This window comes from Isoptericola aurantiacus, assembly GCF_044769875.1.
GTDB lineage: Bacteria > Actinomycetota > Actinomycetes > Actinomycetales > Cellulomonadaceae > Isoptericola > Isoptericola aurantiacus.
In genome coordinates, this window is record NZ_JBJBAE010000005.1 from 1 (window position 1) to 227,954 (window position 227,954).

208 protein-coding genes, 4 tRNA genes and 1 other RNA gene (1 of these 213 running past the window's edge) are annotated in these 227,954 nt (G+C 72.8%); 78 read left to right on the top strand and 135 right to left on the bottom strand.

What is annotated here, in order from left to right:
* Positions 1-103 precede the first annotated feature (103 nt).
* Complete coding sequence (locus tag ACIQLL_RS13740) at positions 104-1,489, bottom strand: hypothetical protein (protein WP_402468159.1); 1,386 nt, start codon at positions 1,487-1,489, stop codon at positions 104-106.
* Between the two features lie 91 nt (positions 1,490-1,580).
* Between ACIQLL_RS13740 and ACIQLL_RS13745 the strand changes: the two genes are divergently transcribed.
* The 4 genes from ACIQLL_RS13745 to ACIQLL_RS13760 all read left to right on the top strand — a co-directional run bounded on the left by ACIQLL_RS13745 (position 1,581) and on the right by ACIQLL_RS13760 (position 5,194).
* Positions 1,581-2,321, top strand: coding sequence for a response regulator transcription factor (locus ACIQLL_RS13745; protein ID WP_402468162.1), 741 nt, complete (start codon positions 1,581-1,583; stop codon positions 2,319-2,321).
* The gene (locus ACIQLL_RS13750; RefSeq protein ID WP_402468165.1) at positions 2,318-3,928 is read left to right on the top strand and encodes a sensor histidine kinase; all 1,611 of its coding nucleotides are present in this window, start codon (positions 2,318-2,320) and stop codon (positions 3,926-3,928) included. The genes ACIQLL_RS13745 and ACIQLL_RS13750 overlap by 4 nt, the downstream gene beginning before the upstream one ends.
* A 112-nt stretch (positions 3,929-4,040) precedes the next feature.
* Positions 4,041-4,769, top strand: coding sequence for an HD domain-containing protein (locus ACIQLL_RS13755; protein ID WP_402468167.1), 729 nt, complete (start codon positions 4,041-4,043; stop codon positions 4,767-4,769).
* A gap of 134 nt (positions 4,770-4,903) precedes the next feature.
* Positions 4,904-5,194 carry a WXG100 family type VII secretion target gene (locus ACIQLL_RS13760; protein WP_402468169.1) on the top strand — a complete coding sequence of 97 codons (291 nt, stop codon included), beginning with the start codon at positions 4,904-4,906 and terminating at the stop codon, positions 5,192-5,194.
* 104 nt (positions 5,195-5,298) lie between these two features.
* Here the strand turns inward: ACIQLL_RS13760 and groL are convergent, their stop codons facing one another.
* From groL to ACIQLL_RS13780, 4 genes are all read right to left on the bottom strand, one after another.
* The gene (gene groL / locus ACIQLL_RS13765; protein ID WP_402468172.1) at positions 5,299-6,930 is read right to left on the bottom strand and encodes a chaperonin GroEL; all 1,632 of its coding nucleotides are present in this window, start codon (positions 6,928-6,930) and stop codon (positions 5,299-5,301) included.
* Positions 6,931-7,260: 330 nt separating this feature from the next.
* The gene (locus ACIQLL_RS13770; RefSeq protein WP_402468175.1) at positions 7,261-7,464 is read right to left on the bottom strand and encodes a cold-shock protein; all 204 of its coding nucleotides are present in this window, start codon (positions 7,462-7,464) and stop codon (positions 7,261-7,263) included.
* 121 nt (positions 7,465-7,585) lie between these two features.
* Positions 7,586-8,272 carry a LytR C-terminal domain-containing protein gene (locus ACIQLL_RS13775; RefSeq protein ID WP_402468177.1) on the bottom strand — a complete coding sequence of 229 codons (687 nt, stop codon included), beginning with the start codon at positions 8,270-8,272 and terminating at the stop codon, positions 7,586-7,588.
* A 67-nt stretch (positions 8,273-8,339) separates the two neighbouring features.
* Positions 8,340-8,651: a DUF3263 domain-containing protein gene (locus ACIQLL_RS13780; protein WP_402468802.1), complete on the bottom strand. Its 312-nt coding sequence runs from the start codon at positions 8,649-8,651 to the stop codon at positions 8,340-8,342.
* An 87-nt stretch (positions 8,652-8,738) separates the two neighbouring features.
* On the opposite strand from ACIQLL_RS13780, the gene ACIQLL_RS13785 reads away from it, so the two are divergent.
* Together ACIQLL_RS13785 and ACIQLL_RS13790 are read left to right on the top strand one after the other, a co-directional pair.
* Positions 8,739-9,425 (top strand): uracil-DNA glycosylase, encoded by a 687-nt coding sequence (locus ACIQLL_RS13785; RefSeq protein WP_402468179.1) that lies wholly within the window; start codon positions 8,739-8,741, stop codon positions 9,423-9,425.
* Between the two features lie 14 nt (positions 9,426-9,439).
* Positions 9,440-10,294 carry an SGNH/GDSL hydrolase family protein gene (locus ACIQLL_RS13790; RefSeq protein ID WP_402468182.1) on the top strand — a complete coding sequence of 285 codons (855 nt, stop codon included), beginning with the start codon at positions 9,440-9,442 and terminating at the stop codon, positions 10,292-10,294.
* A 6-nt stretch (positions 10,295-10,300) separates the two neighbouring features.
* Here the strand turns inward: ACIQLL_RS13790 and ACIQLL_RS13795 are convergent.
* From ACIQLL_RS13795 to ACIQLL_RS13805, 3 genes are all read right to left on the bottom strand, one after another.
* Positions 10,301-10,373, bottom strand: a tRNA-Thr gene (locus tag ACIQLL_RS13795).
* 116 nt (positions 10,374-10,489) lie between these two features.
* Positions 10,490-11,350 carry a DsbA family protein gene (locus ACIQLL_RS13800; protein ID WP_402468185.1) on the bottom strand — a complete coding sequence of 287 codons (861 nt, stop codon included), beginning with the start codon at positions 11,348-11,350 and terminating at the stop codon, positions 10,490-10,492.
* 151 nt (positions 11,351-11,501) lie between these two features.
* The gene (locus ACIQLL_RS13805) at positions 11,502-13,451 is read right to left on the bottom strand and encodes a serine/threonine-protein kinase (RefSeq protein WP_402468188.1); all 1,950 of its coding nucleotides are present in this window, start codon (positions 13,449-13,451) and stop codon (positions 11,502-11,504) included.
* Positions 13,452-13,698: 247 nt separating this feature from the next.
* Between ACIQLL_RS13805 and ACIQLL_RS13810 the strand changes: the two genes are divergently transcribed.
* The 4 genes from ACIQLL_RS13810 (at position 13,699) to ACIQLL_RS13825 (ending at position 18,661) form a co-directional block, all read left to right on the top strand.
* Entirely contained in the window at positions 13,699-15,105 is a 1,407-nt protein-coding gene (locus tag ACIQLL_RS13810; protein ID WP_402468190.1) for an alpha,alpha-trehalose-phosphate synthase (UDP-forming), read from the top strand.
* Complete coding sequence (gene otsB / locus ACIQLL_RS13815) at positions 15,098-15,931, top strand: trehalose-phosphatase (RefSeq protein ID WP_402468193.1); 834 nt, start codon at positions 15,098-15,100, stop codon at positions 15,929-15,931. Before ACIQLL_RS13810 ends, otsB begins: the two co-directional genes overlap by 8 nt.
* Before the next feature lie 178 nt (positions 15,932-16,109).
* A complete protein-coding gene (locus tag ACIQLL_RS13820) occupies positions 16,110-17,219 on the top strand; it encodes an ABC transporter ATP-binding protein (RefSeq protein ID WP_402468196.1) in 1,110 nt (369 codons plus the stop codon).
* Positions 17,220-17,377: 158 nt separating this feature from the next.
* Positions 17,378-18,661 carry a DUF4032 domain-containing protein gene (locus ACIQLL_RS13825; protein ID WP_402468198.1) on the top strand — a complete coding sequence of 428 codons (1,284 nt, stop codon included), beginning with the start codon at positions 17,378-17,380 and terminating at the stop codon, positions 18,659-18,661.
* Between the two features lie 175 nt (positions 18,662-18,836).
* Here ACIQLL_RS13825 and rlmB read toward each other — a convergent pair whose 3' ends face one another.
* From rlmB to ACIQLL_RS13840, 3 genes are read right to left on the bottom strand one after another with little or no spacing between them, the layout of a single operon-like run.
* Positions 18,837-19,823 carry a 23S rRNA (guanosine(2251)-2'-O)-methyltransferase RlmB gene (gene rlmB / locus ACIQLL_RS13830; RefSeq protein ID WP_402468201.1) on the bottom strand — a complete coding sequence of 329 codons (987 nt, stop codon included), beginning with the start codon at positions 19,821-19,823 and terminating at the stop codon, positions 18,837-18,839.
* Positions 19,824-19,825: 2 nt separating this feature from the next.
* Entirely contained in the window at positions 19,826-21,256 is a 1,431-nt protein-coding gene (gene cysS, locus ACIQLL_RS13835) for a cysteine--tRNA ligase (RefSeq protein WP_402468203.1), read from the bottom strand.
* 44 nt (positions 21,257-21,300) lie between these two features.
* Positions 21,301-22,479: an alanine racemase gene (locus ACIQLL_RS13840; protein ID WP_402468206.1), complete on the bottom strand. Its 1,179-nt coding sequence runs from the start codon at positions 22,477-22,479 to the stop codon at positions 21,301-21,303.
* 44 nt (positions 22,480-22,523) lie between these two features.
* On the opposite strand from ACIQLL_RS13840, the gene ACIQLL_RS13845 reads away from it, so the two are divergent.
* Positions 22,524-23,888, top strand: coding sequence for a D-arabinono-1,4-lactone oxidase (locus tag ACIQLL_RS13845; RefSeq protein ID WP_402468207.1), 1,365 nt, complete (start codon positions 22,524-22,526; stop codon positions 23,886-23,888).
* A gap of 73 nt (positions 23,889-23,961) precedes the next feature.
* Here ACIQLL_RS13845 and ispF read toward each other — a convergent pair whose 3' ends face one another.
* From ispF to ACIQLL_RS13860, 3 genes are read right to left on the bottom strand one after another with little or no spacing between them, the layout of a single operon-like run.
* Positions 23,962-24,447, bottom strand: a complete 486-nt coding sequence (gene ispF, locus ACIQLL_RS13850; protein ID WP_402468209.1) for a 2-C-methyl-D-erythritol 2,4-cyclodiphosphate synthase — start codon at positions 24,445-24,447, stop codon at positions 23,962-23,964.
* Positions 24,444-25,181, bottom strand: coding sequence for a 2-C-methyl-D-erythritol 4-phosphate cytidylyltransferase (gene ispD / locus ACIQLL_RS13855; protein ID WP_402468804.1), 738 nt, complete (start codon positions 25,179-25,181; stop codon positions 24,444-24,446). The genes ispF and ispD overlap by 4 nt, the downstream gene beginning before the upstream one ends.
* Positions 25,178-25,660 (bottom strand): CarD family transcriptional regulator, encoded by a 483-nt coding sequence (locus ACIQLL_RS13860; RefSeq protein ID WP_402468212.1) that lies wholly within the window; start codon positions 25,658-25,660, stop codon positions 25,178-25,180. Before ACIQLL_RS13860 ends, ispD begins: the two co-directional genes overlap by 4 nt.
* Positions 25,661-25,910: 250 nt before the next feature.
* Between ACIQLL_RS13860 and ACIQLL_RS13865 the strand changes: the two genes are divergently transcribed.
* Positions 25,911-26,378 (top strand): hypothetical protein, encoded by a 468-nt coding sequence (locus ACIQLL_RS13865; RefSeq protein ID WP_402468214.1) that lies wholly within the window; start codon positions 25,911-25,913, stop codon positions 26,376-26,378.
* A 153-nt stretch (positions 26,379-26,531) separates the two neighbouring features.
* On the opposite strand, the gene pstB is transcribed toward ACIQLL_RS13865, so the two are convergent.
* The 6 genes from pstB to ACIQLL_RS13895 form a co-directional block, all read right to left on the bottom strand.
* Complete coding sequence (pstB, locus tag ACIQLL_RS13870) at positions 26,532-27,311, bottom strand: phosphate ABC transporter ATP-binding protein PstB (protein ID WP_402468217.1); 780 nt, start codon at positions 27,309-27,311, stop codon at positions 26,532-26,534.
* 48 nt (positions 27,312-27,359) lie between these two features.
* Positions 27,360-28,322, bottom strand: coding sequence for a phosphate ABC transporter permease PstA (gene pstA, locus ACIQLL_RS13875; protein WP_402468219.1), 963 nt, complete (start codon positions 28,320-28,322; stop codon positions 27,360-27,362).
* Positions 28,322-29,305 carry a phosphate ABC transporter permease subunit PstC gene (gene pstC, locus ACIQLL_RS13880; RefSeq protein WP_402468221.1) on the bottom strand — a complete coding sequence of 328 codons (984 nt, stop codon included), beginning with the start codon at positions 29,303-29,305 and terminating at the stop codon, positions 28,322-28,324. The genes pstA and pstC overlap by 1 nt, the downstream gene beginning before the upstream one ends.
* A gap of 135 nt (positions 29,306-29,440) precedes the next feature.
* On the bottom strand, positions 29,441-30,565 hold the full coding sequence (locus ACIQLL_RS13885; protein WP_402468224.1) for a phosphate ABC transporter substrate-binding protein PstS: 1,125 nt from the start codon (positions 30,563-30,565) through the stop codon (positions 29,441-29,443).
* Positions 30,566-30,749: 184 nt separating this feature from the next.
* Entirely contained in the window at positions 30,750-31,466 is a 717-nt protein-coding gene (locus ACIQLL_RS13890) for a response regulator transcription factor (RefSeq protein WP_402468227.1), read from the bottom strand.
* The gene (locus tag ACIQLL_RS13895) at positions 31,463-32,749 is read right to left on the bottom strand and encodes a sensor histidine kinase (RefSeq protein WP_402468230.1); all 1,287 of its coding nucleotides are present in this window, start codon (positions 32,747-32,749) and stop codon (positions 31,463-31,465) included. The genes ACIQLL_RS13890 and ACIQLL_RS13895 overlap by 4 nt, the downstream gene beginning before the upstream one ends.
* 157 nt (positions 32,750-32,906) lie before the next feature.
* Between ACIQLL_RS13895 and phoU the strand changes: the two genes are divergently transcribed.
* Positions 32,907-33,572 (top strand): phosphate signaling complex protein PhoU, encoded by a 666-nt coding sequence (gene phoU / locus ACIQLL_RS13900; protein ID WP_402468232.1) that lies wholly within the window; start codon positions 32,907-32,909, stop codon positions 33,570-33,572.
* A gap of 77 nt (positions 33,573-33,649) precedes the next feature.
* On the opposite strand, the gene ACIQLL_RS13905 is transcribed toward phoU, so the two are convergent.
* The 7 genes from ACIQLL_RS13905 to lysS all read right to left on the bottom strand — a co-directional run bounded on the left by ACIQLL_RS13905 (position 33,650) and on the right by lysS (position 39,617).
* A complete protein-coding gene (locus ACIQLL_RS13905; RefSeq protein WP_402468234.1) occupies positions 33,650-34,390 on the bottom strand; it encodes a phosphoglyceromutase in 741 nt (246 codons plus the stop codon).
* An 89-nt stretch (positions 34,391-34,479) separates the two neighbouring features.
* Entirely contained in the window at positions 34,480-34,914 is a 435-nt protein-coding gene (locus ACIQLL_RS13910) for a nitroreductase family deazaflavin-dependent oxidoreductase (RefSeq protein ID WP_402468237.1), read from the bottom strand.
* Between the two features lie 67 nt (positions 34,915-34,981).
* Positions 34,982-36,283, bottom strand: coding sequence for a D-inositol-3-phosphate glycosyltransferase (gene mshA / locus ACIQLL_RS13915; protein WP_402468807.1), 1,302 nt, complete (start codon positions 36,281-36,283; stop codon positions 34,982-34,984).
* Between the two features lie 29 nt (positions 36,284-36,312).
* Positions 36,313-37,377: a lactonase family protein gene (locus tag ACIQLL_RS13920; protein WP_402468238.1), complete on the bottom strand. Its 1,065-nt coding sequence runs from the start codon at positions 37,375-37,377 to the stop codon at positions 36,313-36,315.
* A 106-nt stretch (positions 37,378-37,483) separates the two neighbouring features.
* Entirely contained in the window at positions 37,484-37,816 is a 333-nt protein-coding gene (locus ACIQLL_RS13925; protein ID WP_402468241.1) for a histone-like nucleoid-structuring protein Lsr2, read from the bottom strand.
* A gap of 104 nt (positions 37,817-37,920) precedes the next feature.
* Entirely contained in the window at positions 37,921-38,091 is a 171-nt protein-coding gene (locus ACIQLL_RS13930; RefSeq protein WP_402468244.1) for a hypothetical protein, read from the bottom strand.
* A gap of 2 nt (positions 38,092-38,093) precedes the next feature.
* Positions 38,094-39,617 carry a lysine--tRNA ligase gene (gene lysS, locus ACIQLL_RS13935; RefSeq protein WP_402468247.1) on the bottom strand — a complete coding sequence of 508 codons (1,524 nt, stop codon included), beginning with the start codon at positions 39,615-39,617 and terminating at the stop codon, positions 38,094-38,096.
* A 137-nt stretch (positions 39,618-39,754) separates the two neighbouring features.
* Between lysS and nadC the strand changes: the two genes are divergently transcribed.
* Positions 39,755-40,699, top strand: a complete 945-nt coding sequence (gene nadC, locus ACIQLL_RS13940) for a carboxylating nicotinate-nucleotide diphosphorylase (RefSeq protein WP_402468249.1) — start codon at positions 39,755-39,757, stop codon at positions 40,697-40,699.
* A gap of 39 nt (positions 40,700-40,738) precedes the next feature.
* Here nadC and ACIQLL_RS13945 read toward each other — a convergent pair whose 3' ends face one another.
* The 15 genes from ACIQLL_RS13945 to dacB all read right to left on the bottom strand — a co-directional run bounded on the left by ACIQLL_RS13945 (position 40,739) and on the right by dacB (position 57,830).
* Entirely contained in the window at positions 40,739-42,415 is a 1,677-nt protein-coding gene (locus ACIQLL_RS13945; RefSeq protein ID WP_402468252.1) for an L-aspartate oxidase, read from the bottom strand.
* On the bottom strand, positions 42,412-42,939 hold the full coding sequence (panD, locus tag ACIQLL_RS13950; protein ID WP_402468810.1) for an aspartate 1-decarboxylase: 528 nt from the start codon (positions 42,937-42,939) through the stop codon (positions 42,412-42,414). The genes ACIQLL_RS13945 and panD overlap by 4 nt, the downstream gene beginning before the upstream one ends.
* Positions 42,940-43,018: 79 nt before the next feature.
* Positions 43,019-43,900 (bottom strand): pantoate--beta-alanine ligase, encoded by an 882-nt coding sequence (gene panC, locus ACIQLL_RS13955; RefSeq protein WP_402468813.1) that lies wholly within the window; start codon positions 43,898-43,900, stop codon positions 43,019-43,021.
* A 77-nt stretch (positions 43,901-43,977) separates the two neighbouring features.
* Complete coding sequence (locus ACIQLL_RS13960) at positions 43,978-44,958, bottom strand: Rossmann-like and DUF2520 domain-containing protein (protein WP_402468255.1); 981 nt, start codon at positions 44,956-44,958, stop codon at positions 43,978-43,980.
* Complete coding sequence (locus ACIQLL_RS13965) at positions 44,955-46,712, bottom strand: PH domain-containing protein (protein WP_402468258.1); 1,758 nt, start codon at positions 46,710-46,712, stop codon at positions 44,955-44,957. Before ACIQLL_RS13965 ends, ACIQLL_RS13960 begins: the two co-directional genes overlap by 4 nt.
* Positions 46,709-47,218, bottom strand: a complete 510-nt coding sequence (locus ACIQLL_RS13970; protein ID WP_402468260.1) for a PH domain-containing protein — start codon at positions 47,216-47,218, stop codon at positions 46,709-46,711. The genes ACIQLL_RS13965 and ACIQLL_RS13970 overlap by 4 nt, the downstream gene beginning before the upstream one ends.
* A 51-nt stretch (positions 47,219-47,269) precedes the next feature.
* Positions 47,270-47,743 carry a DUF3180 domain-containing protein gene (locus ACIQLL_RS13975; protein WP_402468263.1) on the bottom strand — a complete coding sequence of 158 codons (474 nt, stop codon included), beginning with the start codon at positions 47,741-47,743 and terminating at the stop codon, positions 47,270-47,272.
* 1 nt (position 47,744) lies between these two features.
* Complete coding sequence (gene folK, locus ACIQLL_RS13980) at positions 47,745-49,670, bottom strand: 2-amino-4-hydroxy-6-hydroxymethyldihydropteridine diphosphokinase (RefSeq protein WP_402468265.1); 1,926 nt, start codon at positions 49,668-49,670, stop codon at positions 47,745-47,747.
* Positions 49,667-50,623 (bottom strand): dihydropteroate synthase, encoded by a 957-nt coding sequence (folP, locus tag ACIQLL_RS13985; RefSeq protein ID WP_402468268.1) that lies wholly within the window; start codon positions 50,621-50,623, stop codon positions 49,667-49,669. Before folP ends, folK begins: the two co-directional genes overlap by 4 nt.
* A 3-nt stretch (positions 50,624-50,626) precedes the next feature.
* On the bottom strand, positions 50,627-51,256 hold the full coding sequence (gene folE / locus ACIQLL_RS13990; RefSeq protein WP_449768909.1) for a GTP cyclohydrolase I FolE: 630 nt from the start codon (positions 51,254-51,256) through the stop codon (positions 50,627-50,629).
* The gene (gene ftsH / locus ACIQLL_RS13995; RefSeq protein WP_402468270.1) at positions 51,257-53,356 is read right to left on the bottom strand and encodes an ATP-dependent zinc metalloprotease FtsH; all 2,100 of its coding nucleotides are present in this window, start codon (positions 53,354-53,356) and stop codon (positions 51,257-51,259) included.
* Positions 53,357-53,475: 119 nt separating this feature from the next.
* Positions 53,476-54,027, bottom strand: coding sequence for a hypoxanthine phosphoribosyltransferase (gene hpt / locus ACIQLL_RS14000; RefSeq protein WP_402468273.1), 552 nt, complete (start codon positions 54,025-54,027; stop codon positions 53,476-53,478).
* Positions 54,028-54,031: 4 nt separating this feature from the next.
* On the bottom strand, positions 54,032-55,150 hold the full coding sequence (gene tilS, locus ACIQLL_RS14005; RefSeq protein WP_402468275.1) for a tRNA lysidine(34) synthetase TilS: 1,119 nt from the start codon (positions 55,148-55,150) through the stop codon (positions 54,032-54,034).
* 66 nt (positions 55,151-55,216) lie between these two features.
* The gene (locus ACIQLL_RS14010) at positions 55,217-56,344 is read right to left on the bottom strand and encodes a zinc-dependent metalloprotease (RefSeq protein ID WP_402468278.1); all 1,128 of its coding nucleotides are present in this window, start codon (positions 56,342-56,344) and stop codon (positions 55,217-55,219) included.
* Positions 56,345-56,414: 70 nt separating this feature from the next.
* The gene (dacB, locus tag ACIQLL_RS14015; RefSeq protein ID WP_402468281.1) at positions 56,415-57,830 is read right to left on the bottom strand and encodes a D-alanyl-D-alanine carboxypeptidase/D-alanyl-D-alanine endopeptidase; all 1,416 of its coding nucleotides are present in this window, start codon (positions 57,828-57,830) and stop codon (positions 56,415-56,417) included.
* Positions 57,831-57,985: 155 nt separating this feature from the next.
* Here dacB and ACIQLL_RS14020 point away from each other — a divergent pair, with 155 nt between their 5' ends.
* The 3 genes from ACIQLL_RS14020 (at position 57,986) to ACIQLL_RS14030 (ending at position 61,064) form a co-directional block, all read left to right on the top strand.
* Positions 57,986-58,483 carry an inorganic diphosphatase gene (locus ACIQLL_RS14020; protein WP_402468284.1) on the top strand — a complete coding sequence of 166 codons (498 nt, stop codon included), beginning with the start codon at positions 57,986-57,988 and terminating at the stop codon, positions 58,481-58,483.
* Positions 58,484-58,592: 109 nt separating this feature from the next.
* A complete protein-coding gene (locus tag ACIQLL_RS14025) occupies positions 58,593-59,924 on the top strand; it encodes a bifunctional o-acetylhomoserine/o-acetylserine sulfhydrylase (protein WP_402468287.1) in 1,332 nt (443 codons plus the stop codon).
* 78 nt (positions 59,925-60,002) lie between these two features.
* Complete coding sequence (locus ACIQLL_RS14030) at positions 60,003-61,064, top strand: zinc-dependent alcohol dehydrogenase family protein (protein WP_402468290.1); 1,062 nt, start codon at positions 60,003-60,005, stop codon at positions 61,062-61,064.
* A 16-nt stretch (positions 61,065-61,080) separates the two neighbouring features.
* Here the strand turns inward: ACIQLL_RS14030 and ACIQLL_RS14035 are convergent, their stop codons facing one another.
* The gene (locus tag ACIQLL_RS14035) at positions 61,081-61,851 is read right to left on the bottom strand and encodes an NAD(P)H-dependent oxidoreductase (RefSeq protein WP_402468293.1); all 771 of its coding nucleotides are present in this window, start codon (positions 61,849-61,851) and stop codon (positions 61,081-61,083) included.
* 83 nt (positions 61,852-61,934) lie between these two features.
* Here ACIQLL_RS14035 and ACIQLL_RS14040 point away from each other — a divergent pair, with 83 nt between their 5' ends.
* The 4 genes from ACIQLL_RS14040 (at position 61,935) to ACIQLL_RS14055 (ending at position 65,205) form a co-directional block, all read left to right on the top strand.
* Positions 61,935-62,264: a winged helix-turn-helix transcriptional regulator gene (locus ACIQLL_RS14040; protein ID WP_402468295.1), complete on the top strand. Its 330-nt coding sequence runs from the start codon at positions 61,935-61,937 to the stop codon at positions 62,262-62,264.
* A gap of 217 nt (positions 62,265-62,481) precedes the next feature.
* Complete coding sequence (gene metX, locus ACIQLL_RS14045; RefSeq protein WP_402468298.1) at positions 62,482-63,711, top strand: homoserine O-acetyltransferase MetX; 1,230 nt, start codon at positions 62,482-62,484, stop codon at positions 63,709-63,711.
* Between the two features lie 82 nt (positions 63,712-63,793).
* A complete protein-coding gene (locus ACIQLL_RS14050) occupies positions 63,794-64,219 on the top strand; it encodes a VOC family protein (RefSeq protein WP_402468300.1) in 426 nt (141 codons plus the stop codon).
* Positions 64,220-64,245: 26 nt separating this feature from the next.
* Positions 64,246-65,205, top strand: a complete 960-nt coding sequence (locus ACIQLL_RS14055) for a zinc-binding dehydrogenase (protein ID WP_402468303.1) — start codon at positions 64,246-64,248, stop codon at positions 65,203-65,205.
* Between the two features lie 80 nt (positions 65,206-65,285).
* Here ACIQLL_RS14055 and ACIQLL_RS14060 read toward each other — a convergent pair whose 3' ends face one another.
* Together ACIQLL_RS14060 and ACIQLL_RS14065 are read right to left on the bottom strand one after the other, a co-directional pair.
* The gene (locus tag ACIQLL_RS14060; RefSeq protein ID WP_402468305.1) at positions 65,286-67,079 is read right to left on the bottom strand and encodes a restriction system modified-DNA reader domain-containing protein; all 1,794 of its coding nucleotides are present in this window, start codon (positions 67,077-67,079) and stop codon (positions 65,286-65,288) included.
* A 163-nt stretch (positions 67,080-67,242) separates the two neighbouring features.
* Positions 67,243-67,563, bottom strand: coding sequence for an MTH1187 family thiamine-binding protein (locus ACIQLL_RS14065; protein WP_402468308.1), 321 nt, complete (start codon positions 67,561-67,563; stop codon positions 67,243-67,245).
* A gap of 31 nt (positions 67,564-67,594) precedes the next feature.
* Here ACIQLL_RS14065 and cofD point away from each other — a divergent pair, with 31 nt between their 5' ends.
* On the top strand, positions 67,595-68,554 hold the full coding sequence (cofD, locus tag ACIQLL_RS14070; protein ID WP_402468310.1) for a 2-phospho-L-lactate transferase: 960 nt from the start codon (positions 67,595-67,597) through the stop codon (positions 68,552-68,554).
* 622 nt (positions 68,555-69,176) lie between these two features.
* On the opposite strand, the gene ACIQLL_RS14075 is transcribed toward cofD, so the two are convergent.
* Complete coding sequence (locus ACIQLL_RS14075; RefSeq protein WP_402468312.1) at positions 69,177-70,220, bottom strand: DMT family transporter; 1,044 nt, start codon at positions 70,218-70,220, stop codon at positions 69,177-69,179.
* 39 nt (positions 70,221-70,259) lie between these two features.
* Between ACIQLL_RS14075 and ACIQLL_RS14080 the strand changes: the two genes are divergently transcribed.
* A complete protein-coding gene (locus ACIQLL_RS14080; RefSeq protein ID WP_402468315.1) occupies positions 70,260-70,757 on the top strand; it encodes a MarR family winged helix-turn-helix transcriptional regulator in 498 nt (165 codons plus the stop codon).
* A 1-nt stretch (position 70,758) separates the two neighbouring features.
* Here the strand turns inward: ACIQLL_RS14080 and ACIQLL_RS14085 are convergent, their stop codons facing one another.
* A complete protein-coding gene (locus ACIQLL_RS14085; protein WP_402468317.1) occupies positions 70,759-71,364 on the bottom strand; it encodes a nitroreductase family protein in 606 nt (201 codons plus the stop codon).
* A 138-nt stretch (positions 71,365-71,502) separates the two neighbouring features.
* Here ACIQLL_RS14085 and phoA point away from each other — a divergent pair, with 138 nt between their 5' ends.
* Positions 71,503-72,954 carry an alkaline phosphatase gene (gene phoA, locus ACIQLL_RS14090; protein WP_402468319.1) on the top strand — a complete coding sequence of 484 codons (1,452 nt, stop codon included), beginning with the start codon at positions 71,503-71,505 and terminating at the stop codon, positions 72,952-72,954.
* Positions 72,955-73,002: 48 nt separating this feature from the next.
* Here the strand turns inward: phoA and ACIQLL_RS14095 are convergent, their stop codons facing one another.
* On the bottom strand, positions 73,003-75,900 hold the full coding sequence (locus ACIQLL_RS14095; RefSeq protein WP_402468819.1) for an FAD-binding and (Fe-S)-binding domain-containing protein: 2,898 nt from the start codon (positions 75,898-75,900) through the stop codon (positions 73,003-73,005).
* A gap of 297 nt (positions 75,901-76,197) precedes the next feature.
* On the opposite strand from ACIQLL_RS14095, the gene ACIQLL_RS14100 reads away from it, so the two are divergent.
* Positions 76,198-77,307, top strand: a complete 1,110-nt coding sequence (locus ACIQLL_RS14100; protein WP_402468322.1) for an NAD-dependent epimerase/dehydratase family protein — start codon at positions 76,198-76,200, stop codon at positions 77,305-77,307.
* Between the two features lie 195 nt (positions 77,308-77,502).
* Here the strand turns inward: ACIQLL_RS14100 and ACIQLL_RS14105 are convergent, their stop codons facing one another.
* From ACIQLL_RS14105 to ACIQLL_RS14115, 3 genes are read right to left on the bottom strand one after another with little or no spacing between them, the layout of a single operon-like run.
* Complete coding sequence (locus ACIQLL_RS14105) at positions 77,503-77,931, bottom strand: OsmC family peroxiredoxin (RefSeq protein WP_402468324.1); 429 nt, start codon at positions 77,929-77,931, stop codon at positions 77,503-77,505.
* A 56-nt stretch (positions 77,932-77,987) separates the two neighbouring features.
* The gene (locus ACIQLL_RS14110; RefSeq protein ID WP_402468326.1) at positions 77,988-79,439 is read right to left on the bottom strand and encodes a hypothetical protein; all 1,452 of its coding nucleotides are present in this window, start codon (positions 79,437-79,439) and stop codon (positions 77,988-77,990) included.
* Between the two features lie 13 nt (positions 79,440-79,452).
* On the bottom strand, positions 79,453-79,998 hold the full coding sequence (locus ACIQLL_RS14115; RefSeq protein ID WP_402468329.1) for an RNA polymerase sigma factor: 546 nt from the start codon (positions 79,996-79,998) through the stop codon (positions 79,453-79,455).
* 195 nt (positions 79,999-80,193) lie between these two features.
* Between ACIQLL_RS14115 and ACIQLL_RS14120 the strand changes: the two genes are divergently transcribed.
* Both ACIQLL_RS14120 and ACIQLL_RS14125 read left to right on the top strand, forming a co-directional pair.
* The gene (locus ACIQLL_RS14120) at positions 80,194-82,095 is read left to right on the top strand and encodes a DUF4012 domain-containing protein (RefSeq protein ID WP_402468332.1); all 1,902 of its coding nucleotides are present in this window, start codon (positions 80,194-80,196) and stop codon (positions 82,093-82,095) included.
* Between the two features lie 158 nt (positions 82,096-82,253).
* Positions 82,254-83,351, top strand: a complete 1,098-nt coding sequence (locus ACIQLL_RS14125) for an LPXTG cell wall anchor domain-containing protein (RefSeq protein ID WP_402468335.1) — start codon at positions 82,254-82,256, stop codon at positions 83,349-83,351.
* Positions 83,352-83,419: 68 nt separating this feature from the next.
* Here the strand turns inward: ACIQLL_RS14125 and ACIQLL_RS14130 are convergent, their stop codons facing one another.
* From ACIQLL_RS14130 to ACIQLL_RS14165, 8 genes are all read right to left on the bottom strand, one after another.
* Entirely contained in the window at positions 83,420-85,093 is a 1,674-nt protein-coding gene (locus tag ACIQLL_RS14130; protein ID WP_402468337.1) for a glycosyl hydrolase family 18 protein, read from the bottom strand.
* Positions 85,094-85,187: 94 nt separating this feature from the next.
* The gene (locus ACIQLL_RS14135) at positions 85,188-87,746 is read right to left on the bottom strand and encodes a glycosyl hydrolase family 18 protein (RefSeq protein ID WP_402468340.1); all 2,559 of its coding nucleotides are present in this window, start codon (positions 87,744-87,746) and stop codon (positions 85,188-85,190) included.
* A gap of 131 nt (positions 87,747-87,877) precedes the next feature.
* Positions 87,878-89,485 (bottom strand): LuxR C-terminal-related transcriptional regulator, encoded by a 1,608-nt coding sequence (locus tag ACIQLL_RS14140; RefSeq protein ID WP_402468343.1) that lies wholly within the window; start codon positions 89,483-89,485, stop codon positions 87,878-87,880.
* Between the two features lie 48 nt (positions 89,486-89,533).
* A complete protein-coding gene (gene dtd / locus ACIQLL_RS14145) occupies positions 89,534-89,959 on the bottom strand; it encodes a D-aminoacyl-tRNA deacylase (RefSeq protein ID WP_402468346.1) in 426 nt (141 codons plus the stop codon).
* A complete protein-coding gene (locus tag ACIQLL_RS14150; protein ID WP_402468349.1) occupies positions 89,956-90,972 on the bottom strand; it encodes an asparaginase in 1,017 nt (338 codons plus the stop codon). Before ACIQLL_RS14150 ends, dtd begins: the two co-directional genes overlap by 4 nt.
* Positions 90,966-91,295, bottom strand: coding sequence for a DUF2516 family protein (locus tag ACIQLL_RS14155; protein ID WP_402468352.1), 330 nt, complete (start codon positions 91,293-91,295; stop codon positions 90,966-90,968). The genes ACIQLL_RS14150 and ACIQLL_RS14155 overlap by 7 nt, the downstream gene beginning before the upstream one ends.
* Before the next feature lie 9 nt (positions 91,296-91,304).
* Positions 91,305-91,727 (bottom strand): type II toxin-antitoxin system VapC family toxin, encoded by a 423-nt coding sequence (locus ACIQLL_RS14160; RefSeq protein ID WP_402468354.1) that lies wholly within the window; start codon positions 91,725-91,727, stop codon positions 91,305-91,307.
* 15 nt (positions 91,728-91,742) lie between these two features.
* Positions 91,743-92,036 (bottom strand): type II toxin-antitoxin system Phd/YefM family antitoxin, encoded by a 294-nt coding sequence (locus ACIQLL_RS14165; protein WP_402468356.1) that lies wholly within the window; start codon positions 92,034-92,036, stop codon positions 91,743-91,745.
* A gap of 145 nt (positions 92,037-92,181) precedes the next feature.
* Between ACIQLL_RS14165 and ACIQLL_RS14170 the strand changes: the two genes are divergently transcribed.
* On the top strand, positions 92,182-94,188 hold the full coding sequence (locus ACIQLL_RS14170) for an MDR family MFS transporter (RefSeq protein ID WP_402468358.1): 2,007 nt from the start codon (positions 92,182-92,184) through the stop codon (positions 94,186-94,188).
* 26 nt (positions 94,189-94,214) lie between these two features.
* On the opposite strand, the gene ACIQLL_RS14175 is transcribed toward ACIQLL_RS14170, so the two are convergent.
* From ACIQLL_RS14175 to ACIQLL_RS14185, 3 genes are read right to left on the bottom strand one after another with little or no spacing between them, the layout of a single operon-like run.
* Positions 94,215-95,348: an FUSC family protein gene (locus ACIQLL_RS14175; RefSeq protein ID WP_402468361.1), complete on the bottom strand. Its 1,134-nt coding sequence runs from the start codon at positions 95,346-95,348 to the stop codon at positions 94,215-94,217.
* A 7-nt stretch (positions 95,349-95,355) separates the two neighbouring features.
* Entirely contained in the window at positions 95,356-96,525 is a 1,170-nt protein-coding gene (gene ygfZ, locus ACIQLL_RS14180) for a CAF17-like 4Fe-4S cluster assembly/insertion protein YgfZ (RefSeq protein ID WP_402468363.1), read from the bottom strand.
* On the bottom strand, positions 96,522-97,106 hold the full coding sequence (locus ACIQLL_RS14185; RefSeq protein WP_402468366.1) for an FABP family protein: 585 nt from the start codon (positions 97,104-97,106) through the stop codon (positions 96,522-96,524). Before ACIQLL_RS14185 ends, ygfZ begins: the two co-directional genes overlap by 4 nt.
* A gap of 154 nt (positions 97,107-97,260) precedes the next feature.
* On the opposite strand from ACIQLL_RS14185, the gene ACIQLL_RS14190 reads away from it, so the two are divergent.
* Positions 97,261-97,638, top strand: a complete 378-nt coding sequence (locus tag ACIQLL_RS14190) for a DsrE family protein (protein WP_402468368.1) — start codon at positions 97,261-97,263, stop codon at positions 97,636-97,638.
* A gap of 4 nt (positions 97,639-97,642) precedes the next feature.
* Here the strand turns inward: ACIQLL_RS14190 and ACIQLL_RS14195 are convergent, their stop codons facing one another.
* Both ACIQLL_RS14195 and ACIQLL_RS14200 read right to left on the bottom strand, forming a co-directional pair.
* The gene (locus tag ACIQLL_RS14195) at positions 97,643-98,125 is read right to left on the bottom strand and encodes a DUF4395 domain-containing protein (protein WP_402468370.1); all 483 of its coding nucleotides are present in this window, start codon (positions 98,123-98,125) and stop codon (positions 97,643-97,645) included.
* Positions 98,122-98,598 carry a thioredoxin family protein gene (locus tag ACIQLL_RS14200; RefSeq protein ID WP_402468373.1) on the bottom strand — a complete coding sequence of 159 codons (477 nt, stop codon included), beginning with the start codon at positions 98,596-98,598 and terminating at the stop codon, positions 98,122-98,124. Before ACIQLL_RS14200 ends, ACIQLL_RS14195 begins: the two co-directional genes overlap by 4 nt.
* Before the next feature lie 199 nt (positions 98,599-98,797).
* Between ACIQLL_RS14200 and ACIQLL_RS14205 the strand changes: the two genes are divergently transcribed.
* A complete protein-coding gene (locus ACIQLL_RS14205) occupies positions 98,798-99,451 on the top strand; it encodes a YceI family protein (protein ID WP_402468376.1) in 654 nt (217 codons plus the stop codon).
* A gap of 12 nt (positions 99,452-99,463) precedes the next feature.
* Here ACIQLL_RS14205 and ACIQLL_RS14210 read toward each other — a convergent pair whose 3' ends face one another.
* Positions 99,464-100,198 (bottom strand): hypothetical protein, encoded by a 735-nt coding sequence (locus ACIQLL_RS14210; RefSeq protein WP_402468378.1) that lies wholly within the window; start codon positions 100,196-100,198, stop codon positions 99,464-99,466.
* 86 nt (positions 100,199-100,284) lie between these two features.
* Here ACIQLL_RS14210 and ACIQLL_RS14215 point away from each other — a divergent pair, with 86 nt between their 5' ends.
* Positions 100,285-101,031 carry a winged helix-turn-helix transcriptional regulator gene (locus tag ACIQLL_RS14215; protein ID WP_402468381.1) on the top strand — a complete coding sequence of 249 codons (747 nt, stop codon included), beginning with the start codon at positions 100,285-100,287 and terminating at the stop codon, positions 101,029-101,031.
* A gap of 27 nt (positions 101,032-101,058) precedes the next feature.
* Positions 101,059-101,997 carry an alpha/beta fold hydrolase gene (locus ACIQLL_RS14220; protein WP_402468822.1) on the top strand — a complete coding sequence of 313 codons (939 nt, stop codon included), beginning with the start codon at positions 101,059-101,061 and terminating at the stop codon, positions 101,995-101,997.
* A gap of 30 nt (positions 101,998-102,027) precedes the next feature.
* On the opposite strand, the gene nth is transcribed toward ACIQLL_RS14220, so the two are convergent.
* Positions 102,028-102,756 carry an endonuclease III gene (gene nth, locus ACIQLL_RS14225; protein ID WP_402468384.1) on the bottom strand — a complete coding sequence of 243 codons (729 nt, stop codon included), beginning with the start codon at positions 102,754-102,756 and terminating at the stop codon, positions 102,028-102,030.
* A gap of 210 nt (positions 102,757-102,966) precedes the next feature.
* Here nth and ACIQLL_RS14230 point away from each other — a divergent pair, with 210 nt between their 5' ends.
* Positions 102,967-103,644 carry a Crp/Fnr family transcriptional regulator gene (locus ACIQLL_RS14230; protein WP_402468387.1) on the top strand — a complete coding sequence of 226 codons (678 nt, stop codon included), beginning with the start codon at positions 102,967-102,969 and terminating at the stop codon, positions 103,642-103,644.
* Positions 103,645-103,922: 278 nt separating this feature from the next.
* On the opposite strand, the gene ACIQLL_RS14235 is transcribed toward ACIQLL_RS14230, so the two are convergent.
* Positions 103,923-104,390 (bottom strand): RidA family protein, encoded by a 468-nt coding sequence (locus ACIQLL_RS14235; protein WP_402468390.1) that lies wholly within the window; start codon positions 104,388-104,390, stop codon positions 103,923-103,925.
* 8 nt (positions 104,391-104,398) lie between these two features.
* A complete protein-coding gene (locus ACIQLL_RS14240) occupies positions 104,399-104,560 on the bottom strand; it encodes a hypothetical protein (RefSeq protein ID WP_402468393.1) in 162 nt (53 codons plus the stop codon).
* A gap of 130 nt (positions 104,561-104,690) precedes the next feature.
* Here ACIQLL_RS14240 and ACIQLL_RS14245 point away from each other — a divergent pair, with 130 nt between their 5' ends.
* The 3 genes from ACIQLL_RS14245 to ACIQLL_RS14255 all read left to right on the top strand — a co-directional run bounded on the left by ACIQLL_RS14245 (position 104,691) and on the right by ACIQLL_RS14255 (position 108,152).
* Positions 104,691-107,069: a transglycosylase domain-containing protein gene (locus ACIQLL_RS14245; protein ID WP_402468396.1), complete on the top strand. Its 2,379-nt coding sequence runs from the start codon at positions 104,691-104,693 to the stop codon at positions 107,067-107,069.
* Positions 107,066-107,974, top strand: a complete 909-nt coding sequence (locus tag ACIQLL_RS14250; protein ID WP_402468824.1) for a metallophosphoesterase — start codon at positions 107,066-107,068, stop codon at positions 107,972-107,974. Before ACIQLL_RS14245 ends, ACIQLL_RS14250 begins: the two co-directional genes overlap by 4 nt.
* Before the next feature lie 101 nt (positions 107,975-108,075).
* Positions 108,076-108,152 (top strand) — tRNA-Pro (locus tag ACIQLL_RS14255).
* A 93-nt stretch (positions 108,153-108,245) separates the two neighbouring features.
* Here the strand turns inward: ACIQLL_RS14255 and ACIQLL_RS14260 are convergent.
* Positions 108,246-108,677, bottom strand: a complete 432-nt coding sequence (locus ACIQLL_RS14260) for a hypothetical protein (protein WP_402468399.1) — start codon at positions 108,675-108,677, stop codon at positions 108,246-108,248.
* Positions 108,670-109,188 (bottom strand): type IV toxin-antitoxin system AbiEi family antitoxin domain-containing protein, encoded by a 519-nt coding sequence (locus ACIQLL_RS14265; protein WP_402468826.1) that lies wholly within the window; start codon positions 109,186-109,188, stop codon positions 108,670-108,672. Before ACIQLL_RS14265 ends, ACIQLL_RS14260 begins: the two co-directional genes overlap by 8 nt.
* A gap of 258 nt (positions 109,189-109,446) precedes the next feature.
* On the opposite strand from ACIQLL_RS14265, the gene ACIQLL_RS14270 reads away from it, so the two are divergent.
* Complete coding sequence (locus ACIQLL_RS14270) at positions 109,447-109,635, top strand: PIN domain-containing protein (RefSeq protein WP_402468401.1); 189 nt, start codon at positions 109,447-109,449, stop codon at positions 109,633-109,635.
* Here the strand turns inward: ACIQLL_RS14270 and ACIQLL_RS14275 are convergent.
* The 14 genes from ACIQLL_RS14275 to ACIQLL_RS14340 all read right to left on the bottom strand — a co-directional run bounded on the left by ACIQLL_RS14275 (position 109,608) and on the right by ACIQLL_RS14340 (position 123,593).
* Complete coding sequence (locus tag ACIQLL_RS14275; protein WP_402468404.1) at positions 109,608-109,898, bottom strand: DUF2218 domain-containing protein; 291 nt, start codon at positions 109,896-109,898, stop codon at positions 109,608-109,610. The genes ACIQLL_RS14270 and ACIQLL_RS14275 overlap by 28 nt on opposite strands.
* Positions 109,899-109,976: 78 nt before the next feature.
* The gene (locus tag ACIQLL_RS14280; protein ID WP_402468407.1) at positions 109,977-110,873 is read right to left on the bottom strand and encodes a sugar phosphate isomerase/epimerase family protein; all 897 of its coding nucleotides are present in this window, start codon (positions 110,871-110,873) and stop codon (positions 109,977-109,979) included.
* Between the two features lie 76 nt (positions 110,874-110,949).
* Positions 110,950-112,695 (bottom strand): hypothetical protein, encoded by a 1,746-nt coding sequence (locus ACIQLL_RS14285; protein WP_402468409.1) that lies wholly within the window; start codon positions 112,693-112,695, stop codon positions 110,950-110,952.
* Positions 112,696-112,728: 33 nt separating this feature from the next.
* Positions 112,729-113,697 (bottom strand): MBL fold metallo-hydrolase, encoded by a 969-nt coding sequence (locus ACIQLL_RS14290; protein ID WP_402468412.1) that lies wholly within the window; start codon positions 113,695-113,697, stop codon positions 112,729-112,731.
* A gap of 96 nt (positions 113,698-113,793) precedes the next feature.
* Positions 113,794-114,768 carry an ABC transporter permease gene (locus tag ACIQLL_RS14295; RefSeq protein ID WP_402468414.1) on the bottom strand — a complete coding sequence of 325 codons (975 nt, stop codon included), beginning with the start codon at positions 114,766-114,768 and terminating at the stop codon, positions 113,794-113,796.
* A gap of 1 nt (position 114,769) precedes the next feature.
* Entirely contained in the window at positions 114,770-115,693 is a 924-nt protein-coding gene (locus ACIQLL_RS14300; protein WP_402468416.1) for an ABC transporter permease, read from the bottom strand.
* 19 nt (positions 115,694-115,712) lie between these two features.
* On the bottom strand, positions 115,713-117,380 hold the full coding sequence (locus ACIQLL_RS14305) for a dipeptide ABC transporter ATP-binding protein (protein WP_402468419.1): 1,668 nt from the start codon (positions 117,378-117,380) through the stop codon (positions 115,713-115,715).
* A gap of 78 nt (positions 117,381-117,458) precedes the next feature.
* Positions 117,459-118,997: an ABC transporter substrate-binding protein gene (locus ACIQLL_RS14310; RefSeq protein WP_402468421.1), complete on the bottom strand. Its 1,539-nt coding sequence runs from the start codon at positions 118,995-118,997 to the stop codon at positions 117,459-117,461.
* Positions 118,998-119,119: 122 nt separating this feature from the next.
* Entirely contained in the window at positions 119,120-119,629 is a 510-nt protein-coding gene (locus tag ACIQLL_RS14315; RefSeq protein ID WP_402468422.1) for a hypothetical protein, read from the bottom strand.
* Between the two features lie 41 nt (positions 119,630-119,670).
* Entirely contained in the window at positions 119,671-120,270 is a 600-nt protein-coding gene (locus ACIQLL_RS14320) for a hypothetical protein (protein ID WP_402468425.1), read from the bottom strand.
* Positions 120,271-120,330: 60 nt separating this feature from the next.
* On the bottom strand, positions 120,331-120,795 hold the full coding sequence (locus tag ACIQLL_RS14325; protein ID WP_402468427.1) for a GlcG/HbpS family heme-binding protein: 465 nt from the start codon (positions 120,793-120,795) through the stop codon (positions 120,331-120,333).
* Positions 120,796-120,797: 2 nt separating this feature from the next.
* Positions 120,798-121,640: an aldo/keto reductase gene (locus ACIQLL_RS14330; protein ID WP_402468430.1), complete on the bottom strand. Its 843-nt coding sequence runs from the start codon at positions 121,638-121,640 to the stop codon at positions 120,798-120,800.
* A gap of 100 nt (positions 121,641-121,740) precedes the next feature.
* Positions 121,741-122,904: an MFS transporter gene (locus ACIQLL_RS14335; RefSeq protein ID WP_402468432.1), complete on the bottom strand. Its 1,164-nt coding sequence runs from the start codon at positions 122,902-122,904 to the stop codon at positions 121,741-121,743.
* Between the two features lie 68 nt (positions 122,905-122,972).
* Positions 122,973-123,593 carry a nuclear transport factor 2 family protein gene (locus tag ACIQLL_RS14340; protein WP_402468433.1) on the bottom strand — a complete coding sequence of 207 codons (621 nt, stop codon included), beginning with the start codon at positions 123,591-123,593 and terminating at the stop codon, positions 122,973-122,975.
* A gap of 101 nt (positions 123,594-123,694) precedes the next feature.
* Here ACIQLL_RS14340 and ACIQLL_RS14345 point away from each other — a divergent pair, with 101 nt between their 5' ends.
* Both ACIQLL_RS14345 and ACIQLL_RS14350 read left to right on the top strand, forming a co-directional pair.
* Positions 123,695-124,189 (top strand): MarR family winged helix-turn-helix transcriptional regulator, encoded by a 495-nt coding sequence (locus ACIQLL_RS14345; protein WP_402468436.1) that lies wholly within the window; start codon positions 123,695-123,697, stop codon positions 124,187-124,189.
* Between the two features lie 213 nt (positions 124,190-124,402).
* Positions 124,403-125,125: a FadR/GntR family transcriptional regulator gene (locus ACIQLL_RS14350; protein ID WP_402468438.1), complete on the top strand. Its 723-nt coding sequence runs from the start codon at positions 124,403-124,405 to the stop codon at positions 125,123-125,125.
* 23 nt (positions 125,126-125,148) lie between these two features.
* Here the strand turns inward: ACIQLL_RS14350 and ACIQLL_RS14355 are convergent, their stop codons facing one another.
* Positions 125,149-126,495 carry a GntP family permease gene (locus tag ACIQLL_RS14355; RefSeq protein ID WP_402468441.1) on the bottom strand — a complete coding sequence of 449 codons (1,347 nt, stop codon included), beginning with the start codon at positions 126,493-126,495 and terminating at the stop codon, positions 125,149-125,151.
* A 301-nt stretch (positions 126,496-126,796) separates the two neighbouring features.
* On the opposite strand from ACIQLL_RS14355, the gene ACIQLL_RS14360 reads away from it, so the two are divergent.
* Positions 126,797-127,966 carry a mandelate racemase/muconate lactonizing enzyme family protein gene (locus tag ACIQLL_RS14360; protein WP_402468443.1) on the top strand — a complete coding sequence of 390 codons (1,170 nt, stop codon included), beginning with the start codon at positions 126,797-126,799 and terminating at the stop codon, positions 127,964-127,966.
* A gap of 174 nt (positions 127,967-128,140) precedes the next feature.
* On the opposite strand, the gene ACIQLL_RS14365 is transcribed toward ACIQLL_RS14360, so the two are convergent.
* A complete protein-coding gene (locus ACIQLL_RS14365) occupies positions 128,141-129,271 on the bottom strand; it encodes a lycopene cyclase family protein (RefSeq protein ID WP_402468446.1) in 1,131 nt (376 codons plus the stop codon).
* A gap of 41 nt (positions 129,272-129,312) precedes the next feature.
* Here ACIQLL_RS14365 and ACIQLL_RS14370 point away from each other — a divergent pair, with 41 nt between their 5' ends.
* Positions 129,313-129,756, top strand: a complete 444-nt coding sequence (locus ACIQLL_RS14370) for a hypothetical protein (protein WP_402468448.1) — start codon at positions 129,313-129,315, stop codon at positions 129,754-129,756.
* Here the strand turns inward: ACIQLL_RS14370 and ACIQLL_RS14375 are convergent.
* Genes ACIQLL_RS14375 through ACIQLL_RS14385 form a run of 3 tightly spaced genes read right to left on the bottom strand, consistent with a single transcriptional unit; the run spans position 129,699 to position 133,356 of the window.
* The gene (locus ACIQLL_RS14375; RefSeq protein WP_402468450.1) at positions 129,699-130,931 is read right to left on the bottom strand and encodes a cytochrome P450; all 1,233 of its coding nucleotides are present in this window, start codon (positions 130,929-130,931) and stop codon (positions 129,699-129,701) included. The genes ACIQLL_RS14370 and ACIQLL_RS14375 overlap by 58 nt on opposite strands.
* Entirely contained in the window at positions 130,928-132,577 is a 1,650-nt protein-coding gene (locus ACIQLL_RS14380; RefSeq protein WP_402468453.1) for an FAD-dependent oxidoreductase, read from the bottom strand. Before ACIQLL_RS14380 ends, ACIQLL_RS14375 begins: the two co-directional genes overlap by 4 nt.
* Entirely contained in the window at positions 132,574-133,356 is a 783-nt protein-coding gene (locus ACIQLL_RS14385) for a methyltransferase domain-containing protein (RefSeq protein WP_402468455.1), read from the bottom strand. The genes ACIQLL_RS14380 and ACIQLL_RS14385 overlap by 4 nt, the downstream gene beginning before the upstream one ends.
* A gap of 90 nt (positions 133,357-133,446) precedes the next feature.
* Here ACIQLL_RS14385 and ACIQLL_RS14390 point away from each other — a divergent pair, with 90 nt between their 5' ends.
* Entirely contained in the window at positions 133,447-134,421 is a 975-nt protein-coding gene (locus ACIQLL_RS14390; protein WP_402468458.1) for a LacI family DNA-binding transcriptional regulator, read from the top strand.
* Between the two features lie 85 nt (positions 134,422-134,506).
* Here the strand turns inward: ACIQLL_RS14390 and ACIQLL_RS14395 are convergent, their stop codons facing one another.
* Positions 134,507-136,399 carry an adenylyl cyclase gene (locus ACIQLL_RS14395; RefSeq protein WP_402468461.1) on the bottom strand — a complete coding sequence of 631 codons (1,893 nt, stop codon included), beginning with the start codon at positions 136,397-136,399 and terminating at the stop codon, positions 134,507-134,509.
* A gap of 151 nt (positions 136,400-136,550) precedes the next feature.
* Here ACIQLL_RS14395 and ACIQLL_RS14400 point away from each other — a divergent pair, with 151 nt between their 5' ends.
* Positions 136,551-137,249 (top strand): HdeD family acid-resistance protein, encoded by a 699-nt coding sequence (locus ACIQLL_RS14400; protein ID WP_402468464.1) that lies wholly within the window; start codon positions 136,551-136,553, stop codon positions 137,247-137,249.
* Between the two features lie 73 nt (positions 137,250-137,322).
* Complete coding sequence (locus ACIQLL_RS14405) at positions 137,323-138,336, top strand: serine hydrolase domain-containing protein (RefSeq protein WP_402468467.1); 1,014 nt, start codon at positions 137,323-137,325, stop codon at positions 138,334-138,336.
* A 14-nt stretch (positions 138,337-138,350) separates the two neighbouring features.
* On the opposite strand, the gene ACIQLL_RS14410 is transcribed toward ACIQLL_RS14405, so the two are convergent.
* Positions 138,351-139,124, bottom strand: a complete 774-nt coding sequence (locus tag ACIQLL_RS14410) for an SDR family oxidoreductase (protein ID WP_402468469.1) — start codon at positions 139,122-139,124, stop codon at positions 138,351-138,353.
* A 105-nt stretch (positions 139,125-139,229) separates the two neighbouring features.
* Here ACIQLL_RS14410 and ACIQLL_RS14415 point away from each other — a divergent pair, with 105 nt between their 5' ends.
* Positions 139,230-140,429 carry an NAD(P)/FAD-dependent oxidoreductase gene (locus ACIQLL_RS14415; RefSeq protein WP_402468471.1) on the top strand — a complete coding sequence of 400 codons (1,200 nt, stop codon included), beginning with the start codon at positions 139,230-139,232 and terminating at the stop codon, positions 140,427-140,429.
* 93 nt (positions 140,430-140,522) lie between these two features.
* On the opposite strand, the gene ACIQLL_RS14420 is transcribed toward ACIQLL_RS14415, so the two are convergent.
* Complete coding sequence (locus ACIQLL_RS14420) at positions 140,523-142,532, bottom strand: cytochrome c biogenesis protein DipZ (protein WP_402468474.1); 2,010 nt, start codon at positions 142,530-142,532, stop codon at positions 140,523-140,525.
* Positions 142,533-142,593: 61 nt separating this feature from the next.
* Positions 142,594-143,211, bottom strand: a complete 618-nt coding sequence (locus ACIQLL_RS14425; RefSeq protein WP_402468476.1) for a hypothetical protein — start codon at positions 143,209-143,211, stop codon at positions 142,594-142,596.
* Between the two features lie 145 nt (positions 143,212-143,356).
* On the opposite strand from ACIQLL_RS14425, the gene ACIQLL_RS14430 reads away from it, so the two are divergent.
* Complete coding sequence (locus ACIQLL_RS14430) at positions 143,357-144,070, top strand: fasciclin domain-containing protein (protein WP_402468479.1); 714 nt, start codon at positions 143,357-143,359, stop codon at positions 144,068-144,070.
* Between the two features lie 745 nt (positions 144,071-144,815).
* On the opposite strand, the gene ACIQLL_RS14435 is transcribed toward ACIQLL_RS14430, so the two are convergent.
* Entirely contained in the window at positions 144,816-145,592 is a 777-nt protein-coding gene (locus tag ACIQLL_RS14435; protein ID WP_402468482.1) for an anti-sigma factor, read from the bottom strand.
* Positions 145,585-146,151, bottom strand: coding sequence for an ECF RNA polymerase sigma factor SigK (sigK, locus tag ACIQLL_RS14440; protein ID WP_402468483.1), 567 nt, complete (start codon positions 146,149-146,151; stop codon positions 145,585-145,587). The genes ACIQLL_RS14435 and sigK overlap by 8 nt, the downstream gene beginning before the upstream one ends.
* Before the next feature lie 348 nt (positions 146,152-146,499).
* Between sigK and ACIQLL_RS14445 the strand changes: the two genes are divergently transcribed.
* A complete protein-coding gene (locus tag ACIQLL_RS14445; RefSeq protein WP_402468485.1) occupies positions 146,500-147,408 on the top strand; it encodes a hypothetical protein in 909 nt (302 codons plus the stop codon).
* A gap of 68 nt (positions 147,409-147,476) precedes the next feature.
* On the opposite strand, the gene ACIQLL_RS14450 is transcribed toward ACIQLL_RS14445, so the two are convergent.
* The 10 genes from ACIQLL_RS14450 to ACIQLL_RS14495 form a co-directional block, all read right to left on the bottom strand.
* Positions 147,477-148,544, bottom strand: coding sequence for a 3-deoxy-7-phosphoheptulonate synthase (locus ACIQLL_RS14450; RefSeq protein WP_402468487.1), 1,068 nt, complete (start codon positions 148,542-148,544; stop codon positions 147,477-147,479).
* A gap of 438 nt (positions 148,545-148,982) precedes the next feature.
* Complete coding sequence (locus tag ACIQLL_RS14455) at positions 148,983-149,483, bottom strand: NUDIX hydrolase (protein ID WP_402468489.1); 501 nt, start codon at positions 149,481-149,483, stop codon at positions 148,983-148,985.
* 25 nt (positions 149,484-149,508) lie between these two features.
* Positions 149,509-150,243 carry a glutamine amidotransferase gene (locus tag ACIQLL_RS14460; protein ID WP_402468491.1) on the bottom strand — a complete coding sequence of 245 codons (735 nt, stop codon included), beginning with the start codon at positions 150,241-150,243 and terminating at the stop codon, positions 149,509-149,511.
* Between the two features lie 52 nt (positions 150,244-150,295).
* The gene (locus tag ACIQLL_RS14465) at positions 150,296-151,102 is read right to left on the bottom strand and encodes an ABC transporter permease (RefSeq protein ID WP_402468494.1); all 807 of its coding nucleotides are present in this window, start codon (positions 151,100-151,102) and stop codon (positions 150,296-150,298) included.
* Entirely contained in the window at positions 151,099-152,085 is a 987-nt protein-coding gene (locus ACIQLL_RS14470; RefSeq protein ID WP_402468497.1) for an ABC transporter ATP-binding protein, read from the bottom strand. The genes ACIQLL_RS14465 and ACIQLL_RS14470 overlap by 4 nt, the downstream gene beginning before the upstream one ends.
* 41 nt (positions 152,086-152,126) lie before the next feature.
* Positions 152,127-152,882 carry a hypothetical protein gene (locus ACIQLL_RS14475; RefSeq protein WP_402468499.1) on the bottom strand — a complete coding sequence of 252 codons (756 nt, stop codon included), beginning with the start codon at positions 152,880-152,882 and terminating at the stop codon, positions 152,127-152,129.
* Between the two features lie 5 nt (positions 152,883-152,887).
* On the bottom strand, positions 152,888-153,664 hold the full coding sequence (locus ACIQLL_RS14480; protein WP_402468502.1) for a hypothetical protein: 777 nt from the start codon (positions 153,662-153,664) through the stop codon (positions 152,888-152,890).
* Positions 153,661-154,656 carry an ATP-binding cassette domain-containing protein gene (locus ACIQLL_RS14485; RefSeq protein ID WP_402468504.1) on the bottom strand — a complete coding sequence of 332 codons (996 nt, stop codon included), beginning with the start codon at positions 154,654-154,656 and terminating at the stop codon, positions 153,661-153,663. The genes ACIQLL_RS14480 and ACIQLL_RS14485 overlap by 4 nt, the downstream gene beginning before the upstream one ends.
* The gene (locus tag ACIQLL_RS14490) at positions 154,653-155,036 is read right to left on the bottom strand and encodes a GntR family transcriptional regulator (RefSeq protein ID WP_402468507.1); all 384 of its coding nucleotides are present in this window, start codon (positions 155,034-155,036) and stop codon (positions 154,653-154,655) included. Before ACIQLL_RS14490 ends, ACIQLL_RS14485 begins: the two co-directional genes overlap by 4 nt.
* Before the next feature lie 265 nt (positions 155,037-155,301).
* Entirely contained in the window at positions 155,302-155,781 is a 480-nt protein-coding gene (locus ACIQLL_RS14495) for a DUF6194 family protein (protein ID WP_402468510.1), read from the bottom strand.
* 38 nt (positions 155,782-155,819) lie between these two features.
* Between ACIQLL_RS14495 and ACIQLL_RS14500 the strand changes: the two genes are divergently transcribed.
* Positions 155,820-156,569, top strand: coding sequence for a MerR family transcriptional regulator (locus ACIQLL_RS14500; protein ID WP_402468512.1), 750 nt, complete (start codon positions 155,820-155,822; stop codon positions 156,567-156,569).
* Positions 156,570-156,700: 131 nt separating this feature from the next.
* Here ACIQLL_RS14500 and ACIQLL_RS14505 read toward each other — a convergent pair whose 3' ends face one another.
* The 6 genes from ACIQLL_RS14505 to recR form a co-directional block, all read right to left on the bottom strand.
* Positions 156,701-157,807, bottom strand: a complete 1,107-nt coding sequence (locus ACIQLL_RS14505) for an aspartate-semialdehyde dehydrogenase (protein WP_402468515.1) — start codon at positions 157,805-157,807, stop codon at positions 156,701-156,703.
* A 5-nt stretch (positions 157,808-157,812) separates the two neighbouring features.
* Entirely contained in the window at positions 157,813-159,117 is a 1,305-nt protein-coding gene (locus ACIQLL_RS14510; RefSeq protein ID WP_402468518.1) for an aspartate kinase, read from the bottom strand.
* Positions 159,118-159,289: 172 nt separating this feature from the next.
* Positions 159,290-160,069 (bottom strand): TSUP family transporter, encoded by a 780-nt coding sequence (locus ACIQLL_RS14515; RefSeq protein WP_402468520.1) that lies wholly within the window; start codon positions 160,067-160,069, stop codon positions 159,290-159,292.
* Between the two features lie 100 nt (positions 160,070-160,169).
* Positions 160,170-162,494, bottom strand: a complete 2,325-nt coding sequence (locus ACIQLL_RS14520) for a choice-of-anchor I family protein (RefSeq protein WP_402468522.1) — start codon at positions 162,492-162,494, stop codon at positions 160,170-160,172.
* Positions 162,495-162,611: 117 nt separating this feature from the next.
* Positions 162,612-163,181: a DUF5063 domain-containing protein gene (locus tag ACIQLL_RS14525; protein ID WP_402468525.1), complete on the bottom strand. Its 570-nt coding sequence runs from the start codon at positions 163,179-163,181 to the stop codon at positions 162,612-162,614.
* 36 nt (positions 163,182-163,217) lie between these two features.
* Positions 163,218-163,817 (bottom strand): recombination mediator RecR, encoded by a 600-nt coding sequence (gene recR / locus ACIQLL_RS14530; protein WP_402468527.1) that lies wholly within the window; start codon positions 163,815-163,817, stop codon positions 163,218-163,220.
* A 135-nt stretch (positions 163,818-163,952) separates the two neighbouring features.
* Here recR and ACIQLL_RS14535 point away from each other — a divergent pair, with 135 nt between their 5' ends.
* Positions 163,953-164,480 (top strand): NUDIX hydrolase, encoded by a 528-nt coding sequence (locus ACIQLL_RS14535; RefSeq protein WP_402468530.1) that lies wholly within the window; start codon positions 163,953-163,955, stop codon positions 164,478-164,480.
* A gap of 54 nt (positions 164,481-164,534) precedes the next feature.
* Here ACIQLL_RS14535 and ACIQLL_RS14540 read toward each other — a convergent pair whose 3' ends face one another.
* The 3 genes from ACIQLL_RS14540 to ACIQLL_RS14550 are packed head-to-tail and all read right to left on the bottom strand — an operon-like array spanning position 164,535 to position 169,314.
* Positions 164,535-166,055: a serine hydrolase domain-containing protein gene (locus tag ACIQLL_RS14540; RefSeq protein WP_402468533.1), complete on the bottom strand. Its 1,521-nt coding sequence runs from the start codon at positions 166,053-166,055 to the stop codon at positions 164,535-164,537.
* Positions 166,052-166,474: an NUDIX hydrolase gene (locus ACIQLL_RS14545; protein ID WP_402468536.1), complete on the bottom strand. Its 423-nt coding sequence runs from the start codon at positions 166,472-166,474 to the stop codon at positions 166,052-166,054. Before ACIQLL_RS14545 ends, ACIQLL_RS14540 begins: the two co-directional genes overlap by 4 nt.
* Positions 166,471-169,314 carry a DNA polymerase III subunit gamma and tau gene (locus ACIQLL_RS14550; protein WP_402468539.1) on the bottom strand — a complete coding sequence of 948 codons (2,844 nt, stop codon included), beginning with the start codon at positions 169,312-169,314 and terminating at the stop codon, positions 166,471-166,473. The genes ACIQLL_RS14545 and ACIQLL_RS14550 overlap by 4 nt, the downstream gene beginning before the upstream one ends.
* Before the next feature lie 87 nt (positions 169,315-169,401).
* Here ACIQLL_RS14550 and ACIQLL_RS14555 point away from each other — a divergent pair, with 87 nt between their 5' ends.
* Genes ACIQLL_RS14555 through ACIQLL_RS14570 form a run of 4 tightly spaced genes read left to right on the top strand, consistent with a single transcriptional unit; the run spans position 169,402 to position 172,271 of the window.
* Positions 169,402-169,983, top strand: a complete 582-nt coding sequence (locus ACIQLL_RS14555; RefSeq protein WP_402468541.1) for a TetR/AcrR family transcriptional regulator — start codon at positions 169,402-169,404, stop codon at positions 169,981-169,983.
* Entirely contained in the window at positions 169,980-170,720 is a 741-nt protein-coding gene (locus ACIQLL_RS14560; protein ID WP_402468544.1) for an ABC transporter ATP-binding protein, read from the top strand. The genes ACIQLL_RS14555 and ACIQLL_RS14560 overlap by 4 nt, the downstream gene beginning before the upstream one ends.
* A complete protein-coding gene (locus ACIQLL_RS14565; protein ID WP_402468547.1) occupies positions 170,717-171,505 on the top strand; it encodes an ABC transporter permease in 789 nt (262 codons plus the stop codon). Before ACIQLL_RS14560 ends, ACIQLL_RS14565 begins: the two co-directional genes overlap by 4 nt.
* Before the next feature lie 55 nt (positions 171,506-171,560).
* Positions 171,561-172,271 (top strand): rhamnogalacturonan acetylesterase, encoded by a 711-nt coding sequence (locus tag ACIQLL_RS14570; protein WP_402468550.1) that lies wholly within the window; start codon positions 171,561-171,563, stop codon positions 172,269-172,271.
* Between the two features lie 126 nt (positions 172,272-172,397).
* Here ACIQLL_RS14570 and ACIQLL_RS14575 read toward each other — a convergent pair whose 3' ends face one another.
* Together ACIQLL_RS14575 and ffs are read right to left on the bottom strand one after the other, a co-directional pair.
* Positions 172,398-173,225: a hypothetical protein gene (locus ACIQLL_RS14575; RefSeq protein WP_402468552.1), complete on the bottom strand. Its 828-nt coding sequence runs from the start codon at positions 173,223-173,225 to the stop codon at positions 172,398-172,400.
* Positions 173,226-173,331: 106 nt separating this feature from the next.
* Positions 173,332-173,428, bottom strand: an RNA gene (ffs, locus tag ACIQLL_RS14580) — signal recognition particle sRNA small type.
* A gap of 168 nt (positions 173,429-173,596) precedes the next feature.
* Between ffs and ACIQLL_RS14585 the strand changes: the two genes are divergently transcribed.
* The 3 genes from ACIQLL_RS14585 (at position 173,597) to ACIQLL_RS14595 (ending at position 174,848) form a co-directional block, all read left to right on the top strand.
* A tRNA-Ser gene (locus ACIQLL_RS14585) sits at positions 173,597-173,681 on the top strand.
* A 159-nt stretch (positions 173,682-173,840) separates the two neighbouring features.
* The gene (locus tag ACIQLL_RS14590; protein WP_402468554.1) at positions 173,841-174,137 is read left to right on the top strand and encodes a type II toxin-antitoxin system VapB family antitoxin; all 297 of its coding nucleotides are present in this window, start codon (positions 173,841-173,843) and stop codon (positions 174,135-174,137) included.
* Positions 174,138-174,173: 36 nt separating this feature from the next.
* Positions 174,174-174,848 (top strand): LytR C-terminal domain-containing protein, encoded by a 675-nt coding sequence (locus ACIQLL_RS14595; RefSeq protein WP_402468556.1) that lies wholly within the window; start codon positions 174,174-174,176, stop codon positions 174,846-174,848.
* A 64-nt stretch (positions 174,849-174,912) separates the two neighbouring features.
* On the opposite strand, the gene ACIQLL_RS14600 is transcribed toward ACIQLL_RS14595, so the two are convergent.
* From ACIQLL_RS14600 to ACIQLL_RS14625, 6 genes are all read right to left on the bottom strand, one after another.
* Positions 174,913-176,235 (bottom strand): uracil-xanthine permease family protein, encoded by a 1,323-nt coding sequence (locus ACIQLL_RS14600; protein WP_402468559.1) that lies wholly within the window; start codon positions 176,233-176,235, stop codon positions 174,913-174,915.
* Between the two features lie 37 nt (positions 176,236-176,272).
* The gene (locus tag ACIQLL_RS14605) at positions 176,273-178,450 is read right to left on the bottom strand and encodes a glycosyl hydrolase (RefSeq protein ID WP_402468561.1); all 2,178 of its coding nucleotides are present in this window, start codon (positions 178,448-178,450) and stop codon (positions 176,273-176,275) included.
* Entirely contained in the window at positions 178,447-179,178 is a 732-nt protein-coding gene (locus ACIQLL_RS14610) for an HlyD family efflux transporter periplasmic adaptor subunit (protein WP_402468564.1), read from the bottom strand. The genes ACIQLL_RS14605 and ACIQLL_RS14610 overlap by 4 nt, the downstream gene beginning before the upstream one ends.
* On the bottom strand, positions 179,175-181,016 hold the full coding sequence (locus ACIQLL_RS14615; RefSeq protein ID WP_402468566.1) for a glycosyltransferase family 2 protein: 1,842 nt from the start codon (positions 181,014-181,016) through the stop codon (positions 179,175-179,177). The genes ACIQLL_RS14610 and ACIQLL_RS14615 overlap by 4 nt, the downstream gene beginning before the upstream one ends.
* A gap of 299 nt (positions 181,017-181,315) precedes the next feature.
* A complete protein-coding gene (locus ACIQLL_RS14620; RefSeq protein ID WP_402468568.1) occupies positions 181,316-182,239 on the bottom strand; it encodes an LLM class F420-dependent oxidoreductase in 924 nt (307 codons plus the stop codon).
* Between the two features lie 10 nt (positions 182,240-182,249).
* A complete protein-coding gene (locus ACIQLL_RS14625) occupies positions 182,250-182,882 on the bottom strand; it encodes a mycothiol-dependent nitroreductase Rv2466c family protein (protein ID WP_402468570.1) in 633 nt (210 codons plus the stop codon).
* Positions 182,883-182,942: 60 nt separating this feature from the next.
* Between ACIQLL_RS14625 and ACIQLL_RS14630 the strand changes: the two genes are divergently transcribed.
* A complete protein-coding gene (locus tag ACIQLL_RS14630) occupies positions 182,943-183,173 on the top strand; it encodes a hypothetical protein (protein WP_402468573.1) in 231 nt (76 codons plus the stop codon).
* A 184-nt stretch (positions 183,174-183,357) separates the two neighbouring features.
* On the opposite strand, the gene ACIQLL_RS14635 is transcribed toward ACIQLL_RS14630, so the two are convergent.
* From ACIQLL_RS14635 to ACIQLL_RS14645, 3 genes are read right to left on the bottom strand one after another with little or no spacing between them, the layout of a single operon-like run.
* On the bottom strand, positions 183,358-183,927 hold the full coding sequence (locus ACIQLL_RS14635; protein ID WP_402468576.1) for an ECF transporter S component: 570 nt from the start codon (positions 183,925-183,927) through the stop codon (positions 183,358-183,360).
* Positions 183,928-183,941: 14 nt separating this feature from the next.
* Positions 183,942-184,751, bottom strand: a complete 810-nt coding sequence (locus tag ACIQLL_RS14640; protein ID WP_402468579.1) for an energy-coupling factor transporter transmembrane component T — start codon at positions 184,749-184,751, stop codon at positions 183,942-183,944.
* Positions 184,748-186,571, bottom strand: a complete 1,824-nt coding sequence (locus tag ACIQLL_RS14645) for an ABC transporter ATP-binding protein (protein WP_402468582.1) — start codon at positions 186,569-186,571, stop codon at positions 184,748-184,750. Before ACIQLL_RS14645 ends, ACIQLL_RS14640 begins: the two co-directional genes overlap by 4 nt.
* A gap of 149 nt (positions 186,572-186,720) precedes the next feature.
* Here ACIQLL_RS14645 and ACIQLL_RS14650 point away from each other — a divergent pair, with 149 nt between their 5' ends.
* Positions 186,721-188,715 carry an ABC1 kinase family protein gene (locus ACIQLL_RS14650; protein ID WP_402468585.1) on the top strand — a complete coding sequence of 665 codons (1,995 nt, stop codon included), beginning with the start codon at positions 186,721-186,723 and terminating at the stop codon, positions 188,713-188,715.
* A gap of 81 nt (positions 188,716-188,796) precedes the next feature.
* On the opposite strand, the gene ACIQLL_RS14655 is transcribed toward ACIQLL_RS14650, so the two are convergent.
* The 3 genes from ACIQLL_RS14655 to ACIQLL_RS14665 all read right to left on the bottom strand — a co-directional run bounded on the left by ACIQLL_RS14655 (position 188,797) and on the right by ACIQLL_RS14665 (position 195,781).
* Positions 188,797-191,463: a discoidin domain-containing protein gene (locus ACIQLL_RS14655; RefSeq protein WP_402468588.1), complete on the bottom strand. Its 2,667-nt coding sequence runs from the start codon at positions 191,461-191,463 to the stop codon at positions 188,797-188,799.
* 17 nt (positions 191,464-191,480) lie between these two features.
* Positions 191,481-192,902 (bottom strand): DUF1996 domain-containing protein, encoded by a 1,422-nt coding sequence (locus ACIQLL_RS14660; RefSeq protein WP_402468590.1) that lies wholly within the window; start codon positions 192,900-192,902, stop codon positions 191,481-191,483.
* 179 nt (positions 192,903-193,081) lie between these two features.
* Positions 193,082-195,781, bottom strand: a complete 2,700-nt coding sequence (locus tag ACIQLL_RS14665) for a discoidin domain-containing protein (protein WP_402468593.1) — start codon at positions 195,779-195,781, stop codon at positions 193,082-193,084.
* A gap of 214 nt (positions 195,782-195,995) precedes the next feature.
* On the opposite strand from ACIQLL_RS14665, the gene ACIQLL_RS14670 reads away from it, so the two are divergent.
* The 5 genes from ACIQLL_RS14670 to pnuC all read left to right on the top strand — a co-directional run bounded on the left by ACIQLL_RS14670 (position 195,996) and on the right by pnuC (position 199,392).
* Complete coding sequence (locus tag ACIQLL_RS14670) at positions 195,996-197,036, top strand: LacI family DNA-binding transcriptional regulator (protein WP_402468595.1); 1,041 nt, start codon at positions 195,996-195,998, stop codon at positions 197,034-197,036.
* A 74-nt stretch (positions 197,037-197,110) separates the two neighbouring features.
* Positions 197,111-197,386: a hypothetical protein gene (locus ACIQLL_RS14675; protein WP_402468598.1), complete on the top strand. Its 276-nt coding sequence runs from the start codon at positions 197,111-197,113 to the stop codon at positions 197,384-197,386.
* 10 nt (positions 197,387-197,396) lie between these two features.
* Positions 197,397-197,825: a hypothetical protein gene (locus ACIQLL_RS14680; RefSeq protein ID WP_402468600.1), complete on the top strand. Its 429-nt coding sequence runs from the start codon at positions 197,397-197,399 to the stop codon at positions 197,823-197,825.
* Between the two features lie 101 nt (positions 197,826-197,926).
* Complete coding sequence (locus ACIQLL_RS14685; RefSeq protein ID WP_402468602.1) at positions 197,927-198,691, top strand: TetR/AcrR family transcriptional regulator; 765 nt, start codon at positions 197,927-197,929, stop codon at positions 198,689-198,691.
* An 8-nt stretch (positions 198,692-198,699) separates the two neighbouring features.
* Complete coding sequence (gene pnuC, locus ACIQLL_RS14690; protein WP_402468604.1) at positions 198,700-199,392, top strand: nicotinamide riboside transporter PnuC; 693 nt, start codon at positions 198,700-198,702, stop codon at positions 199,390-199,392.
* A gap of 96 nt (positions 199,393-199,488) precedes the next feature.
* Here pnuC and ACIQLL_RS14695 read toward each other — a convergent pair whose 3' ends face one another.
* From ACIQLL_RS14695 to ACIQLL_RS14705, 3 genes are all read right to left on the bottom strand, one after another.
* A complete protein-coding gene (locus ACIQLL_RS14695; protein WP_402468607.1) occupies positions 199,489-200,799 on the bottom strand; it encodes an extracellular solute-binding protein in 1,311 nt (436 codons plus the stop codon).
* 442 nt (positions 200,800-201,241) lie between these two features.
* The gene (locus tag ACIQLL_RS14700) at positions 201,242-202,501 is read right to left on the bottom strand and encodes an acyl-CoA dehydrogenase family protein (protein WP_402468609.1); all 1,260 of its coding nucleotides are present in this window, start codon (positions 202,499-202,501) and stop codon (positions 201,242-201,244) included.
* A gap of 114 nt (positions 202,502-202,615) precedes the next feature.
* A complete protein-coding gene (locus ACIQLL_RS14705; RefSeq protein ID WP_402468612.1) occupies positions 202,616-203,908 on the bottom strand; it encodes an Nramp family divalent metal transporter in 1,293 nt (430 codons plus the stop codon).
* A gap of 160 nt (positions 203,909-204,068) precedes the next feature.
* Between ACIQLL_RS14705 and ACIQLL_RS14710 the strand changes: the two genes are divergently transcribed.
* From ACIQLL_RS14710 to ACIQLL_RS14750, 9 genes are all read left to right on the top strand, one after another.
* Positions 204,069-205,400, top strand: coding sequence for a glycosyltransferase 87 family protein (locus tag ACIQLL_RS14710; RefSeq protein ID WP_402468615.1), 1,332 nt, complete (start codon positions 204,069-204,071; stop codon positions 205,398-205,400).
* 96 nt (positions 205,401-205,496) lie between these two features.
* Positions 205,497-206,621 (top strand): glycosyltransferase family 4 protein, encoded by a 1,125-nt coding sequence (locus ACIQLL_RS14715; protein WP_402468617.1) that lies wholly within the window; start codon positions 205,497-205,499, stop codon positions 206,619-206,621.
* Between the two features lie 3 nt (positions 206,622-206,624).
* The gene (locus tag ACIQLL_RS14720; protein WP_402468620.1) at positions 206,625-207,917 is read left to right on the top strand and encodes a glycosyltransferase; all 1,293 of its coding nucleotides are present in this window, start codon (positions 206,625-206,627) and stop codon (positions 207,915-207,917) included.
* A complete protein-coding gene (locus ACIQLL_RS14725) occupies positions 207,914-208,840 on the top strand; it encodes an SGNH/GDSL hydrolase family protein (protein ID WP_402468622.1) in 927 nt (308 codons plus the stop codon). Before ACIQLL_RS14720 ends, ACIQLL_RS14725 begins: the two co-directional genes overlap by 4 nt.
* Positions 208,841-208,914: 74 nt before the next feature.
* On the top strand, positions 208,915-209,205 hold the full coding sequence (locus ACIQLL_RS14730) for a DUF1905 domain-containing protein (protein WP_402468625.1): 291 nt from the start codon (positions 208,915-208,917) through the stop codon (positions 209,203-209,205).
* A 149-nt stretch (positions 209,206-209,354) separates the two neighbouring features.
* A complete protein-coding gene (locus ACIQLL_RS14735) occupies positions 209,355-210,134 on the top strand; it encodes an SDR family oxidoreductase (RefSeq protein ID WP_402468627.1) in 780 nt (259 codons plus the stop codon).
* Between the two features lie 194 nt (positions 210,135-210,328).
* Positions 210,329-211,111: a hypothetical protein gene (locus ACIQLL_RS14740; protein ID WP_402468630.1), complete on the top strand. Its 783-nt coding sequence runs from the start codon at positions 210,329-210,331 to the stop codon at positions 211,109-211,111.
* A gap of 70 nt (positions 211,112-211,181) precedes the next feature.
* Positions 211,182-211,799, top strand: coding sequence for a hypothetical protein (locus ACIQLL_RS14745; RefSeq protein ID WP_402468632.1), 618 nt, complete (start codon positions 211,182-211,184; stop codon positions 211,797-211,799).
* 273 nt (positions 211,800-212,072) lie between these two features.
* Entirely contained in the window at positions 212,073-212,474 is a 402-nt protein-coding gene (locus ACIQLL_RS14750) for a DUF4259 domain-containing protein (RefSeq protein ID WP_402468634.1), read from the top strand.
* A gap of 674 nt (positions 212,475-213,148) precedes the next feature.
* On the opposite strand, the gene ACIQLL_RS14755 is transcribed toward ACIQLL_RS14750, so the two are convergent.
* Positions 213,149-214,165, bottom strand: coding sequence for a DUF4917 family protein (locus ACIQLL_RS14755; protein ID WP_402468636.1), 1,017 nt, complete (start codon positions 214,163-214,165; stop codon positions 213,149-213,151).
* A 166-nt stretch (positions 214,166-214,331) separates the two neighbouring features.
* Between ACIQLL_RS14755 and ACIQLL_RS14760 the strand changes: the two genes are divergently transcribed.
* Positions 214,332-217,100, top strand: coding sequence for an NACHT domain-containing protein (locus ACIQLL_RS14760; protein WP_402468638.1), 2,769 nt, complete (start codon positions 214,332-214,334; stop codon positions 217,098-217,100).
* Positions 217,101-217,111: 11 nt separating this feature from the next.
* Positions 217,112-217,897 (top strand): tyrosine-type recombinase/integrase, encoded by a 786-nt coding sequence (locus ACIQLL_RS14765; RefSeq protein WP_402468640.1) that lies wholly within the window; start codon positions 217,112-217,114, stop codon positions 217,895-217,897.
* Here the strand turns inward: ACIQLL_RS14765 and ACIQLL_RS14770 are convergent.
* Positions 217,876-217,965 (bottom strand) — tRNA-Ser (locus ACIQLL_RS14770). The genes ACIQLL_RS14765 and ACIQLL_RS14770 overlap by 22 nt on opposite strands.
* 175 nt (positions 217,966-218,140) lie before the next feature.
* Positions 218,141-219,904, bottom strand: coding sequence for a glycosyl hydrolase family 18 protein (locus ACIQLL_RS14775; protein ID WP_402468642.1), 1,764 nt, complete (start codon positions 219,902-219,904; stop codon positions 218,141-218,143).
* Between the two features lie 263 nt (positions 219,905-220,167).
* On the opposite strand from ACIQLL_RS14775, the gene ACIQLL_RS14780 reads away from it, so the two are divergent.
* From ACIQLL_RS14780 to ACIQLL_RS14790, 3 genes are read left to right on the top strand one after another with little or no spacing between them, the layout of a single operon-like run.
* Positions 220,168-220,773 (top strand): DUF4956 domain-containing protein, encoded by a 606-nt coding sequence (locus ACIQLL_RS14780; protein WP_402468645.1) that lies wholly within the window; start codon positions 220,168-220,170, stop codon positions 220,771-220,773.
* Positions 220,770-221,621 (top strand): polyphosphate polymerase domain-containing protein, encoded by an 852-nt coding sequence (locus ACIQLL_RS14785; RefSeq protein WP_402468646.1) that lies wholly within the window; start codon positions 220,770-220,772, stop codon positions 221,619-221,621. The genes ACIQLL_RS14780 and ACIQLL_RS14785 overlap by 4 nt, the downstream gene beginning before the upstream one ends.
* A gap of 2 nt (positions 221,622-221,623) precedes the next feature.
* Positions 221,624-223,408 (top strand): carbohydrate-binding domain-containing protein, encoded by a 1,785-nt coding sequence (locus tag ACIQLL_RS14790; protein ID WP_402468648.1) that lies wholly within the window; start codon positions 221,624-221,626, stop codon positions 223,406-223,408.
* Positions 223,409-223,692: 284 nt separating this feature from the next.
* Here ACIQLL_RS14790 and ACIQLL_RS14795 read toward each other — a convergent pair whose 3' ends face one another.
* Positions 223,693-227,445, bottom strand: a complete 3,753-nt coding sequence (locus tag ACIQLL_RS14795) for a right-handed parallel beta-helix repeat-containing protein (RefSeq protein WP_402468651.1) — start codon at positions 227,443-227,445, stop codon at positions 223,693-223,695.
* Positions 227,446-227,678: 233 nt separating this feature from the next.
* Here ACIQLL_RS14795 and ACIQLL_RS14800 point away from each other — a divergent pair, with 233 nt between their 5' ends.
* Positions 227,679-227,954 carry the 5' end (the start) of a Sir2 family NAD-dependent protein deacetylase gene (locus tag ACIQLL_RS14800; RefSeq protein ID WP_402468828.1) on the top strand. It continues 579 nt past the right edge of the window, so only the first 276 of its 855 coding nucleotides appear in the window; its start codon is at positions 227,679-227,681; the stop codon falls past the right edge of the window.

Genomic DNA, 227,954 nt, shown 5'->3' on the forward strand with positions numbered 1-227,954 from the left:
TCCCCGCGTTGTGGGTATGAAATCGACGGCCCCGAACCGGTTCGGGGCCGTCGATTTCATACCCACAACGCGGGGACGGGCGGACAAGCAGGCGGCGGGCACGTCAGGACAGGGGCTCCGAGGGCTCCGCCCGCCGATCGCCGGGCAGGTCCGCCGTGCGCTGCGCCACCGAGATGCCCACCAGCGCCCCCACGAGGAACAGCGCCCCGAGCACGAGCGCGACCCACGCGAACCCCGTGAGCACCACCACGAGGACGGCGAGCGCCACCACCGCGACGCGCAGTGCGTCGGCGTGGACGGCGACCCATCGCGGCATCCTGCCGTCCTCGCCGGTCGCGGTGCGCACCCAGGGCCAACGGGAGGCGGCGCGCTCGATCCAGGCGCCCCGCCCGAGCAGCAGCCCGACGAGGACGGCGACGGCCGCCACCACGCCCACGAGCCAGAAGATCTCGTGGACGCCTCCGGCGACGGCGTCGTACAGGGCGACGGTGGCGCGCTCGCCGTCGGGGGTGCGGGCGACCTCGACCACCAGGCCGCGCAGCTTCGCCACGAGCGCCGCCGCGATCACCATCCCGGCGACGACGCCGAGCCCGAGCTGGATGGCACCACGCCGGCGGTCCGGGGCGACCATCACGGTGGCGACGATCAGCAGCAGGGTGACCACGACCAGCAGCCACACGGCACGGTCCACGGTCACCACCGTGTCCTGGACCGTCTCGAACGTGGCCCGGTCCATGAGCACGACCTGACCGAAGTCCTCGCCGAGCTGCGTGCCGAGCGCCTCGCCGAGCTGCGCGCGGGCCTGGGGCGCGTTCTCGGCGACGACGTCGGGCAGGGTCACGTCGGGCAGCATGTCCCCGACGCTGCCGAGGGCCTCCCGCAGCGCCTCGGCCATGAGCGGCACGGTGTTGAGCACGACGGCGTCGTCGGTCAGGTAGACGTTCGGGTAGTCGTCCAGGTCGGAGCGGGCGATCCCGACGGCCGCGGCGTGGGCGCGCTCGACGATCTGCGGCAGCCGTTCGTGGAACGCGTCGGAGGTGATGAGCCGGTCGATCACCTTCTCGACCCGGGCCTCGAGGCGGTCCACGACGACCGGGGTGAGCGAGGCGAGCGTCGGCCGGTCCACCCGGTCCGTCAGGGCCTCGACGAGCGGTCCCGGTTCGACGTCCAGCCGTTCCACCAGCGCGGCGGCGAGGACCGTGTCGAGCTCGGAGAGCCGCTCGGACACCCGCGTGTCGAGGTCCAGTGCGACCAGCGCCTGCTCGGTCACGTTGTCCGCGAGCGCGTCGTAGAACGCCGGGTCGTCCAGGGCGGGGCCGACGGCGTCCATGAACTCGTCGGTGTCGAGCACGGTGCGGTGCGCCCACACGGCCACGGAGGAGGCCACGACCAGCAGCGTCGTGACCACGACCAGCACGATGCTCACCCAGCGGCGCACCAGGTGCCCCCGTGATCGGACGGGTGCGGGGGCGCTCTGGGCTGCGGTCACACCCCGCATCCTGGTGGTTCGTCCCACCGCGCGCGACTCGTACGCTGCCTGCGTCCAGGAAACATCCAGCCTTCCGGCGCACACTGGATCCATGGCCACCACCGACTCCCCCGAGGCACGCCTCGTCGTCGTCGACGACGAGCCGAACATCCGCGAGCTGCTGTCCACCTCCCTGCGCTTCGCCGGGTTCGAGGTCCACGCCGCGGGCGACGGCGCCGGGGCGCTGCAGCTCGTGCGCGACACCGAGCCGGACCTGGTGGTCCTGGACGTGATGCTGCCCGACATGGACGGTTTCACGGTGACCCGGCGGATGCGTGCCACGGGCCGGCACACCCCGGTGCTGTTCCTGACGGCCCGCGACGACACGCAGGACAAGATCCAGGGCCTGACCGTGGGGGGCGACGACTACGTCACCAAGCCGTTCAGCCTGGAGGAGGTCGTGGCCCGCATCCGCGCCGTGCTGCGGCGCACCGCCGGTGGTGAGCCCGACGACGACGCCGTGCTGCGCGTCGGCGACCTCGAGCTGGACGAGGACTCGCACGAGGTGCACCGTGCCGGGGTCGAGATCGAGCTCTCCCCCACCGAGTTCAAGCTGCTGCGCTACCTCATGCTCAACGCGGGCCGGGTGCTGTCCAAGGCGCAGATCCTCGACCACGTCTGGCAGTACGACTGGGGCGGGGACGCCAACATCGTCGAGTCCTACATCTCCTACCTGCGCCGCAAGGTCGACCACGTGACCGTCGCCGGTCCGGACGGTGCGGACGTCGAGCTCCCACCGCTCATCCACACCAAGCGCGGTGTCGGCTACCTCCTGCGCGCCCAGCAGCGATGACGGCGCCGGACCCGGAGCGCGGCGAACCCGCGTTCGCGGCCCCCGCTCCGCCGTCGGCCCCCGCCCCGCACGCCACCGGTGACGCGGACGACGCCGCGGCACCGGCGTCGGGCACGACGGCGGTACCCGCCGCGGGTGACGACGGCGAGCGCCGCTGGGGATGGTTCGCGCGGGTCCCGCTGCGCGCACGCCTCGTGGCGATCATCGTGCTGCTGCTGGGGGCCGGCCTCGTCGCCGCCGGCATCTCGACCCGTACCGTGGTGTCCGGCTACCTGGTGGACCAGCTCGACACCCAGCTCACGCAGTCCGCGCGCGGGGTCGAGAGCTTCTTCGAGCCCGACGCGACCGGGTCCCGCGTCCCGACCGACTATGTCGTCGTCCTGCGCGACGCCGACGGGCAGACCTACCCGGCCCGGTCCTGGCCGCAGACGGAGCAGAAGTACGGCAGCCCCACCATCCCGGACGAGACCGTGGACCAGGCGGTCGCGCGCGGCGCCGACCCCTTCACCACCGACGCGACCGGCGGTGCGACCCCGACGCAGTGGCGGGTGGTCTCCGTCCCGGTCCCGATCAACGCCGGCGACGGGCCCGAGCAGGGTGTCGCGTACGTGGCGCTGCCGATGGCGGGCGTCCAGGAGACCAGCCAGTACCTCGGCAACGCCCTGCTGTGGATCGGGCTGGTCATCGTGGTCCTCGGGGGCGCGGTGTCGTTCTGGCTCGTGCAGCGGTCGCTGCAGCCCCTGCGCCGGATCGAGGCCACCGCGGCCTCCATCGCCGAAGGCGATCTGTCGCAACGCGTCCCGGAGCAGCCGCGCTCGACGGAGGTGGGGTCCTTGTCGCACTCCCTCAACGCGATGCTGACCCAGATCGAGGCGGCGTTCGCCGCCCAGGAGGCCTCGGAGCAGCGGATGCGGCGGTTCGTCTCCGACGCCAGCCACGAGCTGCGTACCCCGCTGGCCACCGTCAAGGGGTACGGCGAGCTGTACCGCATGGGCGCCCTGGACTCCGAGGACAAGGTCGAGGACACCATGGTGCGCATCGAGGACTCCGCGCGCCGCATGGGGGCCCTGGTCAACGACCTGCTCGTCCTCGCCCGGCTGGACGAGGGCCGCCCGATCCGCCGGGACCACGTCGACCTGGTCGCGATGGCCCGGGACACGGCGCAGGACCTGCACGCCCTCGACCCGGCCCGGCAGGTGGCGGTGACGGGGCTGCACGGCGAAGCGCCGCCGCCGGCCCTGACCGTGACCGGCGACGCCGACCGGCTGCGCCAGGTCCTGACGAACCTGGTGGGCAACGTCGCCCGGCACACCCCCTCCGGCTCACCGGCCGAGCTGGCCCTGGGCACCGCCCCCGACGGTGCGGCGGTCGTCGAGGTGCGCGACCACGGTCCGGGGGTGTCGACCGAGCAGGCCGACAAGATCTTCGAGCGCTTCTACCGGGCGGACTCGTCGCGCAACCGGACCTCCGGGGGCTCGGGTCTGGGGCTGGCGATCGTCGCGGCGATCCTCGGCGCGCACGGCGGCCGTGCGTCGGTGCACGAGACGCCGGGCGGCGGCCTGACGGTGCGAGTTCTCCTACCGCGCTCCGACCGCTACGATGCGTGACGGTCCTGCCCGGTCCCGAGCGGTTCGCGGTCACGCTGTCGGTGACCGGACGTAGTCTGGGAGCAGGTCGGTCCGACACGTAGTTCCGAACTCGACGAAGGTCTTGATAGCGATGGGCGTGGTCAACGCCGACGCACCGCAGTGGTTCCTCTCCGCGTTCGTGCGCACCTGCCACGGCGCGGGGGCCACCGCCTCGGAGGAGGCGATCCGTGCGGTCGGCCAGGAGCTCATCGAGCGGTGGTCCGAGACGAGCCGCCACTTCCACAACCTGCGCCACCTCGCCGCGGTGCTGCACCGGGTGGACGAGCTCGCGCACGAGACGCACGAACCCGATCTCGTGCGCCTCGCCGCCTGGTACCACGGCGCCGTGTTCGACGCCGACCGCAAGGTGGCCTACGCCACGCGGGGCGGTGAGCAGACCACGTTGAGCGGCGAGCTGGCACGGACCCAGCTCACCGAGCTCGGGATGTCGGCCGAGGCGTCCGACCGGGTCGCCATGCTGGTCGACACCCTGGCACGGCACAAGCCCCAGGCGGGCGACTTCGACTCCGCGGTGCTGAACGACGCCGACCTGGGGATGCTGGCCGCGGAACCTCAGCGGTACAAGGAGTACGTCCGGGAGATCCGCGCCGAGTACGCCCACATCCCGCTGGGCGACTACCTGGACGCCCGCATCAAGGTGCTGACGAAGCTGCTGGGACGGTCCCGCCTCTACACGAGCCCGCTCGGCGCGACGTGGGAGGAGCCCGCTCGGCAGAACCTCGACGCCGAGCTGCACCGCCTCGTCAAGGAGCGCAAGAAGCTCTCCACGCAGGCGACCGCGGGCCCGGCGCGGCAGTAGCACCCCCGACGTCGTCGTCGACCACCGTCGGCGGTTGTCCACAGCGCTGTGGACGGCGCTCACGGGCCCCGGCGCGCTGCGCCTACTGTCGTGCCCAGCCCGGTCCACCGGGAACCACGACGAAGGAGACGAACGTGCGGTACGAGGTCGACAGCGAGCGGGTGGCACAGGCGAGCACGGCGGTCCACGGGTCCGTGGGGGCCATCCGCACCGAGGTGGCGGCGATGATGCGGCACCTGCAGGACCTGCAGGCGAGCTGGCACGGCAGCGCCGCGACGTCCTTCGCGGGGGTGATGTCGCAGTGGCAGTCCGCGCAGACGCAGGTCGAGACGGCGCTCGACTCCGTGACGACGGCTCTGCAGTCCGCGTCCCAGACCTACGCGGACGCCGAGAACCAGGCGGCGCGCCTCTTCGCGACCCGCTGAGCCCCCACCCGCTGCGGGCACGACGGCGGCCGGCCACCTCGCGAGAGGTGACCGGCCGCCGTCGTGCGTCGCGCGCGGTTCACCGCGCCGGACGGGTCAGGGGATCAGAAGCCCATGCCGCCCATGTCGCCCATGCCGCCGTCGCCGGCCGGGGCCGCGGCGGGCTCCGGCTTGTCGGCCACAACCGCCTCGGTGGTGAGGAACAGCGCGGCGATCGACGCGGCGTTCTGCAGCGCGGAACGCGTGACCTTGACCGGGTCGTTGACGCCGGCGGCCAGCAGGTCCTCGTACTCGCCGGTCGCGGCGTTGAGGCCGTGACCCGGGGTGAGGTTGCGGACCTTCTCCGCCACGACGCCGCCCTCGAGGCCGGCGTTGATCGCGATCTGCTTCAGCGGGGCCGAGATCGCGGCGTTGACGATCTGCGAACCGGTCGCCTCGTCACCCTCGAGCTCGAGCTTGGCGAACGCCGCGGCGCCGGCCTGGATGAGGGCCACGCCACCACCGGCGACGATGCCCTCCTCGACGGCCGCCTTCGCGTTGCGCACGGCGTCCTCGATGCGGTGCTTGCGCTCCTTGAGCTCCACCTCGGTGGCCGCACCGGCCTTGATGACGGCCACGCCGCCGGCCAGCTTGGCGAGGCGCTCCTGCAGCTTCTCGCGGTCGTAGTCGGAGTCCGACTTCTCGATCTCGGAGCGGATCTGCTGGACGCGACCCTCGATAAGGTCGGCCTCGCCGGAGCCCTCGACGATCGTGGTCTCGTCCTTGGTGACGACGACCTTGCGCGCCTGGCCGAGCTCCTCGAGCGTGGCGTTCTCCAGCTTGAGGCCGACGGTCTCGGTGATGACCTGGCCACCGGTCAGGATCGCGATGTCCTGCAGCATGGCCTTGCGGCGGTCGCCGAAGCCCGGGGCCTTGACGGCGACGGACTTGAAGGTGCCGCGGATCTTGTTCAGCACCAGGGTGGCCAGGGCCTCGCCCTCGACGTCCTCGGCGATGATGAGCAGCGAGCGGTTCGCCTTCATCACCTGGTCGAGCAGGGGCAGCAGGTCCTTGACGTTCGAGATCTTCGACTCGACGATCAGGACGTACGGGTCCTCGAGGACGGCCTCCTGGCGCTCCGGGTCCGTCTCGAAGTAGCGCGCGAGGAAGCCCTTGTCGAAGCGCATGCCCTCGGTCAGCTCGAGCTCGAGACCGAAGGAGTTGGACTCCTCGACGGTGACGACGCCCTCCTTGCCGACCTTGTCGAGCGCCTCGGCGATGAGCTCGCCGATCGCGGGGTCACCGGCGGAGATGCCGGCGGTCGCAGCGATCTGCTCCTTGGTCTCGACGTCGACGGACGCGTTGAGCAGCTGCTCGGTGACGGCGTCGACGGCCTTCTCGATGCCGCGCTTGACGGCGATCGGGTTGGCGCCGGCGGCGACGACGCGCAGGCCCTCGCGCACGAGCGCCTGGGCGAGCACGGTGGCGGTGGTGGTGCCGTCACCCGCGACGTCGTCCGTCTTCTTGGCGACCTCCTTGACGAGCTCCGCACCGATCTTCTCGTACGGGTCCTCGAGCTCGATCTCCTTGGCGATGGAGACACCGTCGTTCGTGATCGTGGGGGCGCCCCACTTCTTGTCGAGGACGACGTTGCGGCCCTTGGGGCCGAGCGTGACCTTGACGGTGTCGGCGAGCTGGTTGAGCCCGCGCTCCATGCTCCGACGAGCTTCCTCGTCGAACGCGATGATCTTGGCCATGGGGACTGATCCTCCGCTGTGGCGTGTCGGTGGTCGGCCGGTGCCCGCGACGGACGACCCTCCCGCGTGCGTTCACATCACGCGCGTGACAGAGCCTCACCGTACGACCGAGTGGATCACCCTGCGACTGTCACTCGACGGTCGAGAGTGCTAACCCATTATTGGCACTCTCCCCCCGAGAGTGCAAGACGTTCGCCGACGGCGCACCCCGCCCCCGCTCGCCATCGACGTGCCGGTGGGTTCGCACGACGACGTCAGCCCGGACGCGACGAAGGCCGGTGTCCGCGACGCGTCGTTGCGCCGTCGGACACCGGCCTCCCGGTCGAGCGATCAGAGCGGACGCACCTGCTCCGCCTGCGGACCCTTCTGGCCCTGGCCGACCTCGAACTCCACGGACTGCCCCTCGTCCAGGGTGCGGTACCCGTCGGACTGGATCGAGCTGAAGTGGACGAACAGGTCCTGCCCGCCCGTCTCGGGGGTGATGAAGCCGTACCCCTTCTCGGCGTTGAACCACTTGACGGTGCCCTGGGCCATGTCTTCTCCTCGTCGTCCTGGCGCGCGGGGCCGGCGCCCCGCGATGAGCAGGAGACTAGTGGCGTGCGTCACGTCAGGGAAGCGCCCGTGCCCGGGATGTCGTCATCGTCCCGGACACGGATCAGCCGACGGGCTCCTTGAGCACCACCCAGACGGCGTCGGTCGGGCTGTTCGTGAGGTCGTCGGACAGCTGCACGTCCGCGGGGTCGACGCCCAGCGCCTCCGCGGCCGCGGAGGCCGTGTCCGCGCGCCCGTCGGCGTACAGGACCGTGGTCTCGTCGTAGACGTCGACGAGCGACACCGGGGCGTTCGGCGCGTCGTCGGCGCCGACGTCCGTGAACCCGGCACCGGCCACGACGTCGGACGCCGCGCCGGCCTGACCGGTCCCGGCGCCGTCGTTGTACACCACGACCCGCGCCGTCAGGTCCGCGGCGGCCGGATCGCCCGGCATCGTCGCGGACTCGCTCGGCTCCTCCGACGGCTCGTCGCTCGCCTCGTCGGTGGGCTCCTCCGACTCGCCGCCGCCCCCGTCGCCCTTGCCGGAGCCGTCGGAGGCCTCCTCGCTCGCGGACGCCTCGGGCTCGGCGGACTGCTCGGCCGCGGTCGGGGGGTTCCCGGAGTCACCGCCATCGTCGGAGAGGTAGGAGACGACGCCGACCGCCAGGCCGGCGAACACCACGGCGACCAGCAGGAACGGCCAGGCAGAGCTCCACCCGCTGCGGGGCTCGCGGTGGACCCCCACCGGCGCGCCCTCAGGGCCGCGGACGTCGAACTCGTCGGGCGGGTACGGGTACTGGCTCTTGCTCACGCCCGAAAGGGTAGCGGTTCAGGGCGTCGCGGCATACAAACCTTGTTCAGAACCGCTCCAGCGCAGGTCAGGAGCGCGCGCCGTCGAGCCGGCGAGCCGTGCGCGCCCGCTGGCGGGTCGACCGCATCCGCCGCAGGCGCTTGACCAGCATCGGGTCGTGCTCCAGCGCGGCGGGCGTGTCGATCAGCGCGTTGAGCACCTGGTAGTACCGCGTGGCCGACAGGTCGAACAGCTCGCGCACGGCCTGCTCCTTCGAACCGGCGTACTTCCACCACTGCTTCTCGAAGGCGAGGATCTCGCGGTCGCGGTCGCTCAGCGTGCTCCCGTCGGCGTCCGACGGCGAGACCTCCGCCGCGACGTCGACCTCCTGGACCAGCATCTCGCTCATGCGGCCCAGTATGGGGCACTTCGGACGCCGTCCGGCGGACCCTGCGCCGCGCGTCGCGAGTGCGCTAGCGTCGCCGCCGTGGATCCCTCGACGCGCCCGGCACTGGACACGGTCATGGCCCCCGACTGGGCCGAGGCGCTGGGGGACGTCGCGCCGCAGATCCATGCGATGGGCGACTTCCTGCGCGCGGAGGTCGCAGCCGGCAGGACGTACCTGCCCGCGCCGGGCGACGTCTTCGCCGCGTTCCGGCGGCCGCTGGCGGACGTCCGGGTCCTCGTCGTCGGTCAGGACCCCTACCCCACCCCGGGCCACCCGATGGGCCTGTCGTTCTCGGTCCAGCCGCAGGTGCGTCCGGTCCCGAAGTCGTTGGCGAACATCTTCACCGAGCTCGCCGACGACGTCGGCGCCCCACCGCCGTCGTCCGGCGACCTCAGCCCCTGGGCGGACCAGGGCGTCATGCTGCTCAACCGGGTGCTGACCGTGCGGCCCGGAGAGCCGGCGTCGCACCGCGGCAAGGGCTGGGAGCAGGTGACCGAGGCCGCGATCAAGGCGCTGGTGGCCCGTGGCGGCCCGCTGGTGGCGATCCTGTGGGGTCGCGACGCCGCGTCGCTGAAGCCGTGGCTCGGCGCCACCCCGACCGTGGAGTCGGCGCACCCCAGCCCCCTGGCCGCGTACCGCGGGTTCTTCGGGTCGCGGCCGTTCTCCCGCGTGAGCTCGCTCCTGGAGCAGCAGGGCGCCGCACCCGTGGACTGGCGGCTGCCCTGAGCAACGGGTGCACAATGAGAGCCGTGACGACGTCCGACTCCGCACCCACCGCTCAGCCCCGCTGGTCCCGCTACGTCGCGATCGGCGACTCCTTCTCCGAGGGCCTGTGGGACCCGTATCCCTACGCGGACGGCACGCGGGCCCCGGCAGGGACGCAGACGACGGCGGTGCAGCGCGGTTGGGCGGACCGGCTCGCGGACGCGCTGGCCGAGCGCCGCGGCGACGCCGGTCTGGAGTACGCCAACCTGGCGATCCGCGGCAAGAAGCTGCGGCAGATCATCGCCGAGCAGGTGCCCGCAGCCCTGGCGATGCAGCCCGACCTGGTCTCGCTGATCGGCGGCGGGAACGACATCCTGCGCCCGCAGGCGGACGTGCACGGGCTCTCCGCCGACCTCGAGCGGGCCGTCGCCGAGATCCGCGCCACCGGCGCCGACGTGCTGATGTCCACCGGGTTCCGCACCGCGGGCGCCCTCAGCCTCACCCAGGGCCGGGTGGGCGTGTACAACGCGAACATCTGGTCGATCGCCCGGCGCCACGGGGCGTTCGTCCTGGACACGTGGGGTCTGCGCGGGCTCCACGACTGGCGCCTGTGGTCGGACGACCGCATCCACCTCACCGACGAGGGGCACCGGCGCATCGCGCAGGCCGCGCTGCAGGCGCTGGGGCAGGAGCCCGACGACGCGGAGTTCGACACGCCCCTCGAGGCCGCCCCGGTGCCACCGTTCCGTGACCGGGCGCGGGCGGACGCCCAGTGGGCGCGGGTGCACGTGGTGCCGTGGGTGCAGCGCCGGCTGCGGGGGACGTCGTCCGGAGACGGGCTGACGCCGAAGTGGCCGGACACCCGGCCCTGGCCGCCGTCGGAACGCTGACGAGAGAGCCGCCTGTCGGGTTCGAACCGACGACCTTCCGTTTACAAGACGGGAGCTCTACCAGCTGAGCTAAGGCGGCGGGCGGGGACCATCGTACCGAGCACGACACCCCCGGCAGTCGTTGTGGGTATGAAATCTGCAGCCCCGACGGGCTCGAGGCTGCAGATTTCATACCCACAACGGGGTGGGGCGAGGTCAGCCGTCGGAGGCCTCGTCGGAGGGCTCGGCCGTGGCGTCGCCGCCCTGCACGGCCGTGAGCAGCGCACCGGGCTCGTTCCACGTCTCGAACCGCTCACCGTCGACGAGGATGGTCGGCGTACCGAAGGTGCCCTGGGAGTTGACGAGGTCCGGATCCGAGGTGGCCTCGTTGGTCAGCGAGTAGGCGTACTGCCCGAAGGTGCCGCGGGCGGTGCCGTCGGCGATCCCGTCGGCGACGTCCGCGGGGACCCCGGCCTCCTGGGCGATGGCCGCGATCTCGTCGTCGTCCAGGCCCGGGGAGTTCTCCTCGGGCTGGTTGGTGAACATCGCCGCGTTGAAGTCGAAGAACGCGTCGGGCGCCTGGTCGGCGACCCAGTAGGCGGCCGAGGCCGCGCGCGTCGAGTACTCGGTGCCGCTCGAGACGCGGTCGAGGATCGCCACGGGGTGGAACACCACGGTGGCGTCACCCTCGGTCGCCATCGTCTCGACGTCGGCGGCGTTGAGCTCCTCGAACTGGCCGCACACGGGGCACATGTAGTCGACGTACTGGTCGACCACGGGGGCGCCGTCGTTCTGGGTGCCGGCCACCAGGTCGGACCCGACCGGGATGCCGCCGCTGTCCGTGACGCCCGCGGGCACGTCGGCGACCTCGGCCAGCGGGATGTCCTCGACGTCCTTCTTGCCGGCCTCGTTCATCAGGATGAATCCGGCGACGACGACGAGCGCGGCGATGGCCACACCCAGCGCTCCGAAGACGATGAACCGGTTGCGGCGGTCGCGGGACGCCTGCTTCTGCTGCAGCGCGAGCGCCTCGGCACGCGCCTCCTCGCGACGCTGCGCCTTGTTCTTGTTCGACATCTGGTTGCGGGTCCTTCGGTGGGGCGGACGGGATCCGCGGGTCAGCCTACCGCCGCGGTCAGCGCGCGCACCGAGCCACCGGAGCCCCGGGGTCGGCGGCACGCGCGCTGCGCGCGCACCGTAGCGACGAAGCCTGGGCAGAACCTGGGAGTCAGAAGATCGACGGTGGCCGGTCCATCGGCCACCACTCGATCTCGAGGGGACCCTCGAGCAGCTGCGAGGCCAGCACCCCGGACCCGATCAGACAGATGGCCACCACGATGGCCGCGCCCACCAGCCCCGGGGCCAGGTTGTTCAGGATGCGCCGGGCGCCGTCGCGCGCGGTCCGCCCGGCCGGGCCGAACCATGTGGCCAGCACCGCGAGCACCATCGCGGCGGCCAGGACCCCCGCGAACACGATGGGCTCGTTGCGCCCGCCCACCGAGCGCGACTCGACGTCGCCCATCGGCAGCACGATCCAGTTGCCGTCGCCGAACAACCAGTAGCCGCCCATGACGGCGAGCAGTCCCACGCAGCCGCCGACGACGGCCGCCGGGATGATGCCGAGCGCGCCGACCACGGCGTGGTACGGGAAGAGCAGCGCCGCCACCGCACCGTCCGAGCGGCGCACGCCCCGGCGCTCCCGACGCTCGTGGAAGCGCTGGCCGGAGGTGCCCACGATGCGGCACAGCACGGTCACGCCGCAGAGCACCCCGAAGGCGACGAGCGGGTACACGGCGGCCAGGACGACGAGCGGGACACCGAGCGCCAGGACCGTCCCCCACCGACGTCGGTGGGACGGCGCCACGTAGGGCTCGGGCGGCGCCTCGGGCTCCAGGTCGGTGTCCGGGGTCTCCTCGGCGATCTGCTCGTAGGTGCGGTAGCGGGCGTCGACGGGGATCGCCCGGGTCGCGCCGTCCTGCGCCGTGGCGCGCTCCCGCTCGGCGGCCGTCATCGTGGCGGTCTCGTCCACCGGCACGGACGGAGGCACGACGGCGGTCTCGTCCGGCGCGGGGACGGTCGCCACCGTCCGGGGTGCGTCGAGCGGCGCGGTGTCGTCGTCGGCCGAGGCGTCGGCGCTCACCACGTCGTCCGGCGTCGTCGCACCGCGGCCCGCGGCAGCGGCGGCGCCCGCGACCGCCGCGGTCGCGGCCCCGGCGGCCACCACGATGCGCTGGGTCGCCTGCGGGTCCTCGGGGACGCCGACGACCGCCGCGTCGTCGTCCTCCATGTCCCGGCGGATGGCGCGCACGACGTCGGTGGGCCCCCACCGCTGCGCCGGGTCGGCGTGCAGCGCACCCGCCAGCGCCGTCGCCGTGCGGGCGGGCACCCCGACCAGGTCGGCGCGGCCCTGGCGCGACCGGCGCAGCACCAGGTCGGTGGGCCGCACCCCGAACGGCGACCGGCCGGTGGCGGCGAACGCCAGCAGCGCCGCCCAGCTCCACCAGTCGGTCTCGGGGACGGGGTCGCCGCCGTCCAGGAGCTCGGGCGCGATGTAGCCCGGGGTTCCCATGACGAATCCCGTCATCGTGGTGCGGGCGTCCTCCGGGCCCTGCGCGATGCCGAAGTCGATGAGGGACGGTCCGTGGCCCGTGACCATGACGTTGGACGGCTTGAGGTCGCGGTGCACCACCCCGGCGCTGTGCACCGACTCCAGGGCGTCGGCCAGCTGGTCGGCCAGCGAGAACAGGTCGGCGAGATCCAGCGGGCCGCGGGCGTCGACCTCCTCCTCGAGGGTGAGGCCGTCCACGAGCTCGGTGACGACGAAGGCGTGCGGACCCTCGAACTCGGCGTCGAGCACCTGTGCGACCGCCGGGTGGCGCAGGCGCTGCAGGGCGGCGACCTCCCGGCGCAGGCGCTGCCGGCCGGCGGGGTTCGCGTCGACGTGCGCGTGCAGGAGCTTCAGGGCGACCCGCTGCCCGCCGCCGTCGCGCGCCTCGTAGACGGCGCCCATCGCGCCGCGGCCCAGCACCGAGACGATCGTGTACCCGCCGATGTCGGTCCCCGGCGCCAGGGCACCGTCCGCGGCGCCCGCACCGGCGCCGCCCGGGGCGCCGTCGCCCCCGCCGTCGGCAGCCGGGATCTTCGCCGTCAGCACCCGTGCGTCGTCACCTGCACCCATGGCCCACACCGTAGCGCCGCGCCCGGCGGCACGCGCCCCGGCCGCCGCGCGACCGCACCCGGCGGAACCCGTCGCCCCCCGCGCGGCGGGGCCGACCGGGCGACGACGGGACGCGCTCGGTAAGGTCGGCCCCGGGGCGCCCGACTATCCTGAGCGGGCAGAAGGCGTCCACCAACCTGGGGAGAGAACACCTTTGACCGGTCAGGGAACGTCCAGCAGCACTAGCACCTCAGGCTACGACCTGGTCGTGGTCGCCAACCGCCTCCCGGTGGACTTCGCCGTCGACGACGAGGGCAACCTGGACTGGCAACGATCCCCCGGAGGGCTGGTCACGGCGCTCGAGCCGGTGATGCAGCAGGCCGACGGCGCCTGGGTGGGCTGGTCCGGCGCCCCCGACCTGGCCCACGAACCGTTCGAGGCCGACGGCATGCTGCTCGTGCCGGTGACGCTCTCGGCGGACGAGATCGAGGGTTACTACGAGGGGTTCGCCAACGACACCCTGTGGCCCCTGTACCACGACGTCATCGCCCCGCCGACGTACCACCGGCAGTGGTGGGACGCCTACAAGCGGGTCAACCAGCGCTTCGCCGAGGCGGCGGCGGCGCAGGCCGCCCGCGGCGCGGTCGTGTGGGTGCACGACTACCAGCTCCAGCTCGTGCCGAAGATGCTGCGCGAGCTCCGCCCCGACCTGCGGATCGGGTTCTTCGACCACATCCCCTTCCCGCCGGTGGAGCTGTTCCAGCAGCTGCCGTGGCGCAAGCGGATCGTCGAGGGCCTGCTCGGCGCCGACCTCATCGGGTTCCAGCGCGGCGGCGACGCCTCCAACTTCGTGCGCGCGGTGCGCCGGCTCACCGATCACCCCACGCGCGGCTCGGTGATCTCCATGGGGTCCGACGACGCCACGCCCGGCCGCCGGGTCCGCGCGGCGGCGTTCCCCATCTCGATCGACACCCAGCACTTCGACGAGCTGGCGCGCAAGCCGGAGGTCCAGGCCCGCGCGAAGGAGATCCGGGCCGACCTGGGCGACCCCGACGTCGTGATGCTGGGTGTGGACCGGCTCGACTACACCAAGGGCATCCGGCACCGCATCAAGGCGTACGGCGAGCTCCTGCAGGACGGCCGCATCGAGGCCGCCACCACCACCCTCGTCCAGGTCGCGAGCCCGTCGCGGGAGAACGTGGGCGCGTACCAGGAGCTGCGCGAGCACGTCGAGGTCCTCGTGGGACGCGTCAACGGTGAGTTCGGGGAGATCGGCCACTCGGCGATCCACTACCTGCACCACTCCTACCCGCCGGTGGAGATGGCGGCCCTCTACCTCGCCGCCGACGTCATGCTCGTGACCTCGCTGCGCGACGGCATGAACCTGGTGGCCAAGGAGTACATCGCCGCACGCTCGGACCTGGGCGGCGTGCTCGTCCTCAGCGAGTTCACCGGGGCCGCCGACCAGCTCGCACCGGGCCCGCTGCTGGTCAACCCGCACGACATCGACGGGATGAAGGACATCATCGTGGCCGCGGCCCACATGGACCCCAAGGAGAAGCGGCGGCGCATGCGCAACCTGCGCCGCAAGGTCATGGGCGACGACGTGGCCAAGTGGTCGCAGTCCTTCCTGGGCGTCCTGACCGCGGTGCCCGCCCGGGACTCGTATGTCTGACCGGCTCGACGGCTCGCTGGTCGGGGCGCTGGAGGCCTTCGGCACCCCGGACGGTGCGGCGCTGCTCGTGGCGCTCGACTTCGACGGCACGCTCGCGCCGCTCGTGGACGACCCGACGGCCGCGCGGATGACGCCCGGCGCCCGCGCCGCCGTCGACCGGCTGGGGGCCCTGGTGTCCGACGGCGGCGGGGCCGCCCGGGTCCGCCTGGCGTTCGTCTCGGGGCGCGACCTGGACGACCTGGCCGCACGCGCCGATCCGCCGCCCGGGTCCTACCTCGTGGGCAGCCACGGGGCGCAGACCGGGCACGCGACGGCGCAGGGCCTGGAGTCGGTGCCGCTGGAGCTGAGCATCGCCCAGCGCGGCACGCTCGCGGCCCTGAACGACGCCCTCGCCGCCGCGGTGGCCGGCCGTGAGGGCGCCTGGGTGCAGCACAAGCCCAGTGCCGCCGTCCTGCACACCCGGCAGGCCGGCCCCGAGGACACCGCGGCGGCCGTCGAGGCGGCCGAGGCCGCCGCGTCCCGGCTGGGTCTGACGGCCATGCACGGCAAGGACGTGGTGGAGATCGCCGTCCTGGAGACCTCCAAGGGGGAGGCGCTGGAACGGCTGCGCGGCGTCGTGGCCGACGACGTCGGGTCCGACGTCTCCCGCGTGCTCTACGCGGGTGACGACACCACGGACGAGAAGGCGTTCGCCGTGCTCGGTGACGGCGACCTCACGCTCAAGGTGGGCGACGGCGAGACCCTCGCCGCGCACCGCGTGCCGGGGGCCGACGACGTCGCCGCCGTGCTCGACACCCTGAGCGAGGCGATCGCTGCCGGACCGTGACCTGCGGCATGGCGTGATCCGCCTCACGTCCATGTACTATCGATCCGCGCGCCGCCCCGGAACGGTCCGGGCCTGCGCGGACAACTCAATGTGTCGCCGCTGACACGCCTGTCGTGAACGCAGCACACCCGACCACAACGGATCGTCCGGCACGTACCTGCCGGTGGAGGGAATCATCATGGCTACGGTCACCTATGACCACGCGACGCGGATCTACCCGGGCACGGAGCGCCCGGCGGTGGACCAGCTCAACCTGCACGTCGAGGACGGCGAGTTCCTCGTCCTCGTCGGCCCCTCGGGCTGCGGCAAGTCCACCTCGCTGCGCATGCTGGCGGGCCTCGAGGACGTCAACGGTGGGCACATCTACATCGGCGACCGCGACGTCACCGACGTGCAGCCCAAGGACCGCGACATCGCGATGGTCTTCCAGAACTACGCGCTGTACCCACACATGTCCGTCGCGGACAACATGGGCTTCGCGCTGAAGATCGCCGGCACGCCCAAGGCGGAGATCCGCCAGCGCGTCGAGGAGGCCGCGAAGATCCTCGACCTCACCGAGTACCTCGACCGCAAGCCGAAGGCGCTCTCCGGTGGTCAGCGCCAGCGTGTCGCCATGGGCCGTGCCATCGTGCGCCAGCCGCAGGTGTTCCTCATGGACGAGCCGCTGTCGAACCTCGACGCCAAGCTGCGTGTGCAGACGCGTACGCAGATCGCGTCGCTGCAGCGCCGCCTCGGCGTCACCACGGTCTACGTGACCCACGACCAGACCGAGGCCCTGACGATGGGTGACCGCATCGCGGTCCTCAAGGACGGTCTGCTGCAGCAGGTCGGCACCCCGCGCGAGATGTACGACACCCCGCAGAACGTGTTCGTCGCGGGCTTCATCGGCTCGCCGGCCATGAACGTCGGCACCTTCGACGTCCGCGACGGCAACGCCGTGGTGGGTCACGCGACCCTGCCGCTGCGTCGCGAGGTCATCAGCCAGCTCACCGACGCCGACGGCGGCAAGGTCACCATCGGGTTCCGCCCCGAGGCCATGGACATCGTCACCGACGGCTCGCCCGACGCCCTCCAGGTGAAGGTGAACCTCGTCGAGGAGCTGGGTTCCGACGCCTTCGTCTACGGCGAGCTGCAGGCCAGCGACGCCGACCTGCACTCCGGTTCCTCGGACCAGGTCATCGTGCGCATCGACCCGCGCGACGTCCCGATGAAGGGCGACACGATCCACGTCTCGATCAAGCAGGGCCAGGAGCACGTCTTCTCCCCCGCCACGGGTGCTCGCCTCTGAGCCTGCCGGTCGGCACGACGGGGCGGGTCCGGCAGCAGCCGGGCCCGCCCCGTCGTCGTCTAGGCTGGCACCAGCCCGCTCCTGCCCTGGTGGGCGCGGACGTCGACCTGCCTCGACGCACGGTCGCCACCGTGCCGGCAGCATCACCTGGAGGTGACGTGGACCAGCTGCAGATCACCTCGGCGACGCCGAACTCGGCCCTGTTGGACCTGCCCTGGCGTCAGCCGCTGGCCTCGTGGCCGGCCGAGGTGCTCGCCGCGCTGCCGCGCGGCATCTCCCGGCACGTCGTGCGCTTCGTCCGGCTGGACGGCCGGGTGCTCGCCATCAAGGAGATCAGCGAGAACATCGCCTTCGGCGAGTACGAGCTGCTGCGGCAGCTGCGCAAGCTCGAGATCCCCTCGGTGCGCCCGCTGGGCGTCGTCACGGGACGGCGGGCCGACGACGGCACCCCCCTGGAGGCCGCGCTCGTCACCGAGCACCTCGCCTTCTCGCTGCCGTACCGCTCGGTGTTCAGCCAGGCGCTGCGGGACGAGACCGCGAACCGCCTCATCGACGCGCTGGCGGTGCTGCTGGTGCGCCTGCACCTGTCGGGCTTCTTCTGGGGTGACGTCTCGCTGTCCAACACCCTGTTCCGCCGCGACGCCGAGCAGTTCGCGGCCTACCTGGTCGACGCCGAGACCGGCGCCCTGCACCGCGAGCTCACGCGCGGGCAGCGCGAGTACGACGTCGACCTCGCCCGCACCAACATCATCGGCGAGCTCATGGACCTCGCGGCGGGCGAGCTGCTCGACTCCGACGTCGACGAGATCGGCATCGGCGACTCCCTCGTGGCCCGCTACGGCGAGCTGTGGGAGGCGCTGACCGGCGTCGAGGCGTTCCACACCGAGGAGCGGTGGCGGGTGGCCGCCCGCATCGAACGGCTCAACGAGCTGGGTTTCGACGTCGGCGAGCTGTCCATCACCACCGACATCGACGGCACCACCGTGCGTATCCGGCCGCAGGTGGTCGACGCCGGGCACCACTCGCGGCGGCTGCTCAAGCTCACCGGGCTCGACGTCCAGGACAACCAGGCGCGGCGTCTGCTCAACGACCTCGACTCCTACCAGGCCGCCACGGAGCGCCAGGAGGACGACGAGCAGCTCGTGGCCCACGACTGGCTGCAGAACGTCTTCCACCCGACGATCCGGGCGGTCCCCCGGGAGCTGCGCCGCAAGCTCGAGCCGGCGCAGCTCTACCACGAGATCCTCGACCACCGGTGGTTCATCTCCGAGCAGGCCGGTCACGACGTGCCGATGCCCGAGACGGTCACGTCCTACGTCGAGAACGTGCTGCAGCACCGCCCCGACGAGAAGGCGATCCTGGGCATCGCTCCCGGCGAGGAGCCGCAGGAGGGACCGGAGGCGGACTACTTCCACTACGCCGCCGCCGACCCCGAGCCCTGAGCAACCCGGCCTGCCGAGGTAGGCCTGAATCTCGCGAGAAGGTGGCCTACCCCGGCCGGAGGTTGCCTACCTGGGCGGGGGATTGCCTACCCCGGCCGGAGGTTGCCTACCTCGGCAGGGGTTGCCTACCTCGGCAGGGGTTGCCTATCTGGGCGGGGGTGCCGCGGGGCGGCCGTCAGCGGGCGGCGCGCGCCTGCGCGATCTCGTAGAGCGTGATCCCGGCGGCCACCCCGGCGTTGAGGGACTCGACCGCCGAGGCGATCGGGATGGACGCGACCGCGTCGCACGTCTCGCGGACCAGCCGCGAGAGCCCCTTGCCCTCGGACCCGACCACGATCACCAGCGGGTCCGTCGCGAACGCGAGGTCCCGTACGGTGCTGTCCCCGCCGGCGTCGAGCCCGACGACGAACACCCCGGACTTCTTCAGCTCGGTCAGCGTGCGGGCCAGGTTGGTCTCCTTGGCCACCGGAACGCGTGCGGCCGCACCCGCCGAGACCTTCCACGCCGACGCCGTCACCGACGCCGAGCGACGCGACGGGATGAGGACCCCGTGCGCTCCGAAGGCTCCCGCGGACCGGAGCACCGCACCGAGGTTGCGCGGGTCGGTGACGGAGTCGAGGGCGACGATGAGCGGCGGCTCGTCGGCCTCGGCGGCGGCATCCAGCAGGTCCTCCACCGAGGCGTACTCGTAGGGCGGCACCTCCAGGGCCACGCCCTGGTGCACGGCCCCCTCGGTGAGCTGGTCGAGCGCGCCCCGGCTGGACTCCAGGAGCCGGGCGCCCCGCACGGAGGCGAGCTCGAGGATCTCCCGGGTGCGGTCGTCGTGGTCGATCCGCTCCGCGAGGTGCACCGCGGTGACGGGTGCCTGCGTGCGCAGCGCCTCCAGCACCGCGTTGCGCCCGGCCACGACCTCCGCGCCACCGGTCGCCTTGCGGGTGCCGCGGCTGACCCCCTTGCGGGCGCCCTGGGCGTCCTGCGACGCCTGGCGCTTCTCCGCGGCGACCTTCTTCTTGTGCGCCGGGTGGTACGTGCGGTCCTCGGCCTTCGGCGTCGGGCCCTTGCCCTGCAACGCCTTGCGGCTGTGACCGCCCGTGCCGACCTGGGCGCCCTTCTTCGTGGAGCCCTTGCGCTTCGCGCCCGGACGCTGCGAGTTCCCCGCCATGGTCAGTCCTCCTTCGAGTCGGCCAGCGTCCAGCGGGCGCCGTCCGGTGAGTCCTGCACGACGACGCCGGCCGCGGCCAGGCGGTCCCGGATCGCGTCGCTCGTGGCCCAGTCCTTGGACGCCCGCGCCGCGGCACGGGCGTCCAGCTCGGCGCGCACGACGGCGTCGAGAGCGTCGGCGGCGCGGCTGTCCGTCGCACCGACCCAGTGCGGGTCGACAGGGTCGAGCCCGAGCACGTCCAGCATCCCCCGCAGCGCCACGAGCGCCACCCGGGCGCCGTCGTCGTCCTTCGCGGCGAGCGCCGAGTTCCCCGTGCGCAGGGTCTCGTGCACCGCGGCCAGCGCGGCGGGCACGTTGAGGTCGTCGTCCATCGCCGCCACGAACGCCGCGGGCAGCTCGGCCGCGGTGACCTCGGCGCGGGAGACCTCGCCGACCCGGTCGGCGGCGCGCGCGACGAACCCGCTGAGGCGGTCCCAGGTGGCTCCGGCCTCGGCGAGGGTGTCCGGGCCCCACTCGAGCATCGAGCGGTACTGGACCGCGGCCAGCGCGTACCGCACCACCGGGGCCGGCGCCCTGGCGAGCAGCTCGTCCACCTGCAGACCGTTGCCCAGCGACTTGCTCATCTTCACGCCCTGCTGCGTCACCCACGCGGAGTGCATCCAGCGGTCCGCGAACCCGTACCCGGCGGCGCGCGACTGCGCCTGCTCGTTCTCGTGGTGCGGGAACCGCAGGTCCAGACCACCGCCGTGGATGTCGAACTCCGCGCCCAGGTAGCGGTGCGCCATCGTCGAGCACTCCAGGTGCCAGCCCGGCCGGCCTCGGCCGAACGGCGTGTCCCAGGCGGCGGTCTCGGGCTCACCGGGGCGTGCGGCCTTCCACAGCGCGAAGTCGTGCGGGTCACGCTTCTGCGCCGCGGCGTCGTCGTCGGACGCCTCCGGGTTGAGGTCCTCGAGACGCTGGGTGGTCAGGTCGCCGTAGTGCGGCCACGAGCGGACGTCGAACCAGACGTTGCCGGGACCGGTGGAGTAGGCGTGGCCCCGCTCGACGAGCCGCTGCATGAGCTCGATCATCTGCGGCACGTGCTGGGTGGCGCGCGGCTCGTACGTGGGCGGCAGCACGCCGAGCGCGTCGTAGGCGGCGGTGAAGGCGCGCTCGTAGACGGCGGCGTGCGCCCACCACTCGACGCCCGCGTCCGCGGCCTTGCGCAGGATCTTGTCGTCGATGTCGGTGATGTTGCGGATGAGGGTGACGTCCAGCCCCTTGCGCTCCAGCCAGCGCCGCAGCACGTCGAACGCGACGGCGGGGCGCAGGTGGCCCACGTGCGGGGCGGACTGCACGGTGGCGCCGCACAGGTAGATGCCGACCTTGCCGGGAGTCCGGGGGACGAGCTCGCGCACCGTGCGCGTGGCGGTGTCATAGAGGTGCAAGGTCACCGGTCCAGCCTACCGGTCGGGTGCCGGGCGGCCGGTGCCCCGTGTCAGCCGAAGGTGCGCCCCTCGCCCCGGTACGTGGGCGCCGTCCCGACGACCTCGTCGCCCCGCACGAGGAGCACGGTGTCGAACCGCTCCATCAGCTCGCCGGCCTTGGCGTGCCGGAACCACACCCGGTCCCCCACCCGCAGGGGCCGCCCCCCGCGCCGGTGCATCGGCGTCTGCACCTCGCCCGCCCCCTCGCGGCGCGTCAGCGCCCACCCCGGCGTCGTGAGGCGGGGCAGCCGCGACCGGCCGGCGGGACCGGAAGCCACGTAGCCGCCGCCGAACGCCGTGGCCCAGCCGTCCCCCGGGACGCGCACCACGTCCAGGCCGAAGAACGCCGCGGGACGGGGCGCGAACGCCCGGTACCCGTCGAACGTCCCGGGCACGAACAGCCCCGACCCTGCCGTCACCTCGGTCACCCCGGTCCCGGCCGACGAGCTCTCCAGCGATCCGGTGCCCCCGGCGTTGACGAGCTCCACCTGGCGCCCGACAGCGGTCCGGACCGCGGCGAGGATGCCGCGACGGCGCTCCTCGACGTCGGGGACCGACAGCCGCTTGACCATGCGGACGGCAGGGCTCGTGTCGGGCAAGCCGGCGACCTGCGCCTCGTAGAACATCAGGCCGCGCAACCGTGTGCCGTCCGTCCCGTCGACCTGGGCGGCGAGCACGGCGACCTGCTCGGGGGTGCGCAGCGGCGAGCGCCGCGTGCCCAGGTGCGCCCGGACGCGCCCGATCCCGACCCGCAGGGAGCAGTCGACGTCGAGGCAGACCGAGACGTCCGGTCCCCCGGGCGCCGCGGCGAGGGCCGAGCGGACGATCGCGAGCTGCGCGACGTCGTCGACCATCACGGTGATCGCGCGCCGGGCGTCGGCATCCGCGGCGAGCCGGGCCAGGGCGTCGGTGTCGGTGGTGGGGTAACCGACGAGGACGTCACGCACCCCGGTGCTCACGAGCCAGAGCGCCTCCGCCAGCGAGTAGGCCATGACGCCGTCGAACCCGGCCTCCAGCGCGCGCCCCACCAGCGACCGCACCCGGACGGACTTGGCGGCGACGCGCACGGGGGTCCCGCCCGCACGGCGCAGCAGGTCGGCCGCGTTGGCGTCGAAGACGTCGAGGTCGACGACGGCGATCGGACCGGGCCGGCCCTGCGTCGCCCGGGTCAGCCGGTCGGTCAGCGTCATGGCGGCACGGTACACCGGGTGCGAGTCGTGGCAGAGTACGGGCCGTGACGTTCACCACCTGGGGCCGCACCTACCGCGCCGACCCGGCCCGCCGCGCGACACCCCGCGACGAGGCCGACCTGCGTGCCGCCGTCGCACGGGCCTCCGCCGACGGGCTGCGGGTGCGGGCCGTCGGTGCCGGGCACTCGTTCACCGACGCGGCCGTGACCGACGGTCTGCTGCTCTCGCTGGACCGGCTGCGCGGCATCCAGGCCCTGCGCCCCCTGCCGGACGGCGGGGCGCTGGTGACCGTCGCCGCCGGCACGCGGCTGCGCGAGCTCAACCGTCTGCTGGCGGCCCGTGGGCTGGCGATGCGCAACCTCGGTGACATCGACCGGCAGTCGGTGGCGGGGGCGATCTCGACCGGGACGCACGGCACCGGCGCGTCGCTCGGTGGGTTGGCCACGCAGGTGCGGGGCGTGCGGGTGGTCCTGCCGGACGGATCGGTGCGCTCGGTGTCCGACGACGACCCGCCAGGCTCCCCGGACCGCGAGCTGTTCGAGGTCGCCCGCCTGGGCCTCGGCTCCGTCGGGGTGCTGGCCGCGGTCACGCTCGAGGTGGTGCCCGCCTACCTGCTGCGCTCCACGGAGCAGGTGCGCCCGTGGCGCGAGGTGGTCGGCGCGCTCGACACCCTGTTCGCCGCGCATCACCGCGTCGACGCCTACTGGTTCCCCGGCACGGACCGGATGCTCACCTGGACCCACGACCTGCTGTCCGCGCAGGAGGCCGCGGCGTACGACGCCGCCCGGCAGGGCCCGACCGGCGCGATGCGGCGGGCCGGAGCCGGCGCGCGGACGTTCGTGGACGAGGAGGTGCTCGCCAACGGCGTGCTCGGCGCCGCGATGCAGGTCGCGGCGGCCGCGCCGCGCACGGTGCCGCGCATCAACGCGCTCTGCGCGGCCGCGCTGGGCGAGCGGACGCACGTCGCGCCGTCGGACCGGGTGATGGTGACCCAGCGGCGGGTGCGGTTCGTCGAGATGGAGTACGCGCTGCCCCGGGAGGTGCTGGGCGAGGTCCTCGCCGAGCTGGACGGCTGGTTGCGGGCCTCCGGCGAGCCGGTCGCGTTCCCCGTGGAGGTGCGGTGCGCGGCGCAGGACGACGTGTGGCTCTCGACGGCTCGCGGGCGGGAGTCGGCGTACGTGGCGGTGCACCAGTTCCACCGGATGCCGTACCGGCGCTACTTCGAGGCCGCCGAGGCGATCTTCGTCGCGGCCGGCGGGCGTCCGCACTGGGGCAAGATGCACACGCGGAGCGCCGCCGACCTGGCCGCGCACTACCCGCTGGACGACGTCGCCCGCGTGCGTGCCGCCGTCGACCCCGACGGGGTGTTCCGCAACGACTACACCGACCGGGTGCTCGGCCCCCACTGACCCGATCTCGTTGTGGGTATGAAATTGACGGCCGCGCACGGTTGCACGGCCGTCGATTTCATACCCACAACGGTCAGCGGGGGGCGACCAGAGCGGTGGCGATCGCGGCGACGCCCTCGCCGCGACCCGTGAGGCCGAGGCCGTCGGTGGTCGTCGCGCTCAGCGACACCGGCGCGCCGGCCGCCTCGGACAGCGCCGCCTCGGCCTCGGCCCGGCGAGGCTCGATCTTGGGCCGGTTGCCGATCACCTGCACCGCGACGTTCCCGATCTCGAAGCCGGCCGCACGCACCCGGCGCGCGGCCTCGGCGAGCAGCGTCGCACCGCTCGCCCCCGCCCACTCGGGCTCGCTCGTGCCGAAGTGGGTGCCCAGCCCGCCGATCCCCGCCGCGGAGAACAGCGCGTCGGCGGCGGCGTGCGCCGCGACGTCCGCGTCGGAGTGACCTGCCAGGCCCCGCTCCCCCGGCCAGCGCAGACCGGCGAGCCACAGCTCCCGGTCCGCCCCCTCGGGGGCGAACGCGTGCACGTCCACGCCGACGCCGGTACGGGGCAGGCTGGTCATCGGTCCTCCAGCAGCAGGATCGCCAGCGCCAGGTCGCGCTCGGTCGTGATCTTCAGGGCCTCGGGGTCACCCACGACGACGTGCACCGGCTCGTCCAGCGCCTCGACCAGGGCTGCGTCGTCGGTGGCGGCCAGGTGCTCCGCGGCGGCCCGGGACGCCCCCTCGGTGTGCGCCCGCACGAGCAGCTCGCGATCGAACCCCTGCGGGGTCTGCACGGCCCGCAGCACCGTGCGGTCCGGGGTGTCCACGACCCGCTCGGCCACCGGGCCGGGCCGGCCGTGCGCCCCGGAAGGCGCGCCGTCGTCGGGCACCACGCGCTTGATCGTGTCCGTGACAGGCAGGCCGGGGACGACGGCGCGGTGGCCGTCCCGCACGGCGGCCACGACGCGCCGGACCGTCTCCGGAGACGTCAGGGGCCGGGCGGCGTCGTGCACGAGGACGACGTCGACGTCCGGTCCGGCGAGTCCGAGACCCGCGGCGACGGAGGCCTGCCGGGTGCCACCGCCGTCCACCACGCGGACGTCCACCTCGAGCGAGCCGACCGCGGTGCGGATCTCGGCGGACCGGCCCGCGGGGGACGTGACGACGAGCGCGTCGACGACGCCGGAATCGGCCAGGCCCCGGGCTGCGAGGGCGACCATCGGGACGCCGCCCAGCTCGACCAGCGCCTTGGGGACGTCGCGGCCGAGCCGCGTGCCGGAACCGGCAGCGGTGAGGATCGCGAGCGTCGTCAGGAGGCGAGCACCTCGTCGATGATGGCGCCGGCCTTCTCCTCGTCGACACCCTCGGCCAGGGCGACCTCGGACTCGAGGATCTGGCGGGCCTTGGCGAGCATGCGCTTCTCACCCGCGCTGAGACCTCGGTCCGCGTCGCGGCGCGAGAGGTCGCGGACGACCTCGCCGACCTTGATCACGTCGCCGGAGGCCAGCTTCTCGAGGTTGGCCTTGTACCGGCGGGACCAGTTGGTGGGCTCCTCCGTGTAGGGCGCGCGGAGCACGTCGAACACGCGGTCGAGCCCCGCCTGGTCGACGACGTCGCGCACGCCGACGAGGTCCACGTTCTCTGCCGGGACCTCGATCGTCAGATCACCCTGAGCGACCTTGAGCTTGAGGTACATCTTCTCTTCGCCACGGATCTTGCGCGTCTTGACCTCTTCGATCAGCGCGGCCCCGTGGTGCGGGTAGACAACCGTCTCGCCTACTGTGAACGTCATCTGTAGATGTCCCCTTTCCCAGTGGACGAGTCTATCACGGTGCGATCCGCTCTCCCCCGCCCCGACCGCCGTCACTCCCGCTGTCGGGACCGCGTCGTCGCAGGTCAGAGGCATAGCGGACCGGAGGATAGGAAGACGCCTCCCGCCCCCACTAGGATGGGCGGGGGCGCGCTGCGCCCTCCACATCAGTGACACATCGCGTGCTCGGACCCTGCCGTCGGCACGCACAGCTCCAGCCGAAGGAGAGCACGTGGCTCGCACCGCCCGTCCCGCACGTCCCACCCTCGTCGCCGCCGGGCTCGCCGTCAGCGCGCTGCTGCTCGGCGCCTGCGCGCCCGTGACGACCCAGGGCGCGTACGCGCCGTCCGACGGCACGCTGGTCGAGTTCGACGACGTCGCCGTGCGTGGCCTCAACCTGATGGTCGTCGCCGCCGAGGAGGGCGCCGAGGGCAACCTGCTGGGCGCGCTGGCGAACGAGACCGACGAGGAGGTCGAGTTCGTGCTCACCGCCTCGGGGGCCGCGCCCGTCGCCGTGACCGTGCCCGCCCAGGGCACCGTGTACCTCGGCACCGACGGCGAGGAGACGCTCCTCGACCCGGTCACCACCGCTCCGGGCGGCAACATCGAGGCCACGCTCGAGGCCTCCGGCGCCGCCGAGAACTTCTACCTGCCGGTCTTCGACGGCACCCTGCCGGAGTACGCCGACTACCTGCCCTGAGCCTCCTGAGGCCGGCCCTCGCGCCGAGGGAGGCCACCTCGCGCCGAGGAAGCACCAAGGCCCCCTCCCGCCGGCCGGCGGGAGGGGGCCTTGGTGCTGTGTCGCGCGGTCCGGCCCTCGGCCGGGCCGGACGTCCCCCGAGGGGCGGACCGATCAGCCGAAGCGGCCGGAGACGTAGTCCTCGGTGGACTTCTCGGCCGGCGAGGAGAAGATCGTCGCCGTGTCGTCCATCTCGATGAGCCTGCCCGGCTTGCCGGTGCCGGCGATGTTGAAGAACCCGGTCCGGTCGCTCACGCGGGCGGCCTGCTGCATGTTGTGCGTGACGATGACGATCGTGTAGTCGTTCTTGAGCTCGCCGATGAGGTCCTCGATCGCGATCGTCGAGATCGGGTCCAGGGCCGAGCAGGGCTCGTCCATGAGCAGGACCTGCGGCTTGACGGCGATCGCGCGGGCGATGCACAGGCGCTGCTGCTGACCGCCGGACAGCCCGGATCCCGGCCGTTCGAGCCGGTCCTTGACCTCGTTCCACAGGTTCGCCCCGTGCAGCGAGGACTCGACCAGGTCGTCGGCGTCGGACTTCGAGATGCGCTTGTTGTTGAGCTTCACCCCGGCCAGCACGTTGTCCCGGATGGACATCGTCGGGAACGGGTTCGGCCGCTGGAACACCATCCCGACGTTGCGACGCACGGCCACGGGATCGACGCCCGGGCCGTACAGGTCGACGCCCTCCATCTCGACCTTGCCCTCGACGCGAGCGCCGGGGATCACCTCGTGCATGCGGTTGAGGGTGCGCAGGAACGTCGACTTGCCACAGCCGGACGGCCCGATGAGGGCTGTCACCGACTTGGGCTCGATCGTCATGGTGACGTCCTGGACGGCGAGGAAGTCGCCGTAGTAGATGTTCAGGTCCTTCACGTCGATGCGCTGAGCCATCGTGGTTTCCTTCGTTGAGAGCTGCGGGTGCAGAGGTGGTTCTGCGCGTCAGCGCAGCTTCGGGGCGAACCAGCGGTTCACCAGCCGGCCGATGATGTTGAGCAGCAGGACCAGCACGATGAGCACGAGCGCCGCGCCCCACGCGTTCTGGATCGCGATGTCGGGGACGCAGGTGGCGGACTCGCCGCCGGGGCACGTCGCCAGCCCCTGGCTGTACTGCCGGTAGGCGTACACCGGCAGAGTCATCATGCGGCCGTCGACCGGGTTCGTGTTGATCGAGTCGGTCACACCGACGGCCACGAGCAACGGGGCCGTCTCGCCGATCACGCGGGCGACGGCGAGCAGGACACCCGTGGTCAGGCCGGCCACGGAGGTGCGCAGGACGACCTTGACGACCGTCAGCCACTTGGGCACGCCCAGGGCGTACGAGGCCTCGCGGAGCTCGTTAGGCACGAGCTTGAGCATCTCCTCGCAGGACCGCACGACCACGGGGATCATCAGCACCGACAGGGCGACGGCGCCGATCAGGCCGAAGCGTGCCGCCGGACCGAGGATGAGCGTGAACAACGCGACCGCGAACAGACCGGCGACGATGGACGGGATGCCCGTCATCACGTCGACGAAGAACGTCACCGATCTCGCCAGCGCCCCGCGCCCGTACTCGACCAGGTAGACCGCGGCGAGGACCCCGATCGGCACCGAGATGACCGTCGCGAGCGCCGTGATGATCAGCGTCCCCATGATGGCGTGGTAGATGCCGCCGCTCGGGTCGCCGCCGAAGATGTTCCGTGCCGACAGCGTCAGGAAGTCCATGCTGATCCGGCCGATGCCGTTGGACGTCACGGTCCACAGCAGCGACACGAGCGGCACCATGGCCAGGACGAAGGCGCCCCAGATCAGCACCGTCATCGTCGTGTCGACGCGCTTGCGGCCCGCGTGGGCCCCGGCCAGCATGCTCCTGACCTGGGCGGTCCCCTCGGCGGTGGGGGTGTGTCCGGTCGTCGCGCTCATCAGTTGGCCCCCGAGAATTCCTTGCGCCGCGCCACGATCGCGCGCGCGCCCATGTTGACGGCCAGCGTGATGACGAACAGCACGAGGCCGGTGGCGATCAGCGTGTTCACCGCGAGCCCGCTCGCCTCGGGGAAGTCCAGGGCGATGTAGGCGGCGATGGTCTGGTGCTGGGCACTGTCGAGGATGTGCAGGGAGTACAGGAACCCGGGCGACAGGATCATCAGCACGGCCATCGTCTCGCCCAGCGCCCGGCCGAGACCGAGCATCGCCGCCGAGATGACTCCCGAGCGTCCGAACGGCAGGACGGCCGTGCGCACCAGCTCCCACCGGGTCGCCCCGAGGGCGAGCGCCGCCTCCTCGTGCAGCTTCGGCGTCTGGAGGAAGACCTCGCGGGAGACGGCGGTGATGATCGGCAGGATCATCACCGCGAGCACGATCGCGACCGTGGCCAGGACGCGACCCGTCGGTGACGCCGCGCCCGCGAAGAGCGGGAACCAACCGAAGTACTCGTTGAGCCAGAGCCAGAGCGGTGTCACGGCGGGGGCGAGCACGAAGATGCCCCACAGGCCGTAGATCACCGACGGCACGGCCGCCAGGAGGTCCACGAGGTAGCCCAGGAGCTGGGCCAGCCGCCGGGGCGCGTAGTGCGAGATGAACAGCGCGACGCCCATCGCGACCGGCACGGCCAGGAGCAGGGCCAGCACGGCGGCCAGGATCGTGCCGAAGACGAGCGGTCCGACGTACGCGATGAAGGAGGTGTCCTCCGGGTACCGGGGGACGGCGTCGGCGAGCTCGTCGCTCCCGGCGGTCAGGGCCGGCCACGCCTGCCACAGCAGGAACAGCGCGACGGCGGCGAGGACGGCCAGGATCAGGACACCTGAGCCCACGGCGATCCAGCGGAAGACGCGGTTGAAACCGCGGTCGGAGGACCGCTGGCGTCGCGGTCGGGAGCTCGCCCGGGGCGGGCTGTCGGTGATGCTCACGTTGATCCCTCGTTCGTGCTTGGGCACTGTCTCGACTCCGGTCAGCCGGTCCGACGGCGGTACCGGCGGCCGGGTGCCGCACCCTGCGTGGGTGGGGCGCCCGGCCACCGGCCGACGTCACCTGCTAGTGGTCGATCAGCCCGCGGAGATCGACTCGATGCCCGGCACGACCGCGTCGCGGATCGTGTCGGACAGCGGGGCGGACCCGGCGGCGTCCGAGGCGGCCTGCTGGCCCTCCTCGCTCGCGACGTAGGTCATGTAGCCCTTGACCAGCTCGGCGGTGGCCTCGTCCGAGTAGGTGGTGCAGGCCAGCATGTAGGACACGAGGACGATCGGGTAGGTGCCCTCGATGTCGCGCTGCAGCTCGATCGTGTAGATGTGCTCCGAGGTGCCCTCGGTGCGCGGCGACTGGGCCACGACCTCGGCGGCGGCCTCGGACGAGTACTCGACGAAGTCGCCGCCCACGCCCACCGCGACGGTGCCGAGGTCGGCGATCTGGGAGGCGTCGGCGTAGGTGATGGTGCCGTCACCGGCCTGCGCGGCGCTCACCACGCCGGAGGTGCCCTGGGCCGACTCCTGGCCGTCGACGGGCCAGACGCCGGACGGCTCCTCGGTCCAGATGTCGGGGGCGACCGCGTAGAGGTAGTCCTCGAAGTTCTCGGTCGTGCCCGACTCGTCGGAGCGGTGCACCACCGTGATGGCCGTGTCGGGGAGCTCGGCGTCGGGGTTGTCCGCGGCGATCGCCTCGTCGTCCCACGTGGTGATCTCACCGAGGAACACGTTGGCGATGGTCTCCGGGGACATGTTCAGCGTGTCGACGCCCTCGAGGTTGAAGGCGATCGCGACCGGGCTGACGTAGCCGGGGAACTCGATGACGCCGTCCGCGCCGCACTGCTCCTCGGCGGCGGCCAGCTCCTCGTCCTCGAGCGCGGCGTCCGAGCCGGCGAAGGCGTAGGAGCCGTCACCGAAACCGGTCCGGCCACCGCCGGAACCCACCGGGTCGTAGTTGACGGTCGCGTCAGGGTTCGCCGTCTGGAACCCGGCGCGCCAGGCGTTCTGGGCCGCCTCCTGCGACGAGGCGCCGCCGCCGGAGAGCGTGCCGGACAGGCCGCCCTCCATGTCGCCGGAGTCCGACGCCTCCGTGCTCTCGTCGCCCGTGGAGCCGGCAGGCTCGGGGTCCGAACCGCACGCGGTGAGGCTGAGGGCGAGCAGGCCGACAGCGACGGCAGATCCGGCACGGGTGAATCGGCTGAGGTTCACGAGTCGTTCCATCCTGTTCACACGTTGGTGGCACCGGCGGGTGCCGGCGTTCGATGGGAACGCTAGGGACCGCAGGTGGACCGCTTGCCAGGAGCAGGTGAACGACGGATGAACAGCCAGCGGCGAGAAGCGAGCAGGTGACCCGGGCGACGCCGGCAGCCCGCTCCCGGCGCCGTCGTCGCGCCTAGGACTCGTCGTCGGCGAGCTTGTAGCCCAGACCCCGCACCGTCAGCAGCAGGGTCGGCGAGCCGGGGTCCGGTTCGATCTTGGACCGGATGCGCTTGACGTGGACGTCGAGGGTCTTGGTGTCCCCCACGTAGTCCGCACCCCAGACCCGGTCGATGAGCTGCCCCCGGGTGAGCACGCGGCCCGCGTTGCGCAGCAGCAGCTCCAGCAGGTCGAACTCCTTGAGCGGCAAGGAGACCGGTGCGTCGCCGACGGCCACCGTGTGGCGCTCGACGTCCATCCGGACGGGGCCGACCTCGAGGACGGACTCGCCGTCGTCCTCGTGGCCGTTGGAGCCGTTCTCGCCGCCGGCGGTCCCGCGCCGGCGCATCACGGCACGCATGCGTGCCAGGAGCTCGCGGAAGGAGTACGGCTTGGTGACGTAGTCGTCGGCGCCCAGCTCGAGGCCCACGACCTTGTCGATCTCGGAGTCCTTGGCCGTGAGCATGATGATGGGGACGTCGCCGCGTTGACGCAGCTCGCGGCAGACCTCGGTGCCGCTCAGACCGGGGAGCATGAGGTCGAGCAGCACGAGGTCGGCGCCGCCGTCGTCGTACTGCGCGAGGGCGTCGTTGCCGTTCGACGCCGCCACCACGTCGTAGCCCTCGCGCGTGAGCTGATACGTCAGAGGGTCGCGGTACGACTCCTCGTCCTCGACCACCAGGATGCGCGTCACGCGCCTACCTCCTCGTTCGTGGGACCGTTGCCGGGTCCGTGACCGCCGGCGCGTCCTGCTCTCCAGGACGCGTCCGGTTCGTGCTCGTCCGCCTCGCGGGCGGAGTCGTCGGCGCTGTCCGCCGTCGCCTCCCGGACCGTCCCGCCGTCGGGCAGGTCGGCCGCGGGGATACGCAGGGTGAAGGTCGATCCCTTGCCGGGCTCCGACCACACGCGCACGTCGCCGCCGTGGTCGGCCGCGACGTGCTTGACGATGCTCAGGCCCAGGCCCGTGCCGCCGGTGTCCCGGGAGCGTGCCGGGTCGACGCGGTAGAACCGCTCGAAGACCCGTTGCTGCTCCTCCGTGGAGATCCCGATCCCCTGGTCGACGACGTCGAGCTCGACCAGGCCGCCGCGCTCGTGCACGCCGACGCCGACGCGGGTGTTCTCCCCCGAGTAGGAGACGGCGTTGTCCAGCAGGTTGCGCACCGCCGTCACGAGCAGGTTGTGGTCGCCGAAGACGACGCTGTCCAGCGAGCCGCCCACGGTGATGGTGATGTTCTTGCCCTGGGCCGTCGTCCGGGCCCGGTCCACGGCCTCCTCGACGACCTCCCGCACGCCGATGGGGTGGATCTCCTGGAGGGCGCCGGCGACCTGCAGGCGGGAGAGCTCGATGATCTCGTGCACGAGGGCGGACAGCCGGGTCGCCTCGGACTGCATCCGCTCGGCGAACCGCCGCACCGCGACCGGGTCGTCCGCGGCGTCCTGCACGGTCTCCGCCAGCAGCGCCAACGCTCCGACGGGGGTCTTGAGCTCGTGGGACACGTTCACCACGAAGTCGCGGCGGATCGCCTCCACGCGCCGCGCCTCGGTGCGGTCCTCGGCGAGGACCAGCAGCTTGTCCATGCCGAGGGCGGCGACGCGCACCTGCAGCAGCACGGTGCCGGAGCCGACGGGCCCGCGCGGGACCTCGAGCTCCTTCTCCCGGATGACGCCGTCGCGGCGCACGTCCCGCACCAGCTCGGTGATCGCGGGGTGCACCAGGGCGTCGTTGCGGACGACGCCGAGGGCGTACGCGGGCGGCGAGGCGCGCACCACCTCGTCCTCCTCGTCGAGGACGACGGCGGCGGACCGCAGCACCGACAGGACGCGCACGAGGCCTTCGTCGAGCTCGGACGCGCCCGCCTCGGACGTGTCATGCTGGGCACGGTCGGAGAAGCGGAAGGCGAGGGTCGCGACGACACCCACGACGACGCCGAGGACACCGGCGACGACGGCCGTGACTCCCGGGATGATTCCTTCCACACCCTCAGCCTAGGTCGCCCCGGGGTCCCCGCCGTGCCACGGTGGCTCCTGCTTCCTGACGTGTCGCCCAGTGTTCACCTGGCCACACCGTGCCGTTCACCTGGTGGTCCGGCCCCCCTGCGAACCTTGACCGGCACCAGAATTCGAGAGGACAACCATGCGAGAGATCTTCGAGGCCGAGCTCCAGCAGATCGGCGACGGGCTGGTCGAGATGAGCCGGCTGGTCGAGTCCGCCATCACCCGGGCCGGCACGGCCCTGCTCGACGGCGAGCACCAGCTCGCCCAGGACGTCATCGCCTCCGACCACGAGATCGACCGGCTCGAGAACGAGCTGGACGAGCGCTGCGTCCACGTGCTGGCGCAGCAGGCTCCGGTGGCCACCGACCTGCGGATCGTCATCAGCGCCCTGCGCATCAGCGCCTCGCTGGAGCGGATGGGTGACCTGGCCCGGCACGTGGCCGAGGTCGCCCGGGGCCGCTACCCGTCCCTGGCCGTCCCCGAGCCGGCACGGGAGACGTTCCTGACGATGAACGAGGCCGCGGCCCTGGTGGCCCGCCGGACCACGGAGCTGCTCGCGACCCGTGACGTGGCGCTGGCCGAGGAGATCGAGCAGGGCGACGACGAGCTCGACCACCTGCACCAGGCCACGTTCGCCGCGACGCTGTCGCCCGACTGGCCGGGCACCGCACAGGAGACGGTCGACGTCACCCTGCTCGGGCGGTACTACGAGCGGTTCGGCGACCACGGCGTGGCCGTCGCCCGCCGCATCACGTTCCTCGTGACCGGCGACTTCGCCTCGGACCGCGCTGCCGCCGACGCCTGAGCGACGGCCGGACGCGACGACGGCCCCGCACCCTGAGGGTGCGGGGCCGTCGCGCTGTCCGGCCGGAGCGGCGGGAGCTACTTGCCCTGGTTGGCCACGGCCGCGATGGCGTCCTTCGCGGCCTCCGGGTCGAGGTAGGTGCCGCCCGGGTTGGTGGGCTTCAGCGTCTCCTCGTCCAGCTCGTAGACGAGCGGGATGCCGGTGGGGATGTTGAGCCCGGCGATGGTCTCGTCGTCGACGCCGTCGAGGTGCTTGACGAGCGCGCGCAGGGAGTTGCCGTGCGCGGCCACGAGGACGGTCTTGCCCGCCTTCAGGTCCGGGACGATCTCCGACTCCCAGTACGGCAGCGCCCGGTCGAGCACCTGCTTGAGCGCCTCGGAACGCGGGATCGGCTCGCCGGCGTACCGCGGGTCGGCGTCCTGCGAGTACTCCGAGCCGAGCTCGATCTCCGGCGGCGGCACGTCGTAGGAACGGCGCCAGAGCATGAACTGCTCCTCGCCGTACTGGTCGCGGACCTGCTTCTTGTCCTTGCCCTGCAGGTCGCCGTAGTGACGCTCGTTGAGGCGCCAGCTGCGCTTGACGGGGATCCAGTGCAGGTCGGCCGCGTCGAGGGCGAGGTTCGCCGTCGTGATGGCGCGCCGCAGCAGCGACGTGTGCAGGACGTCGGGCGACACGCCGGCCTCGGTCAGGAGGGCGCCACCGCGCTTGGCCTCCTCGGTGCCCTTCTCGGACAGCGGGACGTCGACCCAGCCGGTGAAGAGGTTCTTCGCGTTCCACTCGCTCTCGCCGTGGCGGAGCAGCACGAGGGTGTAGGTCATGGGTCCATCCTGCCCTGCCGGGACCGCCGGATGCACGAGGGGCCGGATGCCGGACGTGTGACGTTCACGCGGCCCGGCCCCTCGCGTCGTCAGGCGCGCTCGAGGACGAAGACCGGGATCTCCCGGTCCGTCTTCTTCTGGTACTCGGCGTAGTCGGGCCACGCGGCGACGGACCGCTCCCACCAGTCGGCCTTCTCGTCGCCGGTCACCTCGCGCGCGACGTAGTCGTGCTTCTCGGTGCCGTCCTGCAGCTCGACCTGCGGGTGCGCGACGATGTTGTGGTACCAGACGGGATGCGTCGGCGCGCCGCCCATGGAGGCCACGACGGCGTACGCGCCGTCGTGCTCGACCCGCATCAGCGGGATCTTGCGCACCTTGCCGCTCCGGGCGCCCAGGGTCGTGAGGATCACGACGGGCTTGCCGGCCATGGTGGTGCCCTCCGTCCCTCCGGAGGACTCGTACTGCTCCACCTGGTTCGCGGCGCGGTCGGACGGGCTGGGGACGTACTCTCCGGTGATCGGCATGCCCAGGGCAACGTCGGTGCCCGACGGCGGCATTCCCGACGGTGCACCGGAGCCGCCTCGTCACGACCTACGGCGCCGACCGCCGGGACGGGCGCAGCTTCGCCGCGTGGGCGTAGACGTCGAGCATCGCCACCGCGGCCCGGTCCCAGGAGAACCGTTCGCTCGCCCGCCGTGCCCCGGCCGCGAGCCGTGCCCGCCGCTCGTCGTCGCCCAGCAGGGCCCCGAGCTCGGCCGCCCACGTCCACGGGCTGTGGTCGTCCACCAGGACCCCGGAGACGTCGTCGACCACGACGGTGCGCAGCCCGCCCACCGCCGCGGCCACGACGGGCGTGCCGCATGCCTGCGCCTCGGCGGCCACGAGCCCGAAGGACTCGCTGTGCGACGGCACCGCGACGACGTCGGCGGCCCGGAACCAGTCCGCGAGCTCGGACGGCGCCACCGGTGGGCGCACGTCCACGTGGTCGGCCACCCCCACCTGGTGGGCCAGGGCCTCCAGCTCGCGCACCGCCGTCGGCCGCCCGCTCGCGCCCCCGAGCACCACCAGCCGCGGGACCGCCGCGCCGCCGCCGTCGCGCAGCGCGTCCGGGTTCCCGCTCGAGGCGGCGTGGTCCGCCAGCACGCCGAGCGCACGCACCAGCACGTCCGGCCCCTTGAGCAGCTGCACCCGCCCGGCGAACAGCACCACCGGGGTGTCGGCGGGCAGCCCCAGCCGCTCGCGCAGCGCACGACGCGCCGGCGCCGTCGTCCCGGCCGGGGCGTCCGCCAGGGGCGAGAAGACCTCCAGGTCCACGCCGGGCGCGACGACGTGGACGCGGTCGGGGTCGGCCGCGCACCAGCGGACCAGGTCGTCGGCCTCCTCACGGGTGGAGGCGACCAGCGCGTCCGCCTCCGCCACCACCTGCTCCTCGCCGATGACGCGCCCCTGAGGCTCGGGGGTGTCACCCGGCGCGAGGGCGGCGTTCTTGACCCGCGCCATCGTGTGCATCGTGTGGACCAGCGGGACGTCCCAGCGGTCGGCCGCGAGCCAGCCCACCTCGCCGGACAACCAGTAGTGCGAGTGCACGACGTCGTACCACCCGGGAGGGCGGTGGGCCTCGGCCCGCAGCACCCCGGCGGTGAAGGCGCAGAGCTGGCCCGGCAGGTCGTTCTTGTCCAGTCCCTCGAACGGCCCGGCGGGCACGTGCACCACCCGCACGCCCGGCTCGGCGTCCACCACCTTCGGCTGGGCCGAGGACGTCGCCCGCGTGTAGATCTCCACCTCGGCGCCCCGGCGGGCCAGCGCCCGCGAGAGCTCCAGGACGTACACGTTCATCCCGCCGGCGTCACCGGTGCCCGGCTGGTCCAGCGGTGAGGTGTGCACCGACAGCATCGCCACCCGCGGCCCGGGGCGTCCCGTGGTCACCGTGCCACCAGCACGCACGACGGCGGCGTGGCCCAGGACGCGCGGTCCAGGACCTCACCGGTGCCCGACCGTGCGACCCGGACCGTGACGACCTCCTGCGTGCCCTGGAGGGCGACGACGGCGAGCTCCGCGCCGTCGGACGCGGCGACGATCTCGTGGTGGCGCGGCCAGGCGCCCTCGCCGAGCGGGACGTCGGCGAGGTGCTGCAGCCGCGGGGCCTCGCCGTCGGAGACCTCGTGCACCGCGAGGAGGTCGGGACCGCGGACGCCCACGTGCACGCGCCGTCCGTCCGCGCTCAGGGTGACGTGGCCGGGGAAGGCCTCCCCGGGGGCGCACCCGGGGGAGACCGGCACGCTGCCGGCGTGCTCCCACCCGCCGTCCGAGGGGACGAGGACGTGCAGCCGGGCGTCCAGCTCGCCGGCGACGACCAGAGCCCCGCCGGGCAGCACCACGAGGTGCCGCGGTCCCGTGCCGGCCGGCAGCCGCGCGGCCACGTCCCCGCCGTCCGACGGCGCGGGGTCCGCGGGATAGCGGCGCACGGCGTCTGCGCCGAGGTCGGTGACCAGCACCTGGTCGTCGACGACCGTCACCTGGTGCGCGTGCGGGCCCTCCTGCCGGTCGCCGACCGGTCCGGACCCCGACCCGGCGTGCAGGGCGCGGTGCTCCGCCTCCGGTGCGCCGTCGTCGGACAGCGCGACCGCCGCGGCGACACCGTCGCCGTAGTTGGCGACCCAGACGGTGCGTGCGGTCGCCACGACGTGGCAGGGGTCGTCGCCGCCCGAGGCGAGGGACGACGACGGCGCCGGCGACCCGTCGGCGGAGACCGTCAGCGCGGTGAGGCCGCCCGGCGACGTCTCGGTGACGGCGTAGAGCACCGGCGCCGTGGGGTGCGCGGCGAGGAACGACGGCGCAGCGACCTCGGCGGCGAGCACCGGGGCGGACAGCGCTCCGGTGAGCGGGTCGACGTCGACCCGCCAGACGCCCTCCCCGCCGCCCGGCGACGAGCCGGCGGCCGGGTACGTGCCGATCCACAGGGACAGCGAGGTGCGCTCCGAGGTCATGGCTCCAGCGTAGGCGGCCGCGGCGACGGCACCCGGCCGGGGCCGGACAGCACCGCGCCCCGGTCGAGGCTGATCCGACCGGGGCGCAGGCTGATCTGGTGCTCGCTCAGTGCGCGGCCTCGAAGGCCTCCAGCACACGGGTCGGGATGCGGCCGCGGTCGTTGACCTTGTGACCGTTGTCCCGGGCCCACTCCCGGATCTTCTGCAGCTGCTCACGGTCGGTCCGGCCCCGCCGGGCGCCGCTGGTGCGGGCCGGGACCCGCGCCGCCGACTTGCGTCCGTGACCGATCCAGGTGGCGAGGGACTCCCGCAGCTCGGAGGCGTGCGCCGAGGTGAGGTCGATCTCGTAGGAGACGCCGTCCAGCCCGAACGAGACCGTCTCGTCGCCGTCGGAACCGTCGATGTCGTCGATCAGCACTACTTTGGTCTTCTGGACCACGATGCCACCCTTCGCGCGAATCTCTATATCCTGACGCTGGAAGGATGCCCCGTTCGACAAAGAAATGTCAACTCACCATGCCCGGGAGAACATTCTTGCCGGCGTCAATCCGAGGCGCTATTTGCGAGGTCGTCCTGCGCCTCGGCGTCGTGGCGCTCGATGGCGGCCCTCTCGTTGCGGTCCGCGCGGACGATCTTTCGCATCGCCAGCCAGAACAGCAGACCGACGCCGATCGACGGGATCAGACCGGCGATCACGGCCCAGAACGTGCCCATGCTCACACCCCTGCAGAAGACGGCTTGACGAGCGGAAAAAGAATGGTCTCCCGGATTCCGGAGCCGGTGAGCGCCATGAGGAGGCGGTCGATGCCCATCCCCATGCCGCCGGCCGGAGGCATCGCGAACTCCATCGCCGTGAGGAAGTCCTCGTCCAGCGCCATCGCCTCGTCGTCGCCGGCCGCGGCCAGCCGCGCCTGGGCCTCGAACCGCTGCCGCTGGATCACGGGGTCCACCAGCTCGGAGTAGGCCGTCGCGAGCTCGAAGCCGCGCACGTAGAGGTCCCACTTCTCGACCTGCCCCGCCACCGAACGGTGGTCCCGTGTGAGCGGTGAGGTCTCGACAGGGAAGTCACGCACGAAGGTCGGCGCGTACAGGCCGTTCCCCACGTGGTGCTCCCAGAGCTCTTCGACGAGCTTTCCGTGGTTGGCCTTCTTCGGGTCCACGGAGATCTCGGCCTTCTCCGCGAGCGCCAGGAGGTGCTCGACAGAAGTCTGCGGGGTGATCTCCTCACCCAGCGCACCGGAGAGCGAGCCGTACATCGTGATATCAGCCCATTCGCCGCCGAGCTCGTACTCCTCACCGTCGGCAAGCGTCACGGTCGTGGTGCCGAGCACATCCAGGGCTGCGGTCTGCACAAGATTCTTGGTCAGCTCGGCCATCGTGTCGTAGTCGCCATAGGACTCGTACGCCTCGACCATCGCAAACTCCGGGGAGTGCGACGAGTCCGCGCCTTCGTTGCGGAAGTTCCGGTTGATCTCGAAGACGCGTTCCACGCCGCCCACGACGGCCTTCTTGAGGAAGAGCTCCGGCGCGATCCGCAGGAAGAGCTCCAGGTCGTACGCATTCATGTGCGTGGCGAAAGGCCGCGCCGAGGCGCCCGAGGCGACCGTCTGGAGCATCGGCGTCTCGACCTCGAGGTAGTCCCTGCGGTGGAAGTTCTCCCGCAGGGAACGCACGACGCCGGCACGCACCCGGACCATGTCGCGAGCGGCCGGGCGGGCGATGAGGTCGACGTAGCGCTGCCGGACGCGCGCCTCCTCCGAGAGCTCCTTGTGCAGCACCGGCAGGGGACGCAGGGCCTTGGCGGCCATCTGCCACGAGTCGGCGAAGACGCTCAGCTCGCCGCGGCGGGACGCCCCGACCCGCCCGTGCACGAACACGTGGTCACCGAGATCGACGTCACCCTTGAACGCCGTCAGCGACTCCGTGCCGACGGCCTTCTGGCTGAGCATCGCCTGCAACCGGCGGCCCTCGCCGTCCTGCAGCGCGACGAAGCACAGCTTGCCGGTGTTGCGCAGGAACACGACCCGTCCGGCGACACCCACGACGTCGTCGGTCTCCTCGCCCGCCTCCAGGTGCGCGTACCCCTCGCGGACCTGCGCGATCGTGCTGGTGATCGGCAGACCGACGGGGTAGGCCTCACCCCCCTCGGCGATGATGCGGTCACGCTTCTCACGACGGACGCGCAGCTGCTCGGGCAGGTCGTCGGGCACGGCGGAGTCGGTGTTCTCGGGGGAGGTCACCCCTTGATTCTAGAGGCGCCGCGAACCCGGCCACGCTGTGGGTGCACGACGCGCCGCCGGACGAATCCGTCCGGCGGCGCGTCGTGCACCCACAGCGTCCTCAGTGCAGGGCCGGGCGGACGGGTACGGTGACGGGCGTGAGCACGCCCGCGAGCCCCCTCCCCGTCCCCGTCCACGCGTCCCCGTCCGCGGTGCACCCCGGACTCGACGCGGCCTGGATCACTTCCCTCGTGGCGGTCGCCCTCGACGAGGACCTCGGGCCGGCGCCGGGCCGTGACGTCACCACCCAGGCGACGGTGCCGCCGTCGGACGCCCGCAGCGCCGCGCTCGTGGCTCGTGCCGCCGGGACCGTGGCCGGGCTCGTCGTCGTCGAGCCGACCCTGCGGCTCACGGCCGAGCGGCTGGGCCTGCCCGCGCCCGAGGTGATCTTCCACGCCGTCGACGGGGACGCCGTCGTGCCCGGACAGGTGCTGGCGACCCTCACCGGACGCACCCAGGTGCTGCTGGTGGCCGAGCGCACGCTGCTGAACCTCGCCTCGCGTGCCTCCGGCGTCGCGACGGCGGCGGCCGCGTTCACGCGTGAGCTCGACGGCACGGGGGCGCAGGTCCTGGACACCCGCAAGACCACGCCGGGGCTCCGGGCGCTCGAGAAGTACGCGGTCCGCGCCGGCGGCGGGACCAACAAGCGGATGGGCCTGTACGACGTCGCCATGGTCAAGGACAACCACGTGGTCGCGGCCGGGTCGGTCCGCGGGGCGATCGAGGCCGTCCGCACAGCGTTCCCCGACGTCCTCGTCCAGGTCGAGGCGGACACCACCGACCAGGCGATGGAGGCGCTCGACGCCGGGGCCGACTTCCTGCTCCTGGACAACATGGCCACGCCGGTGCTCGCCGTCACGGTGCGGGCCGTGCGGGACCGCGAGGGCCACGACGGCGTGCCGGAGCACGTCGAGCTCGAGGCGACCGGCACGCTCACCCTGGCGCGGGCCCGCGAGGTGGCGCTCACCGGGGTGGACTTCCTCTCGGTCGGTGCACTCACGCACTCCGCACCGATCCTCGACCTGGCGCTCGACCTGCGCTGACCTCCCGCCGGACGGTCGCCTACTTGGCGGGGAGAATGCCTACCTCGCCAGCAGGGTCCCGTCGTCGTCCACCGACACGGTGACGCGTCGTTCCCACGCCGGGTCCCGCTCGGGGAAGTCCACCCGGAAGTGCCCGCCGCGGCTCTCCGTCCGCACGGCCGCCGCACGGACCAGGGCGCGCGCGACCTGGTGCACGTTGGTGGTCTCCCACTCGGCGACCTGAGGGTCCGCGACGACGGCCCCGGCGCGGTGCGCCTCGGTCCTCACCCGCTCCAGCGCGGCGTCGGCACGGGCCAAGGACTCCGCCGAGCGCAGCGGGCCCGCGCCGTCCGAGGTGACCCGCTGCACGCGCGACCGCGCGGCCGCCGCTACCAGCCCCGCACCACCGGGCCGCTCCACCGGCTCCGGGCCGGACCGCAACGACCCGGAACCGTGGCGGGCGGCGACGTCGTGCGCCGTCCGGTGGGCGAACACGAGTCCCTCGAGCAGCGAGTTGGAGGCCAGCCGGTTCGCGCCGTGCACACCGGTGCAGGCGACCTCGCCGACGGCGTAGAGGCCCGGCACGGACGTGCGTCCCTGCAGATCGGTGACGACGCCGCCCGAGTGGTAGTGCTGGGCCGGGGCGACGGGGACCGGCTCCTCGGTCCAGTCGATGCCCTGCTCCCGCAGCCGGGCCGTGATCCCGGGGAACCGGCGGCGCAGGAAGTCCGCTCCGAGGGCGCGGGCGTCCAGCAGCACGTGGTCGGCGGACGTGGCCTCCATCTGCCGCACGATCGCGTGCGCCACGACGTCACGCGGGGCGAGCTCGGCCAGCTCGTGGACGTCGGGCATGAACCGGTAGCCGTCGACGTCGAGCAGCAGCGCACCCTCGCCACGCACGGCCTCGCTGATCAGGGGCAGCTGGCCCCGGGCGCCCGCACCGAGCCACAGCACCGTGGGGTGGAACTGCACGAACTCGAGGTCACCGAGCACCGCGCCGGCGCGCAGCGCCGCCGCGATGCCGTCCGCCGTCGCCCCGGGCGGGTTCGTCGAGGACCGGAACACCTGCCCCACTCCCCCGGTGGCCAGCACCACCGCGGGCGCGAGCACCGCCCCGACGCCGTCGCGCGAACCCTCGCCGCGCACGTGCAGGGTCACCCCGGCCACGGGCCGTGCCCCGTCCGACGACGGCGCCCCGGTCAGGACGTCGAGGACCAGCGCGTTCTCGATCACCTCGATGCCCGGGTCGTCCTGGACCGCCTCGATCTGCGCCACGAGCGCGCGGGAGATCTCGGCTCCCGTCGCGTCGCCACCGGCGTGCGCGATGCGGTCCGCCCGGTGCCCGCCCTCCCGGGTCAGCGCCATGCCGCCGTCCGCGCCGACGTCGAACGTGGCACCCCGCCCGACGAGCTCACGGACCCGGTCCGGACCCTCGGTGACCAGCACGTCGACGGCGGCCGGGTCGCTGAGCCCGCCGCCGGCGACGAGCGTGTCGTGCAGGTGAGCGGCCGGGGTGTCGTCCGGGTGCAGCGCCGCGGCGATCCCGCCCTGGGCCCACACCGTCGAGCCGGAGGACAGCGCGGCCTTGGTCACCAGCAGCACGTGCGGCACGCGGGTGCGCAGCTCCAGCGCGGCGGTGAGCCCGGCGATCCCGGAACCGACGACGACGGCGTCGGCGCGCGTCGTCCAGCCCGGTGCGGGCGCGACGAGGGAACGTGCCAGCCGGGCCGGCGTCACCGGGCCGTGGTCTCGGCAGGTTCCGGGACGCGCAGCGCATCGCCGACCTGCGCCGCGAGCCCGTCCCCGGACGCGGCGGCCCGGCCGGCCGCGGTGCGCACCAGCCCGGCCGACTGGAACGGCTCGATCGGCACGCCCGAGTCGTACAGCCCGTAGCCGTCGGGGGCGTGGCCGGGGTCGTCGTCCAGCTCCACGATGCGGTTGTCGGGGTCGACGAAGACGACGTTCGGCAGGAACGTGCGCGCGTCACGGTCGGACATCATCCCGTAGGCGATGATGATGACGACGTCGCCCGGGCTGACCAGGTGGGCCGCGGCCCCGTTGATGCTGATCTCCCCGGCACCCGGTTCGCCCGGGATCACGTACGTGGTCAGCCGCGCCCCGTTGGTGACGTCCACGACGTCGACCTGCTGCCCCGGCACCAGGTCGGCGGCGTCGAGCAGGTCGGTGTCGACCGTGATGGATCCCACATAGTGCAGGTCGGCCTGGGTGACGGTCGCGCGATGGATCTTGCCGATCATCATCGGGCGCTGCAGCGACGCCGGGCGCCCCGCGGGAGCGGTGCCGGCCGGGCGGGGAGCGGCGGCCGACGATGCGGTCTGGTCAGTCACGAGATGCCTCCTGGCCTGCGGTTCCGCCCTCGGTGGAGGGCGCGGCGACGTCCACGGCCTGGTTGTCGATCAGTCGGGTGGTCCCCACGCGTGCCGCGACGAGCAGCAGGGCGGGGCCGGTGTGCCCGGTGGGCACCTCCTCCACGGTATCCGGGTCGACGAGCGCCAGGTAGTCACGGTCAACGCCCGGAGCCCCGTCCAGGATTCCCGACGCCGCCGCCAGGACGGCCGATACGCCGTCTCCCGCTGCCGCCGCGGCGTCACCGGCCCGCAGCGCGGACGACAGCGCCAGGGCGGAGGCACGGTCCGCCGCCGACAGGTAGGCGTTGCGCGAGGACAGCGCCAGGCCGTCGGCGTCCCGCTCGGTCGGCACCCCGAGGACCTCCACCTCCAGGTCGAGGTCGCGCACCATCCGTCGCACGGCCAGGAGCTGCTGGGCGTCCTTCGCGCCGAACAGCGCGACGTCGGGTCGGGTCAGGTGCATCAGCTTGAGCACCACGGTCAGCACCCCGTCCAGGTGGCCGGGGCGGGAGGCGCCCTCGAGCACCTCGCCGATGCGACCCGCGGAGACGCGCACCACCGGGTCACCGTCCGGGTAGACCACGTCCGGCTCCGGGGCGAAGACGACGTCCGCGCCGACGTCCGCGAGCCGGGCCAGGTCCCCCTCCAGGTCGCGCGGATAGGCGTCGAGGTCCTCTCCCTGCCCGAACTGCAGCGGGTTGACGAAGATCGTCACCAGGACCTGCCCGCCGGGACCCGCCTCGGCGCGCGCCCGGCGCACCAGCGCCAGGTGGCCGGCGTGCAGCGCGCCCATGGTCATGACCACGGCACGGCGGTCGGTCGGCGCGGGGCCCCCGAGCGTCCAGTCGGTCATCGCGTCGCGCAGCTCGGCGCGGGTGCGGACGACGACGGGCGGCCGCGTCGACGTGGGTGCGGTCGGGTCGTGCTCGGTCACGGGTGCTCCTGTGCGGTGTCGTCCAGGACGTCGAGGAGCGCGCGGGCCGCGACGTCGTCGATCCGGTGGCTCGCCAGCGCACGCCGCGTCGCCCCGCGCGCCAGCTCGGTGTACGTGGCCGGGACGTCGGTCGCCCCGGTGCGGGCGGCCAGGTCGCCGAGCGCCGCCAGGTGGGTGCTCACGGTGCCGGTGTCCCCGCGCGAGACCGGTCCGGTCAGGGCCGCGATCGCCCCCGGTCCGACGCCCTCCCGGGCGTCCGCGGACCGGGTGGCGCCGTCGAGGGCCGCGCCCAGCAACGGGGCGAGCACCCGTCCGGGCCGGTCGACGCCTGCCGCCTCCAGCGCCTGCGCCGCCTGCGCCACCAGCACCACCAGATGGTTCGAGCCGTGGGCGAGGGCCGCGTGGTAGAGCCCGCGGGCCGCCTCGTCCACGACGACGGGCTCGGCGCCCACCTCCACCACGAGCGCCTGGCCGATGGGCAGCACGGCGGCCGGGGCCGTCACCGCGAAGGTGCAGCCCTCCAGGCGGGACAGGTCCAGGGACGTGCCGGTGAACGTCATCGCGGGGTGCACGGCGAGCGGGATGGCCCCGGCACGCTGCGCCGGGGCCAGGACGTCCGCGCCGTAGCGGCCCGAGGTGTGCACCACGAGCTGCCCGGGCTGCCAGGCCCCGACCTCGGCCAGGCCGGCGACCAGCTCCGCCAGGGAGTCGTCGGGCACCGCCAGCAGCACGAGCTCGGCGCGCTCCACGACCTCGTCGATCGTCAGGTTCGGTACCCCCGGCAGCAGCGTGGCGATCCGTTCGCGCGAGTCCTCCGAGACGCCGCTGGCTCCCACGACGGCGTGCCCGGCGGCCCGCAGGGCGCTGCCCAGCACGGCCCCGACGCGGCCCGCGCCGACCACCCCCACGCCCAGCCGGCCGGGACGGGTGGACGGGTCGCCGGGCACCGCGGCGCCCGACGACGGCACGGCGGTCATGCGTCCTGCTCCGGCCGGTCCTGGACCGGCGGGGCCGTCGGCGGCACGGGAGCCGGCCCGGTGAACGGCACCGCGTCAGCCACGGCCGGGAGCGAGGCGACCTGCTCCATCCAACGCTCGGGCGGCTGGTGGGAGCGCGCGGCCCGGGCCCGCACCGACTGCTCGGCGAGCAGGCGCGCCGCGTCGTCGGCATCCAGGTGCTGCACGCTCGGGGAGACCGGGCCGGGGGTGCTGTGCACGGCGAACGAGGCCAGGCCGCGGCGTCGCTGCCAGGGCCCCTGCTCCAGGCCGAGCGACTGCGTGCGCTCGTGCGGCACCACGACCAGCCGGCGGACCAGCCGTCCCCCGCGCAGCAGCAGCACCCGGTCGGCCACGCAGAAACCGTTGCGCCGCCACCCGATCGGGTCGAACAGCCGGGCCCGGCGCGGGCTGGCGACGTAGGCGCGGTCGGATCGCGCGTCCCCCGTCAGCCCCTCGTCCAGCAGGGGACCCACCTGTGCGGCGTCGAGGTCCGGCAGCACGAGCCACAGGGCCGTCAGGGCCTCGTCGCGCGGACCCACCGGGAGCAGCACGTGCTGCGTCTCGTTCTGCCCCTGGGTGCCGTACCCGGCGACGTTGACCTTGACCCGCCACCAGCCCCGGCGGCGCCACCACCAGCCCTGGGTGAGCTCCAGGGCCTGCACGCGCCCCGGCGGGATGGTCTGCGCCCGGGTCTCGAGGAGGCCGTGACGCAGGCGGATCCCGTCCGGTGAGATGGCGGCGCGGAACCCGAACTCCCCCGCGAACCGGCCGAACAGGTACGCGCCCACGCCGAACAGGCCCGGCAGGACGGAGGCCAGGAGGCCGAAGCTGCGCGTCGTGGCCACCACGACGCCGAGCGCGACGACCGCGAGCACCACGACCCACAGTCCCGGCAGGAGCAGCAGGGAGACCACCAGGCGACCGGGCGGGACGTCGTAGACCGCGTTCTCCGGCGCCTCGACGGCGGGAGCCACCGTCCCGCCGTCGGGGCCGGCGCCCGGCCCCGACGTCGGTCGGGCACGCTCGGCCACGTCGGGCGCCGCGGGGACGTCGGGCGCCGCGGCACCGGCCACCCCACCGGGGCCGGCAGCCGCGGGAACGTCGGCACGGGCGACGTCGGCCGCGCTCCCGGCGCCGGCACCCGTCGCCGGCCCGTCGACCTCCCGGGCGCGGCGAGCCTTGACCCCCGCGGCCCGCGCGAGGATCTCCGCGCGCAGCTGCTCGGCGTCCGACAGACGCAGGAAGCCGATCTTGACGGCCGAGTCCGCGCCGCCGGCGACCTCGAGGGTCAGCTCGGCCAGCCCGAAGAGCCGTGCCACGAGCGGCTGGCGCACGTCCACCGCCTGCAGCCGGTCGAGCCGGGCGTGACGCTGCTGGCGGAAGAGGATGCCCTTGCGCAGGTGCGCCGCGGAGTCGTCCACCGCGTACGTCGTCATGCGCCAGGCCAGCCAGGCGAACCCGACGACCGCGGCGAGGAACAGCAGCAGCCCGAGCGCCGCGACCCACCAGAGACGCACCACCTGACCGGCCACCTCGTCGATCGAGTCGAGGGCGTCCAGGGCCTGGTTGCCGAGGATGAACAGCAGGGCGACCAGTGCCGCCCAGGCGCGCACGAGCGGCGTGACGGGATGGACCCGCCGCCACTGCGGCTCCGGACCGGGAGAGGGCGCGACCGACGCGTCCGGCACCGGTCCGCCCGACGTCGGGGTCCCCGGGGAGGAGTGCTCGCTCACAGACCCGCCAACCTCGCCTCGCCTCGCGCGGTGAGACGGTCACGCAGCCGCTCCGCCTCCTGCGGTGGCAGCCCCGGGATGGTCGCGTCGGTGCCGGCCGACGCCGTGTGGAGCTGGACCTTGGCGATGTCGAGACGCCGGTCCAGCGGACCGGCGGTGACGTCCACGAACTGCATGCGGCCGTACGGCACGACGACGAGCTCACGGAACAGGATGCCGCGGCGCACGAGCAGGTCGTCGTCGCGCTCGGCGTAACCCATGGCACGCACCTGGCGCGGCACGAGCAGCAGCGCCCACGCCAGCGCCGCGGCGAGCACGCCCGCACCGATCCAGACCCACGGCGTGAGCAGCACGGCCAGCAGGGCGCACACCACGAGGGGCACACCCAGCCAGCAGCACAGGACGACGACCCGCGCCGTCGTCAGCCGGGTCGATACCGGCGACCAGACGACCCCGCTCGGGTCGAACGGGCCACCGGGGGCGGGGGCGGGCTGATCTGCGGTCATGGGCCCATCCTTCCACCAATACCGGGGCGCGGGCCCACCGGGCCGGACCCGTCAGGGGGCGACGGCCTCGGTCGAGTCCGGCTCGTCCTCGGGCGGCGGGATCTCGCAGAACTTCTCGACCACGAGGCCCACGACGGTCAGCCCGATCGCGGCCAGCGCCGCCACTCCCGAGGTGATCGCCTGGTCCCGTCGCGCCTCGACGTCGAGCTGCGGCAGCACGACCAGCACGTGCGCGACGTACCGCCCGGTCAGCAGCGCACCGGTGTAGGCCGCGGCCTTGGCCATCGCGAACGTGCGGGCGGCACGCAACGGGTCCAGGCCCGGCTTGTCACCGCGCAGATAGCTCCGCACCCCCCAGCCGGCCCGGAGGACGAGCGCGGCGAGCAGGGCGAGCGCCACGACCTCGACCCAGGCGCCGCCGGGGACGAACACGCCCCGGCTCTCGAGCAGGCGCAGGAGCACGAACCCGAGGGCGGCGACGGCCACCGCCAGGACCGCCAGGGTACGGACCCGGGTCCGTCGCACGTCAGGGGCGGCCCGGCGGCTCGGCGTCCGGCGCGGGCGGGATCGGCGGGTGCGGGTGCGGCGCGGGCACGGTCGCGTGCTCGGCGGAGGACGGTGGCGCGGCGTAGGCCGAGGGGATCATCGGCTCGGCCCACGCCGGCGGCTCGGGTGCGACCGACGGGCGCTGCGCGAGCGGCGGTGTCGCGGCGGTGGCGGGTTGCCGTGCCTCCGGGACGTAGGGCGGCGGCTCCTGGCGTTCCTGGGCGGACGCCGGGACGGCCCCCGAGGCCGGTGCCTCGGGCTCGGGGAACGCCGTCTGCTCCGGCTGATACGCGCCCGCCTCCGGCGGCGACGAGTACGCCGTCTGCTCCGGACGGTAAGCAGGCGCCTCGGGCTCGGCGAACGCCGTCTGCTCCGGCTGGTACGCACTCGCCTCCGGCGGCGACGAGTATGCCGTCTGCTCCGGACGGTAGGCCGGTACCTCGGGCTCGGCGAACGCCGTCTGCTCCGGCTGGTACGTCGGCGCAGCCTGAGGAACGTGCCCGGCCGTGCCCTCGGGGCGGGCCGGATCCTGCTGCGGAACCGGGATCGAGGGCGGCGCGGCGGGGGCGGGGGGCTCGCCGCCCGTCGGCGGGACCGACGGCGGCGCCGGTGCCGCGGCGTCGGGCGCGGACGGTACCTGCTGCGGCGCGAGTGGCTGCTGCGGCGCGGGCGGCTGCTGGGGCGCCGCCGGGGCCTCGGGCACGGGCGCCGACGGCGGTGCCTCCGCCTGGGCCGGCACGGCACCCGTCGTGGCGGGCTCGGTCAGCCAGTCCAGCGCGAGCCAGCGGATGCCCGAGCGGTCCGGGGCCGTCGCCGCGAGCTGCCCGACCGGACCGCCGCCGAGACCGACGAGCACGGCACCCGGGTCGACCTCGGCCCACGGCACCAGCACGAACGCGCGCTCCCCCGCCCGGGGGTGGGGCAGGTCGAGATCGTCGGAGGAGGCGACCAGGTCGCCGTACTGGACGAGGTCGACGTCCAGCGTGCGGGGTCCCCACCGCTCCTCCCGGACACGCCCGTGCAGCAGCTCGACCTCCTGGCAGGCTCCGAGCAGGTCTCGGGGCGGCAGCGTGGTGCGCACCAGCAGCACGGCGTTGAGGTAGTCCGGCTGGTCGGGCCCCACCGCGGCGGTCCGCGCGAGCGGCGAGACCTCCATGACCTGCAGGCCGGGGATCCGGTCGATGTCGGTGACCGCGGCGCGCAACGTGCCCTGCGGGTCGCCGATGTTGGCACCCAGCGCCAGGACGGCGTCCACGGGGTGCTGCGGCGACACGTCCAGCGGGTCGGCCGCAGCCTCGGGCGCCCCGGGCGCGTCATCGTCCGCGGCACCCGCGTACGCCTCGGCGACCTGCGCCGTCGGGTCGCTCGGTGCCGACGGGGTGGGCTCGACGGCCGCGGCCGACGGCGTCGCGGGGGCGGCGGCGGCCTCGTCCGGCGCCGGGGGCGGCGGCACGGCGGCCGCGACGGGTCCGGTCGCCGCGGGGACGGCGGGCACGACCGGCATCCGCTCGCGGTCGCGGCGCACGACGACCTCGACGTCGTCGAACGGGACCCCGATCGGCGCCTGCGGCTTGTGCACCCGCACGTCGACGGCCTGCACCGCCGGGCGCTCCAGCACCACGGCGGCGATACGTTCGGCGACCCTCTCCACGAGGTCGGCGGGAGGACCCGCGAGCACCGCGTGCACGTCGTCGGCGATCTCGGCGTAGCTCACCGTCGCCGTGAGGTCGTCGGAGGCGGCGGCTGCCTGCGTGTCCAGGTGCAGCACGACGTCCGCGCGGAAGGTCTGCCCCTCGGCGCGCTCCTGCGGGAGCACCCCGTGAAAGCCCGTGGCGGTCACCCCCGACAGGCGGATCTGGTCGAGCGCACGCCCGTCCGGGCCGGGTACGGCATCGGCATACGTCACGGGGTGGCCTCCGTCTCGGTGTCCGGCGGCACGACGGCGTCGCGCCCCGGTTCTCTCGGGTCCTGCGGGGTGCGGGCGGCGTCCCAGGCGGATGCCACGCGCACGGCGTCAACGCTCGCACGCGCGGCGTGCACGCGCACGCACCACGCACCGGCGTGTGCGGCCAGGGCGGAGACCGCGGCGGTGGCGTCGTCCCGCGCGAGCGGAGGTGCTGGCTCCCGCACGTCCGGTCCTCGGGTCGCGCCGGTGCCGGCGAGGAGGTGACCGAGGAAGCGTTTGCGGGAGGCGCCGACGAGCAGCGGGCGGCCGAGGGCGTGCAGGGCGTCCAGGTGGGCCAGCAGGGGCCAGTTCAGCGACCCCGCCTTGGCGAACCCCAGCCCCGGGTCGAGGACGACCTGCTCGGGGGCGACCCCGGCGTCGGCCAGGGCGGCGAGCCGCCCGGCGAGCTCGTCGCGCACGTCCGCCACGACGTCGTCGTAGCGCTCGAGGTCGTCCATGACGTCCGCGTGGCCGCGCCAGTGCATCGCGACGTACGCGACGCCGGTCCGCGCGACGACGCCGGCCATGTCCGGGTCGGCCAGGCCCCCGGAGACGTCGTTGACGATCCGCGCCCCGGCGGCCACGGCCTGGTCGGCGACGGCCGCCCGGGTGGTGTCGACCGAGACCACGGCGCCCGCGGCAGCGAGCCGGCCGACGACGGGGACCACGCGACGCAGCTCCTCGGCCTCGTCCACGCGGGCCGACCCCGGCCGGGTCGACTCGCCGCCCACGTCCAGGATGTCCGCACCCTCGGCCAGGAGGTCGAGCCCGTGCTGCACCCCGGCGTCGGGGGCGAACCACTCGCCCCCGTCGGAGAACGAGTCCGGCGTGACGTTCACCACGCCCATGACCAGGCAGCGGCCGACGGCGGTGAGCTCCGGGAGACCGGCGACGGCGGCGTCGCGAGCAGACATCGGCTACCGCCCCAGGATCAGGCTCATCGCCTCGGCCCGGGTGGCGACGTGCTGCATGCCGCCCCGCACCGCGGAGGTGACGGTGCGCGCGCCCGGCTTGCGCACCCCGCGCATCGACATGCACAGGTGCTCGCACTCGACGACGACGATGACGCCGCGGGGGTCGAGGAGCTGCACCAGGGCGTCGGCGACCTGCGTGGTCAACCGCTCCTGGACCTGCGGGCGCTTGGCGAAGACGTCGACCAGCCGGGCCAGCTTGGACAGCCCCGTGATCCTGCCGTCGGTGCTGGGGATGTACCCGATGTGCGCGACGCCGTGGAACGGCACCAGGTGGTGCTCGCAGGTCGAGTACACCTCGATGTCCTTGACCAGCACCATCTCCTCGTGGCCGATGTCGAAGGTGGTGGTCAGCACCTCGGCCGGCTCCTGGCGCAGGCCGGCGAACATCTCGCGGTAGGCGCGCGCGACGCGGGCCGGCGTGTCCCGCAGCCCGTCGCGGTCCGGGTCCTCACCGACGGCCAGCAGCAGCTCGCGCACCGCCGCCTCGGCCCGCTCGGCGTCGTAGGGCGGCACCTCGGCCGCCGGCCGGACGCCGATCGAGACGGGGGTCAGCGGCAGGGAGCGCTCGGACACTCAGGCCCCCTCGCCGTCCGCCGTGGTCCCGTTCTCCTCCTCGCCGCCCGCGCGGGCGATGCGCGTCGACACGTCGTGCGAGGCGGCCTCCTCGGCCTCGACGTTGCCGACGACGGCGGCCTCGTCCTGCGGCAGCCCGCCGCGCTCGCCGTTGGTCGAGTAGGCGGCCTTCTCCCCGGCGGTCATCACCGGGCCACGGGTGTGCACGGTGCGCTCCTCGCTGGAGAGCCAGACGTCGCGCGCGGGGCGCTTGGTCACCGGCGCGAAGATCTCGGCCAGCTCCGCCTGGTTGAGCGTCTCCGCCTCGAGCAGGCGCAGCACCAGGTGGTCCAGGACGTCCCGGTGCTCGGTGAGCACCTCCCACGCCTCGTCGTGCGCGGCCTCGACGAGCTGGCGGACCTCGTGGTCCACGGTGCCGGCGACGGCCTCGGAGTAGTCGCGCTGGTGGCCCATGTCCTTGCCGAGGAACGGCTCGGAGGACGCGGAGCCGAGCTTGATCGCGCCGACGCGCTCGCTCATGCCGTACTCCATGACCATCTTGCGGGCGATGGAGCTGGCCTTCTCGATGTCGTTGCTGGCGCCGGTGGTGGGGTCGTGGAACACGATCTCCTCGGCGACGCGGCCCCCCATCGCGTAGGCGAGCTGGTCCAGGAGCTCGTTGCGCGTCGTGGAGTACTTGTCCTCGGTGGGCATGACCATCGTGTAGCCGAGCGCCCGCCCACGGGGCAGGATCGTCACCTTGGTGACCGGGTCGGTGTAGCGCATCGCCGCCGCCACCAGGGCGTGGCCGCCCTCGTGGTACGCGGTGATCTTCTGCTCCTTGATCTTCATCACGCGGGTGCGCTTCTGCGGACCGGCGATCACGCGGTCGATCGCCTCGTCCAGGGCGCGGTCGTCGATGAGCTGCGCACCGGAGCGCGCGGTCAGCAGCGCCGCCTCGTTGAGCACGTTGGCCAGGTCGGCACCCGTGAACCCCGGGGTACGGCGTGCGACGCCGACCAGGTCGACCTCCTCGACCATCGGCTTGCCCTGGGCGTGCACCTTGAGGATGTGCTCGCGACCCTTGAGATCGGGCGCCTCGACGGCCACCTGGCGGTCGAACCGGCCCGGGCGCAGCAGCGCCGGGTCGAGGATGTCGGGGCGGTTCGTCGCGGCGATGAGGATGACGTTCGTCTTGACGTCGAACCCGTCCATCTCGACGAGCATCTGGTTGAGCGTCTGCTCGCGCTCGTCGTGACCGCCGCCCATGCCGGCGCCGCGGTGGCGTCCGACGGCGTCGATCTCGTCGACGAAGATGATCGCCGGGGCGTTGTTCTTGGCCTGCTCGAACAGGTCCCGCACGCGCGAGGCGCCGACGCCGACGAACATCTCCACGAAGTCCGAGCCGGAGATCGTGTAGAACGGCACGCCGGCCTCACCCGCGACGGCGCGGGCCAGCAGGGTCTTGCCGGTGCCGGGCGGGCCGTACAGCAGCACGCCCTTGGGGATCTTCGCGCCGACGGCCTGGAACTTCTCCGGCTCGGCGAGGAACTCCTTGATCTCGTGCAGCTCCTCGACCGCCTCGTCCACGCCCGCCACGTCGGCGAACGTGACCTGCGGCATGTCCTTGCTGAGCAGCTTGGCCTTGGACTTGCCGAAGCCCATCACCCGGCTGTTGCCGCCCTGCATCCGGGACATCACGAACCAGAAGATGACCAGGATGATGAGGAACGGCACGAGGAAGGACAGCATCGAGCCCAGGAACGACGGCTGGGGCACGTCGGTGTCGTAGCCGTCGGGCAGGTCGGCGGACTCGACCGCGGCGACGACGTCCTCACCCTGGGGCGCGACCCAGAAGAAGTCGACCTTCTCGCCGTAGTCCCGCTCGTCGTCGGTGTCCGGGTCCGTGACGTAGGGCTCGCTGAGCTCGAGCTCCACCCGCTGGTCGCCGTCGACGATGAGCGCGTGGTCGACCGTGTCACCGTCCAGGAGCTCCAGCCCCTGCGAGGTCTCGACCCGCTCGATGCGCTCACCGGAGAACGCCGAGAAGGCGAGCGCGACGAGCACGAGGCCGATCGCGATCCAGACGAGCGGTCCGCTGAAGATCTTCTTGAGGTTCATCCGTGACGGGGCGGTGCCCCGCTTCCCTTCGGTCGGGCGATGGTTCGACACACGAAACTACACCGTGCCGCGGGAAGTTCCCTCGGTGCTGACGGATGTTCGCCCAGGGCGTCAGCGGGTCACGAGTAGACGTGCGGCGCGAGGGTCCCGATGAAGGGCAGGTTGCGGTACTTCTCGGCGTAGTCGAGGCCGTAGCCGACGACGAACTCGTTCGGGATGTCGAAGCCGACGTACTTGACGTCCACGTCCACCTTGGCAGCCTCCGGCTTGCGCAGCATGGTCGCGATCTCCACCGTCTCCGGCCCGCGGGAGCGCAGGTTCTGCACCAGCCAGGACAGCGTGAGGCCGGAGTCGATGATGTCCTCGGCGATGAGGACGTTGCGGCCGGACAGGTCCGAGTCGAGGTCCTTGAGGATGCGGACGACGCCGGAGGACTTGGTGCCGGACCCGTAGGACGAGACCGCCATCCAGTCCATCTCGATTCGGTGGTGCAGGCGGCGCGAGAGGTCGGCCATCACCATCACGGCGCCCTTGAGGACACCGACCAGCAGCAGGTCCTTGCCCGCGTAGTCCGCGTCGATCTGGGCGGCCATCTCGTCGAGGCGCCCTCCGAGCTCGGCCTCGGTGTGCAGGATGTGGGCGATGTCGCCGGAGACGTCCGACTGGTCCACGAGGTCACTCCTCCTCAGACGTGGCAAGGGGGTGCGTGCCGGGCGGGGCCGGTCGCAGGGACAGCCTGCCACACGCTCGCCCGGCGCGTGCGTCACCCGGCAGGTGCACCTGCCCCTGCCCCCGCCACCGGACCACGAGGGCGTCGAGCGCCGCGACGTGACGCGCCGTCGTCGTCCCCGCCGGGCACCCGACCTCCAGCGCCGCGGAGCGCAGGGCACGACGGCGCAGCGCGGGTGGGGCGGCGCCCAGCACCTCCACGTCGAGCAGCACCTCTCCCGAGCCTCCGGCACCGGCCGCCCCGGCGGGGGCGTCGAGGGGCGGACGGGTGCGACGCGCACGCTCCAGCAGCTCCGCGGCCAGCGCGTCGAGCAGGTCCGCGTCGTCCCGCAGCAGATCGGCGCTGCGCGCCAACGCCTCGCCGACCCCCGGGCCCAGCACCTCCACCAGCGCGGGCAGCAGCCGTCCGCGCACCTGCGAGCGCAACGGCGACGGGGCGCCGCCGTCGGGGCCGTCGGTGGCCTCGTTGGTGGGGTCGTGCCACGGCTCGAGACCGACGGCGGCGCACACCGCCGCCGTCTGCACCCGTCCCAGACCGAGCAGGGGGCGTCGCCACGGCCCCCGGCGTCGCGGCATGCCGGCGAGCGACCGGGCACCGCTGCCCCGCGCCAGCCCCAGCAGCACCTGCTCGGCCTGGTCGTCCCGGGTGTGGCCCAGCAGCACGGCCCGCGCTCCCGTCTCCCGCGCCACGGCCTCCAGCGCCGCGTAGCGCGCCGTCCGCGCGGCGGCCTCGGGACCGTCGCCCGACGCCGTCACGTCGACCGACCGCACCAGCACCGGGTCGAGGCCCAGGTCGCGGCACTGCCGCGCGGCCCGTGCCGCGACGTCGTCGGACCCGGCCTGCATCCCGTGGTCGACGACGACGGCACCCGCCCGCACGGCATGTCCGCGGGAGCGCACGGAACGGCCGACCCGCCGCGACTCCGTGGCCACGGCCGCCGCGAGCGCCAGCGAGTCGGGTCCGCCGGAGCACGCGACGAGCACCAGGTCCTGCGGGCCGAGGTCGGCGATCTCGCCGCGGACCGCCAGCCGGGCGGCGGCCAGCGCCGGGTCGATCCGCGCCACGTGCGCCTCCGTCTCAGACTGCTGTCGCGGCCCCGCCCGGTGGCGGGGTCACGGTCCGGCACCCGGTCAGCCGTGGACCCGGCGGACCCAGGCTCTGGCGTCGGCGATCTCCCGGGCGGTGGGCAGGTTCTCCGGTGCGGCCCACACGGCGTTCAGTCCGTCGCGCCCGACCTCCCCCTCGACGGCACGCACGAACGCCGCGCCGTCCCGGTACTGCGCGAGCTTGGCGTCCATGCCGAGCAGACGCCGCAGCACGACGTCCGCCCGCGGGGCGCCCTCGCCGTCGCGTCGCGCCTCGAACCGTGCCCGGATCGTGCGCACGGACGGCACCACGCGGCGGCCGACGGCGTCCATCATGACGTCGGCGTGCCCTTCCAGCAGGGCCATCACCGCGGTGATCTCGGCGAGCTCCCGCTTCTGCTCGGGCCCGACGACCTGGTCGAGCGGGGTGGTGAGGTCGCCCCGGACGGCGTCGAGGAGCGTGCGGCCCACCAGCGCCACCTTCTCCCGCAGGGGGGCGCGGGCCATGCCGAGCGAGGTGCTGGTGACGGCGCCGAGCAGGGCGGACAGCCGGCCGGCGAGGTGGTCGGCCAGCCACGGCGCCGCCGCGAACTGCATCGCGTGGGTCTGCTCGTGCAGGCAGACCCACAGCCGGAAGTCGCGGGGGTCGAGCCGCAGCGCACGCTCGGCGGCGAGCACGTTGGGGGCGACCAGGAGCAGGACCGGCCGCCCGGGTCCGTACGGGTCGAACTGGCCGAGGACCTTGCCGGACAGCAGCGCGAGCAGCCCGCCGATCTCCGCGGCGCCCGCGAGCCGGGCGGCGGCCGACTCGGCCGGCCGCGCCGGCGGGTCGAGCCCGGCCAGCACGGGGTCCACGAGGGCGGACATGGACCGCGTGTTGGCGTGCGCCCAGGTGGCGCGGTCGACGACGCGCACGTCGCCCAGGTCGGGGCGGCCGACCCGGACCCGGCGCGTGAAACGACCGGTGGCGTCCCGCTGGCGCACCACGGATCCCGCAGGACGCATCCGGGTGACCCGCTGGACGTGCGGGACGGCGTCGTCGGCGGCGGCGCGCAGCCCTCCCACGAGGTCGTCGAGCTCGGTGCGCGAAGCCACCGGCCCGGGCCGGGCCACGCGGCGGGCGATCTGGGCGGCGGTCGGCCAGTCGACGAGGTCGGCGCTCGAGGTGGTCACGGAACCACCGTAGCGGCGTCCGTCGGCCCCGCGGGTCGGCGACGTCCGGGGCCGGCGGCGGGAGACGCCCTCAGGGACCGTCGGCGGTGCAGCCGCACTCCGCGAGCTCCCCGACGAAGTCGTCGAAGATGAAGTTCGCGCCGTACGACTGCCCTTCGGGGATGCGGTCGGCGACCACGGTGAACAGCAGCAGTCGGTCGTCGGCGGTGACGACGGTGCCGGCCAGCCCGCGGGTGTCCGGCAGGGATCCCGTCTTGGCACCGGCGTAGCCGCGGGCCGGGTTGTCCTGCGGGTAGCGATCGGCCAACGTGCCTTCCATCCCGGCGATCGGCAGGCCGGTCAGGACCTCGCGCAGGGCGGGTTCGCGGGAGGCGACCTCCAGGGTGCCCACGAGCTGGCGCGCCGACAGCAGCGAGCCGACGCCGAGCCCGGAGAGGTCCGTGAGCTGCGCGCGTGCCAGGTCGACGCCCTGGTCCTCGACGACGGCCGTCACCTCGCTGATCGCCGCCGCGGCCGAGCCGGGCAGCCCGGCGTCGATCGCGACCAGCCGGCCGACGACCTCGGTCAGCGTGTTGTCGGACTCCTCGAGCAGGTAACTGACGATCTCGCCCAGCGGTGCGGAGTCCACCCGCCCGATCTCCCGCGCCGACGACGGCGCCTCCTGGCGCACGATGCTCCCGGAGACCTCGATGCCGCGGTCCTCCAGCGCGTCGGCGAACTCCCGGGCGGCGGCCATCGCCGGGTCCGCCTCGCGGTGGGCGTACTTGTCGTCGGTGAGGCGTGCGACGTCGACGGCCAGCGCGGCCACGGGGGCGACGTACCCGTCGGCGACATCGGCGTCGCGGACCGACGGCGCGACGTCGGGCCCCGTGAACAACGTGTCGTCCAGCGCCAGGGAGACGGTGTCCGTGGTGAGGCCGATCTCGGCCACGACCTGGTCCGCCAGCTCGCCCAGGCCCGCGCGACCGTTGACCGAGCCCGGGTCGCCGTCCCCGGCGGCGAGCATCATGTCGCCCCCGCCGACCAGGACGACCTGCGAGTCGCCCTGCAACATCGCACGGGTGGGCAGGGTGACCTCGCCGCCCGGTCCGGCGTACGCGGCGACGGCGGTGAGGATCTTCTGCGTGGAGGCCGGGGTCAGGAGGCGGTTCGGTGCGGCGCCACCCAGCTCCTCGCCCGTGTCGGCGTCGGTGACCAGCGCGCCGACGCGCTTGCCGAGACGCTTGTCGGCGGCCAGCTCGTCGACGAGGTCCGTGACCGCGGCCGCGTCGGGTACCGCAGCCTTCGGGCTGAGGGCGGGGACGGCGACCTCGGGGCTGGGCCCGGGCGTCGCCCCGACGGGGGTGGGGAAGGGTGCCGGGGACTCGTGCGGCGGAGCGAACGTGACCATGCCGGGTACGACGTCGTACGCGTCGGCCACGAGATAGCCGCCGAAGAGCGCGATCGCCGTCGTGACGGTGGCGCCGACACCGAGCCGCCACCCCATCCGGTCCTCCCCGATCTCGTGAACCTGGTCACAAGCAGGCTCTCCTGGCCGTATTCTCGCACGTCCGCCCGGATCGGCCCGACCGCCGCACCGGGTTCGAACCCGCCCCGCATGGCACACTTGGGGTGCGCTTACGCACCACGAGTGGAGGAACAGTGGAGTTCGACGTCACCATCGAGATCCCGAAGGGTCAGCGGAACAAGTACGAGGTGGACCACGAGACCGGTCGCATCCGTCTGGACCGCATGCTCTTCACCTCGACGCGGTACCCGGACGACTACGGGTTCATCGAGGGCACCCTCGGCGAGGACGGCGACCCGCTGGACGCGATGGTGCTGCTCGAGGAGCCCACGTTCCCCGGCTGCCTCATCAAGTGCCGCGCGCTGGGCATGTTCCGCATGCGCGACGAGGCCGGCGGTGACGACAAGGTGCTGTGCGTGCCCACGGGCGACCAGCGCGCCGCGTGGCGCCAGGACATCGACGACGTCTCGGACTTCCACCGCCTGGAGATCCAGCACTTCTTCGAGGTCTACAAGGATCTGGAACCCGGCAAGTCGGTCGAGGGTGCGCACTGGGTCGGCCGCGAGGAGGCCCAGCAGGAGATCGAGCGGTCCTTCCAGCGCGCCAAGGACACGGGCTACAACACCCACTGAGCCAGGACGCCGTCGACGGCCCGCACCCTGGACGGGGTGCGGGCCGCGCGCGTCTCAGGGCGTGGATCACCCCTTCCGCATCCCGGGAATCCGCTCGTACGGTCGACCCATGACCGACACGCCCCGCTGGTCCTTCTCGACCCGCCAGATCCACGCCGGGCAGTCGCCCGACCCCACCACGGGCGCTCGCGCCCTGCCGATCTTCCAGACCACGTCCTACGTGTTCCCCGATGCCGACACCGCCGCGAAGCGGTTCGCTCTGGCCGAGCTCGGCCCCATCTACACGCGGATCAACAACCCGACCCAGGAGGTCGTGGAGAACCGCATCGCGGACCTGGAGGGTGGCGTCGGCGCGCTGCTGGTCGCCTCCGGCCAGGCCGCCGAGACGTTCGCGATCCTCAACGTCGCCGACGCCGGGGACCACGTCGTGGCCAGCTCCAGCCTCTACGGCGGCACGTACAACCTCCTGAAGCACACCCTGCCGCGGCTCGGCATCACCACCACGTTCGTCGACGACGCCCACGACGCCGACGCGTGGCGCGCGGCGGTCCAGGACAACACCAAGGCGTTCTTCGCCGAGACGATCCCCAACCCGAAGGGCGACTTCCTCGACATCGCACTGGTCGCCGACGCCGCCCACGCCGCCGGGGTCCCGCTGATCGTGGACAACACGGTGGCCACCCCCTACCTGGTGCGCCCGATCGAGCACGGCGCCGACGTCGTCGTCCACTCGGCGACGAAGTACCTGGGCGGGCACGGCACGTCCGTGGCCGGCGTGATCGTCGACTCGGGGAACTTCGACTACGCCCGGTACCCGGAGCGCTTCGTGGGGTTCAACACCCCGGACCCCACCTACAACGGGATCGTCTACGCCCGCGACCTGGGCGTCGACGGGATCCTCGGGGCCAACCTGGCCTACGTGCTCAAGGCCCGGGTGCAGCTCCTGCGCGACCTGGGCTCCGCGCTGTCCCCGTTCAACGCGTTCCAGATCTCCCAGGGCATCGAGACGCTGTCCCTGCGCGTCGAGCGGCACGTGGACAACGCCCAGCGGGTGGCCGAGTGGCTGGAGGCCCGCGACGACGTCCGCACGGTGCACTACGCCGGCCTGGAGTCCAGCCCCTGGCACGCCGTCCAGCAGCGGTACGCGCCCCGCGGTGCGGGTGCGGTGCTGGCGTTCGAGCTCGACGGCGGGGCGGCCGCGGGGCAGGCGTTCGTCTCGGCGCTGCGGCTCCACTCGAACGTGGCGAACATCGGGGACGTCCGGTCCCTGGTGATCCACCCGGCCTCGACGACGCACAGCCAGCTCACGCCGGCCGAGCAGGCGAAGTCCGGCGTCACGCCCGGGCTGGTGCGCCTCGCCGTCGGCATCGAGGACGTCGAGGACCTCCTGGCCGACCTCGAGCTGGGCTTCACCGCGGCCAAGGCCACGCTCGAGGGGTGAGACCACCCGGGCGAGACGTCGTCTCCCCGGCGCCGACGACGGCGGGTGGCCCCGCCGTCGTCGGCCTACGGTGGGTCCATGCTCACCACCGTGATCCACGACGCCCGTGACGTCCGCGCCGAGGAGCGCCCCGACCCCGTCCTGCTGACCGAGCACGACGCCGTGCTGCGGGTGGTCGCCTCCTGCGTGTGCGGGTCGGACCTGTGGCCGTACCGGGGCGTGACGCCGACGAAGCGCGCCCACCCGATCGGGCACGAGCTGGTCGGGGTCGTCGAGGAGGTCGGGTCCGCCGTCACCTCGGTCGCGCCCGGGGACTTCGTGGTCGCGCCCTTCACGCTGAGTTGCGGGGAGTGCCAGTCCTGCCGGGCCGGGTTCACCTCGGCGTGCGACCTCGTCACGGGGTTCGGCTCCACCGACCGCGACGGCCACCCGGTGGACGGGGCGCAGAGCTCACGCGTGCGCGTCCCGCTGGCGCAGCACTCCCTGCTGCCGGTGGGCCGGGACGAGGCCGACCTCGAGGCGGCGGGGCTCGTACCGCACCTGCTGACCCTGGCGGACGTCATGTCCACCGGGCACCACGCCGCCGTCTCGGCGAGCGTGGGGCCGGGCGACACGGTGGCCGTCGTGGGCGACGGCGCCGTCGGGCTGTGCGGCGTGATCGCGGCGCGCCGGCTCGGTGCCGACCGGGTCGTGGCGTTCTCGCGCCACCCGGACCGCTCCGCCCTGGCCCGCGAGCTCGGCGCGACCGACGTCGTCGCCGAGCGCGGCGACGACGGGGTGGCCGCGCTGCGCGAGCTCCTGGGTGGCGACCTGGCTGACGCCGCGCTGGAGTGCGTCGGCACCGAGGAGTCCATGGCCCAGGCGCTCGGATCGGTGCGCGGCGGCGGGCGCGTCGGGTTCGTGGGGGTGCCGCACGGCGGTTCGCAGCTGCCGATCCGCCAGCTCTTCGGCCGCAACATCACCGTGGGCGGCGGGATGGCTCCGGCCCGGGACCACATGGCCGAGCTCCTCGACGACGTGCTCTCGGGCACCATCGAGCCCGGCAGGGTGTTCGACGTCGAGATGCCGCTGGCCGACGTCGCCGAGGCGTACGCCGCGATGGACGAGCGCCGGGCCACGAAGGTGCTGCTGCGTCCCTGAGGCCCGGACCGCGGCCTCAGGCCGCAGGGGCACGACGATGGATCGCCAGGTCGTCGCGGCCCGGTGCGTGCTCGTCGAGCAGCTGCCGGTCCGCGTCGTAGTCCTCGAGCAGACGCCGGTACGGCAGCGGCTCGTCGGTGTCCAGGGTCTCGAACCGGCGGCGCACGCGCTCCCGGGCGTCCTCGATCCCCGGCCACACCGGGGTGTCGACGCCGAGCAGCGTCAGGGGGGCCAGCGGTGCGATACCCGTGTACCAGAAGACTCCGTGGTTGATCGGGAACAGCAGGTCCTCGATGTGGCCGTTCACGCCCCGTGGGCCGAACGCCTCCGGCCGGTCCCCCGCGGTCGTGACGACCAGCCCCCGCTTCCCGACGAAGGCGCCGTCGCCGTACTTGCGGGGGTTGCCGCGGGCGTCGCGCAGCCCGTAGGCGAACCCCTCAGTGAAGACGCGGTCGACCCAGCCCTTGAGGATCGCCGGCATCCCCGCCCACCACAACGGGAAGGCGAGGACCACGACGTCCGCCTTCCGGAGCAGGTCCTGGTGCCGACGCACCTCCGGCGCGAGCACGCCGGACGTCGCGGCCGCGCGGGCGTGGGTGCCGACCGGTGCGGACAGGACGTCCACCCCGTAGTCGGAGGGCCGGACGGCGGGCTGCCAGGCGAGCCGGGCGAGGTCGAGAAGGTCGACCTCGTGGCCCCGGGCCCGGAGCGTCACCTCGGCGGTGTGCGCGAGGTCTGCGGTCAGCGAGGTGGCCGAGGGAGCGGCGGAGACGAGGAGTGTGCGCATGCTGCCACGGTAGGGTCAACATCCCGCGACCGGTAGTACGGTCATTTGTGTCACCAAGCGACAGCAAGGAAAGCGAGGAGCCGGTGCGCGACAAGGTGCGGCACGCCGTCGAGGTGTGCCCGATCGAGGTGGGCGTCGCCGTGGCCGGCGGGGACTGGAAGCTCACCGCCGTGTCGAAGCTCGAACCGGGCCCCTTGCGCTTCGGCGAGCTGCAGCGGGCTGTCGGACCCGTCTCGGCCAAGACGCTGACCCGGCAGCTGCGCGCGCTGGAGGTCGACGGGATCGTCGTGCGGACGGTGTACCCCGAGGTTCCGCCCCGGGTGACCTACGAGCTCACCGAGGCCGGCCGCGAGCTCGCGACCGTCGCCGCCCAGCTCGGCCGCTGGGGCGAGAGGTACCTGGCGTCGCGCTGAACCGCCGTCGGCAGCGCGACACGGTCTCACAATGTGGTCCCGCATGATGAGATCCGGTGTGCGCCACGCGCCGGCCGGGTTACCGTCGATCCATGACCCGTCGAATGCGCAGCTGACCACCGCGCACCTTCGCCTGCCTGCGGCCCTCCGCACGGCACAGACGCCGCGTGCGCGCCCACCGACCGCACCCGCAGGAGTCCCGCAGCCAGGAGAGACGATGACCTCGACGCCGATCAGCACCCCGAGGACCGGCACCGCGCTACCGCCGCCCCGCGGCGCGCGCCGGACACCGACCACCCCGGTACCGGCGTCGGGTGCCTGGCGTGAGGGCGACCCCGTGGCGGACCGTCGGTTCCACGACGTCGGCACGTTCGACCTCGAGGGCGGCGGCCGCATCCCGGACGTCCGCGTCGCCTACGAGACCTACGGCGAGCTCGCGCCGGACGGCTCGAACGCCGTCCTCGTGCTGCACGCGCTGACGGGGGACGCCCACGTGCGCGGCCCGGCCGGACCCGGGCAGAGCACGGCGGGCTGGTGGGAACCGATGATCGGACCGGGCGCCCCTCTCGACACCGACCGCTACCACGTCGTCGTGCCCAACGTGCTGGGCGGGTGCCAGGGCACCACCGGCCCCGCCTCCACCGCGCCCGACGGCCACCCGTGGGGCGGCCGGTTCCCCCGCATCACCACCCGCGACCAGGTCGCCGTCGAGATCGAGCTCGCCCGCCTGCTCGGGATCACCTCGTGGGCGTGCGTCGTCGGGGCGTCGATGGGCGGGATGCGCGTGCTGGAGTGGGCCGTGCTGGGCCCCGAGGCCGGCATCGAGGTGCGCTCCCTCGCCGCGATCGCCACGACCGTGCAGTCCTCCGGCGACCAGATCGCGTGGGCCCACCCCCAGGTCAGCGCGATCCGCGCCGACCCGCGCTGGAACGGCGGCGACTACTACGACGCCCCCGACGGCGAGGGACCCCACGCCGGCCTGGCCATCGCCCGGCAGATCGCGCACACCACGTACCGCACCGCCGTCGAGCTCGACGAACGGTTCGGCCGGCTGCCCCAGGGCGGGGAGGACCCGCTGACCGACGGCCGGTTCGCCGTGCAGTCCTACCTCGACCACCACGGGGACAAGCTGGCACGACGGTTCGACGCCAACTCCTACCTGCGCCTCACCGAGACCATGATGAGCCACGACCTCGGCCGGGACCGCGGCGGCGCGGAGGCGGCGCTGGCGCAGATCACCGCCCGCGCGCTCGTGGTGGCGGTCGACTCGGACCGGCTGTTCCCGCCCGCGCAGTCCGCACGGATCGCGGCCGGCCTGCCGCACGCCGACGCGCTGCAGATGATCACGTCGGACTTCGGGCACGACGGGTTCCTGCTCGAGTTCGACCAGATCGGCCCGATGCTGCGGGACTTCCTCGCCGACGCCGACCGGCTCTCGCCCCGGTAGCGCGCGCGGGTCCCCGCGCCTCTGTCTACCGTGGATCCGGACGCCGGCACCGGCGCCCTCGGATCCCGCGCAGGAGGTCACGATGGCCCGGCTCAACCCCTACCTCAGCTTCCGGACCGGGGCCCGCGAGGCCCTGGAGCACTACCGGACCGTGCTCGGTGGTGAGCTCGACATCAGCACGTTCGGCTCGATGCCCGGCATGAGCAACGACCCTGCCGAGCAGGAGCTCGTCATGCACGGCCAGCTCACCACGCCCGGTGGGCTCACCCTCATGGCCTCCGACACGCCGTCGTCCATGCCGTACGTGGCGCCGACCGCGGGCGTCACCGTGGCCCTGACCGGCGGTCCCGAGGACCTGGAGTACGTGCGCGGCGTCGTCGAGCAGCTCGCCGACGGCGCCACGGACGTGCTGCCGTTCGAGCTCGCCCCGTGGGGCGACCACTACGGTCAGCTCACCGACCGGTTCGGCATCACCTGGATGTTCGACGTCGGCACGGAGCAGCCGTAGCGCAGGCCACCCCGTACGTTGGGACCATGCTCGCTGCCACCGTCGCCCGCTTCTCCCCCGACTCCCCGCTCGACGGCCTGGAGGTCACCGACCGCCCGGCGCCCGAGGAACGCGAGCACTGGACGGTCGTGGACGTCCGCGCCGCCGCGCTCAACCACCACGACCTGTGGTCGCTGCGCGGGGTGGGCCTGAGCGCCGAACAGCTCCCGATGATCCTGGGCACCGACGCGGCCGGGGTGGCACCGGACGGCACCGAGGTGGTGCTGCACGGCGTGATCGGCGCGGACGGCCACGGCGTCGGGCCCCACGAACGCCGTACGCTGCTGAGCGAGAAGTACCCGGGCACGCTCGCGGAGCAGGTCGCGGTGCCGACGGCCAACCTCGTGCCCAAGCCCGCCGAGCTGTCCTTCACCGAGGCGGCCTGCCTGCCGACGGCCTGGCTGACGGCCTACCGCATGCTCTTCGGCGCGGCCGCGCTGCGTCCGGGCGACCGGGTGCTGGTGCAGGGCGTGGGGGGCGGGGTCGCCTCGGCCGCGATCACGCTCGGCGCGGCCGCAGGCCTGGAGGTCACGGCGACGTCGCGCGACGCCGCCAAGCGGGACCGGGCGATCGAGCTCGGCGCGGCCCACGCCGTCGAGCCCGGCGACCGGCTGCCGGGCCGGGTGGACGCCGTCGTGGAGTCGGTCGGCCGGGCGACGTGGGGGCACTCGGTCCGGTCGGTGCGCCCGGGCGGCACGATCGTGGTGTGCGGGGCCACCAGCGGGGACGCGCCGTCCGCCGAGCTGACGCGGGTCTTCTTCCACGAGATCCGGATCCAGGGCGTCACGATGGGCTCGCGCGAGGACCTGACGGCGCTGCTGCGGTTCTGCGCCCGCACCGGCGTGCGGCCGGTGGTGGACTCCGAGGTGTCGCTGTCCGACGTCGGCACCGGGCTCGCGCGACTGGCGGCCGGCGAGCAGACGGGCAAGATCGTCGCCCTGCCCTGACCCCTTTCGTTGTGGGCATGAAAATGACGGCTCGACACCGGTGTCGAGCCGTCATTCTCATGCCCACAACGAAGGGGTGGTCAGGAGAAGCGGGAGCGGTACGCCTCAAGCAGCGTGATGCCGTCCGGCAGGATGCGCCAGACGTTCCAGCCGTCGTCCGTGGGCGTGCCGCTGGCCGCGGTCGCCGCACGGTCCGGGTGCTGGAACCGGGAGCCGTCGGCCAGCTCGATGAACCCCTCGGGATGCAGCACCGCCTCGAACCGCTGCCCGCGCCGTGGCCGCACCCACTCCAACCGGGCGGGCTGCGGGAGCATGCTGGCCAGGGCGATGAGATCGCCGTCCACCTCCTCCTCGGTGTCGACGGGGTACGCCGGCCCGTCGTAGAGGCCGCGCTCCGGCGGCGGGGTGTACGACGGCGCCTCGAGCGGCGGCACCTCGAGGCGCGGCAGGTCGTCGGAGGCGCTCGTCCATCGGCCCGGCGTGTCCCACTGCCGGTCGCTCCCGAGGGACGACCGCCCCCGCTCGCCGAGCGGGTCGTCGTGGAGGTGCGCCGGCGGCTCCCAGGGCTCCGGGTCACGCCGTGCGGACCGGCGCGACCCCAGCGCGGGCGCCGCCACCTGGGCGAAGTCCTCTCCGAGCCCCGGCGTGTCGGTGCTCGCGGCCGACGTGGTGCGTCGCGCGAGCTCGGCCAGGTCGAGGTCCTCGGCCGACGACGCCGAGGCGAAGGCGGCCAGCCCCGGGGACATCGGTGGCGCCTCCTGCGCGGACGTGGCGCGGAACCGGTCGGCGCGGGAGCGGCGGCGCGGGGCCGGCGGCGGCTCGGCGGCGGGACGGGCCGACCCCGCAGCGCTCCCGGTCGACGACGCCGGTCGTTCGGCGGCGGGGGGCGGCGGGACCGGGGCGTGCCGCGTCCGCTCGGCCGGTCGCGCCACCGGCGGGTGCTGCGGGGCCGGCACCGGTGCGCCCGCACGGGAGCCGCCGCCGTCGGACCGCACGGACGGGACCGCCAGGCTGGGCGGCCCGGCCGCGGCGCGTCGCTGTGCCCGGGTGCGGCCCACCGGCGGCTGCTCGGCGGTGTCGCCCGCGCCGCGCGGCACGGGCCGGGCCGCGGGCGCACCCTCCGCCGGGACGGACACCACCGCAGGGTTCTTGCCGGTCAGGGCCATCCCGACCTTCACACCCTCGGCGAAGGACTCCGGCTGCTCGCCGGGGCTCCGCGGGCGCTCCGGCGCCGGCGCCGGCGTGGACGACGGCGTCGCGGCGGCGGCCGGGGCCGAGGTGACCTGCGGGGACGCGGCCCCCGAGGCCGGGTGGATCACCAGCGGCGAGACGTCGACGAAGCGCCGGCCGTCCTGGGTGTGCATCACCCCCATCTTGAGGACCTCGACGGGCATCGTGGGCTGGCGCAGGAAGTCGACGGCGTTGAGGATCTCCTCGCCCGCCTCCTGGCAGATGACGATGAGCCGGGCGCTGGAACGACCCGGCTGGGACCGGGTGATCGGGACCGAGTCGTAGAAGTCGGCGATGTCCCGCTGGAACGCGTTCGCGCCGCCGTGGTACCGCCCGGCCAGGTCCCCACGGGTGAGCCGGCCCGCCCAGCCGGCGTGGTCCAGGGCCTTGGTCAGGGCCGCCTTGTCCAGCTCGGCCACGAGCTCGACGACGACCGGCGAGCCGGTGGCGTCGAGGGCCAGCAGGTGGGGCTCGTCCGGACCGGCGCCCTGCGCCACCGGGAAGATCTGCTCACCCAGGAGCCCGTCGATGTGGGAGTCCACGACGCGGTGCGCCGTGGTGCCGAGCCCGGGCTCGACGGCGCCGGCGGAACGACCGGACTGGACGAGGAGCGGCCTGCTGGCGTCGACCTCGAACAGTGGCATCGCGCTGACTCTCCCCGGCTCCGCACGCGGCCCGTATGGCCACGATCCGCCATAGCCTACGGCGGGGGGCTCAGTGTCGTACAACACCCCAGGTGGGTGACCACTCTCACGTCACAGAACCGGCACACCGGCGAAAGCCGACCGGGGGGAATTCTCCGTCAGGTCAGGCGTGCCCGGTCTGCGACTCGTCCTCGGCCAGCGCCTCCTCGACCCGGCGCACCTTGGCGTCGAGCTGGCCCGTCCGCCCCGGCCGGATGTCCGCCTTGAGGACCAGGGAGACCCGGTGCCCGCCCGTGCCCACGGCCTCGGTGGCGCGCTGGACCACGGGCATGACCTCGTCCCACTCCCCCTCGATCTCGGTGAACATCGAGGTGGTGCGGTTCGGCAGCCCGGACTCCCGCACGATGCGGACCGCCTCGGCGACGGCGGCGGTGACGGACTCGCCCGCGCCGAGCGGGGCGACGGAGAACGCGAAGACGGCCATGGGTCCACTATGCCGCGTCTAGGCTCACGGTGTGAGTACCTCGGTGACGGTCCTGGCCGGTGGCGTCGGTGGCGCCCGTCTGGCGCACGGCTTCGCGCTCGCGCTGCCCGACGGCGGCGCCCCGGCGGGCGGCGGCGGCCTGACCTGCGTGGTCAACGTGGGCGACGACACCGAACGGCACGGGCTGCACGTCTCCCCCGACCTGGACACCGTCATGTACACCCTCGCGCAGCTCAACGACGAGGACCGGGGCTGGGGGCTGACGGGCGAGTCGTACGCCGTGCTGGACCAGCTCGGCCGGCTGGGCGAGGACACGTGGTTCACGCTCGGCGACAAGGACCTGGCCACCCACGTGGTGCGGACCGCCCGGCTGCGCGCCGGCGTCCCCCTGAGCGCGGTGACCGCGTCGCTGGCCGCTTCCCTCGGCGTGCGCGCCCGCCTGCTGCCCGTCACCGACGACGCCGTGCGCACGGCCGTGTCCACGCCGTCGGGCACGCTGGAGTTCCAGGAGTACTTCGTGCGGCACCAGCACGCGGACGAGGTGCTGGACGTGTCGTTCACCGGTGTCGACGCCGCCCGCCCGGCGCCCGGCGTGCTCGACGCCGTCACCGGGGCCGACCTGCTGGTGGTGGCGCCGTCGAACCCGTTCCTGTCGGTGGAGCCGGTGCTCGCGGTGCCCGGCGTGCGCGCGGCCGTCGCGGCCTCGACCGCCCGGCGGGTCGCGGTGAGCCCGATCGTGGGCGGACGCGCGATCAAGGGACCGGCGGCCCAGATCCTGGAGTCGCTGGGCCACGACGTGTCGGCGCTCGGGGTGGCGCGGCTCTACGTCGGTCTGGTCGACGTGCTGGTGATCGACGCGGCCGACGCCGCCCTGGCCGACCCGATCGCCGCGCTGGGGTTCGACGTGGTCGTCACCGACACGATCATGGGCGGCGCCGCCGGGCGGGCGCGGCTCGCGGACGAGCTGCTCGGGCTCGCCGGGCAGCGGTGACGGGCCCGGAGCGCCCGGTCGGCGGGGGGCCGGCCGCGTCCGAGCCGTCGCGGACCCGCCCGGTCACCGCCGTCGTCCCGCTGCGGAACGGGACCTCGGGCAAGTCGCGCCTGGCGGCGGCGCTCGACCCGGAGGCCCGACGGCGGCTCGTCGTCACGCTCGCCCGGCACGTGCTGGGGGAGCTCGCCGCGAGCCCGCACGTGGCGGGGTTGTGCGTGGTGACGGCGGACGTGCCGTTCGTGCACGAGGTGCTGGACGGCGTGCCTGATCTGCGCGGCAGTTCGTCCGCTGCGCGGCAGTCCGGACTGCCGCGCAGCGGACGAACTGCCGCGGTGATCCCCGAACCGCCCGGACGGCCCGGGCTGAACGCCGCGCTCGACCACGCCCGCGAGCACGTCCGGACCGTGGACCCGCCCGTCGACCGGCTGCTCGTGGTGCACGCCGACCTGCCGGCGCTGGCCGGCGCGGATGTCGCGGCGGTGCTCACCGAGCCCGCCGACGTCGTGGTCGCCACCGACCGCCACGGCGCGGGCACCAACCTGCTGGCACTCCCCCTCGAGCCCCCGGGCGGACGGCGCGCGCGCACGAGGGACGACGTGTCCGGCCTGCCGACGCGAGCGGGCTACCGGTTCCGGTTCGGGGCCGGCTCCCGTGCCGCCCACCTCGCCGAGGCCGCCGAGCGCGGCCTGAGCGCCGCCGTCGTGCGGCGACCCGGGACCGCCGCCGACCTCGACACGATCGAGGACTGGGACGAGCTGCCCGCCGAGGTGCGTGCCCGCGTCCGCGACGCCGTCGGCGCGGACCTGCCCTGACCGGCGGGCCGCTGCCGTGCCTGCTGCCCGAGCACGACCCCGCCCAGCACCAGAGCGGTGCCGAGAGCCTGCTGCAGCCCGAACCGCTCCCCGGCGAGCAGGGTGCCGAGCAGCACGCCCGTGACCGGGTTGAGCAGTCCCACGAGACCGACCGACCCGGCCGGCAGGTGCCGCAGGCCGGCGAACCAGGCGACGAAGGCCACCGCGGTGGCGACGAGGGTGACGTAGGCGAACCCGGCCAGGGCCGGCGCGTCGAGCGGCGGTGGGCCGCCGTCGACGAGGAGCGCGACGGGCACCAGCAGCAGCCCGCCGGCGGCGAGCTGCCAGGCCGTCACCGCGACGAGCGGTTCCGCCGACGCCCACCGCGCGGTCAGGACGTACCCCGTCGAGGACATCAGCATCGCCGCAGCCGAGGCTGCGATCCCCCACGGGTCGACGCCGCCGCCGGCGCCCACGAGCAGGACGACGCCGAGCAGCCCGACGCCGGCCCCGAGGAGTCCCCGGCGCGCCGGGCGCTGGCCGAGCAGCGGCCACGCGAGGAGCAGGAGCGCGAGCGCGGAGGTGGCCATCACCGTGGCCGCGACGCTCGACGGCAGCGCCGTCGAGGCGAGGTAGACCAGGACGAAGAAGGCACCGACGTTGAGCGTGCCGAGCACCAGCGAGCGCCACCACCACGAACCGCGGGGCAACCTGCGGGCCACGAGCAGCAGCAGGAGTCCCGCGGGCAGCGCGCGCAGTGCCGCTCCCCACAGCGGGTCGTCCGGGGGCAGGAACTGCCGCGTGACGTAGTAGGTCGATCCCCAGGCCACCGGCGCCGCCGCCGTGACCAGCATCCATCGCCAATTCGCTTCCATGGAAGCAATAATGCCTTCCGTGGAAGATAATATTCCCGCATGAGCCTCCCCGACGATCGCGTGGCGCAGATCCAGGCCGAGTGGCGGCGGGAACGCCCGGACCTCGACGTCTCCCCCCAGGGCGTCGTCGGGCGCCTGCACCGCCTGGCCGGGTACCTCACCGAGGAGCTGGTCACGGTCTACGAGCGGCACGGCCTCGGCGAGGGCGAGTTCGACGTCCTGGCCACGCTGCGCCGCACCGGTGCACCGTACGAACGCGCCCCGGGTGAGCTGGCCGCGCACACGATGGTGACCACCGGGGCCATGACCAAGCGGATCGACCGCCTGGTCGCCGCCGGGCTCGTCGAGCGACGTGCCGCCCAGGGCGACGGCCGCCGCCGGATCGTCGCGCTCACCCCCGCCGGCCTCTCGGCGATCGACGCCGCCTTCACCGACCACATGGCCAACGAGCACCGACTGGTCGGCCAGATCCCGGCGCAGGACCGGGCCGCCCTGGAACGCATCCTGGCCCGGTGGCTGCAGGCCTACGAACGCTGACTCACCACGACCCGCGGTGCACGACGTCGTCCATCGGCCTGCGCCGCCGCCGCGCTGGGGACCCCTGCGGCCCGCCCGGTTCCGGGTGCCCGACGGCGACCACCCCGGTGGGCGCCCACTCGGCCGGCACGCCGAACGCCTCGCCGAACGCCTCGACCTGGCCGGCGCCGATACCGAAGAAGCAGGCACCGAGCCCCTCGTCCACGGCCGTCTGCAGGATGAGCAACGAGGCCATCCCGACGTCGACGTGCCAGTACGGCACCGGCCAGCGAGCCTCGTCGCGATCCGTCCAGCCCTTGTCCGGCTCGGCGTAGCGGCCCACGTAGGCCGCCTTCGAGGCCAGCGCGACGATCAGCACCGGCGCCGTGCGCATCCCCGCCAGCCAGGCGGACATGTCGCGCTCGGAGTCCTCCGGCGTCGTGGCGGACCAGAAGCGCTCCCGCTCCTCGGCCGAGGTCAGCACGAGGAACGCCCAGCCCTGGGTGAACCCGGCGCTCGGCGCCCGCACGGCGTGGTCGAGCATCCGGTCGACGGCCGCCGGGTCGACCGGGTCCGGTCCGAACCGCCGGACCATGCGCCGCCGTCGGACCACCTCTGTGAACTCCATGGGCCCAGCCTGCCAGGTGGTGGAGTGCGCCGAAGGTTCTCCCGGGCGACATTCCGACGCCATCTGCGCGACACCCTGGCGCGATGGTCTCGACGCGGCGGCACCCGCCGCCGCCCACGACCAACGAAGGAGTTCTCCGTGCGGAAGAACGCGCGACGTCTCACCGTGGCCTCGGCCCTCGTCGGCACCCTCGTCCTCGGTGGCGCCACGAGCTACGCGGTGTCCACCGAGCTCACCGGCCACGGCGACGCCCGCCGGCTCGACGGCGACCAGACCCGCGAGCTGCGCCGGCAGATCGACGGCGGCGACGCCCAGAACGTCATCCTGCTCATCGGCGACGGGATGGGCGACTCCGAGATCACCCTCGCCCGCAACTACGCCTACGGCGCCGCCGGCGAGCTGCCCGGCATCGACGCCCTGCCCCTGACGGGCCAGTACACGACCTACGCGCTGGACCCGAGCAACGGCAAGCCGGACTACGTCACCGACTCCGCGGCATCGGGCTCCGGCTGGGCCACCGGCACCAAGACCTACAACGGCGCCATCAGCGTGGACGTGGACGGCGCCTCGCAGGAGACCCTCCTGGAGCTCGCCCAGGCCAAGGGCCTGCGGACCGGCAACGTCACGACGGCCGAGATCCAGGACGCCACGCCCGCCGTGCAGATGTCGCACGTGGCGCAGCGTGGCTGCAAGTCGCCATCGCGCATGGGCGCCTGCCCCGACGAGGCGCTCGAGAACGGTGGCGCCGGGTCGATCACCGAGCAGGCGCTCGCCACCCGCCCCGACGTCGTCCTCGGGGGCGGCGCCTCGTACTTCGGCGACACGGCCACCGCGGGCGAGTACGCGGGGCAGACGCTGATGGCGCAGGCGCAGGACCAGGGCTTCGAGATCGTCACCGACGCGGCGGCCCTCGACGCCGTCCGCTCCGCCGACCAGGACGCCCCGGTGCTCGGGCTGTTCGCCGACGGCAACCTGCCCACCGTCTGGGACGGCCCGGCGGCCACTCACGCCGGCGGCGCGGAGGAGCCGGTCACCTGCACGGACAACCCCGCGCACACCGACGACGTGCCGACCCTCGAGGCGATGACGACGAAGGCGATCGACCTCCTCGACGCCGGATCCGACCGCCGCTCGAAGCACGGCAGGGGCTGGGGCTGGGGCTGGGGTCACTCGACGAAGGACGACGGGTTCTTCCTGCAGGTCGAGGGCGCCAGCATCGACAAGCAGGACCACGCCGCCAACCCCTGCGCGCAGATCGGTGAGACCGTCGACTTCGACGCCGCCGTCGAGGCCGCGCTCGACTTCGCGGCGAAGGACGGCAACACGCTGGTCATCGTCTCCGCCGACCACGCGCACTCCAGCCAGATCGTCTACCCCGGCTCCACGACGCCGGGCCTGACGCGGACCCTGATGACCGCGGACGGCCAGCCGATGACCGTGGCCTACGGCACGGCCGAGGAGGGTGGCTCCCAGGCGCACACCGGTTCCCAGGTGCGGGTCGCCGGGTACGGACCGGGCGCGGCGAACGTCGTCGGCCTCACCGACCAGACGGACGTGTTCTTCACCGTCCGGGACGCGCTGAACCTCTGACCACCAGGTCACGACGGCCCGCCGGGAGCTCCCGGCGGGCCGTCGCGCTCACAGCCGTTCGGCCAGCACCTCCACGAGCGCCTTGCCCTCGACGCCCTCGAGCTGCACGGCCTGGGTGCGGCAGGAGAAGCCGTCGGCGATGAACTCCTCACCCTCGCCCTGCGCGCGCAGCGCCGGCAGCAGGGCGTTCTCGGCCACCGCGACCGACACGTCGTAGTGGCCCTTCTGCATGCCGAAGTTCCCGGCCAGCCCGCAGCAGCCCGCGAGCTCGGTGACGGTGGCGCCGGCCTCCGCGAGCAGCGCGCGGTCGGCGGCGAACCCCATCACGGAGTGCTGATGGCAGTGGGGCTGCACGACGGCGGTGACGTCGCTGAGGTCCGGCAGCTCCCAGCCGGAGTCCGGGCCGGGCGCCGTGGCCGGGTCGGTGAGCAGCTCCGCCAGCGTCACCGTCGCCCCCGCCACGGCCTGGGCCCGCGGGTCGTCCGGGAAGAGGTCCAGCAGGTCCGAGCGCAGCACCGCCGTGCACGACGGCTCCAGGCCCAGGATCGGGTAGCCGTTGACGGCGTACGGGCCGAGCACCTTCAGCAGGCCGTCGAGCCGCCGTCGGGCGCCGTCGAGCTGACCGGTCGAGATCCACGTCAGGCCGCAGCAGGCCTGCTGGTCGGGGACGACGACGTCGTAGCCGGCGGCCTCGAGGACCCGCACCGCGGCCCGGGGCACGGACGGCGCGAGCGTGTCGCTGAACGAGTCCGTCCACAGCACCACCTTGGGCCGGGCGGCGTCCGCGGGCTTGCCCGGGTCCTGCCGGTGGGCGAGCCCGGGCACACCCTGGGTGGCGTAGCCGAGGCTCCACCAGCGCCGGAAGGGCATCTCGGCGAAGGTCGGCACCTCCCGGCGGGTGTCCATGCCGCCGGCCCACAGGACCGCCTTGCGGATCCAGCCGACCGACAGCACCCGGTTGATCGTCCGGGGCGCGATCCCGGCCAGCCGGGCCCAGCGCGGCAGCCAGCCCAGCGCGTAGTGGTCCACCGGCCGCAGCCTGCCGCGATACGTACGGTGCAGCACCTCCGACTTGTACTGCGCCATGTCGACGCCCGCGGGGCAGTCCGAGGAGCAGGCCTTGCAGCTCAGGCACAGGTCGAGGGACTCGCGCACCTCCGGCGCCGTCAGCCCCCCGACCAGCGACCCGTTGACCGCCTCCTGCAGCACCCGCGCCCGGCCGCGGGTCACGTCCTTCTCGTCCTTCGTGGCCAGGTAGGAGGGGCACATGAACCCGCCCGCCGGTCCGGTGTCCGCGCGGCACTTGCCGACCCCCACGCACCGGTGCACCGCCGTCGTCAGGTCGTGGTGGTCGTGCGTGAAGGCGAACCCCGCGTACCCCGTCTTCTTCGACACCCCCCGCAACGTGCCGGAGCCGAGCAGGCCGCGCTCCCCCACGGGCGCCGTCGACGGGACCGGCTGCGCCGCAGGACGCCGCAGGTCGGCGTCCACCGCGGACGGCCGGACCACCACGCCCGGGTTCAGCACGTCGTGCGGGTCGAACAGCGCCTTGACCCGCTCCATGAGGGCGATCGCCTCGGGCGAGTACATCAGCGGCAGCAGCTCGGAGCGTGCCCGGCCGTCCCCGTGCTCGCCGGACAGCGACCCGCCGTACTTCGCGACGAGCTCGGCCGCCTCGGTCATGAAGGTGCGCAGCACCGAGCCCGACGACTCCAGCGGCAGGTCGATGCGCAGGTGCACGCACCCGTCGCCGAAGTGCCCGTACGGCAGGCCGTCGACGCCGTAGCGCGCCATGAGCGCGTCCAGGTCGCGCAGGTAGTCGCCCAGCTTCCCCGGCGGGACGGCGGAGTCCTCCCAGCCGGGCCACGCCTGCTCGCCCGACGGCGTCCGCCCGGCCAGCCCCGCGCCGTCGGCCCGGATCTGCCACATCTTCGTGGCGTCCGGCCCGGCCGGGTAGATGGCCGAACCGGTGGCGGACGACGCCGCCACGATGAGCTCGGCGACCTCCTGCGCCTCCCCGGGGGACGTGCCGCCGACCTCGATCATCAGCCAGCCCGCGCCCGCGGGCAGGTCCGGCACCGCGTCGGCACCCTTCGCGCGCCGCACGACGTCGACCAGGCGGGCGTCCAGGCCCTCGATCGCCAGCGGGTCGTGCGCCAGCAGCACCGGGACGTCGTCGGCGGCGGCCGGCATGTCCGGGTAGCCGAGCACCACGAGCGTGGGCGCCTGCGGCACGGGCACCAGCTCGAGGGTCGCGCCGAGCACCGTCACCAGGGTGCCCTCGGTGCCCACCAGGAACTTGGCCAGGTCCGAGCCGTTCTCCGGCAGCAGGTGCTCCAGCGAGTACCCCGAGACCTGCCGGCCGAACCGGCCCAGCTCGGTGCGGATCAGCGCCAGGTTCTCCCGCACCAGGTCCGCCAGGCCCGGCACCGCGGCGAACGTCGGATCACCCTTGCCGGCGGTGAACCGGCGGCCGCGCCCGTCGACGACGTCCAGCTCGACGACGTTGTCCGCCGTGCGCCCGTAGGCCACCGCGTGCGGACCGCACGCGTTGTTGCCGATCATCCCACCGAGCGTCGCCCGGTTCTGCGTCGAGGGGTCCGGTCCGAACCGCAGCCCGTACGGCGCCGCCACCCGCTGCAGGGAGGACATGACCACCCCCGGGTCGACCACGGCGGTCCGCGCCTCGGCGTCGACGGCGTGCACCGTGCTCAGGTGCTGGGAGAGGTCGAGCACGACGCCCGGCCCGACGGCGTTGCCCGCCACGGACGTCCCGGCCCCGCGCGCGGTGACCGGCACGCCGAGCTCCCGCAGCACCTCGAGCGCGGCCACGACGTCGTCGGTGCTGCTCGGGTAGGCGACGACGTCCGGGACGACCCGGTAGTTCGAGGCGTCCGTGGAGTACTCGGCGCGCCGCCGCGTCGTGGTGTCCACGACGCCGGTCATCACCGTGCGCAGGGCCGTGGCGACGGCCTCTCGGGCCTCGGCGGCGGCGAGCTGCGCCTCGCGCTCGGCCTCTCGTTGCGCCGCGACCGCCGCGGCCTGCGTCTCGTCAGCGGTGGGCGCGGCGTCGGGGGACGCGTTCGAGGGCGTGGTCGTCGGCTGGGCAGACACGGGCCGATTGTGCCACCGGTCGCTCCCGGCGCACGGGACGGTCCGCCGCGTGGGCCGCATCGGACGGGCGATCCGGTACGCCCGGACCCTCCCCGCGCACGGCGGCACACCCACCGATAGCGTCGGGGCATGCGCGTCGTCGTCATCGGAGCCACCGGGAACGTCGGGACCGCCGTCCTGCGAGCCCTCGTCGCCGCACCTGTCGTGACCTCGGTCGTCGGGGTGGCGCGTCGCGTCCCCCGCACGGACGGCAGCAGCACCGTCGGCCCGCCGCACGACGCCGCCACCTGGGTCCGCGTCGACCTCGCGGACGAGACGACGGTCGCCGACCGGCTCGACGAGGCCCTGGCGGGTGCCGACGTGGTCATCCACCTGGTCTGGGCCATCCAGCCGGCCCGCAAGCCGGACGTGCTGCACCGGATCAACGTCGGCGGCACCACCGCCGTCGTCGACGCCGTGGTGCGCAACCGTGTCTCGCACCTGCTCTTCATGTCCGCGTCGGGCGTGTACTCCCCCGGCCCGGCCGACGGGCACGCGATCGACGAGGACTGGCCCACCGGTGGGGTCCCCGGCTCGTCGTACGCCCTGGACAAGGCCGAGGTCGAACGGCTGCTGGACGACGTGGAGGCCGACGAGCCGTGGCTCACCGTGACCCGGATGCGCGCGGCGATCATGCTGCAGCGCGAGGCGGGGGCCGAGATCGCCCGGTACTTCCTCGGGCCGGTGGGCAAGGTCGGGCTCAAGGTCGCCGCCGGGCCGCTCGGCCAGGCCGTGGGCGGTCTGGTGCGCGGGTGGCAGGAACAGCCCGAGCCGGAGCAGCCTCCGCTCTTCCCCCTGGTGCCGTTCCCGGCGGGCGTCCGCCTGCAGGTGCTGCACCCGGACGACACCGCCGCGGCGGTCCGGGCCGCCGTCGTCGGGCGGCACGGCGGAGCCTTCAACCTGGCGCCGGACGGCGCGCTGACCGGTCAGGACCTGGCCGACCTGCTGGCCGAGGGCCAGCTCGTGGAGGTGCCCGTCGGGCTGCTGCGGCGGGGACTGGCCGCCGCGTCGGCGGCGCGGCTGGTGCCGATCGACGCCGGCTGGCTCGACATGGCGGCGGCGAACATCGTCATGGACGCCTCGCGGGCGCGCGACCTGCTGCACTGGCGACCGACCCGCTCGCAGGGCGAGGTGCTGCTGGAGGTCCTGGGCGGGGTGCTCGACGGGGCCCACGCCGACACCCCCCCGCTCGCGAGGTAGGCCCGCTCCCGCCGAGATAGGCAACCCCCACGCGAGGTAGGCACGCTCCCGCCGGGGTAGGCCCGCTCCCGCCGAGGTAGGCCACCTCCCCGCGGGAAGGTCGCCTACCCCTCGGGAAGGTCGCCTACCCCTCGGGAAGGTCGCCTACCCCTCGGGGAGGTGGCCTACCTCGTGGGGAGATGGCCTACCTCGCGGTCAGCCCTCGAAGGACACGTCGAGCGTGATCTCGTCGACCCCCGCGAGCGCCTGCGAGACCGGGCAGCCCGCCTTCGCCGCCTCGGCGGCGGACCGGAAGCCGGCCTCGTCGGTACCGGCGGCGTACCCGCGCACGGTGAGCGCGATCGTGGTGATCCTGCCCTCTCCCAGGGTCACGTCGGCGGTCACCTCGACCTGCTCCGGCGTCGCGTCGATCTTGCCCAGCTCGCCGGAGAAGGCCATCGCGAAGCAGGACGAGTGCGCCGCCGCGATGAGCTCCTCGGGGCTCGTGGTGCCCTCCGCGGACTCGGCGGTGCGCTTCGGGAACGAGACGTCGAAGGTGCCGACGCCGGAGCTGGTGAGCTCGGTCTGGCCCGAGCCCTCGTTCAGGGTGCCGTTCCAGGCGGTGCGTGCGGTACGGGTGGGCATGCGGACTCCTTCGTGGTGTACGGCAGGGACACCTCGACCGTACCCGCAGGACCCGGTCAGGGTGCGGTCAGGTCGAGAGCATCCTCGGCGACGGCGAGCACCGACCAGGTGTTGCCGGCGGCGTCGCTCAGCTCGTAGGCGGGCAGCAGCAGCACGCTGCCGTCCTGCTGGTACTGCTGCGCGGGGCCCAGCCGCGCCGCGGTGATCGTCACGTCCCGCACCGGCCAGGACACGGCGTCGCCCGACGACGGCGGTGCGGGCGGCGCCGTCGGCTCACCCTGGTCCGCCGGGAGGTCCGGGGCGGGCAGCGTGTCCTGCTCCGGCACGCCCGCCGGGTCCGTGGCGGCGTACGCGATCGGCCAGGTCCGCTGCCCGAACCGTGGGTCGGACAGCCGGTCGACGGCCTCGGCCGGGCTCACCACGGGATAGTCGCCCAGCGGGACCGTCGCCGCGAGGAAGCCGTCCAGCCACGCCAGGTCCTGGCCGCCGAACGTGGCGCGCCACGCGGCACCGGTCCGTGCGCCGTCGAGCACCTGGTGAGCGGTCACCGAACGCGGCACCTCGCCGTCGTCGGACGCCTCGAGCTCGAAACCGTCGGGGTCCACCCCGAGGCGCTCCATGACGTCCCGCAGCCTGCCGGCCGCCTCGTCCGCGGCGATCGTCGACTCCGGCAGGGCACAGACCGGCTGCTCCACGGCCGGTGCCGCGGAGCCGTCGTCAGCCGCACCGCCGCCCGGTGCCGCACCCTCCGGCTCGACGACGCCCACGTCGTCGCAGGCCCACGGGTCCGCGGCCGGGTCGTGGTAGCTGAACGACGCCGTCCCGTCCGCGGCCACGCGGACGGTCGGCCGCGTGCCGTCGTCCGGGCCCACCACCCAGGCGCCGTACTCCCAGCGCGGCTCGCCGGTCACGCCGAGGGCGTCCGCGGCCCGGACCGCACCGTCCTGCGTGCCGGTGGCCGTGGCGTCGTAGGCGTACGCGGCCGCGGGCCCTGCGGTCGTGGACAGCCCCTGCGCGGTGAAGGTGGTCCGACCGTCGGACCATCCCGGGGCCACCACCGAGAGCGACGCGGCGTCGCCCGCGCCGCCGGCGGACTCCTCGGCGCCGAGCTCCGCCGCGGCGAGCGGGCCCTCGGCCGCGTCGCCCGATCCGCTCTCGGCCGCGTCCAGCGAGATCGGCGGCAGCGCCTGCCCGTCCTGCGCCGACGGCGTCACGTCCGCCGACCCGGAAGCGGCGGCCCCGAGCGCGTACCCGCCGCCGCCCACCGCCACCACGACCACCGCCGCAGCGGCCACCAGCCACGGCGTCCGACGGCGGTCCCGGCCGGTGCCGTGCTCGCCGGCCGCAGCACCCGTGCCCGGCACGTCCGCCGCGCCGTCGTACCCGCCGGTTCCCTGTCCCTCGGCCAGCGCGTCGGTCTTGGCCCGCAGCACCCCGTGCCGCGTCTCGACCCCGTCCGCCGGGTCGGCGGCCGCGAGCCGGTCGAAGGCCTCGTCCTGTCCACTCATGTCGACCTCCTCCTCAGTCCTCGTCGCCCGCGGCGCGTCCCGCGTCGGCCCGGTCCTCCGCGGTCCACGCGGTCCGCAGCCGCGCCCGGGCGCGCGACAGCGCGGCGTCGGCCCCACCGCGGGACACTCCCAGGACGGCCGCCAGGTCGTCCCCGCGCACCCCGTCCCAGGCGACGAGGAGCAGGATGCGGCGGTCGCGGGCCGAGAGCCGGCCCAGCACGCGCCGCACGCCGTCGTCGTCCACCGCGAGGGACTCCGGGTCGACGTCGTCGGGTTCCTCGGGGACGGCGGCGACCGGCAGCGCCCGGGCCTTGCGCCGGTGGTTGGCCAGCACGAAGCCGGCGGTCCGGTACAGCCAGGGCAGCTCGCCGCCCACCGGCACGTCGTCCCGACGGCGCCAGGCGGTGGCCAGCACCTCGGCGGCCAGGTCCTCCGCCTCGTCGCGGGAGCCGGGGACCAGGCGGCGCACGAAGTAGCGGTGCACGGCGTCCGCGTGCGCCGCGAACACCGCGTCGAACCATGCGCCGTCGTGCGCGCGCACCTGCGTGGTGGTCCTCACCGGTTCCTCCTCGGTCCTCGAGCGCCGTCGGTCGCGGTCACGTCCTCTGACCTCTCCTGTGTCGTGGACGTGCCCAGCCTTGCAGTCGCACCCGCACCGCGGAGCCGTCCGAGCCGGACCCACGGCCGGGCGCGGCGACGTTTCACCCGTGCGACACCCTGAACACGACCCCTGCCGAGGGACTAGTGTTCGGTCATGGCCCACAGGACCGAGGGCGCCGCGACCTCGGCACCGGCGGGCGGTCGACGACCCGCAGCCCGTCGCACGCGTTCCCACCGGGTCCTGCGCCGGGTGCTCGTCGGCACCCTCCTCGTGGCCCTGGCGGTGGGGATCTGCGCCGCTCTGATGGTGCGCGACGCCCTCAGCGCCCGGGACGCGCTCGACGAGGCCGCGGCGACAGTCCCCGAGGTCGAGCAGTCGCTGCGCGACAGCCTTCTCGACCCCGCTGCCGAACGCCCGCTGGCCGACGACGCCACGCTCGCACAGCTGCAGCAGCACACCCAGGACGCCCGGGACGCCACCGACGGGCCCCTGTGGTCCGTGGCCGCCCACCTGCCCGTCGTCGGACCCTCCGTGCACGCCGCCACCACGGTGTCCTCGGTCCTCGACGACGTCAGCGACGTGGTGCTGCCGGCGCTCGCCGTCACGGGCGACGCGGCGACCAGCACCCGCCGCGACGACAGCGGCGGGATCGATCTGGCGCCCCTGGCGGACGCGGCGGACGACGTCACCGCCGCGCGCGACGTCCTGGCGCAGGCCCGGGTGGAGCTCGACGACGTCGACCCCGCCGCGATCCAGCCCGAGTTCGTCGAACCCGTGGTCACCCTCTCGGAGCGGCTCGACGACCTCGACGGCCTCCTCGCAGCCGCCGAACGGGCCACCGCGCTGCTGCCGCCGATGCTCGGCGCGGACGAGCCCCGCCGCTACGTGCTCGCGGGTCTGTCGAACGCGGAGCTGCGCACCTCCGGAGGGATACCCGGAGCCCTGATGCTGCTGGAGGTCGACGACGGGAAGGTCTCGGTCACGCGGCAGGTGTCCAGCGGCGACGTCGGTCCGTTCCGCGAGCCCGTGGTGCCCCTCGACCCGGACGACGAGGCCGCATACTCCGACCGGCTGGCCCGGTGGGTGCAGGACGTGACGTTGACCCCGGACTTCGCGACCACGGCCCCGATCCTCGCCGCGATGTGGCAGCGGGCGCAGGGTGACGAGGTCGACGGCGTCGTGGCCACCGATCCCGTCGCGCTGTCGTACCTGCTGGAGGCCACCGGGCCCGTCGAGGTGCCGTTGCCGGACGACATCGCCGAGGCCGTCGGGAGCGACTCCGTCGAGGTCAGGGCGGAGACGGTCGTGGACCTCCTGCTGCGCCGGGCCTACGACGTGCTGGACCAGGACCGGACGGACGAGTTCTTCGCGGTGGTCGCGGCGGCCGTCTTCGAGCAGCTGACGACCTCCGACCTGGCACCGACGCAGGTGCTGCCCGCTCTGGAACGCGCCGCCGAGAGCCATCGGCTCGCGGTCTGGTCGGCGGACCCGGGTGAGCAGAGCCTGCTCGACGGCACGCTGATGGCGGGGACGTTCGCCGCGGACCGGGCCGCCGACGCGATCGGCATCTTCATCGACGACACCCGGTCGGGCAAGAGCACGGCCTACCTCGACACCCGGCTGCGGCTCGCCGGCTCGGTGTGCACCGGCAACGGCCGCGCCGACACCGTGCGGCTGCGGCTGACGAACACCATGACCGAGTCCGACGCGGCGTCGTTGCCCTTCTACGTCGCCGGGCCGGAGGACGATCCGGACCGCGGAACCCTCCGCATGCTCGTCACGGCCTACGGGGCCCGGGACGGCGACGTGCCGGAGCTCCGCCAGGACGGCACCGTGGTGGGCGGGTCGCGGCTGGACGTGCACGACCGCCCGACGGTCGGCGTCACCATCTCCCTCGAACCCGGGGAGTCGACCACCGTGACGGTGGCCACGACGGCGTCGGCGCGGGCCGCCCACGGACTGGGCACGGCCGAGCCCGGCACGCTCGAGGTCTGGTCCACACCGACGGCCGGGACGAACGGGCTGCACGTGCTCGACGTGCCGATCTGCGGCTGATCGGGCGCCCCGCGCAACGTTTCACCCGCGTACGGCGGTCTTTCACCCTCGTTCGAGTCGCTTTCACCCTCGGGAGATGGTCCGCTGCGCCCCCGTCCTCGCTAGCGTGATCCTGACATGGGGGACCACGCACGGAAGATCCTGAGGGGACGACTCGGATGAGGACAGCACGGCGCGCGGAGTCGCGCGCACTGGCGGCGCTTGCGGTGGCCGCTGCCCTGACGCTCGGCGGCACGGTGTCCGCAGCGGCGGACGAGCAGCCGGCCCCCGACCCGTCGGCGTCCCCGTCGGCCCCCGACCCGTCGGCGTCCCCGTCGGCGTCCGAGGACGCGAACTACCCGCCCGACGAGGAGCCGACGCTCGACGTGGAGGTCCTCCAGCCGGTCTGCGACGGGGACGTCCCGTACCTGCAGTACCAGGTCGACGTCGAGAATCCCGTGACACCCCCCGAGGACGTCACGATCACCTGGCTCAACCCGGACGGCGACGACGTCGTCATGGCCGACCAGCCGCTGTCCGGTCGCGTGCTGTGGCCCGGGGCCGAGGTCGACGGCGCGGGCAACGCCCTCGACTGGCCGGGCTGGCGGCTCGTGGACGGCGAGTGGGTCGTCGGCGACGAGTGGGACTGGGTCCGCCCGTCGGTGCGGGTCCTCTTCGAGGTGAACCCCGAGGCCGAGGTGACGGTCAGCTACCCCGAGTCGACCCCCGAGTGCGCGGGCCCGCAGGAACCCACGATCGACGTCGACGTCCTGACGCCCCTGTGCATCACCGGGGTCGCCTACCTCGACTACGCGGTGAGCGTGACCGGCACCCCGAACGACAGGGTCACGATCCGGTTCAACAACCCGGACGGCAAGGACTTCGTCTACGAGGACCAGCCGCTGGCCGGGCGTCTGCTCTGGCCGGGCGCCTACCCCGAGCGGTTCGTCGAGCTCTCGGCCGACGACGGGTGGGAGCTCGTCAACAACATGTGGCAGAACACCCGTGACTTCGGCTGGGCCGTCGGCACCGTCCAGACGACCTTCACCGTGAACCCGGAGGTCACCGTTCCGGTGACGTTCCCGCAGGACACGGACAACTGCTACGAGACGACGCCGCCCCCGCCGACCGACCCGGGCACGCCCCCGCCGGACAGCCCGCCGGAGCTCCCCCGCACGGGCGCGCAGATCGGCGGCGTGGTCGCGCTCGCGGTCGGGCTCTTCCTGGCCGGCCTGCTGACCATCATGGCGGTCCGCCGACGCCACACCAGCGAGTGACCGCGTGACGACGGCCCCCTCCCGGAGCTCCGGGAGGGGGCCGTCGTCACGTGCGGCGAGGTCGGTGCTCAGCAGGCGCCGAGCTCCTCCCAGACACCCCACTGGCCGGTGGTCCCGGGCTCTTCACCGAGCGTCCACCACTTGGCCCGCCAGGTGCTGCCGCCGTGCGCGACGACGGCACCACCGGTGTAGACCTGGTCGCTCGCCCAGGCAGGGTCCGAGCAGCCGGGGTCGGTGGTCGGGTCCGGCGTCGGGTCCGTGGTGGGGTCCGGCGTCGGGTCCGTGGTCGGGTCCGTGGTCGGGTCCGGCGTCGGGTCGGTCGGCGTGCCCGGGTCCACCGGACCGGCCCCGCCGCTGAACAGGCCGGCGGCGACGGCGTCGAGCAGCTCGGCGTCCTCGTCACCGGACAGGTCCCACCACATGGCTCCGCCGAGGCCCTCGTCGCGGATGTACTGCGACTTCTGCGCCACGGTCTGCGGGGTGTCGAGGGACCACCACTGGTTGCCGTCGTAGCGCCAGGCGGCACCGACCTCGGCGTCGTAGTAGCCGGTGCCGAGGTTCTTCAGGACGTCGTAGTCCTCGTTGCCGGCCTCCCACGTGCCGGGTCCGGCGCCGGTGGCCGGGCCCCACGGCTCGGCCGAGGTCGCGCCCTTCCAGCCGCGACCGTACATGGCCATGCCGAGACCGAGCTGGGCCGGGTCGACGCCGGCCGAGACGTACTCCTGGACAGCCGTGTCGGCCGAGAACTGCCGGCTCGGTTCCCGCGGGTCGGCGGGGTCGTCGTACAGGTTGATCTGGTGCCCGGTCAGCTCCGGGTCCCAGGCGCCGTGCAGGTCGTAGCCCTGGACGTTGCCGTAGTCGAGCGAGTCGAAGATCCGCGGGTCGTTCCAGCCACCGGCGGCGATGTCGGCCGGGTTGGCGGGCAGGAACGCGCTGAGCAGGTAGTCCTGGCCGGTCTGCGCCCCGTAGGCGTCGAGCTGGGAGCGGAACTCGGCCAGCAGCAGCCGGAAGTTCTCGGCGTCGTTCTCCTCGTCGACGCCGTTGCCCTCGAGCCCGTTGTTCGACCCGGGCCACTCCCAGTCGATGTCGATGCCGTCGAACACGCCCGCCGCGGCACCCGGGCCGCCCCGACCGTCGATCACGGGCAGGTCGCCCTTGAGGTACAGGTCGATGCAGGACGAGACGAAGTTCTCCCGCGAGGCCTGGGTCGCCGCGGCACGGGAGAAGTTCTTCGACCAGGTCCAGCCGCCGATGGACAGCATGACCTTCAGGTCGGGGTACTCCTCCTTGAGCTGCTTGAGCTGGTTGAACGACCCGGCCAGCGGCTGGTCCCAGGTGTCGGCGACGCCCGCCACCGAGTTCGCGGCCGTGTAGCCCATGCCGTAGTCGGCCCAGGCGTCACCCGCGCCGTCGGACCCGTTCGGCCCGGTCCCCTGGGCCTTGTTGGCCACGAAGCACTCGAGGTCCTGGTGGTGGATGTTGCCGAACGAGTAGTTGATGTGCGTGAGGTTCTCGGCGGCGCCGGAGGTCACGAGGTCCTTGACCTGGAAGTCGCGGCCGTAGACGCCCCACTGGGTGAAGTAGCCGACGTTGCGGAACCCGTTGATCTCGCTGTCACCGGACGACGCCGTCGCGGCGGCAGCGCTGGTCGCCGCGACGCCTCCGACGGCACCGGCGAGCACCACGGCTGCGCTGGTGAGGGCCGCCAGGAGGCGGCGTCTGCTGCGAACCGGTCTGGTCATGATGCTTCCTCTCTGCAGGGCCCGACGACGTCGCCGGGCCGGGAGTCACCGGCCACGCCCCGAGGGGTGGGGCGTGGCCGGAGGTCGGGGACGGTCAGCAGGCGCCGCCGTCGGTCCAGGGGTTCGCGGCGCTCGCCGCCGGCTCGTCCCCCTGCGTCCACCACTTCGCCGTCCACGCGTGCCCGGCGTGGGTCACGGTGTCGCCGCCGGTGTAGACGGCCGCGGCGTCCCAGGCGGTGCCGGTGCAGTCGCCGGTGGTGCCGCCGTCGTCCCCGCCGCCGGACCCGCCGGGGGCGTCGACGACGGTGACGCCGCGCGGGTGGTCGTAGGTGGTGGCGTGGTCGACGCCGTCGACGGTGATCACGACGTTGGAGAACTGCGCCACGGGCAGGGCCCACGTGAGCTGGTTCGTGATCGACCCGCCCGCGGGGATGCCCCCGGTGGGCACCGTGAACGTCGCCGTGTGGAAGCTCGCTCCCAGCCCGCCGACGTTGTTCCCGCTGCGCCCCGGCGTCGTCGTGGTGCCGAAGCCGCTCCAGTCGCTCATCTCGCCGGTGTCCGTGGTGCCGTACTGGAAGGTGACCGTGGCACCGGCCGGGATGTCCGCCGCGCCGTCGTTGCGGAGGACGACCTTCGGCGCGATCGGGTAGTTGTTGTCGCCGAGCGCGAACTCGGTGTACTCCAGGTCCACGTCCAGCGCCACGGTGGGCATCGGGGTCTCCGCCTTGGTGGCCCCGTACGGTCCGGCGGACGACAACCTGTCGTGCATGAGGTCCACGAGCGTGCTGCCCATCTCGTACTGACCGGCGGCCTCGTCGTAGCCGTAGTCGCCCGCCAGCTCCCAGATCATCAGGCCGCCCAGGCCGGTGTCGGCGACGTAGTCGGCCTTCGCGGACACCGCGGCGTCGGAGTCCCCGGACAGGAACGTCCTCGTCTGCTCGTTCCACCACCACTCGTTCTTGGTGACGTCGTCGAAGTAGCGGGTGTAGGTGCCCTCGATGGTGGTGGGGACGCCGTAGGACGCGGCGTAGTCGCCCACGACGCCGTCCTGCAGGTTGAGCACGTGCCAGATGGGGTTCACCCCGGCCGGGACGGCGTTGCCCTGCGGGTCGGTGTCGTACCAGAGGTTGTCGATCCCGTCCGCGCCGTTGCCGCACTTGCCGTTCGTCCCCGCCGGGCAGGCGAAGCCGGACGGCGCCGGGGCGCGCCCGCCCATGCCGTGCTCACCACCGGTCACGTCCTGGAAGCCGCGGGTGTAGAAGGGCACGCCGAGGTTGATGCGACCGGCCTGCATCGCCCCGCGGAAGTAGTGCGCGGCCCAGTCGCCGTTGAGGTAGCCGATGCCGTCGTAGGCGCCGTAGACGTTGCCCGCCGCGAGCTCGGGGTCCTGGCCGTCGTCGAACAGGGCGGCGTTGCCGCCCACGTACTCGTTCCAGGCGCCGTGCAGGTCGTAGGTCATCATGTTGACGTAGTCGACGTACTCGGTGATCTGGAAGACCTCCATGCCCCGCAGCAGCCAGCCGGACGACGGCGTAGCTGTGGTCAGCAGGTAGTACTCGCCGTCCTGCGCCCCCGCGGCGTCCAGGTGCTCGCGCAGGGTCTTCATGAGGGCCACGTAGCCGTCGAACAGCTCGCCGCGGCGGGCGTTGGAGATCGCGAAGTCGTCGGGGTTGCCGGCGTCGTTGTTCGACGTCGGGTACTCGTAGTCGATGTCGATGCCGTCGAACCCGTACTCGCGCACGAAGTCGACGACGGACGCGGCGAAGGTGTCCATCCGCTCCTGGGACTCGGTGAGCGTGTAGAAGCCGCCGTCGGCGACCCGCTCGCCGTCGCCGTCGAAGTGACCGCCCGTCTCGGCCCAGCCGCCGACGGCGGGGATCACCTTGACCCCCGGGTGCTCGGCCTTGTACTTCGCCAGCAGGTTGAAGTGCCCCGTGTATCCGAGCGTCGGGTCCATCTCGGCACCGGGGACGCCCGGCCAGGTCATGTCCGTGGCCGGGTTGCCGGGCACGTCGGCGTTGACCGAGACCGTGTCGTCGGCGCCGACGTGGGCGAACGCGTAGTTGACGTGGCTCAACGAGTCCCACGGGATGTCGCTCGCGAGGTAGGCCGGCTGGTCGTTCGCACCGGTGCGCCAGCTCGAGAAGTAGCCGATGACGCGCCGGTCGAGGCCGTTGGGCAGGATCTCCCGGCCGTCGGTGTCGTAGACGTCGCAGTACGGGGTGTCGACGCCTGCGGTGGGCGCCATGCCGTCGGGGCGGCACACGTCGTCGGGGTTGGTCGAGATCGGCTCGCCCGGATCCGTGGGCTCCCCCGTCGGCTCGCTCGTGGGGTCGGGACTCGGCTCCGCGGTGGGGTCGGGACTCGGCTCCGGTCCGCCCTCCCCGCAGGCGCCCTGGCTGCTCCAGGGGCCCCACGCGGCGGCGCCGGGCTCGTCGCCCTGCGTCCACCAGGCGGTGGTCCAGTTCTGCCCGTCGTAGGAGGCGACGGCACCCCCCGTGTAGGCGGACGCGGGGGACCACGCCTCCGCGCACGGTTCTGCTGCGGCGGCGGTCTGCGTGGTCGCGACGGCGGTGAGCCCGCCGACGGCGAGGACGAGGGCTGCGGTGACGGCGGCGACCGGACGGCGGCCGCCTCGTGCTGGTGATCGCATCGGTGCTCCTGCTCTCGTGGTGACGTTCACCTAAAAGTAAGGAGTCCTTCGGTTTTCGGACATCGGGGATTCCCACACGGTCACCGCGCGGGACCGCGTCCACGGTGTACGGGAAACCCCGTAGGCGACGGCTACTGCGCGGGCCGCAGGGCCCGCACCACGAGCTCCGACCGGGTGCGCACCCCGAGCTTGCGGAACACGCGACCGAGGTGGACCTCGACGGTGCGCACCGAGACGCACAGCTCGTCGGCCACCTCGCGGTTCGCCCGCCCGGAGGCGACCAGGACCGCCACCTCCAGCTCGCGCGAGGTGAGCTCGTCCGACCAGCCCGGCGGGGGGAGCGCGCCCCCGGGCGTCGCGAGGTCGTGGCGCGCGTCGTCGATCCCTCGGGCGGCGGGCGTCCCGACAGCCGGCACGTCCAGCGGCAGGGCGTCGCGGAGCACCGCCGTCACGGCGGCCGCCGTCGCGCCGCACGGCCTCGTGACGCGCAGCATCGCGGCGCGGACCGTCGAGGAACGATGCACACCCTCGAGATGGCGCGCCACCTCGACGGCCAGACCCCCGGCCACGCAGGTCAACGGCAGCCGCCCGGCCGCTTCCTCCAGGACCTCGGCGGCCCGGTCCACCTCTCCGGCCCCCAGGAGCAGCAACGCCTGCGCCGTCCGCAGGTGCGCCTCCGCGAGCGGTGACACCGCACCGGACTCCGTCGCCCACGGCGCCGGGCCGCCCGGCGCGGGGCGGGCACCGGCAGCGGCACGGGCCAGCACGGCGTCGGCGGCGCGCAGGTCGCCGTCGACCCGGGTCAGCGACGCGACGACGGCCTGCAGGACGTGGCGGTCCTCGGACGTCGCGGCGGTACGGGCCAGGGGTTCCACGAGTCCCGCCAGCGCGGCTCCCGGTCCATGGCCCGCGCCGACGGCCGTGGGCTCGGCGCGACCGCGCTCGACCGCGCCCAGCACGGCCATCATGGTCGCGGCCGGCTGCGCCACCGACGGCACCCCGCTGCCGCGAGCGCGACGCAGCCACCGGCCCGCGTCACCGAGATGTCCGCCCCACAGCGCAGCACGTCCCGCCACGAGGAAGGCCCGGGCCCGGCGCTCCCCCGCCGCGTGGGTGGTGGCCTCGCGGGCGACGGCGTAGGCCGCCTCGACGTCACCGCGCGCGATGAGCAGCTCCGCGAGCTCCGTGAGCCCGTCGGCGAGCAGCTCGTCACCGGCGAGCGTGCTCAGGGCGGTGTGCCAGAGGGCGATCCCGTGCTCGCCGGCCGCACGCGCGGCCGTGGCCAGGGCCGTGTGCGCCCGGGTGCGCTCGGCCAGGTCGGCCGCTGCGTGCACCGCGGGCCGGACGCGGGGGTCGCGCAGGCGGAACCGCCCCGCGCGCAGCTCGAGGGCGGGGGCCACCGCCGGGCCGGCGAGGGTCGCGAGGTCGGCGTCCGCGGCCGCGAGCAGCACGTCGGCACGTACCGTGACGGCCACGGCGGCGCAGAGCAGGAGGTGCCGGTCGCGGCGGGCGGACGGCGGCGCGACCGCGGCGAGCACCGCCGGGGCGCCCGGCAGCGGGTCGGGCAGGGTCGCACGACCGGCCAGGTGCTCCGGGGTGAGGACCGACCCGACCTGGAGCAGAGCGGCGACGTCCGAGCACAGGAGCCGGTCGAGGCGGGCCGCGACGTGCGGCGCGACGGGGGCCCCGGTGGCCTCGACCAGCAGGGTCGACGGATCGGCGGACCGGGCAGAGGTCATCGTCAACCTCCAGAGGACCGGCACGAGTCGGTGCAGGTCAGGAGTTTGTCAGGTCTCCAACATAATAGTCACAGGTCCGTCGTTCACCAGCTCGACCGCCATGTCGGCACCGAAGACCCCCGTCGACACCTCCAGCCCGCGCCCGCGCAGGTCCGCCACGACGGCGTCGACCAGCGGTTCCGCCACCGGACCCGGGGCGGCCGCCTGCCACGTCGGACGGCGGCCCTTGCGGGCGTCGCCGTAGAGCGTGAACTGGCTGACCACGAGCACCGGCGCACCGTCGTCCGCCACGGAGCGCTCCCCGCGCAGGATGCGCAGGTCGGCGATCTTGCGGGCGATCGTCGCCGCGTCCGCGGGGCCGTCGTCGTGGGTGACGCCGACCAGGGCCACCACGCCCGGACGGTCGAACGCCCCGACGACCTCCCCGGCCACGGTGACGCTGGCCCGCGTCGCCCGCTGGACCACCGCTCTCATGCCGCGCCCTCCGCGCACCGGTCGTCGGCGGCGAACGTCGCGCGGACCGCACCGACCGGTCGGCCGCCACCCAGGACCGGGGAGTCCGCCAGGGCCGCGAGCGCAGCGCCGTCCGCACCCGCCACCCCGGACGCCCCGGCGGCGGCCAGTGCGGCGGCGAGCACCGCGGGCCGCGGCCGCGAGGCGCCGTCGAGCACCTTGAACGCGAGCGCCGCCCCACCGGGCAGCGCAGCGGCGTAGACGCCGTCGGCACCGTCCTTGGCCACCAGGCCCGGCACGGCACGCATCGCCCGCGTCGCGTCGCGTCGCTCCCCCGCGACCAGCTCCGGGTGGGCGGTCATCGCCGCCACCACCCGGGCACCGGCAGAACCGTCGGGTGCGGCGACCAGCCGGGAGAAGGCGCGCGCCAGCCCCACCACCGACGTCGAGAACAGCGGGGCGCCGCACCCGTCCACGGTGGCGTGCTCCGCGCCGTCCGGCCCCGCCAGGTCGGCCACCGCGGCTCGCACCGCCCGCTGCAGGGGGTGCCCGGGGTCGAGGTAGCCGTCCGTCGGCCAGCCGGCCACCACGCAGGTGGCGAGCATGGCGGCGTGCTTGCCGGAGCAGTTCTGGGTCAGGCGGTCGGGCCCGTGTCCCGCGGCCTGCCACGCCAGCGCGGCGGCGGGGTCCAGGGGCAGGTCCGGGGTGTTGGCCAGCGCCTGCGGCCCCAGCCCGGCACCGGCGAGGATCTCGCGTGCGACGTCGACGTGCCGCGGCGTGCCGTCGTGGCTCGCCGCCGCGAGCGCGAGCTGCTCGGAGGGCAGGTCGAGCCCGGCACCGAGCATCGCGACGGCCTGCACCGGCTTGAGGGACGAGCGGGGCCAGATCACCGTCGTCGGCTCGCCCCGGGCGAGCACGACCTCACCGGCGGCGTCGAGGACGACCAGGTGGCCCAGGTGCACCGACTCCACGAGGTCGCCGCGCACGACCTCCGCGAGCGGGACGGCACCCTCGGCGACGGGCGCGCTCACCATCCGCCCGAGCCCTGCGAGCGCCCCTTGCCGGTGCCGTACGCCAGCAGCCGCGGGCGCACGTCGACCAGGTACACCAGCGCCGCCACGACGGCGATGACGTTGAGGAACCCGCGCGACGTCAGCGCAATCGGCGACGGCAGCCCGAGGAACCCGAGCGCGGCGGCCACGCCCAGGATGAGCAGCCAGATCGGCTTGCTCAGCTTGCCCTCGGCGGTGTAGCCGCGGGCAGGACGCCGCGCGGCGTCGAACAGGGCGTAGACCTGCACGGCGAAGACGACGATCGCCAGGGCGATGAGGACGTACAGCTGGAGGTTGCCGATCACGGGCCCAGGCTACGGCAGGACGTGCAGCCCGCGGTCCCGGCCGGCCGCGGCGACCCGCTCGTCCCACGCCGCCAGGATCGCGTCCCCCTGCCCGACGGCGAGGGCTCCGGCCAGGTGCACCGCGTCGGCGCCGCGCAGCGGGTGCGGGCCGGCGGCGAGGGCGGCGGCCTCCGCCGCGAGCGACTCGGTGAGCTCCACGCGGTGCAGCGCGGGCCACAGCTCGGCCCACCGGTCGGCAGCCCGCCGGTGACGGTCGCCGTCGAGCACGCCGGCCCGTTCACCGGCGGCCAGCGCGGCCCGCAGCTCGACGTCGGCCAGGCGCGAGGTGACGACCAGGTCGGCCCGGTTCCACAGGGCGCACGCCAGGTCGGAACCGGGCTCGGGCACGCAGAGCTTCACCAGCGCGCTGGCGTCGAAGTAGACCAGGGCCATCGTGTCCTCCGGCGGTCAGCGGCGGATGCGGCGGACGAGGCTCGACAGACCGCCGGGCGACCGGGCCGCACCGTTGCTCCCGACCGGTTGTCCCGCCGTCGACGGCGGAGCCTCCTGGGTGGGACGGGACGCCTGGGCGGGGGTGATGAGCCCCTCGCGGACCAGGTCGGTGACCAGGTCCGCGCTCTGGACGCCCGTCAGCCGGGCGACCGGGATCCCCCGATCCGTGATGACGACCTCCTCGCCGGCGCGGGCCTTCTCGATCCACGACTTCAGCTCGGCGCGCAAGGCACTGACGGGGACGTCCATGACCGCTGACGCTACCGCGCCCGAGGTCGCGGCAACAGTCCCGTCCGCAGGCCACCGCCTCGAGCGGACACTCGCCGGGCACGCGCGGACGCCCCGTGGCAGGCTTCCCACCAGGCGAGGCACGGCCGACGCACCGGGAGGACGCGTGAGCGCGCAGACCGCACCACCGCAGACCCTGACGCAGGGAAAGATCTGGGCGATCTTCGCCGGGCTCATGCTCGGCATGCTGCTCGCCGCCCTCGACCAGACCATCGTCGCCACGGCGCTGCCCACCATCGTCAGCGACCTCGGGGGCGCCGAGCACCTGTCGTGGGTCGTGACCGCCTACATGCTCGCCTCCACCGCCACCACCGTGCTGTGGGGCAAGCTCGGCGACCTGCTCGGCCGCAAGATGCTCTTCATCGCCTGCATCCTGATCTTCCTCGGCGGCTCGATGCTCTGCGGGACGTCCGGCACGATGGCCGAGCTGATCACGTGGCGTGCCGTGCAGGGCATCGGCGGCGGCGGGCTCATGGTGCTCAGCCAGGCGATCGTCGGCGACGTCGTCTCCCCCCGCGAGCGGGGCAGGTACCAGGGCATCTTCGGCGCGGTCTTCGGGGTGTCGTCGGTCGCCGGACCGCTGCTCGGCGGCTGGTTCGTGGACAACCTGTCCTGGCAGTGGGTCTTCTACATCAACGTCCCCCTCGGCGTCGTCGCCCTGATCGTCGTCGCCGCCGTGCTGCCGTCGATCACCAACGACAGCAGACCGCGGATCGACTACGCGGGCATCCTGCTGCTGGCCCTGATCTCCACCGCGATCGTCCTGGTCACCAGCCTCGGCGGGTCCACCTGGGGCTGGGACTCGGTCCAGGTGTACTCGATGATCACGGCCGCGGTGCTCGGCGTCGTCGCGCTCGTGCTCGTCGAGCGCCGGGTCTCCGAGCCGGTGCTGCCCCTGCACCTCTTCCGCAACCGGGTCTTCTCCGTGGCGGCCGTGGTCGGGTTCGTCGTCGGGTTCGCGATGTTCGGCGCCATCACCTTCCTGCCGCTGTACCTGCAGACGGTCAAGGGGTCCTCCCCGACGATGTCCGGCCTCGAGATGACCCCGATGATGCTCGGGATGCTCATCACCTCGATCGGCTCCGGACAGCTCATCACCCGCACCGGCCGGTACAAGATCTTCCCGATCCTCGGCACCGCGGTCACCGCGTGCGGGCTGTACCTGCTGTCCCTCATGGACCGCGACACCACCACGCTGCAGTCCGGCCTGAGCATGTTCGTGCTCGGCATGGGCCTGGGCATGGTCACGCAGGTCCTCGTGATCGCCGTGCAGAACGCCGTCGCCTACCGCGACCTGGGCACCGCGACGTCGGGGGCGACGTACTTCCGCACCATCGGCTCGTCGGTCGGCGTCGCCGTCTTCGGCACGATCTTCGCCAACCAGCTCGTCACGAACCTCACGGCCGGCGTCCCGGGCCAAGCGCAAGGACCGTGCGGCCCGGAGGCCCTCGGCGCCTCGGTGGACGGGCTCGGCCAGTGCCCGCCCGAGGTCCAGGACTGGTTCCTCGACGGGTACGCCGACACCCTGCAGACGGTCTTCCTGTGGGCCGTCCCGGTCGCCCTGGTGGCCTTCGCGCTGACGTGGCTGCTGCCCCAGGTGGAGCTGCGCACGGCGACCCGTGACGCCGAGCCCACCGTCGCTGCCGGGCAGGCCGCAGGCGAGACGTTCGCGCTGCCGTCGTCGCGCACCTCGCTGGAGGAGCTGCGGATGATCCTGTGGCGCCGGGTCGGTGCCCAGGACCCGCTGCAGGTCTACGAGCTCACCGCGCCGGACGCCGACCTCTCCCCGGAGGAGGCGTGGATGGTCACCCGCGTCTCGCTGAAGCGGGAGCGGGAGATCCCGGTCATGGCCGAGCGCAGCCACGCCACGGAGTCCACCGTGCGCCATGTCGCGGCCGGTCTGGCCGACCGCGGGCTCGTGGCGATCGACGGCGACACGGTGCGCGCCACCGACCAGACCGACGTCGCCGCGGAGATCCTGCGCGAGACCGAGCGGCGGCGCATCCAGCAGATCGTGGCCGAGTGGCCGGGCGACGAGCCCGAGATCGACGACCTGGTGCACGAGGTCTCGACCCTCGTCTTCCACGACGCCGCCGACACCGCCACGACCTAGCCCGGCCCGGGCCGGTGGAGCGGGAGTCAGAGCTCCGGCAGCGACTCCCTGGCCTGCGCCGGTTCCGCCCCGGCGGCCTCGAGGGTGTCCACGAGCGGGGAACGCAGCAGCACCACCAGCGAGGCCACGCGCAGGTCGCCACCACCGAGCGCGTGCGGGTCCGCGGTGCCCGCGACCTCGAGCAGCAACGCCCGCGCGTCCGCCTCGGCACCACCCCCGCCGACGGCGGAGGCCAGCAGCCGCACGCCCGCGGCGAACCGCTCGACCTCGTCGGCCAGCACCTCCACCTCCGGCCAGGTGCCGTCCGGGGCGACGACGGTGGGTGCGCGGCGTGCCAGGAGCCGCACGCTGCGCATGGCCCGGTCGACCAGCACCGCCTGCTCCGCCAGCCGGTGGATGTCGCTGCGCTGCCCCCGGTTGACCCCGACCCGCGCGACCTCCTCGGCCTTGCGGGCCGTGTCCCGCCAATCGGCCAGCGAGGTCTCCGAGGCCCGACCCCGGACCAGCGCCGCCCCCAGCTCGTCGAGGTCCCGGTCACGCAGACCGCGGCCGATCGTCTCCAGCGTCTCGGCGAGCTCGGTGGTGGCCTCGTCGGCCAGCGACCGCAGCCGCCGCAGCGGGTCGCTCGGCAGGAGCAGCGTGACGGCGAGCGCCACGAGCCCGCCGACGGCGGCGTCCGTCCAGCGCCCGAACGCGCCGTCGTGCGCGACGGCGGCCGGCAGCCCGACGACGACGATCGCCTGGACCCCGGCCTGCGTGACCAGCAACGGACCCCGGTCGATGAACCGGGCGAGCAGCGCGGAGGTCAGCAGGACGACGGTGAGCTGCCACCAGCCGGTGCCGATGAGCTCCACGATGAGCTCGCCGATGCCCACCCCGACGGCCACGCCCACCGCGACCTCGGCGACCCGGCGCAGCTCCCGGTCGAAGGAGAACCCCAGGCAGACCCAGGCCGCCACGGCCGCGAAGAACGGCTGCGCGTGCCCGAGGACCAGCTGGGCCAGCAGGTAGGCCACCCCCGCGGCCAGCGACGCCTGCACGATCGGCCAGAATCCCGACCGCAGGCGACCGACCCCCTGCCGGATGCGGACCCGCCGCACGAGCGTGCGCACCGCGGCACCCGCGGCGGCTCCCGCCTCACGAGGGTCCGGGGCTCTCACCTGACGATCACAGCAGGCTCTGCGTGCCGTCGCCACCCCGTCGCGTCAGTCCTCGGAGCGTCTCGCCCCGCGCCTCGGGCCGGTCGGCCGAGAGGCCCTCGCCGGGCACCACGACCTCCTGCGACGCGGCCACGGCGATCTCCTGGGCGTCCGCGCCGGATCCCACAGGTCCGACGACGGCGAGCAGCGCGTCCGTGGGGACGTTGCGCTTGATCACGGCGAGCGCCACGGGACCGAGCTCGTGGTGGCGGGCGACGCTCGTCACCGTCCCGACCACCTTGCCGTCCGGGCCGTCGCGACGGACCTCGGCCCCGGCGTCGGGCACGACGTGCTGCGACCCGTCGAGGTGCAGCATGACGAGCCGGCGCGGCGGACGGCCGAGGTTGTGCACCCGCGCGACGGTCTCCTGCCCGCGGTAGCAGCCCTTGTGCAGGTGGACGGCGGTGCGCAACCAGTCGAGCTCGTGCGGGACGGTGCGGTCGTCGACCTCGTGGCTGAGGCGCGGCCGCCAGGCCTCGACGCGCAGGGCCTCGGTGGCCCAGGTCCCGGCGAGGCGCCAGCCGGCGGCCTCGCGCTCGGCGACGGCGTCGGCCAGCTCGGCGCGCGGGACGAGCACGAGCCGCCAGTCACGGTCGCTGCCGGGGTGCTCCGCGGCGGGCGGCCCGTAGCGGGTGCCGCCGCCGACGACCTCCGGCCAGGCGTCCCGCCAGGTGACGGGCTCGGTGTCGGTGCCCTCGGCGTCCACGGGTTCGCCGAGCGCGGCCCAGGAGTCGGTGACGTCGTCGATCTCGACGCGCATCATGAAGCGCATCCGCGTCAGCCAGGCGACGAGCGGCTCGACGTGGTCGGGCTCGGTGATCAACCAGGTGGACGTGCCGTCGTCCACGAGGGCCAGGGCGTGCTCGAGCCGACCCTGCGGGGAGAGCACGAACAGCTCGGTCGAGGCGCGGGGTGCCAGGTGCTCGACGTCCTGGGAGGTGATGGAGTGCAGCCACGTCAGACGGTCCGGCCCGGTGAGGCGCACGACGCCCAGGTGGGACTGGTCGACGACGGCGCCGCCGCGGGCCAGGGCGCGCTGCTCGGCCACGGGGTCCCCGTAGTGCCAGGCGACCCCGGCGTCCGGTCCGGTACCGGCGACGGCACCCGGGCGGTCCAGCAGCGGGCTGCGGTACGTCATGACGGGCTCTCGGCGCGGTCGAGCTCGCCGGAGGCGTACGACCCCATGGGGTGGCCGAAGGCGGCGAGCTCCTCGACCCAGAGCAGGCGGCCCTCGACGTTGCCGTACAGGCGCTTGGCCGCGGTGACCTCGGCGGCCGTGGAGGTGCGCGCCACGAAGTCGGTGGCGAGGTCGACCCGGCCGTCCCCCACGACGCCCAGGAAGAGCGAGACGCGCCCGGAGGCGTCGGTGACGAGCACCTCGAGGGGGTGCTGGGAGTCCGTCAGGCCCTCGGGGCGCTCGGAGGCGACACGCCAGTAGCCGGTCTCGGTGGACCACACGGTGTCGAAGGCGGCGCCGTCGCCGCTCTCGCCGTCCTGGTCACCGAGCGCCTCGCCGTCGGCGGCCGCGGCGGACCGCACGCGCAGCGTCGAGACGAAGCGCAGGTAGGGCCCGCCGTCGTGGTCGAAGACCAGCTCCTGGCGGAACGGCGTCTCGTCGATGCCCTCGTAGGCGATGACGCCCGCGCCCTCCCAGCGGCCCACGAGCCAGGCGAGCGGGTAGACCTCGGGCGCGAGGCCCTCGGGGAACGCGAAGGGCATCAGCGCTGGCCTTGGAACAGCTTGTAGACGACGTAGCCGGCGAACCAGGTGATCACGCCCACGGTGACCACGAGCAGGCTGGTGAAGAAGATCTCGAGCGCTTCGGTCGACATGCCTCGATCGTACCCACCGGGGCACGGTTAGGGTCTGGCCTATGACCGAGACCACATCGCAGCGTTCCCTCGTCGTCAAGACCACGGCGGGCACCGAGCGGCCGGAGGCGACGAACCAGGCGCTCACGGTGGCGGCCGCGGCGGTCGCCGCCGGGGTCGAGGTCTCCCTGTGGCTGACCGGGGAGTCCGCATGGTTCGCGGTGCCGGGTCGCGCGGCCGAGCTCGAGCTGGAGCACGCGGCGCCCGCGCCCGACCTGCTGGCGGCCGTCCTGGCGGCGGGCACGGTCACGCTGTGCACCCAGTGCGCGGCACGGCGCGACCTCGGGCCCGACGACGTCCTGCCCGGCGTGCGGATCGCCGGGGCGCCCGTGTTCGTCGAGGAGTCGCTGCGTCCGGGGGCGCAGGCGCTCGTCTACTGACGGCTCAGGCGCGCCGCAGGCGGCGGCCCAGCAGGTACAGCTCGCAGCCGAGGCACAGCCCGACGGCGGCGTTCAGCGCAGCGGCTACGAAGGCGACGGCCGCGGCCCACGGGACGACCACCAGGGCGCCGGCGAGTCCCGCGACGACGCCGACGCCGGTGACGACCAGTCCGACGAGCTGGGCGAACCGCGGCGGACGCGGGTCCTCGAGGTGCTCGGGCGGTCCCAGGCGCGGACGCACCAGCGTGCGGAAGAGCCAGCCCTGCCAGGTCGCGTGCGTCCCGCGCAGCGCGCCGGGCAGGAACGAGCACGCCACGACGGCGAGCAGCACGAGCGCACCGGTGCTGGGGCCGAGCAGCACGACGACGGCGAGCAGCACCGCGGTGAGGCCCGCACCGACGCGCGGTCCGCGCGGGTCGATCCCCGAGGTGGCGGCGTCCGGGGTTGCGGAGGTCGCGGCGTCGGTGCCGGTGTACGGGTCGGTCATGAGGTCCTCCCGGGAACGGGGACGGCGGGTGCGGCGGCGTCGAGCGCCGCGCGCGCCTGCACGGGGGTCATGGCGCCGGAGGCGCGGGCGATCTCGCTCCCGGCGCCGTCCAGCACGAGCACGGTGGGCGTCCTGAGCACCCCGGCCCGGCGGACCAGGTCGAGGTGCTCGGCGACATCCACCTCCACGTGCGCGACGTCGTCCTCGTCGGCCGCGAGCGCACCGAGCGTGCGGGCGGTGGCCCGGCAGGGTGCGCAGACCTCGGCCGAGAACTGCAGGAACGTCGCGCGGGCGCCCGGCGCCGCGCCGAGCGCGACGACGTCGGCGGCCCACCCCCCGGTCACGGTGCCCGCCGCGCCGGGGCGTGCCCCGCCGTCGTGCACCCGGACGCGGCCCTGGCGGGCGCGCCACACGAGGCCGACGACGGCGGTGAGCACGACGAGTGCGGCGAGGGCGGGCCACTGCGGGGTCATGGGGGTCCTTCCTGCGGCGACAGGCTGTCGGGACGGGGTGTCACCGGCGTGGAACACATCCGTTTGCATGAATGTTCCCGGTAGCGTGTGGTCCGCGACGCGACCGAGAGCCCGCGGAAGCACCCCGTACCGGCACTGCCGCCCACTGCCGAACAGACGTGTGCCCCGACGGTTGCCGAGGGCATCGACAGGAGGACCGATGACCGACGCGACCACCCGCACCTGGAACGACCTCGTCATCCCGACCGCCGGGACGTACCGGCTCGACGAGGGCCACCGGCGCATCGGGTTCCTCGCCATGCACATGATGGTGAGCCCCGTCCGCGGCCAGTTCGCCGACGGGTCCGCCACCATCCACGTCGCCGAGGACCCGCTCGCGTCCAGCGTGACCGCCACCATCGACGCCGCCTCGATCGAGACCGCCAACCAGGACCGGGACGCCCACCTGCGCAGCCCCGACTTCCTCGACGTCGAGCGGTTCCCCACCCTCGAGTTCCGCTCCACCGGGATCGAGTGGAGCCCCGCACCCGACCCGATCTTCTCCTGGGCCGCGCTCAAGGGGCGCACCCCGGGGCGCAGCTCCGGAACCCACGCAGCCGCGACCAGCACCAAGTTCGTGCTGCACGGCGACCTGACGATCCGCGGCGTCACCCACCCGATCGCGCTCGACGCGGAGTTCGGCGGGGCGGGCGCCGACCCGTTCGGGCAGCACATCTTCGGGTTCAGCGCCACGGCGGACTTCGAGCGGGAGAAGTTCGGCCTGCTGTGGAACGTGGCCCTGGAGGCCGGCGGGGTGCTGGTGGCCAGGACCGTGCGGATCGAGCTCGCCGGGGAGGCCATCCGCGTCGCGTGACGAGCCGTCCCGCTACAGCAGGACGCGCCCGACGACGAAGACGAGGATGCCCGTCACCGCCACGGGGACGGCGACGGCGGACACCGCTGCCCGGCGGCCCGCGAGCGCGGGCTGCCTGTCGAACAGGAACCGCAGCGCCGCGGCGACCAGACCCGCGACCAGGCCGACGGTGAGCCCCTGGACCGGTTCGACGTCGGGCACCACGGACGCCGCGCCCGCGCCCGCCGCTCCGCCGAGGACGACGGCCAGCAACGACCCCGTCCAGCCGCCGGCCACCGGCAGCGCGGAGACGGCCGACGCCACGGCCAGCCCGACGGCGCTGGTCACCACGAGCCCGGCACCGGCGTCGGACCGTCCGGTGGCCACCCACCCGGACGCCGCCACGGCCACGACGATGCCCGCCGTCGTGCCGCTCACGGACTCCACCAGCCGGGGGCGCCCCCCGCGGCGCAGCATCTGCGCCACGAACGCCAGGACCAGGGAGAACGCGATCACCAGCGGCAGGTTCCGCAGCACGGGCTCACCCTCGGTGAACCAGGTGACCGCCACGCCGCCCAGACCGGCCACCAGCACCACCAGCGTGGTGGCGCCGTCGGCCGGCAGCCGCAGCAGCGGTGCCCAGCCGACCGCCACGAGCAGGACCAGCACCGCGGACGCGCCGACGCTCCACAGGGGCCCCAGGTACGCCGCCCCGGCCACGAGGGTGGCGAGCACGGCGGTCGTCACGGCACGGGAGGTCACGGTCACGCCGACGAGTCTCCCATGCCGGCGCATTGTGAACCCGGGCGTGCGGCACGGTACCTTTGCCAGCACCGGTAGACGGAGGAGTACACGTGGCCGAGCTGTTGATCCTGACGCCTGCGACCGGCGGTTCGGTCGAGGTGTTGCCCGCGCTCGGGCTGCTCACGCACAAGGTCCGCGTCCTGCCGATGGAGCCCTCGGCACTGGTGGACGCCCCCGACTCCGACGTCGTGCTGCTCGACGCCCGCCGCGACCTCGTCGCCGCCCGCACCACCTGCCGCCTGCTGCACGCCACCGGCCTGACCGTCCCCCTCGTGCTCGTCCTGACCGAGGGCGGGCTGACGGTCGTCAACCACGAGTGGGGCGCCGACGACCTGCTGCTGGAGACCGCCTCCCCCGCCGAGGTCGAGGCGCGCCTGCGGCTCGTGATCGAACGGTCCGCCCACGGCCCGGCCGAGGACTCGCCGCAGGAGATCTCCGCCGGCGAGCTCGCCATCGACGCCGGCGGCTACACCGCCCGGCTCCGGGGCCGCCCCATCGACCTGACGTACAAGGAGTTCGAGCTCCTCAAGTACCTCGTGCAGCACCCCGGCCGCGTCTTCACCCGCGCCCAGCTCCTGCAGGAGGTCTGGGGCTACGACTACTACGGCGGCACACGCACGGTCGACGTGCACGTGCGCCGGCTCCGCGCCAAGCTCGGGCCCGAGCACGAGCAGCTCATCGGCACCGTGCGCAACGTCGGCTACCGGTTCGACCCGCCGAAGGAGCCGCGCCCCGAGGAGTCCGACGGCGGGTCCGGCCGCGACACGGGCTCGCCCCAGGTGTCCTCCGGATCCTGAGACGGTAGGTTGCGGCGCGTGACCGCGATGTCCGACGCGACCGACTACACCTCAGCCCTCGTCGAGGGCCCCTGGCGGCACGAGTTCGTGCCCGCCAACGGTTCGCGCTTCCACGTCGCCTCCGCCGGCCCCGCCCGGACCCACGGCGACCAGCCACCGCTCGTGCTGCTCCTGCACGGGTTCCCCGAGATGTGGTGGGCCTGGCGGCACCAGCTCACCGCCCTGTCCGACGCCGGGCTGTGCGTGGCCGCGATGGACGTGCGCGGGGTCGGCGCCTCCGACAAGCCGCCGTCCGGGTACGACGTCCCGACCCGGACCCGCGACGTCGCCGGCGTGGTGCGGTCCCTCGGCCACGACCGGGCCGTCGTCGTCGGCTCCGGCACCGGCGGCGTGCTCGCCTGGGCGATGGCGGCCATGCAGCCGGCCGTCACCGCCGGCGTCGCCGCCCTCGCCGCACCGCACCCCCTGCGGCTGCACGTGCCCGGACGGCGGCTCGTCACCCCGGCCGCCAAGCGCCTGCTCGCGCTGTACCAGGTGCCCTCCCTGCCGGAGCGCCGCCTGACCCAGGGCACCGGCGTCGCCGACGTCCTCGCCGCCGGGGCGCACCGCACCCTGGCGGCCGAGGTCGTGGAGCGCTACCGGGACGTCATGCGCATCCCCTTCGTCGCGCACAGCGGCGCCGAGTCGCTGCGCTGGCTCACCCGGTGCGCGGTCCGCACCGACGGACGCCGCTACCTCCATGCCCTGCGCAACCCGATCGGCGTCCCCGTCCTGCAGGTGCACGGCGCCCACGACGGGTTCCTGCGCCAGCAGGACGCCGACGTCGACGGCTCCGCCCTGGCACGCGACTTCCGGTTCGAGGTGGTGCAGGACGCCGGTCACTACCTGCCCGAGGAAGCGCCCGACGCCGTCAACGAGCTGTTGCTCGACTGGCTCGGCGCCACCCTCGGGATCGGCGCGGCGTAGGCGGAGGACCTCCGGCGAGGCTCCGGGGCCTCAGCCGCGCGGGCCCGGCTTGAGCAGCTTCGCCGCCGCGACGGGATCGGTCTCCCCGATGCCGTTCGACGGGCACCAGCGCGCCACCGGGCACGCCCCGCAGGCGGGCCGCCGCGCGTGACAGACCCGGCGGCCGTGCCAGACCAGGTGGTGGCTGAGCATCGTCCAGTCCCGCTTCTCGAACAGCTCGCCCACGGCATGCTCGACCTTGACGGGATCCTCCTGGTCGGTGAGGCCCAGCCGGCGCGCCAGGCGCCCGAAGTGGGTGTCCACGGTGATGCCGGGGGTGCCGAACGCGTTGCCCAGCACCACGTTCGCCGTCTTGCGGCCCACGCCGGGCAGCTTCACCAGGTCGGCCAGCCGGGGCGGCACCTCACCGCCGTGCCGCTCCACCAGCGCCTGGGCAAGCCCGATCACCGCCCGGGTCTTGGCCCGGTAGAAGCCGAGCGGACGCAGGATCTCCTCCATCTGCGCGGGATCCGCCGCCGCGAGCGCCGGTGCGTCCGGGTAGCGGGCGAACAACGTCGGGGTGGTCGCGTTGACCCGGACGTCGGTGGTCTGCGCGGACAGCACGGTGGCGACGAGCAGCTCCAGCGGTGTGGTGAAGTCGAGCTCGGCGCGGGCGTCGGGATAGGTCAGGCCCAGCTCACGGTCGATGCGGCGCGCGCGGCGCACCAGGGCGAGGCGGGACTCCCCCGTGGGGGTAGGCTGCACCGGCGTCTGCGACATGCGGGCAGCGTATCGACCGCCTCCGACGCCGGCGGCCCGGGTCGCGCCCGGAACCGGTGCCGTGCGCCGTTCGTTACCCCGGGAGCCACCTGAGACGTCACTTCCAGGCATGAAGCCCCAGCGTGAGGCAGACTGAGACCTGGAACACACCTGTACGCACGGAGCCGCGGCCTGGCCGGCAGCGCTCCTGAAGAGAACGTGAGGATTGCTGTGGACGACACCGTCGTGCTCTCCGCCCCCCTGTTCACGGACATGGACAGCGAAGAGTCCAAGGCGCTCTTCGAGTCCATGATCCCCGTGGAGCTGACCCGCGGGGACGTGCTCTTCCGCGAGGGTGAGCCGGGCGACCGCCTCTACGTGATCGCGCAGGGCAAGATCAAGCTCGGGCGCCGGTCCAGCGACGGGCGCGAGAACCTGCTGTCGATCCTGGGGCCCGGCGAGATGTTCGGCGAGCTGTCCCTGTTCGACCCGGGCCCGCGCACGGCCACGGCGTCCTCGGTGTCCGACGCGCTGTGCTACGAGCTGCGGCACCAGGCGCTCGTGCAGTGGATCGCCGCGCACCCCAACGTCGCCACGACCCTGCTCGGCGCGCTGGCCCGCCGCCTGCGCCGCACCAACGAGACGCTGGCCGACCTCGTGTTCTCCGACGTCCCCGGCCGGGTCGCCAAGGCGCTGCTGGACCTGTCCAACCGCTTCGGCGAGCCCAACGACGAGGGTGTCCGCGTCGCCCACGACCTCACCCAGGAGGAGCTGGCCCAGCTCGTCGGCGCGTCGCGGGAGACCGTCAACAAGGCGCTGGCCGACTTCGCCACCCGCGGCTGGGTGCGGCGCGAGGGCCGCGCCGTCGTGCTGCTCGACCTGGACCGGTTGGAGCGGCGCGCGCGCTGATCGGCCTTTCTTCCGCGCTGGAGCACGAAAGCCCTCGCGACGTCGCGTTCACGGTCGCTGCGCGACCTCCACTTCGGGATTGACGACGTCGCGAGGGCTGTCGCGCTCCAGCGCTCGGAGTCCACCTCTCGCCGGCACGCACGACGGGCGCGGCGCTGAGCGGGAGTGGCGGCACGTCGCGCGCGGCCGTCTCTTTCCCGACGTGGCAGGGCGCCCAGCGCCCGTGAACGCGGCCGCGCGCGACGTGGCGCCACTCCCGCACGGCGGGGCGGGGAGGGCTAGTCCGGCAGCTCCGCGATCAGCTCGACCTCGACCGGGGCGTCCAGCGGCAGCACCGCCACGCCGACGGCGGAGCGGGCGTGGGTGCCCGCCTCGCCGAAGATCTCGCCCAGGACGTTGCTCGCTCCGTTGAGCACGGCGGGCTGCCCGGTGAAGGACGGGTCGCTGGCCACGAAGCCCGTCACCTTGACGATCCGGACGCCGTCGAGCGTGCCCGACACGCTGCGCACGGCCGCCAGCGCGTTCAGCGCGCAGGTCCGGGCCAGGTCCGCGGCCGCGGCCGGGTCCACCAGACCGTCACCGTCGCCGACCTTGCCGGTGGCGGGCAGCTCGCCCGCCACGAACGGCAGCTGCCCGGCGGTGTACACGTACCTTCCGGAGCGCACGGCAGGCTGGTACGCCGCGACGGGGGCCGCGACGTCGGGCAGGGCGATGCCGAGCTCGGTCAGGCGGCTCTCCACGCTCACGGGAGCGCTCACTCGCCGGAGGGGCGCTTGAGGTAGGCGACCAGGTTGGTGCTGTCGGGGCCCGGCACGACCTGGACGAGCTCCCAGCCGTCCGCACCCCACTGGTCGAGGATCGCCTTGGTGTTGTGGATCAGGAGGGGGATCGTCGCGTATTCCCACGTGGTAGCCATGCGGCGATCGTAGCCCGACCACGTGCCGCAGGGCGTCCGGCACCACGCGCCGACCACCGCTCCACAGGACCTGCACACGCCGTGCGCGACTTCGCGGTGCCGCGCAGGACCGACCCTCTAGGCTGGGAACATGGCGCCCTCCGACTCTCGCCGCATCACGCGCACCATCCCCGCCACGCAGATGGTGGCGCTGCTGCTCGCCTTCGTCCTGGCCGCCACGGCGGGGGGCGTGCTGGCCGCCGGGTTCGTGATCCCGGCCGTGGCCGGCGCCAACGCCGCCGCCGACAGCACCGTGGAGATCTACGACGAGGTGCCGGCCGAGCTCGAGCCGAGGCCGCTGTCCCAGCAGTCCCGCATCTACGCCGCCAACGGCAAGGTGCTCGCGACGTTCTACTACCAGAACCGCATCGTCGTGCCGCTGGACAAGATCTCCGAGAACATGCAGAACGCGGCGATCGCGATCGAGGACGAGCGCTTCTACGACCACAACGGCGTCGACCCGCAGGGCATCACGCGCGCGGCCCTGAACAACCTCAGCGGCGACGCCACCCAGGGTGCCTCCACGATCACCCAGCAGTACGTGAAGAACATGCTCATCGAGGCGGCCGAGCAGGACAACGACCCGTTCGCCGTCATCGACGCCTACGAGGACTCCCTGGACCGCAAGCTGCGCGAGGCCAAGATGGCGATCGCCATCGAGAAGAAGATGTCCAAGGACGAGATCCTCCAGGGCTACCTCAACGTCGCCCAGTACGGGTACAACAGCGTCTACGGCGTCGAGGCGGCCGCGCGGTACTTCTTCGACAAGCCGGCCGCCAAGCTCAACGTGGTCCAGGCGGCCACCATCGCCGGCATCACGAAGTCGCCGAGCCAGTTCGACCCGACCCGCCACCCGAAGCAGGCCCGCGAGCGCCGCGACCTCGTGCTGCAGAACATGTGGAAGCTCGGGTACATCACCACCGACCAGCGCGACAAGGCGCAGAAGAAGTCGATCAAGAAGACGCTCCACATCACGCCGTCGCCCGCCGGATGCCAGTCGGCCGAGGGCTCGGCGTTCTTCTGCGACTACGTCATCAAGGAGATCCTGCTCGATCCGGCCTACGGCGAGACCAAGTCGGACCGCCTGAAGCTCCTGTACCGGGGCGGGCTGGAGATCCACACGACGCTGGACATGACGAAGCAGAAGGCGGCGATCCAGAGCATCCAGAACGCCGTGCCGGAGGACGACAGCAGCAACCTCGAGGCCTCGGTGGTCACGGTGGAGCCCGGCACCGGCAAGGTCCTCTCGATGGCGCAGAACGTCCCCTACAGCGGGACCAAGGCTGCCGAGAACGCCAGCCGTGACACGACCGTCAACTACAACGCCGACTTCATCCACGGGGCCTCGGGCGGGTTCCAGCCCGGGTCCAACTTCAAGCCCGTGGTGCTGTCCGAGTGGTTGCGCAGCGGGCACACGCTCAACGACACGGTCAGCGCGAACCACAACTCCTACGTGGTGGGGAACTTCAACACGCCCTGCGTCGGCAGCCTCGGCACGGACACCTGGGACCCCCGCAACGCCGAGGGCAACGAGGGCGGCATGATGAGCGTCCTCAAGGCGACGTACCTCTCGGTGAACACGGCGTACGCCTCGATGGGGTCCCAGCTCAACCTGTGCGACCTGCGCAGCACCGCGTGGAACATGGGCTTCCGCCCCACGAGCAAGGCCAACTTCGGCCCGCTGCGCAGCGGCACGGTCAAGCAGAGCGACATCGACATCGCCGCCCCCATGGTCCTCGGCACCCAGGAGTCCTCGCCGCTGAACATGGCGGCCATGTACGCCACCCTCGCCTCGGGCGGCACGTACTGCACGCCGGTCGCCGTCACGGCCGTGACGGGACCGAACGGCAAGGAGTACGACGTCCCGAAGTCCGACTGCGACCCGAACGCGCTGCCGAGCAACATCGCCAACACCGTGATCTACGCGATGGAGAACGTGTTCACGAGGGGTACGGCTTACGCTCTCGGCGGCCTGTCCGACGGACGCCCCGTGGCCGGCAAGACGGGCACGTCGCAGGTGGCGGCGCAGACCTGGTTCTCGGGCTTCGTCCCGCAGCTCGCCACCACGGTCTGGGTCGGTTCGGTGGAGAACCCCAACGAGAACCACATCAACGGCATGTACGTCAAGGGCGTGTACATCGACCCGCTGTACGGGTCGACGGTCGCGGCACCCGCCTGGAAGGACTACATGGACCAGGCCGTCCAGGGCATGCCCGTGCAGGACTTCGGGGCTCCCGACCAGGACCTCATCGGTACTCCGCCCGCACCGCCGGCTCCGCCCGCGACCGAGGACGACGGCGGCGACTCCGGTGACGGCGGTTCCGACAACGGAGGTGGCGGCGACGGTGGCGACTCCGGTGACGGCGGTTCCGACAACGGGGGCGGCGGCGACAGCGGCGGCGGTTCCGGCGGACCTGGCAACGGCGGCGGCAACGGCGGGGGCCCGGGCAACGGCGGAGGCGACGACTGAGCGCGTGGCGGCTCGCCGGCGGCCTGGCCGCCGTCGGCGCGGCCGGCCTCGCCTACGCCCACCTCGAGACCAAGCTCTTCACGCTGCGCCGCGTGACCGTGCCCGTGCTGGAAGCCGGCGAACGCGACCTGCGTGTCCTGCACGTCTCGGACCTGCACCTGGTCCCCACCCAGCGGCGCAAGATCGAGTGGGTGCGGTCCCTGGCCGCGCTCGAGCCCGACCTGGTGATCGACACCGGGGACAACCTCGCCCACCCGGACGCACTCGGCCCGCTGCTGCACGCGCTGGAACCCCTGCTCGACGTGCCCGGCGCGTTCGTCCTCGGGTCGAACGACTACTACTCCCCCACCCCGAAGAACCCCGCGCGCTACCTGCTGCCGGACGCGCGCGGCCCGATCCGCAACGTCCCCGACCTGCCGTGGGAGGCGATGACCGACGCGATGATCGACGCCGGGTGGGTGGACCTCACCAACCGCCGCGACGACCTCGTCGTCCGCGGCCACCGGATCGCCCTGGTGGGGGTGGACGACCCGCATCTGGACCGCGACGAGTTCCCGGCGACGTCGGTCGGCGACCCCGCCGCCCTGCGGCTGGGCGTGACCCATGCGCCGTACACGCGCGTGCTCGACCAGATGCACGACGACGGGGCTGACGCGATCATCGCCGGGCACACGCACGGTGGACAGCTGTGCCTGCCGTTCTACGGGGCGCTCGTGACCAACTGCGACGTCGACCGCCGTCGGGCGCGCGGCCTGCACGGCTGGCCGGGGGCGCGGCCCGACGAGCCGGGCGGCGAGGACTCCACCTGGCTGCACGTGTCGGCCGGGGCGGGGACCTCGCCCTACGCCCCCGTGCGGTTCGCCTGCCGGCCGGAGGCGACGTTGATCACGTTCACTGCCCGGTAGGCCTCCGAGTTTTCGTTCCCGGGCGATCGTCGGCTATTCTGAGCAGGCTTCCGCACACGGGACCTTCCTTCGGGGTGTTCTGCGCTGCGGGTGCAGTCCTTCGGGGTGTGGCGCAGCTTGGTAGCGCGCTTCGTTCGGGACGAAGAGGTCGCAGGTTCAAATCCTGTCACCCCGACCACCAGAGAGGCCCTCTGACCAGCGGAAACGCTGAGCAGGGGGCCTTTCGTCTTGCACGGGAGGGCGAAACCCCGCTGGGGGCTTAACTGGGGACTTACGCCTCTGAACTCGAGTGCATCACGGACTGTGGCTCGGCAAGCCCGGGGTCGTGGAGTCGCACCGCACGCACCGAGGCCGTGAACGCGACCCGGGCCGGGGCATCGGGGTCACGGCTCAGCACGCCCTTGGACGCCGGAACCTCACCCCAACCGCGTGCGAGCCGGTCACGGAATGCCTGCTCGAAAGCCTCACCACGCGCACGCGTGGAGACATCGAGGTCGGCGGTCGCGCGAGTGCCCTGCTCGCCCATGCGCAGCTTGACGCCCATGCCGCCCTTGATCGCGACGGCGTCCGGCAGCATCTGCGAGACGACCAGCGTGCACAGCATCACCCGTGCCCGCGCCACCGGAATCCCCATGCTCCGGGCGACCTCCGCCAATCGGTCGTTCAGCTGCTGGATGTTCAACGGCGGCGTCACTTCAGCCACGGGCGCTCTCCTTCACGTCCGGGATCTCGTCGGGGCGCACGAGCTCGCGCCCCACGAGGGTCGCGACCAGCGCGTCCCAACGGTCGGGGGCGACCCGTGCCCGCAGGTCCTCCAGCGCCCTGGAGATCGTGGTCGCGGGCACGCCCTCGACATCCGTCAGGTCGTCGTCGGTGATGTCGGCGCGGCGTTCCAGCACCATCCAGTCCGGGAGGGTTCGACGCACGCGACGACGGGTTCCCACGCGCACCTGCCGGGGGTTGAACTGGCCGACCCCCAGCAGGTCGAGGACCGACTCACGCTGCAGGAACGCTCCCGGCCCAGCAAGGGCGGCAGCGACTGCCGGCTCGGTCAGACGGGTCGTCGGAACGTCCCGGTGGGTGTAGACGCCCTGACCGTACGAGCGCAGCACGCCTCGCGCTGCCAGCTTGCGCACCTCCACTGCGGGCACGCCAGCGTCCTCTGCCTCGGCGACGGTGACGGCGCCGTGGTTGCTCGCCGCGATCTCCCACAGGTCGTGCCGGCATCACACTACCCACCTCGCCGCCAATGCCGTACCACTAGCAGTACGGTCTTGACCTGCCGAGGCTCGGCCCTCACTTCGGTCTCCCCGAGCACGCCGGACATGTCGCGTTCTACACCCCGCAGGTCGCGTACGACGACGCTCGCCGACACCTGCCGACCGTGTTCACCAAGCGCGGCTGGTCCGATGAGCAGCTCGCCGTGTCGCTCGCCGTCCTGGACGCGCTCGAACCGGTGGTGCACGCTGTTGATGAGGACTTCTAAGCCCCCAAGCGCAGCCCTGGCACGGATCGAGAAGCGCGACACCGACGACTGGCCGTTCCTTGCCGTCGCGCTCCTGCTGGACTGCCCGGTGTGGACCGAGGACAACGACTTCTTCGGCAGCCGGTTCAGGGTGCGCACCGGGCCGGCTCAGATCCAGTTGACCGCCAGTCCCTGACGCTGGGCGAAGCGTTCTAGGTGGCCGCCGACGACGCGCTGCACCGTCGCCAGGCCATCCGCATCGTCGCCAACGGCGCACAGCCGCACCTCTTTATCTGTTACGGCTAGCGTGCACCGACCTACCGTCAAGTGGATGGTCGTCACGTCACCATCTGTCTCCACCGTCGAGCGCCGCCCCAAGTGCGAAGCGAGTTGTTTGACGTAGCGAGCGCCGTTGTCCGTGGCGAACACGCCCTCCGCAATCTGATTCGCGTCATTCATCGCATTCCTCCTTGACGACAGAACGGCTTGCCGTCAGTTCATACGTGGTCTGCAGGTACCTTGGCATCCCCTCGCGGGTCACTCGGCGAGCACTGCCGCTTCGCGCTCCCGGAAATAATGGACACTGTCCACCACGAGCGCGTCCAGTGCCGCGGTGTCCCCGCGGCCGTTGCGCGCCAGATATGGGGAGGCGCCAGCGCCCAGTGGCTCCGGCGTGACGAACCTGCCGGGTACGTTGTGCCCGATGAGGTAGAGCGCCTCGATGATGCCGTCGAGGTCCATGGAGCCGCCGCCCAGGGCGCCGCGGTTGCTGTCGGCCATGTGCAAGTTCACCAGGCGTTCCCCTGCCTCGAGGATCGCGCTGGGCACATGAGCCTCGCCCGCTTGCATGTGGTAGACGTCGCCGTTGATGTGCTGCACGCCCGGGCTGGCGACGGTGTCGATGTAGGCGATGGCGTCCGCCACGGTGTGCACGAGGGTCGTCTCGTCGGCCCGGATGGGCTCAACCGCTGCCTTGACGCCTGCGGCCGTGAACTCGTCCGCGACCAGACGCAGTGCCTGGACGCTGCGGTCCTGCTCGAAGTCGTCGTACGGGACCGGGCGCCCGACCGCGGCAGGCACGACGAGCAGGTACTGGCCGCCCACCGCACGGGTGAAGGCGATCTCGCGGCGCAGGTACGCGACCGCTTCCTGCTGCTGGGTGGGGCGGTTGCTCGACAGGTCGTTGTCGTCCGAGAACATGCCGCACACCCCGGACACGCGCAGCCCGTGCCGCTCTAGCACCTTGAGAGTGGGCTCGGGGCGGTAGCCGAGGTCGTCGCCGTAGTGGTTGCCGTGCAGCTCCACGAACTCCAGGCCCGCGCGTGCCAGACGCTCGGCGGAGACTTCCAGGTCCTCGAGGCCGAAGCCCCAGTTCGACCAGGACAGGTCAAGTCGGCGCTCGAGGCGCTCGGGGTGAGCACGCCGCAGGTCCACGAACGCCTCGTGGATCTCCCCGCGCCAACGGTCGACTTTCTGCATCGGATGCCTTTCTCTCGAGGGTGCACAGGGCTCAGTAAAGTTCGACGACCGCGCCAGTCTGCGGGTCCCGTGCGAACCTGCGGACAAAGTCCCAGGTCAGCGACGGCATCTGGGGCGCGACCATGTGCGGGAAGTGCTCGAGTGCGACAAGTCGCAGCCGGTGGGCGCCGCCAGTGGTGAAGAAGTCGCCGATGTAGCACTCACCACCCATGCGGTACTCGACGGACGATCGGTCGGGCGGCACGCCGAGCCTGCGTGCCACGAGGTCGTCGCTCGACTTCGCGGCAGCGATCGCCTCAGCCCTCAGCGGCGGAAGGCGCGACGCCCGTGCCCGCCGCGACCACGAGTCCACCGCGTCGTCGAAGGCTTGCGTCCCCACCTCGCTGCCGACGAAGTCGCTCTCGGAGTAGCCAGCGATGTCGATCACCGGCAGGTCGAAGGTCTCCATCAGCGCAACCTTCTCGTCCGTCACCGTGACCGCCTCGTGGGAGTACTCCGGGGCGGGCAGTCCGTAGGCGTTGCCGAGCGCTGCTGCGGCGGCGACCTCGCGGTGGTGACGCCGAGCGAACTCCATGCAGAAATGCCCGTTGTGGGAGTGCCCCGTGACGTAGAGGCGCGTGAGGTCGACCGGGTAGTGCTCGGCCGCTTGCCGGACGATCTCCATCCCAAGATCGTTGTCATCGGGCGTTTCGAGAGCGAAGAAAACCACGACGAGCTGGCCCTGCGCGACCAGCTCGCCGTACTGGACGTAGCTGCTCAACGCGCTGACGGGCTGGAACGGGTCCAGGTATGTCACTTCCTGGAAGACGAGCATCACGGGGAGGGGCTCGGCCTGCGGGTCGCGGGACGCGGCCGGCGCAAGAGCGACCCATCGCTGCCCGTCGGTGTCGTGGCAGGCATACCGCACCCCGCGCGCCTCCCAGAACGCGGTCAGGCCCGGGTCTGTCGCGTCGGTGAAGTCCCGCTCGAGCGCCATCCCCTCGGCCATGCGCTTGCCGGCTTCGCTGTGCACGATGTGCTCCAGGTGCACATCGGGGTGGGCATAGCGGCTCGCGGTCGCGTTCTCGAACAGGTGGCTGACCTGGTTCTGCCACCGCCCGGTGATGTCGAGCGCGGGGACACCGGCCACCGCCCGGACATGGTCGTCGGGACGTCCGGCCGGCACACCGTCCAGGGTGCGGTAGACCAGCCCCGGGACGTCCGCCAGCCGGAGTCCCGCAGAGAAGACCGTGCTGACGTCGAGGTGGACCGACCGCAGGGGCAGGTGCTGGCGGACGGACAGCTCCTGGACCATGTTGACGTAGATGTGGCTCGCGTCCGGGCCGTCGGGCGCGACCACGAGAACCACCGTCCCGGACGCCGCGGCCTCCGCGAGGAGGGGCTCGTAGTGGTCGAGCGCCTCCATGGCCCAGTTCGGGTTCGTGTAGTCGCCGTCGTGCAGGACGAGCAGCAGCGGGTGGCCCTCGGGGCCCTCGGTCCGGGCAGCACGAGGGATCATCGCGATCCACGTGACCTGGCCCATCTCGTCGGTCACGTACTCCATCCCGCGCTCGCGCCACGCCTCGACGACATCGGGGTACGTGACGGAGCGTGTCTTGGCCGTCCAGACGCCATCGGTCCTCCCGTCGTAGTGACCGGTGCGCGCCGCGGCGCGGAGGACACCGTAGTTCTCCTCCTCGATCCAGCTCGCGAGCGGGGTGATCCCGCTGTAGCGGTCCTGCCACGTCGCTCGGTCCCACAGCTCGATGCCGGGGTACGAGTAGGCCTCGTTCTCCACGTGATGCCCTTCCGTCAGGTCGGTACGACGGCCTCAGGCCGTCGCGCGGGCCGCGGCCTCGCGCTCGAACTTGGCGGCGTCGTAGACGATCCCGGTGTTCCCTGCCCAGTGGACTCGGTGGTACTTCTGCGGAGTGTTCTTCTGGTACTCGAAGATCGAGTCCGCGGGCATGTCGTTCTCGATCCGGTACGCAGCAACCTCCTCGCACGCTTCGATGATGTTGTGTGCGGTCCGGATGGTCTGGGCAAGGTTGTTGTGGCCGGAGTACAGCGTCACGTCAGAGCCGACCTTGTCCACGAAGCGCCGCACGACGTCCGCGTACTTCGCGTAGCACTCGCCCATCGTCAACTCGGTCCCGTCCGTCGGGAGCTCCATGAAGGCCGGCATGAGCTTCCGGTGCTCCGGCGTGTTGTAGTAGAGGTCGAGGTTGTGGATCTGAATGGCCGGGTGGTTGATCCCGTCCCCGGTGAAGCAGATGTCGGCCTCACGGTCGTAGTACGCGACGGAGCCGGCCGAGTGGCCCGGCAGGGCGATCACCTCGAGCTGGACGCCGCCGAGGTCGAAGACGTCACCGTCCTCGATCCACCGGAACTGCGTGCCCTCGGAATCGAGCATGTGCTTGCGGCCGTACTCGATCATCTCCGGGTTGCCCAGCCCGAAGCCCGCGATGTCGTTCAGCCGCTTCTCGACCTTGAACGCCTGCGTCAGGAGCATCCACTCGTCCCTGATGTTGCAGTACCGTTCGTCGAAGAGCATGGCGCTCCCTGCATGATCGATCGACCCGTGGCTGACACCGCACACGATCGGCTTGCCGGTGCCGAGCACGCTCTCGATGTAGGTGCGCAGGTCACCCGTCATACCCATGCCGGAGTCGACGACGAAGATCTTGTCGTCTCCGACCACGACGCCGATCGTGAATCGGAACTCGTGGGAGTAGCCCTCGGTAAAGATGTAGTGGCGCTCGGACTTCTTCTCGTGGCTGAAGATGTTCAGGGAGGTCATCGGCGTTTCTCCTGTCGTCGGGGTGCCGGCAGGTTGCGGCACGTGTGGTCACGGATGTCGTGCGCCGGGGCCCGGCGCACGAGGAAGCAGACCTGATCAGTCAGTCCTGCGGGGATTGAGGATGTCGTTGAGTCCGTCGCCGACGTAGTTGACCGCGAGCACGGCGAGCATGAGGGCGAGGCCCGGAGCGAGGACGACCCACGGCGCGGTCGCGATGTACTCGCGCCCGTCGGCGATCATCCCGCCCCACGACGCGGCGGGGCTCGGGATCCCGAGGCCCAGGAAGCTCAGACTGGCCTCCGAGAGCAGCATCGCGCCGAACGCCTGCGTCGCGGTGATCACCATGGGCGAGACGATGTTCGGCAGCACGTCGTGGACGATGATCCGCACATCACCGAGCCCGAAGACCTTGGCGGCCTGGACGAACTCGAGGTTGCGCACCGACATCACCGTGCTGCGGACGACCCGCGCCATCATGATCCATCCCGTCAGGGACAGGACGACGATGAGATTCAGGACGCCCCCACCGATGGTGGCCGCGACCGCGATCGCCAGCAGCAGCGCGGGAATGGCCAGCCCGAGGTCGCACAGCCTCATGACGACGAGGTCGAGCACGCCTCCGAAGTACCCTGACGCAAGGCCGAGGACGAGCCCGATCACCGTGGTCACCACCACGATCGTGAGGGCGACGAACAGTGAGGTCCGCCCACCCACCAGCACGCGGGTGAGGACGTCGCGTCCCAGCGCGTCGGTGCCGAGGATGTGCCCGCTGAGCCCGTGCGCGAACCACTCGGGGGCCACGAGCCGCGACGGGATGTCGGTCCCGTTCGGGTGGAAAGGGAGCACGAACGGCCCGAAGGCGCACAGGAGGACGACGACGGCGAAGCCCACGGCGCCGACCATGAAGAACGTGCTACGGCGCATGCGACGGCGGACGTCGCTGCCGCGGGTCGAGCCGGACGTCGGCTCCAGATCGGGGGTGGCGGAGGGTTGGGCGGGCGTCTCGTCTCCGGGAGGCGGGAGGATCGGCCCGAGCTGGGGAAGCTGCGTGGCAGCGTGGCGTTCGCTCATGTCAGTTGAACTTCACTCGCTTGTCGACGACGGTGTTGAGGATGTCGACGACGAGGTTGCACAGGAGCATGACCACTGCTGCCACCACGACGATCGACTGGACGAGCTGCAGGTCACGGGTCGAGATCGCCTGGACGGTCAGCTCACCCACACCCGGGTACTGGAAGATCTCCTCGACCACGACCGAGCCTCCGAGGAGGATGCCGATCTGCGCCCCGGAGATGGTCAGGACGGGCAGCAGCCCGTTCTTCAGCGCGTACATCGCGTAGATGCGTGGGCGGCCGATCCCCCGGGCACGGGCGGCGGTGATGTAGTCCTGCCCGAGGACCTCGATCGTCCCTGCGCGGAGCATGCGGGTGACCAGCGAGCAGAACGTGAACCCGACGCACACCGACGGCATGATCAAGCTCGTCGCGCTCGATGTGGTCACGGGAGGCAGCCACTTGAGCCATACGCTGAAGACCAGGATCATGAGCAGGCACAGCCAGACCGGCGACATCGCCTGGCCGAGCAGGGAGAAGCCCACCGCGGTGGAGTCTCGCAGCGAGCCCGGCCGCATGCCGGCCAGCACGCCCAGGGGGATCGCGACGACCAGGGCGAGTCCGACCCCGATACCGGTGATAACGGCCGTGTTCGCCAGCCGCGGCAGGATGATCGAGGCGTTGGACGCGTTCAGCATGTACGAGTACCCGAGGTCGCCGTGCAGGAGTTGTCCCAGGTAGATGAAGTACTGCAGGAGGATCGGTTGGTCGAGACCCATCCGCTGTTCCTGCGCGGCGACCTCGGCCGGCGTCGCAGTGGTCGGCAAGATGGCGGCGGCAGGGTTCCCCGGCGCCAACCTGACCAGCACGAAGGCGATGACGGTGACTCCCAGGAGTATTCCGGCGGACAGCAGCACCCGGCGGACGATGCGGACCCAGAGCATGGATCTCAGCCCCTCTCTCTCAGGCCGCAGCGGCCGACGCGCGGCGCTGGCGTTGACGGACGGGATCGGCGACGGGGACGGACGCGACCAGACGCTGGGTGTACTCCACGGCAGGGTGGGCCAGCACCTCCTGGACGGGGCCCGACTCGATGAGCCTCCCTCGGCACATGACGGCGACTCGGTCGGCGAAGCCGGAGGCGACCGCGAGATCGTGCGTGATGAACAGGCACGCGAAGCCGAGCTCGCCCTGCAGGTCACTGAGCAGGTCGAGAACCTGCGCCTGGACCGAGACGTCGAGCGCGCTCGTCGGCTCGTCCGCGATCAGCAGCGACGGGCTCCTGATCACGGCGCGAGCGATGCTTACGCGCTGCGACTGCCCGCCCGAGAGCTCGTGGGGATAGCGCGAACGGACGGACCGCGGGAGCCGGACGGCGTCGAGCAGGGTGTCGATCCGGCGGGATATCTCCTGCGCGGGGACGGATCCGTCGTACGCCAGCGGCGCTGCGATCGCGTCGCCGATCGTCCTGCGGGGGTTGAGCGACCAGTTCGGGTCCTGGAAGACGTAGCCGACGCTGCCCCTGAACTTCCGCACGGCGGCGGCACCCGCGTCGTCGAGCCGGGCACCGTGGACGTAGACGGCCCCGGACGTCGGGCTCTCGAGCCCGGCGATCGTCCGCGCCATCGTGGACTTCCCGGAGCCCGACTCGCCGACCACGGCGAGGGTCTCGCCCGTACCGACGGACAGCGAGACACCGTCCACGGCAGTGAATCGTCTTCCCCATCCCTGGAGGAAGCTGACGGTGAGGTCCTCGACCTCGACGACTGGCTCCTCGAGACCTGCCTGCCGCGATCGCGCGGCCGCGGGCGGGTCGCCGGCTTCGAGCGTCGGCACGACCGACAGAAGCTCCTTGGTGTAGTCGGCCTCGGGGGCGGAGAAGAGTTCCTCGACGCCGGCGGACTCGACGATCTCGCCGTGGTACATGACCACCACCCGGTCGGCGAGGTCGGCCACGACACCCATGTTGTGGGTGATCATGAGGATCGCGGTACCCAACCGGTCCCGCAGGTCACGCAGCAGATCGAGGATCTCCGCCTGGACCGTGACGTCGAGGGCAGTGGTGGGTTCGTCGGCGATGATCAGCTCCGGGTCGCAGCTGATCGCGGTCGCGATGACGACCCGCTGTTTCTGCCCGCCGGAGAGCTGGTGGGGGTAGTAGTGGAACCGTCGCTCGGGTTCGGGGATCCCGACGAGCTCGAGCAGCTCGACCGCACGCCGGCGCGCGGAACGCCGCGACAGCCGCGTGTTCGCGCGGATGGTGTCGACGAGCTGTCCGCCGATGGTGAATACCGGGTTGAGCGCGAGCGACGCGTCCTGGAAGACCATCGCGACACGGTTGCCGCGGATGCTCCGGAACTGCGACTCGGACAACCCGACGAGTTCCGAGCCGGACAGCCGGATGGATCCGTTGATCGTCGCGTTCGCGGGGTGCAGGCCGAGCACAGCGCGTGACGTCACCGACTTGCCCGAGCCGGACTCGCCGACGAGGGCCACGATCTCGTGCGTCCGGACGGACAGCGAGACGCCACGTACCGCGTCGACCGAGCCGCGCGGTGTCGCGAACGACACCTCGAGGTCCGTGACGGCGAGCACCGGGTCGTCCACGATGCCCTGGTCGGTCGAGTTCATCACTGAAGCTCCTGCGGTCGAGAGGGAGGAAGAGCGGACCCGACCGGTGCGCCTACGGCGGCACCGGCCGGGGCCCGGTCAGTCGACGCTGGCGAACTTGTACGCCGCCGAGCCGTCGGCATAGATGGTCAGGTTCTTCACGTCCGTGTCCATCACGTACGGCGTGACCGCCGAGTACAGGTAGACGAAGGGCGCGAAGTGGTCGAACTCGATCTGGAACACCTGCTGCAGGACCTCGCCACGCTCGGTCCGGTCGGTGATCGTCTGAGACTCGTTCGCCAGCTGGATCAGCTTCTCGTTGTCGTAGCCGGTCCCGAACACGTCGTGGGCGATGATCACTCCCACTTCCGTCTGCGGGTCGCCGGCGGTCGACGCGAAGGATCCGAGTGTGATGTCGTAGTCGCCCGAGCTGCGGCGCTGCTGGAACGTGGCGTCCTCGGCCTCATCGAGTTTGAGCGTGATGCCGACCTGTGTGGCCATGGACTGGATAGCCTGGGCGATCTCCTTCGCCCGGGCGAACCCCGAAGGGCTGTAGAGCATGTCGAGCGGCTGCCCCTGATATCCCGAGGCCTCGACCAGCTGCTTCGCCTTGTCCGGGTCGTACGCGTACGACGTCCCAGACTTGAAGCCGAGGTTGCCCTCGGTCACGGGCCAGGTTGCGACCTTCCCGGCACCGCCGAGGATGCCGGATACGAGCTGGTCACGGTCGATCGACAGCGACAGCGCCTCGCGGAGGTTCTCGTCTGCGAACGTCTTGCCCGACGAGGTCTGGTACGTGATGTGAAAGTGCGTGTCGTTCTGGACGTCCTTGACCGTGTACTCGGAGCCGAGCCCGCTCGCGACGTCCGCCGGGAGCTGGGCCGCGACGTCGACCGTGCCGGACTGCAGCGCGGAGGCGCGGGTGGAGTCGTCCGAGATGAACTTGTAGTCGATCGTGTCGACGTTGGTCTGGTTGCTCGAGGTCCAGCCCCACCAGTCGTCGTTCTTCGCGAAGACCATCTCACCGGTCTGGTCGTCGAACGACCGGACGGTGAACGCTCCGGTCCCGGACGGCTTGTCGAAGTAGCCGTCGGGGTCGGCCGTGAAGGCCTTCGAGTCGAGGATCATGACGCGCCCGACCTCGTCCAGGAACGTGGGCATGACCGCCTTCAGCTTGATGACGGCCGTGTGGTCGTCGGGCGTCCCGACCGAGTCGAGGCCCTGCCACCCGCCCGCGTCGGTCAAGGTTTCGTCCTTGACGAGCCGCTCGAATGTCGTCTTGACGTCGGCCGAGGTGAGGGGGTTGCCGCTGGAGAAGGTGATGTCCTCGCGCAGCTGGAACGTCCAGGTCAGGCCATCCTTCGACGACTTCCAGGAGGTTGCGATCGCAGGCTCGTAGTGCTGCTGGTGGTCGCTCGTGACGAGGGGGTCCGCCCAGAGGTTGCCGGTGTCGTCCACCGAATAGCTGTAGTTGACGAACCGGTCGAGGTTGGACATCGGGTCGTTGTTTGACGCGATGGTGAGCGTGCGACCGCCGTCCGCGCTCGTCCCGTCGCTCTCCGAGACCGGGGAGCAGGCGGTCAGCGCCAGCGTCAGTACCGCCGCGACTCCCCCGGCGATGTAGGTGCGCGTGTTCATTCAAGTCCCTCCATTGGGATCCGCGACCCCGTCGGGGCCGCCTTGAGTGTGGGTGTTCCGCCGGATGCGAGCTGCACCGGGCGTTCACGTACTAGTTATGGCACCATAATCATTTCGAGGTGTCAAGCACGTCCTCGTTCAGCGCCCCGGTCCGGGGCCACGAAGGAGAAGTCCGTCTCCGTGCCCGCCGCACTCCGGGTGGGCGCGGTCAGGACGTCCGTCACGACGAAAGGCCTGCGCAGGCCCGACACGATCATGGGGAAGTGGCGCACCCCGCGGGGGATCACGATGCAGCGCGGCTCCTCGAAGTGGAACACCTGCATCGCATCGCCCTCGCCCAGGTGGAACTCCACGTGCGCCCCTAGGTCACGGGGGGCGTCAGGGTCGGTCCCCGTGAAGAACATCAGGTTGTCCGCGTCGTGGTGGTACTTCGGGTACGGGCCGCCACGATGGCCGTCGGGCCCCAGGTGCACGATCTTCTCCGCGCCCGCCGCGGTACCGGGCATCATCGTGTGATCACCGGTGACCATCCAGATCTCGACCCAGTGCTCGGCGTCCGGGAAATAGTCGCGCCCGTACATCCACACGGGGCTCTTGCCGGGCTCCGGCGGGCGCGGATCCTTGAGAAACATCTCGACACAGTTCCCGGACAGGTCGTCCGTGCTGCGCCCGCTCACTTGGGGTTCTCCGCGAAGAACTTCTGGTACTCGGACATGTCGTCGCCGATGACCTCATGAATCTTGTCGTCGTCGCCCTCGTAGTCCCAGGCCTGAACGATCTGCGCGGCCTCCTTCGACGGCTTCGTGAACACCGTGAACATCGTGAGGTTGCGCCGGAACTGCGTGATGTACACGGGTCCATGGCGGACGCCCTTCGGGACGAAGACGGCGCGCGGCGAGTCGAAGTGGAACACGGACTCGTCCTCGCCCTCTCCCAGGTGGAACTCGACATGCGCGCCGAGGTCGTCGAGTCGGTCGGGGTCCGAACCGCTGAAGATCATCAGCTTGTCGGCCTGCATGTTGTACTTCGGGTACGGCCCGCCCTGGTGTCCGTCACGCATCGTGTAGATGCGCCTGCGCACCTCGGACGGGAATCCGCTCATCATCATGTAGTTCCCGGTGATGGGCATGATCTCCGTGAGGATCGGCGTCCGCTCGAAGTAGTCCTGGCCCTTGAACTCCTGGCCGAAGATGAATGTGCCCGCTCGTCCAGGGCGGCGCGGGTTGTCCTCGCGGAGCAGCATCTCCACGCAGTGGTCGTCGTACTGGGGCATCGTGTTGGTTCCTTAGCTCTCGAACGTGACGTCGGTCGTGGGGACGTGTCGTGGGTGCGGTCAGGCCGCGAGCACGGCGGCGCCGACGGCGGCGATCTCACCGTCCGCGTGCGCGGCACCGCTCACGGCCACGCCGCCCACGATCCTGTCGTCGGACCGGATTGGCACCCCACCCTGGACGGTCACGAAGTTCTCGGCCCCCGCGGCGAGCGTGATCGCCAGCAGATGGTGGGTGCTTCCCGTGTTCCCGGACCGGCTCACCGGCCCCGTCGGCATGTGGGTGAACGCCGCGCTCCGGGCCTTGCGCTCGGCCACCTTGACGGTCTGCAGCTCGGCCCCGTCGGTCCGCGCGAACGCGACCAGGTGACCACCCGCGTCCACCACGGCGACGCTGAGCTCGAGACCCCGCCTCGCGGTCTCGGCGAGGACCGCGTCGACGACGGCTCGCGCCCCCTCCAACGAGATCTGCGGTGCGTCCCGGACGTAGTCGACCGCATCCCTGCGGATGCCTGGTGCCAATGCCATGGTCACTCCGGGACGAAGTCGAACGAGTCGGGGTCCGGGCCGGTGCGATGTCCTCGGTCGAGAGCGGTGATCGCCGCCATGTCGTCGTCGGACAGGTCGAAGTCGAAGACCTCGAAGTTCTGCTCGACCCGGGCGCGCGTGACCGACTTGGGGAAGACGACGTCACCGCGCTGGAGGTGCCAGCGCAGGACGACCTGTGCCGGGGTACGCCCGGCGGACTCGGCGACCCGCACGATCGTGGCGTCGTCGAGCACGAGCCCTTGCGCGAGCGGGGACCATGCCTCCGTCACCAGCCCGTGATCACGGTCGTAGCGGCGCAGCTCTTCCTGGACCAGGTAGGGGTGGACCTCGATCTGGTTCACCGCCGGCTCGATCTCCGCCTCGCTCAGGAGCCGGTCCAGGTGGGCCGACTGGAAGTTCGACACACCGATGGACCGCACGACGCCCTCCTTCTGGAGCTGCTCCAGCGCTCGCCAGCGGGGGAGGAAGTCGCTGATCGTCGTCAGCGGCCAATGGATGAGGAAGAGGTCGACATAGCCGCCCAGGTCGCGGGCAGACTGACGCCCCGCGACCACCGCGCCGTCGAAGTCGAGGTGCTTGTTGTTCAGCTTGGACGTCACGAAGACGTCCTCCCGGTCCACGCCGGAGGCCGCGACGGCCTCCCCGACCCCGGCCTCGTTGCCGTAGAGCTCCGCGGTGTCGATGTGCCGGTAGCCGACATCGAGCGCGACGGCCGTCGCGTCCTTGGTCTCCTCGAGCGGAATCTGGAAGACCCCGAACCCGAGCTGGGGGATGGACCGTCCGTCGTTCAGGGTGATGGAGGGTACCCGGTCGATGCTGGACATGATGTGCGTTCGATCTCCTTCGATGTCACTGCAACGCCGCCGTCCAGGCGACTCAGTAGTTATAGCACTATTACTATCACAATGCGAGCGGTGTCACCCCTCAACCACCGGACACGGGCCCTCGCGACACGAACCACGCCAGCCCGGCCGCGCCCAGCGCAAGCACGGCGCCACCCAGGGCCACGGCGGTCCCGACGCTGAACGCGCCGCCGACCAGGGCGAGCATCAGCCCGTTCGCGGTACGCATGCCCTGCCCGAACATGTTGAACACCCCGATGACGCGCCCGCGCTCCCGCACCGGGGCGCGCAGCTGCACGATCGCCTGGGCGACTGACCGACTGACCAGGCTCGCGACCCCGCCGACCACGAGCGCGGCGATCGCGGCCACAGAGCTCCCCGTCATCGCCACAGTCACCGTCGTCAGGCCGAAGAGCACGGTCGCCGCCACCGCAGCCCGTGCGCGCGGACGGATGACGCCCGATGCCTCCAGCAGCAGTCCGCCGACGACGCCGCCCACGCCGTTCGCGAAGAGCAGCGCGCCGTACCCGATGCCCGCGGAACCCGCACCGAGCCGGTCGGCGAACGAGGGGATCGCGGCCTGCAGCGAGCCGCCGACGCACAGCCCGACCAGCGACGTCAGCGCAATCATCCCCATCAGCACGCGATCCCCACCGACAGTCCGCACGACTCCGAAGGTGTCGGCGAACGTCATCCGCGCCCGGTGCACGTAGCCGCTCCGGGCATGCCCGTCGAACGGCGTGCGCAGCATCAGAAAGGTCATCGGGACGTAGAACAGGACGTTCACGAACAGGCCCCACGGCACGCCCAGACCGAAGAGAAGCGCCGAGCCCACGACAGGGCCGGCGAGGCTGCCCAGGCTGCGGAATGTCGCGTTCAGCCGCACCGCGCTCGCGAGCTCCTCGGGCGGGGCCAGGTCATGCAGGAGCATCTGCTCGGCCGGGGACCACAGGGCACCTGCGCAGCCGTGCAGGACGAGCAGGACGCACGCCGCCCACATCGTGAGAGTGCCCGTGAGGATGAGTACCGCCCAGCAGGCCGAGACCAGCATGAAGAGCGCCTGCGCGGCCTGGATCAGCCCGCGGCAGTCGTAACGCTCGGCGAGAGCACCGAACGGGACGGAGAGGACGAGGTACGGCAACCAGTGACTGATGACCTCGAACCCCACCAGCCCCGCGGAGTGGAAGGTCTGCCACAACACCCAGTACGTGAGGACGTGCTCGTTGTTGTCGCCGAGCATGGACATGCCCGACGTGAAGAGATACGGGCGGGCGTGCCGGTCACGGAGAGCTCCGAAACGGCGCGGCCGCCCCGTCAGCTCGCACCGAGCCAGGTCCGCGCGCCACACCAGAAGTCCTCGACGAGGTCGTCACGATCGACTCCCGGCAAGTCGCCCGGGACCCGGATCCCGCGGCGTGCGTTGATGTATGTGAGCCACTGATAGGCCACGCGCGATGAAGCAAGGAGCTCGGTATCGACCGCTGGCACGGCGCCCGGCACCACAGGGTCGAGACGATCCTTCACGTAGATGTTGTCGAACCATGCGAGTCGCCAGCGGCCGTTACGGCGCTCGACCCCAGCAACAAACCTGCACCAGCTCGTAAGATCGCACTCGATGCCCTCCACCAGCGGACGGAGCAGGATCTGCCCACGGCTCTCGATGAGCGCGCGATCAGCCCTGACCTCGGACCACACCGGATCGATCGTGTGGAAACCGCCGACACGGCCGGGCCTGACCGATGAGCGGGAGGCCTCGACGAACTCCTCGATCGGGCCGTCGAACCAGGTCACGCGAACGCGCGCGCCTGGCCAGTATGCTGCCTGGAGAGCGGTCCAGTCCTTCGTGTCGCGAGCCATCCTCTCTCGACGGACAAGGGAGAACAGTTCGCACTCGATAGGCACCTCGGTACGGCGCGCTTCCTGGGGACCGATCATGGCATCATCCTCCGACTTCAGTGCCCGGCAAGGCGGCACACGGCACGCAGTGTCCGATATAGTTATCTTGACAGCATTAGCCTAGGCGAGGAGGGCGATCAGTGCCAACCATCGAAGAGTCCGGATCTCCCCAGCGAGCCGCAGATCTCCCGTCGCTGGTCTTCCGTGCGGCACGTGAGCTCCGGACCCTCGACGTCGATCCCGGCGCCGGAGTGGTCTTGAGCACCACCAATGCCCAGGTCATGCGCTATATCGAGACGCACGGCTCCCCGACACCCAGCGAGATTGCAGAAGCCAACGCCCTGCGACGCAGCAACGTCAGTGCGGCGTTGCGCGAGCTGACCGCGCTCGGCTTCATCGTGCGCCAACGCGACGCCGAGGACGGCCGCAGCGTGCGTGTGCTCGCGACACACGCCTCACGCGCCAACCGCGAAGCCCTGCACCAGGCGTGGACCGACTCCTTGGTAGAGGCGCTCGGCAGCATCGAAGACGTCGAGCAGCTCGTCCGGCTGCTCAACCGGATCATCACGGCCGCGTCGGAGCGGAAGTCGGCAGAGAAGCCCATCGACAACTCGCCCGAGTTGGAGTCGGCCTGACCAGGTCACCGGGGTGCCTCCTGACGAGTCTGTTGGAGCCATTCATTCCCTGGGCTTCGATCCGTTCGTCACGTTCGCTGTGACCCCCGAAGCTGACCTTGCCCGACTTTGCCCATTGCCGGTACGCACCGGGTTTCCGTTGCCAGATAGCATGGCCAGACCGACGAGTCCGTCGGCACCACCCGGGAACCACCACCGCACGGAGCAGCCGCTGTGACGACGTCCGACCGCCGCGTCCCCCGCCGCAAGCTCTCCGACACAGCCGCCGACCAGCTCTCCGCGCGCATCGAGGCTGGCGAGTACCCGGTCGGCTCCAAACTCCCCGCGGAGAAGGACCTCGCCCAGTTGTTCGGCGTCGGCCGCAGCTCGATGCGCGAGGCGGTGCGGACGCTCGAAGCTGCCGGGTACCTCGAGAGCACGCACGGTGTCGGCGTGTTCGTGCGCAACGACAAGCCCCAGAACGTCGGCCCGCTCGACCTGACGCTCGGCGGCGGCTACACGATGAGCGACCTGTTCGAGGTGCGGATCGCCCTCGAGGGGATGGCAGCCGAGCTTGCCGCGACTCGGCTCACCGACCATCACCGGGAGCTCCTGGTCACGTTCCTGACCGCCGCCGGTGACCCGGAGGTGACGCACGACGAGTTCGTCCGCCTCGATGGAAAGTTCCACCGCCAGGTGGCCGAAGCAAGCGGCAACCCGCTGCTGCTGGTCATGTGGGAGACCCTCGGGATCCAGTTCGAGGAGTACTCCCTCAAGGTCATCCAGATGCCGGGCCGCCTCGATCGGGCCCACGCCGACCACGTCGGTATCGCTGACGCCCTCACGCAGGGAGACCCGGCGCTGGCGGGCGATCGCGCGCGCGAGCACGTCCGCACCGTCCAGAGCGAGCTGCGTCGCGCCGCCGACGACGCGGCACGGCCCCGCGCAACCGACTAGGTCACGCGGGCCCCGCCCACGGCTCAGACGAAGATGTCGGCAGCGAGCACGAGGAGCAGTGCCACCACCGACAGCATCGACTGTCCGAGTGTGTACGTCTTCAGCGCGCCCCGCGTGGACAGACCGAAGAGGCTCCGCAGCATCCAGAACGCGTTGTCGCTGAACTGCCCGCCAAAGATGCCGCCCGCCCCTGCAGCGAGGACGACGAGCACGGGACTGAGCCCGAGTCCGTCGACCAACGGCGCGATGATGCTGATCGCGGTGATCCCGGCGACGGTCTGCCCGCCGATGGCCATGCGCATGACGGCCGCGATGAACCATACGACCAGGAGCGGCAGAGTCGAGTTGGCCTCGAAGAGGCTCGACAGCACGCTCTGCATCCCGGTGCCCGCGATGATCTGGCCCAGCGAACCCGAGACGGCCGTGACGACCAGGATCGTGCCCACCGTCTCGAGCGCCTTGTTGACGGCGTCCGACTGCCCGGTCAGGCCGGACCTGCGCATGGTGATCACCAGGGCGGTGAGCGCACCAGCGAAGAGCGCGATGACCGGGCTCCCCAGGAAGCCGATCACGCCGTTGTCGATACCGACGAGAGGCGCGACGATCGCCGCGACGATGAGCACGAGCACCACGAGCACGGGCGCGAGGGCGGCACCCATGGACGGCAGGTGGGAGCTATCCGGCTCCGCGTCGGCCTGCTCCTGCTCGAGGTGCTCGTCCACGACCTCCTCGTCGCGCGCTGGGTTCCACCACCGCAGGCGTTCCATGGCGCCCAGGTAGAGGAAGATCGTCAGCATCACGGACGGGATCGCGACGAGGAATCCGGGCACAAGGAGTTCGCTCGGCGAAAGCGACAGCGTGCCCAGGTAGGCGAGCATCGCGGCGCCGGGGATGACGAGGGCGTTGCCGGCCGCCAGGCCCATGGAGACGGGCCCAGCCAGCGAGGCGACAGGGCGGCCCGTGATTCGTGCGACACGACGGGCGATCGGAGCGACCAGCACGAGGAGCACGTCGAAGTAGATCGCGGGCGTCACGGTCGACAGTGTGAGGCCGAAGGCGTACGGAGAGCCGCGCTTGCCGAAGAGCTTGAGGATGCCCTGCACGATCCGCTGGACAGCACCGTAGCTCGACATGAGGAAGCCCATGATCACGCCGAGCGAGATCAGCAGGCCGACCTCTGCCATCAGCGAGCCGAAGCCTTCGTTGATCCCGGCGACCACGTCCTCGTAGGGGATGCCCGTCGTAAGCCCCAGGACGATGGTCCCGAAGAGCAGCGCGAGCGCCGGGTTGAGCTTGAGCCGGACGATCAGCAACGCGATCGCCACGAAGACCAGAACGAAGTCGATGATCAGCCATCCTGCTGACAACATCGTCACCTGCTTCCGTGGTGAGGGCCGCCGAATGCGACCCCGGGTTGAAGGATGCCCTGAGGATCGGGTGACCACGGACGCGTGCGAGCGATCCGCCGTTGGACCTTGGGTACTCCTCAGATGACTAGAACCGTAGACGCGACTCCGCGGAACGGTCAACCCCTCAGATCCCCATGCCGGACAACTGATTCCATGACGAACACAGCCGCGCACGCCGCGGGACAACTCCTCTGATGACCTGGTACCGTCCAGAGGTCGAGGGGCGCACTGCAGCGTCCGCAGCAGGTTGAGGAGGAGCGAGATGAAGGTCGACCGGGTCGAGACGTTCGTGCTGAAGGTGCCTCTGGGTGCCGAGCGCTTCTACTCCTCCCAGGCGGGGTTCCCGGAGCGCAGCAGCCTGCTCGTGCGCGTCACCACCACCGACGGGTTGGTCGGCTGGGGCGAGGGTGGGCAGTACGGCCCCGCCGAGCCGGTCAAGGCGTGCATCGACTCGGTCCTCGCTCCCCGCCTCCTCGCGATGAAGAACGCCGACCCCTCCGTCGTCTGGGAACATCTCTACGCTTCCACTCGAGACTTCGGACAGAAGGGCACATACGTCGAGGCGATCAGCGCGATCGACATCGCCCTGTGGGACGTCGCGGGAAAGACCCTGGGGGTCCCGGTGTCGACCCTCATGGGCGGGCGGTTCCGCGAGCAGGTTCCTGCCTACGGCACCGGGGGCTACTACCGCCACACGGAACTCGACACCGCGCGCGATCTGCCCGCGCTCCAGGACGAGGTGACCGGCTATGCCGAGTCTGGCTTCTCCATGCTCAAGATGAAGGTCGGCCTGCTCCCCGTCCGCGAGGACGCGCGCCGTGTCGCAGCGGTCCGCGAGGCGCTCGGCGACGACTTCGGCCTGCTCGCCGACGCGAATCACGCCTACACATCCAGCATGGCGGTGGCGATGGGACGCGTTCTAGAGGACGCCCAGTTCGAGCTCTTCGAGGAGCCGGTACCGCCGGAGGACCGGGCCGGATACGCCCGCGTCCGCGCCGCGATCGACGTGCCCATCGCCGGCGGCGAGGCCGAGTACACGCGGTACGGATTCCGGGACTTCATCGCCGGAGGCTGCGTCGACATAGTGCAGCCAGACATCTGTGTCGCAGGCGGCATCTCCGAGGTGCAGCGGATCGCCGCGCTCGCGTCGGCGTCAAACCTCCGCATTGTGCCGCACGTCTGGGGTTCGGGCATCGCGCTGAGCGCCGGGCTTCACGTATGCGCAGCACTGCCGCTCGCCCCGTTCGGCTACCGGCCCGTGCCCCTGCAGAACGAGCCCGTCATCGAGTTCGACCGCACCCGCAACCCACTGCGCGACGATCTACTGGTCGAGCCCTTCGCGGTCGAGGACGGATGCGTCGCGGTCCCGACCGGCCCCGGGCTCGGCATCGAGGTGAACCTGGAGGTCATCGAGCGGTACAGGACCTCGTGAGCGGGAAACGTCGAGAACCGTCCGCGTTCATCTGTGCCCCGCCCATCGAAGGTGCCCGACGAAGCAGGGCAACCAGACCGGGGCCAGACCCAAGCGCCCGCCGTCGTCGAGGCTTGGCTCACCTCCCACGACCGCATCACTTCCGGCGGGCGAGCTGAATGACCCCAACGGCGGTCAGCCGCGCTGGCGCGAGGGCCCCAGGGAGGCGCGGACCAGGTCCGCCTTCGCGGTGACCGGCATCGGCGCGAACATCCCCCACATCGCGGCGGCGAGCTCGGCGGCGCCGGCATCCCGGGCGAGGAAGTCGCGCTGGCGGGTCGCGGGCAGGCGCCCGAAGCTCTCGAAGAGCTGGAGCATGCCCTGGGCGCTCAGGCGCAGCAGGGCGCGCAGGCCGACCTCCCGGACGTGCTCGGCCGCGTCCATCGGGTCGGGATCGTCCGGCACCTGCCCCCGCACCAGCGCCCGCGCGAGCTCGTCGGCCTGGCGCAGGGAGTGCGCCACGGAGTAGCCGGTGACCCGGTGCCCGCCGCGTCCCGCGGTCCCGACCGCCAGGACGCCCGGTGGTGGCGGACTCCCCCGGCCACGCAGGGGGATGCGCACGACCTCCCGGGAGAGCGGGTGGTCCACGGCGGCCGGGTCGACGCCGCGGGCCAGCAGACGACGCCGGAGCCGCGTCCGGAGCTCGGGGACGGGCAGCCCCGGCGCGGCGGCCAGGCACGTCTCCTCGAGCAGCATCCGGTCGCCGCCCACGGGGATGGCGTAGAGGAAGGTCGGGGTGGCCGACGGCCGGTCCTGCTGCGTCCAGTCGGTACGCCAGTCCATGAGCAGCGACCCGGCTCCGCCCAGGGCGGGCTCGGCGGCCGCGGTCGGCACGACGACGCCGTAGGCGGTCTGCAGGGGCGCCGGGTCGTCGGGACGCAGGCCCGCGGGTCGCGCGCCCCGCGCGTCGACCACCACCGCGGCCTCACCCCGCAGCGCGCTGACCTGCGCGTCGTCGAGGCGCCCGGTGCGCACCTCGACGCCGTCCAGGGACAGGGCGTCCTGCAGCGCCGCGTTGTCGAGCACGAGGTAGGTACGCTCGAGCGGGTGTACACCGATGGCACGCAGCTCGGGGTTCTCGGCCCGCGCGCGCACGACGGAGGCCGGCAGGTCGCCGAGCTCGTCCGCCCAGATGCCGTAGGTCGGCGTCCACGCCGCGCCGGGGCGCGGGTCGACCGCGAGCACCGACAGCCCGCCCGCCGCGCACCGCGAGGCGAGTGCGCGTCCGGCCGGTCCGAGCCCGACCACCGCCACGTCCACCGTCATGGCCACCTCCTGGCCAGACTGTACGACGACGGGAGGACGTCATGAGCGAGAGCCTCCGGTCCCGGATCCCTGCGATGCCCCACCCGCACCTGATCTGGCTGCGCAGCGCGGCCACCGTGGTCCTGAGCTGCGTCATCGGGCAGGCCGGCTGGGCCTCGGCCGCTCTCGGCGGGCAGACCCGCTATCTCGTCCAGCACCAGGTGGGCGCCTGGGTCACGCTGGCGGCCGCCGTCGGGTCCGCGGTCGTCTACCTGGCGCTGCGACGGTCCGCCGGTCCGGTCAACGTGACCCTTGCCCTCGCGGTGGCGGTGCTCGTCGCGGTGCAGCTGTCGCTCGGCGAGCTCGGCCCGTCCGTCCGCGGGGTGCACATCTTCACCGGGGTGCTGCTGGCGATGCTCGCGACGGCCCTGACGTCCTGGACCTACCGTCACCGGCTGCCCGAGGAGCTGTCCGGCAGCTCCAGCTCCAGCCCCCGCAGCGTGTAGCCCTCGATGAGGTCGTCCCAGCCCACCTCGGGCTCCCGCACGACGCGCGGCGCGCGGCCGAGGAGCCGGGTGAGCAGCACGTCGGACTCGAGGATGGCGAGCGGCTGACCCGGGCACTTGTGGGCGCCGTCGCCGAAGGTGAGCCCCGCGGCGTTGACGCCCCGCGGCAGGCTGCGGCCGGGGCACAGGTCCAGGCCGTCCTCGTCCACCGCGTGCGGGTCGGCGTTGGCGTGGCGGACGGAGACGTCGACGAGGTCGCCGGGCTCGATCGTCCACCTGCTGTCACCGTCGGTGACGTCGATCGGCTCCTGCGCACGCCGGTAGAGGTGCCCGACGACCGGTTCCAGGCGGATGATCTCGTGCAGGATCGCGAAGCGTTCCTCCTGGCCCGCGACGAGGTACCGCTCCCGCAGGACGTCGTCGCGCAGCAGGTGCCACGCCGCCATCGTCACGAACTCGCGCGTCGTGACCATCCCGGCCGTGCCGTAGGTGACGCACTCGACGAGGATGTCGACGTCGGTGTACCCCTCGTCGACGAGGTGGCTGATGACGTCGTCACGCCGCTCCCGGCGGCGCTCCCGGACGGCCGGTCGCACGTCCGCCAGGTAGAACCGGCCGACGGGCACGAGCCCGTTGACGGCGGCCCGCATCCACTGGCGCCGGGTACGGCCCAGGTCGCGGCGGGTGATGTCGAAGGGCGGCTGGCGGAAGAAGCTGACCAGGCGGCGCGACATGCGCGGCACCGACGACTCGGTCAGCCCGACGACCTCGGCGGTCACCTCGACGGTGTAGTGCAGGGCGAGCTCGTCGAGCGTGAGGCGGCCCCCCGGTCGGGTCCGCCCGAGCAGGCGGTCGGCGCACGCCTCCATCTGCCCGGTGTAGCGCTCGGCCACGACCTTGGGCGCGAAGAATCGGGCGACCTTGCTGCGCTGCTCGTCGTGCAGCGGGCCGTCGGAGACGAGGATCGGATGGTGCTTGAGCCGGCCCTGCGGGATGGCCTCCGCGGTGAAGCCGGCCTGCGTCGTGGCGTGCCGGGCACGCAGCACCTGCCGGGCGGCCTCGAGGGACCGGATGCGCCATACCGTGCTCACCCCGCGACGGCCGTCGGCGCCCTGCCGCTCCACGCGGGGTGTGCTCGGCTCACCGGGCCGCACGGCCCGCCGTCGCGCGGTCATCGCCGCCCGACGGGAAGACGGTCTCGGACGGACCGCGCGGCACGCGCCACGGCGGCGCCCGCCTCCGACAGGTCGGGCCGACGCCGGAGCACACCCTGGAGCGGGACGGTCCAGACGTCCTCGCCCTGCACGCCCCAGCCCTGCAGCAGGTGGTTGGCGGCGAGCACGCCGGTGACGGCGGCACGCTCCATGAGCGCGATCGGCCAGTCGACCCGGAGCCCGTCGCCGGCCAGGACCAGGCCCGGGTAGGGGGTGTCGACGGTGAGGCGGTCGCGCCACGGGCCGGTGCCGACCAGCCCGCAGTCGTCCTCGACGAGCAGCTCGTCATGGACCGTCCGCAGCGCGCGCGTCTCGGGGTAGACCGCGTGCAGGGCGTCGAGGAGCCGGGCGCGCAGCCGCTCGGTGTCCAGCCCGCGCGGCCCGTCGCCGGCCAGGTCGGGGTCCCGCTCGGGGTCGACGGCGTAGGCGTGCAGCTCCACGACCGAGCCGCCGTGCTCGTGGGCCCACCCGGCCGCACCCTGCTCGAAGCGCTCCAGGACGGTGACGTTGTCGAGAACGTCGTAGCCGGAGGTGCCCAGGAACGCCTCGCGCTCCGGCGCGACCGTGCCGTCCAGCCACAGCCGCAGGACGGCGAAGGGCGGGGCGTTGCGCCCGGCGGCGACCCGGCGGTGCCACTCCTGCCGTTCCGCGACGTCGGGGCCGTTCCCGAGGTCGTCGGCGAGCGGGGCGAGCAGTCCGCGGGTCGCCCGCGGGTCGGCGGCGACGACGACGGCGTCCGCGGCCAGCTCGCCGGAGCCCGTGCCCACGTGCCACCGTCCGTCGTCGTCCCGCGACAGCGACTCCGCCCGGGTACCGGTGCGCACGTCGACGCCGAGCCCGGCGAGATAGCGGCCCAGGGGCGCCCACAGGGCGGTGTCGTAGTCGTCGTCGGGGACGTCGAAGAGCAGGCCCTCCGACGACCCGGCGAAGTACGTGTGGAACATCCCGACCAGCTCGCCGGCCCCGAACTCGGTGGGGTGGGCGAAGAAGGACCGCGCGAAGACCTCCAGGGCGAGGTGCCGCGCGCCCTCGGGGAAGCGCAGCCGGTCGAGGAAGTCCTGGGCGGACTCGCCGTCGTAGCGCTCGTGGCTCTCGGGGTACGACACCGAGACGAGCTCGACGGCGCTGGGCAGGTGCACCTTCGGCAGCGCGGACAGCGGGAAGGTGGGGCTGCGGACGACGAACGCCGCCAGGTTGACCGGCGGGGTCAGCGGCAGCGTGGCGAAGCTGTCGGTGAGGCCGTCGCCCCGGCGCAGGGGGTAGTCGGCGACGGGCACGAGGTGGTCGAGCGTCGGGTCGGCGCGCCGCAGCAGCGCCCGCAGCGTGTAGTACTGCCGGAAGAAGGCATGGAAGCCACGGCTCATCGTGCGGCCCTCGCCGTCCGGGTCCGCGACCGGCCACGAGCGCACCCGGCCGCCCAGCTCGTCGCAGGCCTCGAGCAGCGTCACGCGCAGGCCGCGCTCCGCCAGGATCGCCGCCGCACCCAGACCGGCGATGCCGCCGCCGACGACGACGACGTGCCGGTCGTCGGCGATGCGTTCGGTACCGGGCGCCGCCGCGTGCAGGACGGCCGCCCGGTCCCGGCCGGGCGGGACCGGGCGGTTCACGCCGGCTCCGTCCCGGGCCGGCGGGCCAGGACGGTGTGCAGGATCCCCCGCTGCCATCCCGTGGCGGTACGCCAGCGGATGTCGGTGAAGCCGGCCCGCTCGAGGCGCGCCCGGAGCTGCGTGGTGCTGTCGTTGTCGACGACGCTGCGCCACAGGTAGCGGTAGATCGACGGGTTGCCGCGCACCACGACGGACAGGGGCATCACGACCCCCCAGCACACGACGGTCCAGACCGCCGTGGCGACGCGGCGGTCCTTGACGTGGTAGTCCTGCAGCGCGACCCAGCCACCGGGCCGCACCTGGTCGCGGATCGCGGCCACGACGTCGTCGCGCTGCTCCGCCGGGACGTTGCGCAGCAGGTACGCCGCGAACGCACCGTCCGCGTCGCGCACCCCGTGCTCGCGGGCGACGTCGGGCAGCGACTGGGCGAAGGCCTGCACGAACCGGACGCCGGCTGGCCAGCTCTTGGCCCGCGCACGGCTGAGCATCCCGGCCGAGGCGTCCAGCCCGAGCACACGGGCATCCGCACCGGCCGCGTCCACCACGGCCCGCGTGGACAGCCCGGAGCCGCACCCCAGGTCCCAGAGCACGAGCGGCTCGTCGGGACGCCGCGGCAGCAGCGAGACCAGCGCGCGCGCCGCCGTGCGCAGCGCGTCGTGGTACCCCGGGTTGAGCCGGGTCAGCAGGTCGTACCGGTCGGCGGCGCGGTCGAACTCGTCGGCGAGCCGCGCACCCCGCGCCTCGACGGAGTCTGCGACGGCGGTGCGTTTGCGGAACACGTGCTCACCCTACGGTGTCACCGGGCCCGGCCTCGCGCCCACGCCACCGGCCCGCCGCGTAGAGTGCGTGCACACCGTCGTGGAGGATCGATGCCCGTCACCAGCGCCGATGTCGCGCGCGCCGCCGGCGTGTCCCGGACCACCGTCAGCTACGTCCTCAACGACACCCCCGGGACCAACATCTCGGAGGGGACCCGCGAGCAGGTGCTGGCCGCGGCCGCCCGGCTGGGGTACGCGCCGTCGGCCGCCGCACGGGCGCTGCGCCGGGGACAGAGCGACCTGGTGGTGTGCGTGCTGCCGGACTGGCCGACCGGACCGGTGGTGGACACGGTCCTGGACCTGCTCACCGACAACCTCGCCGAGCGCGGGCTGTTCCTCCTGGTGCACCACCACCGGTCCTCCCGACCGCTGCGCGAGCTGTGGAAGGCCGTGACGCCGCGCGTCGTCGTCGGGCTGACGCACTTCCCCGCCGACGACCTGCGCGCGCTGCGGCAGGCCGGCATCGAGGTGGTGGGAGCGGGTGACGTCGACGACGACGGGCACGCCGGCATCGACGAGGGCAACCAGCGGGCCCTGGGCGCGCTCCAGGTCGAGCACCTCGGCTCACGAGGGCACCGGCGTCTCGCGGTGGCCACCACGCAGGACGGCCGGTTGCAAGAGTTCGCCGGGCTGCGTGCCGACGGGATCCGCCAGGCGTGCGCCCGGCTGGAACTGCCGGCACCGCCGACGGCCGTCGTCGACCCCGCCCGCCCGGCCGCCGCGGTGGTCCGCCGGTGGGCGGCCGAGGGGATCGAGGCGGTCGCCTGCTACAACGACGAGATCGCGCTGGCCGTGCTCGCGGGCGCACGGGAGGCCGGCCTCGACGTCCCCGGCGATCTTGCGGTGATGGGGCTGGACGACGTCCCTGCGGCCGCGTTGACGAGCCCGCCCCTGACGACGATCACCCAGCCGAGCGCGGCGCAGGCCCACCACCTGGCCGCCTGCGTCGAGGCGGTGCTGGACGGCGAGCCGCAGCCGCCGTGGCCGACCGAGCCGAGCCGCGTCGTCGTGCGCGCCACCACCTGATCCCCCGCACGACAGCTGTGGGTATGAAATCTGCAGGTCTCCCGCCCGGGAGACCTGCAGATTTCATACCCACAGCGTCGGGGGGTCAGGGAGCCGGGTACTGGGGCACGTACTCCGGAGCACCCGACGTCGACGGCGGCACCGCGTCACCGACGCCGTTGACGACGTGCTCGATCGTCCCGGCCGAGAGGTTCACCGTCATGACGTGGTGCAGGTTCACGCCCGGAGCATCGGGCACCTCGAACCCGTTCTCGGTGACGATCTCGGGGTTGTTCTGGTTGAACACGTACACCCCGCCGCCGTGCAGCGTGTGCTCGGTGACGTCGTCGGCCACCTTGTACCCGGCGTACCCGAGGGTGCCGTCCGGGCGGGTCCAGTGGCCTTGAGTCGGCGGGTCGTAGGGCAGCTCGTTCTGGTAGAGCACGGTGGTGCCGCGCTCGCCGTTCCAGACGGTGTTGAACTCCTGGAAGTGCTCCACGAACAGTCCCGTCGCGGTGACGTCGTCGCCGTTGATGCGCACACCGGTGCGGCCGGTGTTGGTGTTCCAGCGCACGGTGTCACCGTTGACGCCGGCCTCGCCGCCGGTGGGGAAGCCCTCGACGCCGTGGTCGCCGCGCCACACCCAGGTGTGGTCGACGAGCACGTGGTCGGAGTTCACCTCGAGCGCCGTGTCGGCCTTGCCGACGTGCGGGCCGCCGACGCGGAAGTACACGTCGGACAGCGTGGTCGGGTTGGCCGGGTTGGCCGGGTTGCCGTGGTGACCGCCGGCCTTGCCGACCTGCAGCAGCACGGGGGACTCGACGGTCCCGGCGTCGACGGTGATGCCGGCGACGACGATGCCCGGCTTGTCGGCGACCGTCACGGGGACGGCGCCGTCGACGGCGGTGAGGGTCGCGTGGCCCATGCCGAGGACGACGGTGCCGGCACGCTTGACCCGGATGCTGTCCGCGACGTCGTAGACGCCGGGCGTGAGCAGCAGGTTCTTGCCGCGGGCCAGGTTGGTGTTGATCTCCCGCACGGAGTCACCGGGCTGCGCGATGTAGAAGTCCTCGATGCCGATCGTGCGGCCCGGCGTCGTGCCGTCGGCCCAGCTCACCCCGCGGGTGTCGGTCTGCGCCGCCGGGACGCGGACGTTCCACCGGCCGTCGTCGTCGACGAACAGGTACGGCTTCTCGCGGCTGACGGGCGTGGTGTCGAGCGTGGTGTACGGCGGGTCGGGGAAGGCGGAGTCGTCCGGTGCGCCCTCGACGCCGGAGAATACCTGGTTCCACACGGCGTTGGACCACGAGGGCATCTCGGAGTTGCGGGTCAGCCACTGCTGCTGGGAGCCGTTCGTGACCGGCGCGTCGAAGCGCGAGTCGGCGATGAACCCGCCCGAGGCGTACTGCGGGCCGGCGGTGCAGTAGTCCATGAGGGACACGGGGCCGGTGACGTCGAGCCGGCGCATCGAGACCGCCTGGGAGACCGCCCAGAAGTTGGCCGAGGCGCGGCAGCCGTCCTGGCCGGCGCTGTCCACGGTGAGGTGGAGGTTGGCGATGGTGCGCCAGAAGTTGACCAGCGCGATGCAGTTCGGGTTGGCGTCGTCGCCGAGGCAGCGGTTGTAGACCTCGAGCGCGCCGTGGACGTCGACGTCACCCGGGTTCGCTCCGAGGCCGGCGACCTCGGTGTAGTAGCCGACGGTGGCCTGCAGCGGGTCCTGCGCGGAACCGTACGCGCCGGGCTTGAAGAGCACGCTGTAGCGGTCCGTGGACATCTCGGCGTCGGTCTGCTGCGTGGCGAGCTCGGTCAGGTACTGCTCGATCTCGTCCTGCGGCGTCGACGGGTCGAAGACGGTGACGTTCGGACCGAGGTCCGGGTCGTACGGGTCGACGCGCTGGGGCGGGGCGGCGTGCACCGCACCCGCCGTGCTCAGCACGGTGGCCACGGCGGCTCCGAGGGCGAGGGCGCGGCGGGTGCCGTGCCGGGTCGTCAGTGACATACGAGGGCCTCTCCATTGAGTTGGTGACTCGTGTCACCGCACCCTAGAGGCCTGGTCAGCCCGGCGCAAGGGCCTCGGCTTCGCAGCGCGGGGTCGTCGCCGTCCTCGTAGCATCGGCAGCAGGAACCGGGCGCGACCAGGAGGCCGACAGATGTCCGACACCAGCACGACCCCGCTCTCCCGGCGGACCGTGGGCACGGCCCGCCGGCTGTGGGGACTCGTCTACGTCCGGGCCGCCGCCTATCTCGTGGTCGGCGTGCTGCTGTTCGCCAACCCCGACGAGGGGCTCGTCTGGCTCCGCTGGCTCATCGGCCTGGTGATCCTCGTCCAGGGCATCCTGCTGACGCTCGAGGGCCGCGCCGCGAAGGGCGCCGACGGCGAGATGAGCTGGCGCTTCGTCGTCGGCATCATCAGCATCGTCGCGGCGGCGCTCGTGGTGCTGCTGCCCGACCTGACCTCGCAGGTCCTCTTCCTGGTGCTCGGCATCTGGGCGTGCGCCGCCGGAGCGCTCGGCATCGTCGGCGGCATGCGGGGGCGCGCCGCACGGACCCTGGCCTGGGACTGGCAGCTCGTCAACGCCGCGATGTGGCTGGTGCTCGGCATCCTCGTCCTGGCCAGCCCCACCGACGAGACCACCACGATCGCCCTGCTCCTCGGGCTCTACCTGGTGCTCTGCGGCGCCGTGCTCGTCGTCGGCGGCCTCTCGACCAGCACGCGGCAGAAGGACGCCGACGCCACGGGCCCCGCCGTCGTCCCCGACGGCACGGACCGGCAGCCCGGCGCCACGCCCGGCGCCACACCCGGCCCGACGGCGGCCGGGGTACCGCCGGAGCGCCCCGGCCCAGCCTGAGCCAGGGAGCCGCCGGGACGGGCTCGAGCCGAAATCCCTGGACCCGCCGGACGCGCCGTCCCTACCGTGGCTCATGACCATCGACGTGGCAGAGCTCGACGCGGCGCTCGAGTCCGCCGTGGCGCGGAACCAGTTCTCCGGCGTCATCACCGTCGACGTGGCGGACCGCCGGATCCTGGAACGCGCCCACGGGTACGCCCACCGCGCCCACGGCGTCCCGAACACGCCGTCGACCCGGTTCGCCGTCGCGAGCGGCAGCAAGTCGGTCACCGCGCTGGCCGTGATGCGCCTCGTGACGGACGGGTCGCTCGGCCTGGACACCACCGCCCGCAGCGTCCTGGGCGACGACCTGCCGCTGATCGACGACGCCGTGACCGTCGAGCACCTCCTGACCCACACCTCGGGCATCGGCGACTACCTCGACGAGGAGGCCGACTGGGAGGTGGACGACCACGTCCTGCGCTCCCCCGTGCACCTGCTGACGAGCGCCGAGGCGTTCCTGCCCGAGCTGGAGGGGTTCGCCCCGTCCTTCCCGCCCGGCGAGAGGTTCGCCTACAACAACGGCGGCTACGTCGTCCTCGCGCTGATCGCCGAACGGGTGAGCGGACGCACCTTCCACGACCTGGTGCACTCCGAGGTCTGCGACCGCGCCGGCCTGGACGCCACCCGCTACCTGCGCTCCGACGACCTGCCCGCTGACGCCGCCCTCGGTTACCTGGACCCGACGGGGAACCGGACGAACGTGCTGCACCTGCCCGTCCTCGGCAACGGCGACGGCGGCCTCTACACCACGGCCGCCGACCTGCACCGGTTCTGGCAGGCCCTGTTCGACGGCCGGGTCGTCGCGGCGGGCACGGTCGCGCAGATGACGCGCCCCCGCCACGACGTGCCCGCCGAGGACCTGCGGTACGGGACGGGGTTCTGGCTCCACCGGACCGGGCCGGCCGTCGTCCTGGAGGGGTACGACGCCGGAGCCTCGTTCCGCTCCACGCACGACCCGCGCACGCGGACGACGGTGAGCGTCCTGGGCAACACCTCGGAGGGCGCCTGGCCCGTCGTCGCCGCGACGGCCGGGCTGTTCGACTGACCGGCCCGGACAGGTCAGCGCTCGGCCCGTCCGCCTGCCGTGTCACGGATCCCGGACGTCGCCAGCCAGTCGTCGAACGTGATCGTCCCGCGCGGCCCCTCGGCCTCGGGCAGCAGCGCCCCGCCCCGCATCGGCCCGCCGGCGCCCGGGAAGGAGATCGGCAGCACCCACCGCCGTCGTCCCTGCGCCCGCAGCAGGCGGCGCGCCATGTCGACCATCTGCTCCTCGCGCGGCCCGGCGAGCTCCGGCACCGCACCGCGGGGCGGACCCGCCGCCAGCTCGGCCAGCTTCTCACCCACCTCCCGGGCCGCCACCGGCCGGCACCGCATCCGCGGCATCATCGCGACCGGCCCGCCGAACGCCGACATGATCTGGCCGGGGAACTCGTGGAACTGGGTGGCCCGCAGGATCGTCCACGGCACGTCGCCGGAGCGGACCACCTGCTCCTGCGCCAGCTTGCCCTGGAAGTAGCCGTACTTCTCCACGCGGTCGATCCCCACGATGGACAGCAGCACGTGGTGCCCGACGCCGGCACGCGCCTCGGCGTCCAGCAGGTGGCGGGACGTGGTGGTGAAGAACTCCGTGGCGGCCCGGGCGCGCACGCTCACCGCGTTGAGCGTGTCGACGACGGCGTCCACCCCGGCGAGCGCCGCGTCCAGCCCCTCCCCCGTGCCGGCGTCGACCCCGCGACCCCTGCTGAGGACGACCACCTCCTGGCCGGCCTCCTCCAGCGCCGCGACGACGTGCTGTCCCACGGTCCCGGTTCCCCCGGCGACTGCGACCTTCATGACGCTCCTCCTCGGTCGATGTTCCCGTCAGCCCTACGACGGCGCAGCGGCAGCGAACGTGACAAGGTGAGTGGCGGACCAGCACGGACGGACGAAGGAGGACCGATGGAGCCGATCGTCGTCGTCGGGGGCGGCCTGGCCGCGGCCCGCGCCACCGAGACCCTGCGGAGCCAGGGCTACGACGGTGACCTCGTCGTCGTCACCGGCGAGCCGGAGACCCCGTACGAGCGACCGCCGCTGTCCAAGGACTACCTGCGCGGCCAGGCCGACCGCGGCGACCTGCGGACCCTGGACCCTCAGTGGTACGTCGACCACGCCGTCGACCTGCGCACGTCGACGACGGCGACCGGCCTGGACGTGGCCGGGCACTCGCTGACCACGGCCCCGGGCGGGTCCCTGCAGTACTCCCGGCTGCTGCTCGCCACCGGGTCGCGGGTGCGCCGCCTCGACGTGCCCGGAGGCGGGCTGGAGGGCGTGCACTCGCTGCGCAGCGTGGCCGACGCCGACCGGCTGGCCGACGCGCTGGCCTCCGACGGGCCGGTCGTGGTGGTGGGCGACGGCTGGATCGGCATGGAGGTCGCGGCGTCCGCGCGGCAGCTGGGCCGGGACGTCACCCTCGTCGGCCGCGGCGCACGGCCCCTGGGCGCGCTCGGGGACGAGGTGGCCGCGATCTTCGCCGCCGAGCACGAGGCCCACGGCGTCCGGCTGCTGGCCGGTCGCACGGTCACCGCGTTCGAGGGCACCGACCGGGTCACCGGGGTCACGCTGGACGACGGCGTCACGCTCGAGGCGAGCACCGTCGTCGTCGGCATCGGGGTCACCCCGGAGGTCGGCCTCGCCCAGGCGGCCGGGATCGACCTGCGCGGTGCGGACGACGGCGGCGGGATCGTCGTCGACGGCACCCTGCGCACGTCCGCGCCCGACGTCTGGGCCGCCGGCGACATCGCGGCGGTCCCCTCGCCGCGGTACGGGCGGCCGCTGCGGATCGAGCACTGGGCCGTGGCCGACGAGACCGGCAAGCACGCCGCGCTCTCGATGCTCGGCTCCGGAGCGGAGTACGACGTCCTGCCGTACTTCTTCTCCGACCAGCTCGAGCTCGGCATGGAGGCCAAGGGGCTGACCGAGGGCGAGGTCGTCCTCAGCGGGGCGGCCGCCGACCGCGAGTGCGTCGCCTTCTGGGTCGACGGCGGTCGCGTCCAGGGTGCGATGGGCATCAACGTGTGGGACCGCATGGACGACGCCGAGGAGCTGATCCGCCGCGAGGGCCCCGTCTCCCGCGACGAGCTCGCCGGATTCGTCGGTTGACCGGCCTCCCGCGACGCACGAGCGTCTCTGTTCGGGTCGAATCAGGGTCCGATCCGACGCGAACAGAGACGCTCGACGGCGGAGGGCGCCCGATCACCCGAAGGTGAACGTGTAGACCGACACACCAGCGGGCACGTCCAGCTCGACGGTGCCGTCGGTCGGCCCGTCGCCGCGCAGCACGTCGTACAGCGTCGGGTTGCCGGCGACGTCGATCTCCCGCTCGGTGCGGACGGAGCCGTCCTGGGCGAGCACCCGCGCCGTCACAGTGCCCTCACCGCCGAGCACGGAGAACACGTCCGTGGCCCGGTAGGCCAGGCGCAACGTCGCGTCGTCGGAGGACGCCGTGGCCCCCTGGAAGTCGACGTCCCATCGACCGTCCAGGGAGAACGTGTCCTGCTGCTGGTCGTCGGCCGCCTCGTACCGCGCCTCGCCGGACCCGTAGTCGGTGGGACCCGCGTAGTTGAAGACCTTGTTCAGCGCCAGGTAGGTCTCCGGCGTCGTCTCGGCGTCCGGCGTCGTGTCCTCGACGTCGGTGGGCTCCGGCAGCTCGACGTCCGGGTCCGCGTCGCGCAGCAGATCGCGGATGTGCTGCTCGGTGGTGGCGTAGTCGCCCTCGCCGAACTTGAGGTAGCGGACGGTGCCGTCGGCGTCGATCAGATATTCGGCCGGCCAGTAGCGGTTCCGGTAGCCGGTCCACGTGGAGTAGGCGTTGTCCTGCGCGATCGGGTGGTCCACCCCGAGCTCCTCCGCGCCGGCGATCACGTTGCGGGTCTCGCGCTCGAACGCGAACTCCGGGGTGTGCACCCCGATCACCTCGAGGCCGGCGTCCGCGTACTCGTCGTACCAGGCGTTGACGTGCGGCAGCGCCCGCTGGCAGTTGATGCAGGAGTACGTCCAGAAGTCGATCAGCACCACCTTGCCCCGCAGGTCCGCCAGCTCGACGGGCTGCTCGTCGGGGGTGTTGAGCCACTGGGTGATGCCGGTCAGGGGCGGGGCGGTGCCGCAGTCGGCGAGCTCGGTGGACCCGCTCGTGCAGTTCGACAGCTCCCGGTTGGCGTCGGTGACCAGTCCGCCCATGTCCAACGCCTCCTGCACGTCCTCGTTGGCGTCCACCTGCTCCTGCAGGGCGCCGGTGTAGTCGGGCAGCGCGCGCTGCAGCTGGGCCGGGACGTCGAACGCGAGCGCGACGGCGAGCAGGATCATCACCGCACCGCCCGTGACCCGGATCCCCCGCTGGTGCCGCTGGAACCCGCGCACCCGCTCGGCCACCCGGCGGCCGGCCAGGGCGAAGACGAGCAGCGGGATCGCGGCGCCGACGGCGAAGCTCACCGTCAGCGCGACCGTGCCCGGCCCGATGTTGCCCGTGGCCCCGGCCACCGTGATCGCCGCCAGCACCGGCCCCGCGCACGGCACGTACAGCACGCCGAGCCCCAGCCCGAGCAGGAACGCGCCGCGGTCCTGGCGGGCCGCGCCCCGGCGGGACCCGAACGCGGCGATGCGCTGGAACGGACGCTCGAGCACCTCCTCGAACCGAGGCACGATCATGCCGACGCCGATGGCGACCAGCAGCACGATGCCCAGCCAGCGCAGCAGGTCCTGCGGCAGGCCGAGCGCCGTCAGCAGGAGGGAACCGAGCAGGGTGAAGACGCTGAAGCTCAGCACCAGGCCGGCGATCACCAGGTAGGGACGCCAGGACCGGCGCCGCCGCGAGGTCCCGGCGGCGGTCGCCTGGCCCGTCGGCGCGTCCTGGCCTGCCGTGTCCCGGCCCGCGGCGGGGTCCGGGGACGGCGCCGAGCCGTCCACCTCCAGCGGGAGGGTCACGCTGCGTGAGCGGCCTCGCGGCGGCTCGCTGGTCACCTGACCCGACCGACCCACCCGGACCGCAGCGGGCGCCCCGGCGAACAGGGACGGGCTGACGCCGGTGCTGCCGCCCGCCGCGACGTCGTCGTCCCCGCCGGTGCCGGTGCTGCCCGGGGCCGCGTCGCGCTGCCGCGCGCCCTCGACGCCGCCGGCGAAGAAGATCACCGGCAGCATCGGCAGGATGCACGGCGAGATACCGGTGATGAGGCCGCCGAGCAGGCCGATGACGATCAGAGTCTCCATACCGGCGGTTCGGAACCGCGGGGCACGCGGATGGGTCCGGCCACCGGCCCGGGCCGGTGGATCAGCCGCGCACCATGGTGACGACCCGGGTCAGACTCGGCCGCCGCGGGGTCGACCCGAACCCGAAGCGCACGGGCGGGTCGACGTCGGCCAGCTCGCCGAGATCGGCACCCTCCCAGGTGGCGTGCACCGCCACGACCCCGTGCACGTCCGTCGCCCCGTACGTCTCCCGGCGGCCGTTCCCGGCGGTCCCCCGCGTGCGCACGCCGTCGAGCAGCAGCCGCGCGACCGGATCGGTCAGGCCGGCGAACGACGGCGCGGTCGCCAGCCGGCGCGGCAGCAGCCGCAGCATCCGGCCCAGGGACGTGCGGTGCCCGACGACGGCACGCAGGCCGAGCGGTCCGGCCTGCGCCACGACCAGTCCGCCCGGCGCCGGGGCGCCGACGTCGTGCCGCACGCGGACCGGAGCCTCCACGACGTCGTCGAAGCCGTAGGTCGAGGCGACGAACTCGGCGACGTGGGCCGGCGCCACCAGCCGTCGGTGTCCCGCGCCGTCCTCCACCATCGCGTCGGCGAACGCCCCGAAGGGCGAGCGGTCCCACACCCCGAGCACCACCCGTGTCCCCGACGCCGTGCCGACGCCGAGGATCCGCCCGTCGAATCGCCACATGTCGACCATCCCCCGATTCTGTCGGCGCCGCAGTCGGCCTGCGAGGTCACGATCGGAAAAAGATCGCCATCCGACCCATCCGGGTGGCCCACCTGCTCCGAATACCTCGTGAAGCGCCCCGGAGAGGTCGGGGCGACGAGGCAAGGAGAGAACGATGAACGCATCCGCTCGCACCCGCACCGCCGCCGCCGGCTTCGCGACCCTGGCCCTGCTGGCCCTCGGCGCGTGCTCCTCCGACGACTCCGACATGTCGGGGTCCTCGGAGGAGACGATGACCGAGGAGTCGCCCATGGCCGAGGACGACATGTCCGAGGACATGGAGGACGAGGACATGGAGTCGGACGACATGGAGTCCGACATGGCCATGGACCCGGCCGCCAACCTCGTGGGCTCCGGTTGTGAGGCCTACGCCGAGGAGGTGCCCGACGGCGCCGGCTCGATCGAGGGCATGTCCACCGACCCGGTGGCCGTGGCCGCGTCCAACAACCCGATGCTCACCACGCTGACCGCCGCCGTGAGCGGCGAGCTCAACCCGGACGTCAACCTGGTCGACACGCTCAACGGTGACGAGTTCACCGTGTTCGCCCCGGTGGACGACGCCTTCGAGGCCGTCGACGCCGACACCATCGACACGCTGTCCACCGACGCCGACCTGCTCACCTCGGTGCTCACCTACCACGTGGTGCCCGGCCAGATCCTGCCCGAGGACATCGCCGGCGAGCACGAGACCGTCCAGGGCGAGACCGTCGAGGTCACCGGTTCCGGCGACGACCTCATGGTCGACGACGCCAACGTCGTCTGCGGCGGTGTCATGACGCAGAACGCCACCGTCTACCTCATCGACTCGGTCCTCATGCCGTCGATGTGATCGCCTCCCGGGTCCCGGACGCGCAGGGGGCGCCCGGGACCCGGGACACGGGCCGACCCGCCTCGTCCTCCGACGAGACGGGTCGGCCCTTTCTGCGTGGCGGATACGGCGACGACGCCGGGACCGACAGATCGGGCCGCATCTGGCGGCGCCGCCGGCCACCGCGGCGGGATGCGGGACACCTCGTACGAGCGCCCCGCCTGCGACACGCTCCGCCGGCGCTTCGAGCTCCTCGAGCGAGCGGAGCCAGCTCCCAGCGGACGAGGGAAACCGCGGCGCGGTGGCATGAAGGCTGATCTCCATGTCGTTCGCGAACAGAAGCTACGTGCAGAGGCACGACACCGGCGCGATCGCTATCCACTGAATCCGCCAAGCACCGGGCCCCGTTGTCACACAGTGGGACCGGGCCTCATACTGCCCGGGATCAACTTCCTTCTCTTTGGTGAAGATCAACGCGCACAACGTGGCTCAGCAGGACGTAACACCGACGGTTGCTCCCGGCCTCACGCATGACGCGGATCTTTCGTCCCGTCGTCGTCTCCACCCAAGAAATCAGACCCAGGTCCAGGACATGCTCCGCTGCCGCCATTCGCTCCATGGTCGGGACGGCCCTGCACTCGCACGCTCGCTCCGGGTCACCCCACGGTGCTCACGGTCGGGACGGCCCTGCACTCGCACGCTCGCTCCGGATCACCCCTCGGGCCTCACGGTCGGGACGCCCCTGCACTCGCACGCTCGCTCCGGGTCATCCCTCCGCGAGCACGACGACCGGGTCCGTCGTCGGCTGCTCCGAACCGCCCTCCGGCTCCACGGACACGGCCAGTCCGACGCCGTCGACGTCCTGCACGAGCTGCTCGACCGACCCGTCCTGCGGGTCCAGCAGGCCGGCCGAGGTGACACCGCCCTCGGCACCGACCAGCCAGAGCTGGTAGGTCGAGTCCGTGCCGACGTCGGGCAGGTCGTTCGCGCTGAAGAGGAAGTCGTCGCCGGCGACCAGCACGGTCGCGCTGCCGCCACCGGTCACGTCGCTGCGCAGGAGCTCGGCCGACGGGTCGGCCATCATCTCGGCCACGGTGTCGACCCGCTGCTGCAGCTCGTTCTGCTGGACGGTGGCCTGGATCGCGACGGTCGTGGGCACCGCGACGGCGACCACGGCGGCAGCCGCCGCGGCGACGAGTCCCCAGCGCCGCCGTCGGGCACGGTCCAGCGGGACGACGTCGGCTCCCGCCGGGGTGCCGCCGTCGTGCGCGACGCCGGGCTCGCCGCCGGCCGGGGTGCCGCCGTCGTGCCACGCCGTTCCCGGCCCTCCCCCGATCCGAGCCATCACAGCGTCACGCACCGCTGCGGGCGGGGCCGTCTCGACGGCGAAGGCCGCCACGACCTCGCGGTACTCGTCCAGGGCGCGACGTGCTTCCGGGTCGGTGTCGAGAAGACGCTCCACGACCCGACGTTCCAGGTCGTCGACGGCGTCGAGCGCGTAGGCGGGCAGGAGGTCCCAGGCGTCAGGCGTGCTGTCAGCCACGGTTCACCCCCAAGCAGTCGCGCAGGCGGATGAGGCCGTCGCGGATACGGGTCTTCACGGTGGGCAGGGCGGCGCCGAGCTTGTCCGCGACCTCGCGGTACGTCCGGCCCCCGTAGTAGGCGTCGACGACGGCCTCGCGCTGGGTCGTGGTGAGCGAGTCCAGGCAGCGGCGGACCGCGGCGCCCTCGAGGCGGCGCTCGACGTCCTCGGCGACGACGTCGTGCTCGGACGCGGCGCGGGTGGCGTCGAGGTCACGCTGGTCGCGGTCGCGGCGCGACTGCTCCGACCGGACGCGATCCACCGCCCGCCGTCGGGCGAGCGTGGCGACCCAGGTGCGCGCCGAGGCGCGCGCGGGGTCGAACCGTGCTGCTGTCTGCCACACCTCGACCATCACCTCCTGGGTCACCTCGGCGGCGTGGTCCGGGTCGCGGAGCACACCGAGCGACGTCCCGTAGGCCACGGGAGCCAGGGCGTCGTAGACCGGGCCGAACGCCGCGGCATCGCCGTCGACGCATGCCACGAGGGCGTCGTCGACGGGCGTCGTCTCGGGTGGTGGCACCCGAACAGTGTGCCGTACCGATCCGGTCGGGTCGATCTCACCCCGTTCCCCGCCGCGTGTCCCGGGCTTTCCGGGACGCAAGGGGTTCGGTGCGGACGGCGTCCCGGATGGGTCCGGAGACTGTCACCCGCGTCACGTCCCGCCACCTGCTCGTCGAGCGTCCCTGATTCGGTGAGATCGGGCGCAGGTGCGACAGGAACAGAGACGCTCGACGACGGCCTGTGGATGACGCCGGCACCCGAGGCCACGATGCTGGTTGGCTCGGCGGATGCCCGGCCGTCCTCGACCTCTCCCGTCGGAGCTGCTCGCGCTGGCCCGGCGGCAGGCAGGCCTGCTGTCGGTGCGCCAGTGCCTCGCCCACGGGATGACCGACGCCCGGTCACCGCACGGGTCCGCGCCACGACGTGGGAGCGACCCGCCCGCGGCGTCGTCGACGTCCGCCGATCCCTCGGCAGCGGGGCGCTCGGTCAGGACCCGTTCGACGTGCAGCGCCGCCGCGCCGCCGTCCTCGGTCTCCTCGCCCACCCGGGATCCGTCGCCACCGGTGTCTGCGCGCTCGTCCTGCACGGGATCCAGGGAGCCCCGGTCGCTGTCACCCCGGAGGTGGCCCTGCCGACGGGCGCCCCCCGGGCACCGCGCCCGCCGGTCCGGCTGCGCCGCACGGCGGTCCCACGGATGGTCGACGTCGACGGGTTCCGATGCGTTCCCGTCGACGGGGCGCTCGCTCAGGCCGTTCCCGAGCTGCCCCGACGGTTCGCCGTCGCCCTGATGGACTCCGCGCTGCAGCGGGGCGATCTCACGACGGCCGGTCTGGAGGCTGCACAGCGGATGGCCGCCCGCCGGCGCGGCGTGGCGCGGACGCGGCGATGGTGGGGACTCGCCGACGGGCGGGCGGAGTCTCCCGCGGAGACCTGGGCGCGGCTCTCCTGCCTGGACGAGGGCTGCCCGCCCGATGCGCTGCAGCTCCTGGTCGCCGGTCGGGACAAGCAGGTGTTCGCTCGCGTGGACCTGGCCTGGCGCCTTCCGGACGGCACCGCGCTGCTGGTCGAGATCGACGGTCGGGACGTGCACTCGACCCCGGAGGCCGTGTTCCGCGACCGGACCCGGCAGAACCGCCTCACCACCCCGGGCACGATCCTGCACCGGTTCACCGGCCGCGACGCCTGGCAGGGCCGGGTCGGTACCGAGGTGGCCGCGATGCTGCGTGGTGCGGGATGGCGGCCGGCGCCCCAGCCCGCCGGCCGGCTCGACACCTGACGTCGAGCGTCTCTGTTCGCGTCAGATCGACTGTTGATCCGACACGAACAGAGACGCTCGACGGACTGTCAGGCCTCCCGGCGCGTGCGGACCGCAGCGGCCAGCACAGCCAGGAGCTCCGCCGTCGTGCCCCAGTCCATGCACTTGTCGGTGACGGACTGCCCGTAGACGAGCTGGTCCAGCGGCGCGGGCTTCTGGGCGCCCGCCTCCAGGAAGCTCTCGAGCATCAGGCCGGTGATGCCCTGCTCGCCCTCGGCGAGGCGCGCCGCGATCTCCCGCACCACCTCGGCCTGCCGCACGTGGTCCTTGCCCGAGTTGCCGTGCGAGGCGTCCACGACCAGACCCGCCTCGACGGGCCCGCCCAGGCCCGAGGTGCGCGCCACGTCGAGCGCCGCCGCGACGTCGGCCGCCCCGTAGTTCGGCCCCCCACGACCGCCGCGCAGGATGACGTGGCAGTCGGGGTTGCCGGCCGTCTCGACGGCCGCCGCGCGCCCCTCGGCATCCGCCCCGAAGAACGTGTGCTCGCTGGCGGCGGTGATGCAGCCGTCCACCGCGATCTGCACGTCCCCGTCGGTGGCGTTCTTGAACCCGACGGGCATCGACAGACCCGACGCGAGCTGGCGGTGCACCTGCGACTCCGCGTTGCGCGCGCCGATCGCACCCCAGGTCACGGCGTCGGCGATGTACTGCGGGGAGGTCGGCTCGAGGAACTCGCACGCGGCCGGGACACCGGCGTCGAGCACGCCCAGCAGGACCTCGCGGGCCAGGTGCAGCCCGTGGTGCACGTCGTGGGAGCCGTCGAGGTGCGGGTCGTTGATGAGTCCCTTCCACCCGACCGTGGTGCGCGGCTTCTCGAAGTAGACCCGCATGACGACGACGAGGTCCTCGGCGAGCTCGCGGGCCAGCGGCGCGAGGCGGCGGGCGTAGTCGAGCGCGGCGGCCGGGTCGTGCACCGAGCAGGGGCCGACGATGACGACGAGGCGGTCGTCCTCGCCCCGCAGGACGTCGCGCACCTCGCGGCGCGACGTCGTCACCAGGTCGGAGCGCGTGGTGCCCAGCGGCAGCCGGGTACGCATCTCCCGCGGTGCCGGCAGCGGGTCGAGCGCGCGGACGCGCAGGTCAGAGGTCTCGGCCATCAGGTCAGTATCACCCGGCTGCGCGGACGGCGCGTCGGGGAGGGTCAGGGGGTGCATCGCGGGGCTCCTGGTCGTGGCGGTCTCGTCGGGCGGTCACCGGGTCCGGCGTCGTCGCCGGAGGTGGTGGTCCGATCCCGACCGGAGGCCCGTCCGACGACGAAGGGCCCGGACGCAGACGCGTCCCGGCCCTGTGCTGGCTCCGGTGGAAGGTGTCGGTCAGGCGCGAGCCCGCCGAGCTCCCAGCGGAGCCGGCGTAAAGCGCCAATACCAACGGATGTTCACGGCGTCGAGGGTACGCACGTTTCGCGGAGCGGTCCACCGTGTCCACGATCCGGGCACGGCGTCCCAGAACGGCGCGGCGTGCGGCCCGCGTCCGACGGCGCGGCCCGCGTCCGACGGCGCGGCGTGCGGCCCGACGGCGCGGCGTGCGGCCCGCGGTCACGGCCGGACGAACAGCGCCCCGTCACCCGGCGCCGCCAGGAACTCCCGTTCGCGCTCGAGCCGCTCCCGCGTGGAGTCGGCCAGGTCGTCCGGGAGGTCGGCGGGCCCGAACCAGCCGACCTCGAGGGACTCGTCGTCGGCCACCCGGGCCGCGCGAGCCGCCTCCGGCGAGACCGGCCGGGCGCGGAACATCGTGTCCAGGTAGGCCGTCCGGTCGCCGTTCGGGTAGGTGACCACGGGTGTGGCGAACACCCCGATGATCTCGGCGACCTCGATCGCCACCGCCGTCTCCTCCAGCACCTCGCGCACGATCCCGGCCGCCGGGTCCTCGCCCGGGTCGAGGATCCCGCTCGGCAGCGCCCACCGCCCCGTGTCGGCCCGACGGCCCAGCAGGAGGCGGTGGTCGCCGTCGCGCACGACGGCGGTGACCCCGGGCAGCCAGAGCAGGTCCGTCCCGACGCGGGCCCGGAGCGACATGACGTGATCGGGGATGGGCATGCGGCGACCCTATCCCCGAGGTGGGTCAGGTCCGCGCGTAGCGGGTCACGAAGTTGCGCAGGATGCGCATCGGCTCGGTCACCCGGCGCGCCGAGGCCCGGGTGACCACCGTGTCGGCCTCGTCCGGCGCGAAGTAGCCGTAGGTGCGGTAGACCTCGACCCGCTGCGTCAGCCCGGCCAGGTCCAGCTCCGGGTGGAACTGGGTGGCGTACAGGTTCTGCCGCAGCCGGAACATCTGCACCGGCGCCCGCGGCGAGAAGGCCAGGCGGACGGCTCCGGGCGGGAGCTCACGCATCGCCTCCTTGTGCCCGACGAACGCCGCGAAGGCGGGCGGCACCCCGGCGAGCAGGGGGTCGACGGCGCCCTCCTGGGTCAGCTCGATCGTCACCACGCCCACGGCCTCGCCGTAGTGGCGGTCCACCACTCCCCCGGCGTACGTCCCCAGGGTCCCGACGCCGTAGCAGGCGCCGAGGAACGGGAAGTCGCGGTCCACGACCTCGTCGAGCAGGTCGGACATCTCGCGCTCGACACGACGTTGGGCGTCCGACTTCTCGTCGTCCGGGTCGGAGGAGTTGAACGGCCCCCCGCCGACGACGATCCCCGAGTAGTCGTCCAGGTCCAACGCGGGCATCGGTCTCGCCTCCAGGCGCACCCGGTGCAGCAGCTCAGGAGTCAGCCCGCCGAACCGGCAGAACGCCGCGTACTCGCCGTCCGCCGCGACGTCCTCCGCCCGCGTCGCCAGCAGCAGGAACGGCTTCATGCCCCGAAGGCTATGCCGGAGCGTCGCGCGGCGCGCGGGCGGGCCCGGACGCTCACGTCCAGCGGAACAGCCGCACCGCCAGCGGCAGCAGGACGGCGGTCCACCCGGCCATCACCACCAGCTGCAGGGTCGGGACGGTCTGCTCGAACCAGCCCTCGGTGAGTGCCTGCGCCGCGGCGCCGAGCGGGGTGAACTGGCCGATCTGACGCAGCAGCTCCGGCATGACAGGACCCGGCGTCCACAGCCCGGCCACCAGCAGCATCGGGAAGTACAGCGACATCGCGACGGCGTTCGCGACCGAGGCGCGCGGCGCGACGGCGGCCACGAGCATCCCCAGCGAGAACATCGCGCAGAGCCCGAGCGCCATGGCGAGCAGCACGACCCCGAGACGGGACGGGACCGGCACCCCGAAGGCGATCGCGGCGACCACGAGCGCCAGCACGATCCCGACGATCGTGGTGGCGACGTTGATGATCAGGTGGCTCATGACGATGCCCTGCGGGCGCATCGGCGTGGTCGACATCCGCCGCAGCACGCCCTTCTCGCGGAACGTCGCGATGCTCACGGGCATCACGGTCAGCGAGGCGGTGCCGACGGCCATCGCCAGCACGGTCGGCAGGAACGTCGCGATGGGGGTGAGCCCGTACCAGACGGAGTCCGGCGGGGCGTCCGTGATGGTCTCCCGCATGCCGGGGATGAAGAACCCCACGCCCAGCAGGACGATCGTCGGGAAGACGATGCCGAAGAACGGTGCGGCGAAGTCGCGCATCCACACCGTGGCCTCGGTGGTCAGCAGGCGGCCGAACCCGCGCCATCCGGACCCGGTCCGGCGGTTCGAGGTGCTTGTCGTCGCGGTCATGACCGGTCCCCTTCGGTGGCACGGGCAGGTTCGGCGTCGTCCGGTGTGAAGGTCCGACCCGTGACGGCGAGGAACACGTCCTCGAGGGTCCGGGTCACCGTGCGGACGTCGTCGGGCACCAGGTCGGCCTCCGCCAGGGCGGGCACGACGGCGAACAGCACGCGGCGGCTGCCCGTGACGGCGACCTCGCCGGCAGCACCCTGGTGGTCCTCGACCCGGGTGACGTCGGGATGGCTCGCCGCCAGCCGGTCGAGGACCTCCCGCGCCGGCCCCGCCGTCCGGTCGCCGAACCGCAGGACGACGGTGCGGTCGTCGTCGAGGTCGGCGATGAGGCCGCCGGGCGTCCCCCGGGCGACGACGCGACCGGCATCGATGACGACGAGGCGGTCGCAGAGGCGTTCGGCCTCGTCCATGAAGTGGGTGACGAGCAGGATCGTCACGCCGGAGTCCCGGACCCGCTCGACGAGGTCCCAGGTGCTCCGCCGCGCCTGCGGGTCCAGGCCCGTGGTGAGCTCGTCGAGGATGGCGACCCGGGGGTTGCCGACGAGAGCCAGCGCGATGGACAGCCGCTGCTTCTGGCCACCCGAGAGGCGGGCGAACTGCTGGTGCTCGTGCTCGGTGAGGTCGAGGAGCTCGAGCAGCGTGTCCGGGTCAGCCGGCCGGGTGTAGAAGCCGGCGAACAGCCGCAGCGCCTCACCGACGGTGATCTTGCCGTGCATCGTCGCCTCCTGGAGCTGGACGCCCAGGAGGTCCTTCACGGAGGCGGGATCGCGCTGGGTGTCGTGTCCCAGCACCGTCACGGTGCCGCCGTCGGCGTGCCGCAGACCGGCGAGGGTCTCGACGGTCGTCGTCTTGCCGGCTCCGTTGGGGCCGAGGATCCCGAAGATCTCGCCCGGCTCGACGGCGAACGACACGTCGTCCACGGCGATCGTGTCGCCGTAGGTCTTGCGGAGGTTGCGGACCTCCACGACGTGCTCGGTCATGAGGTCTCCCTTCCGGTCGATGGGGTCGGTGGGTCGGTGGTTCAGGCGGGCCGGGTGCGGACGTCCCGCAGCAGCCGGTGGGCGACGACGGCGGCCAGTGCGGCGGCGAGCAGGGCACCGGCCAGGGAGCCCGCGGCGTCGAGCACCGACGTGACGGGGGCGTCGCGCAGCCAGATGCCGAAGACGCCGGTCCGGGTGGCGGCGTCGACCAGGGCGCACGGGACCAGCAGCGGCACGATCGCGAGCGTCCCCCGCAGGGCGCCCCACCGGCGGTAGCCGGCCAGGACTCCGGTCCCGACGAGCGCGTAGGTGACGATCAGCAGCGTCCCGGCGACGACGGACGCGACGATCCTGGCCGCGGAGTCGAGCGCGAAGGCGCCGCCAGGCCCTCGCCACGGCAGCCCGACCTCGGCGTAGACCTGCTGCTCGAGCAGCGGCAGGACCACGCCGAGCACGCCGTAGGCCACCCCGCCGACGAGGGCACCGCCGGCCACACCCTCGACCAGCGCACGCCGGGTGCCGCCGGCCGCGAGGTGGATCCGGAGCAGGGCACCGGTGGCGATGATCCCGACGGCGAACGCCGGCCAGCGTGCGGGGCTCCCGGCGGTGTCGTAGCTGAGACCGGTGGCGACGCCTCCCCAGCGGGAGACGACGATCGGCAGGCCGAGCACCAGGAGGAACCAGACCGTCCAGAACCAGAGCCCGGCCAGGAGCAGGACCCGGAGGAACCGGCGGCGAGCGACGCCGACCGCGCGGGCGTGCAGGGTGCGGGTGGGTACCGCCGTCGCGGTGGTCATGGCGGTCACCTCGTGGGCCTCAGGCGCAGCGTGCGCAGGTGCAGGTGGAGCCAGGCCGCCGCGAGGGCGACCGCCGCGAGCCCGCCGACGATCCCGACGACGACCGCCGTGACGCCGTCGAGGTCCAGGAACCGGCCCAGCACGTCCTCGGCGGAACCGCTGCGCGTCACGAGCTCGACGAGGGCGCACAGCGCCAGCCCGGGCAGGAGCAGCAGCGTCCCGCGCCAGATGCCGTGGCTCTGGTAGCCCGCGACGACGGCGCACCCGAACAGCACGTACACCGCCACGACCAGCCCCTCGGACACGGCCGTCAGGGTGAGCCCTCCGCCGTCGGCACCCAGGACGCCGTCGGGCCACCGCCACGTCCAGCCGAGCGCGGCGAACACGCCACGCTCCCCGAGGAACGCGAGGGCCTTGAGGAGACCGAAGACGATCCCGGCGATCGCCGCCGCGCGCAGGGCACCGGCGCGCAGTGCCCGCCGGGTGCCGCCGGCGGCCAGGTGGGTCGGCACGATCGTGGCGAAGACGGCGACGGCGGTGCCGAACGCGATCCAGCGGGCGATGTACTCCGTGATGAACAGCACGCCCGTGTCCATCGAGTTGCCGGCGTTGTGCACGATGAGGGGCACGGCGACGGCGACGGCCAGGAAGACCACCCAGGCCCCGGCACCGATCAGCACGGTCCCGCTCGCGACGGAGCGTTGCACCCGCCGGACGGCGCGAGCGTCCGTCCGGGCGGCGAGAACCCGCCGCTCGTCGGCCGTCGGGGCGGGCGTGCTCATCGGTCGGCCTCCGTCGGGGCGGGGGCGCCGGCGGCGCCGCGGGTGCGGGACGGGTCGGTGAGCCGGACGAACAGGTCCTGCAGCGGGAGCGAGCCCAGCTCGACGCCGGCCGCGCGCGCGGCGGCGGCCTCGCCGTCGTCGGCCGCGCCCTCCAGCGTGACCTGCAGGGTGCCGCCGAGCTGCTGGCGGTGCAGCACCCGGCGGTCCCCGGCGAGGCGTTCGACGGCGGACGCCGGCCCGGTGAGACTGAACCCGCGGCGGCCCATCTGCTCGGCGGTCTCGGCGATGAGCACCCTGCCCTGGTCGAGGACGACGACGTCCTCGAAGAGCCGCTCGACCTCCTCGACCAGGTGGCTGGACAGCAGGACGGTGCGGGGGTGGGCGGCGTAGTCGGCGAGGATCTCGTCGTAGAACGCGTACCGGGTGGGTGCGTCCATGCCGAGGTAGACCTCGTCGAAGATGGTCAGCGGCGCGCGGGCGGCGAGCCCGATGGTGGCCCCCACGGCGGACCTCTTGCCGCGGGACAGCGCGGCGGGCTTCTTGCGGGGGTTCACCTCGAAGAGGTCGAGCAGCCGCGCGGCCAGGTCGGCGTCCCAGTGCGGGCGCAGGTCGGCGTAGTACTTCAGCGACTCGGAGAGCTTCTCGTCGTCCTGCAGGTCGCCGCTCTCCCGCACGAGCTGCACGTTCGAGGTGGCCCAGGCGTTCTCCCAGGGGTCCTCCCACTCCTCGGGCGGGCATCCCTCGGGCCCGACGCGCACCGTCCCACGGGTCGGGCGGTTGAACGCGGCGAGCAGCGAGAGCAGCGTCGACTTGCCGGCGCCGTTGCGACCCAGGATCCCGGTGATCACGCCGGGGCGGATCTGCAGGTCCACGCCGTCCAGGGCGACGGTGGGTCCCTCGGCGAACGTGTTGCCGTCGGTGGTCATCCGGCGCTGCTTGCCGAACCGGACGACGACGTCGTCCAGGCGGGCGCCGAACGGTGCGGGGGTCATGACGTCTCCTGGCTGGTCTCGTGGGTGCCGTTGCTGTCCTGGACGAAGGCGACGATCTCCTCGGGCGGGATCCCCAGGACGGCGGCCTGCGCGAGGGCCGGGGCCAGCACGTCGTCGAAGTACGCCGTGCGGTGCCGCTCCAGCAGGCGTGCGTGCGCGCCGGGGGCGACGAACATGCCCAGGCCGCGCCGCTTGTACAGGACGCCCTCCTCGACCAGGCCGGTGAAGGCCTTGGCCGCGGTGGCGGGGTTGATCCGGAAGGTGGTCGCGAACTGGGTGGTGGACATGACCTGCTCCTCCTCCGCGAGCTCGCCCGCGAGGACCTGTGCCCGGATCATCTGCGCGATCTGGACGTAGATCGGTTCGGGGCCGTCGAACACGCGACCCTCCTCGGGATTCGGTGGTGCTGTGGTTCATTACTTGACTAATGAACCACAGAGCCGGGTGTCCGTCAACCCCCCCGATGTCGGGACCGCCCGCACCGTCCGCACCTCCCGCCGAGGTAGCGCACCTCCCGCCGAGGTGGCGCACCCACCCCCCCGGTAGCGCACCCACCGCCCAGGTAGCGCATCTCCCGCCGGCGTAGGCACACCGCTCACGACGTAGGCCAGGACTCGACGGCTCACCGGAGCCTTGACCGCACCGTCAGACGGAACGCCGCCGCTCGTACCGCCGTCGTGCCGCGCCGTGCGCGTGGTGCAGCAGCTCGATCACGGCCGGGCCCGTGCGCTCGCCCGGGTTGACGACGCACACCCAGCCCAGGCCCCCGTACACCGGGTGCGGCAGGAAGGTGTCCACGGGAACGCCGCGCGACGGCGGCACACCGGCGGCGTGCACCGGGTCGGGCACGAAGCCGCCCTCCAGCTCACGCGCCCGGTCCCGCCCCGCGTGAATGTTGACCCGCCAGCGGTCGGGGCGGTCGAGGTCGCAGGAGCTGTCCTGCGGGTAGTCCTTCGTGACGATGGTGCCGTACGGCTGGACGGTGGTCGGCACCGTGCCGTCGGGGGCGTAGTAGAAGAACACATCACCCCACGCGAGCTCCGGGGTGCCGTCGCCGGGGCGTGGCTGCAGGACGAGGACTCCGGCGAACCCCTGCACGGTCTCGATGATCTGGTCCATACTCATGGTTCAAGCATCACCGTGAAGTGCTTCTGTGGGGTTTGATGGACCAGACGACGGCCGACGTCTCCCGTGCCACGGGCTACTCCGTGCAGCAGGTGCGCGACCTGGAACGGCTCGGCGTCATCCCGCCGGCCGAGCGCAGGGCCAACGGCTACCGGCAGTACCTGCCGATGCATGTCCAGGCCGTGCACGTCTACCGAGGACTCGCAGCCGCCGTCGGACCCGTCGTCGCACGCCGCACGCTCACCGAGATGTGGGGGTCATCGCTGCCCGACGCCGCCGCGGCCGTCACCGCACTCCATGCCGGCCTCGACGCCGAACGCACCGCAACCCTCCAGGCGCTCGACGGGCTGGCGACCATCGCCGGGGAATCGGCCGACGACGGTCCGCACGACCCGCTGACCATCACCGAGCTCGCAGCCGCGCTCGGGGTGCGGTCGTCCACGCTGCGACACTGGGAGGCCGAAGGGCTGATCGCACCGGAACGGGTCGGATCGCTGCGGGCGCGGGTCTACGACGACGGCGCAGTGGCTGCCGCACGGATCGTCGCGGCACTGCGCTCGGCGGGCTATCCCGTCCCCGCGGTCGCCCGGATCATGGCTGTGCTCCGCGGACTCGGCGACGGCGCGGCTGCCCGCGAGGCGCTGCAGTCACGGCTGGACCAGATCGCGACCCGGTCCGTCGCGCTGCTGCGTGCCGGGGCGGACCTGGCCGACGTGCTGGACGCCGTCGGGCGGCGCGAGCGCCCCGCTCACCCCCGGAGCATGGTCATCGGCGGCGCGTCGAGGTAGAGCACCCCGCGACCGTCACGCAGGGCACGCGGAAGGCCCGGGGTGAGCGATGCGCTCACCCCGGGCCCTCGTGCTACCTGGCGGGAAGGTCGCCTACCTCGCGGAAAGTTGGCCTACCTCGCGGGAACGGGTCAGGAGGCCGCGGCGTCCGCCGCCTCGTACGTGGCCAGCTCGGCGATGTCCCCCGCCACGATCTCCGCGATCTGCACGGCGTTGAGCGCCGCACCCTTGCGCAGGTTGTCGTTCGCGACGAACAGCACCAGCCCGCGACCGTCCGGCACCGACTGGTCGACCCGGATGCGGCCCACGAACGAGGGGTCCGCGCCCGCGGCGGCCAGCGGGGTCGGGACGTCCGCCAGCTCGACCCCGGGCGCCGCCGCCAGCAGCTCACGCGCGCGGTCCGGCGTGATGGCCGACCCGAACTCGGCGTGGATCGCCAGCGAGTGCCCGGAGAACACCGGGACGCGCACGCAGGTGCCCGCGACGGCGAGATCCGGCAGGCCGAGGATCTTGCGCGACTCGTTGCGGAGCTTCTGCTCCTCGTCGGTCTCCTCGGAGCCGTCGTCCACGATCGAGCCCGCCAGCGCGATCACGTCGAACGCGATCGGCGCGACGTACTTCTCCGGCTCCGGGAACGTCACCGCACCGCCGTCGTGGGTCAGACCCTCGAGATCGCCGGCGACGGCGGCACGCGCCTGGTCGGCGAGCTCCTTCACGCCGCCGAGCCCGGAACCCGAGACCGCCTGGTACGTGGCGACCCGCAGGCGCTCCAGCCCGGCCTCGGCGGCCAGCGGCCGGAGCACCGGCATCGCGGCCATCGTGGTGCAGTTCGGGTTGGCGATGATGCCCTTGCCCGCCTCGCTGATCGCCTCCGGGTTCACCTCGGAGACCACCAGCGGGACCTCGGGGTCGAGACGCCATGCGGAGGAGTTGTCCACGACGACGGCGCCCGCCTCCGCGAACCGCGGTGCGTGCTCCTTCGAGGTGCCGCCGCCCGCGGAGAACAGGGCGACGTCAATGTCCTCGAGCGCGGAGGTCTCCGTGGCCGCGACGTCCTCGACCGTGACCTCGACACCCTCGTAGGTCAGGGTCGAGCCCGCCGACCGCGCCGAGGCGAAGAGCCGCAGCTCCTTGACCGGGAAGGCTCGCTCCGAGAGCAGCCGGCGGATGACGGCACCGACCTGACCGGTCGCACCGACGACGGCGACGTTGACGCCGGACTCGTTGATCTGCCCCACGCCGCTCACCGCCCCGACCCGGCGTAGACCACGGCCTCGCCCTCGGCGGAGTCCAGGCCGAACGCCGTGTGGATGGCGCGCACGGCGTCGTCCAGGTTGTCGGCGCGGGTGACCACCGAGATGCGGATCTCCGAGGTGGAGATCATCTCGATGTTGATGCCGGCGTCCCGCAGCGCACCGAACAGCCGCGCGGAGATGCCGGGGTGCGACTTCATGCCCGCACCCACCAGCGAGACCTTGCCGATCTCGTCGTCGATCTGCAGCTCGTCGAACTTCAGCTCGGACTTCACCGCGTTGAGCGCCGCCACCGTCGAGCGGACGTCACCGTGCGGCAGCGTGAAGGAGATGTCGGTCAGCCCCGTCGCCGCGGCCGAGACGTTCTGCACGATCATGTCGATGTTCGCACCCGACTCGGCCACGACCTCGAAGATGCGCGCGGCCTGGCCGAGCGTGTCGGGCACGCCGACGATGGTGATCTTGGCCTCGCTGCGGTCGTGCGCGACGCCGGAGATGATCGGGTCTTCCATGGCTGCTTCCTCCTGCTCGCCAGAGTCGGCGTTCGGGTCGATGAGGTCTCCGTGGGTGCCGATCACCAAGGTGCCGGTCTTGCCCGAGAACGAGCTGCGCACGTGCACCGGCACGCCGTAGCGGCGCGCGTACTCCACGGCGCGCAGGGCCAGCACCTTGGCGCCGGACGCCGCGAGCTCGAGCATCTCCTCGTAGGTGACCCGGTCGATCTTGTGCGCGCCCGGGACGATGCGCGGGTCGGCGCTGAAGATGCCGTCGACGTCGGTGTAGATCTCGCAGACGTCCGCGTCGAGGCCGGCGGCCAGCGCGACCGCCGTCGTGTCGGAGCCGCCACGACCGAGCGTGGTGACGTCGTTGCCCTCGCTGACGCCCTGGAATCCCGCCACGATCGCGACCTGACCCTTGTCGAGGGTCTGCTTGATCCGGTGCGGGACGACGTCGACGATGCGGGCCTTGCCGTGGACCGCGTCGGTGAGGAGGCCGGCCTGCTGGCCGGTGAAGGACTTCGCCTTGACCCCGAGCTTGTCGATCGCCATCGCGAGCAGGGACATCGAGATCCGCTCACCCGCGGTGAGCAGGATGTCCATCTCGCGCTGCGGGGGCTTCGGGCTGATCTCGGCGGCAAGATCGAGGAGCTCGTCGGTGGTGTCGCCCATGGCGCTCACCACCACGACCACGTCGTTGCCGGCGCGCCGGGCCTCGGCGATGCGCTTGGCCACGCGCTTGATGGAACGGGCGTCCGAGACGGAGGACCCGCCGTACTTCTGCACGACCAGTGCCATGCATGCAACCTTTCTGTCGCCGGCCTCCGTCTCTCTCAACGGCCCGCCGGTCTCTTGTGTGTGCGCGCACCATGGTAGCGAGGCCGCTCGCGCGGCGGTGTAGCGGGCGTCACACCCGTGCCGGGACCCCGCCGTCGGGCACGGCTCCGTAGCCCCCGCGCGGCCGACCCGGCTACGCGGCGCCGGTGACGACGTCGTACCCGAGCTTGCAGATCAGCGCACCGACGACGACGACGAACACCACGCGCACGAACCCGCTCCCCCGGGCCACCGCCATGCGGGCCCCGACGTACCCGCCGACGAGGTTCGCCGCACCCATCGCCAGACCGAGCCCCCAGATCACGGCGCCGTGCGGGACGAAGAACAGCAGCGCCCCGAGGTTGGTGGCGAAGTTGACGATCTTCGCCAGGGCCGAGGCCGGCAGGAACGCGTAGCCCAGGATGCTCACCAACGAGATCACCAGGAACGTGCCGGTACCCGGACCGAGCAGGCCGTCGTAGGCGCCGATCACCGCACCGATGCCGGCCGCCGTCCACCGGTGCCGGTTGCCCTCCCAGCGCAGGTTGTCGTGCCGGCCGAGCTGCGGTTTCGCCACCGTGAAGACGGCGACGCCGATGAGGACCACCAGGATGATCGGCGTGAACAGGTCCGCGGGGATCCGCGTGGCCAGCGCCGCCCCGCCCGTGGCCCCGACCAGCGCCGCGAGCGCCATCGGTCCCGCCGTCGTCAGGTCCGGGTGCACCCGTCGGTAGTACGTGATCGAGCTGACCGACGTGCCCATGATGGAGCCGAGCTTGTTGGTGGCCAGCGCCTGCACGGGCGAGATGCCGGGGACGAGGAGCAGGGCGGGCAGCTGGATGAGACCCCCGCCGCCGACGACGGCGTCCACCCAGCCGGCGGCGAGTCCCGCCAGGACGAGCAGCAGGACGGTGGTGGGATCGAGTTCGAGCACGACCGGAATCCTCGCACGCCGAGATCGACGTACCCGTCTCGAGATCGACGCACGGTGCGTCGATCTCGAGACGGGTACGTCGATCTCGCGGGACGGGGGGCTACTTCACGCGGACGACGAGGGCCTTCGAGCTCGTGGAGCCGAGGTCGTTCGCGAACACGATCCGGTAGGTGTGCGCACCGGCAGCCCGCCCGGTCAGGGAGACCTCGACGTGCTGGGCAGACGGCGTCGCCGCCGTGAGGTCACCGGCAGCGACCTCGACGCCGTCCTCGAGCAGGCTCCACGACGTGGCGTTGGTGCCCCACCACAGATCGGCGCTGACGGTGTAGGACCCGTCCTTGTCGTGGTTGTCGTGGCTGAGCCGCGGCATGGCCGGCGCCGCGTCGGTGACCCGCACCGTGTGCGCGCCGCAGCCGCTGGCGCCCGCCGCGTTCACCAGCTCGCAGGTGTAGGTGTACCTGCCGTCGGTGCGCCCGGTGAGGTCGAACTCGACGTGCTGGGCCGACGGCGTCGCGTCGACCAGGTTGCGGGTCGCCACGACCTCGCCGTCCTCCAGGAGCCGCACCGAGGTGGCGTTCTGGCCCCACCACAGGTCCACGCTCACCGTGTATGCACCGCCGCGGACGCCGTCGTGCGCGTTGTCGTCGCTGAGGACGCCGCGCGCGGGCACCTCGGTCGCCGCCGGGCCGTCGATCGCGTACAGCGTCGTCGAGCCCGAGACCTCGTTGCCGACCGCGAGCATCGGCTCCCCGGTGGGCGAGTCCTCGCCGGAGATGAACGCCAGGCCCTCCGGTCCCAGGTCGCCGGCCGCGGCCAGCACCTGCGCCGGCGAGGCGCCGTCGTCGATCGCGTCCTCCGCCGAGACCGAGAAGTCGCGGTTGTTGAGGTACTGCACGAACTGGGCCCCGGCCGGGTCCGTCACGTCGTAGACCATCACGCCGCCCACACGCTCCAGCCCGACGAACGCGTACGTGCGCCCGTCGACCTGCCCGATCGCCATGTTCTCCGGCTCGGGCCCCTTGGCGTCGGACCGGGACTCGAAGGACGACTCACCGTGGTCGGAGTTGAAGTTCTCCGGGGCGACCTGGGCCGTGATCTGCTCGAAGTCGTCACCCGAGTCGAAGACCTGCTCGCCGTCGGTGGTCCAGATCGAGAAGGACCGCCCGCCGAACGCGTAGAGCTCGGAGTAGCACGCGCCGTCGGCCCGCAGCCCCGACGCCCTGGTCACCTCCAACCGCCCGAGGTCGGCGTCGTCGGTGCGACCGGCGGCCGGGCTGTCGGCGCAGATCGGCGCGACGCCGTCCTCGCCGAGGTCCTTGATCCGCACCGGCTCCTCGTAGTCCCCCCACTCGCGCGCGTCACCCTCGTTGGCGGTCACGAGGTACGTCTGCCCACCGGCGGTGTAGGCGTTGATCCCGTCCGGCATGTACAGGCCCTGGACCGGGACCGTGCGGATGTCGATCGCGCCCTCGCCGTCGGGGCCGTCCTCGTCCGAGGGATCGATCCCCTGCCCCTCGATCGAGAAGTCCTTGGCGCCGAGCGGCCAGATCTCGGTGACCGCGGCGTCGTCCAGGTCGACGACGGCGACGGCGTTCGCCTCCTGGAGCGCCACGTAGGCCACGCCCGAGTCCCCGGAGACGGCCACGTACTCCGGCTCGAGGTTGCGGGAGACCGGGTGGTCGATCCCGTCGATCCCGGCGAACACGCGCACGCCGTCGGGCAGCGCGCCGTCCTCGAAGGCGTGGAACCCGGCGATCCGCACGGCGTCCTGCGCGGGTGCCGCGACCGCGTCCGGCAGGTCGACGACGGCGACGTCGCCCTCGGGGTCGACGGCGTAGTCGTCGTCGGGCTCACCCTCGTCGGCGACGACGGCGCGGGCGCCGTCCGGGGTGACCGTCACCATGTCCGGCTGGGCCCCCACGCGCACGGCGCCGAGGGCGGACCCGTCACCCGCGGCGTCGAAGAACACCAGCCAGCCGGCGTCCGTCTTCGGGTCCGACTCGACGGCGACGACGCCGAGGCCGTCCGCGCGCACGGCCACAGAGTTGGCGACCGCCCCGGCAGGGACCGAGGACCCGTCGTCGGCCACGAGACCCGTGGTCTCCAGCGCGAAGAGCTTGTGGGGGATCGCAGGGTCCGCGACGTCGAGCACGGTGACCTCACCGGCGTGCGCGTTCACCGAGAACAGGCGCTGCGAGGCGCCGTGGTAGGCGACGATCTCGGCGCCGGACTCGTCGAAGAGACCGGTGGAGTAGCTGCCGAGCGGACGCAGGTCGATCGCGGCGCCGTCGGCGCTCACCCCGACCGGGTCGTCGACGACGGACGCCTGCGCGGGCAGGGTGAGCGCTGCGGCGCCGCACAGGGTGAGGCCGAGCGCGGCGGCGGCGACGCGGGCGACGGACGGGTGGATGCCACGGACGGGCACAGGTGCCTCCGGTGTGAGGAAACAGGATCGCGCTGCACGCTAGGAGGCGCGGGTAGCGCACGTCCGCCCCGCCGGTGAACGGCGGGTGTCCCTCAGATGGCCGTCCGCGGCCGGCCCTCAGGCGTGCAGGGCGTCGTACTCCGCCTCGGCCGCGACGTCGTCGGCGACGTCGAGGCGCAGGTGGGCGAGCACGCCCTGCAGGACGCGCAGGGCGGACGACGCCCGCTCGCCCCAGATCGACAGGTAGCTGTACTGCCACCACCACAGGCCCTCGAGCTCGTGACCCTCGTCGTAGTGCTGCAGCCCCTTGGCGACCTCGGCCACGATGCACGCCAGGTCACCGGAGATCGTGGCCGGCGTGACCTCGTCGCTGAGCACCGGGTCGGAGACCTCGACGTAGTCGTCGAACCCGTCGAACATCTGGGCCAGCGCCGTCCGCAACGGGTCGACGTCGGTCTCCCGACCGGCGTCGGGCTCGAACCGCTCGACCGGCACGACGTCGACGATCGCGGCGAGCCGCGCGCCCGCCGACAGCAGGTCCGACGTCGCCAGGATGAGCAGGGAGAGCTCGGCGCCGGGGAACCCGCCCGAGGCGACCTGCGACGTCGTGGACAGGAACGTGCGGGCCTGCGTGGACACCTGCTCGGCGACCTCGCGGAGCTCGGAGTCGCTCGCGATCTCTGGCACGGTCCTCACCTGTCCTGTCGTGGACGCCGCGGCCGGTCAGGCCCCGACGACGCGTCGGCCCTCGAACGCGCGGCCGAGGGTCACCTCGTCCGCGTACTCCAAGTCTCCCCCGACAGGCAGTCCCGACGCCAGACGGGAGACCGTGACCCCCATCGGGCCGATGAGCCGGGACAGGTAGGTGGCCGTGGCTTCCCCCTCGACGTTGGGGTCGGTGGCGATGATGACCTCGGTGACCGAGCCGTCGGCCAGGCGCGACATGAGCTCGCTGATGCGCAGGTCGTCCGGCCCGACGTTGTCCAACGGATTGATGGCCCCGCCGAGCACGTGGTACTTGCCGCGGAACTCGCGGGTGCGCTCGATGGCGACGACGTCCTTGGGCTCCTCGACGACGCAGATCACCTCGTCGCTGCGCCGCGGGTCCGCGCAGACACGGCAGGTCTCGGACTCCGCCACGTTGCCGCAGATCTCGCAGAACCGCACCCGCGCCTTGACCTCCGTCAGCGCGTCCACGAGCCGCCGCACGTCCGCGGCGTCCGTGGCGAGCAGGTGGAACGCGATGCGCTGCGCGCTCTTGGGCCCGACGCCGGGAAGCCGGCCGAGCTCGTCGATCAGGTCCTGGACCGCACCTTCGTACACCTGCTCAGCCTACGGGTCGCCGGGGACAGCGCCGTGCCAGGGTCTGTGCGGCAGTTCGTCATCGGTGCGGCAGTCCGGACTGCCGCACCGATGACGAACTGCCGTCGTGTCGCTCCGTCCGGCATGATGCCTGGCATGGATCGCGATCCGGGCGACGAACCCGTCGCCCTGTACGACGCCGCGGGTCGACCGTCCGGCGCCGCACCCCGCCGTCGCGTCCGGTCGGAGAACCTGCGCCACGCCGCGACCGCCGTCGTCGTCCGCAACAGCGCGGGCGACGTCTACGTGCACCGGCGCACCACCACCAAGGACGTCTACCCCGGCCGCTACGACTTCTGCGCCGGCGGCGTCCTGCGGCCGGGAGAGTCACCCCAGGACGGCGCCGCACGCGAGGCCGCCGAGGAGCTCGGTGTCGAGGCCGTCCCGCTGGAACCGCTCGGCTGGGCCGACTACGCCGACGCGAGCACCCGCTACCGGGCTTTCCTGTTCACCTGCACCTACGACGGCGCCGTCACCTGGCAGCCGGAGGAGGTCTCCTGGGGAGCCTGGGTCACCCCGCGACGGCTGGCGGCGATGCTCGACGAGGTGGAGTTCGTGCCCGACTCGACCGCACTCCTGGGCCGGTGGCTCGACGCCCTGCGGGCCGGGCGACGCCGCGCGTGACGGTGGCCGCACGCCGGCCGGCCGGGAGACGGGCCGGGCGGCCCACCACGACGCTCAGGCGCCGAGCCCGGTGGCACGCAGCAGCGCCGTCGGGCCGAAGGACACGTTCTGGTCGACCGCCAGCTCGACATGCCGACCCTCCCCGTCGCCGCCGAACGTCAGCACGACGTCCAGCGTGAACGGGGTGCCGCGCCAGACCAGCCGAGCCGTCAGGGTGTCGTGCGCGGTCCAGGCCGCCGCGCCGGCCACCCCGATCTCCCCCACCGCGAGCCGGACGCTCCCGGTGATCCACCGCCCCGTGCCGCACACCACCGTGTGCCACGGCTGGTCGGGACCCGGCGTCCAGCACAGCTCGATCCGGTCGCCCTCCTGCTGCACCGCCACCGCGTGCCAGCGCAGGAGCTCGCGGCCGTGATCGTCCGGGCTGCCGGGTTCCGGTACGCCGTCCTCGGCGGTGGCCGGGTCGACGGCGCCGTCGGCCAGGACGAACGACGAGCCCCGGACGAAGTCCGCGAGCGGGACGTGAGCGCTGCCGCGCGGCCGTGCCACGGCCAGCCCGTCCGGCACGAACGGCCCTGCGCCGTCCTGCGGGACCGCGGTGCCGCCGTCGGACATCCCGCTGGTCACGGCGTCGAGCACGGCCTCGAGCTCGCGGCTGGTCTCCGTCGTGCCGCTGGTGAGCACCACGACGGCGTCGTGGGCCGGTGACACCACGCAGAACTGGCCGAAGGCGCCGTCGGCCCGGTAGGCGTCGTGGCGGCACCGCCAGAACTGGTAGCCGTAGCCCTGCTCCCAGTCCGGGCTCTCGTCGGGGCCGTTGGGTACCTGGAAGGAGGTCATCTCCTCGATCCACCCGGCGGGCACGAGCTGGGTGCCGCCCCAGCGTCCGCGCTGCAGCCAGAGCTGGCCGAGCGTCGCCAGGTCCTCGGTGGTGATCGCCAACCCGTACCCGCCGACGTCGATCCCGGCCGGGCACTGCTCCCACGTGGCGCCGCTGATGCCGAGCGGGGCGAACAGCCGCGGGGTGAGCCAGTCGAGCAGCCGCTCCCCCGTCAGGCGGTGCAGGATCGCGCTGAGCAGGTACGTCGCCCCGGTGTTGTAGACGAAGCGCGTGCCGGGTTCGTGGACCACGGGAGCGGCGAGGATGTCCCGCGCCCAGCGGTCGCCCGGGCGGTGCAGGTTGTCGAACCGGAACTGCATGGTGTCCGCGCCGTGACCGGAGGTCATCGTCAGCAGGTCGCGCACGGTCATCGCGGCCAGGTGCTCGCCCGGGTCCGGCGGCGCGTCGTCCGGCAGCAGGTCCAGCACACGGTCGTGCGTGGTGAGCAGGCCCTCGGCGACGGCGAGGCCCACGGCCGTGGCCGTGACGGACTTCGACACCGAGAACATGCGGTGGGGCTCCTCCGGGACGAACGGGTCCCACCAGGCCTCGGCGACGACGTGCCCGTGGCGCAGCACCATCAGGCTGTGCACGTCGTCGACGCCGTCGAGGGTCTCGACCAGTCTCTCCAGCGCGTCGGGGTCCACCCCCTGGGACTGCGGGGTGGCACGGGGCAGGCGGCGCGTCGTCGTCACGCGTTCAGTGTGCCCGACACCGCGGTCTGCGCGAGGAGGTCCTGCGACAGCGGGGCCACGGGGTACGCCGTCACCGGGTCCGCCGGATCGACCCAGACCAGCTCGGCGAGCTCGGCCCGGGCCTCGGGCGTGAAGTCGGCAGGCAGGTCGACGGCGAAGACGTGGGCGTCGACCAGGTGGTCGGGCTCGTTCGCGGCCACCGCGTGGCGTCGACCCAGCGGTCGTGCCGTCGCGGCGTCGACGGTCAGCCCGATCTCCTCGGCGCACTCGCGTGCCAGTGCCGCGGCCGGATCCTCGCCGGGCTCGATCTTGCCGCCCACCTGCATGAACGCCATCGTGCCGCGTTTGCGCACCAGCAGGAACCGCCCGTCACGCACGATGACGGCCGCGACGATGTGCAGGGTGGTCGTCGAGGTCACGGCTGGGTCGCCACCTCCTCGATCACCTTCCCGTCGAGCACCTTGACCACGAGCGGCACCCCGACCAGACCCGTCGAGGCGAGCTCGGGATCGTCGTCGGACAGGTCCGCGTAGTGATCCACGGCCGCCCGCGCCTGCGCCCCGGGAGGCGTCGTGGGGTCGGACGACGGCGCCGCCCCGGAGCGTGCCGCCTCGGCGGCCGGGTCGCGCCGTCCCTCGGGAACCGGCGCGCCGGCCGCGGGCGTCACGGCGGCTCGCGGGTCGGGACGGGAGGGCGTGGCGACGGAACCCGCCGGCGCGGTGCCGGCAGACGCGGCGGTGCCGGCGGACGCTGCCGAGGCCGCGGACCCTGCGGAGACCGACGACCCGGCCAGCCACGCGGCGTCGGCGTCGTCGGCGGCACCGGGCCCTCCGGCAGGCCCGGCCACGGTGGCGACGCGCTCGGCGAGGGCGACCCCACCACCGGCGGCGGACCGGCCGCCAGCCCCGCCCGGTGCGTCGTCCGCCCCGGGCGGGACGACCGTCGGCCAGGAGGCGTCGGCCGTGGTCGGCCCGGACCCCGTGCCCCTCTGCCCGCCCGGGACGGATCCCGGACCGGCGGTGGACGGCGCACCCGCGTCGGAGGGCGCGCCCGCGGGTGACGACGTTCCGGCGGCCGGGGCGCCGCCCGCCGCCTCGGCGTCGTCGGACGGCGGCTCGGGTCCCAGATCCGGACCCGGGGCCCGGGCAGGGTCGGCCGGTCCCGGTGCCCCGACCGTCGCCTCGACGCGTACCTGGATCCCGAGGGTCTGGTAGACCGCGTCGGCAACCGCCTCGACGTGACGCGACTGGGAGAACGTGCGTGCCATGCCCTCGGCCTGGAACCCCAGCCGGAGCAGGTCGCCGGCCAGGGACGCCACCTGGGCGTTGGGGCCGACCAGAGCTCGGGTCACGGGGCTGGCGACGTTCGCCACCACCTCGTCCCACCGACGGCGGACCTCCTCCGCCGTCAGCCCGGCCGGGGGTGCCGTGGCGGCGGCCGACGTCGGCTCCGCGGCCGGCGTCGGAGGTACCGGGTCGGCCTCGGCCGCTGCGTCGGGCGCCTCGGCCGGAACCGGACCCTCGGCCTCCACGGCGGGGGTCCGAGCGGGAGGAGCCTCGGCCGAGGACTCCGCAGCGCTCTCGGTCGCGCTCCGGGAGGCGGCCTCGGACGCGCTCGGGGGCGCGTCGGGCGCGGGCACGCCGGAGGGCGCTGGTGCGGGGTCATGCTCCGTCGCGGCCCGGTCCGACACCTCCGACGTCGCGACGGTGGCGCCCTCGGTGCCGCCGGTGCCGCCGACGGCGGCGCCACCCGTGGCCGTCGCGCTACCCGTGTCGGTCGCGCCACCCGTAGCGGTGCCACCCGTGGCGGCGCTACCCGTGGCGGTCGGTTCCTCGGCGGCCTCGGCAGCGGCGCCCCTGGGCCCCGTCCCGGCCACCGCGCCCGCTGCTGGATCGGCGCCCTCGGCGGCGGGAGCGGCGACGGTCGCGACGTCCCTCGGCAGCGGGCGACGGCTCTGCTGCAGCGCGGCCCGTGCCGCGGCGGCGCCCGACAGCCCGGGTCCCCCCGGCCGAGCCGGTTCCACGCCGCCGCTGGCCGCGACGTCGGGGGCCGTCGTCGCCGGTGAGACCCCGCCCACGCCACCGGTGGCGACCGCGCCGCGCTCGAGACGGTCGATCCGTGCGGCCAGCCCGTCGGCACCGTCGTCGGCGCCGGGCAGCAGGAGGCGCGCGCAGAGCAGCTCGAGGTGCAGGCGGGGTGAGGTGGCCCCGGTCATCTCGGTGAGCGCCGCGTTGACGAGGTCGGCGGCCCGGGAGAGCTCCGCGACGCCGAGGTTGGCGGCCTGGTGCCGCATGCGCTCGAGCTGGTCGGCGGGCAGGTCGCGCAGCACGGCATCGGCGGCATCCCCGGAGACCGCGATGACGATGAGGTCCCGCAGGCGCTCGAGGACGTCCTCGACGAACCGTCGGGGCTCGTGCCCGGTGGCGATGATCTGGTCGACGACGCGGAAGATCGACGCGCCGTCACGTGCGGCGAGCGCGTCGGTGACGTCGTCGAGGAGGGTGGCGTGGGTGAAGCCGAGCAGCGCCACCGCGCCGTCGTACTCGACGACCCGGTCGGGCGCCCCGGCGATGAGCTGGTCCAGCACGGACAGCGAGTCACGGACGGAGCCGCCGCCGGCGCGCGTCACCAGCGGTGCCACGCCGGCCCCCAGCTCCACCCCCTCGGCGGCGCAGAGCCGCTCCAGGTAGGGGCCGAGCACGTCCGGCGGCACCAGTCGGAACGGGTAGTGGTGGGTACGCGAACGGATCGTGCCGATCACCTTGTCCGGCTCCGTCGTGGCGAAGACGAACTTCACGTGCGGAGGCGGCTCCTCGACGATCTTCAGCAGCGCGTTGAAGCCCTGGGAGGTGACCATGTGCGCCTCGTCGAGCACGAAGATCTTGTAGCGGTCGCGGGCCGGGGCGAAGCTGGCGCGCTCACGCAGGTCACGGGCGTCGTCGACCCCGTTGTGCGACGCCGCGTCGATCTCGACCACGTCCAGGGAGCCGGACCCGCCGCGTGCGAGCTCGACGCAGGAGGGGCACTCGCCGCACGGGGTGTCCAGCGGCTGCTCGGGAGTGTTCCGCGCGCAGTTCAGCGTGCGCGCGAGGATCCGCGCGGACGTCGTCTTGCCGCAACCGCGCGGGCCGGAGAACAGGTAGGCGTGGTTGACCCGGCCGCTGCGCAGCGCCTGCATGAGGGGGGCCGTGACGTGCTCCTGGCCGATCACCTCGGCGAAGGTCTCGGGCCGGTAGCGGCGGTACAGAGCGGTGGTCACGCACGCCACGATAGACGCCGGGGCCGACACGGACATCCCCCGGCCCCGGAGGTGGACCCTCAGAATGTTAGTGACTAACATCAGAGCATGGCCAGCACTCCGACACCCCGCGCGCTGCGGACCCGGGCACGCATCCTGGACGCTGCCCTCGAGCTGTTCGAGCACCACGGGTACGACGCCACGACCGTCGCTCAGGTCGCCGACGCCGCAGGCGTGACGCAGATGACGTTCTTCCGCCACTTCCCCACCAAGGACGCCGTCCTCGTCACCGACCCCTACGACCCGCTGATCGCCGAGGCGGTCGCCGCCCAACCCCGCGACCTCGCTCCCCTCGAGCGGGTCCGGCGCGGGATGCTCGCCGCGCTGGCCACCATCGAGCCCGTCGAGGACGCCACCGCGCTGCGCCGCGTCCGGCTCGTCGCCACGCACCCCGCGCTGCGCGCCGCCGTCGCCGCCGCCACCGCCGACAGCGAACGCGCGATCGCCGACGCCCTGGTCGCCGACGGCACCGACCGCTTCGAGGCCACCGTCGTCGCCGCCGCCTGCCTGGGCGCCTGCACCGCCGCGCTGCTCGCGCTCCCCCGCATGCCCGCGCCCGACGACGGCGGTGGCCCGCACCTCGGCCAGGTCGTCACCCGTGCGCTGGAGTTCCTCGGAGCGACGCCGTGAACGCCCTGTCCCTCACGGCCGTCCGCCACGCGTTCGGCGCCCGCACCGCGCTGGACGGCGTGTCCCTGACCGTCGAAGCCGGGGAGGTCGTGGCGATGATCGGGCTCAACGGTGCCGGCAAGACGACGGCGCTGCGGGTGCTCACCGGGCGGCTGCGGCCGACCTCCGGCACGGCTCGCGTGCTGGGCGCCGACCCGGCACGGTTGCCCACGACGGCGGCACGCCGGTTCGGTCAGGTCGTCGGCGTCGGGCTCGTCTCCCCCGACCTGACCGTCCGCGAGAACGTCCGCACCGCGGCACTCCTGCACGGCGTGCGGCGGGCCGACGTCGCCACCGCGAGCGCCGCCGTCGTGCAGCGCCTGGACCTGGGCGCCTGGGCCGACGCTCGTGCCCGCACGCTGTCCGCCGGCAACGCCCAGCGCCTCGCCGTCGCGTGCGCCGTCGTGCACGCGCCCGATGCGCTGGTGCTCGACGAACCCACCTCCGCGCTGGACCCGCGCGGGGTGGTGCTGGTGCGCGGGGCGGTCCGGGCGCTGGCCGACGCGGGCGCCGCCGTGCTCGTCTCCAGCCATCACCTGGACGAGGTCGCCCGCGTGGCCGACCGCGTCGTCGTCGTGCACGGCGGGCGCTTGGTGGGCGAGCTGCCGCCGGGCCCGGAGATGGAGCAGCGGTTCTTCGCCCGGGTGGTCGCCGCGGACGACGCCGACCGCACGGCGGGATCCGGGAGTGCGGCATGACCGGCCTCGGGGTGGCGCTGGGGACCGAGCTGCTCACGTGGCGGCGGTCGGCGGTGCAGCGGGTCGCGAGCCTGCTGCTGGTGCTGGTGGTGCCGGTGGCGGCGACCGGGCTGGTGACGCTCGCGCGGTCGGGCGCGGTGGTCGGTGCGGGAGCTGCCAAGCTGGCCGACTACGCCACCGGGGACGCTGCGACGACCCAGCTCGTGGCGGCGGGGCAGGTGCTCAGCGTCGCCGTGCTCATGGCGGGCGGGTTCGGCGCGGCGGCGGCGTTCGGCCAGCCGTTGGCGGACGGACGGGCCGGGGCCTTCGTGGGCCTGGCGACGCCGACGGGCTCGGTGGCGCTGGCGCGGTGCCTGGTGCTGCTCGGGTGGGCCGCGGCGTGCACCGCCGCGGCCGTCGCGCTCTGCGTGGCGGCCGCCGGCGCCACCGGTCTGGTCACGGGCTCCGGGATGGACGGTGCGGCATGGTCGGCAGCGGTGCGGGCGCTGGGTGCCGGGCTGCTCGCCGCCTGCCTGGCGGCACCCTTCGGGGCGGTGGCGACGCTGACCCGCAGCCCCCTGGCGACGGTCGGCACGCTGGTGGGGACGGTCGCGGTGACACAGATGGTCGTGCTGGTCGGAGGAGGAGCCTGGTTCCCCTACGCGGTGCCCTCGTTGTGGACGGGCACGGGCGGGGCCGGCGCGGCGGCGGCAGTGGGTCCGGGTGCGTTGCTGCTGACCGCGGCGGTCGGGCCGCTGGGGATCGCCGCCGTCGTGCTGCAGTGGCGGCGGCTCACGAACGTGTGAGGGGCCGAGCCCCCGCGGTAGCATTCAATCGATTCAATCCCCAACCGGAGGACCGATGACGATCCACCTCGCGGGCGACTCCACCGTCGCTCCCACCGACCACGGCGCCACCTCGGGGCATGCCGCCATCCCGCTGCTGGGCTGGGGTGACGAGCTCGCCGCGCTCGTCGTGGACGACGTGTACAACTGCGCCGTCGGCGGCGCCACCACGCAGACCTTCCGCGAGGAGGGTCACTGGGCCCGCGTCACCGACGCGCTGCGCCCCGGCGACACCGTCGTCATCCAGTTCGGGCACAACGACCAGAAGCACCCCGAGGAGCTCGCCGCCGACGGCGGGTACCGGCGACGGCTCGCCGAGCTCGTCGCCGAGGTGCGCGACGGCGGAGGCCGTCCCGTCCTGGCCACCAGCGTCGAGCGGCGCTCGTTCGCCGACGACGGCTCGCTGCGGTGGTCCCACGGCGCCTATCCCGCCACGGTGCGTGCGCTGGCCGCCGAGCAGGACGTGCCGCTCATCGACCTGACGGTGTTCACGCGCTGGCTGTACACCTGGCTGGGCGAGGAGGCGTCGGCGGCGCTGTTCCCCCACGGTGCCGCGGCCGCCGCAGGCCTGCCCGTGGACGAGTCGCTGGCGCAGGACAACACCCACTTCACGACCGCCGGCGCCCGGTACGTCGCGCAGTTCGTGGCGGAGACGCTGGCCTCGATCGACGGCGTGCACGACGCCGAGGTCCCGGCCGGGATCGCGATCGCCGCGCGCACGGGCTGAGCCGCGTCGGGACTCCTCATGCTTCGCGGGCGGGATGCGTGAGGAATCACGACGCGGGCCCGTGGCGACGCCGGAGAACCTCAGCGTTGGCCGGCACGAAGGATGAGGATCCCCGACGCCGGCCCGTCAGTGCGTGGTGATCGGCCGCAGGTAGAGCCCGGGCTCGCAGCCACCCTCTCCCGGTTCCAGCTGGATGCGCCGGAAGTCGGAGAACCGCCACGCCGGTTCCCCGTCGGGCCGCACCCCGACGATGCAGTCGCGCGAGCGCACCACCCCCACGGCAGCCACGAGCCGATCGCCGTCGCGCTCCGTGCGGACGTCCACGAACTCCTGGAAGACCCCGCGCAGGGCGGCCTCGGCGGCGGCGGGACCCGTACCGTCCGGGAGCTCGTCGAGGACCCCCAGCACGAAGGCCTCGGCGTCCGGGCCCAGCGAGGGCAGCGGGGTCGGGTCAGGGAGCGGCGCTGTCGTCAGGTCGTCGGGGCAGCCGATCTGGTCGCGCGACGCCTCGCCGTCGTACTGACGGGCGTGCACGGTGAACCGCCAGCAGGAGAGCGAGTAGCCCTCGGTACGGCTGTCGGAGAACAACCCGCTCCCCGACCAGGCGGCCGTCCTGGCCTGGACCGCGACCTCCACGACGGCACCACCCTCCGCGCCCGAGTCGCCCTCCCAGCCGAGGACGACGACAGCGGCGCCAGGGCTGGCGTCCTGGGCGCGCTGCGCGAGGTTCTCGGCGTCGAGCGGCTCGGCGCCACGGGGTTCCAGGTCGGCCGCGAGCTCCGCGACGGCCTCGCGGACCTGGCCGTCGGCGTACCCGTCGCCGTCGTCCGGCGTCGACTGCTCGAGGAGCATCAGGTAGAGGACCACGGCCAGCACCACGACGATCCCGGCCACGACCAGCACCACGATGCCGACGCCTCGCGCCACGCTCCGACCCGGAGATCTCTCCACCATGGCCGACATCCTGGCGCACGGTGCACCAGGGCCGCATCCGTCGTCGCAGGCCAGTCGTCGCAGGCCACAGGGCCCACCACGCCGGCGGGCACACCCCCCGTGGGACGCGAAGGACCCCTCGCGCACCCACCAGAGCTCACGTACCCTTGCTGCCTTCCGGCCCTGGGGGAGTTCGGCGAGATGGTGCCGCACGAGGGGTCTGATCCCTACCCTAACGGAGACCGGGCCGGACCTCGAAACCGGCCGTGCCGGCGCCGCAGCGGGTCACGCACCTCACATCGGGCCGATTCGGAGACCGGGCACCCCATCCGCTATTCTGCTGGGGTTGCCTGCGCCGGTGTGCACACCGGAGTTCTCAGGCAGCACCACGAGGAGGATTCGCCTAGCGGCCTATGGCGCACGCTTGGAAAGCGTGTTGGGTTCACGCCCTCGGGGGTTCGAATCCCCCATCCTCCGCCGCCAGAAGGGCCCCGCACCGTCGGTGCGGGGCCCTTTCGGGTTTCCACGGCAGGTCGGCCAGGGCGACAGGCAGGTAAAGCAATCGTCATGGCATCGTGACCATCTCGTGGCGCACAGCGCACAGAATCGTCACGACCTGCCTCTACGATGGCGGCCATGATCTTCAAGGCCGTGGGTGACGGGCGCCCCTATCCGGACCACGGACGCGAGAACACCCAGGACTGGTCCGACGTGCCGCCCCGCCAGGTGCGCCTCGACGAGCTCGTCACGACGAAGCGCACGCTCGACCTGGACACGCTGCTGTCCACCGACTCGACCTTCTTCGGCGACCTGTTCGCCCACGTGGTCGAGTACCGGGGCACCCTGTACCTCGAGGACGGCCTGCACCGCGCGGTGCGCGCGGCCCTCCAGCAGCGCCCCATCCTGCACGCCCGCGTCCTCACCGTGGGTTGAACCACCCGGAACCGGAATCTCAGGTAGTTTCGTCGCGTGACCTCACCAGCCCAGGACCCGGCGCGCGTCGCGCGCCGTCGACGCAAGCACGAGCGTCAGGCTGTGGTCTTCGGGCTCATCATCGCGTTCCTGGTGGTCGCAGGCCTCGGTGCCTTGGCCGTCTACACCGGCACGATCAAGTCGCCGATCGACGAACCGATCCACACCCCGAGCGCCGAGGACACCACCATCGCGCCGGCCTGCGTCCCGCAGACCAAGAAGTGGCCCGACGGCGCTCCGCCCGTGGCGTACAACAAGGTGAAGCTGCGGGTGTACAACGCCGCGGACTACAGCTTCGGGATCGCCGGCGCCAACGCCGACGTCCTCGCCGACCGCGGCTTCGACATCGTCGACAACGGGGACTTCACGCGGCTGATCGACGGCAGCTCGGAGATCCGCTACGGCCGCAAGGGCATCCGCCAGGCCTACACCCTGGCCGCCCAGTTCCCCGACGTCCGCCTCGTGCTGGACGATCGGAAGGGCAGCGCCATCGACCTGCTGGTCGGGTCGGACTACTCGGAGCCGCTCCCCGTCGAGGACGTCCCCCTGACCAGTGGTGAGCCGATGCCGAACCTGGACGGCTGCGAACCCGTGAGCGAGATCGACCCGGTGCCTCGGGAGTACGGTCTCGGGCGCGACCCCGACGCGGACGCCGACGCCGACCAGGCGTAGTCGGGTCCCGTCGCGTCAGCCTGACCCGCGGGCACGGCCGAGGCCCGGCGCCGACGGCCGCCTCTCAGTCCCCACGGTCCGACGGCGGCCCGTCCGACGGCGGCACGGCGGCCGGTGAGCCGACCTCCTGCGTCGTGGTGCCCCGCCACCGGCCGATCACCCGCATCCCGTGGTACAGGATCAGCGCGGCGGCCGTCCCGAGGGCGATCCCCTCGAAGGCCAGGTCACCGACCACCCACTGGTAGTTGGCCACCGCGACGACCAGCGGGACCGCCGCCGTCGTGAGGTTGACCGGGTCGGCGAAGTCCACGCGGTTCTGCACCCAGATGCGGAAGCCGAGCACGCCGATCATGCCGTACAGGATCGTGGTCACCCCGCCCAGGACGCCGGCCGGGACCGAGTTGACGACCTCGCCGAACTTCGGGGAGAACGACAGCGCCAGGGCGCCGATCCCGGCCACCCAGTAGGCCGCCGTCGAGTAGACCCGGGTCGCCGCCATGACCCCGATGTTCTCGGCGTAGGTCGTGGTCCCCGAGCCGCCACCGGCCCCGGCCAGGGTCGTGGCCACTCCGTCCGCGAGCAGGGCGCGACCCATCCGGTCGTCCAGGTTCTGACCGGTCATCGCCGCCACGGACTTCACGTGCCCGACGTTCTCCGCGATCAGCACGAACACGACCGGCAGGAACAGACCGAGGACACCGGGCTCGAAGCTCGGGGCGGTGAGCTCCGGCGGCCCGAACCAGCCGGCTTCCTCGACCCGGGAGAAGTCGATCTCGCCGCGGACGGCGGCGAACGCGTACCCGATCAGCACGCCGACCAGGATCGACAGGCGCCCCAGGATCCCCCGGAACAGCACCGAGATCAGCACCACGGCCACGAGCGTGACCATGGCCGTGACCGGCGCCTGGCTGAAGTTGTCCCAGGCGGCGGGCGCGAGGTTGAGCCCGATGAGCGCGACGATCGCACCGGTGACGACCGGCGGCATGACGACGTCGATCCAGCGCGGCCCGGCGTGGTGCACCACGACGCCGACGACGACGAGCAGGAGGCCGGTGACGAGGATCCCGCCGCTCGCGGCGGCCTGCCCCTGCGACGCCGTGGCGGCGCCGATCGGCGCGATGAACGCGAAGCTGGACCCGAGGTAGCTCGGCAGCCGGTTGCCCGTGATGAGCAGGAACCCGATGGTGCCGACCGCGGAGAAGAACAGCGTGGTCGACGGCGGGAACCCGGTGAGGAGCGGGACCAGGAACGTGGCGCCGAACATCGCCACGACGTGCTGCAGCCCGATCCCGATCGTGCGCGGCCAGCTGAGCCGTTCGCCGGGACCGACGACCTCACCGGGTGCGACGTGCGTCCCGTCTCCGTGCCTGGTCCAGCCGCGCTGCATACCCGCCCCGTCCGTGGAGATCTCGTGAAGGCCGCCGCTACCCTAACGCGGCCGCCCGCGTCATCAGCCACGCCTCCGTCCACGCGCGCGTCGACCCGTCGTCGATCCGTTCGTCCGGCAGGTCGCGCGCCACGTCGAGCGCCGCGGCCGCGTCCTGCGGCCCCAGCAGCCCGGCGTACATGAGGAGCTGGTCGCCGAACATCACGTCCCACACCTCGGGCCCGGTCCACAGCTCGTCGGTGCCCAGGGCCTCGGCGAGGTTGGCCCGCACCCGGTCGGGATCGTCGCCGAGGTAGGTCGAGATCCCCGTCACCGGCAGCACGAGGATGCCGAGCGCCGCGCTCTGCTCCGCGGAGAACCAGGTGGCACGCTCCCGCTTGCCGTCCCACACGAGCGAGGTCACGGACGCCTCCAGCCCGTCCGCCGCGGGGTCGGTGGTGTCGAAGTCCGTCCAGTAGGCGCGCGCCGAGTCCGCCTCGAGCGCGAGCATCCAGCGCGCCTGGTCCGCCAGCCCGCCGTCGTCCAGGCCGGCGGCGGCGCGGGCATCGGCCCACAGGGCGAGCCCGTGCCAGGCCGCCACGGCCTCGGAGGCGGACTCCTGGTTGTTGCCGTCGGCGAACGGCGCCTGGCCCGAGGCCCACGAGTGCCCCGTCACGACGTCCAGGACCCGGAGCGCCGGCAGCGGGGCACCGCCGTCGACCGGCACGTCGGCGGCAGCGGCCACGTCGGCGGCGAGCAGGTCCACGACCGGGGCGACCTCTTCGGCCAGCTCCGGGTCGTCGGCCGCCAGGACCCCCGCGGCGTACAGGAAGTAGCCGTAGTGGAAGTGGTGGTCGTTGCCCTCGTCGGTGCCGAACCCGGAGACCTGCCCGACGACGGTCCGCAGGACGGGGTCCCAGGTGAAGCAGCGTTCGGCCCGCTGGGCGCAGCCGTCCGGCTCGGTCCAGGTGCGCAGGTCGGCGACCACGCTCTCGTGCAGCCGGGACGCGACGTCGTCGAGCCCGAGGTCACGCGCGAGCGTCCACAGGTTGGCGTCCCGCGCCAGCGCCTTGCCGCCGAAGTACGTGTCGGCAGGACGCACCTCCTCGAGCGACGTCGCCGCGTCGGCCCGCACCTGGTCGGCGAGCTCGTCACGATCCGCGGGCTCCAGGCCGGAGAGGTCCAGGCCGACCTGCGGCTCGCGTTCCGGGGAGCGCCAGCCCAGGGTCGCGCCCCGGCAGACGTCCACGGTGCCCAGCACCGTCGCGTACGAGCCGAGGCCGCAGGTGGCCTCGTCGGCCGCGTCGGCCTGGTGCGGGAAACGCACGACGACGGCGGGCCCGCCGGACGCCGTGGCGTACGTCAACGACGTGGTCACCTCCTCGGAGCCGACCTCGTAGCCCACCTCGGAGCCGACCACCGGGTCCCCGGCGGCCTCGACGAGCTCCGCGAACGCCCCGTCGGCTCCCGCTCCCGCAGCGCCGTCGGCTCCAGGGCCGTCGGGTGCGACGAGCCACGACACGCCGTCGCCCTCCGCCAGCGCGAGGGTGGTGCCGCCGTCGTCCAGGGCCCCCGCCGCGTCGAACCCGCCGGTGCCGAGCAGCGCGTGGGCGCGCCCGCCGATCTCGGCGGTGGCGACGCCGTCGGGCAGCCCACCGGTGCCCGGCGAGAACGCCTGGCTCAGGTGCAGGTCCTGGCCCCGGGCGGCCGTGTAGTGCAGGACGGGCGAGCCGCGGGTGAGCACCAGCGACCCGTAGACCACGTCGTCACCGGCCACGAGATCGACGGTCACCGTCGCGGCGTCGTACCCGGACACGACGCCTGTGACCGTCTCGCGCAGGTCGATCTGCACCTGCGGGGCGTAGCCACCCGCCACCAGGGTCCCCTCGGCACGCACGTCCGGCAGGCCGTAGGCGAACCCGGACGCCGTCATGCCGACCGCGAGCGGCAGGGGGAACACCGGCTGCGGGGTGTCGCCGAACACCAGGCCCGAGAACCACCGGTTGGTGGGCGGGGCCAGCCCGTCGGCGAGGCGCATCGCGACGTCGGCGGCCTCGGCCTCCGGCAGCGCGGCCGGGTCGACGTCGGGGGCGGCGGCGCCGGTCACGACCGTGCCGACCGCACCCCCTCCGGGCGTCGACGGCGCGGCCGGAGCCTGCGCCGTCGTGCACCCGGCGGCGAGCAGCGCGACCGCGAGGCCGAGGGAGGCCGCGCGGCCGGCCAGGGGGCGCGTCACAGGCCGATCCTGCGCAGGAACCGCTGGAAGGCGAGGTCGACGCCGGACAACGGGCCGTCGTCGTGCAGCTCGACGCTCGCCTCGACGGGGGTGCCCGGCTGGACGAGCCCGGCGCCCGACCGCTGCTCCAACGAGGGACTGCCCACCACCACGGACGCCTCGGCCTGGTTGCGGGTGGAGGTCACGGAGATCGACTCCACCTCGCCGGGGATCTCGGACTGGTCCGGCAGCACGATGCGCACGTACGCGCCCTGCTCGATCCGCGCGTAGTCGGCCGGGTCGAGCAGCATCTTGGCGTCCACCGTGGTGGAGCCGGACCGGTTGAGCGTCGCGACGACCTCACCGGACTGGATGAACGCGCCGGGCGCGGAGGTGACCTCCGCGACCACGCCGTCGACGGGCGCCTCGACGGTCATCTCACCGTCGTCGGACACCTCGAACGTGGCGGCCTTGCGCGAGACGACGCCGGTCGACAGGTCGTGCGCGAGCAGGAGGCTGCGCATCGTGAAGATCGGGTCCCCCGCGGCGACGGTGTCGCCCGGTTCGACGAACGACTCCACGACGGTCCCGGCGTAGTCGGTGCCGACGGCGACCTCCTCGGCCACGATCGTGGCCTGCGCGGAGGTGGCCTGGGTCAGCCGCCGGTTGAGGACCAGGGTGAGGGTGGCGCAGAGCGCCAGGACGACGACGACGCCGACGGTCAGCTTGAGACGGGTGGCCCAGGTCATGCGGCACCTCCGGAGGTCACGGGTGCCCGACGGCGGTCGCCGCGGCGGGTGGTGCGGTCGCGGCGGCGCCCGGAACGGGTCGGCGCAGCAGCGGTGGGAGCGTTCCCGCGCGGAGCGGCGCCCGCGGGGTCGACGTCGTCGGTGCGGGTGCGCTCGCCGCGACGCAGCGCACGGCGGCCGGCCATCGCCTCCCGGTGCTCGCGCACCGCGGTGGCCATGAACCCGGCCAGGATCAGCGTGTTGGTGGCGTTCCACGCCACGGCCAGGCTGGGCAGACCGCCGTCGCCCGCGTGCTTCCACACCCCGACGATCGAGGTGATCAGCAGGAACACGAAGCACAGCACCTGCGGGACGATCACCTCGAACGGCGAGGTGCTCGCGCCGGCGCGCCCGGTGACCGACCACGCCTGCTGCTTGCCCGTCAGCGCGTTCCAGAACGCCTTGACGTAGATCGGCCACGAGACCGCCGCCAGGAGCAGCACCTCCCAGCGGAAGGAGCCGAGCGTGAAGAACGCCAGCGTGATCTGCAGCCCGTAGAAGCCCAGGTAGTACAGCGCCCAGGTGCCCACGGAGACGTCCAGCCGCATCGGTGCCAGGCTCAGGTAGATCTGCATCGGGGGCACCAGCAGGAGCAGCAGCGGCGCGATCCCCGACAGGTAGTGCGTGGAGGTCACGAAGTACTGCAGCCGCTGGTCCACGGTGAGGTTGCGCCGCGGGGACAGCGGGTTGTGCTGCAGCAGGATCTCGAACCCGCCCGTCGCCCACCGCAGCTGCTGCTTGGCGTAGGCGACGATCGTCTCCGGGGTGTCCCCCACCGCGAGGGTCTGCGGGATGTAGACCGTGCGCCAGCCGCGCTCGTGCAGGTGCACCGACGTCCACACGTCCTCCGACTTGGAGTCGGTGTACATGCCGCCCACGTCGTCGATCGCCTCGCGGCGGAACACCACGTTGGTGCCCACGCAGAACGCGGCGTTGAAGCGGTTGCGGCCCGGCTGCACGAACCGGTAGAAGACCGCCTGCATGTACCCGGCGCCCCGGGAGATGAGCGAGGTCATGTTGCCGTACGTCTGCGGCGACTGCACGAACGCGACGTCGTCCCGCACGAAGAACGGCACCGTCTCGACCAGCAGCTCGGGCCGCGCCACGAAGTCGGCGTCCAGGATGACGAAGAGCTCCCCCTTGGCGATGCTCAGCGCGTGGTTGACGTTGCCGGCCTTCTGCCCGCCGCTCGACAGCCGGCGGATGTACCGGGCCCCGAGCGTGGCCGCCACGTCCCGCACCTCGTCGTCGCGACCGTCGTCGAGCACCCACGTGCGGTGCTCGCCGTGCACGGCGACGGCGGCACGGACCGTGCGCGCGATGGTGTCGACGTCCTCGCCGCAGGTGGTGATGAAGATGTCGGCGGTGACGGGGCGGTCGTCCAGGAACATCCGCCACCGCGTCGGGTCGTCCGTGGCGCCGTCCCGCAGGATCTCCGGGGCGTCGAAGAGGCGCTCGCGGGCGTGGTGGTAGGCGAAGTCGCGCGGGTCGTAGCCGGAGGAGAGCACCGTCCACATGGCCAGCAGCGCCAGACCGAGGAGCACGGACTCGGCGGTCACGACCAGCAGGTACGGCAGCCAGTCCCCGCGGTGGTCCGGGTCCAGGAGGAAGACGGCGTAGGCCACGGCGCCGAGCGTGGCCAGCAGCATGATGAGCATCAGCGACGGCGAGTGCGCGGCGGCGTTCGCGTCGCGGCGGCGGGCGGCGGCCTGCGGGTCGCCCTGGATCGTCGTGCCGGGTGCCGGCGGCGGGCCGGCGGAGAAGGGCAGCTCGGGGCTGCGGGTGTCCAGGCTGGTCATGGGGCGTGTCCCTTCACGAGACGCAGTACAGCGTGACGTCGGTACAGCACGGGGCCAGACCCCGGAACGCACGAAGTGGGCCCCCCGCGTCGGGGAACCCACCTCGTCGTCTGGATCACACGCTAGAGCGCGGTGTGGTCCGTGTCACGGCTGAAAACGCTCGCCGCCGAAACCTCCACCGTCCGGCAACGCAGGAGTGCTCGGCGGGCAACCGCCCGTTCACACAACGCTGTGGGCATGAATTCGACGGCCCCGTATCGATATGAGGCCGTCGAATTCATACCCACAGCGGAACGGGGTCAGAGCTGCGGGGCCACCTCCCGGGCGACCAGGTCCAGGTGGTCCAGGTCCTGCAGGTCCAGCACCTGCAGGTAGACCCGTTGCACACCCTGGTCACGCAGCGACGCGAGCCGGTCGACCGCCTCGGAGACCGTGCCGGCCACCCCGTGCTCGCGCAGCTCCGCGGGCTCGCGACCGATCGCCGCCGCCCGGCGCGTGAACTCCGCCTCGTCCGCGCCGACCGCCAGCACCAGCGCGACCGACTGCGTCAGCGACCCCGGTGCGCGACCGGCGTCGGACAACGCCTGCTCGATGACGCCGATGCGGGGGCCGATCTCCTCGATCTGCGGGAACGACTGGTTGTACTCGGTGGCGAACCGGGCGGCCAGCGCCGGGGTCCGCCGCGGACCGCCGCCCCCGACGATGATCGGAACCTGCTCCTGGGCGGGCTTGGGCAGCGCCGGCGAGTCCTGGATCGTGTAGTGCGTGCCGTCGAAGTCGAACGTCTCGCCCACGGGCGTGCCCCACAGCCCCGTGAGGATCTCGAGCTGTTCGGTCAGGATCCCGAACCGCTTCTCCGGGAACGGGATCCCGTAGGCCGCGTGCTCGGCGGCGAACCAGCCGGTGCCCAGCCCGAGCTCGACGCGGCCGCCGGACATCTGGTCCACCTGGGCCACCTGGATGGCGAGCACCCCCGGGTGGCGGAACGTCGCCGAGGACACCAGCGTGCCGAGACGCACCGTGTCGGTGTCCCGGGCCAGGCCGGCCAGCGTGGTCCACGAGTCCGTGGGGCCGGGCAGGCCGTCACCGCCCATCGCCAGGTAGTGGTCGGAGCGGAAGAAGGCGCTGAACCCGAGCTGCTCGGTCGCCTTCGCGACGGCGAGCTGGGTGTCGTACGACGCGCCCTGCTGGGGCTCGGTGAAGATGCGCAGGTCGAGAGCCATCGCGGTCCTCTCAGTCGTGCAGCGGGCGCTCGGTGCGCGTCCGCTTGAGCTCGAAGAAGTGCGGGTTGCCGGCCAGGGCCACCGCGGCGTCGAACACCTGCGTGGCCTCCTCGCCCCGGGGGACCCGGGTCAGCACCGGCCCGAAGAACGCGACGCCGTCGACGTGGATCGTCGGTGTGCCGACCTCCTCGCCCACGGGGTCCATGCCGGCGTGGTGGGAGGCGGCCAGCGCCTCGTCGTACGCGTCCGACGTCGCGGCGTCGGACAGCGCGGCCGGCAGACCGGCCTCGGCGAGCGATGCGGTGATCACCGCGTGGAGGTCCTTGTTCTGCTGGTCGTGCCAGCGGGTGCCGAACGCCGTGTAGTAGGCGGCCAACGCCTCGGGGCCGTGATCCGTCTGCACGGCGGCGGCGACCCGGATCTGACCGCGGGAGGCCTCGATGCGCTCGCGGTAGTCCGCGGGGATGTCCTTGTCCTTGTTCAGCAGGTACAGGCTCATCAGCTTGAAGGTGAGCTCGACGTCGCGGTGCTTCGTGACCTCCAGGGCCCAGCGCGAGGTCACCCAGGCGAAGGGGCAGGTGGGGTCCACGAAGACGTCGACGACGGGTGGTCCGGACGGAGAGGTGGTGTCGGTGGAAGTCATCCCTGGCACAGTACTCCGCCGCCCGAATCGGTTCGAGGCGGCGATGGGTAGGCTCAGGACGTGCTCTCGACCGTGCGTGACATCCGATGGGCGAGCATCCTGACCGTCCTGCTCGCCGGCGCGTTCGCGATCGTCTCGTTGGCGGCGGCGCTGCGCGGCCGGGCCTGGGCCTGGGTGCCGTTCGCGCTGTCCGCGGCGATCCTCGTGCGGGAGGTGCGGTACCTGCAGCGTGCCCGACGGCGGTCCGTCGGCTTCGACGCCCCCGACCGCCGCGACGACTCCTCGAGGTAGGCCGGCCTCACGCGAGGTAGGCACGGCTCTGGCGAGGTAGGCACGGCTCTGGCGAGGTAGGCGACAGCGCCATCTCGGGTTGGCCTACCTCGCGGGAACTCTGCCTACTCCGCGGGAACCTGGCCTACGTCGCGGTAACCATGCCTACCCCACGGTGCTCCGGCCTACCTCGCGGGGGGCGTGCCTACCTCGCGGGAACCTGGCCTACCTCGCGGGGGGCCGGGGCCAGACCGCGCGCGACGCCGGCGCTCGTGAGCCGCCGGGCCAGGGACAGCCCCAGCCAGGTGCACAGCAGGAAGCTGCCCATCATGAGCACCACGAACGTCACCAGCACCACGGGCGCCATCACGCCCATGTCGAACGCGACCCACCCCGAGGCGACGTACGCCGCGCCGAACACGAGAGCGTCGACGTAGAACAGCCACGGCCGCCAGATCCGGTAACGCGTCACCAGGAAGGCCAGCTCGACGGCGACGCCCGCCATGAGGCAGGTGACGATCGAGTACGCACCGACCGGCGAGGCCGCCGACACGACGCCGGCCACGAACGTGGTCAGCACCGCCGCACCGGGCCGCCGGATCAGCGCCAGGGCGAGCACCGGTCCGATCATCCACAGCCCCACCATCGGGGCGTAGACCATCGGGGCGGCGGCCGCCAGGGGTGCGGCGGCGAAGTTCGCGGGGATGAGCAGCACGCCGGCGGCGGCGCCGACGGCGGCGCACGTCATGAGGTAGCGGGTGGTCAGGGACGGCATGGTGACTCCAGGGGTCAGGTGAGCGCGGCGGCCAGGGCGGCGCACGCCGCGCCCCCGGCCCAGAACGAGAGGAGCAGGACGACGTCGCGGGCCCGGAACGGCACGGTGACGCGGTCGGTCCGCCGGGGGTGGGCGCCGAACCCGCGGGCGTCCATGGCCAGCGAGACGCGTTCGGCGTGCCGGATCCCGCCGGCCAGCAGGGGGACCACGAACCCGGCGCGGCGCCGCACGGCCGCGGCGGGCCCCCGCCCGGGGGTCACCCCCCGCACCCGGTGCGCGCCGCGGATGACCTCGAGCTCGTGGGAGAACCGCGGGACGAACCGCAGCGCGGCCAGGGCGGAGTAGCCGATCCGGTAGGGCAGGCGCAGCTGCTGGGTCAGGGCGCGCACGAAGTCCGCCCCCGACGTCGTCAGCCCGCCGAGCAGGACGAGCAGCATCAGCGCGACGGTGCGCACGGCGGTCGCCAGCCCGGTCGCCAGGGCACCCGAGCGGACGTCGAGCGGCCCGACCGACGCCAGCAGGGTCGTGTCCGCGACCTCGGCGGGATCGGTGAGGAGCCCGAAGGAGAACGTCATCACGAGGCACAGCGCCAGGGCAGCGCTGCCGATCACCGCGAGCGCCCGCGCCCCGACGCGTCCCATGACGGCGATCGTCGCGAACGCTGCGAGCGCCACGAGCGCCGGGGTGAGGACGTCCCGCGTCAGGACCACGCCGAGCATGACGGGGACCGGTCCGAGGATCTTGACCAGCGGGTTGTAGGTGTGCAGGTCGGTGAGCCCGCGCGCCCGGGACGGGGCGACGGCGGGCACGGCGACGGCGCTCACGCCCCCACCCCCGCGAGCCGCGCGGGCGCCGGCAGGTCGGCCAGCCGGGTGACCGCCCGCCATGCCGGGTCGCCAAGCCCGCGCGTGGCCCGGGCGAGCGGCGGGGTGCACAGCCCGGCGGCCGCCAGCACGGCGTCGTCGCCGAGGACGACGTCGGGGCGCCCGTCGGCGAGCACGCGTCCGTCCGCGAGCGCCACCACCCGGGTGGCGTGCTCGGCGACGAGCTGCATGTCGTGACTGACGACGATCACGGTGGTGCCGTCGTCGTGCAGGGCGGTGAGCAGGTCGAGGAGCTCGACGGCGTGCTCGCGATCCTGTCCGTAGGTGGGTTCGTCGAGGATCAGCACCTCGGGCCGGCACACGATCGCGGTGCCGACGCTGAGCCGTCGCTTCTGCCCTCCGGAGAGCCAGAAGGGGTGCCGGTCGCGCAGGTGCGTCAGACCCAGACGCGCGAGGACGTCCTCGACCCGGGCGGCGATCTCGGCGTCGGGCACGCCGCGCACGCGCAGCCCGTGGGCGAGCTCGTCGTCGACGCGCCCGGTGACGAACTGGTGCTCGGGGTTCTGGAAGACGAAGCCGACGGCGGAGGTCAGGGAGCGCACGTCCGCGCGCCAGGGGTCGAGGCCCGCGACGCGCACGGAGCCGGCGACGTCGCGACGCCTGGGCCGCAGCACGCCCGCGGCGAGCTGGGCGAGCGTGGTCTTGCCGGCGCCGTTGCCGCCGACGAGCGCGACGAGCTCGCCGCGTGCCACGTCCAGAGCAACGCCGTCGAGCACGGTGCGGCGTCCGCGGCGGTACGTCAGCCCGGTCACGCTGACGACGGGTGCCGTCCCGTCCGGGCCCGACGGCGGGACGCGCGACGGCGCGGCACCCGACGGCGCGGCGGCGGCACCCCCCGCGGCGACACCCCCGGCGACGGCCCGCGGCGCGGGTGCCGGCAGGACCGGTGCGGCGTCGAGAGCGGCGGTGAGCTCGTCGGGCGTGAGCGGCAACGGGTCGATCGCCACGCCGGCGGCGCGCAGCCGCAGGCCGGCCAGCGTGGCGGTGGGCAGCCAGACGCCGAGCGCGGCGAGCCGTTCGGCCTGGCCGGCGAGCACGTCCCGGACGGGGCCGTCGGCGGCGACGTGCCCGGCGGCGTCGAGCACCACGGCACGGTCGGCGATCGGGACGGCGGCGTCCAGGTCGTGCTCGACGAGCAGCACGCCCCGGTCCCCGCCGGCGGCCACGGAGCGCAGCACGGCATAGACCTCCTCGACGCCGGCGGGGTCGAGGTTTGCCGTGGGCTCGTCGAGGACGAGCAGCCGGGCCCCGGTGGCCAGGGCGCAGGCGAGCGCGAGCCGTTGGCGGCCGCCGCCGGACAGCACGGCCGGGTCGTCGGCGCGCCGGTCCCACAGACCCACGTCCTGCAATGCGGCCTCGGCGCGGGCCAGGACCTCGCCCACCGGCAGGCAGAGGTTCTCGGGGGCGAAGCAGACCTCGTCCAGGACGGAGCCGGTGACGACCTGGGCGTCGGGGTCCTGGAAGACCATCGCGACGTCGCCGGCGAGCAGCGGCGGACGGGTCGTGGCGACGTCCCGGCCACCGACGGCCACCGCGCCGGAGACGTCGGCCGGCACGGCGTGCGGGACCAGGCCGTTCGTCGCGAGCGCCAGCGTGGACTTCCCGCAGCCGGACGGCCCGAGCAGCAGCACGACCTCCCCCGGGTGCACGGTGAGGTCCACGCCGTCGGGCGCGGGCGCACCGAGGCGGTGGCCGCCGTCGCCGAGCGGCAGCTGGTGCCGCACGCGCAGGCTGCGCATCTCGAGGAGCGGAGGGGTCACCAGGGCAGGATAGGCAAACCTCACCTCTGGTGGCGAGTGGCGTCTTGGCAGCCGGACGCGTCGGTGGCGGGGCCGGCCGGCCCGCCCGCGATCCGGCGCCGGACCGCCCTGCGCGCGCCGGACGGCCGCCGACACGCCAGAGTGGGTCCATGTCGTGGCTCACCGGAACCCTGCTGCTGGTCGTCACCCTCGCCTCCGGGCTCCTGCTCGCCGCCGCGGCACGGCGCGCCCTCGACGCCCCCGTGGGGTGGGCGCGGTCCGTCGTGACGACCCTGGTCGTGTTCGGGATCGGCACCGCGCTGCTCGACGCCGGCACCGACGTCCTCGCGGTCGAGTCCGCCGGAGAGGCGCTGGGGTTCCTCCTGCTCGTCGTCGTGGCCTGGGCCTGGATGTTCGCCGTCGCCCTCGGGCTGCTCCTCGTGCTCGAGGTGCTGCTGCCCACCGGGCGCCTGCCCTCGCCCCTCGCCACGCTGCGCGGCCTGCGCGAGGGCCGGCAGGAGTCGCAGCGGTACGCGCAGGTGGTCAGCATCCTCGTGCGTCGGGGCCTCGGCGGGTTCCTGCGCCGGGGCGCCGCCGGCGACACGGACCGGACGGCCGGGGCGCTGGAGGCGCACGCCCGCTCGCTGCGCCTCGCCCTCGCCGACGCGGGGGTCACGTTCGTGAAGCTGGGCCAGATGCTCTCCAGCCGCCGCGACCTGGTGCCCGACGTCGTCGCCGACGAGCTCGTCCACCTGCAGTCACGCGTGCCGCCCGAGTCCTGGGCGACGGTCCGCACCGCCGTCGACGCCGCCCTCGGCCGGCCGCTCACGGAGGTGTTCGCGCGGTTCGACGAGGAGCCACTCGCCAGCGCGTCGGTCGGCCAGGTCCACGCCGCGCAGCTGCTGGACGGCCGGGAGGTCGTGGTCAAGGTGCTGCGGCCGCGTGCCCGCGCCCAGGTCGAGGTGGACCTGCGCATCCTGGGACGGCTCGCCCGCCGGCTGGAACGGGACACGCAGTGGGCGCGGTCGTTCGGCGTGGAGAGGATCGTGTCCGGGTTCGCGGCGTCGCTGCGCGAGGAGCTCGACTACACCGTCGAGCTGGAGAACACGCTCAACCTCGACGCCGCGCTGGCCGCGGTGCCCGGCGGCGACGACCCGCGCGTCCGGCTGCCCACCCTGCACCCGGAGCTCTCCGGCCCGACGCTGCTGGTCATGGACCGCATGGCTGGCGTGCCGCTCGGCGAGGGCGCCGACGTCCTGGCGGCGATCGACCCGGCCGAACGCACCCGCATGGCCGAGTCGCTGCTCGGCAGCGCCATGCGACAGCTCGTCGTCACCGGCGTCTTCCACGCCGACCTGCACCCCGGCAACATCCTGGTGCGCCCCGACGCGACGCTCGGCCTGCTGGACCTGGGTGCCGTCGGGCGCATGGACGAGTCCGAGCGCACGGCGCTCGGCGCCTTCCTGCTCGCCGTCCAGGGGGACGACTCGATCGCCGCCCTGGACGCGCTGCGCGAGCTGCTCGTGCCTCCCGACCACCTCGACGCCCGCGACGTCGAGCGGCGGCTGGGCGCGATCATCGTCCGGTACCGCCACGGCACGGGCGCCGGCGGGTCGGGCGAGCTGTTCGGCGCGATGATCGGGCTGTTCGCCGACGCCGGCATGACGGTCCCTGCCGGCCCCGCCTCGGCGCTGCGCACGATGGCGTCGCTGGAGGGTGCGCTGGCCCTGATCGCGCCGGGCTACGACCTCGTCGCGGCCGCCCAGGAGATCGGCGCCCCGCTGCTCAGGTCGTCCGTCGGACCCCGCGCGGTCCGCGACCGGGTGACGCGCCAGCTCGCGGGCATGGCGCCCACCCTGCAGCGGCTGCCCCGACGCCTGACCCAGGTGGTCGAGGACCTGCAGGACGGCCGCCTGACGGTGACCGTGCGCTCGTTCGCGCACCCCGAGGACCGCGCCTTCGTGACGTCGCTGGTGCAGCAGCTCGTCACCGCGCTGATCGCCGCGGCCTCGCTGGTCGGCGCGGTGCTCATGATCGTCTCCCCCACCGGCCCGATGCTCATGCCCGGGATCGACCTGTACTGGGTGCTCGGCGCCGGGCTGGCGTTCATCGGCACCCTGCTGAGCGTCCGCGTGCTCGTCTTCGCGCTGCGTTCCCGGCGCTGACCGGGAACGACGGCGGCCCGCCGTCGGAGAACCGCATCCGTGCCGGTCCCCGACGGCGGGCCGCCGTCCGTGCGCGAGGCGTCAGCCCGTGGCACCGTCCGAGTAGAACGGCACCTTGGCCGGGACCGTCTCCGTGCCCGACGCCTGCGGTCCGACGCCGTTGATCACATGCTCGTACACGCCCGCGCCGCCGAGGGAGACGGTGAGCAGGGAGTGCATCCGCACACCGGGCGTGTCCGGGACCTCGAACCCGTTGTCCACGGTGATCGAGTCGTCGGTGGTGAACACGCAGTAGGAGCCCAGCCCCCACGCCTCGTGCTCGGTCACGTCGTCGGCCACCTTGTAGGCGGCCCAGCCCCGGATCCCGTCGTGGGTCCAGTCCTCGACGCTCGGCGGGTCGTAGGGCAGCTCGTTCTGGTAGAAGATCGTGCGCCCCCGTTCGCCGTTCCACAGGGTGTTGTACTTCTGGTAGTGCTCGACGAAGAGCCCGTAGGCGCTGACGTCGTCGCCGTTGACCACCAGCCCGTGGTCGGCGGTGTTGACGTCCCAGCCGATGCCCTCGCCGTGGTCGCCGCGCCAGGACCAGATGTGGTCGATGATCGTGTCGTCCGCGTCGACGACGATGGCGGACTCGACCTTCCCGGCCACGGCCCCGCCCACACGCACGAACACGTCGTGGATCGAGATCGGGTCGTCGGCGTGGTCGGCGGACGAGCCCGCGGAACCGACCTGCAGCATCGCGGGCGACTCGGTCTCCCCCGCGTCGAACAGGATCGACGCGACCTTCACGCCGTCGACGTCGGCGACCGTCATGGCCGTCCGGCCGGCGGTGGGGATGATCGTGGCGTAGCCGAGGCCGAGCACCACCGTGTCGGGCTGCGTCACCTCGACCGTGTCCGCCAGCCGGTAGACGCCGGGGGTGAACAGGACGTTCAGCCCCTGGTCGAGGGCCGCGTTGATCTTCCACTCCTCGTCGTCCGGCTGGGCCACGTAGAACTCGTCGAGCGGGATCGACTCACCCGGCGTCGAGCCGTTCTCCCACGTGGTGCCCCGGGTGTTCTCCCGCAGCTCCGGGACGAACACCGCCCAGTCGCCCGCCGACTCGTCCCAGTAGAGGTACGGCTTCTCGCGGATGACGCCGGTGTGCTCCAGCGTGGTGACGGCCGGCTCGGGGAACGTCGTGGGCGGTGCGTTCTCCACCCCCGAGTAGGTCATGTTCCACAGCGTGCCGTCCCAGCCGCCCGCGAGGTTCGAGTCGCGGGTGTACCACTGCTGCTGGGTGTAGCCGTTGACCTGGCCCTCGATCTTGGAGTCGGCGATGAAGCCGCCGGACGCCCAGCCGTAGGCCGAGGAGTGGATCGACAGGTTCCCGTCCACGTGCACCCGGCGCATCGGCGCGGCCTGGGACACGGCCCACCGGTCGTCGCCGGTGAACGGCGTGATCTTGAGGTTCTCCACCGAGCGCCAGAAGTTCTGCGTCGCGTTGCCGCCGAACCACTGCGCGTCCGCCCACACGCCGCCGGTGACGTCCACGTCGTCGGGGTCCCGCCCCGCGCCGCTGACCGAGGTGTAGAAGCCCACGTGGGCCTGCACGTCGTAGGTGCCCGGCTTGAAGAGGAACTGGTACCGCCCCTCGCCGAACTGGTCGGACTCCTGCTGGGTGAACGCCGCATCGAGCTCGGCCTGGATGTCCTGCGTGGGCGTCGAGGCGTCGTAGACGTGGACGTTCGGGCCCAGGTCGCCGCCGGTCTCGACGCTGCCCATCGGCGGGTCCGTCGGGTCCGTCGCCTCACCGGTGTGCACAACCAGCTCCCACAGCGAGTAACCGTAACCGGTGGCGCGGTCCACCCCGGCGATGCGGACGTAGCGACCGGAGCCGTCGACGGCGACGGTGTCGTCGCCCCCGTCCCCGTCGGTCACCGTGGCCGCGGTGGTCCAGCTGCTGCCGTCGTCGGACAGCCGCACCTCGTACGCGCTGCCGTAGGCGGCCTCCCAGGACAGGTCCACGCCGCAGACGTCGACGACGGAGCCCAGGTCCACCTGGATCCACTCGTCGTCGCTCGGCTCGCTGGACCAGCGGGTCCCGGTGTCGCCGTCGACGGCGTAGCCGGCCGCCCACGGTCCCTCCGTCGAGGAGGCCGTGGCCGGGCGGTCGAGCGCCGCGTTGCCGTCGTCGCAGGTGCCGGGCTCCCCGGTCGGGTCCGGCGTCGGGTCGGTGGTGGGCTCGTCCGTCGGGTCCGGCGTGGGCTCGGGGTCCGCGCCGAGGGTGCCGAAGACCTGCAGCTCCCACAACGAGTAGCCGTACCCGGTGGCGCGGTCGACGCCCTGCAGCCGCAGGTACCGGCCGCTCGCACCGACGTCGACGACGTCCGTGCCGCCGTCGCCGTCCGTCACGGTGGCGGCGTCGGACCAGGTGGCGCCGTCGTCGGAGACCTGGACGGTGTAGGCGGTGCCGTAGGCCGCCTCCCAGGTGAGCTCGACGCGGTCGATCGTGGCGACCTCGCCGAGGTCGACCTGGATCCACTGGTCGTCGCTCGCGGCGGACGACCAGCGGGTGCCGAGGTCGCCGTCCACGGCGGCCGCGGCCGGGGTGTAGTCGGGGTTCTCCACCGAGGACGCCGTCACCGGCGCCCCCTGGGAGAGCAGGTCGGGTCCTGCCGCGAGCGCGGGCAGCGCGAGGGTGCCGCCCAGCAGGGCGAGCGCCATCGCACCGGCCCCGACGGCGCGGGCGGGGATCGGGGATCTCATCAGTTCTGTCTCCTGGTTCAGGGCAGCTCGAAGTCCGCGGTCAGCGCGGATCCCCGGTGCGGCTTGTACTGGTCGTAGCCCTGCGGGTTGCACTGCAGGCCACCGTTGATGCAGTGGGTGACGAGGGCGTCGAGAATCTCGGGCTCCCAGCCGTTCATGAAGTCGTAGTGCCACGACTGGTCGGACCCGCTGACCAGGTGCACCTGCGACATGTCGCCGCTCACGGGCCAGCCGATCTTGAACTCGAGCATCGGGACGGGCACGGGGTGGGTGAGCGGGCATTCGCCGTTGACCGGGTAGGCCATGTGGCTCTTGTGGTCGGGTGAGTCGAGGTCCACACCGTTCCAGCAGCTCGGCGCCTGGTAACGGATGTTGAGGTCGGTGCCGGGGGCGCAGTGGTCGGGGATGGACCACTGCTTGGTCAGGTCGCCGCACTCCCAGCCCTCGACGGCCCCCGGGGCGTTCTCGAACGACTCGGGGGTGGCCATCATGTCGCCGGCGATGAGCCGCAGCCCCTCGGGGAAGGACTGCACGCTGCGGTAGTCGTCGATCCCGGCCTTGTAGTAGATCGTCTCCAGGAACGGCGCCACGACGGGGTCGTCACCGTTCTGAATGGTGGGGAACCAGTAGGCCGAGTGGTCCTTCGGGTTGGTGCAGCTCGTCTCCGGCTGCGCGAACAGCGAGGCGATCGTGGTGAACGCGTCGATGCTCGTGTTGCCCATGAACGAGTGCAGGTGGGAGCGGCCGGGCTCGCCGGGGAAGACGATCGGGTCGTCGAAGTCCAGGTGGTTGACCGTGCAGTTGGCCTGGAACTCGTGGTGGGTGACCTCGTCGTCGAACTCCGGCAGGTCGTCGCCGTCGTCGGGCGCACCGCCGGTGCCGTAGACCTCCAGCTCCCACAGGGAGTAGCCGTACCCGGTGCCCCGCTGCGAGGCCGCGAGCTGGACGTAGCGGCCGGTGGCGTCGACGTCGAGCACGTCGTCGCCGCCGTCGCCGTCGGTCACGCTCGCCACGGTGGTCCAGCTCTGGCCGTCGTCGGAGACCTGGATCTCGTAGGCGGAGGCGTAGGCGGCCTCCCAGCGCAGGACCACCTCGTCGAGGTCGGCGGGGGCGCCGAGGTCGAGCCGCAGCCAGGCGTCGTCGTCGTCCTGCGCGCTGGCCCAGCGGGTGCCGAGGTCGCCGTCGACGGCGAACCGTGCGCCCGTGAACCCGGCCTCGGTGGTGGAGGCCGCGGCGGTGGCCCCGGCGGAGACCAGCTCCCCGTCGGCCGCGCCCGCGGAGGTCGGGATCGCTGCGGCCGTCAGGGCGAGGGCACCGACGGCGCCGGCCGCCGCCAGGGTGCGCGTCGTGCGGGAGGCGGTGCCGTGGCGGCCTCCGCGGGTGCTGTCGGGGTGGTGGCCCGGGCCGGTGCCCGGGGTCCTGCTCGTGGTGCGGAGCATGGTGTCTCCTTCGACGTCGTCGTCGAGGCGCGCTCGTGCGCGCCGGGTGAAGGGTCGCCGCCCCCTGGCGACGTGCGGGCTGCCGGCCGGCTGCCGGCGCCCGGGTGCGGCCCGTGCCGGGCCGGGCGGGTGGTGGACCCGGGCCGGGTGGAGGTCCGACCCGGGTCCACCGGTCGGGGTCAGGACGCGTACACGCCCATCTCGAACAGGGAGTAGCCCCATTCGGTGCCGCGGTCGTTCAGCGCGAGCCGCACGTAGCGGCCGGTGCCGGAGACGTCGAGGGAGTCCACTCCCCCGTCGCCGTCGGTCACGCTCGCGACCGTGGTCCAGGAGGTGCCGTCGTCGGACACCTGGATCTCGTACCCGGCGGCGAACGCCGTCTCCCAGACCAGCTGGACGTGGTCGAACGACGTGACGGACCCGAGGTCCACGCTGATCCACTCGTCGTCGTTCCAGTCGCTGGACCAGCGGGTGGCCTGGTCGCCGTCGAACGCCTGCTTCGGGGTGAAGTCACCGTTCCACGGGTCGAAGCTGGAGGCCGAGGCCGCCTTGCCGAGCGCCACGTTGGTGCCCGCCACCTCGGGGGCGACGACGCGGAACGACTGCGTCTCCACGCCGACGTTGCCCTGGCCGTCCTCCGCCCAGACGTACACCTTCCACACGCCGAGGCGCTGCGGGGCGGTGAGCTCGAACGTCCCCGGTGACGTCTCGGTCGCCTCGGTCCACTGCAGCCCGCCGGCGCCGTCGATGTACTTGCTGTTGAAGAACGCGACGTAGTCGACCGGGTCGCCGTCGGGGTCGACGACGTCGGTCTCCACGGTGAGCGTGGACCCGGCCTCGACGGACGTGGTGTCGCCCGCGATGTCGAACCCCTGGAACTGCGGCGGGGTGTTCATCGCGTCGATGTCCCGGCCCCAGGTCTTGGCCAGCGCGTAGTACCCGAGGCGCTTGTTGCCGCCGGGGATCACGTTGAACCAGACGCCGCCGAAGTCGCCTTCGGTGCCGTAGTGGAAGAACGTGGCGCCCAGGCCCTTGTCCTGGTGCTCCATGATGCACTTCCACGAGTCCACGTACGCCGCGCCCTTGGCGACGTCGGACGGCTCGTCGGGGATGCCGTTGACGTCGTCGGGCACCTCCCACTCACCGGCCGCGCCACCCTCGGTGACGATGTAGGGGCGGTCGTAGCCGCCGTCCTCCCAGAAGTCGGCGATGCTGCACACGTCGCCGTAGGAGTTGAGCTGCAGCAGGTCCAGGTCCGGGGAGTTGGCCTGGTAGTAGGGCCAGGCGCCGGTCCAGGCGTCCGTGGAGCTGACCGGGTGGTCCGGGTCGATCGCGTGGATGGCGATCGCCATGTCGTTGACGAACTGCGTGTAGGCGGCGCGCTCGGCCTCGAGCTCGGCGCCCGAGTAGCAGTTCTGCAGGCCCAGGATCGACTCGTTGCCCACCGACCACATGAGCACGCCGGGGTGGCTCTTGTAGGCCTCGACCTGTTCGAGGATGTGGGTGCGCGTGTCGGCCTCGTACGTGGTGTCGCCCTGGTAGGAGACGCAGCCGCCGGAGCCGGGGCCGCCGCCGGGCACGAGCCAGAAGCCCATGATCACGCGGATGCCGTTCGCCGCGGCGGAGTCCAGCAGCGTGACCGTGTCGGGTCCGGTGCCCCAGGTCCGGGTGGTGTTGGCGCCCATCTCGGCCAGGCCGGGCATGTACTGGTCGGCGGTGTCGAACGACGGGCCCCAGGTCAGGCCGCGCACGGTGTACGGCTCGTCGTCCACCTCGAGGCGCCAGCCCTCGCCGTGGCGCACGACCTCGACGTGGCTCGCGTCGGTGATCGGTCCGGTGGTGCCCGCCCAGCCCGGGTTCACGTAGTCCGGGTACGGGTCGGTCGGGTCGGGGTCCGTCGGGTCCGTGGGATCCGTGGGATCTGTCGGGTCCGTGGTGCCGCCGTCGCCGGTGTGCACCGCGAGCTCCCACACCGAGTAGCCGTAGCCGGTGCCGCGCCCGGTGCCCTGCAGGCGCACGTACCGGCCGCTGCCGTCGACGTCGAGCGTGTCGGTCCCGCCGTCGCCGTCGGTCACCGTGGCCAGCGTGGTCCAGCTCGAGCCGTCGTCGGAGGCCTGGATCTCGTAGCCCTTGCCGTAGGCGCCCTCCCAGACGATGTCGACGCCGCAGAGCTCCTGGACCGTGCCGAGGTCCACCTGGAGCCACTGGTCGTCGGAGGCCTCGCTGGCCCAGCGGGTGCTGGTGCTGCCGTCGACGGCCGCCGAGGCCGGGTAGTAGTCGGGCGCCTCGGAGGACGACGCCGTGGCGGTGGCGCCGAGAGCGGCGTCGTCGTCGGAGCATCCGCCCGCGTTGGGGTCGGTCGGGTCCGTGGGGTCCGTCGGGCCGGTGGTGCCGCCGTCGGTGCCGTACACCTCGAGCTCCCACAGCGAGTAGCCGTACCCGGTGCCGCGCTCGGTGCCCTGGACCCGCACGTACCGGCCGGAGTCGTCCAGCGCGATGGTGTCGCCCCCGCCGTCACCGTCGGTGACGGTCGCGGCGGTGGACCACGTGGCGCCGTCGTCGGAGACCTGGATCTCGTAGCCCGAGCCGTAGGCGCTCTCCCAGGCGAGATCGACGCGGCTCAGGGAGGCGACGGCGCCGAGGTCGACCTGGATCCACTGGTCGTCGCTCGCCTGCGAGGACCAGCGGGTGCCGAGGTCGCCGTCGACGGCGGCGGCCGCGGGCGTGTAGTCGGGGTTCTCCACCGAGGACGCCGTGGTGGGCGCGCCGCGGGAGAGCAGCTCGGGCTCGGCAGCCTGGGCGGGCACCGCCAGCGCGGCCCCTCCGAGGGCGACCGCGGTCAGGGCCGCCAGCAGCGGCCGGCGTGGGCTTCGGGTCATCGTCTCCTGCCTCTCGCGTCTGCCGGGCGGCTCGTCGGTGGGCCGGACCGGTCGACATCGTCGTCGTCGTGCGCGGGGGCGGCAGAGCACTCTGGGAGAGCGCTCTATCACCGTTCCCGGGAAGTATGCCCATAGTCTGGTGAGACGTGTCAACAGCGGGTGAGGTTTCGTCTCGGTCCGTGAGAGAGCGCACTATCGCTGGTACCGTCCAGCCATGGCCGGAAACCGCGCTCCCACGCTCGAGGACGTGGCGCGCGTCGCGGGCGTCTCGCGCGCCACCGTCTCCCGGGTCGTCAACCAGGAACGCCGCGTCGCCCCGGCCATCCAGGAGAAGGTCACCGCCGCCGTCGCCCAGACCGGCTACGTCCCCAACCGCGCCGCACGGTCCCTGGTCACCCGGCGCTCCGGATCCGTGGCCGTGATCGTCGCCGGCTCCGCTCCCGACGACGGCCCCGACCGTGTCGCCGAGATGCTCGCCGACCCGTTCTTCGGCCGGGTGGCCGGCGGAGCCGTCCGCGCGCTGCGCCCCCACGACGTCCATCCCGTGCTCATGCTCGCCGACGACGCCGACGCCCGGGCCCAGGTGACCTCCTTCGTCGCGCTCGGCCACGTCGACGGCGCGCTGCTCGTCTCGACCGACGGCCACGACCCCTTGACCGCCGAGCTGCACGCCACCGGGCGCCCCGTCGTCGTGTTCGCCCGGCCCCCCGAGGACCTCGGCGTGAGCTGGGTCGACGTCGCCAACGCCGAGGGCGGGGCACTGGCCGCCGGCCGGCTCGTCGCCGTCGGACGCCGACGGCTCGGCGTCGTCGACGTCGACCCGGCCCTGGACGTGCGCGCCTCGGCCGACCGCGCCACCGGCTTCCGCAGCGCCGCCACCCGCGGCGGGGCCGCCGTCGTCGCCACCGCGTCCGGCGAGTTCACCGTCGCCAGCGGCGCCGCCGCCGCGCGCCGGCTGCTCGACCAGGCACCCGACCTCGACGGCATCTTCGCGGCCAACGACCTCATGGCGCTCGGCGTGCTCCAGGTGCTGCAGGCCCGCGGGCTGCGCGTGCCCGACGACGTCGCCGTCGTCGGGTTCGACGACAGCCCCGTGGCGACCATCAGCGCTCCCCCGCTGACCACCGTCCGCCAGCCCGTCGAGGAGATGGCGCGCGCCATGGCCGAGCTGCTGCTGCGCCAGGTGGGCGGCGACACCACCGCGCCCCGGTCCCAGATCTTCGCGCCCCGGCTGGTGGTGCGGGACTCGGCGTAGTGCGCACCGGCGCCTCGGGTGAACTTGCCGCCGGCCGTGTGCGGCACGGGCCGGTCCGCACCACGATGGGTCCCGTGATCACCAGCGAGGTCTTCGACGTCGACGCCTGCCCCGCCCGGGGTTGCCCGTCCGCCCACCGGGTCGCCGTCATGCAGGAGACTCCCGCCAACCTTCCCGTCCACGACGTGACGATCTGGGACACGATGCCTCGCGATCCCGCCCCCGTGGCGACCACCGTGTACTACACCTGCCCACGGACCGGCGTCCGGGTCCGGATCACCGTCGACACGTCCGTCCCCGCGCCGCACGTCGTGGCCGTGCTCGAGGCACGCGCGGGCAAGCGTGCCTGACCCGACGCCGGTGAAGCGCGCCAGTGCGGCCGTCGCGGTGCCGGACCTGCCCGACCAGGAGCGCGACGAGCTCCGCTGGGTCGTCTCGCTGCACCGCACGGCGGTCGAGCAGTCGAACGACGTCGTGCTCGGGTTCGCCCGGCAGATGATCACCGTGTGCTCCGGGGCGATGGCGACGATCCTGGGCATCGCCGAGCTGGGCGGCGACGACGGGATCGGCGGATGGGTCGTCGCCGCGGTCCTCGGGTTCTTCGTGCCGTTGTCGCTGTTCGTCTGGGCCCTGACGCCCGGGCTCCTCGCCACGTCCGCGGACAGCCCGCACGGCAACCCGGGCCGGCTGATCGCGCTGGCGCACCGCCGACGACGCCTGGCCCTGGGGGGCACCGCGGCCTTCGCCGGGGCGGTCGCCGCCGCCGCGGCCGCGCTCTGGCTCGGGTAGCCCGCCACGGCGCCTCGTCCCGGGGCCACGACGGACCGAGACGCCGTCCGGACCGCGGACCGCGCGCGACGCAGTCTCAGGCCGGAGTAGCCTCGGTGCACATGACCGCCGTCCGGACGCACACCCACGCCCAGGCCGTCGACGCCGCCGTGGAGCTGTTCTCCCGCCAGGGGTTCGAGCAGACCACCGTCGAGCAGATCGCCGACGCCGCGCAGGTCAGCCGCGCCACGTTCTTCCGCCGCTTCCGCTCCAAGGAGGACGTGATCTTCGCCGACCACGAGCTCCTGCTGGAGGAGGTCGTGGTGATGCTGGCTGCGACCCGACCCGAGGCGCGCGGCAGCAGCGAGTCGAACCCGGCCCGGGAGACCGCCTGGGACCCCGCCGTCGACCCGTACCTCGAGGTCTGCCGCGCGGCCCGGCTCGTGTTCGACCACCACGTCGGCCAGCGCGAGACGTCGCTGGCCCGGCACCGGCTCCTGCAGGAGGTGCCCGCCCTGCGCGACCGCGAGCTGGTCACCACGCACCGCTACGAACGCGCGTTCACCGCCTACCTGCGCGACACGCTGCCGACGGACCGATCGCGCACCACGATGTCCATCGCATTCGCCGCGTCCGTCGTGGCCGTGCACAACGCGGTGCTGCGGCGCTGGCTGCGCAACCCGTACCTCGACCTGCGGCCCGATCTCGAGGAGGCGTTCGCGGACCTGCGGCGGGTCGCGGCGGCTCCGGCGTCCGACGGCGGCAGCCCGTCCGACGGCGGGACGGACGTCGCGCCGACGGCCGGCAAGCGGGTCGTGGTCGCGGTGCTCTCCGACGGCGCCGGCCCCGAGGACGTCGCCCGCGCCGTCCGTGACGTCCTGGCCTGAGGAGCGACATGATCGACTGGCTGTTCAGCGCCACCTTCAGCGTCGGGGACGAGCAGATCCTGTGGCGCGAGGTCATCGGCAACCTCTTCGGCCTGGCCTCCGCGCTCGGCGGCATGCGGCGCAAGGTGTGGGCGTGGCCGGTCGGCATCGTCGGGAACCTGCTGCTGTTCACCGTGTTCCTGGGGTCGCTGTTCGGCGATGCGAGCCGCGTCGACATGCTCGGCCAGGCCGGCCGCCAGGTCATGTTCATCGCCGTGTCGGTGTACGGGTGGATGCGCTGGCGTGAGACGCGGCGTCAGGACCTGGAGGTCCGTGCGGACGGCAAGGTGCCGTCGTCGGGCGCCGAGGGGGTGCACCCGCAGTGGGCCACCTGGCCGCAACGGGGGCTCCTGGTGGTCGCGATGGTGGGCGGGACGCTCGCGCTCACGCCGCTGTTCCGCGCGCTGGGTTCCTACGAACCGGTCTGGGCCGACGCCTGGATCTTCATGGGCTCGCTGCTCGCGACGTACGGCATGGCCCGCGGCTGGGTGGAGTTCTGGCTGATCTGGGTCGCCGTCGACCTGGTCGGCGTCCCGCTGCTGTGGAGCGCCGGGTACTTCGCCACCTCGCTGATGTACGTGTTCTACGGCGTGTTCACGCTGACCGGGTTCTTCGTGTGGTGGCGGGTGAACCGCCGCGAGTCAGCCGCGGCGACGGCCTGAGCGTCTCGCTCGGCAGTCCCGGCCTCGGTCGGCAGCTCGGGAGTGCCGAACGAGTGCGGAACTGCCGAGCGAACGCGTCGACTCCGCCCCCGCGATCTAGAGGGTGGCGTTCATGGCGTCGACGAAGCCCTGCGGGGACTGCTCCCCGGTGAACACCTGGTGCAGGTTGTCCAGCAGCGGACCCGCCTGGTCGGCCGGCAGCGCCTGGTCCCACGAGAGCTGGAAGTGCGGCGCCGCGGCCACCATGCCGTACACGGCCCGCAGGTAGTCGGCGTCGTCGGACGTCTCCAGGCGCGGCTCGAGTCCCTGCACCGGAGGAACCGTCCGGGTCGCGAGGAACCACCCGACCGGGTAGTCGGCATAGACCTGGTCGTTGAGGAAGGCGATGGCCGACTCCTGCTCCGCGGGGGTCGCCGTCGCGGACACCGACCAGTAGTTGGCCGGGTTCCCGACGACGTTGTCCGGGTCACCGATCCCGCCCTCGACCCGCGGGAAGGGGGTGTAGCCCAGGCCGTCGTCGATGATCAGCTCGGGGGCGCTGGTCACGAAGTCCGGGTAGACCCAGGCGCCCTGCAGCACGAACGCCGCGTGTCCCGACGCGACGATCTCGGTGTCGCCGGAGCCGTCGGCCAGGACCTCGGTGAAGCCGTCCCCGAACGCCCCGGCCTCGACCAGCAGGCGGATCTTGCGCAGGGCCTCGAGGACGGCCGGGTCGGACCAGGAGCCGGGCTCCCCCGCGGCGATCCGGCGGAACACCTGCGGTCCCCCGATCCGGTCGGTGAGGTACTGGATGTACATGAGCTCGGGCCACTTGCTGCCCCCGGCGAGCGCGATGGGCTGCACCCCGGCCTCGCGCAGCGTCGCGACGGCGTCGAGGAGCTCGGCGAAGGTCGACGGCGGTTCGACGCCGACCTCGGCCAGCACCTCGGCGTTGTGGTAGAGCACGACCGGTTGCGTCTGGTTGTTCGGCACCGCGTAGGTGCGGCCGTCGACCGTGCCCGCCTCGGCGACCGCGGGCAGCGCCCGCTCGAGCACCGGGTCGACCCGCCCGGTGAGGTCCGCGACGGCGCCCTGCGCCACGTACCGGTCGAGGTCGCTGCCCGCCCAGCCGAAGATCAGCGTCGGGGCCTCACCGGCGTCCACCGCCTCGCCGATGCGGGGCTTGTACTCGTCGTTGGCCAGCCAGCCGACGTCGATCGTCCGGTCCGGATGGTGCCCGTTCCAGGTCGCGAAGGACTCCTTGAGGACAACGTCGCTGCCGCCGGTGAGCGCCCAGGCGGTCAGGCCGTCCACCGGCGGGGCGTCGTCGTCCGCCACCGGCACGTCCTCGCCGGGTGCCGCGCACGCGGCCAGGAGCAGCGCTCCGGTGAGCGCGAACGCCGTCGTCCGCGCGCGGCTGCGCACCATGTCGCACTCTCCTACGTCGTCGTCGGATCGCCGGGCGACGGCCTCTGCTTCGAAACCGTTTTCTACAGGCGACCTGCAACGTAGCGCACCGGCATCGGAGCAGGTCAAGGGGCCCGGGGGTTTTCGACAACGACCGCTCCGTCGTTTCGCGAACCGGCGACGTCCGCCCGCTCGAAAAGTTTCGCGGCCCGACCCGTGAACTCGATCGGCAGCTTGGGCTTCACTCGGCAGCTTGAGTTGCCGAATGAAACCGGAACTGCCGACCGAGACGACGAAGCGCCGCCCTGCCGGGGCAGGACGGCGCTCGCCGCAGGTGTGCGGCCGTCCGGCTGGTGATCGGACGGTGACGCACACGACCGGCGTCGACCCACGCCGGGAGCTGATGTGCAGAGATGTCTCGGGGCGAGTGCCTCGTACCTCGGCCCTCACCCTGCGCTGCGCCTCAGGCGAAGGCGGAGACCCCGGTGATGTCGCGGCCGATGATCAGCGCGTTCATCGACTCGGTGCCCTCGTAGGTGTGGAGGGCCTCGATGTCGGCGAAGTGCCGCGCGACGCGGTTGGCCAGCAGGATGCCGTTGCCCCCGAGCATGTCGCGGGCGACGGAGGCGACCTCGCGGGCGCCGCGGGTGCACGTGTACTTGGCCAGCGACGCCTGCTCCCCGGTGAGCTGCCCGGCGTCGGCGAGCTCGGTGAGCCGCCCCACCAGGAGCTGCAGCTGCGTGACCGTCGAGAGCATGCGGGTCAGCCGCTCCTGGACCATCTGCTTGGCGGCGAGGGGCTTGCCGAACTGGATGCGCTGCGTGGAGTACTGCACGGCGGCCTCGTAGCAGGCGACGGCGTGCCCGACGGCGGACCACGCCACGGCGAGCCGCGTCGCGAAGAGCACCTCCGAGGTGGCCTTGAACGACGTCGCACCGGGCAGGGCGGCCTCGGCGGGGACGAACACGTCGTCGAGCACGATGTGCGCCTGCCAGATCGCGCGCAGCGCCATCTTGCCCTCGATGGTGGTGCCGGTGTAGCCGGGGGCGTCCTGCGGGACGATGAAGCCGTGCACCTGGCCGTCGCCGTCCCCGGCGCCGTCGGTCGAGTCGACGAGGCGCGCCCACACCACGGTGATGTCGCCGCAGGAACCGAACCCGATCCACTTCTTCTCGCCGTCGATGACGTACCCGTCGACGCCGTCGCGGGTCTCGCGCCGGGCCGTCGTCTCCAGGGACACCGAGTCCGAGCCGTGGGTGGGCTCGGTGAGCGCGAACGCGCCGAGGATCTCCCCGCGCGCCATGGGTTCGGCGTACCGCTCGATCTGTTCGGCAGAGCCGTGCATGACGATGGAGCGCAGCGCCAGCCCGCCCTGCACGCCGCAGATGGTGGCCACGGACCCGTCGCCGCGTGACATCTCCATGCTCGCCAGCCCCTCGGCCATGAACGAGACCTTCGGCCGCCCGGGGACGTCGACGCCGTCGCGCAGGAAGTCGTGCTCGCCGAGGCTCTTGACCAGCTCGAAGGGGACCTCGGCCCGCTCCCAGTAGCCGTCGATGACGGGCAGCACCTCCTCCTGGACGAACCGGCGCACGGCGAGCTGGTGCTCGCGGACCTCCGGGGCGACGTCGGCGAACGCGTGGGCGTAGTCGACGTCCAGCGGCTGGGAGACGTCGTACTCGGGGGCGGTGACGCCGAGCGGGGCGGGTGCGGTGCGGCTCATGAGGGTCCTTCTCTCCACGATGGCGACCGCGCCGCCGTCGAGGCTGGTGACGACGGCGTCGGTCTTCTCCCATAGTGCGACGCGACGCAGTCTCAGTCAAGACGATACGCAGTATCAGCCAGCGATCGTGAGCCAGAGCAGCGTCACGTTGAGCCCCACGATGACGGCCGCCACCAGCCAGGCCACCGCCTGGGTACCCCGGTTGTTGCGGAACTCGCCCAGCAGCCGGGCGTCCCGCGTGGCGCGCACCAACGGGATCATCGCAAACGGGATCCCGAAGCTCAGCACCACCTGGCTCAGCACCAGCAGATAGGTGGGCGAGACGTCCGTGGCCAGCAGCAGCAGCGCCGGGACGAGGGTCACCAGGCGGCGGACCAGGAGCGGGATCCGCACGTGCAGCAGACCCGCCATGATCTCCGAGCCCGCGTAGGCGCCCACGGCCGTCGAGGCGAGACCCGAGACGAGCAGCCCCACGCCGAAGAGGACCGCGACCAGCGGACCCAGCGAGTCGCCGATCGCCGCGTACGCCCCCTCGATCGAGTCGGTGCCGGTGCGACCCGGCAGGTTCGCCGCGGCCAGCAGCAGCATGGCGATGTTCACCCCGCCGGCGATGACCAGCGCGGCCACCACGTCCCACCGCGTCGCGCCCAGCAGCCGGCGCACCGTGGACGGGTCGTCCTGCACCGTGCCCGACGGCGTCACCCCGGCCACGGCGGCGCGTCGCTCGGCGTCGTGGCGCACCCGGTCGCGGGCCAGCGAGCTGTGCAGGTAGATGGCGTGGGGCATCACCGTGGCGCCGAGCATCGAGGCGGCCAGGAGCACCGAGTCGGTGCCGTCGAACCGCGGCACCAGACCGCCCAGCACGGCCCCGGCGTCGGGCGGCGCCACGAGCAGCCCCGCGCAGAATCCGACCGTGATGACCCCGAGCATCGTGAGCAGGACCGTCTCGAAGACCCGCTGACCGCGGCGCTGCTGGACCGCCAGCACCACCATCGAGACCGCCCCGGTGACGAGTCCGCCGACCACCAGCGGCACGCCGAAGAGCAGGTGCAGCGCGATGGCGCCGCCGATCACCTCCGCCAGGTCGGTGGCCATCGCGACCGCCTCGGCCTGCAGCCAGTACGCGATGCGGCCGCGGCGCGAGAGCCGGCCGGAGAGCACCTCGGGCAGCGACCGGCCGGTGACGACGCCGAGCTTGGCCGAGAGGTACTGCACGAGCACCGCCATCGCGTTGGCCATGACCAGCACCCACACGAGCAGGTAGCCGAACTCGGCGCCGGCGGTGAGGTTCGCGGCGACGTTGCCGGGGTCGACGTAGGCGATCGCGGCGACGAACGCGGGACCGAGCAGGCTGATCGTCCGGGCGCGACGCAGCGAGCGGTCGGTCGGGGCGGTGCGCTGGGACACGGGGCTCCTCACAAAGTTTCGGCTACCCGAAACCCTAGACGCTGTTAGCCGTATCCGATACCCCGGCGCGGTCAGCACGGCAGTTCGTCGTCTGTGCGGCACTCCGGAGTGCCGCACAGACGACGAACTGCCGCTCAGCAGGCGGTCCGCATCTGACACGATGTGCCCCGTGCCCGACGACACGCCCCGCAGCCCGGCCGCCCCGCCGACCGCGACCGACCCGGCCAGCACCCGCGACCTCGGCGCGCGGCTGCTCGCCTCGCCGTGGCTGCTCGCGCTCGCCTTCGCCGTCGTGCACGCCCGGCTGATCCACGAGGCGATCACCTGGCAGAACACCATCTACGGCGACGTCACCCTGTACGAGTGGTGGGCCCGCTACGGGTTCGACACCGGCCAGTGGCCCGTCCTCGACTACGACTGGGTCTACCCCGTCGGCGCCCTGCTGCCCGTCGTCGGCCCCGCGCTCGTCTCCGACGGCGTGCTCGGCTACGAGATCGTGTGGACCGCCGTCGTGGTCGCCCTGAACGCCGTCGCCACGGTGTTCCTCGTGCGGTCCACCCCGCGCGGGGCGCTCGGGGCCTGGTGGTGGCTGATCTTCCTGCTGGCCCTCGGCCCCATCTTCCTCGGCCGGCTCGACGGCGTCATCGCCCCCCTGATCGTCGTCGCCCTCGTCGTCGCACGCCGGCACCCGCGCGTCGCCGTCGCCGTCGCCACCGCCGGAGCCTGGATCAAGATCGCGCCCGGAGCGGTCGTCGTCGCGCTCGCCGCCACCCGCCGCACCCTGCGGGACCTGCTGCGCACCGTCGTCGTGCCCGGAGCCGTGGTGAGCCTCGTCGTCGTCGGGCTCGCGCTCGTCGGCGGGGCGGGCGGCCGGGCGCTCAGCGTGTTCGGCCAGCAGGGCGCCCGCACGCTGCAGGTCGAGTCCGTGGCCGCCACCTGGTTCTCCGTGGCGCGCTGGTGGGACCCGAGCATCACCGTCGAGTACAACGACGACATCTTCACCTACGAGGTCACCGGCGACGCCGCCCGGAGCGTCGCCGACACCCTCGACTGGGTGCTGATCGTCGCCGTCCTCGCGATCGCCGCGCTCACCCTCTGGGCCGCTCGCCGCCACCCCGAGCGCGCGTACGAGCTGGTGCTGCTCTGCTCCGCCGCCCTGCTCGTCGCCCTCATCGTCTTCAACAAGGTGGGCTCGCCCCAGTTCGTCTCCTGGGTCGGTCCGCCCGTCGCGGTGGCGCTCGCCGCCGCGCCCCCCGGCCGTTCCCTGCGCTGGTGGTGGCCCCCGGCGCTCGGCATGGTGCTCGTCGCCTACGAGACCTACCTCGTCTACCCGGTCGCCTACGGCCCGTTCCTCGGCGGCGAGACCTGGATGGTCGTCGTCGAGGCGCTGCGGAACCTGGCACTCGTCGTGCTGCTGACCGGCGCCGTCTGGCGGATCGCCCACCTGGGCGCCGGCGGACGTACCGCACGCGACCCCGCCCGGTCCGCGTAGTTCTCCCCGAACGTTTGCCGGGCGTTCCCTCGATCGCCCCCGACACGTCGCCGTGCGCTCCCCCCGAGGTCATCCGGGACCACGACAGTGCAACTCGTGAGGGTAGCGATCGTCGCAGAGTCCTTCCTCCCGCAGGTCAACGGGGTCACGAACTCCGTGCTGCGGGTCCTCGACCACCTGAGCCGGACCGGGCACGAGGCCCTGGTCCTGGCACCTGACTCCGACGACGGGGACGTGCCGCCCTTCGTGCACGGTGCCCCCGTCGTGGAGATCCCCTCGGTCGGCCTGCCCGGGTACGCCGACGTGCGGGTCGTCGTCGGGCAACGCGCCCGGATCGAGCGCACGCTCGCCGCGTTCGGGCCCGACGTCGTCCATCTCGCCTCGCCGTTCACGCTCGGGTGGCGGGGCATGCAGGCCGCGGAGGCCCTGGGGGTGCCGACCGTCGCGGTCTACCAGACCGAGGTGCCGAGCTACGCGGCGCGGTACGGCATGCGGCACCTGGAGCCGCTGCTGTGGCGCCGCGTGCGCACCCTGCACGAGCGCGCCTCGGTCACGCTCGCGCCGTCGACCCCCACGATCGACCACCTGCGGGCTCGCGGCGTCCCGCGGCTGCACCGGTGGGGACGCGGCGTCGACACCGTGCAGTTCCGGCCCGAGGCGCGTGACGAGGCGTGGCGCCGGGAGGTGGGGGCGGGCCGGCCGCTGCTCGTCGGGTACGTGGGGCGGCTCGCGGCCGAGAAGCAGGTCGAGGCCCTGCGGGTGCTGAACGACCGGCGGGACGTGCGGCTCGTCGTCGTCGGCGAGGGACCGGAACGTGGCCTGCTGCGTGAGCTGCTCCCGGACGCGCACTTCACCGGGCTGCTGCGCGGGCAGGAGCTGGCGCGTGCCATGGCGAGCCTCGACGTGTTCGTCCACCCCGGCGAGCTCGAGACGTTCGGCCAGACCCTGCAGGAGGCCAACGCCTCGGGCGTACCCGTCGTCGCCCCCGCGGCGGGCGGGCCGATCGACGTCGTCGCGCACTCCCACACCGGCTGGCTCTACCCGCCGGGCGACCACGCCGCGCTACGCGCCCACGTCGACGACCTGCTCGGCGACGCCCGCAAGCGCCGGGCGTTCGGCGCGGCGGCCCGCGAGCGCGCGCTGGGGCGGACGTGGGCGAAGGTCTGCCACGAGCTGATGGAGCACTACGAGTCGGTCGTCAGCGTCCCCACGGAGGTGTGAGCGGTGCGGATCGTCCAGGTCGCGAACGCCTACGCGCCGCGGTCGGGCGGGATCCGGACCGCGATGCACGCGCTGTCGCGCGAGTACCTGGCCCGGGGGCACGAGCCGGTGCTGGTGGTGCCGGGCCCGACGGCGGACGTGCGCCGGGAGGGCGACGTGCGGGTGGTGCAGGTGGCTGCGCCGCGCGTGCCCGGGGTGCCGGGGTACCGGGTGGTGACCCGGCCCGGCCTGGTCCGGGCTGCTCTGGACTCGCTCGCCCCGGACCGGCTCGAGGTCTCCGACCGGGCGACCCTGACCGGCGTCGGGCTGTGGGCACGCGCCGCGGGAGTGCCGTCGGTGCTGATGCTGCACGAACGGCTCGACGGCGTGCTGTCGGCGTTCTGGCCCGGGGCGGGCAGCGGGGCGCGGCCGGGCCCGGCCGGGCGACGGCTCGCGCCCCAGGTCGCGGACCGGTGGAACCTGCGGACGCTGACGCGGTTCGACCGGCTGGTGGCCACGACCGGGTTCGCCGCGGGCGAGGTGGACCGGCTGGCCGACCGGCGGCCCGACGGCGGTCTGCCGCCGCTGCACCGCGTCCCGCTCGGCGTCGACCTGGAGCAGTTCTCCCCCGACAGGGCCGACGCCGGGCTGCGGCGCCACCTCGCGCCGTCCGGCGAGGCGGTGGTGCTGGTGGTGAGCCGGCTGTCCCGCGAGAAGCGGGTGGACCTGGCCGTGGAGGCGGTGGGCCGGCTCGCCGCCGAGGGGGTGCCGGTGCGGCTGGTCGTGGCGGGTGCCGGGCCGCAGGCGGCGGCTCTGCGGGCGCGCGCCGAACGTGTCGGGGTCCCGCACCTGTTCCTCGGCTTCGTTCCTGACCGCGACCGCGTGGCGACGTTGCTGGCGAGCGCCGACGTCGTGGTGGCTCCCGGTCCGATCGAGACGTTCGGGCTGGCTGCTCTGGAGGCGCTGGCCTCCGGGACGCCGGTGGTGTGCTCGGCCACCAGCGCTCTGCCCGAGGTGGTGGGCGACGCCGGGGTGGCGGCCGCGCCGGAGCCGCACGCGCTGTCCGTGGCGCTGGCGGACGTGCTCTCCCGTCCGGTCGCGGCCCGGCGTGCGACGGCGCGGGAGCGGGCGGAGCTGTTCCCGTGGTCGGCCACGGGCGCGGCGATGCTCACCCTGCACGGCGCGGACCCTGCTGGCACATCGTTCCCCCTCGGCGTTGTGGGTATGAGATCGACAGGCTCGCATCGATACGAAGCCGCCGATTTCATACCCACAGCGAGTGCGCGGGGAGTGGACGCGGCGGGAGGTGGACGGTGAGCAGCGGTCCCGCGGTCGTCGCGCTGGGTGACTCGATCACCGCGGGCGTGGTGGACGCCGTCGGGTCCGACGCCGCCCACGGCCCCGGGTGGGCGGCGCACCTCGCGCTCCTCGCCGGGTGCGGCTCGTTCGAAAACGTGGCGTCCAACGGCGCCCGCACCCGCACAGTCGTCGCGGAACAGCTCGACCGGGCGCTCGACGCCCGACCCGACGTCGCCACGCTGGTGATCGGGGGCAACGACGTGCTGCGCAGCGACTTCTCCCCCGCCGAGGTCGCCCGTCACCTCGGCACCTGCGTCGGCGCGCTGCGGGACCGGGGGGCAGCCGTCGTCCTGGCGACCCTGCCCTCCATCGGGTTGTTCGACCTGTGCCCCGGGCGCATCCGCCGGATCATGCGGGCACGGATCGACGCCGTCAACGCGGTGGTCCGCACCACGGCCGCCCGGTACGGGTCAGCCTCGGGCCGTCAGCCGGTGCTCTTCGACGTCGCCGAGGCCATCCGCCCCGCCGGGCTCGGCGCGTGGTACGTCGACCGGGTGCACCCCTCGCCGGCGGGACACCGGCACATGGCCGTCACAGCGTCGGGCGCACTGCAGGTCGCCCTCCCCGAGCTGGCAGCGCGCGGTCTGCGTGCCACCGACCCGGACGGCTCGCTCCGAGCGGCGCTGTCGCGGCTTCCCGCACCCCCACCGCCGCCGTCGGCATGGCAGCGCGCGGCCTGGCTCACCGTCGCCGGCGTGCCCTGGGGTCTGCGCCGCGGGCGCGACTTCCTGCCGGGTCTGCTGCGCGCCGTCGTCGACGATCTGCGCGGCGCCGGCCCGGGGCAGCTCGACCTGGACCTCGGGCTCGACCTGGCCGCGCTCTCCGGTCCGGGTGCCGGGCACGACGGCGTCGCGAGCGAGGCGTACGCGCGGACCTCCTGATCCCGCAGCGCCGATGAGTTCGCGGGACCACCACGGTCGGACCGGCACCAGCCGTCACCGACCGGAGGAACCTCATGACCGACACGAACGCCACCCTCGACCACACGTTCACCGCGCCCATCGGCGTCGACGTCAAGGGAGACACGTGGTCCTGCGTCGAGCTTGCCGGGGTGACCGAGCTGCTCGGGACCGGCCGGTCCGTCCGTGTCGACGCGCAGGTCGACGACGTCCTCCTGGAGAACGTCGGCCTCATGCCCACCGGGAGCGGCGGGCTGATGCTCTCGCTCAACGCGAGGCTCCGCAAGCGACTCGGCAAGGACGTGGGCGACATCGTGACCGTGCACCTCTCGCGCCGCCGCAGCTGACCGCACGACGACGGCACCCACCACCCGTACTGAGCCCCCGGGAGTGCTCGGGGCACCGGGCACGCCGGGCGCGCCGGGGCGATCGCTCGGCGCGCGAGGAGACCCGAGCGTGGCTAGCGTCGGCGGCGTCGACGAGGGAAAGGTGCACGATGACGCTGGACGGCAAGGTCGCGCTGGTCACGGGCGCGGGATCGGGCATCGGACGGGCGACGGCGGTGCGGCTCGCACGCGACGGGGCCACGGTTGTGCCGCTCGGGCACCGGCAGGAGAGCGCGGACGACGTCGCGCAGGAGATCCGGCGCGACGGCGGGACGGCGGTTCCGGTCTCGGCGAACGTGGAGGACGCCGCGATGATGCGCGACGTGCTCGCGCGGATCGACCAGGAGCTCGGCCGGCTCGACGTCGTCGTCGCGAACGCCGGGGTCAACGGGGTCTGGGCGCCGCTCGACGAGCTGGAACCGGACGAGTGGTCCACCACCATCGACACGAATCTCACCGGCACGTTCCACACCGTGCGGTACGCCGTGCCTCTGCTCGTGCGGCAGGGCGGCGCCGTCGTCGTGGTCGCGTCCATCAACGGCACGCGCACCTTCAGCAACTCGGGTGCGTCGGCGTACGCGACGAGCAAGGCGGGTCAGGTGGCGTTCGCGCGCATGGCCGCCGTCGAGCTCGGACCGCGCGGCGTCCGCGTCAACTCCGTCTGCCCCGGCGCGATCGACACCGAGATCGACGACAACACCGAGCAGCGGAACACCGACGGCCTCGGCGTGCGGGCCGAGTACCCGGACGGGGACATCCCGCTGACGGGCAAGGACCCGGGCTCGGCCGCGCAGGTCGCCGACGCCATCGCCTTCCTCGTGTCGGACGCCGCGAGCCACGTGACCGGTACCGAGGTGTTCGTCGACGGCGGGCAGTCGCTGATCGTGTGACGTTCGCGCCGGCGAGAGGTCCAGGAACGACTCGCCGAGCCGAGCTCCGTGCGGCGGTGGTTCGCGACCCGATCCCCGCGTGATCTGGCACTCTGGGCACCCCGACCCTGGAGGCCACCATTCATCGGAACACGATTCGCGGCGGCTCGTCCGAGACCTGGACAGGGTGGGTCACGGCGATCGGGGTCGGTCTCATGGTGGGCCTGGTCGAGCTGCCGGCCGCCTTCTTCGCCCTGATCATGGCCTGGGGTGGAGGTCTCCCGATCGCCGCCCTCGTCATGGGGTTCGTGCTGGTCGGCCTCGTCATCGCCTCCGCCGTGGCCATCCGTCGAGCGGGCGGAGAATCCTTCATCGGCCTCTTCGCGGTCCTCGTGGGGATCGTTCCGCCCCTCGTCCTCCAGGGCCCCGGAGGACTACCGGGTGGACGCTGGGCCCTGTCGATGGCGATCAGCGGTCTGCTCGCCACGGCGGTGGCCGCCCTCGGGATCCCGGCAACCCGCCGAGTGGCTGCCTTCGGCTCCGCCGTGGTGATCGGCATCCCAGCGGTGGTGGCAGCCGTGGTGGCTGTCGTGGGCGTTCTCGACGACTATGCGGAACGCGCGGCGGTCCTTGCGCGCCCCTACGAGCTCTCTGGTGACTATGTCGAGGCCTATCTGTCCACGGGGCCTGACGGATCGTCCATAGCGGTCTATGAGCTCGCGGACGGCGGAGAGATCCAGGTCGCTTCCACGGCATCGATCGACGACGATCCGCCGGACGGCGACTTCAGCATCGGGCCGTGCCACGAGGAGATCTTGGACAAGATACAGACCCGGTGGGTCGAGTGTGCTGTCGTGGACGCCCCGTGGCTCGTGCTCGAAGGACACGACGGTGCGACGCCGGACGACCTGGCCGCAGCCACCGAACACCTGGAGCCGATGTCGAAGTTCAGGTTCTACAGGTCGTTCGCGCGCGCGTACATCGAGATCATCCCGTGAGGGCTGACCGCCTCTCCCGCCCGCGGTGCACCAGCCGCGCTTCGACACCGCCTCGACGTGGAGGAAAGACATGACCGACCCCATGTCCCACCAGCGCACGCCACACCCGGCTGCGCACCTGTTGTGGACGGCTCCGCTCTGCGGTGTGCTGCTGTGCATCGCGGCGATGGTGTTTCTCAGGGCAGGCGGCGGCCCGTATGAAGGCAGCCGGCTGGTGCTCGTCGGCGAGATGGACACCGACGCTCTGTTCGCTGTGGCCTGGATCGTCGGGGCGCTCTGCCTTGTCATGCTGGGCATCGGCGGAATCGCCGGCCGGTCGATGGGCCTCCTGCCGCAGCGAGGAACGCGGCCCGCAGCGGTGGCCAGTCTGCTCTACGGGGCGCTCTGCCTGATCATCGGCCTGATCATGTACTTCGCGGCCGCATACCACGCCCCCCAGTACGACTTCCTCGAACTCGACCGAGCACCCGAACGGCAAGTCATCGTGGAGTCGCGCTTCACCTACGGCGATTCCGTCCAGTATGTCGTCTGGACTGGCGGCCCCTCGATCTACCAGCGGGTGGCTGACGTGTCGGTCCCCGTCGCCAAGTGCCGGGCCGCCCATCCTGACCCACCGTGCTACGACGTCGAGCACGAACCCGGCGAAGACGCCCTCCTCACCCCGACCGGACGCATCACCCTTCCGTGACGTTCCCGTCCTGCTCGTCGCGGTGACCGCGATGGCGGGCCGCCAGGCGGGGACACTCCGAGGCGCCGTACCAATAGCGGAGCACCGGAGGTCGGTGGAGGTCCGGGTCAAGGGTGGCCGCAGGCCATCGCGCAGCGACGCCGCAGGCGCCCTTGACGCGGGCCGGAGCCGACCGGATGCTCGGCGATCGGTGCAGGGCCGGAGCGAAAGCCGGCGCCACTTCCGCTGCCATGGCCGGTCATTCGCGGTAGCAACTTCGCTAGCATCGCCACCGTGGGAACATGGAACACCGGACCCTTTGACAATGACGATGCCATGGACCTCCTTGATGAGATCGCGTCGCCAGAGTTCGCCTTCGATGACCTTCAGTGGGCATTCGACGATCCTGAGTACCTTGGCTACGTTGGCGGCGTGTTCGCGATCGCCCTTGGGGCGCTCATCCGGGCGGTTCGTGGTGAGCCAGGCGCCGAGGCCCCGGAGGGGTTCGACCTCGCAACCTTCGCGGGCCACGTCACTGCCGAGCGAGTCGCATGGACCCGCGCTCAGATTGATCGTGCGTTGGCCGGAAGCAAGGAGTCTGAGCTGTACGAACTTTGGGAGGAAGCGCCGCGCCTTGACGAGTGGCTCCACGCCTCGCGTGCGGCGATCCCCTCTGACACGGGCGAGGCGCCCTGACGTCACTCGGCCGCCGTGTCGGCGAACGGTGCGAGGCCGGTCACCGAGCCACGGTGCGGCACGGCGCCCTACGATCTCACCATGCCAGGCGATGACCAACCGCACATCGGGCGTCATGCGCGCCGACGCGGTGAACCTGACCCTGGCACCTGGCGAAGCCGCCTCAAGGCCGTCGTCCATACGGACCTCCGCGAGCTCCGCGCGCTCCCCAGCGACGTCCGAGTAGTCGCGCATACCTCGTCCGACGTGCCTGGCGACCTGCTCAGGCGCCGGCGCCGGCGTCGCGGAGGACCGCAGGACGGAACGTAGGTGTGGGAGAGCATCGACGTAGCGTCGGCAGGGCTGAAACGAGGACCATCGAGGGCGGGCTCCAGAACATCGGGCCCGCCCTCCGTCACGCGCCAGGGCAGTCGTTCGGGTGGGGTGCGCGCAGCGAGCCTGCGAGCGGAGCGCGGGGCCCGGACCGAACGACTGCTCTACGCGCGGCGGAGCCGCGCGCTTGAGTCAGTACAGAAAGTCCTCACCGCACGACGTCGGTCGACATTGTCCTGTCTCTGGACCTTCTTGACACTCGTGTATCAGGAGCTGCTCGCCATCCATGTGATCGAGGGCTCTGGCGGACGGCGTTCAAGTCGGTTTGATCGTCGCTATGCGCGGTTAGCCTCTGCAATTGCCTACGTGCGCGCCGAAGGGAACGTGCCGAAACTCGCCAGCGTCACTCTTAGCGAAATGTCGCCGAGCGGATGCGTCGAGGCATCAAAGAAGCGGAGATTGAATCCGCGAAACTGATCGCAAAGTTCAGCTTTGCGATGCGCGACAGCCTCGTCGATGCTTGGCAGAACCGAGAAAGCGATACGTCGTCCGGCCCGCGGTCGGTTCTTGAGCGCATCACGTATGTGCTCGTCCTGGAGAGATAGAGAATTCCCAAACACGACAGCGTCGCTAATGTCGCTAGCTAGCCTGTCGAGGCAGTGACTCAGGTAGGGCGAGCGGCGTATGGTCCGTAACTTCTCTTCAGATGTGCCCTCTGAAACGAACAGCGGTCTGACGTCGGAGTCTGGGCTGTAGCGTGACACGATCTGGCGAAGACTGCGGCCGTCCCGGTTTGCCCACTTCCCATTTCTTCCCTCGTCGTCCTGCCACAGGTGAATTGCTCCATGAAGGTAGTAGAAAGTAGTCCGGGCGAACAAGCCAGGGTTGAATCTGAGTTCGTCCTGTCCAGAGAACAGGTCCGTCGTTCCCTGCGCCCGCTCACTCTTCATAATAGCCCAGTATAGGAGAAGATCGTAGTTCGTTGTAAATACGGACGAGTGCTGATTGACTTCCTCCGCAATCGCTACGGCGCGATAGTCGTCCATCCATGACCAATCCATATGCACTTCATTGACAGCGTTGAACAGGCCATCTCGAACGCCGCCGTACAGGGCGATTGTTTCGTCGACTGACAGGCCGAGCGCTTGCAGAACCACCTTTGCGTGGTGGATGTACTCCAGCGCTGCTTCAAAGTTTGTGCCGACATGCTCGAAGACCAGTCGGGCCTCGTCGCTTAGCGTGGCCTTTTCGAACAGACTGTCATACCCAAAGTCCGGCCATACGCTCATGCTCGCACCGTTGCCGAGGATGAGCGTCGGCCAGTCACCGTCGCGCCTGACGTCTACCCAGTTCTCCAGGCTCCCATCGATGGTCGTCACGATTCCGAGTCTAGGGAACGACGCTGCGGCGGTCATGCTCGCGTCCGGGTGAACCCTGATTCGTCAGGCGAGGGCGCGGCTGGCCAGGCAAAGGTGCGTCCCCCAGCGGCGGCGCGGGCAGTGGGTCCCCTAGCATCCATCGTGGGTCAGCAGCCACAATGGCGTGGTGACGGACTACGACCTGACCCGGCTCGGCACCACCGAGTTCGAGCGTATGGCCCAAGCACTAGCGGCCCATCGCCTCGGCGCCCACGTCAAGGTCTACGGAGCGGGCCGTGACGGCGGTCGTGAGCTGACCTACGAGGGACCAATCCCGACTCCATCGGGGCCGGTGACAGCGTATCTGGTCCTGCAGGCGAAGTACCGTGCTCGCACGCAGGGCACAGGCGCGGACGGTAATTGGTTCTTGGCTCAGGTGCGGCAGGAGCTCGGCGGATGGCGAGAGCGCAAGAAGGACCACACGATGCGCATACCTGAGCACCTACTCTTCGTCACTAACGTCGTCCTGACACCGGTTCACCAGGCAGGCACCAGAGACAAGTTCGACAAGCTTGTTAAGGAGTATGCCGACCTAGGGATCAAGCGGTGCGACGTGTGGGCCTACGACGACGTGTGCACCCAACTCGACAACGCGGTTGACGTCCGCCAGAACTACCTCGGCTACTTGCTCACTGGCGATGTCCTGGCTCGCCTCGTAGATCTGCTCGGTGAGGCGGTGACCGACCTTGCCGAGACTCTCACCGAGCACGCAACGATGCGCCTTACCAGCGAAAACAGGCTGCGGCTGACCGAAGCTGGTGACCAGGCGGACTCCCGGGCATTGAGGTTGTCCCAGGTCGTAGTCGACGTGCCAGCGTTCGTCTCGGGCAACGCAATTCTTGATCACGTAAAAGCGTTTGCATACATTCTTGCCCACGGTGACATGGTGTTGCGGCCTTCGCTCCGCCCGCCGGGTCAACCTCACCTTCTCGTCATCGGGGGGCCGGGCCATGGGAAGACGACAATTGGGTTGTTCCTGTCGCAGGTCTACCGGGCCGTGATGCTCGGCGACGGAGAACGCCTAACGGGAAAAGCAGCGGAGGTGCGGGACGAGACACTCGCGCGGTTACGTAAACTGGGCATTCCTGCGCCGCGGTTGAACCGCTGGCCCGTTCGTGTGGATCTGGCTGAGTACGCCGATGAGATTTCCGGGGGGCAGGACATCGGATTGCTGCGTTGGCTTGCCAGCCAGATTTCCAAGCACCTCGCGGACACCATCACCCCTCGTGCACTCAAGGATTGGCTTCGTCGCTGGCCGTGGCTGCTGATTTTGGACGGTCTCGATGAAGTCGCATCAGCGACAGCACGTGATGAACTGATGGATCGTCTCGGAGATTTTCTAGAGGAGGCGCACACCGTCGACGCCGACCTGCTGGTCATCGCAACTACCCGCCCCCAGGGCTACGGCGACGAGTTCCGAGCCAACGACTTTGCGAAAGTTGCTTTACACGACTTCGAACCACCTCAAGCCGTGGAGTATGCCGGTGATCTCGCGCGGGCCCGCCACGAGGACGACATCGAGTTGCGGGAGGCGGTCGTCCGGCGGGTGCAGGCAGCAGCCGATGAATCGGTGACTGCGCGGCTCATGCGCACGCCCCTCCAGGTCACGATCATGTCCCTGCTACTCGAGGGTCGTCAGCGCCCACCTCAGGACCGCCACGGGCTCTTCGAGGCGTACTTCCTCACCATCTACAAGCGCGAGACCGGCAAGTCCGGGCCATTAGCGCGCCTACTTGAGCAGCACGCCGCGGACGTTCGCGCCATCCACGAACAGGCCGGTTTTCTATTGCAGGTCCTTTCCGAACAGGACGGCGACGCCGAAGCTAGCCTCCCGGAGCAGCAGTTGCGCCGGGTCGTCCTCGACCGCTTGGCCAGCGAGGGCAACATCGGAGCCGACGCCGAAAGGCTGTGCGAGCAAATCCTCCGCGCTACCAGAGACCGGCTTGTGATGCTCGTACCGCGAGGCGCTGGACAACGTGTCGGCTTCGAGGTGCGTAGCCTGCAGGAGTACATGGCGGCCCGCGCCCTCGTGCGCGGCAGCGACCAGCAAGTCGTGGAACGCCTCCGCGTGGCTGCGCCTTCCTCACACTGGCGCAACGTATGGCTACTCGCGACCGGCGCGGTTTTCCGCGATAGAGAGCACCTGCGCAGCGAGATCCTCTCGACGATGCGCGCCCTTGATCTGAGCGACCTACTCGCCCAACTCGTTCCCGAAGGGCCAAGACTCGCCACTGCGCTCCTCGACGACGACGTCGCAGCCAGCGCGCCTAGGTTTCGATCTCTACTGGTCCAACACGCTCTCGAAGCTCTCCGGTGCGCCCCGCTTGACACCTCTCAACTCGCACGCGTCCTGGTGGACGCCGACAACGACGAGACACGTCCGTTGACTATTCGCGCCCTGGAGTCCTCCCTCGTCGCCGATCCTTCCTCCCGTGCGACCGCATCGCGCGTTGCCATCGCCATGAGCCAACACGTCGGGCCCTTGCCCGTTCGGGCGCGCCAATTGCGTTCGCGCCTAGACCCGGATGCCGTCGATCCCGTTCCTGTTAAGGGTGAGAGCCTGGACCTGACGACTCTAGGAAGCGTCCTGCCAAGAGATGCTGCGACCAAAGCACCCGTTGTCGAATTGCTCAAGACATTCGCAACGGTCGTCGCAATCCGTTACGGCGAGTCCGGCGCGTTGCATCGGGTCGCTGGTGGGCATATCAGGGACGAGGCTCAGAGGTTGGATGACGTTGTTCGCGATCCGTCCGCGCGAGACGACCTTGCCCTTGTGATCGACTCAATCGATCCGAAGGATTGGAGCACCCGTAGCCTTATGCTCAGGCTTGCTGCCAATGCTCGTGGACGCATCCCTGCCGGCCCCGAGCTTGTTGCACTTAACGCGCCGCCGTAACGCTCAACCCGGTGCGGGACGCCGTGACGGTGCGCAAGCCGCGACGTGACGAGGTCCGTGCCCTCGGGTTGGAGGACATCGCCTTGCTGCGCAAGGCCGTGCGGGAGTGGGAGGACCGTCCCGCGCTACCCCGCGGTCGGCGGAACATCACGCTGCTGCCGCAGATCGTGGACACGATGCTCGGCACGGGCCTGCGGATCGGCGAGTGCCTGGCGCTGCGGGAGGCGGACCTCGCCCTCGACGCCGCGATCCCGACGCTCACCGTCACGGGCACCATCGTCCGGGTCGAGGGCCGGCTGCTCCGGCAGCCCAAACCCAAGTCGGACACGTCGCGCCGCACCATCACGCTGCCGGACTTCGTCGTCGCGGCCGTCACCGAGTCGCTGGACCTCGGGCTCGACGGCGGGCCGGAGGACCTCGTGTTCCCGACGACCAACGCGACACCTCGGTCGCCGAGCCGGATCCGCGACCAGCTCCGCGACGCCCAGGCCGCCATTGGCACCAAGGTCACGCCGCACGACTTCCGCCGCACCGTCGCCACCCAGATCGCCAACTCGACCACTATCGCCAACGCGACCGCGCTGCTCGGTCACGCCGACGAGGGCACCACGGTGCGGCACTACGTGAAGCGGACCCACGTGGCCCCTGACCTGCGGACGGTGATCGATCAACTCGTCACCCAGGCTGCGGCGTCGGGCATCCCGGAAGTGAAAACGGAGTACGGGGAACGACGAAGGGCCCCACCCGCAGGATTCTGCGGGTGGGGCCCTTCGGGTGGCGGTAGCGGTGGGATTTGAACCCACGGTGGCTTTGACACCACACAGCATTTCGAGTGCTGCACCTTCGGCCGCTCGGACACGCTACCTCGCCGGATGAACCGGCCCACCGAGGATACCGAAGGTGCGCGCTCGGACGAAATCCGGTCCGCTGCGACGTCCGTCACCTCGGCGGTCGGTCCCCGTGGCCGGACCGCGCGCCCCGCCGTCGTCCCTGTGAGGTACGGCGGAGCGCGCGGTCAGGCCGCGCGGGCCGCACACACGTCAGACGCAGGGCAGCCCCGCGTCCCACGCCCCGGTGACCGACGTCCCGGGCACCTCGCCGCGGGTCCACCACATCGCGGTGTGGTTCACGCCGGCCCGGGAGACGACGTCGCCGGAGGTGTAGGTGGCCGACGCGTCGAACGCGGCGCCGCACTGCTCGGGGCCCACCGGGTTGTCACCGTGCTCGCCGATCGCTCGCCACGGCCCGTACGTGGACGCCCCGGGCTCCTGGTTCCGGGTCCACCACTTCGCCCGGTACTCGATGCCGTCGTGGGACACGACGTCGCCGGAGGTGTAGACGCCGGTGGCGTACCAGGGCGCCGCGCCCTCGCCGTCGACGCGCGGTCCCGGAGCCGCAGCGCGGAACGTGTCCGCGAGCGCCCCGCCGAGCTCGTTGCGGTAGTCCCCGGCGATGTCCCAGAAGTAGGCGCCGCCGTACCCGTTCTCGGCGAGCCACTCGGCCTTGGCGGTCACGGACCGCGGGGTGTCGAGGCTCCACCACTGGTCGCCGTCCCACCGGTAGGCGGCCACGGCCTCGGCGTCGTAGTACTCCTGGCCGAGGGCGTGCAGCTCGGAGTAGTTCTTCACGCCGATCGCCGCCTCGGCGGGCGCCCCGGGCGTGGGGTCGTCGACGCCGGACCAGCCCTGCCCGTAGGCGGCCAGTCCCAGCACGATCTGCTCGTCGCGGTAGCCTGCGGCGCGGTAGGCGCCGAGCAGCCCGTCGGCGGCGAGACCCCAGTTGGCGTCCTGGTCGGGGGCGTCGGGCCAGGAGTAGGGGTGCAGGTTGCCCTGGTGCCCGGTGCGGTTCGCGACCCAGGTGCCGTGGTAGTCATACCCCTGGATGTTGAGGAAGTCGACGACGGCGGCCAGCCGCGGGTCGACCCAGCCGCCCTGCGTGCGCGGTGCCCAGCCGGCGGGGGCGAACCCGGTCAGCAGGTAGTCCTCGCCGTCGGCGGCGGCGCGCTCGTCGAGCTTCTGCCGGAACAGCTCCATGAGGTCGAGGAAGTTCGCCTGGTCGACGTCGGGGTTCGGCGAGGCGTGCTCACCGGTGGCGGCGGGCCACTCCCAGTCGATGTCGAACCCGTCGAAGATCCCGGCGGCGACGCCGTCGCCGCCCTGGTCGCCGTACACCGGCAGGTTGCCGTCCAGGTAGACGTCCAGGCAGGAGTCGACGAGCCGCTCGCGCCCCTCGGCGGTCGACGCCGCCTCGGAGAAGTTGTCCGACCAGGTCCACCCGCCCAGCGAGACCATGATCTTCAGGTCCGGGTAGATCTCCTTGAGCTTGCGGAGCTGATTGAAGTTGCCGGCGAGCGCCTGCCCCTCGACGTCGGCGACGCCGTCCACGGAGTCTTCGGCGCCGACGAGGCGCAGGTAGTCGTTCTCGGGGTCGCCCTCGGGCTGGCCGGGGTCGACGCCGTCGTCGGGCGTGACAGCGTCGCTGATGTCGCACACGAGGTCGCTGGTGACGTTGCCGAACGCGTAGGTGAGGTGCGTGAGGTCGGCGGCGGCGCTGGTCGTGACGAGGTCGGCGACCTCGTAGTCGTGCCCGTCGCCGTTCGCCCAGGCGGGGAAGTAGCCGAGCGTGGTGTAGCCGTTGACGCCGTCGGCGTCGTGCGTGGACGAGCCGTCGGGTGCCGCGGGTGCGGGTTTGGCGGCGACGGCGGCCGGTGCGACGGCGAGCGCGCCGGCGGCGAGCCCGACGGCGGTGGTCGTGGCGGTCAGGGTGCGCAGGACGGGTGATCGGCGGGACGTGCGCTGTCTCATGGGAGCCTCGCTGCTTCCTCCGGGTCGGGCCCGGAACCGGGTTTGTTCGGTTTCCTGCACATTAGCGCCAGGGACGGCCGGGCACCAGAGGGCACCGTGGATCCGTCGAGGCGGCGCCCGACGCCCGTGAAGGCGCTTCCCAGCGGGCCCCCAGCGCTCCCAGCGGCTCTTCAGGCCCGTCCCAGGGCCTCCATGAACTGACGGTGTCCACTAAGTGACGTACCGACAGCCGGCCCAGCCGGACCCCCGACACGGGAGCCCCGATGACACCCGCACTCCTCTTCACGATCGACGCCGTCGCGGTCTCGATCCTCACGTTCGCCCTCTACTTCCCCCGCCACCGCCGCCGCGACCTCGTCGTGGCCTACCTCGGCGTGAACGTGGGTGTCCTCGCCGTCTCCGCCGTGCTGGCCCAGAGCAGCGTCGCCGCCGGCCTCGGCCTCGGCCTGTTCGGCGTGCTGTCGATCATCCGGCTCCGCTCCGACGAGCTCAGCCAGCACGAGGTCGCCTACTACTTCGCGGCCCTGGCGCTCGGGCTCCTCGGCGGACTCGGCACCTCCGTGGGCTGGCTCGCCGTGGCCGGTATGGCGCTGGTCCTCGTGGTGCTGGCCGTCGCCGACCACCCGCGGCTCTTCGCCCGGCACCGCACGCAGCGGGTCGTCGTCGACCGCGCGTTCACCGACGAGCACGCCCTGACGCACTACCTCGAGCAGCTCCTCGGCGGCCGTGTCCACAGCGTCGCGGTGCAGCGCCTCGACCTCGCCAACGACACCACCGCCGTCGAGGTCCGCTACCGGGTCCACCGCCGTGCCCCCGCACCGGGCACGACGCCGGCACCGGCTCCCACGATGGAGGCGGTGGCCCGATGAGCGCCCTCGCCGTACCCCGACACCCCGTGCCGGAAGGCGTCACCGCGGCCGACGCCGCGAGGGCCGTCGCCGACGGCCTCGCGGACCTGGCTCCGATCGGCCTCGCCGAGCTCGACCGGCGCGCCGCCCTGCAGACCCGCGTGGACCGCAAGTACGTGCTCACCCCCGCCGAGGTGGCCTCGCTGCTCGCCGCCCTGGACCCCGCCGGCCGCGTGCTCGAGATCGACGGCCGGCGCACGTTCACCTACGCCTCCACCTACCTCGACACCCCCGACCTGCTGACGTTCCACCAGGCCGCGCGGCGCCGTCGGCGGCGGTTCAAGGTCCGCACCCGGACCTACGTCGACACCGGCGGCACGTTCCTGGAGGTCAAGACCCGGGCCGCCCGCGGCGTCACCGTCAAGGAACGCCGTCCCGCCCACCCGGCGACGGTCGCCCTGTGCGACGACGACGCCGAGTTCGTCGACGACCGGCTGGCCGCCGCACGCCTGACGGCCGCACCGGCGTCGTCGGACCTGGTCCCCGTCCTCAGCTCGCACTACCGCCGCACCACGCTGCTGCTGCCCGACGCGCGCGTCACCCTCGACACCGCGCTGACCTGGCGGCCGGCGCCCGGGCACGACGGCGGGACGCACCCCACCGCGGACGTCGGCGACCTCGTCGTCGTCGAGACCAAGGCGGGCACCACGCCGTCGTCCGCCGACCGCCTGCTGTGGCGCTCGGGGCACCGCCCCGACCGCATCTCCAAGTACGCGACCGGGCTCGCCGTGCTCCGGCCCGACCTGCCCGACCACCCCTGGCGCCGCCTCCGCCGCGAGCGCCTGACCGCCCGACCGGAAGGACTCTGATCATGAACCCGGAGAAGCTGCCCCGCTGGGCCCGCTCGGCCCGCTCGGCCCGCATGAAGACCGTCGCGCTGGTGGCCTCCGGCGCCCTCGCCGTCGGCGCTCTCGGCGCGTGCAGCGTCCTGGAGGACGACGCCGCGGCGTCGACCGAGAGCTCGGCGTCCTCGTCGGGCACCGCTGAGGTCTCCGCGACCTCCAGCTCCGGCATGACCGCCGCCGAGGTGCTCGCCGAGAACCTCGACGCATCCGAGACCGTCGCGATCGCCGACGGCACCTGGGACGAGGCGGACGAGGTCGCGATCGACCTCGACTCGCCCACCACTGCCGACGGCGTGGAGGTCGACGGCGACACCGTCACCCTCACCGCGCCGGGCACCTACCGGCTGTCCGGCACGCTCGCCGGGCAGGTCGTCGTGGAGTCCCCCGACGACGGCGTGGTGCGGCTCGTGCTCGACGGCGCCGACATCACCTCGGGCACCGGCGCGGCGATCGACGTCCAGGACGCCGATCAGGTGTCCGTGGTGCTGGCCGACGGCTCGACCAACCGGCTGGAGGACGCCTCGGAGTATGCCGACGCCTCCACCGACACGGACAACCCTGCCAACGCGGCGCTCTACTCCACCGCCGACATGGCGATCTCGGGTTCCGGCGCCCTCGAGGTGGTCGGCAACGCCAACGACGGGATCACCGGCAAGGACGGGCTCGCCATCACCGGCGGGGACATCACCGTCACCGCCGTCGACGACGGCATCCGTGGCAAGGACTACCTCGTGGTGACCGGCGGCACGGTGGACGTGACCTCCGGCGGCGACGGACTCAAGTCGGACAACGACTCCGACGCCACGGCCGGCTACATCGCGGTGCTCGACGGCGAGGTGACGGTCGCCGCGGGTGACGACGGGGCGCAGGCCTTCACCGACATCGCGATCGCCGGCGGGGACGTGACCGTCACCGAGTCCGAGGAGGGTCTCGAGGCCGCCGTCATCGTCGTCTCCGACGGCGCGGTGGACGTCACCGCGAACGACGACGGGTTCAACGCGACCGTCAAGGAGGCCGAGGACGACTCGACAGAGTCCACCGACGGTTCCACGCCCTCCGAGGACGCCGGGGCCGCCGGTTCCGAGGACGGCACCGAGGCCGACGGCGGCACCACCGAGGAGTGGGCCGGCCCCGGTAGCGGCGGACCCGGCGGTGGTGGCGGCGGCGACATGGCCGTGCAGGAGGGCGCGTCGCTGACGATCACGGGCGGCACCGTGAGCGCGGTGGCCGGCGCCGACGGCTTCGACTCCAACGGCGTCATCGAGATCACCGGCGGCACGATCGTCGTCGAGGGATCCTCGGGAGGCGGCGGCGACGGCGCGCTCGACGCCAACGGCACCACCACCGTCTCCGGCGGCACGATCCTCGCCGTCGGGAACGCCTCCACGGGTTCGCTGGACAGCACCCACGGCTGGGTCGTGCTCGAGGACACCTTCCCGGCGGGCAGCACGGTCGAGGTCACCTCCGCCGACGGCACGGTCGTCGCCTCCGGGGTGGTCGGCTCGGACGCGGCGGTCGCGATCACCGCGGACGGCATCACCTCCGGCGAGAGCTACACGGTCACCGTGGACGGAGAGTCCGTCGGCACCGTGACCGCCGAGGACGCTCCGGCGTCGTCGATGGGCGGCATGGGCGGTGGCCGGGGTGGCGGCCAGCCCCCGGCGGACGGCGAGATGCCGGGTGCCGGCGAGCTGCCGGACGGCGTCCAGCCGCCGTCGGGCACCACCACCGACGAGTCCACGGGCACCTGACCGCGAGGTAGGCCAACCCCCGCCCACGTAGGCCACCGCCCGGCCGCGTAGGCCACCGCCCGGCCGCGTAGGCCACCGCCCGCCCACGTAGGCCAACAACCGCCGAGGTAGGCAAGATCCCGGTGAGGTAGCACCTGAAAAGTGCTACCTCACCGGGATCTTGTCTACCTCGCGGCCGCCGTGGCCTACCTCGCGGCCGCCGTGGCCTACCTCGGCGCGACCTGGCCTACCTGGCCGGACCGGGCCCTACCTCGGCAGGTTCTGGCCTACCTCGCGACCAGCGGTCAGCGACCGCCGAACAGCCGCGCGAGCCAGTCGAGGACATGGTCGACCAGGTCGCGGACCCATCCACCGTGGTGGTGGCCCTTGTCCTGCACGGTCACCGGGTCGGAGACCGCCACGACCGGCTCCCCGCCGTCGGCCACCGCGGTGACCTCGACGGACAGCTCGTGCCCGACGTCGGCCCGCTTGACCTTGTACGACGCCGAGCCACCCTTCTTCTCGATCGGCTCGCCGTCGCGCAGCCACCGGTAGGAGTACTCGGCCTCGGCCGACCACTCGCCCGGGTCCGCCGACAGGCGCGAACCCTTGACGGCGTCGCCGGAGATCGACGGCGCCACGGTGTTCTCCAGCGGCGCCTGGACCTCGGGCAGCAGCTCGATGACGGTCGGGTCGGGGTTGGCCGTCAGGCGCGCCCCCGTGTCCGACGGCGCGACGTCCGTCAGCTCGTACAGGCCGTGCATGTCGATCGACCCGTCCGCGGCGATCTCCGGCATCGTGGTCGAGGTGTCCGTCGAGACGAACCAGTCGGCGCCCACCGAGGCCGGACGCCCGTCGGAGGCGTCCGCCGTCGTGCCGTCGAAGTAGTTCGACGGGTCGGTCAGCAGCGACGTGTCGTCCTGCTTCAGACCGAGCACGTCCTCGGCCGGGTTCTGCCAGGAGATGACGCCGGAGGCCTCGTAGGCGGTGGAGCTCGCGTTGGTCTCCAGCCGGACGCCCCGGTCGTTGCCCACGGAGGTCACGCCGTCCAGCCGGACGTCCGGACCGGAGTTCGACGTCGCGCCCGTGCCGAGGTTGCCGAAGCTGACCGCGTTGCGCAGCAGGTGGTCGCCCGGCATGGACTCGCCGCCCAGCTTGAACCCGTTGCCCTCGCCGGTGCGGCCCGAGCCGTCGTCGAGGAACCCGTTGTCGTACGCGACGGAGTCCTCGATCACCACGGTGCCGATGGGTCCCGTGGTCGACTTGGCGTACAGGTCCCAGCCGTCGTCGATGTTGTGGTGGGCGATGTTGTACCGCAGCACGTTGCCCTCACCGACGGTGAGCTTCACGCCGAACCCGTCGGCGTCGTTCCCACCCGGGTCGGCGTTGTGGTGCGACACGGAGGACAGGATGGTGTTGTCCGACGGCCACATCGACGGCGGCTCGTTCTGCGACCCGGAGATCTGGAACCCGGTGTCGAGGTTGTGGTGCGACTCGACGCGCTCGACCACGTTGTGGTTCCCCTGGATCAGCATCGGCTTCTCCTTGTCGCCGGAACCGGTGATCTCCAGGTCGTAGACGTGCCACCAGTCACCACGGAGCACGAGCCCGCCGTCGGACTCCGACAGGTCCAGCACGGCACGGCTGCCGGGCTCGGACATCAGCGTGATCGGGGCGTCCGCGGTGCCGTCACGGCCCCGCTCGGCCACGATGCGGCGCTGCGGGGTGTACGTGCCGTCGGCCAGCACGATCTGCTGACCGGCCTGCGCGTACCCGACGGCCGTGTGCAGGTCGAGCGGGTCCGCCTGCGTGCCGGCCCCGTCAGGGCTGCCGTCCGGGGCGACCCAGAGGGACTCGCCCGGCTCACCGTAGGAGTCGACGGTGACGGTCACCGGGACGTCGACCGGGTCGAACGACTCGAGCTCCTCGTACTCGCCGAGCTGCGGCTGGTCGCCCTCCGGCGTCGCCCGGGCCGTGAAGCGGTTCTCCCCGGGCTCCAGGTCCACGGTGCCGAGCGCCTGCTCGCCCGGGGCCAGCTCCAGGCCGTCGACGACGACGTCGCCCGCGGCGTCGAGGATCTGCCCGGTGCCGTAGAAGTCGGCCACCAGCGGGATGTCGAGCTGCCGCTCCGGCGTCGTCGAGGTGACGTCCACCGACAGGTTCGTCGGCACGTACTCGGTGGGCGGTTCCTGCGCCTCCTCGTCGTCCTCCGGGGCGATCGTGGTGAAGTCCCAGTCGGTGACGGTCACGACGATCTTGCGGGCCGCGGCCATGCCGACGTAGAAGACCTCGGAGTTCTGCTGCAGCAGCATGTCGGGGTCGTACTGGATGACCTCGATCGGCTCACCGCCGGGGGCGTCCCGCCAGATGGCGTGGAACCCGGTGTTGGACTTGCGCAGGGTGAGCTCGTAGACGTCACCCTCGGCGAACTTGGGGCCGGAGGTGATCTCGGAGCGGTACTCCGGGTCGAACAGCTCGGAGTCGCTGCTGTCGCGCGAGCCGGCGGTGTTGTCGTCCGTGGCGCCGGTGTAGCCCTGCACGAACCGCGCTCCCGGAGCACCGTCCTGCACGCTGTCCGTCCCCTCCCCGTAGCGGGTGATGAGCGCTCCGGCGGAGTTGAAGTACCGGTCGGAGCCGGATCCGGCGACCAGGTCGTCGACGGCGATGACGCCGAACCCGGACTGGTTGTCCTTGGTCGAGGCGTCGTCCACGTGGAACGTGGCGGTCAGCGTGAAGTTCTCCGTCTCCGGGTCGATCGCCGTGTAGTAGTACTGGAAGCCGTCCTCGGAGGTGGCGAACTTGGTCGAGCTCTCCTTGGCGTCGAACGTGATGGTCCCGTCGCCGTTGTCGGTCACCGCACCGCCGGAGTTCGCGTTGGCGCCGAGGTCGGCGATCTGCCACCGCTCCACGGAGGTCGCGACGTCGACGTCGGCCACCGGGCCGGTCGCGCTGTCGCTGCCGCGGTGGGCCACGACGCGCACCTGGTAGGTCTCTCCGGGGGTGAGCCCGGTGACGTCGGCCGTGGTGCCGGTGACGCCGTCGAGCGCCGTCGTGAACGTCCCGCCCTGGCCGGTCTCGACCGCGTAGGTCTCGGCCTCGGGCGTGGCGGACCACTCGAGCGTGACGGTGGCCTGGCCGCCCGCGACGGCGGAGGTCAGCGCGCCGGTGACCTCGGGGCCCACCAGGGGCAGGGAGAACGAGCCGGTGGACACCCGCTCGGACACGAGCGCGTCGGCCTCGCCGTAGCGGGTGATCTGCACCTCGACCTCGTAGTCGCCGGAGGCGGGCGGGGTCAGGGACAGGGTGCCCGAGGCGCCGTCGGCCGCGCCGAGCGTCCGGTCGGCCACCGCACCGGCGGCGTCGTACAGCGTCGCGGCGACGACGTCACCGCCGTCGGGGCCGAGCAGCCCGGTGTAGCTCACGTCGAGCTGCGCCGGGTCGTCGGCATCGACGACGACGGAGTCGACGGTCGGAGCGGCGACGTCGGCCCACGGGCCCCGGCCGGCGTCGTCGACGGCGCCGAGCTGGGCGGAGAAGACGTTGACGCCGGAGCTCGGGGAGGCGAGGTAGTAGTCACCGGCGGTGTCGATGTCGAGGGTGGAGGTCACCACGGGGGTGCCCTCGTCGTCGGCGAGCGCGTCGACGCGGGCGATCTCGCCGGTCGCGTCGTACAGCGCGAGCGCGCGGTCGCTGCTGCCGCTGCTGGAGCGGGCGTTGACGACGACCTCGGTGGGTACCTGGTCGGCACCGACGCTGAAGTGCAGGGACCGGCGGTCGGCGTCGCCGGAGCCGTTGAGCTTGATCCGCTGGGTGAAGACGTCGCCGCGGTCGGAGATGCGGTCGGTGTCGTCGACGGTGACCTTCTTGGACTCGTCGGCGTAGATCGTGAAGTCGGTGCCGGTGTCCGTCACCGCCGTGTAGTCGCCCGGGGCGAGATCGTTCGCGTTCAGTGCCGTCTCCGGGCCGACCGCCACGGCGGCCGTGGCGCCGGTGACCGTCAGCGCCGCGGCCGCGAGGGCGGCCAACGACGTGCGGATGCGCTTGCCTGTCGGTGTCATGGATCTCCTCGTCGAGATACGGGCGTTCGGCGTCGACCACCCGAGAAACCGGTTTCCCACGTACGGTAATCGCATTCCCATTGGTCCGTCAAGACACCCCGGGCCATCGAGCGAGCGGGGTGGCGAGCGCAACGCCCGGCACGACGGCGGCCGCCGCACCGCCGTCGTACGCTCGATGGGTGCAACCGACCGCCCGCCCGCTGGCCCCCACCTACCAGGACCGCCGCTGGGAGCTGCCGCCGGACGCCGTGATCCACCACGGCACGGTCGACGACGCCGCCCGCGTCCTGGCCGGCCGCACCCTCACCGTCCTGACCGGCGCGGGCATCTCCACCGACTCCGGCATCCCCGACTACCGCAGCCCGGACTCCCCGCCGCGCAACCCGATGACGTACCAGCAGTTCGTCGGGGACGCCGACTTCCGCCGCCACTACTGGGCCCGCAACCACGTCGGCTGGCAGCACGTCGACCGCACCCACCCCAACGCGGGCCACCGCGTCCTGGCCGAG

Bases quoted from the DNA above. Each gene is read 5' to 3' on its own strand.
- ACIQLL_RS13745 (WP_402468162.1), top strand. From the start codon at position 1,581: ATGGCCACCACCGACTCCCCCGAGGCACGCCTCGTCGTCGTCGACGAC.
- ACIQLL_RS13750 (WP_402468165.1), top strand. From the start codon at position 2,318: ATGACGGCGCCGGACCCGGAGCGCGGCGAACCCGCGTTCGCGGCCCCC.
- ACIQLL_RS13755 (WP_402468167.1), top strand. From the start codon at position 4,041: ATGGGCGTGGTCAACGCCGACGCACCGCAGTGGTTCCTCTCCGCGTTC.
- groL (WP_402468172.1), bottom strand. From the start codon at position 6,930: ATGGCCAAGATCATCGCGTTCGACGAGGAAGCTCGTCGGAGCATGGAG.
- ACIQLL_RS13770 (WP_402468175.1), bottom strand. From the start codon at position 7,464: ATGGCCCAGGGCACCGTCAAGTGGTTCAACGCCGAGAAGGGGTACGGC.
- ACIQLL_RS13780 (WP_402468802.1), bottom strand. From the start codon at position 8,651: ATGCTGGTCCAGGAGGTCGACGTCGCGGCGGAGGTCTCGCCGTCGGAC.
- ACIQLL_RS13790 (WP_402468182.1), top strand. From the start codon at position 9,440: ATGAGAGCCGTGACGACGTCCGACTCCGCACCCACCGCTCAGCCCCGC.
- ACIQLL_RS13800 (WP_402468185.1), bottom strand. From the start codon at position 11,350: ATGTCGAACAAGAACAAGGCGCAGCGTCGCGAGGAGGCGCGTGCCGAG.
- ACIQLL_RS13805 (WP_402468188.1), bottom strand. From the start codon at position 13,451: ATGGGTGCAGGTGACGACGCACGGGTGCTGACGGCGAAGATCCCGGCT.
- otsB (WP_402468193.1), top strand. From the start codon at position 15,098: ATGTCTGACCGGCTCGACGGCTCGCTGGTCGGGGCGCTGGAGGCCTTC.
- ACIQLL_RS13820 (WP_402468196.1), top strand. From the start codon at position 16,110: ATGGCTACGGTCACCTATGACCACGCGACGCGGATCTACCCGGGCACG.
- rlmB (WP_402468201.1), bottom strand. From the start codon at position 19,823: ATGGCGGGGAACTCGCAGCGTCCGGGCGCGAAGCGCAAGGGCTCCACG.
- ACIQLL_RS13840 (WP_402468206.1), bottom strand. From the start codon at position 22,479: ATGACGCTGACCGACCGGCTGACCCGGGCGACGCAGGGCCGGCCCGGT.
- ispF (WP_402468209.1), bottom strand. From the start codon at position 24,447: ATGACCAGCCTGCCCCGTACCGGCGTCGGCGTGGACGTGCACGCGTTC.
- ACIQLL_RS13860 (WP_402468212.1), bottom strand. From the start codon at position 25,660: ATGACGTTCACAGTAGGCGAGACGGTTGTCTACCCGCACCACGGGGCC.
- pstB (WP_402468217.1), bottom strand. From the start codon at position 27,311: ATGGCTCAGCGCATCGACGTGAAGGACCTGAACATCTACTACGGCGAC.
- pstA (WP_402468219.1), bottom strand. From the start codon at position 28,322: ATGAGCGCGACGACCGGACACACCCCCACCGCCGAGGGGACCGCCCAG.
- phoU (WP_402468232.1), top strand. From the start codon at position 32,907: ATGCGAGAGATCTTCGAGGCCGAGCTCCAGCAGATCGGCGACGGGCTG.
- ACIQLL_RS13905 (WP_402468234.1), bottom strand. From the start codon at position 34,390: ATGACCTACACCCTCGTGCTGCTCCGCCACGGCGAGAGCGAGTGGAAC.
- ACIQLL_RS13910 (WP_402468237.1), bottom strand. From the start codon at position 34,914: ATGCCGATCACCGGAGAGTACGTCCCCAGCCCGTCCGACCGCGCCGCG.
- mshA (WP_402468807.1), bottom strand. From the start codon at position 36,283: ATGCTGTCGGTGCACACCTCACCGCTGGACCAGCCGGGCACCGGTGAC.
- ACIQLL_RS13920 (WP_402468238.1), bottom strand. From the start codon at position 37,377: ATGACCTCGGAGCGCACCTCGCTGTCCCTGTGGATCGGCACGTACCCG.
- ACIQLL_RS13930 (WP_402468244.1), bottom strand. From the start codon at position 38,091: ATGGGCACGTTCTGGGCCGTGATCGCCGGTCTGATCCCGTCGATCGGC.
- panD (WP_402468810.1), bottom strand. From the start codon at position 42,939: ATGATGATCGGCAAGATCCATCGCGCGACCGTCACCCAGGCCGACCTG.
- panC (WP_402468813.1), bottom strand. From the start codon at position 43,900: ATGACCGACTGGACGCTCGGGGGCCCCGCGCCGACCGACCGCCGTGCC.
- ACIQLL_RS13960 (WP_402468255.1), bottom strand. From the start codon at position 44,958: ATGACCGCCGTGCCGTCGTCGGGCGCCGCGGTGCCCGGCGACCCGTCC.
- ACIQLL_RS13970 (WP_402468260.1), bottom strand. From the start codon at position 47,218: ATGACCGCAGATCAGCCCGCCCCCGCCCCCGGTGGCCCGTTCGACCCG.
- folP (WP_402468268.1), bottom strand. From the start codon at position 50,623: ATGTCTGCTCGCGACGCCGCCGTCGCCGGTCTCCCGGAGCTCACCGCC.
- ftsH (WP_402468270.1), bottom strand. From the start codon at position 53,356: ATGAACCTCAAGAAGATCTTCAGCGGACCGCTCGTCTGGATCGCGATC.
- dacB (WP_402468281.1), bottom strand. From the start codon at position 57,830: ATGGGGTGGCGGCTCGGTGTCGGCGCCACCGTCACGACGGCGATCGCG.
- ACIQLL_RS14025 (WP_402468287.1), top strand. From the start codon at position 58,593: ATGACCGACACGCCCCGCTGGTCCTTCTCGACCCGCCAGATCCACGCC.
- ACIQLL_RS14030 (WP_402468290.1), top strand. From the start codon at position 60,003: ATGCTCACCACCGTGATCCACGACGCCCGTGACGTCCGCGCCGAGGAG.
- ACIQLL_RS14035 (WP_402468293.1), bottom strand. From the start codon at position 61,851: ATGCGCACACTCCTCGTCTCCGCCGCTCCCTCGGCCACCTCGCTGACC.
- metX (WP_402468298.1), top strand. From the start codon at position 62,482: ATGACCTCGACGCCGATCAGCACCCCGAGGACCGGCACCGCGCTACCG.
- ACIQLL_RS14050 (WP_402468300.1), top strand. From the start codon at position 63,794: ATGGCCCGGCTCAACCCCTACCTCAGCTTCCGGACCGGGGCCCGCGAG.
- ACIQLL_RS14055 (WP_402468303.1), top strand. From the start codon at position 64,246: ATGCTCGCTGCCACCGTCGCCCGCTTCTCCCCCGACTCCCCGCTCGAC.
- ACIQLL_RS14060 (WP_402468305.1), bottom strand. From the start codon at position 67,079: ATGCCACTGTTCGAGGTCGACGCCAGCAGGCCGCTCCTCGTCCAGTCC.
- ACIQLL_RS14065 (WP_402468308.1), bottom strand. From the start codon at position 67,563: ATGGCCGTCTTCGCGTTCTCCGTCGCCCCGCTCGGCGCGGGCGAGTCC.
- ACIQLL_RS14075 (WP_402468312.1), bottom strand. From the start codon at position 70,220: ATGGAAGCGAATTGGCGATGGATGCTGGTCACGGCGGCGGCGCCGGTG.
- ACIQLL_RS14080 (WP_402468315.1), top strand. From the start codon at position 70,260: ATGAGCCTCCCCGACGATCGCGTGGCGCAGATCCAGGCCGAGTGGCGG.
- ACIQLL_RS14085 (WP_402468317.1), bottom strand. From the start codon at position 71,364: ATGGAGTTCACAGAGGTGGTCCGACGGCGGCGCATGGTCCGGCGGTTC.
- ACIQLL_RS14095 (WP_402468819.1), bottom strand. From the start codon at position 75,900: ATGACCGGCGTCGTGGACACCACGACGCGGCGGCGCGCCGAGTACTCC.
- ACIQLL_RS14100 (WP_402468322.1), top strand. From the start codon at position 76,198: ATGCGCGTCGTCGTCATCGGAGCCACCGGGAACGTCGGGACCGCCGTC.
- ACIQLL_RS14105 (WP_402468324.1), bottom strand. From the start codon at position 77,931: ATGCCCACCCGTACCGCACGCACCGCCTGGAACGGCACCCTGAACGAG.
- ACIQLL_RS14110 (WP_402468326.1), bottom strand. From the start codon at position 79,439: ATGAGTGGACAGGACGAGGCCTTCGACCGGCTCGCGGCCGCCGACCCG.
- ACIQLL_RS14120 (WP_402468332.1), top strand. From the start codon at position 80,194: ATGGCCCACAGGACCGAGGGCGCCGCGACCTCGGCACCGGCGGGCGGT.
- ACIQLL_RS14125 (WP_402468335.1), top strand. From the start codon at position 82,254: ATGAGGACAGCACGGCGCGCGGAGTCGCGCGCACTGGCGGCGCTTGCG.
- ACIQLL_RS14130 (WP_402468337.1), bottom strand. From the start codon at position 85,093: ATGACCAGACCGGTTCGCAGCAGACGCCGCCTCCTGGCGGCCCTCACC.
- ACIQLL_RS14135 (WP_402468340.1), bottom strand. From the start codon at position 87,746: ATGCGATCACCAGCACGAGGCGGCCGCCGTCCGGTCGCCGCCGTCACC.
- ACIQLL_RS14140 (WP_402468343.1), bottom strand. From the start codon at position 89,485: ATGACCTCTGCCCGGTCCGCCGATCCGTCGACCCTGCTGGTCGAGGCC.
- dtd (WP_402468346.1), bottom strand. From the start codon at position 89,959: ATGAGAGCGGTGGTCCAGCGGGCGACGCGGGCCAGCGTCACCGTGGCC.
- ACIQLL_RS14150 (WP_402468349.1), bottom strand. From the start codon at position 90,972: ATGGTGAGCGCGCCCGTCGCCGAGGGTGCCGTCCCGCTCGCGGAGGTC.
- ACIQLL_RS14160 (WP_402468354.1), bottom strand. From the start codon at position 91,727: ATGGCCCTGGTCTACTTCGACGCCAGCGCGCTGGTGAAGCTCTGCGTG.
- ACIQLL_RS14165 (WP_402468356.1), bottom strand. From the start codon at position 92,036: ATGGACGTCCCCGTCAGTGCCTTGCGCGCCGAGCTGAAGTCGTGGATC.
- ygfZ (WP_402468363.1), bottom strand. From the start codon at position 96,525: ATGACGTACCGCAGCCCGCTGCTGGACCGCCCGGGTGCCGTCGCCGGT.
- ACIQLL_RS14185 (WP_402468366.1), bottom strand. From the start codon at position 97,106: ATGCCCTTCGCGTTCCCCGAGGGCCTCGCGCCCGAGGTCTACCCGCTC.
- ACIQLL_RS14190 (WP_402468368.1), top strand. From the start codon at position 97,261: ATGACCGAGACCACATCGCAGCGTTCCCTCGTCGTCAAGACCACGGCG.
- ACIQLL_RS14195 (WP_402468370.1), bottom strand. From the start codon at position 98,125: ATGACCGACCCGTACACCGGCACCGACGCCGCGACCTCCGCAACCCCG.
- ACIQLL_RS14200 (WP_402468373.1), bottom strand. From the start codon at position 98,598: ATGACCCCGCAGTGGCCCGCCCTCGCCGCACTCGTCGTGCTCACCGCC.
- ACIQLL_RS14205 (WP_402468376.1), top strand. From the start codon at position 98,798: ATGACCGACGCGACCACCCGCACCTGGAACGACCTCGTCATCCCGACC.
- ACIQLL_RS14220 (WP_402468822.1), top strand. From the start codon at position 101,059: ATGTCCGACGCGACCGACTACACCTCAGCCCTCGTCGAGGGCCCCTGG.
- nth (WP_402468384.1), bottom strand. From the start codon at position 102,756: ATGTCGCAGACGCCGGTGCAGCCTACCCCCACGGGGGAGTCCCGCCTC.
- ACIQLL_RS14240 (WP_402468393.1), bottom strand. From the start codon at position 104,560: ATGGCTACCACGTGGGAATACGCGACGATCCCCCTCCTGATCCACAAC.
- ACIQLL_RS14245 (WP_402468396.1), top strand. From the start codon at position 104,691: ATGGCGCCCTCCGACTCTCGCCGCATCACGCGCACCATCCCCGCCACG.
- ACIQLL_RS14270 (WP_402468401.1), top strand. From the start codon at position 109,447: ATGAGGACTTCTAAGCCCCCAAGCGCAGCCCTGGCACGGATCGAGAAG.
- ACIQLL_RS14275 (WP_402468404.1), bottom strand. From the start codon at position 109,898: ATGAATGACGCGAATCAGATTGCGGAGGGCGTGTTCGCCACGGACAAC.
- ACIQLL_RS14290 (WP_402468412.1), bottom strand. From the start codon at position 113,697: ATGACCTCCCTGAACATCTTCAGCCACGAGAAGAAGTCCGAGCGCCAC.
- ACIQLL_RS14295 (WP_402468414.1), bottom strand. From the start codon at position 114,768: ATGAGCGAACGCCACGCTGCCACGCAGCTTCCCCAGCTCGGGCCGATC.
- ACIQLL_RS14300 (WP_402468416.1), bottom strand. From the start codon at position 115,693: ATGCTCTGGGTCCGCATCGTCCGCCGGGTGCTGCTGTCCGCCGGAATA.
- ACIQLL_RS14305 (WP_402468419.1), bottom strand. From the start codon at position 117,380: ATGAACTCGACCGACCAGGGCATCGTGGACGACCCGGTGCTCGCCGTC.
- ACIQLL_RS14310 (WP_402468421.1), bottom strand. From the start codon at position 118,997: ATGAACACGCGCACCTACATCGCCGGGGGAGTCGCGGCGGTACTGACG.
- ACIQLL_RS14315 (WP_402468422.1), bottom strand. From the start codon at position 119,629: ATGTTTCTCAAGGATCCGCGCCCGCCGGAGCCCGGCAAGAGCCCCGTG.
- ACIQLL_RS14320 (WP_402468425.1), bottom strand. From the start codon at position 120,270: ATGCCCCAGTACGACGACCACTGCGTGGAGATGCTGCTCCGCGAGGAC.
- ACIQLL_RS14325 (WP_402468427.1), bottom strand. From the start codon at position 120,795: ATGGCATTGGCACCAGGCATCCGCAGGGATGCGGTCGACTACGTCCGG.
- ACIQLL_RS14330 (WP_402468430.1), bottom strand. From the start codon at position 121,640: ATGTCCAGCATCGACCGGGTACCCTCCATCACCCTGAACGACGGACGG.
- ACIQLL_RS14335 (WP_402468432.1), bottom strand. From the start codon at position 122,904: ATGTCCATGCTCGGCGACAACAACGAGCACGTCCTCACGTACTGGGTG.
- ACIQLL_RS14340 (WP_402468433.1), bottom strand. From the start codon at position 123,593: ATGATCGGTCCCCAGGAAGCGCGCCGTACCGAGGTGCCTATCGAGTGC.
- ACIQLL_RS14355 (WP_402468441.1), bottom strand. From the start codon at position 126,495: ATGTTGTCAGCAGGATGGCTGATCATCGACTTCGTTCTGGTCTTCGTG.
- ACIQLL_RS14360 (WP_402468443.1), top strand. From the start codon at position 126,797: ATGAAGGTCGACCGGGTCGAGACGTTCGTGCTGAAGGTGCCTCTGGGT.
- ACIQLL_RS14365 (WP_402468446.1), bottom strand. From the start codon at position 129,271: ATGACGGTGGACGTGGCGGTGGTCGGGCTCGGACCGGCCGGACGCGCA.
- ACIQLL_RS14370 (WP_402468448.1), top strand. From the start codon at position 129,313: ATGAGCGAGAGCCTCCGGTCCCGGATCCCTGCGATGCCCCACCCGCAC.
- ACIQLL_RS14375 (WP_402468450.1), bottom strand. From the start codon at position 130,931: ATGACCGCGCGACGGCGGGCCGTGCGGCCCGGTGAGCCGAGCACACCC.
- ACIQLL_RS14390 (WP_402468458.1), top strand. From the start codon at position 133,447: ATGCCCGTCACCAGCGCCGATGTCGCGCGCGCCGCCGGCGTGTCCCGG.
- ACIQLL_RS14395 (WP_402468461.1), bottom strand. From the start codon at position 136,399: ATGTCACTGACGACCCGGCACGGCACCCGCCGCGCCCTCGCCCTCGGA.
- ACIQLL_RS14400 (WP_402468464.1), top strand. From the start codon at position 136,551: ATGTCCGACACCAGCACGACCCCGCTCTCCCGGCGGACCGTGGGCACG.
- ACIQLL_RS14405 (WP_402468467.1), top strand. From the start codon at position 137,323: ATGACCATCGACGTGGCAGAGCTCGACGCGGCGCTCGAGTCCGCCGTG.
- ACIQLL_RS14410 (WP_402468469.1), bottom strand. From the start codon at position 139,124: ATGAAGGTCGCAGTCGCCGGGGGAACCGGGACCGTGGGACAGCACGTC.
- ACIQLL_RS14415 (WP_402468471.1), top strand. From the start codon at position 139,230: ATGGAGCCGATCGTCGTCGTCGGGGGCGGCCTGGCCGCGGCCCGCGCC.
- ACIQLL_RS14420 (WP_402468474.1), bottom strand. From the start codon at position 142,532: ATGGAGACTCTGATCGTCATCGGCCTGCTCGGCGGCCTCATCACCGGT.
- ACIQLL_RS14425 (WP_402468476.1), bottom strand. From the start codon at position 143,211: ATGGTCGACATGTGGCGATTCGACGGGCGGATCCTCGGCGTCGGCACG.
- ACIQLL_RS14430 (WP_402468479.1), top strand. From the start codon at position 143,357: ATGAACGCATCCGCTCGCACCCGCACCGCCGCCGCCGGCTTCGCGACC.
- ACIQLL_RS14450 (WP_402468487.1), bottom strand. From the start codon at position 148,544: ATGGCCGAGACCTCTGACCTGCGCGTCCGCGCGCTCGACCCGCTGCCG.
- ACIQLL_RS14455 (WP_402468489.1), bottom strand. From the start codon at position 149,483: ATGCCCATCCCCGATCACGTCATGTCGCTCCGGGCCCGCGTCGGGACG.
- ACIQLL_RS14460 (WP_402468491.1), bottom strand. From the start codon at position 150,243: ATGAAGCCGTTCCTGCTGCTGGCGACGCGGGCGGAGGACGTCGCGGCG.
- ACIQLL_RS14465 (WP_402468494.1), bottom strand. From the start codon at position 151,102: ATGACCGCGACGACAAGCACCTCGAACCGCCGGACCGGGTCCGGATGG.
- ACIQLL_RS14470 (WP_402468497.1), bottom strand. From the start codon at position 152,085: ATGACCGAGCACGTCGTGGAGGTCCGCAACCTCCGCAAGACCTACGGC.
- ACIQLL_RS14475 (WP_402468499.1), bottom strand. From the start codon at position 152,882: ATGACCACCGCGACGGCGGTACCCACCCGCACCCTGCACGCCCGCGCG.
- ACIQLL_RS14480 (WP_402468502.1), bottom strand. From the start codon at position 153,664: ATGAGCACGCCCGCCCCGACGGCCGACGAGCGGCGGGTTCTCGCCGCC.
- ACIQLL_RS14485 (WP_402468504.1), bottom strand. From the start codon at position 154,656: ATGACCCCCGCACCGTTCGGCGCCCGCCTGGACGACGTCGTCGTCCGG.
- ACIQLL_RS14495 (WP_402468510.1), bottom strand. From the start codon at position 155,781: ATGAGTATGGACCAGATCATCGAGACCGTGCAGGGGTTCGCCGGAGTC.
- ACIQLL_RS14500 (WP_402468512.1), top strand. From the start codon at position 155,820: ATGGACCAGACGACGGCCGACGTCTCCCGTGCCACGGGCTACTCCGTG.
- ACIQLL_RS14510 (WP_402468518.1), bottom strand. From the start codon at position 159,117: ATGGCACTGGTCGTGCAGAAGTACGGCGGGTCCTCCGTCTCGGACGCC.
- ACIQLL_RS14535 (WP_402468530.1), top strand. From the start codon at position 163,953: ATGGATCGCGATCCGGGCGACGAACCCGTCGCCCTGTACGACGCCGCG.
- ACIQLL_RS14555 (WP_402468541.1), top strand. From the start codon at position 169,402: ATGGCCAGCACTCCGACACCCCGCGCGCTGCGGACCCGGGCACGCATC.
- ACIQLL_RS14565 (WP_402468547.1), top strand. From the start codon at position 170,717: ATGACCGGCCTCGGGGTGGCGCTGGGGACCGAGCTGCTCACGTGGCGG.
- ACIQLL_RS14570 (WP_402468550.1), top strand. From the start codon at position 171,561: ATGACGATCCACCTCGCGGGCGACTCCACCGTCGCTCCCACCGACCAC.
- ACIQLL_RS14575 (WP_402468552.1), bottom strand. From the start codon at position 173,225: ATGGTGGAGAGATCTCCGGGTCGGAGCGTGGCGCGAGGCGTCGGCATC.
- ACIQLL_RS14590 (WP_402468554.1), top strand. From the start codon at position 173,841: ATGATCTTCAAGGCCGTGGGTGACGGGCGCCCCTATCCGGACCACGGA.
- ACIQLL_RS14600 (WP_402468559.1), bottom strand. From the start codon at position 176,235: ATGCAGCGCGGCTGGACCAGGCACGGAGACGGGACGCACGTCGCACCC.
- ACIQLL_RS14610 (WP_402468564.1), bottom strand. From the start codon at position 179,178: ATGACCTGGGCCACCCGTCTCAAGCTGACCGTCGGCGTCGTCGTCGTC.
- ACIQLL_RS14615 (WP_402468566.1), bottom strand. From the start codon at position 181,016: ATGACCAGCCTGGACACCCGCAGCCCCGAGCTGCCCTTCTCCGCCGGC.
- ACIQLL_RS14620 (WP_402468568.1), bottom strand. From the start codon at position 182,239: ATGGCTCTCGACCTGCGCATCTTCACCGAGCCCCAGCAGGGCGCGTCG.
- ACIQLL_RS14625 (WP_402468570.1), bottom strand. From the start codon at position 182,882: ATGACTTCCACCGACACCACCTCTCCGTCCGGACCACCCGTCGTCGAC.
- ACIQLL_RS14635 (WP_402468576.1), bottom strand. From the start codon at position 183,927: ATGCCGTCCCTGACCACCCGCTACCTCATGACGTGCGCCGCCGTCGGC.
- ACIQLL_RS14650 (WP_402468585.1), top strand. From the start codon at position 186,721: ATGTCGTGGCTCACCGGAACCCTGCTGCTGGTCGTCACCCTCGCCTCC.
- ACIQLL_RS14655 (WP_402468588.1), bottom strand. From the start codon at position 191,463: ATGAGATCCCCGATCCCCGCCCGCGCCGTCGGGGCCGGTGCGATGGCG.
- ACIQLL_RS14660 (WP_402468590.1), bottom strand. From the start codon at position 192,902: ATGCTCCGCACCACGAGCAGGACCCCGGGCACCGGCCCGGGCCACCAC.
- ACIQLL_RS14665 (WP_402468593.1), bottom strand. From the start codon at position 195,781: ATGACCCGAAGCCCACGCCGGCCGCTGCTGGCGGCCCTGACCGCGGTC.
- ACIQLL_RS14670 (WP_402468595.1), top strand. From the start codon at position 195,996: ATGGCCGGAAACCGCGCTCCCACGCTCGAGGACGTGGCGCGCGTCGCG.
- ACIQLL_RS14685 (WP_402468602.1), top strand. From the start codon at position 197,927: ATGACCGCCGTCCGGACGCACACCCACGCCCAGGCCGTCGACGCCGCC.
- pnuC (WP_402468604.1), top strand. From the start codon at position 198,700: ATGATCGACTGGCTGTTCAGCGCCACCTTCAGCGTCGGGGACGAGCAG.
- ACIQLL_RS14695 (WP_402468607.1), bottom strand. From the start codon at position 200,799: ATGGTGCGCAGCCGCGCGCGGACGACGGCGTTCGCGCTCACCGGAGCG.
- ACIQLL_RS14700 (WP_402468609.1), bottom strand. From the start codon at position 202,501: ATGAGCCGCACCGCACCCGCCCCGCTCGGCGTCACCGCCCCCGAGTAC.
- ACIQLL_RS14710 (WP_402468615.1), top strand. From the start codon at position 204,069: ATGTGCCCCGTGCCCGACGACACGCCCCGCAGCCCGGCCGCCCCGCCG.
- ACIQLL_RS14730 (WP_402468625.1), top strand. From the start codon at position 208,915: ATGACCGACACGAACGCCACCCTCGACCACACGTTCACCGCGCCCATC.
- ACIQLL_RS14735 (WP_402468627.1), top strand. From the start codon at position 209,355: ATGACGCTGGACGGCAAGGTCGCGCTGGTCACGGGCGCGGGATCGGGC.
- ACIQLL_RS14740 (WP_402468630.1), top strand. From the start codon at position 210,329: ATGGTGGGCCTGGTCGAGCTGCCGGCCGCCTTCTTCGCCCTGATCATG.
- ACIQLL_RS14745 (WP_402468632.1), top strand. From the start codon at position 211,182: ATGACCGACCCCATGTCCCACCAGCGCACGCCACACCCGGCTGCGCAC.
- ACIQLL_RS14775 (WP_402468642.1), bottom strand. From the start codon at position 219,904: ATGAGACAGCGCACGTCCCGCCGATCACCCGTCCTGCGCACCCTGACC.
- ACIQLL_RS14780 (WP_402468645.1), top strand. From the start codon at position 220,168: ATGACACCCGCACTCCTCTTCACGATCGACGCCGTCGCGGTCTCGATC.
- ACIQLL_RS14785 (WP_402468646.1), top strand. From the start codon at position 220,770: ATGAGCGCCCTCGCCGTACCCCGACACCCCGTGCCGGAAGGCGTCACC.
- ACIQLL_RS14790 (WP_402468648.1), top strand. From the start codon at position 221,624: ATGAACCCGGAGAAGCTGCCCCGCTGGGCCCGCTCGGCCCGCTCGGCC.
- ACIQLL_RS14795 (WP_402468651.1), bottom strand. From the start codon at position 227,445: ATGACACCGACAGGCAAGCGCATCCGCACGTCGTTGGCCGCCCTCGCG.